Origin of the sequence: Psychrobacillus sp., from assembly GCF_032154225.1 — a bacterium.
In the GTDB taxonomy this organism is placed as follows: domain Bacteria; phylum Bacillota; class Bacilli; order Bacillales_A; family Planococcaceae; genus Psychrobacillus.
This window is the reverse complement of the sequence record NZ_JALDYF010000002.1, coordinates 1-230686: the sequence shown is the minus strand read 5'-3', so window position 1 is coordinate 230686 and position 230686 is coordinate 1. Positions and strand designations below refer to the sequence as shown.

Annotated in this window: 214 protein-coding genes, 2 tRNA genes, 3 pseudogenes, 2 riboswitches and 4 other annotated features (1 of these 225 cut by a window edge); of the genes and pseudogenes, 36 read left to right on the top strand and 183 right to left on the bottom strand. The window is 36.3% G+C overall.

Features of this window, described 5'->3' with window-relative positions; all coding sequences use genetic code 11:
* Positions 1-933: the 5' portion of a LysM peptidoglycan-binding domain-containing protein gene (locus tag RUH95_RS04980; RefSeq protein WP_313891732.1), read on the bottom strand. It extends 24 nt beyond the left edge of the window; the window shows 933 of its 957 coding nt (coding positions 1-933); the start codon lies at positions 931-933; its stop codon lies beyond the left edge, outside the window.
* A gap of 137 nt (positions 934-1070) precedes the next feature.
* Here RUH95_RS04980 and RUH95_RS04975 point away from each other — a divergent pair, with 137 nt between their 5' ends.
* A complete protein-coding gene (locus RUH95_RS04975) occupies positions 1071-1601 on the top strand; it encodes a transcription repressor NadR (RefSeq protein ID WP_313891731.1) in 531 nt (176 codons plus the stop codon).
* Positions 1602-2233: 632 nt separating this feature from the next.
* On the opposite strand, the gene pheA is transcribed toward RUH95_RS04975, so the two are convergent.
* The 20 genes from pheA to RUH95_RS04875 all read right to left on the bottom strand — a co-directional run bounded on the left by pheA (position 2234) and on the right by RUH95_RS04875 (position 17981).
* Positions 2234-3112, bottom strand: coding sequence for a prephenate dehydratase (gene pheA / locus RUH95_RS04970; protein WP_313891730.1), 879 nt, complete (start codon positions 3110-3112; stop codon positions 2234-2236).
* A 12-nt stretch (positions 3113-3124) separates the two neighbouring features.
* Positions 3125-3580 (bottom strand): ACT domain-containing protein, encoded by a 456-nt coding sequence (locus RUH95_RS04965; protein ID WP_313891729.1) that lies wholly within the window; start codon positions 3578-3580, stop codon positions 3125-3127.
* Positions 3581-3597: 17 nt separating this feature from the next.
* Entirely contained in the window at positions 3598-4887 is a 1290-nt protein-coding gene (gene obgE / locus RUH95_RS04960; RefSeq protein ID WP_313891728.1) for a GTPase ObgE, read from the bottom strand.
* A 5-nt stretch (positions 4888-4892) separates the two neighbouring features.
* Positions 4893-5426: a Spo0B domain-containing protein gene (locus RUH95_RS04955; RefSeq protein WP_313891727.1), complete on the bottom strand. Its 534-nt coding sequence runs from the start codon at positions 5424-5426 to the stop codon at positions 4893-4895.
* 138 nt (positions 5427-5564) lie between these two features.
* Entirely contained in the window at positions 5565-5855 is a 291-nt protein-coding gene (rpmA, locus tag RUH95_RS04950) for a 50S ribosomal protein L27 (RefSeq protein ID WP_090564003.1), read from the bottom strand.
* 12 nt (positions 5856-5867) lie between these two features.
* Positions 5868-6203: a ribosomal-processing cysteine protease Prp gene (locus tag RUH95_RS04945; RefSeq protein ID WP_093496532.1), complete on the bottom strand. Its 336-nt coding sequence runs from the start codon at positions 6201-6203 to the stop codon at positions 5868-5870.
* Between the two features lies 1 nt (position 6204).
* Positions 6205-6513, bottom strand: coding sequence for a 50S ribosomal protein L21 (rplU, locus tag RUH95_RS04940; protein ID WP_090564007.1), 309 nt, complete (start codon positions 6511-6513; stop codon positions 6205-6207).
* A 12-nt stretch (positions 6514-6525) separates the two neighbouring features.
* Positions 6526-6605 (bottom strand) — a sequence feature (ribosomal protein L21 leader region).
* A gap of 51 nt (positions 6606-6656) precedes the next feature.
* Positions 6657-7277: a M50 family metallopeptidase gene (locus RUH95_RS04935; RefSeq protein ID WP_313891726.1), complete on the bottom strand. Its 621-nt coding sequence runs from the start codon at positions 7275-7277 to the stop codon at positions 6657-6659.
* Positions 7246-7791, bottom strand: coding sequence for a hypothetical protein (locus tag RUH95_RS04930; protein WP_313891725.1), 546 nt, complete (start codon positions 7789-7791; stop codon positions 7246-7248). The genes RUH95_RS04935 and RUH95_RS04930 overlap by 32 nt, the downstream gene beginning before the upstream one ends.
* A 102-nt stretch (positions 7792-7893) precedes the next feature.
* Positions 7894-8694, bottom strand: coding sequence for a septum site-determining protein MinD (minD, locus tag RUH95_RS04925; RefSeq protein ID WP_313891724.1), 801 nt, complete (start codon positions 8692-8694; stop codon positions 7894-7896).
* A 1-nt stretch (position 8695) separates the two neighbouring features.
* Complete coding sequence (minC, locus tag RUH95_RS04920) at positions 8696-9367, bottom strand: septum site-determining protein MinC (RefSeq protein WP_313891723.1); 672 nt, start codon at positions 9365-9367, stop codon at positions 8696-8698.
* A 36-nt stretch (positions 9368-9403) separates the two neighbouring features.
* Positions 9404-9931, bottom strand: coding sequence for a rod shape-determining protein MreD (gene mreD / locus RUH95_RS04915; protein ID WP_313891722.1), 528 nt, complete (start codon positions 9929-9931; stop codon positions 9404-9406).
* Positions 9928-10830 carry a rod shape-determining protein MreC gene (mreC, locus tag RUH95_RS04910; protein WP_313891721.1) on the bottom strand — a complete coding sequence of 301 codons (903 nt, stop codon included), beginning with the start codon at positions 10828-10830 and terminating at the stop codon, positions 9928-9930. The genes mreD and mreC overlap by 4 nt, the downstream gene beginning before the upstream one ends.
* 13 nt (positions 10831-10843) lie before the next feature.
* Positions 10844-11863: a rod shape-determining protein gene (locus RUH95_RS04905; protein ID WP_313891720.1), complete on the bottom strand. Its 1020-nt coding sequence runs from the start codon at positions 11861-11863 to the stop codon at positions 10844-10846.
* A gap of 96 nt (positions 11864-11959) precedes the next feature.
* The gene (radC, locus tag RUH95_RS04900) at positions 11960-12658 is read right to left on the bottom strand and encodes a RadC family protein (RefSeq protein ID WP_313891719.1); all 699 of its coding nucleotides are present in this window, start codon (positions 12656-12658) and stop codon (positions 11960-11962) included.
* Entirely contained in the window at positions 12659-13258 is a 600-nt protein-coding gene (locus tag RUH95_RS04895) for a Maf family protein (protein ID WP_313891718.1), read from the bottom strand.
* 93 nt (positions 13259-13351) lie between these two features.
* Positions 13352-13987: a hypothetical protein gene (locus RUH95_RS04890; RefSeq protein ID WP_313891717.1), complete on the bottom strand. Its 636-nt coding sequence runs from the start codon at positions 13985-13987 to the stop codon at positions 13352-13354.
* An 86-nt stretch (positions 13988-14073) separates the two neighbouring features.
* On the bottom strand, positions 14074-14829 hold the full coding sequence (locus RUH95_RS04885; protein ID WP_313891716.1) for a prepilin peptidase: 756 nt from the start codon (positions 14827-14829) through the stop codon (positions 14074-14076).
* Positions 14830-14954: 125 nt separating this feature from the next.
* Positions 14955-16658 carry a sensor domain-containing diguanylate cyclase gene (locus RUH95_RS04880; protein ID WP_313891715.1) on the bottom strand — a complete coding sequence of 568 codons (1704 nt, stop codon included), beginning with the start codon at positions 16656-16658 and terminating at the stop codon, positions 14955-14957.
* A 99-nt stretch (positions 16659-16757) separates the two neighbouring features.
* Positions 16758-17981, bottom strand: coding sequence for a bifunctional folylpolyglutamate synthase/dihydrofolate synthase (locus tag RUH95_RS04875; protein ID WP_313891714.1), 1224 nt, complete (start codon positions 17979-17981; stop codon positions 16758-16760).
* An 86-nt stretch (positions 17982-18067) separates the two neighbouring features.
* On the opposite strand from RUH95_RS04875, the gene RUH95_RS04870 reads away from it, so the two are divergent.
* Both RUH95_RS04870 and RUH95_RS04865 read left to right on the top strand, forming a co-directional pair.
* Entirely contained in the window at positions 18068-18946 is an 879-nt protein-coding gene (locus RUH95_RS04870) for an ATP-grasp domain-containing protein (protein ID WP_313891713.1), read from the top strand.
* Positions 18943-19746, top strand: a complete 804-nt coding sequence (locus RUH95_RS04865; RefSeq protein WP_313891712.1) for an ATP-grasp domain-containing protein — start codon at positions 18943-18945, stop codon at positions 19744-19746. Before RUH95_RS04870 ends, RUH95_RS04865 begins: the two co-directional genes overlap by 4 nt.
* Positions 19747-20479: 733 nt before the next feature.
* Here the strand turns inward: RUH95_RS04865 and RUH95_RS04860 are convergent.
* Positions 20480-23125 carry a valine--tRNA ligase gene (locus tag RUH95_RS04860; protein WP_313891711.1) on the bottom strand — a complete coding sequence of 882 codons (2646 nt, stop codon included), beginning with the start codon at positions 23123-23125 and terminating at the stop codon, positions 20480-20482.
* A 44-nt stretch (positions 23126-23169) separates the two neighbouring features.
* Positions 23170-23398: a binding site (T-box leader), on the bottom strand.
* A 220-nt stretch (positions 23399-23618) separates the two neighbouring features.
* Positions 23619-24227, bottom strand: a complete 609-nt coding sequence (locus tag RUH95_RS04855) for a hypothetical protein (RefSeq protein WP_313891710.1) — start codon at positions 24225-24227, stop codon at positions 23619-23621.
* 64 nt (positions 24228-24291) lie between these two features.
* Between RUH95_RS04855 and RUH95_RS04850 the strand changes: the two genes are divergently transcribed.
* The gene (locus RUH95_RS04850; RefSeq protein ID WP_313891709.1) at positions 24292-24567 is read left to right on the top strand and encodes a hypothetical protein; all 276 of its coding nucleotides are present in this window, start codon (positions 24292-24294) and stop codon (positions 24565-24567) included.
* 291 nt (positions 24568-24858) lie between these two features.
* Here the strand turns inward: RUH95_RS04850 and hemL are convergent, their stop codons facing one another.
* From hemL to RUH95_RS04715, 27 genes are all read right to left on the bottom strand, one after another.
* Complete coding sequence (hemL, locus tag RUH95_RS04845) at positions 24859-26151, bottom strand: glutamate-1-semialdehyde 2,1-aminomutase (RefSeq protein ID WP_313891708.1); 1293 nt, start codon at positions 26149-26151, stop codon at positions 24859-24861.
* Positions 26151-27134, bottom strand: a complete 984-nt coding sequence (gene hemB, locus RUH95_RS04840) for a porphobilinogen synthase (RefSeq protein WP_313891707.1) — start codon at positions 27132-27134, stop codon at positions 26151-26153. Before hemB ends, hemL begins: the two co-directional genes overlap by 1 nt.
* Positions 27134-27895, bottom strand: a complete 762-nt coding sequence (locus tag RUH95_RS04835; RefSeq protein WP_313891706.1) for a uroporphyrinogen-III synthase — start codon at positions 27893-27895, stop codon at positions 27134-27136. The genes hemB and RUH95_RS04835 overlap by 1 nt, the downstream gene beginning before the upstream one ends.
* The gene (gene hemC / locus RUH95_RS04830) at positions 27888-28817 is read right to left on the bottom strand and encodes a hydroxymethylbilane synthase (protein ID WP_313891705.1); all 930 of its coding nucleotides are present in this window, start codon (positions 28815-28817) and stop codon (positions 27888-27890) included. Before hemC ends, RUH95_RS04835 begins: the two co-directional genes overlap by 8 nt.
* A gap of 16 nt (positions 28818-28833) precedes the next feature.
* Positions 28834-29664: a cytochrome C assembly family protein gene (locus RUH95_RS04825; RefSeq protein ID WP_313891704.1), complete on the bottom strand. Its 831-nt coding sequence runs from the start codon at positions 29662-29664 to the stop codon at positions 28834-28836.
* Between the two features lie 92 nt (positions 29665-29756).
* Positions 29757-31121 (bottom strand): glutamyl-tRNA reductase, encoded by a 1365-nt coding sequence (gene hemA, locus RUH95_RS04820; protein WP_313891703.1) that lies wholly within the window; start codon positions 31119-31121, stop codon positions 29757-29759.
* Between the two features lie 249 nt (positions 31122-31370).
* Positions 31371-31550: a hypothetical protein gene (locus RUH95_RS04815; protein WP_313891702.1), complete on the bottom strand. Its 180-nt coding sequence runs from the start codon at positions 31548-31550 to the stop codon at positions 31371-31373.
* 494 nt (positions 31551-32044) lie between these two features.
* The gene (gene yihA, locus RUH95_RS04810) at positions 32045-32626 is read right to left on the bottom strand and encodes a ribosome biogenesis GTP-binding protein YihA/YsxC (RefSeq protein WP_313891701.1); all 582 of its coding nucleotides are present in this window, start codon (positions 32624-32626) and stop codon (positions 32045-32047) included.
* Positions 32623-34947 carry an endopeptidase La gene (lon, locus tag RUH95_RS04805; protein ID WP_313891700.1) on the bottom strand — a complete coding sequence of 775 codons (2325 nt, stop codon included), beginning with the start codon at positions 34945-34947 and terminating at the stop codon, positions 32623-32625. Before lon ends, yihA begins: the two co-directional genes overlap by 4 nt.
* 143 nt (positions 34948-35090) lie before the next feature.
* Positions 35091-36359: an ATP-dependent protease ATP-binding subunit ClpX gene (gene clpX / locus RUH95_RS04800; protein ID WP_313891699.1), complete on the bottom strand. Its 1269-nt coding sequence runs from the start codon at positions 36357-36359 to the stop codon at positions 35091-35093.
* A 234-nt stretch (positions 36360-36593) separates the two neighbouring features.
* Complete coding sequence (gene tig, locus RUH95_RS04795; protein WP_313891698.1) at positions 36594-37874, bottom strand: trigger factor; 1281 nt, start codon at positions 37872-37874, stop codon at positions 36594-36596.
* 124 nt (positions 37875-37998) lie between these two features.
* A complete protein-coding gene (locus RUH95_RS04790; protein ID WP_313891696.1) occupies positions 37999-39003 on the bottom strand; it encodes a hypothetical protein in 1005 nt (334 codons plus the stop codon).
* A 240-nt stretch (positions 39004-39243) separates the two neighbouring features.
* On the bottom strand, positions 39244-40620 hold the full coding sequence (locus RUH95_RS04785; RefSeq protein ID WP_313891695.1) for an MmgE/PrpD family protein: 1377 nt from the start codon (positions 40618-40620) through the stop codon (positions 39244-39246).
* 10 nt (positions 40621-40630) lie between these two features.
* Complete coding sequence (locus tag RUH95_RS04780; protein WP_313891694.1) at positions 40631-41758, bottom strand: zinc-dependent alcohol dehydrogenase family protein; 1128 nt, start codon at positions 41756-41758, stop codon at positions 40631-40633.
* A 13-nt stretch (positions 41759-41771) separates the two neighbouring features.
* Positions 41772-43208 (bottom strand): aldehyde dehydrogenase family protein, encoded by a 1437-nt coding sequence (locus RUH95_RS04775; RefSeq protein WP_313891693.1) that lies wholly within the window; start codon positions 43206-43208, stop codon positions 41772-41774.
* Positions 43209-43237: 29 nt separating this feature from the next.
* Positions 43238-44074: an AhlS family quorum-quenching N-acyl homoserine lactonase gene (ahlS, locus tag RUH95_RS04770; protein WP_313891692.1), complete on the bottom strand. Its 837-nt coding sequence runs from the start codon at positions 44072-44074 to the stop codon at positions 43238-43240.
* Between the two features lie 462 nt (positions 44075-44536).
* The gene (locus tag RUH95_RS04765) at positions 44537-45670 is read right to left on the bottom strand and encodes a CaiB/BaiF CoA transferase family protein (RefSeq protein ID WP_313891691.1); all 1134 of its coding nucleotides are present in this window, start codon (positions 45668-45670) and stop codon (positions 44537-44539) included.
* Positions 45671-45674: 4 nt separating this feature from the next.
* Positions 45675-46544: a hydroxymethylglutaryl-CoA lyase gene (locus RUH95_RS04760; RefSeq protein ID WP_313891690.1), complete on the bottom strand. Its 870-nt coding sequence runs from the start codon at positions 46542-46544 to the stop codon at positions 45675-45677.
* 10 nt (positions 46545-46554) lie between these two features.
* A complete protein-coding gene (locus RUH95_RS04755; RefSeq protein ID WP_313891689.1) occupies positions 46555-47724 on the bottom strand; it encodes an acyl-CoA dehydrogenase family protein in 1170 nt (389 codons plus the stop codon).
* A gap of 11 nt (positions 47725-47735) precedes the next feature.
* On the bottom strand, positions 47736-48521 hold the full coding sequence (locus RUH95_RS04750; RefSeq protein WP_313891688.1) for an enoyl-CoA hydratase/isomerase family protein: 786 nt from the start codon (positions 48519-48521) through the stop codon (positions 47736-47738).
* A gap of 13 nt (positions 48522-48534) precedes the next feature.
* A complete protein-coding gene (locus RUH95_RS04745; protein WP_313891687.1) occupies positions 48535-49629 on the bottom strand; it encodes a zinc-binding dehydrogenase in 1095 nt (364 codons plus the stop codon).
* A gap of 304 nt (positions 49630-49933) precedes the next feature.
* Positions 49934-50494, bottom strand: coding sequence for a Fe-S-containing hydro-lyase (locus RUH95_RS04740; protein ID WP_313891686.1), 561 nt, complete (start codon positions 50492-50494; stop codon positions 49934-49936).
* Between the two features lie 14 nt (positions 50495-50508).
* Entirely contained in the window at positions 50509-51354 is an 846-nt protein-coding gene (locus RUH95_RS04735; RefSeq protein ID WP_313891685.1) for a fumarate hydratase, read from the bottom strand.
* Positions 51355-51391: 37 nt separating this feature from the next.
* Positions 51392-52219, bottom strand: a complete 828-nt coding sequence (locus RUH95_RS04730) for an HpcH/HpaI aldolase/citrate lyase family protein (RefSeq protein WP_313891684.1) — start codon at positions 52217-52219, stop codon at positions 51392-51394.
* A 41-nt stretch (positions 52220-52260) separates the two neighbouring features.
* Positions 52261-52941 (bottom strand): GntR family transcriptional regulator, encoded by a 681-nt coding sequence (locus tag RUH95_RS04725; protein ID WP_313891683.1) that lies wholly within the window; start codon positions 52939-52941, stop codon positions 52261-52263.
* A 258-nt stretch (positions 52942-53199) separates the two neighbouring features.
* Entirely contained in the window at positions 53200-53829 is a 630-nt protein-coding gene (locus RUH95_RS04720; RefSeq protein WP_313891682.1) for a hypothetical protein, read from the bottom strand.
* A gap of 210 nt (positions 53830-54039) precedes the next feature.
* The gene (locus tag RUH95_RS04715; RefSeq protein ID WP_313891681.1) at positions 54040-54822 is read right to left on the bottom strand and encodes an alpha/beta fold hydrolase; all 783 of its coding nucleotides are present in this window, start codon (positions 54820-54822) and stop codon (positions 54040-54042) included.
* 183 nt (positions 54823-55005) lie between these two features.
* On the opposite strand from RUH95_RS04715, the gene RUH95_RS04710 reads away from it, so the two are divergent.
* Both RUH95_RS04710 and RUH95_RS21510 read left to right on the top strand, forming a co-directional pair.
* A complete protein-coding gene (locus RUH95_RS04710; protein ID WP_313891680.1) occupies positions 55006-55230 on the top strand; it encodes a hypothetical protein in 225 nt (74 codons plus the stop codon).
* Positions 55231-55254: 24 nt separating this feature from the next.
* Positions 55255-55335: pseudogene (locus tag RUH95_RS21510) on the top strand (YjcZ family sporulation protein); the annotation flags it as partial.
* A gap of 277 nt (positions 55336-55612) precedes the next feature.
* Here RUH95_RS21510 and RUH95_RS04705 read toward each other — a convergent pair.
* The 4 genes from RUH95_RS04705 to RUH95_RS04690 all read right to left on the bottom strand — a co-directional run bounded on the left by RUH95_RS04705 (position 55613) and on the right by RUH95_RS04690 (position 59425).
* Positions 55613-55686, bottom strand: a tRNA-Arg gene (locus RUH95_RS04705).
* A gap of 461 nt (positions 55687-56147) precedes the next feature.
* A complete protein-coding gene (locus tag RUH95_RS04700) occupies positions 56148-56648 on the bottom strand; it encodes a hypothetical protein (RefSeq protein ID WP_313891679.1) in 501 nt (166 codons plus the stop codon).
* Between the two features lie 126 nt (positions 56649-56774).
* The gene (locus RUH95_RS04695) at positions 56775-57716 is read right to left on the bottom strand and encodes a hypothetical protein (protein ID WP_313891678.1); all 942 of its coding nucleotides are present in this window, start codon (positions 57714-57716) and stop codon (positions 56775-56777) included.
* A gap of 74 nt (positions 57717-57790) precedes the next feature.
* Positions 57791-59425 carry a hypothetical protein gene (locus tag RUH95_RS04690; protein WP_313891677.1) on the bottom strand — a complete coding sequence of 545 codons (1635 nt, stop codon included), beginning with the start codon at positions 59423-59425 and terminating at the stop codon, positions 57791-57793.
* Between the two features lie 241 nt (positions 59426-59666).
* On the opposite strand from RUH95_RS04690, the gene RUH95_RS04685 reads away from it, so the two are divergent.
* Both RUH95_RS04685 and RUH95_RS04680 read left to right on the top strand, forming a co-directional pair.
* Positions 59667-59960, top strand: a complete 294-nt coding sequence (locus RUH95_RS04685) for an NUMOD4 domain-containing protein (RefSeq protein ID WP_313891676.1) — start codon at positions 59667-59669, stop codon at positions 59958-59960.
* A gap of 19 nt (positions 59961-59979) precedes the next feature.
* The gene (locus RUH95_RS04680) at positions 59980-60222 is read left to right on the top strand and encodes a hypothetical protein (protein ID WP_313891675.1); all 243 of its coding nucleotides are present in this window, start codon (positions 59980-59982) and stop codon (positions 60220-60222) included.
* 137 nt (positions 60223-60359) lie between these two features.
* On the opposite strand, the pseudogene RUH95_RS21505 reads toward RUH95_RS04680, so the two are convergent.
* The 20 genes and pseudogenes from RUH95_RS21505 to RUH95_RS04585 form a co-directional block, all read right to left on the bottom strand.
* Positions 60360-60473, bottom strand: a pseudogene (locus tag RUH95_RS21505) (hypothetical protein); the annotation flags it as partial.
* 600 nt (positions 60474-61073) lie between these two features.
* Positions 61074-61766: a hypothetical protein gene (locus tag RUH95_RS04675; RefSeq protein WP_313891674.1), complete on the bottom strand. Its 693-nt coding sequence runs from the start codon at positions 61764-61766 to the stop codon at positions 61074-61076.
* Between the two features lie 477 nt (positions 61767-62243).
* The gene (locus RUH95_RS04670) at positions 62244-62867 is read right to left on the bottom strand and encodes a recombinase family protein (RefSeq protein ID WP_313891673.1); all 624 of its coding nucleotides are present in this window, start codon (positions 62865-62867) and stop codon (positions 62244-62246) included.
* A gap of 276 nt (positions 62868-63143) precedes the next feature.
* Complete coding sequence (locus tag RUH95_RS04665; RefSeq protein ID WP_313891672.1) at positions 63144-63944, bottom strand: hypothetical protein; 801 nt, start codon at positions 63942-63944, stop codon at positions 63144-63146.
* Positions 63945-65433: 1489 nt separating this feature from the next.
* Positions 65434-66120 (bottom strand): hypothetical protein, encoded by a 687-nt coding sequence (locus RUH95_RS04660; RefSeq protein ID WP_313891671.1) that lies wholly within the window; start codon positions 66118-66120, stop codon positions 65434-65436.
* A 232-nt stretch (positions 66121-66352) separates the two neighbouring features.
* Positions 66353-67477: an HNH endonuclease gene (locus RUH95_RS04655; RefSeq protein ID WP_313891670.1), complete on the bottom strand. Its 1125-nt coding sequence runs from the start codon at positions 67475-67477 to the stop codon at positions 66353-66355.
* A gap of 564 nt (positions 67478-68041) precedes the next feature.
* Complete coding sequence (locus tag RUH95_RS04650; protein ID WP_313891669.1) at positions 68042-68950, bottom strand: hypothetical protein; 909 nt, start codon at positions 68948-68950, stop codon at positions 68042-68044.
* A gap of 206 nt (positions 68951-69156) precedes the next feature.
* Entirely contained in the window at positions 69157-69921 is a 765-nt protein-coding gene (locus RUH95_RS04645) for a DEAD/DEAH box helicase family protein (RefSeq protein ID WP_313891668.1), read from the bottom strand.
* Between the two features lie 421 nt (positions 69922-70342).
* On the bottom strand, positions 70343-71317 hold the full coding sequence (locus RUH95_RS04640; RefSeq protein WP_313891667.1) for a tyrosine-type recombinase/integrase: 975 nt from the start codon (positions 71315-71317) through the stop codon (positions 70343-70345).
* Between the two features lie 167 nt (positions 71318-71484).
* Positions 71485-71558: transfer RNA gene (locus RUH95_RS04635), tRNA-Arg, on the bottom strand.
* A gap of 169 nt (positions 71559-71727) precedes the next feature.
* The gene (locus RUH95_RS04630; RefSeq protein WP_313891666.1) at positions 71728-72234 is read right to left on the bottom strand and encodes a metallophosphoesterase family protein; all 507 of its coding nucleotides are present in this window, start codon (positions 72232-72234) and stop codon (positions 71728-71730) included.
* 8 nt (positions 72235-72242) lie between these two features.
* Positions 72243-72845: an XTP/dITP diphosphatase gene (locus tag RUH95_RS04625; protein WP_313891665.1), complete on the bottom strand. Its 603-nt coding sequence runs from the start codon at positions 72843-72845 to the stop codon at positions 72243-72245.
* A complete protein-coding gene (gene rph, locus RUH95_RS04620) occupies positions 72842-73603 on the bottom strand; it encodes a ribonuclease PH (RefSeq protein WP_313891664.1) in 762 nt (253 codons plus the stop codon). Before rph ends, RUH95_RS04625 begins: the two co-directional genes overlap by 4 nt.
* Before the next feature lie 69 nt (positions 73604-73672).
* Positions 73673-74470 carry a glutamate racemase gene (racE, locus tag RUH95_RS04615; protein ID WP_313891663.1) on the bottom strand — a complete coding sequence of 266 codons (798 nt, stop codon included), beginning with the start codon at positions 74468-74470 and terminating at the stop codon, positions 73673-73675.
* 9 nt (positions 74471-74479) lie between these two features.
* Positions 74480-74938 (bottom strand): MarR family winged helix-turn-helix transcriptional regulator, encoded by a 459-nt coding sequence (locus tag RUH95_RS04610; RefSeq protein ID WP_313891662.1) that lies wholly within the window; start codon positions 74936-74938, stop codon positions 74480-74482.
* A gap of 77 nt (positions 74939-75015) precedes the next feature.
* Positions 75016-75246, bottom strand: coding sequence for a helix-turn-helix domain-containing protein (locus tag RUH95_RS04605; RefSeq protein WP_313891661.1), 231 nt, complete (start codon positions 75244-75246; stop codon positions 75016-75018).
* A gap of 65 nt (positions 75247-75311) precedes the next feature.
* On the bottom strand, positions 75312-75755 hold the full coding sequence (locus tag RUH95_RS04600; protein ID WP_313891660.1) for an acyl-CoA thioesterase: 444 nt from the start codon (positions 75753-75755) through the stop codon (positions 75312-75314).
* 780 nt (positions 75756-76535) lie between these two features.
* Complete coding sequence (gene sdhB, locus RUH95_RS04595; RefSeq protein ID WP_313891659.1) at positions 76536-77312, bottom strand: succinate dehydrogenase iron-sulfur subunit; 777 nt, start codon at positions 77310-77312, stop codon at positions 76536-76538.
* A 2-nt stretch (positions 77313-77314) separates the two neighbouring features.
* The gene (gene sdhA / locus RUH95_RS04590; RefSeq protein WP_313891658.1) at positions 77315-79072 is read right to left on the bottom strand and encodes a succinate dehydrogenase flavoprotein subunit; all 1758 of its coding nucleotides are present in this window, start codon (positions 79070-79072) and stop codon (positions 77315-77317) included.
* Positions 79073-79118: 46 nt separating this feature from the next.
* Positions 79119-79730 carry a succinate dehydrogenase cytochrome b558 subunit gene (locus RUH95_RS04585; protein WP_313891657.1) on the bottom strand — a complete coding sequence of 204 codons (612 nt, stop codon included), beginning with the start codon at positions 79728-79730 and terminating at the stop codon, positions 79119-79121.
* Positions 79731-80003: 273 nt separating this feature from the next.
* Between RUH95_RS04585 and RUH95_RS04580 the strand changes: the two genes are divergently transcribed.
* A complete protein-coding gene (locus RUH95_RS04580) occupies positions 80004-80417 on the top strand; it encodes a YslB family protein (protein ID WP_313891656.1) in 414 nt (137 codons plus the stop codon).
* Between the two features lie 112 nt (positions 80418-80529).
* Here RUH95_RS04580 and RUH95_RS04575 read toward each other — a convergent pair whose 3' ends face one another.
* The 14 genes from RUH95_RS04575 to zapA form a co-directional block, all read right to left on the bottom strand.
* On the bottom strand, positions 80530-81747 hold the full coding sequence (locus tag RUH95_RS04575; RefSeq protein WP_313891655.1) for an aspartate kinase: 1218 nt from the start codon (positions 81745-81747) through the stop codon (positions 80530-80532).
* 93 nt (positions 81748-81840) lie between these two features.
* Positions 81841-82020: riboswitch (Lysine riboswitch) on the bottom strand.
* 55 nt (positions 82021-82075) lie between these two features.
* Positions 82076-83851, bottom strand: coding sequence for an excinuclease ABC subunit UvrC (gene uvrC, locus RUH95_RS04570; protein ID WP_313891654.1), 1776 nt, complete (start codon positions 83849-83851; stop codon positions 82076-82078).
* Between the two features lie 151 nt (positions 83852-84002).
* Positions 84003-84221 (bottom strand): hypothetical protein, encoded by a 219-nt coding sequence (locus RUH95_RS04565; protein ID WP_313891653.1) that lies wholly within the window; start codon positions 84219-84221, stop codon positions 84003-84005.
* A 598-nt stretch (positions 84222-84819) separates the two neighbouring features.
* Positions 84820-85134, bottom strand: coding sequence for a thioredoxin (trxA, locus tag RUH95_RS04560; protein ID WP_313891652.1), 315 nt, complete (start codon positions 85132-85134; stop codon positions 84820-84822).
* A 117-nt stretch (positions 85135-85251) separates the two neighbouring features.
* Positions 85252-86229, bottom strand: a complete 978-nt coding sequence (locus tag RUH95_RS04555) for an electron transfer flavoprotein subunit alpha/FixB family protein (RefSeq protein WP_313891651.1) — start codon at positions 86227-86229, stop codon at positions 85252-85254.
* Between the two features lie 44 nt (positions 86230-86273).
* Positions 86274-87047 (bottom strand): electron transfer flavoprotein subunit beta/FixA family protein, encoded by a 774-nt coding sequence (locus tag RUH95_RS04550; RefSeq protein WP_313891650.1) that lies wholly within the window; start codon positions 87045-87047, stop codon positions 86274-86276.
* Positions 87048-87072: 25 nt separating this feature from the next.
* Positions 87073-87846, bottom strand: a complete 774-nt coding sequence (locus tag RUH95_RS04545; RefSeq protein ID WP_313891649.1) for an enoyl-CoA hydratase — start codon at positions 87844-87846, stop codon at positions 87073-87075.
* A gap of 18 nt (positions 87847-87864) precedes the next feature.
* Entirely contained in the window at positions 87865-88446 is a 582-nt protein-coding gene (locus tag RUH95_RS04540; protein WP_313891648.1) for a fatty acid metabolism transcriptional regulator FadR, read from the bottom strand.
* Positions 88447-88534: 88 nt separating this feature from the next.
* Positions 88535-90229, bottom strand: a complete 1695-nt coding sequence (locus RUH95_RS04535; protein WP_313891647.1) for an AMP-binding protein — start codon at positions 90227-90229, stop codon at positions 88535-88537.
* 205 nt (positions 90230-90434) lie between these two features.
* Positions 90435-90848: a DUF350 domain-containing protein gene (locus RUH95_RS04530; protein ID WP_313891646.1), complete on the bottom strand. Its 414-nt coding sequence runs from the start codon at positions 90846-90848 to the stop codon at positions 90435-90437.
* Between the two features lie 73 nt (positions 90849-90921).
* A complete protein-coding gene (locus RUH95_RS04525; RefSeq protein ID WP_313891645.1) occupies positions 90922-93285 on the bottom strand; it encodes an endonuclease MutS2 in 2364 nt (787 codons plus the stop codon).
* Between the two features lie 21 nt (positions 93286-93306).
* Positions 93307-95004 (bottom strand): DNA polymerase/3'-5' exonuclease PolX, encoded by a 1698-nt coding sequence (polX, locus tag RUH95_RS04520; RefSeq protein ID WP_313891644.1) that lies wholly within the window; start codon positions 95002-95004, stop codon positions 93307-93309.
* A 238-nt stretch (positions 95005-95242) separates the two neighbouring features.
* Entirely contained in the window at positions 95243-95785 is a 543-nt protein-coding gene (locus RUH95_RS04515) for a CvpA family protein (RefSeq protein WP_313891643.1), read from the bottom strand.
* A gap of 4 nt (positions 95786-95789) precedes the next feature.
* Positions 95790-96050, bottom strand: a complete 261-nt coding sequence (zapA, locus tag RUH95_RS04510; RefSeq protein WP_313891642.1) for a cell division protein ZapA — start codon at positions 96048-96050, stop codon at positions 95790-95792.
* Positions 96051-96127: 77 nt separating this feature from the next.
* On the opposite strand from zapA, the gene rnhC reads away from it, so the two are divergent.
* Complete coding sequence (gene rnhC, locus RUH95_RS04505; protein ID WP_313891641.1) at positions 96128-97066, top strand: ribonuclease HIII; 939 nt, start codon at positions 96128-96130, stop codon at positions 97064-97066.
* Between the two features lie 18 nt (positions 97067-97084).
* Positions 97085-97588 (top strand): GNAT family N-acetyltransferase, encoded by a 504-nt coding sequence (locus RUH95_RS04500; RefSeq protein ID WP_313891640.1) that lies wholly within the window; start codon positions 97085-97087, stop codon positions 97586-97588.
* Positions 97589-97675: 87 nt separating this feature from the next.
* Here RUH95_RS04500 and RUH95_RS04495 read toward each other — a convergent pair whose 3' ends face one another.
* The 4 genes from RUH95_RS04495 to RUH95_RS04480 form a co-directional block, all read right to left on the bottom strand.
* Positions 97676-98056 carry a hypothetical protein gene (locus RUH95_RS04495; protein ID WP_313891639.1) on the bottom strand — a complete coding sequence of 127 codons (381 nt, stop codon included), beginning with the start codon at positions 98054-98056 and terminating at the stop codon, positions 97676-97678.
* Positions 98057-99160: an NAD(P)H-dependent flavin oxidoreductase gene (locus RUH95_RS04490; protein WP_313891638.1), complete on the bottom strand. Its 1104-nt coding sequence runs from the start codon at positions 99158-99160 to the stop codon at positions 98057-98059.
* Between the two features lie 96 nt (positions 99161-99256).
* The gene (locus RUH95_RS04485; protein WP_313891637.1) at positions 99257-99799 is read right to left on the bottom strand and encodes a ribonuclease FAU-1 family protein; all 543 of its coding nucleotides are present in this window, start codon (positions 99797-99799) and stop codon (positions 99257-99259) included.
* 2 nt (positions 99800-99801) lie between these two features.
* A complete protein-coding gene (locus tag RUH95_RS04480) occupies positions 99802-100242 on the bottom strand; it encodes an Lrp/AsnC family transcriptional regulator (RefSeq protein WP_313891636.1) in 441 nt (146 codons plus the stop codon).
* Positions 100243-100378: 136 nt separating this feature from the next.
* On the opposite strand from RUH95_RS04480, the gene RUH95_RS04475 reads away from it, so the two are divergent.
* Positions 100379-100960, top strand: a complete 582-nt coding sequence (locus RUH95_RS04475; RefSeq protein WP_313891635.1) for a DJ-1/PfpI family protein — start codon at positions 100379-100381, stop codon at positions 100958-100960.
* Positions 100961-101012: 52 nt separating this feature from the next.
* Here the strand turns inward: RUH95_RS04475 and RUH95_RS04470 are convergent, their stop codons facing one another.
* A complete protein-coding gene (locus RUH95_RS04470) occupies positions 101013-102164 on the bottom strand; it encodes an MFS transporter (protein WP_313891634.1) in 1152 nt (383 codons plus the stop codon).
* 261 nt (positions 102165-102425) lie between these two features.
* Between RUH95_RS04470 and RUH95_RS04465 the strand changes: the two genes are divergently transcribed.
* Entirely contained in the window at positions 102426-103664 is a 1239-nt protein-coding gene (locus RUH95_RS04465) for an MFS transporter (protein WP_313891633.1), read from the top strand.
* A gap of 147 nt (positions 103665-103811) precedes the next feature.
* Positions 103812-104081, top strand: a complete 270-nt coding sequence (locus RUH95_RS04460; protein ID WP_313891632.1) for a ribosomal maturation YjgA family protein — start codon at positions 103812-103814, stop codon at positions 104079-104081.
* A gap of 117 nt (positions 104082-104198) precedes the next feature.
* Here RUH95_RS04460 and RUH95_RS04455 read toward each other — a convergent pair.
* Positions 104199-104543, bottom strand: a pseudogene (locus tag RUH95_RS04455) (group II intron reverse transcriptase/maturase); the annotation flags it as partial.
* Positions 104544-104970: 427 nt separating this feature from the next.
* On the opposite strand from RUH95_RS04455, the gene RUH95_RS04450 reads away from it, so the two are divergent.
* Together RUH95_RS04450 and RUH95_RS04445 are read left to right on the top strand one after the other, a co-directional pair.
* Positions 104971-105675: a response regulator transcription factor gene (locus RUH95_RS04450; RefSeq protein WP_313891631.1), complete on the top strand. Its 705-nt coding sequence runs from the start codon at positions 104971-104973 to the stop codon at positions 105673-105675.
* Positions 105675-107063, top strand: a complete 1389-nt coding sequence (locus tag RUH95_RS04445) for a sensor histidine kinase (RefSeq protein ID WP_313891630.1) — start codon at positions 105675-105677, stop codon at positions 107061-107063. Before RUH95_RS04450 ends, RUH95_RS04445 begins: the two co-directional genes overlap by 1 nt.
* Before the next feature lie 71 nt (positions 107064-107134).
* Here RUH95_RS04445 and RUH95_RS04440 read toward each other — a convergent pair whose 3' ends face one another.
* The 4 genes from RUH95_RS04440 to RUH95_RS04425 all read right to left on the bottom strand — a co-directional run bounded on the left by RUH95_RS04440 (position 107135) and on the right by RUH95_RS04425 (position 111493).
* Complete coding sequence (locus tag RUH95_RS04440; RefSeq protein WP_313891629.1) at positions 107135-107500, bottom strand: YxeA family protein; 366 nt, start codon at positions 107498-107500, stop codon at positions 107135-107137.
* 2 nt (positions 107501-107502) lie between these two features.
* Complete coding sequence (locus RUH95_RS04435; protein WP_313891628.1) at positions 107503-109416, bottom strand: FtsX-like permease family protein; 1914 nt, start codon at positions 109414-109416, stop codon at positions 107503-107505.
* Positions 109403-110170, bottom strand: a complete 768-nt coding sequence (locus tag RUH95_RS04430) for an ABC transporter ATP-binding protein (protein WP_313891627.1) — start codon at positions 110168-110170, stop codon at positions 109403-109405. Before RUH95_RS04430 ends, RUH95_RS04435 begins: the two co-directional genes overlap by 14 nt.
* Positions 110171-110356: 186 nt before the next feature.
* A complete protein-coding gene (locus RUH95_RS04425) occupies positions 110357-111493 on the bottom strand; it encodes a VanZ family protein (RefSeq protein ID WP_313891626.1) in 1137 nt (378 codons plus the stop codon).
* A 184-nt stretch (positions 111494-111677) separates the two neighbouring features.
* Here RUH95_RS04425 and RUH95_RS04420 point away from each other — a divergent pair, with 184 nt between their 5' ends.
* Positions 111678-112721 carry a DUF418 domain-containing protein gene (locus RUH95_RS04420; RefSeq protein WP_313891625.1) on the top strand — a complete coding sequence of 348 codons (1044 nt, stop codon included), beginning with the start codon at positions 111678-111680 and terminating at the stop codon, positions 112719-112721.
* A 39-nt stretch (positions 112722-112760) separates the two neighbouring features.
* On the opposite strand, the gene pheT is transcribed toward RUH95_RS04420, so the two are convergent.
* The 3 genes from pheT to RUH95_RS04405 all read right to left on the bottom strand — a co-directional run bounded on the left by pheT (position 112761) and on the right by RUH95_RS04405 (position 117353).
* Positions 112761-115172 (bottom strand): phenylalanine--tRNA ligase subunit beta, encoded by a 2412-nt coding sequence (gene pheT, locus RUH95_RS04415; protein ID WP_313891624.1) that lies wholly within the window; start codon positions 115170-115172, stop codon positions 112761-112763.
* A 12-nt stretch (positions 115173-115184) separates the two neighbouring features.
* A complete protein-coding gene (pheS, locus tag RUH95_RS04410; RefSeq protein ID WP_313891623.1) occupies positions 115185-116222 on the bottom strand; it encodes a phenylalanine--tRNA ligase subunit alpha in 1038 nt (345 codons plus the stop codon).
* 80 nt (positions 116223-116302) lie between these two features.
* Positions 116303-116535, bottom strand: a binding site (T-box leader).
* A 53-nt stretch (positions 116536-116588) separates the two neighbouring features.
* Complete coding sequence (locus tag RUH95_RS04405) at positions 116589-117353, bottom strand: TrmH family RNA methyltransferase (protein WP_313891622.1); 765 nt, start codon at positions 117351-117353, stop codon at positions 116589-116591.
* Positions 117354-117445: 92 nt separating this feature from the next.
* Between RUH95_RS04405 and sspI the strand changes: the two genes are divergently transcribed.
* On the top strand, positions 117446-117655 hold the full coding sequence (gene sspI / locus RUH95_RS04400; protein ID WP_313891621.1) for a small acid-soluble spore protein SspI: 210 nt from the start codon (positions 117446-117448) through the stop codon (positions 117653-117655).
* A gap of 185 nt (positions 117656-117840) precedes the next feature.
* Here the strand turns inward: sspI and argF are convergent, their stop codons facing one another.
* Positions 117841-118806 carry an ornithine carbamoyltransferase gene (gene argF / locus RUH95_RS04395; protein WP_313891620.1) on the bottom strand — a complete coding sequence of 322 codons (966 nt, stop codon included), beginning with the start codon at positions 118804-118806 and terminating at the stop codon, positions 117841-117843.
* 355 nt (positions 118807-119161) lie between these two features.
* Positions 119162-119659 carry a hypothetical protein gene (locus RUH95_RS04390; protein ID WP_313891619.1) on the bottom strand — a complete coding sequence of 166 codons (498 nt, stop codon included), beginning with the start codon at positions 119657-119659 and terminating at the stop codon, positions 119162-119164.
* A 167-nt stretch (positions 119660-119826) separates the two neighbouring features.
* On the opposite strand from RUH95_RS04390, the gene RUH95_RS04385 reads away from it, so the two are divergent.
* On the top strand, positions 119827-120528 hold the full coding sequence (locus RUH95_RS04385; protein ID WP_313891618.1) for a DUF6973 domain-containing protein: 702 nt from the start codon (positions 119827-119829) through the stop codon (positions 120526-120528).
* Positions 120529-120805: 277 nt separating this feature from the next.
* Here the strand turns inward: RUH95_RS04385 and RUH95_RS04380 are convergent, their stop codons facing one another.
* Both RUH95_RS04380 and RUH95_RS04375 read right to left on the bottom strand, forming a co-directional pair.
* Positions 120806-121894 carry a M42 family metallopeptidase gene (locus tag RUH95_RS04380; RefSeq protein ID WP_313891617.1) on the bottom strand — a complete coding sequence of 363 codons (1089 nt, stop codon included), beginning with the start codon at positions 121892-121894 and terminating at the stop codon, positions 120806-120808.
* Between the two features lie 69 nt (positions 121895-121963).
* Positions 121964-122449, bottom strand: coding sequence for a dUTP diphosphatase (locus RUH95_RS04375; protein WP_313891616.1), 486 nt, complete (start codon positions 122447-122449; stop codon positions 121964-121966).
* Between the two features lie 94 nt (positions 122450-122543).
* Here RUH95_RS04375 and RUH95_RS04370 point away from each other — a divergent pair, with 94 nt between their 5' ends.
* Positions 122544-122930 (top strand): sigma-w pathway protein ysdB, encoded by a 387-nt coding sequence (locus tag RUH95_RS04370; protein ID WP_313891615.1) that lies wholly within the window; start codon positions 122544-122546, stop codon positions 122928-122930.
* Positions 122931-123024: 94 nt separating this feature from the next.
* On the opposite strand, the gene RUH95_RS04365 is transcribed toward RUH95_RS04370, so the two are convergent.
* From RUH95_RS04365 to citZ, 21 genes are all read right to left on the bottom strand, one after another.
* On the bottom strand, positions 123025-123309 hold the full coding sequence (locus RUH95_RS04365; RefSeq protein ID WP_313891614.1) for a DUF1294 domain-containing protein: 285 nt from the start codon (positions 123307-123309) through the stop codon (positions 123025-123027).
* A 147-nt stretch (positions 123310-123456) separates the two neighbouring features.
* Positions 123457-123816: a 50S ribosomal protein L20 gene (gene rplT / locus RUH95_RS04360; RefSeq protein ID WP_313891613.1), complete on the bottom strand. Its 360-nt coding sequence runs from the start codon at positions 123814-123816 to the stop codon at positions 123457-123459.
* Between the two features lie 46 nt (positions 123817-123862).
* A complete protein-coding gene (gene rpmI, locus RUH95_RS04355) occupies positions 123863-124063 on the bottom strand; it encodes a 50S ribosomal protein L35 (RefSeq protein ID WP_053588661.1) in 201 nt (66 codons plus the stop codon).
* 30 nt (positions 124064-124093) lie between these two features.
* Positions 124094-124657, bottom strand: a complete 564-nt coding sequence (infC, locus tag RUH95_RS04350) for a translation initiation factor IF-3 (RefSeq protein WP_313891612.1) — start codon at positions 124655-124657, stop codon at positions 124094-124096.
* A 255-nt stretch (positions 124658-124912) separates the two neighbouring features.
* A complete protein-coding gene (thrS, locus tag RUH95_RS04345; RefSeq protein WP_313891611.1) occupies positions 124913-126838 on the bottom strand; it encodes a threonine--tRNA ligase in 1926 nt (641 codons plus the stop codon).
* 358 nt (positions 126839-127196) lie between these two features.
* Complete coding sequence (gene dnaI / locus RUH95_RS04340) at positions 127197-128138, bottom strand: primosomal protein DnaI (protein WP_313891610.1); 942 nt, start codon at positions 128136-128138, stop codon at positions 127197-127199.
* A gap of 9 nt (positions 128139-128147) precedes the next feature.
* Complete coding sequence (locus RUH95_RS04335; RefSeq protein ID WP_313891862.1) at positions 128148-129503, bottom strand: replication initiation and membrane attachment family protein; 1356 nt, start codon at positions 129501-129503, stop codon at positions 128148-128150.
* A 29-nt stretch (positions 129504-129532) separates the two neighbouring features.
* Positions 129533-129997 (bottom strand): transcriptional regulator NrdR, encoded by a 465-nt coding sequence (nrdR, locus tag RUH95_RS04330; RefSeq protein WP_313891609.1) that lies wholly within the window; start codon positions 129995-129997, stop codon positions 129533-129535.
* 114 nt (positions 129998-130111) lie between these two features.
* The gene (gene speD, locus RUH95_RS04325) at positions 130112-130495 is read right to left on the bottom strand and encodes an adenosylmethionine decarboxylase (RefSeq protein WP_313891608.1); all 384 of its coding nucleotides are present in this window, start codon (positions 130493-130495) and stop codon (positions 130112-130114) included.
* Positions 130496-130700: 205 nt separating this feature from the next.
* Entirely contained in the window at positions 130701-131705 is a 1005-nt protein-coding gene (locus RUH95_RS04320) for a glyceraldehyde-3-phosphate dehydrogenase (RefSeq protein ID WP_313891607.1), read from the bottom strand.
* A 742-nt stretch (positions 131706-132447) separates the two neighbouring features.
* Positions 132448-133038 carry a dephospho-CoA kinase gene (gene coaE / locus RUH95_RS04315; protein ID WP_313891606.1) on the bottom strand — a complete coding sequence of 197 codons (591 nt, stop codon included), beginning with the start codon at positions 133036-133038 and terminating at the stop codon, positions 132448-132450.
* A gap of 12 nt (positions 133039-133050) precedes the next feature.
* A complete protein-coding gene (gene mutM / locus RUH95_RS04310; protein ID WP_313891605.1) occupies positions 133051-133923 on the bottom strand; it encodes a bifunctional DNA-formamidopyrimidine glycosylase/DNA-(apurinic or apyrimidinic site) lyase in 873 nt (290 codons plus the stop codon).
* A gap of 12 nt (positions 133924-133935) precedes the next feature.
* Positions 133936-136563, bottom strand: a complete 2628-nt coding sequence (gene polA / locus RUH95_RS04305; protein WP_313891604.1) for a DNA polymerase I — start codon at positions 136561-136563, stop codon at positions 133936-133938.
* 106 nt (positions 136564-136669) lie between these two features.
* Positions 136670-137641, bottom strand: coding sequence for a protease modulator HflC (hflC, locus tag RUH95_RS04300; RefSeq protein ID WP_313891603.1), 972 nt, complete (start codon positions 137639-137641; stop codon positions 136670-136672).
* Positions 137641-138630, bottom strand: a complete 990-nt coding sequence (gene hflK, locus RUH95_RS04295; protein ID WP_313891602.1) for an FtsH protease activity modulator HflK — start codon at positions 138628-138630, stop codon at positions 137641-137643. The genes hflC and hflK overlap by 1 nt, the downstream gene beginning before the upstream one ends.
* 782 nt (positions 138631-139412) lie before the next feature.
* Positions 139413-140627 (bottom strand): carboxylate--amine ligase, encoded by a 1215-nt coding sequence (locus tag RUH95_RS04290; protein WP_313891601.1) that lies wholly within the window; start codon positions 140625-140627, stop codon positions 139413-139415.
* A gap of 11 nt (positions 140628-140638) precedes the next feature.
* A complete protein-coding gene (gene pnpS / locus RUH95_RS04285; protein ID WP_313891600.1) occupies positions 140639-142174 on the bottom strand; it encodes a two-component system histidine kinase PnpS in 1536 nt (511 codons plus the stop codon).
* On the bottom strand, positions 142171-142875 hold the full coding sequence (locus RUH95_RS04280) for a response regulator transcription factor (RefSeq protein ID WP_313891599.1): 705 nt from the start codon (positions 142873-142875) through the stop codon (positions 142171-142173). Before RUH95_RS04280 ends, pnpS begins: the two co-directional genes overlap by 4 nt.
* A gap of 74 nt (positions 142876-142949) precedes the next feature.
* A complete protein-coding gene (locus tag RUH95_RS04275) occupies positions 142950-143399 on the bottom strand; it encodes a MaoC/PaaZ C-terminal domain-containing protein (protein WP_313891598.1) in 450 nt (149 codons plus the stop codon).
* A 90-nt stretch (positions 143400-143489) separates the two neighbouring features.
* Positions 143490-144758 (bottom strand): NADP-dependent isocitrate dehydrogenase, encoded by a 1269-nt coding sequence (gene icd, locus RUH95_RS04270; RefSeq protein WP_313891597.1) that lies wholly within the window; start codon positions 144756-144758, stop codon positions 143490-143492.
* 79 nt (positions 144759-144837) lie between these two features.
* Positions 144838-145953, bottom strand: coding sequence for a citrate synthase (citZ, locus tag RUH95_RS04265; RefSeq protein ID WP_313891596.1), 1116 nt, complete (start codon positions 145951-145953; stop codon positions 144838-144840).
* A gap of 229 nt (positions 145954-146182) precedes the next feature.
* On the opposite strand from citZ, the gene RUH95_RS04260 reads away from it, so the two are divergent.
* Positions 146183-147112 carry an AI-2E family transporter gene (locus tag RUH95_RS04260; RefSeq protein ID WP_313891595.1) on the top strand — a complete coding sequence of 310 codons (930 nt, stop codon included), beginning with the start codon at positions 146183-146185 and terminating at the stop codon, positions 147110-147112.
* Here the strand turns inward: RUH95_RS04260 and RUH95_RS04255 are convergent.
* From RUH95_RS04255 to RUH95_RS04220, 8 genes are all read right to left on the bottom strand, one after another.
* Complete coding sequence (locus RUH95_RS04255) at positions 147105-147488, bottom strand: FxsA family protein (protein ID WP_313891594.1); 384 nt, start codon at positions 147486-147488, stop codon at positions 147105-147107. The genes RUH95_RS04260 and RUH95_RS04255 overlap by 8 nt on opposite strands.
* A gap of 62 nt (positions 147489-147550) precedes the next feature.
* Complete coding sequence (gene pyk / locus RUH95_RS04250) at positions 147551-149311, bottom strand: pyruvate kinase (protein ID WP_313891593.1); 1761 nt, start codon at positions 149309-149311, stop codon at positions 147551-147553.
* Between the two features lie 229 nt (positions 149312-149540).
* On the bottom strand, positions 149541-150500 hold the full coding sequence (pfkA, locus tag RUH95_RS04245) for a 6-phosphofructokinase (protein WP_313891592.1): 960 nt from the start codon (positions 150498-150500) through the stop codon (positions 149541-149543).
* Between the two features lie 477 nt (positions 150501-150977).
* The gene (gene accA / locus RUH95_RS04240) at positions 150978-151931 is read right to left on the bottom strand and encodes an acetyl-CoA carboxylase carboxyl transferase subunit alpha (protein ID WP_313891591.1); all 954 of its coding nucleotides are present in this window, start codon (positions 151929-151931) and stop codon (positions 150978-150980) included.
* Positions 151925-152797, bottom strand: a complete 873-nt coding sequence (accD, locus tag RUH95_RS04235; RefSeq protein ID WP_313891590.1) for an acetyl-CoA carboxylase, carboxyltransferase subunit beta — start codon at positions 152795-152797, stop codon at positions 151925-151927. Before accD ends, accA begins: the two co-directional genes overlap by 7 nt.
* Positions 152778-153440 (bottom strand): FadR/GntR family transcriptional regulator, encoded by a 663-nt coding sequence (locus RUH95_RS04230; RefSeq protein ID WP_313891589.1) that lies wholly within the window; start codon positions 153438-153440, stop codon positions 152778-152780. The genes accD and RUH95_RS04230 overlap by 20 nt, the downstream gene beginning before the upstream one ends.
* Before the next feature lie 128 nt (positions 153441-153568).
* Positions 153569-156631 carry a DNA polymerase III subunit alpha gene (dnaE, locus tag RUH95_RS04225; RefSeq protein ID WP_313891588.1) on the bottom strand — a complete coding sequence of 1021 codons (3063 nt, stop codon included), beginning with the start codon at positions 156629-156631 and terminating at the stop codon, positions 153569-153571.
* A 10-nt stretch (positions 156632-156641) separates the two neighbouring features.
* On the bottom strand, positions 156642-157577 hold the full coding sequence (locus RUH95_RS04220) for a DHH family phosphoesterase (RefSeq protein ID WP_313891587.1): 936 nt from the start codon (positions 157575-157577) through the stop codon (positions 156642-156644).
* Between the two features lie 92 nt (positions 157578-157669).
* Between RUH95_RS04220 and RUH95_RS04215 the strand changes: the two genes are divergently transcribed.
* The gene (locus RUH95_RS04215) at positions 157670-157978 is read left to right on the top strand and encodes a YtpI family protein (RefSeq protein ID WP_313891586.1); all 309 of its coding nucleotides are present in this window, start codon (positions 157670-157672) and stop codon (positions 157976-157978) included.
* Between the two features lie 141 nt (positions 157979-158119).
* Here RUH95_RS04215 and RUH95_RS04210 read toward each other — a convergent pair whose 3' ends face one another.
* Positions 158120-159427, bottom strand: a complete 1308-nt coding sequence (locus RUH95_RS04210; protein WP_313891585.1) for a DRTGG domain-containing protein — start codon at positions 159425-159427, stop codon at positions 158120-158122.
* Positions 159428-159499: 72 nt separating this feature from the next.
* Positions 159500-160180, bottom strand: a complete 681-nt coding sequence (locus tag RUH95_RS04205) for a metal-dependent hydrolase (RefSeq protein WP_313891584.1) — start codon at positions 160178-160180, stop codon at positions 159500-159502.
* A 106-nt stretch (positions 160181-160286) separates the two neighbouring features.
* Here RUH95_RS04205 and RUH95_RS04200 point away from each other — a divergent pair, with 106 nt between their 5' ends.
* The gene (locus RUH95_RS04200) at positions 160287-161378 is read left to right on the top strand and encodes a M24 family metallopeptidase (protein WP_313891583.1); all 1092 of its coding nucleotides are present in this window, start codon (positions 160287-160289) and stop codon (positions 161376-161378) included.
* Positions 161379-161423: 45 nt separating this feature from the next.
* Here RUH95_RS04200 and crcB (RUH95_RS04195) read toward each other — a convergent pair whose 3' ends face one another.
* From crcB (RUH95_RS04195) to ald, 3 genes are all read right to left on the bottom strand, one after another.
* Positions 161424-161786 carry a fluoride efflux transporter CrcB gene (crcB, locus tag RUH95_RS04195; protein WP_313891582.1) on the bottom strand — a complete coding sequence of 121 codons (363 nt, stop codon included), beginning with the start codon at positions 161784-161786 and terminating at the stop codon, positions 161424-161426.
* On the bottom strand, positions 161783-162148 hold the full coding sequence (crcB, locus tag RUH95_RS04190; protein WP_313891581.1) for a fluoride efflux transporter CrcB: 366 nt from the start codon (positions 162146-162148) through the stop codon (positions 161783-161785). The genes crcB (RUH95_RS04195) and crcB (RUH95_RS04190) overlap by 4 nt, the downstream gene beginning before the upstream one ends.
* 72 nt (positions 162149-162220) lie before the next feature.
* A complete protein-coding gene (gene ald, locus RUH95_RS04185) occupies positions 162221-163336 on the bottom strand; it encodes an alanine dehydrogenase (protein ID WP_313891580.1) in 1116 nt (371 codons plus the stop codon).
* 260 nt (positions 163337-163596) lie between these two features.
* Between ald and RUH95_RS04180 the strand changes: the two genes are divergently transcribed.
* The gene (locus RUH95_RS04180) at positions 163597-164049 is read left to right on the top strand and encodes a universal stress protein (RefSeq protein ID WP_313891579.1); all 453 of its coding nucleotides are present in this window, start codon (positions 163597-163599) and stop codon (positions 164047-164049) included.
* A 50-nt stretch (positions 164050-164099) separates the two neighbouring features.
* Here RUH95_RS04180 and RUH95_RS04175 read toward each other — a convergent pair whose 3' ends face one another.
* The 5 genes from RUH95_RS04175 to sppA form a co-directional block, all read right to left on the bottom strand.
* Positions 164100-165293 (bottom strand): acetate kinase, encoded by a 1194-nt coding sequence (locus RUH95_RS04175; RefSeq protein WP_313891578.1) that lies wholly within the window; start codon positions 165291-165293, stop codon positions 164100-164102.
* Positions 165294-165358: 65 nt separating this feature from the next.
* Positions 165359-166288 (bottom strand): class I SAM-dependent methyltransferase, encoded by a 930-nt coding sequence (locus RUH95_RS04170; RefSeq protein ID WP_313891577.1) that lies wholly within the window; start codon positions 166286-166288, stop codon positions 165359-165361.
* A 61-nt stretch (positions 166289-166349) separates the two neighbouring features.
* Positions 166350-166856, bottom strand: coding sequence for a thiol peroxidase (tpx, locus tag RUH95_RS04165; protein WP_313891576.1), 507 nt, complete (start codon positions 166854-166856; stop codon positions 166350-166352).
* Positions 166857-166891: 35 nt separating this feature from the next.
* A complete protein-coding gene (locus tag RUH95_RS04160; protein ID WP_313891575.1) occupies positions 166892-167473 on the bottom strand; it encodes an RDD family protein in 582 nt (193 codons plus the stop codon).
* 12 nt (positions 167474-167485) lie between these two features.
* Positions 167486-168499: a signal peptide peptidase SppA gene (sppA, locus tag RUH95_RS04155; RefSeq protein ID WP_313891574.1), complete on the bottom strand. Its 1014-nt coding sequence runs from the start codon at positions 168497-168499 to the stop codon at positions 167486-167488.
* A gap of 132 nt (positions 168500-168631) precedes the next feature.
* Between sppA and RUH95_RS04150 the strand changes: the two genes are divergently transcribed.
* Positions 168632-169432 (top strand): NAD kinase, encoded by an 801-nt coding sequence (locus RUH95_RS04150; protein ID WP_313891573.1) that lies wholly within the window; start codon positions 168632-168634, stop codon positions 169430-169432.
* Positions 169433-169455: 23 nt separating this feature from the next.
* Here the strand turns inward: RUH95_RS04150 and rarD are convergent, their stop codons facing one another.
* From rarD to ezrA, 6 genes are all read right to left on the bottom strand, one after another.
* Positions 169456-170352, bottom strand: a complete 897-nt coding sequence (gene rarD, locus RUH95_RS04145) for an EamA family transporter RarD (protein WP_313891572.1) — start codon at positions 170350-170352, stop codon at positions 169456-169458.
* Between the two features lie 112 nt (positions 170353-170464).
* Positions 170465-172042: an acyl-CoA synthetase MbcS gene (mbcS, locus tag RUH95_RS04140; protein ID WP_313891571.1), complete on the bottom strand. Its 1578-nt coding sequence runs from the start codon at positions 172040-172042 to the stop codon at positions 170465-170467.
* Positions 172043-172223: 181 nt separating this feature from the next.
* Positions 172224-172418 carry an alpha/beta-type small acid-soluble spore protein gene (locus RUH95_RS04135; protein WP_313891570.1) on the bottom strand — a complete coding sequence of 65 codons (195 nt, stop codon included), beginning with the start codon at positions 172416-172418 and terminating at the stop codon, positions 172224-172226.
* An 82-nt stretch (positions 172419-172500) separates the two neighbouring features.
* Positions 172501-173703: a tRNA uracil 4-sulfurtransferase ThiI gene (gene thiI, locus RUH95_RS04130; protein WP_313891569.1), complete on the bottom strand. Its 1203-nt coding sequence runs from the start codon at positions 173701-173703 to the stop codon at positions 172501-172503.
* Entirely contained in the window at positions 173700-174842 is a 1143-nt protein-coding gene (locus RUH95_RS04125; RefSeq protein ID WP_313891568.1) for a cysteine desulfurase family protein, read from the bottom strand. The genes thiI and RUH95_RS04125 overlap by 4 nt, the downstream gene beginning before the upstream one ends.
* Before the next feature lie 93 nt (positions 174843-174935).
* Positions 174936-176636 (bottom strand): septation ring formation regulator EzrA, encoded by a 1701-nt coding sequence (gene ezrA / locus RUH95_RS04120; protein ID WP_313891567.1) that lies wholly within the window; start codon positions 176634-176636, stop codon positions 174936-174938.
* A gap of 149 nt (positions 176637-176785) precedes the next feature.
* Between ezrA and hisJ the strand changes: the two genes are divergently transcribed.
* Both hisJ and RUH95_RS04110 read left to right on the top strand, forming a co-directional pair.
* A complete protein-coding gene (hisJ, locus tag RUH95_RS04115) occupies positions 176786-177595 on the top strand; it encodes a histidinol-phosphatase HisJ (RefSeq protein ID WP_313891566.1) in 810 nt (269 codons plus the stop codon).
* A gap of 2 nt (positions 177596-177597) precedes the next feature.
* On the top strand, positions 177598-178077 hold the full coding sequence (locus RUH95_RS04110) for a GAF domain-containing protein (protein ID WP_313891565.1): 480 nt from the start codon (positions 177598-177600) through the stop codon (positions 178075-178077).
* A gap of 174 nt (positions 178078-178251) precedes the next feature.
* On the opposite strand, the gene megL is transcribed toward RUH95_RS04110, so the two are convergent.
* A complete protein-coding gene (gene megL / locus RUH95_RS04105) occupies positions 178252-179439 on the bottom strand; it encodes a methionine gamma-lyase (protein WP_313891564.1) in 1188 nt (395 codons plus the stop codon).
* Positions 179440-179512: 73 nt separating this feature from the next.
* Positions 179513-181375: a sensor domain-containing diguanylate cyclase gene (locus tag RUH95_RS04100; protein WP_313891563.1), complete on the bottom strand. Its 1863-nt coding sequence runs from the start codon at positions 181373-181375 to the stop codon at positions 179513-179515.
* Between the two features lie 366 nt (positions 181376-181741).
* Here RUH95_RS04100 and rpsD point away from each other — a divergent pair, with 366 nt between their 5' ends.
* The gene (rpsD, locus tag RUH95_RS04095) at positions 181742-182344 is read left to right on the top strand and encodes a 30S ribosomal protein S4 (RefSeq protein WP_313891562.1); all 603 of its coding nucleotides are present in this window, start codon (positions 181742-181744) and stop codon (positions 182342-182344) included.
* A 661-nt stretch (positions 182345-183005) separates the two neighbouring features.
* Here the strand turns inward: rpsD and RUH95_RS04090 are convergent.
* Positions 183006-183254 carry a DUF3006 family protein gene (locus tag RUH95_RS04090; protein WP_313891561.1) on the bottom strand — a complete coding sequence of 83 codons (249 nt, stop codon included), beginning with the start codon at positions 183252-183254 and terminating at the stop codon, positions 183006-183008.
* A 216-nt stretch (positions 183255-183470) separates the two neighbouring features.
* On the opposite strand from RUH95_RS04090, the gene RUH95_RS04085 reads away from it, so the two are divergent.
* The gene (locus RUH95_RS04085; RefSeq protein ID WP_313891560.1) at positions 183471-183635 is read left to right on the top strand and encodes a hypothetical protein; all 165 of its coding nucleotides are present in this window, start codon (positions 183471-183473) and stop codon (positions 183633-183635) included.
* Between the two features lie 57 nt (positions 183636-183692).
* Here the strand turns inward: RUH95_RS04085 and tyrS are convergent, their stop codons facing one another.
* Positions 183693-184958: a tyrosine--tRNA ligase gene (gene tyrS, locus RUH95_RS04080; protein ID WP_313891559.1), complete on the bottom strand. Its 1266-nt coding sequence runs from the start codon at positions 184956-184958 to the stop codon at positions 183693-183695.
* 52 nt (positions 184959-185010) lie between these two features.
* Positions 185011-185206 (bottom strand) — a binding site (T-box leader).
* A 100-nt stretch (positions 185207-185306) separates the two neighbouring features.
* Between tyrS and RUH95_RS04075 the strand changes: the two genes are divergently transcribed.
* Positions 185307-188222: a transglycosylase domain-containing protein gene (locus RUH95_RS04075; RefSeq protein WP_313891558.1), complete on the top strand. Its 2916-nt coding sequence runs from the start codon at positions 185307-185309 to the stop codon at positions 188220-188222.
* Positions 188223-188921: 699 nt separating this feature from the next.
* Here RUH95_RS04075 and acsA read toward each other — a convergent pair.
* On the bottom strand, positions 188922-190640 hold the full coding sequence (gene acsA, locus RUH95_RS04070) for an acetate--CoA ligase (protein ID WP_313891557.1): 1719 nt from the start codon (positions 190638-190640) through the stop codon (positions 188922-188924).
* Positions 190641-190814: 174 nt separating this feature from the next.
* On the opposite strand from acsA, the gene RUH95_RS04065 reads away from it, so the two are divergent.
* The 3 genes from RUH95_RS04065 to RUH95_RS04055 are packed head-to-tail and all read left to right on the top strand — an operon-like array spanning position 190815 to position 193278.
* Entirely contained in the window at positions 190815-191447 is a 633-nt protein-coding gene (locus tag RUH95_RS04065; protein WP_313891556.1) for a GNAT family N-acetyltransferase, read from the top strand.
* Positions 191448-191479: 32 nt separating this feature from the next.
* Complete coding sequence (locus RUH95_RS04060) at positions 191480-192127, top strand: acetoin utilization AcuB family protein (RefSeq protein WP_313891555.1); 648 nt, start codon at positions 191480-191482, stop codon at positions 192125-192127.
* Positions 192124-193278, top strand: coding sequence for an acetoin utilization protein AcuC (locus tag RUH95_RS04055; protein WP_313891554.1), 1155 nt, complete (start codon positions 192124-192126; stop codon positions 193276-193278). Before RUH95_RS04060 ends, RUH95_RS04055 begins: the two co-directional genes overlap by 4 nt.
* Before the next feature lie 39 nt (positions 193279-193317).
* Here RUH95_RS04055 and ccpA read toward each other — a convergent pair whose 3' ends face one another.
* Together ccpA and RUH95_RS04045 are read right to left on the bottom strand one after the other, a co-directional pair.
* Positions 193318-194316 (bottom strand): catabolite control protein A, encoded by a 999-nt coding sequence (gene ccpA / locus RUH95_RS04050; RefSeq protein ID WP_313891553.1) that lies wholly within the window; start codon positions 194314-194316, stop codon positions 193318-193320.
* A gap of 141 nt (positions 194317-194457) precedes the next feature.
* The gene (locus RUH95_RS04045) at positions 194458-195543 is read right to left on the bottom strand and encodes a bifunctional 3-deoxy-7-phosphoheptulonate synthase/chorismate mutase (RefSeq protein WP_313891552.1); all 1086 of its coding nucleotides are present in this window, start codon (positions 195541-195543) and stop codon (positions 194458-194460) included.
* Positions 195544-195708: 165 nt separating this feature from the next.
* Here RUH95_RS04045 and RUH95_RS04040 point away from each other — a divergent pair, with 165 nt between their 5' ends.
* Entirely contained in the window at positions 195709-197847 is a 2139-nt protein-coding gene (locus RUH95_RS04040; protein WP_313891551.1) for a cell division protein FtsA, read from the top strand.
* Between the two features lie 406 nt (positions 197848-198253).
* On the opposite strand, the gene RUH95_RS04035 is transcribed toward RUH95_RS04040, so the two are convergent.
* The 10 genes from RUH95_RS04035 to RUH95_RS03990 all read right to left on the bottom strand — a co-directional run bounded on the left by RUH95_RS04035 (position 198254) and on the right by RUH95_RS03990 (position 207806).
* On the bottom strand, positions 198254-198826 hold the full coding sequence (locus tag RUH95_RS04035; RefSeq protein WP_313891550.1) for a YtxH domain-containing protein: 573 nt from the start codon (positions 198824-198826) through the stop codon (positions 198254-198256).
* Between the two features lie 21 nt (positions 198827-198847).
* Positions 198848-199300, bottom strand: coding sequence for a DUF948 domain-containing protein (locus RUH95_RS04030; protein ID WP_313891549.1), 453 nt, complete (start codon positions 199298-199300; stop codon positions 198848-198850).
* 139 nt (positions 199301-199439) lie between these two features.
* Positions 199440-200738, bottom strand: coding sequence for a UDP-N-acetylmuramate--L-alanine ligase (gene murC / locus RUH95_RS04025; protein ID WP_313891548.1), 1299 nt, complete (start codon positions 200736-200738; stop codon positions 199440-199442).
* 126 nt (positions 200739-200864) lie between these two features.
* Positions 200865-203036, bottom strand: coding sequence for a DNA translocase FtsK (locus RUH95_RS04020; RefSeq protein WP_397469478.1), 2172 nt, complete (start codon positions 203034-203036; stop codon positions 200865-200867).
* A gap of 115 nt (positions 203037-203151) precedes the next feature.
* Positions 203152-203757 (bottom strand): YtpR family tRNA-binding protein, encoded by a 606-nt coding sequence (ytpR, locus tag RUH95_RS04015; RefSeq protein WP_313891547.1) that lies wholly within the window; start codon positions 203755-203757, stop codon positions 203152-203154.
* Positions 203754-204569, bottom strand: coding sequence for a DUF1444 family protein (locus RUH95_RS04010; protein WP_313891546.1), 816 nt, complete (start codon positions 204567-204569; stop codon positions 203754-203756). The genes ytpR and RUH95_RS04010 overlap by 4 nt, the downstream gene beginning before the upstream one ends.
* Before the next feature lie 62 nt (positions 204570-204631).
* Entirely contained in the window at positions 204632-204946 is a 315-nt protein-coding gene (locus RUH95_RS04005; RefSeq protein ID WP_313891545.1) for a thioredoxin family protein, read from the bottom strand.
* A 13-nt stretch (positions 204947-204959) separates the two neighbouring features.
* The gene (locus RUH95_RS04000; RefSeq protein ID WP_313891544.1) at positions 204960-205472 is read right to left on the bottom strand and encodes a hypothetical protein; all 513 of its coding nucleotides are present in this window, start codon (positions 205470-205472) and stop codon (positions 204960-204962) included.
* A 74-nt stretch (positions 205473-205546) separates the two neighbouring features.
* Entirely contained in the window at positions 205547-206065 is a 519-nt protein-coding gene (locus RUH95_RS03995) for a DUF84 family protein (RefSeq protein WP_313891543.1), read from the bottom strand.
* A 667-nt stretch (positions 206066-206732) separates the two neighbouring features.
* Positions 206733-207806 carry a M42 family metallopeptidase gene (locus RUH95_RS03990; protein ID WP_313891542.1) on the bottom strand — a complete coding sequence of 358 codons (1074 nt, stop codon included), beginning with the start codon at positions 207804-207806 and terminating at the stop codon, positions 206733-206735.
* 165 nt (positions 207807-207971) lie between these two features.
* Between RUH95_RS03990 and RUH95_RS03985 the strand changes: the two genes are divergently transcribed.
* Positions 207972-208286, top strand: coding sequence for a hypothetical protein (locus tag RUH95_RS03985; protein WP_313891541.1), 315 nt, complete (start codon positions 207972-207974; stop codon positions 208284-208286).
* A gap of 102 nt (positions 208287-208388) precedes the next feature.
* Here RUH95_RS03985 and RUH95_RS03980 read toward each other — a convergent pair whose 3' ends face one another.
* The 16 genes from RUH95_RS03980 to pepV form a co-directional block, all read right to left on the bottom strand.
* Positions 208389-210440 carry a HAMP domain-containing sensor histidine kinase gene (locus RUH95_RS03980; RefSeq protein WP_313891540.1) on the bottom strand — a complete coding sequence of 684 codons (2052 nt, stop codon included), beginning with the start codon at positions 210438-210440 and terminating at the stop codon, positions 208389-208391.
* Entirely contained in the window at positions 210427-211113 is a 687-nt protein-coding gene (locus RUH95_RS03975) for a response regulator transcription factor (protein WP_313891539.1), read from the bottom strand. Before RUH95_RS03975 ends, RUH95_RS03980 begins: the two co-directional genes overlap by 14 nt.
* A gap of 209 nt (positions 211114-211322) precedes the next feature.
* Complete coding sequence (locus RUH95_RS03970; RefSeq protein WP_313891538.1) at positions 211323-212234, bottom strand: sigma factor regulator N-terminal domain-containing protein; 912 nt, start codon at positions 212232-212234, stop codon at positions 211323-211325.
* Positions 212234-212725 carry an RNA polymerase sigma factor gene (locus RUH95_RS03965; protein ID WP_313891537.1) on the bottom strand — a complete coding sequence of 164 codons (492 nt, stop codon included), beginning with the start codon at positions 212723-212725 and terminating at the stop codon, positions 212234-212236. Before RUH95_RS03965 ends, RUH95_RS03970 begins: the two co-directional genes overlap by 1 nt.
* A gap of 204 nt (positions 212726-212929) precedes the next feature.
* The gene (locus RUH95_RS03960; RefSeq protein WP_313891536.1) at positions 212930-214186 is read right to left on the bottom strand and encodes a nucleoside permease; all 1257 of its coding nucleotides are present in this window, start codon (positions 214184-214186) and stop codon (positions 212930-212932) included.
* Positions 214187-214255: 69 nt separating this feature from the next.
* Positions 214256-215194, bottom strand: coding sequence for a nucleoside hydrolase (locus RUH95_RS03955; protein WP_313891535.1), 939 nt, complete (start codon positions 215192-215194; stop codon positions 214256-214258).
* 199 nt (positions 215195-215393) lie between these two features.
* Positions 215394-215495, bottom strand: a riboswitch (purine riboswitch).
* A gap of 320 nt (positions 215496-215815) precedes the next feature.
* Positions 215816-218155: a beta-glucosidase family protein gene (locus tag RUH95_RS03950; RefSeq protein WP_313891534.1), complete on the bottom strand. Its 2340-nt coding sequence runs from the start codon at positions 218153-218155 to the stop codon at positions 215816-215818.
* A gap of 135 nt (positions 218156-218290) precedes the next feature.
* A complete protein-coding gene (locus RUH95_RS03945) occupies positions 218291-221038 on the bottom strand; it encodes a glycoside hydrolase family 3 N-terminal domain-containing protein (RefSeq protein WP_313891533.1) in 2748 nt (915 codons plus the stop codon).
* A gap of 140 nt (positions 221039-221178) precedes the next feature.
* The gene (locus RUH95_RS03940; RefSeq protein WP_313891860.1) at positions 221179-223440 is read right to left on the bottom strand and encodes a helix-turn-helix transcriptional regulator; all 2262 of its coding nucleotides are present in this window, start codon (positions 223438-223440) and stop codon (positions 221179-221181) included.
* Positions 223441-223529: 89 nt separating this feature from the next.
* Positions 223530-224375 carry a YtnP family quorum-quenching lactonase gene (locus RUH95_RS03935; protein WP_313891532.1) on the bottom strand — a complete coding sequence of 282 codons (846 nt, stop codon included), beginning with the start codon at positions 224373-224375 and terminating at the stop codon, positions 223530-223532.
* A gap of 171 nt (positions 224376-224546) precedes the next feature.
* Positions 224547-225188: a tRNA (guanosine(46)-N7)-methyltransferase TrmB gene (gene trmB / locus RUH95_RS03930; protein WP_313891531.1), complete on the bottom strand. Its 642-nt coding sequence runs from the start codon at positions 225186-225188 to the stop codon at positions 224547-224549.
* A gap of 4 nt (positions 225189-225192) precedes the next feature.
* On the bottom strand, positions 225193-226131 hold the full coding sequence (locus tag RUH95_RS03925) for a diacylglycerol/lipid kinase family protein (protein ID WP_313891530.1): 939 nt from the start codon (positions 226129-226131) through the stop codon (positions 225193-225195).
* A gap of 1 nt (position 226132) precedes the next feature.
* Positions 226133-227110 (bottom strand): nuclease-related domain-containing protein, encoded by a 978-nt coding sequence (locus RUH95_RS03920; RefSeq protein ID WP_313891529.1) that lies wholly within the window; start codon positions 227108-227110, stop codon positions 226133-226135.
* Positions 227110-227655, bottom strand: coding sequence for an RNA 2',3'-cyclic phosphodiesterase (gene thpR / locus RUH95_RS03915; protein ID WP_313891528.1), 546 nt, complete (start codon positions 227653-227655; stop codon positions 227110-227112). Before thpR ends, RUH95_RS03920 begins: the two co-directional genes overlap by 1 nt.
* Positions 227652-228503 (bottom strand): D-amino-acid transaminase, encoded by an 852-nt coding sequence (gene dat / locus RUH95_RS03910; protein WP_313891527.1) that lies wholly within the window; start codon positions 228501-228503, stop codon positions 227652-227654. The genes thpR and dat overlap by 4 nt, the downstream gene beginning before the upstream one ends.
* Positions 228504-228505: 2 nt before the next feature.
* On the bottom strand, positions 228506-229912 hold the full coding sequence (pepV, locus tag RUH95_RS03905; protein ID WP_313891526.1) for a dipeptidase PepV: 1407 nt from the start codon (positions 229910-229912) through the stop codon (positions 228506-228508).
* Between the two features lie 275 nt (positions 229913-230187).
* On the opposite strand from pepV, the gene RUH95_RS03900 reads away from it, so the two are divergent.
* Complete coding sequence (locus RUH95_RS03900; protein ID WP_313891525.1) at positions 230188-230409, top strand: DeoR family transcriptional regulator; 222 nt, start codon at positions 230188-230190, stop codon at positions 230407-230409.
* Positions 230410-230686 lie beyond the last annotated feature (277 nt).

The window sequence follows — 230686 nt, the reverse complement described above, 5'->3', positions numbered from 1 at the left end:
TGGATATACAGGGACAAAGCATACGTGAGCACAAGGCATCCCTCCATGCCCTTGCATTTGTTGTTGCATATGAGGGTGCATTTGTGGATGCATTGACGGGAGCATTGGTTGGAACATATGTGGATGCATTTGGTGATGCATAAATGGGAATGGCTGCATTTGTTGACATGGGTCACATGGTTGCATTTGTTGGCATGGATCGCACGGAAACATTTGCGGGAAAATAGGAGTTGCTTCTTCCACTACTGGTGGTGGTACTTGTTGTACTGGTGGAGTTGGTTTTGGTGGTGGAATCACAGGAACTACCGGCGTCGATGGTACTACTGGAGTTGTAAATTCCACTTCACGATTATCATTGTGTATATTAATATGAATCGATGTTGATTCGATTAATCTCCATCCTCCTGGAGATTGCGTCATATCTAAATCTGGAACTGGCTTTGGTTGCGGTTGAATAGGTATTATTGGTACTGGAATTGGTACTGGACGCACTTGTTGCTTAGGTGGTATCGGATGGGATGGTTGAATCGGACGCATTTGTTCTTTCGGATGAGTTGGATGGGATGGTTGAACTGGATGCATTTGCTGCTTCGGATGAACAGATGGCGTTGATGGAACGGGACGCATTTGTTGCTTCAGATGAGATGGTTGAATTGGCTGCACTGGTTGAAAACTCGGATGTGTTCCGGGATGCTGTTGGATGTTTATTTCCTCCCTCATTTCAGATTTTTTGTTCACTGGGCGATGCTCACTAAAAGGATGATTAATCGATTCCATTTTTTTCGTTTCAGGAATAAAAATCTTCATCCCTGGCACAATGTATTCTGGATTAGCGAGATGCGCATTTAATTTCTTTAACTCTTCAAAGGAGACATTGTAGCTTCTTGCTATTTTCCAAAGAGTATCTCCTTTTGTTACAATATGAATATGCACAGTCTTCCTCCTTCCTTCTCCTTAAAATATGTACATCAATTTCAAATGGTCACATGTTTTTAAAACAAACAAACTTCCCTTCATGTTAAACTTATGAAAAGACAACAGGTAGTTATGCAAAAATGGGGGGATTTTAATTGAAAAAGTTAAAAGGAGCAGAGAGAAGAGAATGGATTTTTTCTTTTTTACAACAACAATCAGAGCCAATAACAGGCACTAAGCTAGCAACTTTAGCAAATGTAAGCAGACAAGTAATCGTAAATGATATTACCTTACTAAAAGCAACAAATGCACCTATCATTTCTACAAGCCAAGGATATTTGATCATGCCAAGTAATGAAAAATCCTCCTATGTTCAAAAACGTGTAGCTTGTTATCACAAATCAAAAGATTCCGAAGATGAATTACTGACACTCGTAGATGCTGGAGTGACAGTCGAAAATGTAACAATTGAACATCCTGTATACGGCGAGTTCACTTCTTCAATAATGGTGTCGAACCGTCATGATGTCGAAATGTTTTTACATAAGGTAAAAGAAACAGAAGCAACTTTTTTACTAGAGCTTACATCAGGCGTTCATTTACATTTGTTGTCCGCAGCAACAGAAGAAATAGTAGATCGCGGCATCGAAGCTATAAGGAAAAAAGGGTATGTGATAGAAGACTGAAAAGATATGCTAGAAAAGTAATTTCTGGCTCGCTCTAGGCTTCACATTGGGCTATACGATGAACGATAAAACTTTTAAAGCTTGTTGTAAGTGGCTGCGCCACTTACAACAAGCTTTTTCTTCGGTCATCGTATGGCAATTGTTCGCCTTTCGCTCGCTAGAAACTTCAGGACCAGGTAGGGAAATGCTTTTGGCAAAGGAGAAGCAAGTCGGTTCTATCTACTTTGCAGGCTGCCAAAGATACAATTTTGGCAGCTCTTTGTAATCTCTTTTGCGACGAGTAACCGCAGGAGCAGGTTTTTAGAAAGGGACACTTCTACATTTGAACAGAAAGTGGAAAAGTAGAGGACCAATTTACTTCATATGAAAATTATCGGTCTATTTTTACCTAGAAGTACTGATGAACTTTTTTCTCTTCCTCTGACATGAAAGGGCTTTATTAGAAAGAACATGAATACACTCTCATAAGCAGGAAGAATGTAGTGAAAAGCGGCGAATCGGGTGGGATTATCGGACAGGTGAGACCCGCAGCGAAACGAGGAGGCTCACCGTCCGCCCCACCGAACCCGTCCACTTGTAACGAAATCCACTCCTCCATTCACTCATATACTTTCTTTCAAAAAAAGAAGCACCTATTTAATAGGCGCTTCGCTTCTTGTTTCATATGTATTGTAAGAGCCAAGTGACTTCACTTCGCAACCAAGAGCTTTCAATTCTTCCATTGCACCAATCATCATCGGCCTTCTCTCATCCTCTAACACATCTACAATAAAAAAATAATGCCCTAAACCAGTCTTCAACGGCCTAGATTCAATTTTACTTAAATTGAGCTGTCTCCATGCAAAAACAGAAAGCACTTGATGTAATGCCCCAGAACGATCATCCTTCGGCAATGTAACCATAACCGTTGTTTTCACTTGATTGATATGCCCAGACTTTTGAATGCAATGGTTTTTTTTCGAAAGTACGAAAAAACGAGTATGATTAAAATGGAAATCATGTATATTCTGCTCTACAATTTCTAATCCATATTCAACTGCAGCAGATGCATTTCCAATAGCAGCAATGCACGCTTGCTCATTTTCTGATACATATTTGGCTGCCGCCGCTGTCGAAGTCGATTGTTCGAGTGGAACTTTTCCAAATCGATAATACAAATACTTATGACATTGCGCTAAAGCATGTGGATGTGAATAAACCGTCGTAATTTCTTCCCACTTTTCTTTATTGTTCGGATGAACCATTAAATGCTGCTCAATTGGTGCTTGTATTTCGGCGATCACGTACACATCAGCTTCATGAAATAAATAATCAATTGTTAAAGGTACAATACCTTCTAGAGCATTTTCCACTGGAACAACCGCAATATCGACTTTACCATTTGAAACTGCCTCGATACATTCTGGAATCGTGCGAATTGGAACAAGCATTTCATCTTGAAATAAAGCTTTTGAAGCTAAATGTGTAAATGAAGCTTGTGGGCCAAGAAAAGCAACCTTTTGAGTAGACATTTAAAATCCTCCTTATAAAGCACCGGAACTAATTACTTCTGCTGATTCTACAAAATCCAGTCTCTTCATCTCATTCACAAACTCATCCAATTGCTTGCTCATCGCTGTTACATCAAGTGATAATGTAACACTCGCTCGCCCCTGAATTGGAATCGTTTGGTGGATCGTTAAAATATTACACGTAGAATCTGCAACTAGCTGTAATAATCTTGCTAAAGTACCTTCTCTATCTTCTAATTGTAAAAATACCGTTAATATTCTTTCTTGTACAATCGAATGAAATGGAAAGACCGCATCTCGATACTTATAAAAAGCACTACGAGATAAATCTACTTCTTTCACAGCATCCCATATAGAAGATACTTTTCCAGATTGCAGAAGATGTTTTGCTTCCAACGTTTTTTGCATAGCTTCAGTAAGAACATCCTCCCTTACTAAATAAAAACGCTGATTAGTTACATCCTTCATACGGTCCCCTTCTTTCTTTATTCGATAAATTCAAACTCGAATTTCAATAGTCGAACGATATCGCCATCTTTTGCACCACGTTCACGCAATGCATCGTCGATCCCCATACCACGTAATTGTCTTGCAAATCTGCGGACAGAATCTTCACGGCTGAAATCAGTCATTTTGAATAGTCTTTCTACCGTTCCACCGGATAGAACAAAAGCTCCATCGTCGTCTCTTGAAACAGCGAAACCATCTTTTTGTCCTTCATGCTTATACATAACAGACGTTTCTGTTTCTTCTTCTACTAATTCCTCTAATGGATATTCAGGTGCCACTTCTAATAAATCAGCAATCGCAAATAGCAATTCTTGAAGTCCTTGACGAGAAATTGCAGAAATCGGGAAAATTTTCGTTTCCGCTCCTATTTTTTCTTTAAAAGCAGCTAAATTTTCTTCTGAATCAGGCATGTCCATTTTATTTGCAACAATAATTTGCGTTCTTTCTGTTAAGCGAAGATTATATTGTTTTAGCTCTTCATTAATCGTCACATAGTCTTCATACGGATCTCGACCTTCCATACCAGACATATCAATTACATGCACAATAACACGTGTACGTTCAATATGACGAAGGAATTGATGGCCAAGTCCTATCCCTTCATGTGCACCCTCGATTAGACCAGGTAAATCTGCCATTGCAAAGCTACGTTGATCTTCTGTTTCAACCATCCCTAAATTTGGAACGATTGTTGTAAAGTGATACGGCGCAATTTTTGGTTTTGCAGCAGATACAACTGACAATAAAGTCGATTTACCCACACTTGGGAATCCAACTAAACCAACATCCGCTAACACTTTAAGCTCCAATGTAACCATTAACTCATAACCTGGCTCCCCTTTTTCAGAAAGCTCTGGTGCTGGGTTAGCAGGAGTAGCAAAACGAGAATTCCCTCGGCCACCACGGCCACCTCTAGCGATGATTGCTTTTTGTTCATGCTCAACTAAGTCAGCGATAACTAGACCAGTTTCTTCGTTCATCACAACAGTACCTGGAGGAACTTTTATAATTAAATCATCTGCATTTGCTCCGTGCATATTCTTACTTCCACCATGATCTCCACGGTTCGCTTTGAAATGGCGTTTATAACGAAAATCCATTAATGTACGAAGACCTTCGTCTACTACAAAAATAACGTCTCCACCATTTCCTCCATCTCCACCAGCTGGACCACCTAGGGGAACATATTTTTCACGACGGAAACCAACCATTCCATCTCCGCCGTCTCCACCTTTGACGTACACTTTCACGTGATCTACAAACATTTATTTCACTCCAATCTATCTCTTCCAACTAATATAAATTTAATATTTGACTCTGTGTTCATTTCCTTCTCAACACTAAATAATCCTTTAAAAGATTCCTTAACCCAGATATATGGAGACCAGCATCCTGCAAGTTCGACATGAACTTCTAATCGTTCATTTGCCTTAATTTCTACTTTAAGCAGTTGTTCTCGGTATCCTTCCAACTGTGCATAAACAGATTCCACAAATCGTTCTAAATAATCTTTTAAAGGCTCATCGAATTTATCTAACCCATTTTTTTGAAGGTAGGAATGAATTTCTACAGTCAATTTATTATGAGTCCAACTAACAGTCTGTAGCCATACATTTGTTTTATGCAATCCTGCATTATTTAAGTCAAAAAATTGACTACATTTCAATGAATATGCTTGAATAAGTTTTTTGGCTTCTTCCTGTCTACCAAGATCTAAATTCATTTGTATTAGATGCATATTATTTAAATAATCATGCATGGAATGACGCAATACTTCATTTACAGATAATCGCTTTAAACTCATCGTTGTATCCACACTCCATATTAAGCTGACCTTCCCTTAGTATAACAGGAATGCTCGCTCTTTGCTCTGAAGTGACGACCAATTTATTTGTTTAAAAATAAAAAAGGACCGCATAAATGCAGTCCTTTAAATTATTAATTAAGCTTCTTGAGCTACAGGATATACACTTACTTTTTTCTTGTCGCGGCCGAAACGCTCAAAGCGCACTACACCGTCAACTTTCGCAAAAAGTGTGTCATCTCCACCACGTCCAACGTTTTCACCTGGATGAATTTTAGTCCCGCGTTGACGGTACAAAATTGAACCACCTGATACGAATTGTCCGTCAGCACGTTTAGCGCCTAGACGTTTCGATTGAGAGTCACGACCGTTACGAGTCGAACCTACTCCTTTTTTGGATGCAAAAAACTGAAGATTTAATTTTAACATATGTTCCACCTCCTACTTTTTGAAGGTTATTTTTATATACTTGGCATAATCTTGCTCAATCGTTTGTAAAGAAACAATCATCGCTTCTAAAATTAGCTGTATTTGAGCAGCCTTTTCTAAATTTGATATGCTTGGAACCTCGACATATAAATAGCCTCCGTCCCCTTTTTGCTTAATAATGGGCGTGATTTCCGTAAGTGCGATTACAGCATTAACTGCACCAAAGGATACAGCAGAAGCTCCTGCACATACTAAATCTTTTCCGTGTTCCGCAAAATCAGCATGGCCTTTCATCTCGAAAGAATGAATATGACCCGATTGGTCTTTTGTTATAGTCACTTTAATCATCTTATAAACTAATAGATTCTACTACTAATTTAGTGTATGGCTGTCTGTGACCTTGTTTTTTGTGATAGTTCTTTTTCGCTTTGTATTTGAAGACTGTAATTTTTTTAGCTTTGCCATTTTTTACAACTTTCGCTGTAACTTTAGCACCTTCCACGAATGGAGCGCCAACTTTAACATCTTCTCCACCTACGAATAAAACTTTTTCAAAAGTTACAACTTCATCAGCATTAGCATCTAATTTTTCAATGTAGATTTCTTGCCCTTGTTCAACTTTGATTTGTTTACCACCAGTTTCAATAATTGCGTACATACTTGCACCTCCTCTTAGACTAAGACTCGCCCTCTCTAAGGTGATTCAATTACTTGAACACTTAAACCTTTTCAGTGCGGTTGTAACAACGGGTGCTGTTACAAACAATAACATTAAAATATTATCACATAGAAAAAAATGAGTCAAGTACTTTTCGACAATTTCTCAAAAGCTAGCTTGTACTTTCGGAAATTCCAATACGAATAGTTTTGGAACATTAATAATAAAAAGATAAACGAAATGGATAACGCTCTCGGAAAATAATATAAACTAACACTAAAAATAATCGTACTGCAACAAAAAGAAAAAGCGATCATTTCAGTATATTTATTCGGTATAAATACATATAATGCTCGTCCACCATCCAAAGGATAAATTGGTAGTAAGTTTAGACACAAAATAGCCATTTGCGTAAAGAGCATTACATCTTTTTGAGGAAATTCAACCAAACTACCAATTATAAGGAGCAAAAGAGTAAAAAAAGGTCCAGCTATTATAACGAATAATTGATTCTTTTTTTCTATTTTGGAAAATTGCTGCATGCTTATCTCCCCGCCATAAGGCAATATTGTACACGAGTTTACTTTTATCCCGATCAACTTAGCAGCTAACAAATGACCAAGCTCATGAAATAATAAAGACCCGAAAACAATGGCATACAGAGCAATTTCACCAGATAAATAAAAAAATAGAAGAAACGGAATCATAATAGGATGGATTTTAAAAAGCCTCTTATTCATTCGTATTAGATAGCCATTGAACAAGATTGCTCACTTCTAAAGTTTCTCCCTCTTTTTCTACTTCAATATAAAGTAATTCATTTTCAACGGAAGCAAATATATCCCCAGCACTGATTGTTGTATAAGGTAATTGATAAAAATCCTCTACATATCCATAAGTAGCTGTTTCGCCTGTATCGTAAAGAATGGAAAGTGTTTTTCCAGTTTCTCTTGTATAGCCAGTAAATATGACAAGCCCATTTTCGGATGCATACAGCTCTTGTGATTCATTGATAGATAAAATAGCTCCTTTTGAAAATGGCTGAATAGATTTATATTCGATTAAAGGAGGGGTTGTAATTGGTGCGCTGACGCTAATCATATCACCTCGGTCATTCACCCACGCAACAACTTTTTTATACACCTCACTTGGCTTTTGAGGTGCAAGAAGTGAAGCAGCATAATTCGTTGATAACAAACGATCATTTTCTAATTTACTGAGCATGATAAACAGCACTGCAAATGCAAATGCAAATATCCATTTTTTTTTCGAAAACATAATATCCCCCCTAGTAAGAATGTATGAGAGGAACGACATTTTCATGAAGAAAAAACAAGCCGATTCCAAATATTTTGGAGTCGGCTTGTTAGTCTTTGCTATTTACTTTGTAAAAATAGATTTAATTTTAGATATAACACCTTGTTTAGGTAAATCCATTGACATTAATGGTACCGATTCACCTAGAATACGGCGTGCAATATTACGATAACCTAATGCCGCTCTATTCGTTGGGTCCATTACGACAGGTTCCCCTTTATTTGATGAAGTTATGACACTCTCATCATCCGCAATAATACCTAATAGATCAATAGATAAATGCGTTGTAATTTCATTAATATCAAGTGCTTCGCCTTTATTCATCAAATGCTGGCGAATGCGATTAATAATTAACTTTGGCGGGCTAATAGACTCTTCTTGTTCCAACAAACCAATAATTCGATCCGCATCACGAACAGCAGAAATTTCTGGCGTTGTTACAACAATTGCTCGGTCAGCACCTGCAATTGCATTTTTATAACCTTGTTCAATTCCTGCTGGGCAGTCGATTAACACATAATCATAATCACGTTTTAACTCCGTCACAAGTTCTCTCATTTGTTCGGGATTTACTGCATTTTTATCTGTCGTTTGTGCTGCAGGTAGCAAATAAAGTTTATCTTCAAAACGTTTGTCTTTCACAAGCGCTTGATGGATTTTACAACGCCCTTCTACAACGTCTACTAAATCATAAATAATTCTATTTTCAAGACCAAGCACTACATCTAAGTTTCTTAGACCGATGTCCGTGTCCATTAAACAAACTTTTTTTCCTTGCAAAGCCAATGCAGTTCCAAGGTTTGCAGTTGTAGTCGTTTTACCGACGCCACCTTTCCCTGAAGTTATTACGATTGCTTCCCCCACATTAGCTTCCTCCTTTAAATGTTGATAGATTCGGTCGAATTAATCGAAGCTCTTGCAAACGATCAATTGCGATTGTTCCATTTGTATGTAAGTAAGCACATTCCATTTCTGGATGCTCAGATAATACGCTCAACTCGTCCGTCATAGTTTCCACTACATTATCAATAATAAGATGAGTTGCTTCTAACCATGACGCTGCAATAACTGCATCTCGGTTCCCATTTGATCCGGCATGCGCAATCCCTTTTAGTCGGCCAAGGACAAAAACATTTCCACCGGCAACTACTCGACCATTTGGATTGACGTCTCCAATTACTACTAAATCTCCTACTGCAGTAACTATTTGACCAGAACGAACAATGCCTACAAACGTTTCCGACTGATTTTCAAGTAAACGATTATTACATTCTTCTACTGTCATCACTTCGCTTTGAATTTTCGTCACACGAAGATGCTCCGTTTGCTGAACACAATTAATAATCTCTTTCTTTTGATCGTCATTACAATAACGATTACCTAACTGTAATAATACTTCTGCTTGACCTTCAAAACCTTCATCAGAAACCTTTTTCGCTAACTCTTCTAAAAGCTCTGAATATGAACACTGATCGTCTAGGCGTAATACAAGGCCTTCTTTCGTTCCTTTTATAGATATTAACTGCTTTTTCGTCAATCAAGTCACCTCAGATTTGCTGCTTAAACAAAAGCATTATTTTGGAATCGTCAATGCTTTTTGTTTAAATCGATTTAGAAGAATATATTTAAAAACCCATCCAAACATACAAATAAACACCGTATTAGCGATTACCGTAGGAATGAGATTAAACTGATAAAAATCTGAAAATGTTATACTTTTTATCCCACTGATTGTATAAAACAAAAACAATAATTGCTCTACTAAAATCACTAAAACTATTGTAAGAACAGTAGTTACAAGTAGATGCTGATGAATATACTTAACGATAAAACTAGCCAATAAACAAATTAGCGGATAAATAAAAGAATATAATCCAATAATATCAATGAAAAACACATCATACAAGAGTCCAAAAAACAAAGCATAAATCATCGCCTTTTTACGATCATAGTAAACGGCAACAAATATTAAATACATGATTAAAAAACGAGGAACTAACGTATAAAAACTGTCATTCAATTCAATAGGCGAAAAAAGTCCAAAAATCGGTTCCATATAAAATAATAGAACCGAAATAATGACGACTAGTAAACGAATCATGTACCTTCCTCCGCCTCTGCTTTTAAATCTGCCTCCGTATTATCGCCGTCCGTTCCATCAATCGGAGAAATCGAACGATTTGCAATAACAACATGATCTAAAATAGAAAATTCAGCTGATGGCTTCACATATGCTAGCTTAGTTAACCCATAATCATCCGTTGTAACTTCTGTAACTTCTCCAATTAAAATACCCTTCGGAAAAATCCCACCTAAGCCAGATGAAGTAACTTTTTGTCCCTTTTTCACTTCAAAATCAGAATCAATTCGTTTTAAAATTAATTCTTTACGCTTTTCATCATATCCTTCTATTAAACCAAAAACTTCTTCTTGATCTGCTATAACTGCTGAAACTCTGTAGTTAGGGTTTTGAGTTGATAAAAGCTCAACGGTAGATGTATATGGAGTTGTTAAAATAACTTTTCCAATCAAACCAGTAGATGTCATAACTGCCATATTCACACCTACACCATGGATAGCTCCTTTATCAATAATAATCTTTTCTTCCCATTGATCTGGATTTCGAGCAATTACTGTTGCTTGAATTGGATTATAAGCACGAAGGTCTTCTGTTTTATCTAAAAGAGTTTTTAACTCTTTATTTTCAATGGCTAAATCATTCACACTTGCTTGTAAGGAAGCATAATCTTCTAATCTTGCTTTTAATCGTTGATTTTCGTCATATGTATTAAGCAAAGACTCTACATTGCTAAAAACACCAGTAACATACTGGGTCGGTTTGGAAAAGATAGCTTGTCCAAAGCCGACCACATCTTTAATAAGTTGTTCTGGCAAAGATGCATGATCACGATCTCGCAAAGAAAAGCTGATGAGTGCCACAAGAAATATCATTCCTACAAGCAGCAAAATTAATCGCTTATTTGAAAAAAATTGTGGCATGGCTCATTTCCCCTTACCCTCTTGTTTGTTGGCGTCGAATTAAATCCATATGATCTAGCGCTTTACCAGTACCAATGGCAACGCAATCTAATGGGTTTTCTGCTATAAATACAGGTATATTTGTTTGATCACTAATTACTTTATCTAAATTTTTCAGTAGTGCTCCACCACCAGTAAGCATAATACCACGTTCCATTACATCAGCTGATAGTTCAGGAGGTGTTTGCTCCAGTGTTTTTTTCACACCATCAATAATAGAAGTAATAGCTTCACGAAGAGCACCTGCAATTTCTTCCGAAGAAACTTCAATCGTTTTAGGAAGACCAGTTACTAAATCACGGCCACGTATATCCATACTATCTTCTACACCAATTACTCGTGCAGAGCCAATCTCTACTTTAATCGCTTCTGCAGTACGTTCACCAATCGTTAAATTATACGTTTTGCGAACATAGCTAGTAATAGCTTGGTCCATAGCGTCTCCGCCTACTCGTACCGATTCACTTGTTACAATTCCTCCAAGTGAAATAACTGCTACTTCTGTTGTTCCTCCACCTATATCAACGACCATACTACCAGTAGGTTCCCAAACAGGTAAACTTGCACCAATTGCTGCTGCAAAAGGTTCTTCAATCGTCACTGCATCGCGAGCTCCCGCTTGTTTAGCAGCATCTATTACAGCACGTTGTTCTACCGAAGTTATGCCAAATGGCACACAAATCATCACATTTGGTTTACTCCAAGACATGCCCGAAGCTTTCATACCATTTTTTAAATAATACTCAATCATTGCAGAAGTTGTATCAAAATCAGCTATAACGCCGTCTTTCATAGGACGAATCGCTACGATTGAACCCGGTGTACGACCGATCATATTTTTTGCGTCATTACCTACAGCTACAATTGCACCACTTTGTACATTTTTAGCTACAACAGAAGGCTCTCTTAATACAATGCCTTTTCCTTTAATAAAAACCAGCGTGTTCGCTGTTCCTAAATCTATTCCTACATCTCTTGATCCAAATCCAAACACTATTTTTTACTCCCTTTCTATCTCACACAAAGTTTCTCTTAGGTGTCTTAAAGTCATAAGTTTCATTATAACGGATAGAAAGAAAAATGCACAGTGTCACATGTACCCCTTTTCCTTTAAACTAATAAATTGATGATCTCCGATAATAACATGATCGAGCATTTCAATACCCATTAGTTGTCCAGCCTCTAATAATCGCTGTGTTACTTCGATATCTTCCGGTGAAGGAGCTGGATTACCTGAAGGATGATTATGAGCGCAAATTATAGAAGCAGCTGAACGTTTGACCGCTTCTCTAAAGATTTCCCTTGGATGCACAATCGATGCGTTCAAAGAACCGATAAAAATAGTTTGCTTATGAATTATTTGGTTTTTAACATTTAAAAAAAGTGTCACAAAATGTTCTTGCTTAAGCGAAGTCATATCTGTCATTAGATAAGTTGCTGCATCCTTAGGTGAACGAATCGTAAACTTTTCGTCTGTTTTTTGTTGTGACAATCGTCTTCCTAGCTCGACTGCCGCAAGAAGCTGAACCGCTTTCGCTTCTCCTATCCCTTTGACCGACATAATTTCTTCAAGCGATGCATTTTTCAATTCTTGAATTTGCTCGAAAAAAGTAAGAACGCGATTCGCTAAATGTAACACCGATTCTTGTTTCGTTCCCGTGCGAAGTAAAATGGCGATCAGTTCTTGATTGGATAAACTTGGAGCACCTTGTCTAATTAGTCGTTCTCTAGGTCTATCTGCCAAATGCACATCTCGAATCATTAAAGCTGGCGGTAAGTTTACTGTCATTTAGTTAACCCCTTTGCTGATTTCAATTAATTGAAGTTGCAGCAATGTTTGAAATAAACGACTAATAGGAAGCCCGACCACATTATTGTAATCACCTTGAATTTTTTCTACGAAAAGACCACTCATCGTTTGTATTCCGTAACCACCTGCTTTATCTAGCGAATCTCCTGATTCTACATAAGCATCTATTTGTTCATCCGACAGTTCATAAAACTTTACAAGCGTTGACTCCGCAAAAGCTAAACTTATACCCGCTCCTCGTATAGAAACTCCCGTAATCACATTATGCACTCTTCCAGATAATAGCTTTAAAAACTGTTTTGCTTCCTCTTTGTTCGTAGGTTTCGATAACAGAAGCTTACCAATTCTAACCGTCGTATCTGCACCGATTACTACAGCATCAGGATTTATTTCTGCTATAGCTATTGCCTTTAAATTAGCAATTTTAATAGCTAGATCCTCTGGTGTATAACTACCTTCTACTTTTTCGTCAATATTTGCTGGCTGCACACCAAATGGTATGTTTAGTCTACTAAAAATCTCTTTCCTTCTCGGTGACTCACTCGCTAAAATAAATGAATGTTTTGTATGAAGTTTCATATAAATTCCCCCTTTACATTAGAATACAAAAGAACTGGAAAAATGGAAATTGTCTATAAAACGACATAATTTCATTTTGGCACTATTTTTAAATCAAAAATTCAATTTTACGCATTCATTTTGCTCCGCATAATGTGTAAAAATATGCAATCTTATTACTGACGAAACATCCGTAAACGCAGTGACAGCCTGTACTATACTCATCATATCATCTGGATAATCCTCTTTTTTCTTCACACTGTCAAAATATTTTTTTGATAATTTTTCTTCTTGTAATAATTGCATCATATTTTTTACTTTTTTACTTTCACAACTATCCGTTGAAACATAAAGTGTTTTCATGAACGCTGGCAATACATTCGTTTGTTCTGCGATTGCCTCATCCGCAAATAACTGGCTCCATACGTAAAACTGATTTTCCACATTCAAAATACCCGCTTTTTCAAGGCTCGGTTGTTCACTTACAAACGCCATTGCACTTTCTTTTGTCGTAAACATTCCAAACTGCTGCGCTTTAAGTGTTAAAACACCATCTGTTGTCACTTCTACCTTTTTCTCCACTTCCTCTTTTTCAATTGTTTCAGTTTCAACAACTTCTGGTTTTTCTTTTTGATCGTTCGCAAAATTTAGAGCAAATCCAAAAAGTAAAACACCAACTACTCCAATAACTCCACCTTGAATACCCGCAAGCACCATTTTATTTCTCGGGTTTCGCCTTCTAATTGGCATTACAATCACCTCTTTTACTAAACCGTAACATGAAAAAAACAAAAAAAGACGAGACCTATGTCGGCTCGTCCAAAAAATTTATCGTGTTAAAAAAACAATTTTACATAGTAATCGACAAACACTTCGCCATGAAAATAAGAAATAACTGCCGCTACTGCGATCGACGGTCCAAATGGTATAGGCGTCTTTCGATTTTTTTTAGCTTTCATTAACAGCATAATACCTACCACCGCACCAATCGTAGAAGCTAAAAACAAAGTAAACAATACTTGTTTCCAACCTAAAACAATACCAATAACAAAAAACAACTTAATGTCCCCCCCACCTATTCCACCTTTCGACATAATTGCGACCGAAAGTAATAAACTAAATCCGATAACCGCACCTAACACACTATCCCACCACGGTGAAAGTGGTGCGATGACTCTAACAATTATTAAAGGAATGAGGAAAAACAAAAGAATTTTATCTGGTATAAGCATATAGGTAATATCTGAAACCGAAATAATGACAAGCATCGAAATTAATAAAATAGCTATAATCAATTCTGTTGAGAATCCTAATCGATAAAATGCGTAAGCAAATAATAAGCCAGTAACCAACTCTACCATTGGATATATCCAATGAATGTTTGTTCCACATTTTCTACACTTACCTTTTAGAAACACATACGAAAAAACAGGCATTAAATCTGCGACAGTTAAATTCCGATCACAAACAGTACAATGAGAAGCCGGCTTTACAACGGACTCTCCTTTCGGAACACGCAAGCCTACTACATTGTAAAACGAACCTAAAACAAGACCATAGACAAAGAAGCAAAAAGATTGAACAATGATCATCGTAGTTTTCGGTCACCTCATTATCATTTTTTGCCTATTATACACATTTATAATGGAAAAATATATATCAAAAACTACTTTATGTAAAAAACCAATTAGAAAACTTCTAATTGGTTTCTCAAAAATTATTTAATATACTCTGCGACTTTGTTTCTTCCAGCTTGCTTCGCACCAATATATAAAGCCCGATCTGCATTTCGTAATAATGTTTTTCCTTCATCACTATCTTCTGGGGCTGTCGAAACTCCACTACTAACTGTGATGAATATCTCTTCTTCTCGTGTTTCTTCCGCTAGATCTAACTGAACAACAAACGGCGTTTGTTCAATTCTTCTACGTATTTGCTCGGCTATATGAATAGCCTCTATTTTAGTATAATTCGGCAGTAATACAACAAATTCTTCTCCACCGTATCTAGAAACCGTACCATTAGCACCGATTTCTTCTTTTATTATTTTAGCAAATGCTCGAAGTATTAAATTCCCACTATGATGTCCGTATGTATCATTGACCATCTTAAATCGATCTATGTCCAACATGATTAATGATAATGTTCGAGATTTTCCTAAAACTATATTTTCCATATCTTTCTCTACTTGTTTATCTAAATAACGATAATTATAAAGTTGAGTTAGTTCGCAACGCTCACTTTTAGCGAGGGCTTCTTTCACAAATCTAGCTCTTTCTATCGTAACAGCAAAATAAGAACATAAAAGGTGGATAATATTTAATTGGTACCGCTCAAAAGCACTTCTCTTTTTGGAAGCGAGAACTAAAACTGCTTCTATTTTTTTATTTCGATAAATAGGAACACTCATAACACTTTGTAAATCTAAAGAAAGAAAAGGCGGCCTCATTTGAATCCATTCGGTTTGTTTGTTAAATAACATAGGCTTTCCTTCTTCATACACTTTTCCAGCAAGGCTAAACTTAATGTCTTCATGAGAAAAATCTAGATCTTTCTTTATGCCATCTTCTATCGCTCGAAGGACAACAAATTGATCATTAATATAATCTACAATATAAGCAGAATCCATTGGGAACATATTAGAAATACGATCGATAAACATGTCCACTATTTCTCTACTGCTCATCCGTTCTGCAAGTTCATGACCAAACTCACTTGCTCGAGTCAAATCAGTGTTCACCTTTTCCGAATCACTATATAAGCGAACTAGAAAAGTAATAAGTAAAAATGGAATACCTAAAAGCAAAATAGCAATGAAACCAATATAATGTTCAAGCATATAAAGGCTAATACCAAATGGGAATGTCATCGTAAGTCCTGCAAAATCCCATAAAGATTCTTTATCTATGTAACGATGCTTCTGCCCGATTAAATAATCACGAACATACAGAATATGATGATTCATAAATGCAGTAAGAACAGCAAAAAGAAGGCCATTAACAAAAATATCTTTTATATTTATAGAGCCTACTTGAAACCCTAGCAAATGGACAATAAACCCACTCATGGCTGAGGCTACAAAAAACATAAAAGAACTAAACGCCATACGACTTAACGTTTCTTTTCCGAAATTCATGTTATAGAAAACGGGAATTAGGCATACTTGCATCAAAATAATTTCTGCGAAAACACCATACTTTAAAAAGACTGCAAGATTTACAAATTGAACTAGCATAATTGGTGTCCCAGAAATAAAGAACGGAAAACAAGTAATCACTGCTGCTAATATTAATAGTAGTATATAGTTGCCCCACTGAATGGGGTTACTAGGAAAAAATTGATAAACTAGAAACATTCCAATTGGAACGACCAATAGCCATAATAGTTTGTAAATTCGCTTGGTTTTATTTGAAATTTCCATATGACTATCAATCTCCTTACAGGTATTTCCGACTATTACTTTTCACGCAATTATTAGATAAATAAATTATAGCATGAACACATGGTAATATTTCACGTTCTAATTCCCTATTTTTTCTTTTAACTTTGTGAGTAAATACAAAGAGCCGGTTACAAAAGTCACAACCTTCTCATCTTCGTTAGATAAATCCACTTTTCCCACATCTCCAATAAGTACTTTATCACTATGCAAACAGTGTTTATATAAAATGGAAGCAGATAATGCTCGCTCATGTTCAAAGTCCACAAATTCAAATGAGGAAGCAACACTTTCTAGCTGTCGAAGCATATATACATAATCTTTGTCTTTTAATATACCAACAATAAACCTGATTTTCTTGCTCGGAAAAAATGTACGTATCGTTTGCACTAATGCATCTACACTCGCATTATTATGCGCACCATCAAAAAAGACATGTTCATCTACTTGTTCCATTCTCCCAAATAAAAAAGCAGCGCTTACCCCTTTTTGGATTTTAGCTTCTTCTAAAGTAAATCCACTGACGATCAATGATGCAATTGCTAAAGACATATTCGATAACTGATGCTCTCCAAGCATTAGCGGATAAAGATTCGTATAACGATTGTCTCCCATCTGAAACATATGATTCGTCACTATAAAATCCTTCCCAAACTGTGATACTTCTACATGCTTTTCTTCCGCTTCTTTCAAAAACACATTTTTCGCTTCCATAGGTAACTGTCCTACTATTAATCGGCTATTCTTTTTCATAATTCCCGCTTTATGCCAACTGATTTCTTCCACTGTTTCTCCTAAAAAGTTCGTGTGATCGATCGAAATACTTGGAATGACAGCGACAGACTCGTCCATCACATTTGTACTATCAAATCTTCCACCCATGCCAGCTTCAATAAAAACAACGTCTAACGGTTCCTGCTCAAAGACTAAAAATGCTGTTACGGTTAGTAATTCAAATTCCGTAAGCATTCCACTCAAGCCAAATTGCTGCATTTTTTGAAACGCTTTATCCATTTGCTCAGCCGTCACATTTTTTCCGTTTATATTAATTTGATCATGTACATCTACAATCGAAGGAGAAGTAAATGAACCGTACGAAAGATTATGTTCTTTTGCGATTGCACTTAAAAAGGAAATTGTAGAACCTTTACCATTCGTCCCCGCAACATGAATTGCCTTATGTTTAAGCTGTGGATTTCCGAGTTTTTCTAGCGCCGTTTGAATAGACTCTAAACCAGGTTTAATAATAACTTCACTTTCCATATTCCATTTATTTTTATAAATTTCAAAATTAATTATTTTCACATGCTCCACCCTATTCCGTCTTGTTATATTTCATGATAAACTTCTTGTGAATACTATTATAACACGCATTAGCGGAGGTAATTACTATGCAATCATGTTGGATTGTTTACAATGGAAGTCTCACATCAGAAAAATTTATCGATCAAGCTCTGCTCTTGCAAGAAGCCGCAGAAAAGCAAGGAATTCATGCTAGTTTAGTGAAAAACTACGAAGTTTTAATGAATGTTCAACAACGATTACAAAACAAACCGGATTTCGTCGTGTTTCTAGACAAAGATATACTGCTCGCAAAATTTCTAGTCAATGAAGGCATTCCGGTATTTAACGACCCTGACGTTATTGAAATTTGCGATAACAAAGCGCGTCAATATATGGAGCTTGCAAAAGCACAAGTTCCAATGCCAACTACAATTATTGCCCCAAAAGTATATCCAAACTTTACGATTCAACATACTGGATATTACGAGCAAGTATTAGCAACTTTAAGTCTTCCAATGATCATAAAAGAAGCGCATGGCTCATTTGGAATGAAAGTTTATCTAATTGAAACAAAAGAACAATTTTTCGAAAAAGTAGAAGAGTTAAACGGAACAGAATATGTATTCCAAGAATTTATCGAAACAAGTAGAGGACGCGATATTCGAGTAAATATTGTCGGAGGCCAAGTTGTCGCTTGTATGCATCGCCAATCCGAAACAGATTTTCGCGCCAATATTACAAACGGAGGCACCGCTTCCCAAATTATCCTTACTGAAAGACAAAAGGAAGTAGCGATACATGCAGCTACTGCACTTGGTGCTGAATTTGCTGGTGTTGATTTATTGTTCGGAGAAAATGATGAACCGCTCGTTTGTGAAGTAAATGGGGTCGCGCATATTCGTAATATTTTCAACGTAACGGGCATCAATGTTGGAGATGCTATGATTTCATATATCCTTTCTAAAGTGGCTGCAATTACTATATGAACGGTTTGCTAATTTATGAGTTGAAAGAAATCGAACGAAATAAAAGCTTTATAGACCGTCTTATTAAAGCAGCAAATAATCTTGGGCACAGTTTAAGTGTAATAGACGATAAAAGTGAATCGATTCCACATGCGGACTTTATTTTTTTCCGTGCAAGGAATCCAGTTCTTTCTAAGCAATTAGAACAAAGAAATGTACAAATGTTTAATCGTGCTGAGGTGAATGTAATAGCGAATGATAAATGGAAAGCAATTCAACTCGTACAATTGCTCGGAGTCCCGACCGTTCGAACTAAAAAGATTAACAGCATTTCTGATATTCATAGCTATCCTGTTGTATTAAAAACAACGGATGGCCATGGCGGGATGGAAGTTGAACTATTTCCTACGCAAGAAAAAACGGAAGCTTTTTTAGTAAATCATCCGTCGAAAACAATTATTGCGCAAGATTATATCGAAACAAACGCTACAGATGTACGTGTATTTATGTTGGGCACATCAGTTATCGGTGCAGTTAAACGAATCGGAGCGAAAGATAGCTTCAAATCGAACTTTACGCTTGGCGGAACAGTAGAAAAATACGAATTAAGCAAACTGCAGCAAATAGATGTAGAAAAAATAGCGACTGCTTTAAAAAGTGATTATATTGGAATAGATTTTTTATTATTACCCGATGGCAATTGGCTGTTTAATGAAATTGAAGATCCGGTTGGTGCAAGATCTTATTACGAAACAACCCAAAAAGATATCGCCATTCCGATTATGGAATACATCCATCAAAAACTTATAAGAAAACCGTAAACTCTTTTAAAACCTGATACCTGTAAGCACTACAGTTTCCGGCTCGCTCTTGGCTTCACATTGGGCTATACAATGAACGTGGAAACTTTTAAAGCTTGTTGGAAGTGGCTGCGCCCCTTCCAGCAAGCTTTTTCGTCGGTCATCGTATGGCAAATGTTCGCCTACCGCTCGCCTTCAACTTCCATGCCAAGTCGTTAAATATTTTTGGCAATAGAATTCTATCTAGTAAGCAGGCCGCCAAAGATGCAATTTGGGCGGCTGTTTGTAGGTTTTTAGAAAGAGACACTTCCACTTTCGGACATAAATTGGAAAAGTAGATGACAAATTTACTTTGTATGAAAATTGTCGATCTACTTCTAACTAGAAATGTTGATGATTTTTTTCTCTTCCTCTTACATGAATACACTCCCATAAGCAGGATGGATGTAGTGAAAGGCGGCGACTCGGGCGGGTAAAGCGCGAGCTGAAAGCCGCGCAGGAAAGACACTGGCCAAACTCTATTTGGCCAGTGTCTTTGCGACGAGTAACCGCAGGAGCATATTTTTGCAGCGACGAGGAGATTGAAGAAGTGCCCGTCGAACGCGTCCACTTGAAACGGAATCCGCCCTTATACATTCACACTCTTCCATACACTTAAAATGATTCTAAACCCAGTGTTCATACTACTTTTCCATATACTTTCTTATCTTTCAAAAAGACTACCCCGAAATTTCTTCGGAGTAGTCATCTTTTATTACATATTCTTTAGTTCTTCTAAACGCTTCAATACAGTTGCGTGTTTCTCTATATAATCTTGTTCCTTCGCGCGTTCTTCCGCCACTACAGCTTCCGGCGCCTTTGAAACAAAACGCTCATTTGATAGCTTACCTTGAACAAGTTTTACTTCCTTCGCCCATTTCTCCAACTCTTTTTCAAGTCGAGCTTTTTCAGCATCTACATCAATTAATCCTTGAAGTGGAAGGAAAATTTCTGCTCCTGTCACAACAGCTGACATCGTTTGACCAGGCGCTTCAATTCCTTGACCAATTACAAGCGGCTCTGGATTACAGAAACGCTCTAAATACATTGCATTTTCTTCTAAAACAGTTAATGTTTCTGCGTCTTTTGCTGAAATATACAACGGTACTTTTTTACTCATTGGCGTTTGTACTTCTGCACGAATATTACGTACTGAACGAATAATTTCCGCTAGTAATTTCATACTTGCAGCATCTTCTTTATTCGAAAGAGCTTCATTTACAGTTGGCCAAGCAGCTACTGTAATCGACTCCCCTTCATGCGGAAGGTTTTGCCAAATTTCTTCTGTAATAAAAGGCATAAATGGATGCAATAAACGCATAGTATTGTCTAAAACATAGGCAAGTACAGAACGCGTCATTTTCTTCGCATCTTCATCATCACCATTCAGTGGTAATTTAGACATTTCAATATACCAATCACAGAAATCATCCCAAATGAAGTTATAAAGCGCACGGCCTACTTCGCCGAATTCATATTTATCGGATAGTCTAGTTACTTGCTCGATTGTTTCATTTAATCGTGTAAGAATCCATGCATCTGCAACAGATTTTTTGCCATCTAAATTAATTTCTTCGAATTTCATGCCGTCCATATTCATTAATGCAAAACGGGATGCATTCCAAATTTTATTGGCAAAATTCCATACAGCCTCTACTTTTTCAGTAGAGAAACGTAAATCTTGACCAGGAGATGAACCTGTACTTAAGAAGTAGCGCAGTGAATCTGCTCCGTACTGTTCAATTACTTCCATTGGATCAATACCATTGCCAAGTGATTTCGACATTTTACGACCATCTTCTGCTCGAACAAGTCCGTGAATTAGAACGTCTTCAAATGGTCGAGTACCCGTAAATTCAATTCCTTGGAATATCATACGTGAAACCCAGAAGAATATAATATCATAACCAGTAACTAGCGTATTTGTTGGGTAATACTTTTTAAACTCTTCGTTTTCAGCATCAGGCCAACCTAATGTAGAAAACGGCCATAATGCAGAAGAGAACCATGTATCTAATACGTCATTATCTTGGTTCCAGTTTTCTTCATCCGCTGGTGCGTCATGACCAACGTAGATTTCGCCAGTTTCTTTATGATACCAAGCAGGAATTCTGTGTCCCCACCATAATTGACGGGAAATACACCAATCATGGACATTTTCCATCCATTGCAAATATGTTTTTTCAAATCGTTCTGGAACAAAGTTTACTTTGCCTTCTGCTTGTTGTAATTTAATCGCTTCATCTGCAAGTGGTTGCATTTTAACAAACCATTGAGTAGAAAGGTAAGGCTCTACAACCGCTCCACTGCGCTCTGAGTGCCCTACTGAATGCATATGGTCTTCGATTTTAAATAAAACACCCGCATCTTGTAAATCCTTTACGATTTGCTTACGGCAAACAAATCGATCCATTCCATCATAAGAAGCAGCATTGTTATTCATCGTTCCATCTTCATTCATTACTAAAATTCGTTGTAAATTATGACGGTTTCCGATTTCAAAGTCATTCGGGTCATGAGCAGGCGTAATTTTCACTGCTCCACTTCCAAATTCCATATCTACATAATCATCCGCAACGATTGGAATTTCACGACCAACGATTGGAAGCTTCACCATTTTTCCGATTAAATGTTTGTAGCGATCATCTTCTGGATGTACTGCAACTGCCGAATCTCCAAGCATTGTTTCTGGTCGAGTTGTCGCAACTTCGATAAAACCAGTTCCATCTACTAGAGGGTAGCGCATATGATAGAATGCACCCTGCACATCTTTATGGATAACTTCAATATCGGATAATGCTGTTTTCGTGGCAGGATCCCAGTTAATAATGTATTCCCCACGATAAATTAATCCTTTATTGTACAGCTTTACAAACACTTCTTTTACGGCATTGGATAATCCTTCATCTAGCGTGAAACGTTCACGAGAGTAATCAAGACCCAAGCCAATTTTCGACCATTGCGCACGAATATGACCTGCATATTCATCTTTCCATTTCCAAATTTCTTCCACGAATTTTTCGCGCCCTAAATCATATCTCGAAATATTTTTGGAACGTAATTTTTCTTCTACTTTTGCTTGCGTTGCAATTCCTGCATGGTCCATTCCCGGAAGCCAAAGCGCATCGTATCCTTGCATACGTTTCATACGAATAATAATATCTTGTAATGTTGTATCCCATGCATGACCTAAATGCAATTTCCCAGTTACGTTTGGCGGTGGAATTACAATTGTGTATGGTTCTTTATCGCTTTCTGGATGCGCTTCAAAAAACTTTCCTTTTAGCCACCACTCATACCGACCATTTTCAATGGACTGCGGATCGTACTTTGTTGACATCGTTGTTGTTTCGTTTGTCATAGTTTTTCCTCCTAAAAAAGAATATAAAAAAACTCCTATCGTCATTAAAGGACGAAGGAGTTTGTTCGCGGTACCACCTTTATTCGCAGATGCTAAAAAATAAGCATCACGCTCTCAATTAGATAACGGCTTCAAACCGGTTATGGCTACTTCAAGTTCACAATAACTGCTCCAGGGCTACGTTCAAATGGTGATTAACAGAAACATTTCAGCAAATTGTTTCCTTTCTGTCGATAACCAAATCATTCTACTCTTCCCGTTCATAGCATCTATATTTAATTGTTCATATTGTACCGAATTTTTATAGCAATCGTCAAGTCTCATGAAAGGAGCGTTTACAATGAGAAGAGGATATAACCCCCATTATTTGCCTGGATGGCTTCGAAGAGCACGTTTTTATTGCAAAAGCATTATTATTCCCATTTGTGTATTTCAAATGATTCGTGTGCTGTTCTTCATTACGTTTTGGGATCTTATGTTGCTTGCTTTTTTGTTATTTCTCTGCTTCTTGTTTTACCAAGATATTATTTGAAGGGAATGTCTGCTTAGACATTCCATCATCTAAGTCAAATATAAATTGAAGTTCAGATTGTTCGAAAACAGTGCTTTCCTGAACATCCAGCGCTGCTTCCTGCTTCGTTTCAGCTAGTATTACTACTTGCTCCACTTCCTCTAGTATTTCTTCTTTCACAAGTGCAGCAGGTTCATATGCGCATTGAACAGACCAACCAATTTCAATCGCTGGATGCTCTGTCGTTTTAGAATGAACATCTTGTACTGTCAAAGTTGGAGAGTACCCAGGTTGCACCTTATCTTTTGGAATGTCGATACTCATTGGAACCGCGTATTCAAAATATCCCACTTCTCCTTGCACATCTAAATCTTCTATTTGTGTGAATTCACTCGTAGCATGATGTGCTAATTCTCCTTCTTCAAATGCAACATGACAAGTAATATGGTAAATGCCCGAAATTTGAATCGAATCGTCTATGACCGTTTGTTCAAATTGTGGCGTTACCGCTACTGCTTTTATTTCTTTCGGCACTCCAAAGCTCGCTGGAAATAAAAACTGTTCTTTTACGTCCCATGAGTTCACTACCATAAATCATCCCCCTTTATATAGGACAACTTATGTCAAACGGAATCAAAATAGAACAATTGGTGGAATGGAAATTAATGAGCATAGACATGTGATTTCACTTCACTTCCCCAAAATACCGCTGATTTCCGCTACGGCGGACGCTTTTCATGAGCATGGCTTCAATATCCTCGTCGCCAAAAAGAAAACATATGCTCCTGCAGTTACTCGTCGCAAAGAAGCTGGCCACACAAAGTTTGGCCAGCCACTTTCCTGCGGGGCTTTCAGCTCACGCTATTCCCGCAGAAGTCGCCGCCACCGTTCCAATCAACTGGTATATGTCTATGAATACTTCTCCAACTAAATGCTCTAAAATTCCAACTAAACCCTCCATTTTTCCAACAAAAAAATATTTCCATCCCTTAAACATCACAAAATAATACATTGAAAATATTTATTACCATAAATTAGAACAGTAAATGGCGAATTAATAGCTGTTTTTTATGTAGCAAGCTCGTAACGATAAAAAAGGACATATTTGCATGTATATAAATGGATTCTGTTCCAAGCGAAATGTGAAATCATTTTAGCATGAATCAAAAAAGCACTCCATTAAAAATCACTAGGAAGCAATTTTTAAGGAGCACTCTTTTATTTATTTCGTTAGTTTTTCAAACACTGTATGGAACGCTTGCACTGTTTTTTCAATATGCTCTACTGTATGGGCACTTGATAAAAACAATCCTTCATATTGTGAAGGAGGTAAATAAATACCTTCCTCTGCCATCAAACGGAAATATTTTGCAAAAAACTCTAAATCAGATGTACTCGCAACATCAAAATTAATAACATCTTCATTCGTGAAGAAGAAGCCAATCATCGATCCAGCACGATTCACTGTATGCGGGATATTGTACTTAGTAGCCGCTTCACGAAATCCTTTTTCCAATAAATCTCCAAGCATAATGAAATGGTCATAAGACTTCTCTGATAATTGAATAAGCGTCTCATATCCTGCAGTCATAGCAAGCGGATTTCCTGACAGAGTACCCGCTTGATAAACAGGACCACTTGGTGCGATCATTTCCATGATTTCACGTTTACCACCAAAAGCACCTACTGGTAAACCACCACCAATTACTTTTCCTAAGCAAGTTAGATCAGGTTTAATATCGTAGAATCCTTGTGCACAATTATAGCCAACACGGAAACCAGTCATTACTTCATCAAATATTAAAACCGTACCATTTTGTTCTGTTAATTCACGAAGGCCTTCTAAAAAGCCTGGTACTGGTGGTACAACTCCCATATTCCCCGCAACCGGTTCTACAATGACCGCCGCTAAGTCGTCTCCAAAGTTTTCAAAAACATAACGCACTCTCTCTAAGTCATTGTAAGGTACCGCAATTGTGTTTTTAGCAACAGATTCAGGAACACCAGGACTATCTGGCAATCCTAGTGTAGCAACCCCAGAACCAGCTTTAATAAGCAGACTGTCCCCATGACCATGATAGCTACCTTCAAATTTCAAAATTTTATTTCTTCCTGTAAAGCCACGCGCTAAACGCAGTGCACTCATCGTTGCTTCTGTACCCGAAGAAACCATACGTACCATTTCGATTGATGGAACACGTTCCATCACAAGCTTCGCCAACTTATTTTCAATTAACGTCGAAGCACCAAAACTTGTACCAGTTTCCGCTATTTTTTGAATTGCCTTCACTACATTCGGTTCAGTATGCCCTAAAATAAGTGGGCCCCAAGATAATACATAATCTATATATTCATTGCCATCGATGTCTTTTAAAATTGCTCCTTTTCCACTTTCCATGAAAATAGGATCCATATCAACGGATTTAAATGCACGAACTGGACTGTTTACGCCACCAGGCATTAAATCTTTCGCTTCATCAAACGCTTTTTTCGATAACTCATGTGATTTCGTCATTATTTTCCCTCCAACCAATGCGCTACGTCTTTTGCATGATACGTTAAAATAAGATCTGCTCCTGCACGTTTCATACTTGTTAGCGATTCTAACACGATTTCTTTTTCATTAATCCAGCCATTTAATGCAGCTGCCTTTACCATCGCGTATTCCCCACTTACATTATAAGCGACGATTGGTGTTGTAAAATTGTTTTTTACATCACGAATGATGTCCAAATAAGAAAGTGCCGGCTTCACGATTAGGAAATCAGCTCCCTCTTCCACATCCGAAGTAGCTTCACGAAGTGCTTCCATACGATTAGAGTAATCCATTTGATACGTTTTACGGTCTCCAAACTTTGGTGCACCATCTGCCGCTTCACGGAACGGACCATAATAAGCAGATGCATATTTAACTGCATACGACATAATTGGCACATCTGCAAATCCAGCTTCATCTAAGCCATGACGAATTGCTGCAACAAAACCATCCATCATATTAGAAGGTGCAATAATATCCGCTCCCGCTTGCGCTTGACTGATTGCTGTTTTTGCCAATACATCTAATGAAGGATCATTTAAAATTTGTTCATTCGCATCTACTACACCACAATGTCCATGATCTGTATATTCACATAGGCATGTATCCGCAATAACGACTAGTTCAGAGTGACGTTTTTTGATAAGGCGAGTCGCCTCTTGAACAATGCCGTGATTATGATAAGCTTGTGTACCTACTGCATCTTTTTCTAATGGAAGTCCAAATAAAATAACAGATGGAATACCAAGTCCAACTACTTCGTCTACCTCTTCCCCTAAACGATCAAGTGAAAATTGAAAAACACCTGGCATCGACGCTACTTCATTTTTAATATTATTGCCTTCTGCAACAAAAATTGGAAAGATTAAATCTTCTTTATGTAAATATGTTTCTTTTACCATTGCTCTTAAACCAGCCGTTTTTCTTAGGCGACGATGACGCTGAAAAAATAGTTCTGTCATTATTCTCTCCCTTTCCATTTAACTAATTCGTGTACAACTTCTGTTAATGTATACGTGTCAGGCATGACATGCACGGTAGCACCTAATAATTGTAAATGATTTCTCGTAATATGACCGATAGCACATACCGTAAAACCGTTGTACCCTATGTCAGAAGCAATTGTCTTATCAAATTCTTCCACTGTGGAAGGACTAGAAAATATAACGGAGCAATGGACATCGCTTTTCAAAAGCGATCGTACTTGCTCTGTATTTTCTTTCTCTATGACCGTTTCATATATCGTCCATTCATCTACTTCGTTTAAAAGACCATCTGTAATCGTGTTCTTCGCAAGATTACCTCGGACAAATAAACAAGTTTCACTAGAGGCTGAAACAGCGGGAAATTCTTTTACAAATACGTCAGCACTATATATAGTCGGCGTAAATTCAATTATAAACCCTTCATTTTCCATAGCTGAAGCAGTTTGTGATCCTACTACCGCAATTTTCGATTGAAAGAAAGATGACTTTAATTGAAAATGCTTCATTTTCGCAATAAAAGCATTTACACTACTTTGACTAGTGAAAATGAGCCAATCATAATTATTGCAAGTGCGCAATTTTTTTTCATCATCTTGTCCGTCTATATCTTTCGTCGATATAAACGGAGCGATTACTGGCTTAGCGCCAAATTGAGTGGTGAGATCAACAGCTTCCGTCGATCTCGGTATTCCTGTAAAAATGACATATTCCCCATGCAAAGGCAATTGCTTAGACATTCAATTCTGCCTTTACTTTCTGGATTAAGTCATATGCTCCTTGCTCTGTGATAAGACGCGCAACTTCTTTTCCTGCTGCTTCTGCATCTTTACCCGTTACAACTTCTTTATATACGATAGATGCATCTGGAGCAGCAACTAATCCTGTCATTGTAATTTCATCGCCATTTATCGTTGCGTAACCTGCAATCGGCACTTGGCATCCGCCGTCCATTGCAGCTAAAAATGCTCGTTCTGCATGAATAGCATTCCAAGTATCTTCATCTGACAGTTTTCTCAGCTCCGCTAATAGCTCAATATCTCCCTCACGGCACTCGATCGCAAGTGCTCCTTGTCCAACTGCCGGTAGACAATCTTCCGTTGATAAATATTCCGTTACTACTTCATCGCTCCAACCAAGACGTTTTAATCCAGCAGCAGCTAAAATAATTGCATCATATTCACCGTCTTCTAACTTTTGAAGTCGTGTATCTACATTTCCACGAATCCATTTAATCTCTATATCTGGGCGTAACATTAATAATTGTGCACTTCTTCTCAAACTACTTGTCCCAATTACCGCACCTTTTGGAAGATCTGCAAACTTCACATGACCTGTAGAAATAAATGCATCGCGCTCATCTACACGCTTTGGTGTACATCCCATTACTAGACCTGGCGGCAACACAGAAGGCATATCCTTCATACTATGTACGGCAAAATCTATTTCTTTATCATAAAGCGCTTGCTCGATTTCTTTTACAAAAAGACCTTTCCCTCCAACTTTAGATAACGTTACATCTAAAATTTGATCTCCTTTTGTAACGATTTCTTTTATTTCAAACTCAAATGGTGCACCCATATCTTTCATTTGTTGAATAAACCAATTCGTTTGTGTTAACGCTAACTTACTTCTTCTAGAACCTACAATAATTTTTCTCATTTTTTCGCAACCTCTCTTAATACCAAAAATGGAATTGTGATAATTGACTTCCCAATAAAAAATTAATGATTACAAATAAATAAGCATATATGTGAATCCATGCATAGTTCGTTCCTTTGAATCGCGATTTTTTTCTAATCAACAGAATCGCAATATAAAGGATTAATAAAATAAAGGAACTAATAATTTTAAAATCGAACACCGTAAAAATATCTAATGACACATAAGCCCATTCTAACCCAAGAACCAAACTAACAAACAATAATGGGACTCCTACTAATATGGATAAAGTCATTCCATTTTCTGCTTGCTGCAATGATGGCAGTCTTGAAAATTGCTTTGTCCATTTTTTCTTTTTCAGAACACGATACAATATTAAATATAGTGTAGAAAAAACAAAGGATAAAGAAAAAGCAGCATATGCTAAAAGTGCAATTGTAATATGGATGAATAATAACTCCGATCGCAGTGCATCCCCAACCGCAGACTGCTCCATTTGATTTGGAGCAAATGTATGTATCGTCATAAAAATGAAGCCGATAATATTTAAAAAGAAAGCAGGTAAGTCCAGTCGAAATACTAATTGTAAAATAAGCGATAAAGCAATAATTAGCCACGCATAAAAATAAATCCCTTCAAAAAGCGAAAGGATAGGAAATCGCTTTGTTTCCATAATATACATAATTAAAAACAGCGTTTGCAAGATTGAAACAGTTGCAAGTAGCCAAACTGCAATACGATGTGCTTTAGGCTCTTTATTCAAATAATCAATAAAATAAAAAACGAGGCTGACGGATTGAAGGATAACCATTACCTCATGTAGCCTCGTCATCGTAAGATCAGCCATAGAGAACTCCCTCTTCACTTTTAATAGAAAAAGGGTGTTTTATATATCTATTAGTTACCATACAGATACAAAAACCCCCTCCTTTTACTTCGTTAAAATGATATTTCTTCTTTTAAATGTTTTGATTCCATTAATGTTTGTTTTAAGTTAATTTTAGCTTTTTCAGCCTGTGCAAGTATTTCGTTTTTCACATCTTCTTCAATACCAAAAATTGCTTGGAATAATTGAAGTTGTTCAGCTGATTCTTTTGCTACAGACAATTCTTTTACTTGTAAAATTGGATCTTTCAAAATCTGGTTAATAATCGACTTTGTATGTTTGCTTAATATTTTGCGTTCACGATCCGTTAAATCAGGCATTTTATTTTCAATGGAGACCATCGTTTCTGTTTGAATACGATTTGCTTTTTGTCTAAGCGCAGCAATAATTGGAACAACACCTAATGTTGTCACCCAGTTATTAAATTGATCCAGTTCTGTTTGAATCATTTTATTAATCTGGGCAGCTGCACGTTCACGCTCTGCCAAATTCGCTTCCACAATCCCTTGAAGATCATCGATATCATACAGGAATACATTCGGTAAATCACCAATGCGAGGATCTAAATCTCTCGGCACAGCAATATCTACCATAAATAATGGTTTCCCTTTACGAAGACGTTCAACAAACTGCATTAATTCCAAGTCAATGACATACTCCGTCGCTGCTGTTGAGCTGATTAATATATCTGCTTCTAACAAAGCGCATTGCAATTCATCCATCGATTTCGCAGTTCCATCAAACTTTTGCGCTAAAATCTGTGCTTTTTCAAATGTGCGGTTAATAACAGTTACTTTTTCTGCTCCGCTACCATGCAAGTTTTGAATGGCAAGTTCGCCCATTTTACCCGCACCCAAAATGACAACATGCTTGTTTTTCAATGAACCGAAAATTTTCTTTCCTAGTTCGACAGCCGCATACGATACAGATACTGCGTTTTCTCCAATCGCCGTTTCTGCATGCGCCCGTTTTGCAAATGTAACAGCTTGTTTAAATAGCTGATTAAAAATAGTGCCGGTCGTACCATTTTCTTGCCCTTCTAGAAAGCTTTTCTTCACTTGGCCTAATATTTGTGTTTCACCAAGTACCATCGAGTCGATTCCAGCTGTAACGCGGAATAAATGATTATTTGCATGATTATCTTCATGAATAAATAAATAGCTTGAGAAGTTTTCTAATGGAATATCAAACCAGTTAGCTAAAAATTGCTTAATATAATATTTCCCTGTATGTAATTGATCAACAGTCGCATAAATTTCTGTACGGTTACATGTAGAAACAATTACGTTTTCTAGTATGCTTTTTTCATCTTGTAGTGCTTGCATTGCATTCGGAAGTTCTGTTTCGACAAACGACAGCTTTTCACGAATTTCAACTGGAGCAGTACGGTAATTGACACCTACCACGATTGTATGCATGGAATAATGCCACCCCTTTACGTTCATTTCAGATCATAGTTTCGATTATACCATAGCTTTTAATGTTCCTAATGTGCATTTGTGAACAAGCTATGAAATAAAGCGTTTAAATTAGAATTATTATAAACTAATTTTAACAAATTATACGTTGCAAAACAATGTTTCTAACCACAGTCGGAATAGTCTTATAACTCGGGCTGATTTGTATATATTATTGTTTGTACTAAACGATAAAATAGAAACAACTTTTTAAGTAAAACCGGACAAAAAGATACCTGGTCCTTTAAAGACAAAACTTCTTAATGACGCAGTTTCTGGCTCAATCCAAGCTTCACATTGGGCTATACAATGAACCGTAAATTTTATAATACTTGTTGGAAGTGGCTGCGCCGCTTCCAACAAGTTTTTTCCTCGGTCATCGTATGGCAAATGTTTGCCCTCCGCTCGCCAGAAACTTCTGTGCCAAGCCGTTAAAAATTTTTGGCAATAGGGGAAGCAAGTTGGTTCTATCTATTTTGCAGGCTACCAAAGATACAATTTTGGCAGTTCATTGTAGATTTTCAAAAAGTGGCACTTCTACAATTGAACTGAATTTGGAGAAGTAGAGGACAAATTTACTTCGTTCGAAAATTGTAACTATATCTAACTAAAGGTGTCGATGAACTTTTTTCTTCCTCTTATATGAAAAGGCTTAAGTAGAAAGAACATGATTACACTCCTTTAAGCAAGATGGATGTAGTGAAAAGCGGCGACACCAGCGAGAACAGCCGATGTTTTCTACGACGAGTAACCGCAGGAGCACAGGAAGCGGCTGGAGCCGTGCGCGCTGTAGGCGTCCGCTTGTAACGAAATCCTTTATTCCCATATACTTTCTAAAAAAAGCCGTTACAAGCACAAATAGGGCTTGTAACGGCTTAATATTATTAAATTCTACTTTCAATTTCTGCCCAAGCAGCATCAAAACCGAGACCTGTTTCAGACGAGAAAACAATAAGTGGATCTGTCTTGCTCATTTGCAACTCATCTTTAACCATCTTCTTATGCTTATCCCACTTACCCTTTGGAATCTTATCTGCTTTTGTCGCAATAATAATACATGGAATATTATAATGCTTCAAAAAATCATACATCATACAATCATCACTAGTAGGCGGGTGTCGTAAATCAACAATTAATACAACTGCCTTTAAAACCATACGAGAAGTAAAATATGTCTCAATCATTTTTCCCCAAGCAGCACGTTCTGTTTTCGATACTTTTGCATATCCATAACCAGGTACATCGACAAATATTAAATCTTCTTCTAATTTATAAAAGTTTAATGTTTGCGTTTTCCCCGGCTTAGATGAAATCCTCGCCATACTTTTACGAGCAATCATCTTATTGATGAAAGAAGATTTCCCTACATTAGATCTCCCAGCCAAAGCAATTTCCGGTAAGTCACCTTCTGGATATTGAGCTGGTCTTACCGCACTTATTAATAGTTCTACATTATGCACTTTCACTTTTTTGCCTCCTCTAATGCTATTTGAAGCACTTCTTCAGCATCGGAAACAAACTTAAATGTTAGTGATTCTCTAACACTTTCTGGAATATCTTCAATGTCGCGTTCATTGTCTTTCGGACAAATAATCGTCGTCAAACCTGCGCGATGAGCACTTAATGTTTTTTCTTTCAAACCACCAATTGGTAAAACTCTACCTCTTAGTGTAATTTCTCCTGTCATGCCTACTTCTTTACGAATTGGGCGTTTGGACAAAGCGGAAACTAATGCTGTTGCAATCGTTATCCCAGCAGATGGACCATCTTTTGGAACGGCTCCCTCTGGAACATGAATATGGATATCAAACTTTTCATGAAAAGCTGGATCAATGCCGATTTCCTCTGCTTTCGAACGAACAAATGACAATGCCGTTTGTGCAGATTCCTTCATGACATCTCCGAGCTTTCCTGTCAGCTGTAATTTCCCGCTTCCAGCAGACAACGAAACTTCAATTTGCAACGTGTCGCCACCAACAGTTGTATAAGCTAATCCAGTAGCAACACCGATTTGATTTTCTGTTTCAGCTTGTCCATAGCGGAATTTTTTCTTACCAATTGTTTCTTCTAGCGTTTTCGGCGTAATGGATACACGTTTTTTATTGCCAGAAACAATTTGAAGTGCTGCTTTTCGACAAATATTCGCCAACACTCGTTCCAAGCTACGAACACCAGCTTCTCTCGTGTAGTAGCGTATAACGTCCACAATCGCCTCATCTTTTACTTGCAGCTGCGCTTTTGTTAAGCCATGTTCTTGCACTTGTTTTGGCAATAAATGATTTTTAGCTATCGCCAACTTCTCAATTTCCGTATAACCAGCAATCGAAATGATTTCCATTCGATCACGTAATGGCCCTGGAATAGAGCTTAAATCATTCGCAGTTGCGATAAATAAAACATTCGACAAATCATATGTTTCTTCAATATAATGATCGCTAAATGTATTATTTTGCTCAGGATCTAGCACTTCTAGCATTGCAGCAGAAGGATCTCCTCTAAAGTCATTTGACATTTTATCAATTTCATCTAGTAAAAATAACGGATTAACCGTTCCAGCTTTTCTCATCCCTTGGATAATTCGACCTGGCATTGCACCAACATACGTTCTACGATGTCCTCGTATTTCCGACTCATCTCGAACTCCACCAAGTGAAATTCGGACAAAATTACGGCCTAAAGATTCCGCAATTGATTTTGCCAATGAAGTTTTCCCAACTCCAGGAGGGCCAGCCAAACATAAAATTGGTCCACGCAGTGACTTCGTTAATTGTCGAACAGCTAAGTATTCTAACACTCGTTCTTTTACAGATTCCAAACCATCATGATCACGGTTTAAGATTTTTTCAGAGCGTTTAATATCTAATTGGTCAGCAGTTGATTTCGACCATGGAATGGAAACCATCCATTCAATATAATTTCGAATAATGCCGCTTTCAGGCGCTTGAGTAGGAAGTTTTTCATAACGATCTAATTCCTTCAACATATTTGCCTTTGTTGTTTCAGGAAGACCTGCTGCTTCAATTTTTCTGTTCAAGTCAGCAACTTCGCCTGTTTTTCCTTCTTTATCGCCAAGCTCTGTTTGAATCGCTTTCATTTGCTCGCGAAGATAAAACTCTTTTTGCGTTCGCTCCATCGCATTTTTCACACGATTAGTAATCTTCTTTTCTAAATCCAGAATTTCTTGCTCATTGTACAAACGACCGATGAGCCATTCTAAACGTTCTTTTACGTCCATTATTTCTAAAACTTCTTGTTTACCAGAAATTTTTAACGGCAAATACGAAGCAACCATATCAGCTAATCGCCCTGGCTCTTCAATATCAACAACGGAGTTATACGTTTCTTCAGACACACTCTTCGATGACTTTGAATACTTGCCAAAATTATGTACTAATGTTCGCATAAGCGCTTCGTCTTCTTTGTCTACTTCTTCTGGCTCAATATAAGCAGTCACCGCTACTTCATCATACGTATCTTTTTCTTTATACTCATCCCAAATCGCTCTTTGTAAACCTTCTACTAAGACACGCATCGTTCCGTTAGGTAGCTTTACCATTTGCTTCACAGTAGCAAGAATCCCAACATCATATAAATCTTCTGCAATAGGATGTTCAATATTCATATCTCTTTGAACTGCTAAAAAGACCTTTTCTTCACGTAACATAGCCTCATGAACTGCCTCTACTGAACGCTCACGACCTACATCTACATGTAAAACCATCGTTGGATAAACCAATAGGCCTCTTAGTGGTAAAACGGGATAATATGTCACATTTCTTTTTGTCATCTCGGAAAGTCACCTCCAGCTAATTCTGTCCTTTTTGTTACTGAATTAAACAAATACTACTCTTCTGTATAAAAGAAAAAGCTGGCATCCTTGCTTACGCTTAGCATGCGCAGATTGGAAGCCAGCTTATTTCAATAGCCCTATTAAGCCGATGTTTTTTCGTTATCTTTCTCAACTACAGTCCCATCTGCTAATAAAAGTTTCGGACTTTTTTGTTCCAAAATCGTTTCCTTCGTAACAATACACTCGACAATATCTTCTCGTGATGGTAATTCATACATCACATCTAGCATAATATTTTCGATAATAGAACGAAGTCCACGCGCACCTGTTTTGCGTTCAATTGCTAGTTTTGCAATTTCAATTAAAGCATCATCTTCAAATGTTAACTTCACATTATCCAATTCAATCATTTTTTGATATTGCTTCACTAGTGCGTTTTTAGGCTCAGTTAAAATTTGTACTAGTGCACTTTCATTTAACTGTTCTAAACTTGCAAGTATTGGTAAACGTCCGATAAATTCAGGGATTAAACCAAATTTCAACAAATCTTCTGGAATCAATTGAGAAAGCATAGAACCAACTTCCACTTCCACTTTGTTTGGATCTGCTCCAAATCCGATTACCTTTTCACCTAAACGACGTTTAATAATTTGCTCAATGCCGTCAAATGCTCCACCAACAATGAATAAAATATTTGTCGTATCGATTTGGATAAATTCTTGGTGCGGGTGCTTACGCCCACCTTGTGGCGGAACACTTGCAACTGTACCTTCTAGAATTTTAAGCAATGCTTGTTGAACACCTTCACCTGAAACATCTCGAGTAATCGAAGGATTTTCAGATTTGCGTGCAACTTTATCGATTTCATCAATATAAATAATTCCTTTTTCCGCTTTTTCAACATCATAATCTGCTGATTGAATAAGCTTTAATAGGATATTTTCAACATCTTCTCCTACATAACCAGCTTCCGTTAAAGATGTTGCATCTGCAATTGCAAATGGCACATTCAAAATACGTGCAAGTGTTTGGGCAAGTAATGTTTTACCACTACCAGTAGAACCAATTAGTACAATATTAGACTTAGATAACTCTACTTCATCAATCACGCTATTTGAATTTATACGTTTGTAGTGATTATAAACGGCTACAGCAAGTGATTTTTTTGCTCGCTCTTGACCGATTACATATTCATCTAAAATAGATAAAATTTCTTTTGGTTTTGGAACTTCTTTAAACTCTACTTCTTCTTCCGTTCCAAACTCTTCTTCGACAATTTCTGAACACAAGTCGATACATTCGTCACAAATATATACTCCCGGTCCTGCAACTAGTTTACGTACTTGTTCTTGTGGTTTACCACAAAAAGAACATTTTAAGTTCCCTTTTTCATCATTGAATTTGAACAAAATATTCACCCCTATTCAAGCAATTATCTTACAAGATTCCTTTCAAGGAATCAAATATTACGTTTCTCTTTTATTCATTCAAAAAATATCTCATTTATATAAACAACGAAATGAATAATGTGAAAGCATATTACGATTATGTTGTTATACGATAAAAAATACTATGTATGAGATAAAACAAGGCACAGACAATTAGCTGCGCCTTGTTTTATATTATAACTCTTTTACGTCAAATTATGAAATTTTAGCGTTTTCAACTAAAAATTCAACTGTTTTTTGGAAACGAAGATCGTTTTCAAGAACGTCTGTACCACCAAGTGCTTTTCTAATATCTGCAGAAGGCATATTGAATTGCGCAGACATTTTTTCAAGCTCAGCATTCACATCTTCTTCACTCACTGTAAGCTCTTCTTTAATAGCAATTGCTTCTAGTGTTAATGAAACTTGTACACGGTTCTTAGCATCTTCTGCCATTTGACCACGTAAAGCAGCTTCATCTTGACCAGAGAATTGATAGTAAAGGTCTAAGTTCATACCTTGAGATTGTAGACGTTGTCCGAATTCTTGTAGCATACGATCAGTTTCTGACTCGATCATTGCTTCAGGAATATCGATTGTTGCATTTGCAGCTGCTGCTTCTACTAAGTCATCACGAAGACTTTGTGCAGATGTTTGTTTTTTCTCTTCAGCAGTTACTTCTTTTAGTTTTGCACGTAATCCGTCGATACCTTCAACATCAGCATCTACTTCTTTAGCAAAATCATCATTTAGTTCAGGAAGTTCTTTCCCTTTAACTTCTTTAATAGCAACTTTGAATGTTGCTGGTTTACCAGCTAATTCAGCAGCATGGTATTCCTCTGGGAATGTAATTTCTACATCTTTCTCTTCGCCAGTTTTCAAGCCAACTAATTGGTCTTCAAATCCTGGGATGAAAGAGTTTGAACCGATTTCTAAAGCGTAATCTGTTCCAGCTCCACCTTCAAAAGCAACTCCATCAGAGAATCCTTCAAAGTCGATAACAGCAGTGTCGCCTTCAACGATTGCATCTTCTTTTACAACTAGCTCAGCTAAACGTTCTTGTTGTGTTTTAAGTTGCTCTTCGATTTCTTCATCCGTTACTTCAACGTCTAGTTTTGTAACTTCAAGTCCTTTGTAATCTCCAAGAGTAACTTCTGGTTTTACAACAACTGTTGCAGTAAACACTAAAGCTTGTCCTTTTTCCATTGTTACGATGTCGATTTCCGGACGGTCAACTGGATCAATTCCAGCTTCGTCGATAGCATTTGAATATGCTTCTGGAAGGATGAAATCAAGTGCATCTTGGTATAATGATTCCACACCATACATTTTTTCAAACATTGGACGTGGCATTTTTCCTTTACGGAAACCAGGTGCATTAATTTGTTTTACTACTTTTTTAAACGCAAGATCTAAACCTTTTGTTACTTCTTCAGCTGAAACCTCAACTGTTAATAATCCTGTATTTCCTTCTTGTTTTTCCCATTTAACTGACATATATTCTACCTCCAAAAATAATTACAAAAATTTTGTGATCTGTATTTTAACTGACAGCTCAGATTGTATACTAATTTATACTTACAACTTGTATATTATAGCATAGATGAATAGACTTTCAACACTATTCATCTTCTCCTATTTCTACCGAATCTTCAACTAATTTAATCAATTCGTATAAATCATCTTGTTGCTTATTTTCTTCACCGAATAATACTTCGACAAAATTTACATACGCTTGTGCAATTTCTTTATCATCATAACCTAACCAATCAAAAGGGAATAATGCATACGCATGGCGTCGAACTAATCCAGAAGTTAATGCAAGCTTAGATGGGTCCTGCTCTAATATTTCTTCCACAAGTAAATCAATAGAATCCATTCGGTCAACAGCTTTTGGACTTGGTAAATCAGCAGGATTCACCTTTTCTTTTATTCCAAATTTAGAAACTGTCACTTCTTTCGTAACCCCTGCTTCCCCTAAAACAAGTAGAGCAATTGTTCGAATTGAAGAAGATACTTTTTCACATTCTACTATTTCACTTATTTCTATTGTTACTTCTGAAATATTTTGGACAAACGCTCTCTGTAACAATAACTCCTGCTCCATAAAGCTTAACTTCGTAAATACATCTAAAGCAAACTTTTCTTTTTCTAAATGTACTATTTCAATTTCAGCTTCTTCGGTGAAAGTAGTTTGTTCAAGTGCAAGACGGCTACTTAAGTCTTTTAATTGCTCAAAGTTCATCTTTCGTTCATCCGAGATGTTATCGTCTGCAAGTAATAAATTCAAGAGATTATCTACTTCTTTATATTCCTTCAAATCTAGCAAGATTGTCAAATATATTTCTACAATTTGCTCTGCAATCGGCGATTTTTTTTCCATTAGCTCTTCGCAAATTTCTTTCGCTTCTAGATATCGTCTCGTTTCTAATAAAGTCAAAACATAAACGCTAATAATCATATCATCCAATTCCGTATATTGCTTTACTATATCAAAGCATTCAGCCGCTTTTACATAATTATTATTTTCCGCAAAGGCTAGACCATCCGCTATCAGGTTCTCAATCATCCCTGGAAAAACAATTAAATTCTCTTTTGTTTGTAACTTACGATGTTTCTTTTTCACTAAAAGCAGCCCCCATAGTGCATGTAATAATGTTTAGAAAAAACCTTCTTTCTCCAATGAAAAAGAAGGTTTCTGATCATTTCTATGTAACATTCACTTTCCATATCCCTTGTAAGAGATAGTATGTTCCTTCTATATTATATGTTGCAAAAGAAATAATCAATCTTGGAGGAAGTTTAATGAACATAAAAAATCCAACCTATCTCCACGACAGATTGGATTTTCGTAAGAATTAATGTTCTATAATCCAGTTGCTTTACCTATATGAATTCTTCCATGAACAGCTTCTACTAACATTTGCACGTCGTATTGCTCTAAATGTAACAATATATCTACTATTGCTTCTCTAGCATCTTCATTATAAAAATCAGCTAATTCATGAAATTTAGCAATGAGTTCGTCCGACGATACAGGATTTTCTGGGTCTCCTACAGGATACAAACTTTGTAGTCGATCAATTTCTCCGTTTTTCCAATATATCGAAATATTTGTTCCCCATTGAATCGGATATTTCGCATCGATTTCTGCATCACTAAAAACGTCAATTCGAGACATCATCTCTCTAATGGAAGAATCATGCAAAGTGCTATCAGTGAATGCTGTATATCCACCAGCCCCATTTAATAGCGCTAGTGCTGCGCAAAACTGCAAACTAAACTTAGCTGCATAAAGCGATTGTGGATCATTATTATTTGTAATATCCAACGCAACTTGATAAGTACCAATTTCTAACTTCAAAATATCATCCACATTTTTTGTCGCTAATGTTCGATGATATGTACATAATAAATCCATAGCCGGGTGCGTATGCCGACAAGAAGCATGTATTTTAAAAGAGTTTTCTAGTATCTTATGTGTACTCCCTAACCCATTCGTCATTTTCTCTATATCGTACCGTTCACTCATTGCCTCAAAAAAACCACGACGCCCTTCCAATATTTTCTTGGCCCCTGTAAAACCTTTTTGGGCTAATAAACAGCTTAATACACCATGCATAGCCGCTTTTCCAGGATGAAGTTGTTTACTCATCGCACTATCTTCTATAAACTCCCAAAGACCCGCTGCTTGAGTTCCCGCACTACCAAGTGCCTCAATAATCTCAGCTTCAGATAAATCCAATAATTTTGCGACTGCAACTGTTGCTCCAAAGGTTCCACATGTAGCTGTGTTATGAAAATAATAATAGTGAGAAGGGGATACCGTCTCCCCTACTCGAAAAGCAATTTCATAACCAATAACTACCGCTGTAATTATTTCTTTACCCGTTAACTTTTTCCACTCTGCTATTGCAAGTACTGCTGGCAAAATGACAGTTGCAGCATGCACAATTGATGCTTTATGAACATCATCCAATTCTATCGCATGGCTAGCTCCACCATTTACAAATGCTGCATTTGTTACACTTGTTCGAAATCCAGTAATTGTAGATGCTTGAGAGTCACCACCTAATTCGCTCATGACAGCACTCATCATTTGAACCGGAATTGTGTCTTTTCCTTTTATCAAGGACGAATAATAATCTAAAATACACAGTTTCGTATATTGAATGACTTCATTAGATAATTGCTCAAAAGTCATATTGCGAACATAACGTGCAATATCCTCACTTAAGTTCACTTATAACACCTCAGTCCATTTTAATAATAATACGCGAGGCATCACCCGTAGCCAGTAAATCAAATCCTTCATTAATCTCATCTAAAGAAATAATATTTGATAGCAGGCGATTGACCGGAAGTCGTCCTTGTTCCATCAAATGTATATAATTAGGAATATCTCTTTTGGGAACACTACTTCCTACATACGATCCCTTTACCGTCCGTTCTTCTGCAGTTAAAGTAACGTAAGGAAATGAAAATTTATGTTCAGGATGAGGCAACCCAGTTGTTGTAGTTACCCCTCCACGTTTGGTCACTCCATATGCAATTTCCATAGCAGCAACAACTCCTGCTGTTTCAAATGCATAATGCACTCCGCCATTCGTATAAGCACGTACTTGTTCAATCACATCTGGATCATTTGAATTAAATGTAGCGGTAGCTCCAAGCTCTTTAGCTTGTTTCAATTTTTTCTCGTTTATATCAATTGCGATGACTTCGTTTGCCCCTACCGCTATTGCACCGAGTAGCGCACTCAAACCAATTCCACCAAGCCCTATAACGGCAACTTTGCTTCCCAAGGTAACTTTAGCAGTATTTACAACGGCACCAACTCCCGTTATAACTGCACAACCGAATAAAGCCATTTTTTCAAAAGGTAAATCTTCTTCCACTTTAACTAAGGAATTCTGTGCAACGACAGCATACTCTGAAAAAGCAGAAACTCCAACATGATGTCCAATATTTTCAGACCCTTTGTGAATACGTTTACCACCTCCAAGGAGAGTACCCGCGCCATTAGATTCTGCACCAGGTTCGCATAAAGCTGGACGTCCCTCAGCACAAGGAATACATTGGCCACAACTAGGAACGAATACACAAATAACTTTGTCTCCTGGACGGAAGTTCGTCACTCCAGCGCCTGTTTCAATAACAATTCCGGCCGCCTCATGACCGAGTGCCATCGGAAGTGGTCGTGGTCTGCTTCCATTTATCACGGATAAATCAGAATGGCATAAGCTTGCTGCTTTTATTTGGATTAGCACTTCTCCAGCTTCGGGTGAATCTAAGTCAACTTGTTCAATCTTGATAGGTTTACTTGTTGCATAAGGTCTTTCAGCACCCGATACACGCAAAATAGCAGATTTTACTTTCATTAACTTCACTCCCTCATGGTAAAATTTTCATACCAATAAATTTCAGATCCGTCATCTCTTCTATAGCATAATGGATTCCCTCTTTGCCAATACCACTTTCTTTTACGCCACCGTAAGGAATATGATCATATCTTTTCACAGAAACTTCATTTATCCATACTCCTCCAGTTTCTAAAGCTTCTGCCATACGCATTGCAAGGTTAATATTATTCGTGAATACCCCGGCTTGTAGTCCATAACGTGAATCGTTTGCGTAAGCAATTACCTCTTCTTCCGTATCAAAAGGCATTACTGCAATAATTGGAGCAAAAACCTCCGCACATACGACCTTCATATCAAAATCTACTTGATCCAAAATTGTCGGTTCTAAGAAAGTACCATTTCTGTTCCCGCCTGTCCGAATAACCGCTCCCGATTGAACAGCTTCCTGAATCCATGATTCCGCTTTTTCTGCTGCTGCAAGTGTAATCATTGGACCTAACTGGGTTGATTCCTCTTTTGGATTACCCATTTTTAATTGGGATACTTTTTCTGTTAGCTTACCTAAAAACTCTTCATAAACGGATGTATGAACAAATATACGTTGGGCGGAAACACAGGCTTGCCCTGCAAATGTATAACCTCCCATAAGAATGGAAGAAACTGCGTTATTAATATCCGCATCTCCAAATACAATATTTGGTGCATTTGACCCTAATTCAAGTGTCACTTTTTTCCCTTTAGCCATTTCATTAATTTTCCATCCAACTACTCCACTACCAGTAAAAGTTACTTTTCTCACTAGTGGATGTGTCACAAGAGACTCTCCTAATTCTTGTCCGGTACCTTGGATAATATTAAGAGCACCCGCTGGCAACCCAGCTTCACGTAATAATTTATATAAAGCAACAGCAGAAAATGGTGTTTTTTCTGCTGGCTTCAATACGATTGTATTTCCTGCGGCGATGGCAGGAGCAATTTTATGCAACGCCATATTTAACGGGAAATTGAAAGGTGTAATCGCAGCGACAACGCCTATAGGAATCCGCATAGAAAAACCAAATTGTTGCTCTCCACCAATTGCATTATCCAATACAATTTGTTGCCCATGGAGATTTTTAGTTCCTTCAGCAGCAAAATATAATACTTGAATTGCTCTTCCTACTTCACCACGTGCTTCGACAATTGGTTTACCCGCTTCTAACGTTAAGAGTTCAGCAAATTCTTCCGATCTCTTTTCTAATAAAACTGCCGCATTTCTTAAAATTTGACTCCTTTTATGCGCAGGCATTTTCTTCATCGTATGTTGAAATACATCATGGGCATTTTCCACCGCTTGTATCACTTCGTTTTTATTTGCGCAAAGAATATGACCTATCTTTTCTTGCGTATAAGGATTTAAAACATCGATTATATCTCTTTCACCTGTAATCAATTCTTGTTCATCTATAAAAGACCCATTTTCTAACATATAATCACCTACCTCAAAAAGTTAAATTATTATTCGTAGTACCCTTCAGTAGATTTGATCATTGTTTTAAATTGCTTTTCATCATGACCAAACCAAATTGTCGAATTATTTTCCTCTGCATACTTTCTAATACGTTCTACAGTTGAGTTATAGCCTACTGAATCATATAGAATGCCTGGTGGTTTAACTGGTGGCCCTAAGCTCTCTGCTGTATACACTGCATCTGAAGCTAGTAATAGATTCCCTGTTCCAGGTAATTCAATATGCAAACCTAACATTCCATACGCATGCCCAGGGCCAAAGTTAATAATTTTAACTCCCTCTACTAATTTCACTTCTTTTTCTGTCGGCTTAATCGTTCTCCAGCGTAATTCCTTTTTAATCCACGCCATAACATCACCCCAAATATAAGCGCCCATATTTTGTGTCATTGCAAACGTTTTCATAACATTTTGCAATTCTGAGTCATGTACAATAATTTCTGCATTTGTAAATAACTCTAAACACCCCGCATGATCTAAATGCAAGTGAGAAGCTACTACGTATTTAATATCTTCTGGACGTACTTTTAACTGCTCCAACCTATTTATTAAATAACATTCTTCACTTTGAAATGAAGGAAAAAGTTGTTGAATACCTTCAGGCCATCGCCCATCTTCCCCCATACCATCAGGGTTACATCCTGTATCAAACAAGATTTTCCCTTCTGGATGATCAATTAATACAGCAAAAACCGGAAACTCCACAAATTCAGCCTTCGGAGCTGGGTTAGTTATACTAGCAGGGTTGTGCATCGAAATCATATAGTTTTTATCCATTTTCATCGTACCGGTATCAAGAACGTACACTTTTTTTGAATTACACATAATATATTCCTCCAGTATGTTATATTTTTATACACGCGTGTTGATTAACCATTTTATTCAATTTAGTAGTTTCGGCAAGGATTTGCGCTACAGAGTCGGACGCTTACCGCGGGAACGGCTCCAATCCAATGGAGCATGTCAGAAACTTTCAGGATATCCCTCCATTGAAAATTTTTCCAACTAAAACGTAGAGTGACAGATGGGAAAGTAAATGAAAATAGAAAATGGATCGTCCCATTTTATCGTTAAGCTATATGATTACAAACCTATATAGATAGAGATTTACTGAAGGCTGAAGCGCGTCGGGCCGCATGAGCCGAAGTATGAGACCCACTTGGGCGAAACACAAGTTGGCTCATGCAAGGTGCGGCAAGCGAGAAGACAAAGTGACTATCCACTAAAACGTACTTTTTAGCACAAATTTTCAAGATATAGGATAATTTACTGACGTGATTTTTATATTCATTTCCTTAAATGGGACAATATCTCTTCCGTATGCTCCCCGAGAATTGGAGAGTAAGAACGTATAGGAAAAGTACTTTTGTTAAAGGTTATCGGGATTCTCGTTACAAATGTTTGACCGTTTGTTGGATGCTCCATCTCAACTATCATATTATTAGTAGTTGTTTGTGGATGCTTATATACATCTTGCATTGATTGAACTTTAGCAGCAGGCACCCCTGCATGATCAAATGCTGTAATCCAATCATCTGCAGTTTTTTGTAAGAGTATAGATTGGACCTCATTATTTAATTCATCTCGATTTTTTGCACGATGCTCATTAGACATAAATCTTGAATCTGTTAACCAATTCGGTTTATTGAGGACATCACATAATTTATGAAATAGTCGATCGTTTGAAATACCAATCATAATAGGTGATTGTTTAGTATGGAAAGCTCCGTATGGTGCAAATGAACCGTGATTTGACCCTAGTTTTTCAGGGTTTTCATTCGTTAATATTGTCGATAGTAGGTGATAGTTAGACCAAAATACACCCGTTTCATATAGAGAAGTTTCTACTTTTTCTCCTTCTCCTGTTTTATTTCTTTGCAAGATTGCTGTTACAACACCTAACGCTCCCCAAATGGCACTACCTTGATCTAAAATAGAAACTGGTATTCGAGATAGCTCCGAAGATCCTGTAATACTTATTAAACCCGTCTCGGCCTGTAGTATTGCATCATACCCTGCCTTTAAACGATCAGGACCATTTTGTCCATAAGCACTGATACTACAATAAATTAGACGATTATTAAGTTCCCTTAATTTTTCATAACCCAATCCTAATTTTTCTGCTTTACCAAGTCTAAAGTTTTCTACAAATACATCTGCGTCAGCAATCATCTCATACAAAAGATTACGCGCTTCTTTCAATTTTAAATCTAATACTACTGATTTTTTATTTCGATTAATATTAATAAAATATGTGCCATCATCTTTAACAAGCGGAGCCATTTTCCTTGCCTCATCTCCACTACCAGGACGTTCAATTTTAATGACCTCAGCTCCCAAGTCAGCTAATATCATTGTCAAAGTTGGTCCAGAAATATTAGTAGTGACATCAATTACTTTAATTCCTTGTAGTGGTAGCATACTTTCACCTCCCTTCAAGTTTTGCGATCATTTCTTTTGTAAAAATTACAGCCTTGTTCATTGCAGCTATATCTATGCCAGTTTCAATTTGCATCTCCTCCAGAAGCTTTACAATCCCTTCCGTAGAAATATTTCCTGTTGCTCCAGGGGAAAAAGGACATCCTCCTAATCCAGCTAAAGAACTATCAAATTTATCTATCCCCACCTGTAACGCTGCAATTGTGTTGGCATAAGCAAAACCATTCGTGTCGTGAAAATGTGCAACAAACACCTTATCTGGATGTCGTTTTTTTAACGCTTGAAAACGTTCATAAACAATTCTTGGATTTGCTTGCCCGTTCGTATCTCCAATTACTATTTCATCTGCACCATGTGCAACAAAATGATCCACAATATAACAAATCTTTTCAAAAGAAACAGGTCCTTCGAATGGACAATTAAAGCTCATTGATACATAAGCACGTATAAATATAGTATGATCTTTTGCTTTTTGGAAAATCTTTGTACATTCTGCTAAAGAATCATCGATACTCCTTTTAATATTACGCATATTAAATGTCTCGGAAGCTCCAACAAACACAGCAATTTGGGATACTTTATTTTCAATTGCTCGATTCAAAGCTCTTAAATTAGGTGTTAGAACGATAGATTCAATTCCAATTTCATGGCAAAATTCTATAATTTCTTGGGCATCTGCCATTTGAGGTACTATTTCAGAATTAACAAACGAAGTAGCTTCAATCCTTTTTACACCCATTTTTTGTAAATGTAAAATCATTTTCTTTTTCTCTTCCGTAGGTACTAGCACTGACTCATTTTGTAAACCATCACGTGGACTTACTTCAATAATTTCAACTTGTTTTGGAAACAGCATTGGATCACCCCTAGTACGACTTAGGTAACTTAAGAACATGCTCACCTACATATGATAAGATCAAGTTTGTAGAAATTGGCGCTACTTGATATAATCTCGTTTCTTTAAACTTTCTCTCAATATCATACTCGGTTGCAAATCCAAACCCACCATATGTTTGTAAGGCTACATTTGCAGCCTCCCACGAAGCATCAGCTGCAAGTAATTTCGCCATATTTGCTTCAGCTGCACATTTTTCACCACTATCAAATAGTTGTGCTGCTTTTATACGCATCAAATCAGCTGCCTCTATATGAATATGCGCTGTCGCTATTGGAAACTGAATGCCCTGATTTTGTCCAATTGGACGATTGAATACGACACGTTCATTTGCATAATCTCTTGCCCGTTCAATAAACCATCGCCCATCTCCAATACATTCAGCCGCTATTAAAATGCGCTCGGCGTTCATTCCATCTAAAATATATCGGAAGCCTTTACCTTCCTCACCGATTAAATTTTCTACTGGCACTTTTAAATTATCGATAAATAATTCTGTTGTTGCATGATTCATCATTGTTTTAATGGGACGAATTTCTAAACCATTTCCAATAGCATCTCGCAGATCTACTAATAAAACAGATAACCCTTCACTTTTTTTAACGACTTTTTCGATAGGGGTAGTGCGTACAAGTAATATCATCAAATCTGAATGCTCAGTTCGTGAAATAAATACCTTTTGTCCATTTACAATATAGTGATTCCCTTCTCGAACCGCCATTGTTTTTAGATTTGTTGTATCCGTACCAGTATTCGGCTCTGTTACACCAAAAGCTTGCAAGCGCAAAGTCCCATCTGCAATTTTTGGTAAATACTTTTCCTTTTGCTCCTTCGAACCATGGCGCAGAAGTGTTCCCATTGTATACATTTGTGCATGACATGCTCCCGAATTACCACCTGATCGATTAATTTCCTCTAAAATAATTGAAGCCTCCAAAATCCCTAGTCCAGATCCTCCGTATTCTTCTGGAATTAGTGCCCCTAAAAATCCAGCATCTGTTATAGCTTTTACAAATTCAGTTGGATATCCCTCTTCCTCATCCAACTTCCTCCAATATTCATCCGGAAACTTTTTGCAAACATTACGCACACTTAAGCGTAATTCTTCCAAAAATTCTAATTGCTCCTTCACTACACTCATTGATTTCCCTCCTACTTACCTTTAAAAACTGGATGTCTTTTTTCGTTAAATGCTAGAACACCCTCCAAACGATCCTCCGATAGGATAACTTTATTGTACGTATCAATTTCAAACTGTCGTGCATCTTTGGTGTTCATCGTTAGTACCTTGTTTGTTACTGCTTTTGTCCCTTTAACACCTATCGGGGCATTAGACGCTATTTTGCATGCTAATTCAAGTCCATAAGATTGAAGTTCATTATTTTTCACAAGCTTATTTAATAAACCCACTTCATATGCTTCCTGTGCATCAACGATTCTTCCAGTAAACAACCACTCTTTAGCTATATGAAGAGGTACACGCTGAGGTAATAAACGCGCCCCACCACACCCTGGCATTATTCCTCTCGTCACTTCAGGAAGCCCAAACTTAGCATTTTCCGAAGCTATAATGAGATCACAGTTTAGAGCTAGTTCAAATCCACCCGCTAAAGCAAATCCTTCCACTATAGCTATCGTTGGTTGTGGCAAATCTTCTAATGCATATACCATATCTTCAAATAATTGATGCTGTAATCGCCAGTCTTCATCTGACATTCCTTTCCGTTCTTTTAAATCTGCTCCGGAACAAAATGACATTGGATCAGAAGAGCTAAGTACTACTACACGTATTTGAACATCATGCATGGTATTTCGGAAAATACTTAATAGCTGCTCCGCCATCTTCGTATTAAATGCATTTCGCATTTCTGGTCGGTTCAATATAATCTTCAAAATGTTTTTTTCTTCTCCTAAAAGCTCCGTTAAAACAAAACTCATTACTAGCACTCCTTTAATTGATCTGTTCAACTCCGATTGATGCACGTGTTACCCCACGATTGAAGGAAGCATCCAAAGCTTTCGACACATCATCTAATGTATAATCGCAAGCAAGAATTTCACTGAATGGAAATTTATCGATGTTCAAACTTAAAAATTTTAACGATTTATATAAATACCAAGGTTCATATCGAATCAGCCCCATTATGGAGATATTCTTTCTTGTCATTAACCCAGGATCAAACTCGGTTAGTTTACCCGGAGAAATATTCCCAATAGAAATGTACTTCCCAGCTGATTTAATGAGATGAATTCCTTCAGCAAATGCCGCTGGAACTCCCGTAAGTTCCATTACAACATCAGCTCCAATACCATTTGTTAATGTCATTATTTTCTCTACACGTTCCTCAAGTGTTTTATATTGATCCATTGACACCGTTTCGTCCGCACCAAACCTTTTTGCTAGTTCAAGACGATTAGGTAAAGAGTCTATGACAATAACCTTAGCTCCAAACATTTTAGCAATTGCTGTTGCATTAAGACCTAGTCCGCCAGCCCCCTGAATAACGATTGTATCTCCATATTTCAGACCTGACTTCTCAATACCAAAATATACTTGTGAAATGGCACAGTTTGCTCCCGCAGCTACTTCATCCGGTATATTTCCTGGTACTTTATAAAAATATTGATCGGGATGAATATAATAGTGCGTAGCAAATGATCCATGGAAATGAGGATATTCATGTGCTTCTTTACTCCAATACTCATATGCGTTTTCACATAAATTAAAATAACCTTGCAAACATTGTTTACATTTCCTACATGTTAAAAAGTATGTTGCCGCAATACGATCACCAACTTGTACGGGTTGTCCTGCAAAATCAGTCGTAACACCTTCTCCTAATTCAACAATTTCACCAACCATTTCATGGCCCATAACCCCTGATTTTTTCGTAGGATGTAAGCCCTTCCAAATATGCAGTTCAGAACCACAAACATTCGTTCTTGTTACCCGTACTAATATAGAACCTTGTCCGGCCTTTGGTAAATCATATTCTTCAAAGATCATCTTTTCTGGTTCTGTCATTACTGCAACTTTTCCCTTCATAAACGAACCTCCAAATTCAAATTTTATATTGGCCAATCATTATTACCGACAAGCTATTTCACAATGTATTCATGAACATAAACAAATATATTTCTCGTTTCTTAAGGGACAATTTATAACTTCGGATATTGTATCCAATTTAACTTAAATAAAATCCCCCTTTTTCTATTAATAAGAATACTAAATTAGTTCTTAAATGTAAATGAATATTTTAAATTTTTAGTTAATTTTATTTACACTTATATGGAAAACTAATAAAACCTCATTAAAATATATGATGTAATAAGGGATCATATTCTCTTATTTATTGTTCCATACTATTGAAATTTTTTGCTCCCTCCTCATACCAATCGTTTCCGTATGAATCATTAATAACAACAGCAGGAAAATTTACAACTGTAATTTTTCTGATAGCTTCTGTACCCAAATCCTCATACGCTATAAGTTCGACAGTTTTAACAGTTCGAGCAATTAAAGCACCTGCACCACCAATTGCAGCCAAATACAGTGATTTATTTTTTTGAATAGAATTAACCACTTCTTTCGATCGATAGCCCTTACCAATCATCCCTTTTAAGCCTTGTTCAAGTAAAGCCGGCGTATATTTATCCATTCTTTCACTAGTTGTAGGACCTACGGAGCCAATAATTTGACCGGGTTTAGCTGGAGTTGGCCCTACATAATAAATTACTTGCCCTTTCAGATTAAAAGGTAAATCTTCACCTAACTGTATAGCATCATACATTCGTTTATGCGCTGCATCTCTAGCGGTATATATAACTCCAGTTATTAATACTCGGTCACCAGCTTTCAAGCTACTTATCGTTTCTTCATCGAAAGGGGAGCAAATTTTAATGAATGACAAATAATTCCCTCCTTTTATACAATAATACTTTTATGCCTACTTGCATGACAGTTTAAATTAATCGCTACTGGAAGAGATGCAATATGACATGCTTCCATCTCTATTTTCACATCCAAAGCAGTTGTACTACCTCCCATACCTTGCGGACCAATACCCAATTGATTAATTTCTGTTATCAATTCTACCTCTAAAAAAGATATTTCTGTTACTATGTTTCGATGACCAATCGGACGAAACAATGATTTTTTCGCTAAATATGCACATCTTTCGAAATTTCCTCCTATACCTATACCAACTACTAATGGAGGACAGGCGTTAGGACCTGCTATACGGACAGTTTCCAAAATAAAATCTTTTACTCCCTTAAGACCGTCAGATGGTTTGAGCATTTTCAACGTACTCATGTTTTCACTTCCTCCACCTTTTGCAGATAGATGCATGACTAATCGATCTCCTGGCACAAGTTCTATATGAATAACTGCTGGTGAATTATAAGCCTCACTTTTTGTTCTAGTTAAAGGATTTTCTATAATTGAATGCCGTAGATATCCTTCCTTATATCCCCTTTTAACACCTTCATTAATCGCAGTATAAAGGCTTCCCCCTTCAATGTGGCAATCTTGACCAAGTTCAACTATAAAGACAGCAACCCCTGTATCCTGACACATTGGAATCCTTTCCTCTTTTGCAATATCCGCATTTTCAATAAGCTGTTCTAATACATATTTGCCGTTTGCTGATCTTTCGGTTTCCGAAGATTTCTTCAAGGAATCATAGACATCACTGCCTAACTCAAAATTAACTTCCTGACATGCAACACTTACTTTTTCTACAATATCTTCATAATTAACTATCCGCATTTACATACCCCCGTACCTTCAGCCATTCATTGATAGTTCAATGTTCAGTTAACCTTTTAGCTTTTTTATACATTGGATAATCAATGAGTTGATTTTGATATTGAATAGATGCAATACCTTTCTTTTCAGCTTCTTCAAAAGCTAAAACTAGTCGACGTGCCTCTTCTAATTCCTTTTCCGTTGGAGAAAATATATCATGGACAATTTGAATCTGCTTAGGATGAATAATCATTTTCGACTTGAATCCTAGTTTTTTGCCAAGTAGGGCACTTTGCTTTAAACCAGCATCATTATTTAACTCAGGATAAATAGTATCTAGTGGAGGCTGGATTCTAGCTGCTTTTGATGCATTTACAATTTTTGACCGCGCATATAATAACTCCAAACCATCAGATGAAAGTTCACATCCAATATCTAACGAATAATCGATTGAACCAAATGCTATTTTTGTTACTAGTGGGCTTGAAGTAGCGATTTCATAAGAAAAATGAATTCCTTTAGCGGTTTCAATCAATGGAATGATTTCTATGGCTTCATGTGATTCACACTTTATAAACTTATACATTTCTTCTACATTTTCAGCAGATTCTGCTTTTGGAATCATCACTCGATTTATTCCATTTTTAACGGCGCATAAAATATCAAGCTCCCAATGAGGCGAGTTATAGTCATTTATACGTAGTATCAATTTATTCTTATCTTCCCCCAATGCCCGTACAAGCTTTAGTCTTGCGTTTTCCTTTTCAACTTGAGCAACAGAATCTTCTAAATCGATAATAATAGCATCTGCTTCGCTTTCTAAAGCTTTTAAAATCATTTGAGGTTTCATGGCTGGTACAAATAGATAAGAACGCTCCACTATCATTCCTCCCCGTTTTATCACGTAAAAGTAAAAGGTATGCTACATCACTGTTCCATATCTCTTCCTTTATTTTTAATATTTTGGATAACTCCTTTTCCAGCTCTAGAAATATGTTTACTAATTAATTCACCAGCCTTCATAGAATCTTTTTCTTTTACCGCTTTCAATATGTCCCGGTGCTCGCTATTTGATGTTCCAATTTGATTTGGAAGCATATGCGGAGTATGCTGCGGAAAACCGCTCCATAAATTTTCAATAAATGACTTTAATCTACTCCACTGACAACAGCTGATTAATTCTTGATGGAATTGTATATTGATTTGAACAAACTTTTCAATGTCTGATGTATTCTCCATTTCTACTACAAGCGCTTCTAATTTATTTATAACGAAATCGTTCATGTTTTTAACGCTATCTTCCACTGCCTCTTTTTCAAATATGCTACGTAGATGGTAAATTTCCTCCACCTCTTTAACACTAAATGATTTTACGGAAGCACCTTTATGTGGCTCTACTATTATCAAACCTTCTGATTCTAATTTTTTAAATGCTTCACGAATAGGCATTCTACTAACCCCAATAGAATTCGCTAACTCATCTTGGACTAAACGCTGCCCTGGCTTAAATTCGCCACTAAGGATAGCTTCACGAATAATTCGACAAACCTTCGTAGGAATCGTTTCTAACTCCCAAGTTTCTAACTTCAAACTATTTCCCTTCTCCATCCCATTTACCCCTTTAACTATTTTTCTTTTTAATCTAAAGAATATTGAATCCAATAACCAATCTTAGAATTTATTATATATTCTTACAATTTGATTGTAAAACTAATTATTATAATAACAAATTGTTGTTGAAACATGTACCTATCCTATTAAGAAAAAAAAAACCTACAAGTACAAACGTTCCTTTCTTTCCTGTTAAAATATACAAATAAAAAAAACACCTCCGATAGAGAGTGCTTTTTCGTTATTTGTTTTAATTTAATTGTTAAAAGCATCTGGATACACGACAGTATCCAATACTTCCCCTGAGACTTCATCCTTAATAGTTACAGTAACTTTGTAAGTATCCGGATTGCTCCCGTTAAATAGCTGATAATACATACCTTGTAGACCGAAGCCAAGCGCAGCGAATCCATCCATACTATTTTCAAATTTCGCTTTTTCTACAACCATTGTAAATTCAGAGAAATCCTTATTATAAGAAACATCCTTAATAGATGCAAAGTCTCCACTTGTTTTAGCCTCATCTATACTTTCTAGTACGCTCGCCTTCATTTCTTCCATCATTTCTTTATGTTTTGCTTTTGACATTTTATAAGTGAGTGAGCCATCTGCATTTTTTATAACTTCATCCACGCCATCTTTTTTGGCTTCTGAGATAGTTGCATCTACATCTTGCCCCTCAAACATGGAAGCTGGTAAAGTGAGTTCGACATTTAGCAAGCCCTTATCTACTTCAATTTTTTCCTCTTTTGTTTCACTTTCTTCTTTTTCCACATTCTCTTGCGGTTTGTTAGTTTCTTGATTACTTTCAGCTTCCTCTTTCCCACAAGCCACAGTTACTATACCCAACAACATTATAAATACTACTAATAAAACCTTTTTCAACTTGATTCCCTCCAAAATGATTTCATTTATATGAAAATACTACCACATTGGACAAGACATGCCAATTACGATTTTGGATTTGTCCGCTTAGTTTTGTTATGACTTCCATTATCATCTACCTTATTATTTTGCTCTGCTTTCGTTTAATGATGATTTTTTACCGTATGGAAGAACATAAAAGGTAAGAACAGTTACGAGAATAGATACATATCAGCCAATAAACTGTGCTAGCAGTTGGTTAAACTTATCACGCTCTTCTAAGAAAGGAGCATGACCGCTGTATTGGAATGGAACAAGCTGTGAATTTTTTATTAGCCGGTTTGTTTCTTGTGCTTTATTAAACGGAACAACTTTATCATGTATACCGTGAATAATTAGTGTTGGAACTTGTATTTTCCCTAGATCATTGTATACATTCTCATCTCGCAATGACATCATAACCGCAGCTGTTGACCAACCAGCTGCTTGTAATCCTAACTGAAAAAACCAGTCAGATAACGGAGGAGTAATGTATTGAAAGAAAAAAACATCCGTTAATCCCCTCAACATTTTAGGACGATCATTTAATGTTTCTGTAATGAATGTATTCGCTACTTCTTCCGAAACACTAGACGGAGATGCAGCATCTATTAAGATAAGTTTTGAAACACCATAACCTTGATATCGAGCCATATATCGAATCGAGATAGCCCCTCCCGTAGAGTGACCAGCTAGTGTGAAATTTTTTAATTGCAATGTACTTATTACTGCATGAACGTCATCTGCCAATCTATCAAAATTGTACCCACTGATTGGTTTATCAGAATTACCATAACCCCTCCAGTCAATGGCTATGCAACGATATCCCATTGCTGGAAGTACATTAAACTGATATTCAAACTGATTATGATTTAAAGGCCAACCATGTATAAATAGTATTGTTTCCTTTCCCAGTGGGTTTATATCCTCTACATATATCTTTACTCCATTCTCTACTGTAACAAAGTATCCCATCCAAACCCCTTCCATTATTCAAAGTGTTATCCATAATAAGATACTCTTCTATGGAAACATGGGTGAATACTATCCATTATTTGCTTTGCTGTTTTTTGTAGTGTACTCGTTTTTCTTTCTCTTAATGCAGACAGGCACTTGATAAATACATAGTTAATATAATGTTTTGAAGGAGGGATCACTATGCAGTGGTATCAAAAAATTGCACATTTAATTGGTCAACCTGTTGGAATTTCATTAACAAATGGTCAAGGCACCTCAGGAATTTTGTGCGGTACTTCTAATGGAAAACTACTAGTAATTGAATACTTATACCAAGCACAATTCGCTTTAAAACAATATGACTTTTATTTGATCCAGGACATTAATGGGTTTCCACCTTGCCAGAACCAACAACCACTATATTAAAGAAAGCGTCCCTCTTTTGTAGAGGGATTTGCTTTACTTATTGTTCTGTTTATCCTTTTAATTATTATTGGCGCAACTTTCTTAAACCGTGGCAACAACTGTTAAGTAATTTTGTTGAATGTGATCTGAGATTATGACTGATATTTACAGAACATTTGAAGCAGGCTTATTAGAGCCTGTTTTTGTCATTTTACCACTCCACTTTTCCTGTTCTATCTTTAATGGCCCGTACAAAATTGTTCAAGTGGAGCTTTTTTGAAGCAGAAGTAAAGGGAAAAATGAAGTGCAAAAGAATTCCAAAAAAATAGAAAAAACGCCTAGAATGTTGATGCAACATTCTAAAGCGCTTAATCTTTTTTCTAAAACAAGGTATGGTATTCTACGTCCCAGGAGAGATTCGAACTCCCGACCGACGCCTTAGAAGGGCGTTGCTCTATCCAGCTGAGCTACTGAGACAAGTACTCCCCTAAAGGGATTATAGGTTATTCTTGATGAATTAGGGATTCGTTCATTTTACGTTTTTAGACCGAAACCACCTACATTCAGTATATTATCACTAAAACCGTTTTTTGGGAAGACACATTTAGATATTTGTTTTATTCTAAATAAACAGTGTTTTACTTTGGTTAATATGAATAAGGAAGAGTAATTATTGTCTAGTTCTATCTGCATTTAAAAAAGAGTCCCACAAATGTCTGACCCTTTTCAGACTCTTCCACATTTCTTAATGAATGAATTGAATGATTTCTTCTTTTGTCACACCAACAAAATACTTTGGCATGTCAATCGAATCAAGTGCTTCTTCAATAGCTTTCCTGTTAACAGTTGTCCTACCTCCTCAATATCGCCTACGCCAAAGAAGGAGAGTCTAACCTTTACTAACTCAGTTCGAAATGTACCTTTCCCCTATTGTGTATTTAAGTGAGGGTTTTATTTTTATCAGATTTAACCCTCTTAAATAGACTAAAATCATCATTTATTATTAAAGAGTTAAAAATTGTATAATTAGAAACAATCAAAAACAAAATTACAGTGCCAAACTTCCAGTTTTCACCAAAAGAACTCGTAATTAAATTTTCTACTAGTAGAATTGGCTCTATCGTTATCAAAACTGTTATTAAACCTGAAATGTAAAAGAAAACCAAATGAGTATAGTGATATATCCTCATAAAAAATTCTTTATTAACTTTAAAAATCTTTATTAATATAAAGTAAGCCATGTATGTTAGTAATAAAGAAATTCCAGATGCTAATACTACAGCAAATATCAATCTATTTAATGTTGTTATTTCGAATCCAGACTTATTCATTATTTTTTCTGCTAATAGTAGAGTTAACGCATATACCAGAAAGAAAACTAGTGGCAACATTATTAGCCCTGCAAAAAACTTTGAAACTTTATTATTAAAATTATTCATTTGTAATCACTCTCTAAATATCATAAATTTTTATTATTAAAATTACTTCAATTTTATTATTAACTCCAAAAGGTATTATTCAATTCACATAATTGTAATCATTAAATATTACTTAAAATGCTTAACTCACACCAAGGAATACTTTCCATAAAACACATCATCAATACTTAGTAGTTTCCATTCTTCAGTTAAACCAATAGTACTTACTTTAGAAATCAGCGTTGCAAAAATAACATTATGAACTTCAAGTTTTAAATCTAAAACAACGCTTACATCAGGCAATGTCAAATCTAATACTAAAATACCTCCCCCATCTAAATCAATAAGTGTCATTTCTTTAAAGTTTTCTGTTTCAATATCTATCTCGGCAATATAGTAGTTACTCTGAAAAATTAAATTCTTTTTATTAGGAGATATTTGAACATCTATATTGTTCTTTTGTTTATTAATATTTCTTTGACGCAGTTTGAATTCATTAAAAGATAACTTATTGTTCGAAATAAGTTGCTCCACTATAATGTCTAAATCTGGATTTTCAACCTGTATAGTGTTCTTTATTCCATTTTTATAATAATTTAATGCTCTCATTGCTTCTACTTTTAGTACATTCATATTTAAACCTTTAAATTGTTTATTATAGTGCATACAAGAATTTCTCAATTTACGTATAGAATCAAAGAGGCTATATGTATTTTCTGAAATACCCCCTGTTTCTTTTAATATTTTCAATCTACCCTCTTGGTTGAGATTACGAGAATCAATTTTATTATTATCAGCTAAATACCTACTGAATTCCTCAGTAGCTATTCCAATTACCGCTATACAACTTGTATAATTTCCAAAACAATAAAGATTCTCAGCCTCTTTTAACAGTTCTAAGAACTTTTCATTACTAGAAAAGTATCCTACACTTTCTAACTCCCACCATCTATCAACAATATCATCGATATCATTTCTAATATTTTCAAGAATTATTTTTCCAAGATGCCCTTTATCCCTTTGAACATATAGATTAATATCTTCATTTTCTTTATCTGAATAGGTTTCTTTAATATAGTCTATATACAATATAATCCTCCTCTATATTTATTTTATTTAATATGAAACATTTTGGATTTATTTGACAATATAAATGGAAATTATTAGATGTCCCTTAAAACTTCATTATAAATTACATAGCTTAACTTTTTATTAACTTTATTTATTTCATTTGAATAAAAGTTAGGTCGAGCCGTCATTAATTTTGTTTCCACCGTATAGTCTCCTTCTTCTAATTCCCATGCTTTTATTAATTCAATAACATGCTCTTCCATCCATTCTTGCCTTGCAATTATTTTTGGTATATCTTCTAGTATTTTTCTATCTTTTAAAATAAGGTCTCGTGAATACATAGAAGGTTTAAAATACTTTATCTCATATATAATTATATTTTTATTTTTCTTATCTATAATTACTGCATCAAAGTCTCCTAAATCTTGATTTTGAGAATTAAAGATTCTTTTCTTAATACCATTTCCTACTATACTTTTTATATTTACATAAGGAACGTTTTTTTCTTGCATGGGTACAAAATAATCATCTCTTTTACTAAATTGAAAAGCAATACTCATACCCATTAAATAGGCTATGTCATTTTGCGCCTTTTGAAAGGTTCTAGTTGCTCTACTACCAAAAATTTCTTCAATAAAATGGTCTGTAGTAACTATATTTTCAAACATAGTAATGCTATTACTGGAGTCTAATATTCCAAATGCTAAGATATTTTCCAATTCAAAAATAAATTTATAATCTAAATATGTATCACTAAAATTATAAATAGCATTACTTTTAATTTTAGTTGGCTTATATGCTAGATATTCCAATATTCTCTCCAACGGTCCATCCCACCCCTCCAGTTGCTCCTTGAAAACAAAAACAACTTTCATTGAAACATCATCAGATAATGGAGCGATTTCAAATATTTGTTCATGTTTTTCTGCTATTTCCACAACCTTCTCCCTGAAAGCTAATAAATTTTCAAATGAGAATCCAATTAGTTTTTCTATTTCTTTACCTACTTTTCCTTTTATTTGGTGGATAGAAAACTCTCTTTTTTCTAGAAAGTGATTAATATGAACATCATCAAAGGTAATTTCCTCTGGTTTATTGAACTCTTCAGCTTCGTAATAGGAATGATAGTCCGATAATTCCTTGATCTCAATATCAGTTTTAATTAGTTGGGTTAAAGTAGGTGACCATTTGAAGGACTTTGAGTTATCTATGTTTCTACTTATTTTATCTATCTCTTCAGCATAAACAAATAAAGAAACAAAATCTGTCTCATCTGAAATAGCAGTATCTCCAAATTCTTCCTCATTAATAGAAGCAACTACATTAGTAATTACATGAGACACTATCCGAGTTCTTACTGACACCCAAGGATTTTTATCGAATATTTTCCATGTAGCAAATTCTCTTATAGCAACCATCATGAATAGGATATCTTCCTTTGCATAACTCCTTATAAGTTTTTTCATCAAAGCAATAAAGTGATTAATCATGCTTTCTGCTCCTGCTATAGGTTCGACAATATCTTCATTATAATGAATGTAAGGATTGTATATTCTTTGATGAATATTCTTAAAATATACATCTTCGAAGTAATCAATCTTACTGTATGAATACACTGAAATTCTTAAAATATCTTCTAAATAAAAATAAAAATAACAGTGGGGACATTCTTTATTAAATAATTCTTGTTTGAGATTTATAGTTTTATTACATTTAGGGCATATCATAAACTCATATCCTTTTTAACACTAATTTTACAGCTAAACATTGTTGGATTCCCTTGAAATATCCATTTACTCACCAAAACCCTCTTCTCTATATAAAAAAAATTAATTACTAATCTTTGCAAGGTAAATATATCAATTGTTTTAATTATACCTTCTAATTAGTATAATATGGTATTATAATTAACCAAATTTACTGATTACGATTAGAGAGAGTATTACATTAAAATTGGAGGCAAAGTAGATGGATAAACAAGAAGAGCGAAAAGTAATACAAGGATACGAGGGTCTTTATGAAATTACAAGTACTGGTAGAATTTTAACACTTAGAGAGAATAGAGCATTAGCAAGATGTAAAGATGAATATGGATTCCATATTGTTAGACTAAATAACAATGGTGAATCCATAAATCATAACGTTTATGATTTATGGAGAAAAGCATTCCCAGACTTGGATAATAGCGAATTTAGAGGCTCGCATAAAATAAAATATGGAACAGGTTGTAAGCTTCTAAATAAGAGTGGAATTCATTTTTAATTATAGGGAGGTGAAAGTAGTGAGACAACAATTTGTTAGAGAAGAAGTCTATAAGTCTGATAAAGAAGGAACTAGAACAATTTCTTTCGTAGTAAACATTTATCAAGATAAAGAAGATAAAGAAAAAATTTGGGTTGTTTCTAAAGAAATTTTGAAACCTACGGAAATAAACAATCATGAAAATTCAGTTAATTATCACCCCAAAATGTATCAGCGATTAAGAGAAGTTTTAATTAATGAAGGTCGATGGTCTGAGGATTAGCATTTTATTGAAAAGTTCCGTATAACAAAACTGGAGCAGTCATATTTCTACTGCTCCATCTCATTAACAATGATATAAATTCAAGTATATCTGAAATCTTTTCTCCAAATTGCATCCTGCATTCAATTCAGCTTATCTCAGGCTTTACATTTATTAAGGAAAATGAATCCTGGGGTAGGTGCTACTACTGCTTCTGTTGTTAAGAACAATGCAGCTACAGACGCAGCGTTTTGAAGAGCTGAACGAGTTACAAAGCCGTTCTTTCACAATTTATTAGAGAAATACCACTTCTCAATAAATTTTATATATTTATTTTATGAAGTACTTGTTGCATTTTGTGAAGTAGTATCCTCAAAAAGCTGAAATACCCCTCCTACTCTATTGTTATATTGTTCAATAGCTACACCCTACTTTTTGAGAAGTGGTTTTGATTTCTTTTCTTTTCTCTATGTCATATATTCCCTTTTGAACAACCATAATTCCAGTTTGATTTTTTCAATTTGAGTAGTCAAATATTTTTTCCTTCTATAGGAATCTCTTTATTTCCAATAAGGTATTGAAGATTCTATTCATTTTGCAATTGTAAGAAATCCGCACAAGATGATGCAGACCCCACTCTACTTGAATCCTTACTTTAAAACAAAAAAACCGCAATTACCGATGCTTCGGTAATCATGGCTTTTTACTACATAAATACCATTCAATCAAATGAATAGCACTATGCTGACCTTATAGTCTCAACGGTTTGTGCCGTTTTCAACTTATTTATTTTACAGTTTTCTTAACTTGGAAGTATTAAATATTTACGAACTTGGTTCAAAGACCTTACCAACACCATTTAAATGAATAATTTACAATTTCCCCCTAATACATGCTATCTTTTCTTCATTTTCTATCATTTTAATACTCTGGGTTTGTGATATTTCTTTAGATAATGCTATTATTTGTTCTTTTAAATATAACAAATTTTCAAAAGTTATTTTTCTTTTTAATTCAGTTTCTTTACTCGACTGCATAGGTTTTATATGAACTAAGCTATTTCTGACATTTAAAAAAGGCTTTATTTCTCCCCATGCCGAATGTGCAAGAAAAGACTTTCCAACAACAATTTCCATAAACCAATCCACTTTATCAGAAACTGCTAGCTTATTTAGAATAAGACTTGCCTTTTTTAAAGAAAAATCATAATTCAATACAACTTCAGAATATAAATAATGGTTAATAAAACCTTCGAAAATTGAAAAAATTTCAAACAAGAACATTTCTGGGTACTTTTCTACTAACTCCTTATTTAAATTCATATAATGTTCTATATCATTGAGTTTTGTATAATTGTCTTTAATAACAAAAATCATAGAATCATCATTAAATTCATCTTCGTCTTTCATCTTTTCTAAAATCTTTACAATAGTTGCGTCCTTATCTTTTTCAAATTCATCCTCTAATCCATGTTGTATTATCCATTGAGGTAAAAATGATAAAACAATCTCATTCATAAGTTCTTGAATTTCTTCTTCAGTATTTTTTACTGTTCCTATCCCCACATTATCACTCCCTATATTTATAATTTATGGTAATTGTAACGCATTTATATCGTTCTAAACAATCCCAAAATTCCGAAGTATCACTTTCAGAAATAAAAAACGATATAAACACGTAGTTTATATCGCCTAATCACCAAAGTACGTTTACGACAATACACTCTAAAGCGTGAATTCTTCCATCGTTTCGTCAATTTAGTAATCAGTGATTCCAATATACTTTAAATTTACAAGGTTGCTCTCGTATCGCTTCATTTGTCTTTTGCTGTGCCTGTAGTAGGTATCTCCAATTCTTCATTCGCCAACATCAAAATATTGGAAAATACCTCCCCCCATCAACAAATACATAATATACTAAAACTCCTTGACTATAAGACTTTAAACAATGTTGAAATATTGATAAAATCATTCTTTTATGAAAGTTTCTTCTATACAAAGATAATAGGAGCAGTCAATAATTAAATAACTGCTCCTGTAGGCTTATTTACTTTCGTATTCTTTGATAATTTTGTAGAAGCTGTTTTTCTTTAATTCCAATATTTCAGCAAACGCTACACCTGTAATAGCTTTATCCTTGTATGCTTGATAATTCGATTCTAGCGTTTCTTTTTGGTGCTTACTGATAGTTGATAAATTTAATTGAGGTCTACCTAAGTGTTTACCTTGTTTTTTCGCTTCAGCAATTCCCTCTGCCTGTCGTTTTAATAGCTTTTGTCGTTCCTGTTCTGCTACATATGAAAGTAATGATAGAAATTGGTCTTCCATTAGTTTTCCCATGTCGCCCATTGACTTAAATTTTCGACTATCGAAAAGAGTTGCATTTTCCAATACAATAATATCTGCATTTATTTTTCTTGTGATATGCTTCCACTCATTAATAATTTCATCATAATTACGTCCTAGTCTGTCCAATGCGTCGATATAGACTGTATCGCCTTCTCTTACTGTATTCTTCATTGCTTGATAGTTCGGTCTATTGAAGTCCTTTCCGCTTGCTTTATCAATATAAATAAATCTTTCTTCAATTCCTAATTCCTGCACCTTTGTTAGTTGTCGTTCTATGTTCTGCTCTTTTGTTGAAACTCGAATATAACCTAAGTTCATATTCATTAGCTCCCTTAATGTGATTGTATATTCATTATATCACATTAGTTTATAAAGATGTAATTTTATTTATAAACGTTTATTAAATATTTTCATATGGTTTATAAACGTTAATATAGACTTTAGTTTACAATGTATAAAGGTATACCTTTATAAACTTTATAATAGGAAATCTTTAAATAACTTAAAAATAAAAAGAACACCACTCACAATCAAGCGAGTGATGTCCTAACATTCTAATTAAAAGTACCGTTTATAAAGAATTTCCTCAGTCCCTTACCAAATTGAATCTAAATAATGTTCTTTGTTATAAACTAAGGTTGCTGAAGTATAAGTATCCTGATTAACTACTGAAACTATCATGGTATATGGTTCTCTTTTCCATACTGTAAATATAGACTCACCATCATCAGTGTAAATCAAATAATCTTTACCTAATTCACTTACTGCCTTCTTATGAAGATTATCGTGTATACCTATCATTTCATTCCATGTATAATACGATTCCTCTTCTGGTAAAAAGTCATACTCTATAGTAATCAGCTGCCCAAATAGAAAAATATATTTTAAGTGTACTTCATAACCAAATTTATTTGTTTCATATGTCAGTTCAGTTATATTACCTTCAACTATTTTATTCAATAGTTTAGCTGATTCAGATTTTTCAACTTGGCTAACACTCATATTAAAGGTTTCTTCCGAAATTGATAATGTTGTTCCTTGATTTTTTAATAAAGCTAACTTACTTTTTGATGGAGTTTCATACTTAATATTAGAATTCTTCTGAATAAAGCTTCCTCCACCTACTCCATATAGCCCACCTTGATTACTCTTATAACTATACACTCGAAACTCTTCACCCTTTTTAAGTGTCCGAACAGTAGTCAACGTTCCGTCACTTTCTAATTTAAATAGCGATGATTTTGAAAGCACGGTTATTTTCCCGACTTGTCCAAGTTTTAACTCTGTTTTCCCCCACATGACTTTTGTAGATGCATCTGCTCCTACCGTGTACACTGTGCTAAAAGTAAAAACTAACACCGAAATCAAAGCAACTTTAATAAATTTTGATAACATTTCATTTCCCCCTTTTTGTATTTACTAATATAGTACATTTTGGAAAACGATTAGTCTATAGATTTAGAATTAACATCAAAAAATCCCCATTTATCATCACACACTCGTAAACCCTTTCGTACGATTGCGAGATAACTAGCTATTTATAAGGACTTTTTAGCAGTTATCAATAATCAGAGAAAAAAATAGAAACTCTATTATTTCTCCCTATTTATAAGGATTTTCTAACTCTTTTCAGATGAATTAAAATTCTTATCGTAAAATAACAAGAACAAATTTTTATACCACTTTTACTCAAAAAATGTGTACTCCCAATGATTGGAGTACACATTTCTTTAAAATATCTTCTTAATTTTTATGAAATAAATCGATGTTCTTTCATCTGTAACACCCTCCCCTATGTGAATAAGGTAAGTACTTATTTTACAAATCCGAGGGAAGATAACCTACATAAACATCAAGTATTTCTTGTGAGACTTTAAGCTGAATAAATAAAGTTTCTTTTTGCTGTTCGAGAGACTTCATATGATTTTCATAATCGTCATCAGCTAACAATTCTTCATCAGAAAATGGAGTTTATACTCTTTTGATTATGAACCAATTCAATCAATTCCGGGGTTACATCCGTAACATGGTGTAACCTTCAAGTAGAATTGAGCAGTTTTCACTAAATAAGATTAATCAATTTTCCACAATAAAGTTTGAGCACTTACTTCGGGAAACAAAGTTTTTCGTAATTTGACATACATTAATTGATTTATATATTTTGGTTATCGTCTTTCTACTAGGAGGTTTCGATTGGATAGACTATTTATAAGGATTTAAAACGAAATCATCTATATAACACATATTTTCTATCCAAACGAAAGATAAGGCTTTTAGTTGCTGTCAACTCCCTTTTCTAAAAATTCATTTTTTATATCGATATCACTCTCGTGTTAACATCTTATTAATAATACTTTTGGGTTTATTTGCTTTATTAATTATTTATTAAAAATACCCTCAGATTGTCCGTTTATTATGGCTTTTGTTCCTACTCAACAAAATTTGATTTCACCACTCGATTATTAACAGGAACATTTATTAGTAACATCAATACATTATAGAATCACAAAAAAATGTAACAACTTGTTAAGCTGATACATTTTTATGAATACAAATAAATTTATCTGTTGTTAGAGTTAGTTGTAATGTAAGCTACAAGGTTATTCTATAAGTCTAGACTAACTTTATACAGTGTCTATTTTACGTGGAAAAGTTATTATTTGATTAAGCCATTCTTATTAGTAGTTAAACTTGTATTAAATTAACCCTTTTTCATGTATTCGAAAGAATGTTTTATTAAATTTATGAGCAATTCTTTATGCACTTTTATATCATTCTTTGAAAGTCTAATTCTATATGTTCTCCCCCTTTTATTATACTCCAAAAAATCTAGTCCAGACTCATCTATTATTGTATCAATTTCTTGTATTTGTTCTAATTTTGGTTAAAAAATTATATTCTGCTTTCGAGGCTTAAAAGTAACAAAATTATTAGCTATGCCATTTTGTTCTAAACCAATATAAAATTTATTGTATTTTAATCTTATATTATTATTAACATGTTCATGAATTAAAGTTAACATTTCATCTGCAAGTTCGACTGTTGCTGGAATAGCTTTTTCTTCCCAAAATTTTCGGTCTGTCGGAATTTGAAAGACTTCATCTTCCTCATAAGTTGGAAGAGCAGTTTCATCCAAGACTGTAATAAACTGAAGTCCAATTTTCCCCTCTATTTGTACCGCATTCATTTGAATTGCAATTATAGGAATGTTTCCATTAAAGAGACTTATTACATTTAAAAATCTGCTTGTTATATCTTCTGCTATAATTACCGCCACATGTTCAAATTGTGGTGACCTTTTTCTTTCAATATCCCAATACTCTATTGTTCTTATAATATGACTTTCATCTGTTTTTCCTAATTGCAATTCTACTTCATAACGTCTATTGTTATCATCCTGAAATAAAAAGTCTAGTCTACCTGCTCTTGGTTGTTTCCTCTCCATATCTTTTAATTCAATTTCCCCAAGCCCAAGCATGGAAGTATCATCTGCAATTTTTTGTTGTACCCATTTTTCATTTATTTGAGGATGCTCTTTTAAAGATATTTTCTTAAGTCTTATATATTCCAAACAATCGCCTACTTTCCCTTATTTTAAGCTAATTTCTGTCATGAGCAATTAATTCATTTTTTTATTATCAGTTCTCCATTTACTAATCTGGTAATTTCAACTTTTTTTCTGCAGCACTATATCTTCATCAGAGACCGCCTTCTCTCTTTATAGATGAACATGAAAAAATCTGCACTTTACTTGAATCTTATTTATCTATGTTCCTAAAGTAAATTATTCGCTGCACATATTACTAATTCATCCCTTTAATTATTTCCTTTAACTCTTTAATGGTTAAAACATTGTCTTTACGTCTATGAATCATTCTATGACAATTTGCACACAAGGGTACTAAGTCCATCTCTGGATTTATTACTACTCCTTTTTGAATAGTGCTTAGAGGTTGTATGTGATGGATTTCTATAAAGTCTTTTCCACGTTCTCCATACAACTGCTCAAAATTAAAGCCACATCCCTTACAATTCAGTCCATGTATCTCAATTGCCTTAGCCCTATTCTTAGGGTTACGCTCATAACGTTTACCATAATAAAATGTTGTAGCACCATCATTGTAATACTCGTCTTCTTCTGATTGCTCAGAATCTATATCAGCTAATGATGTCTTTAAGAACATACTATTAAATGATGCTTGATACTCTTTAAACAAATCCTCCAATACTTCATTGGAATCATTTTGCCATGGGTTTTCATTTGGTCTGTCTTGTTTATAGTGAACTATTTTAACATCTTCAATTTCTACTATAGGATTTATTTTATGTAACATTAATATACCTTGCTGTTTTGCAGTTGATAATAACTTCTTTGATATTTCACTCTCAACTTCTATTTTATTTACCACTATATTATTTTTAAGCAAATATACTAGATACTTAGGGGAAGCATTTTCGAGCTCTATTTTTGCAGTTATAATGTAATATTTCTTTTTTGTTCCCATCACATACTCTTGATTTTGTAGTCCTTTATTAAACAATTCAAAGTTGAATTCATAAATATTATTTTCTGATTTTTTATCATTCTCTATTTGCGTTATTGGAATCTCATACCCATAATTCTGCAATCTTTCTATTACAGTCAGTCTTTCCTCTTCATTAAACAAAGATACATATTCTTCTTTAAGAACTAAAGCCTCTACTGTTAGAGCCAACCCATCTATTCCAGCTTTCAAGTAAAGATTTGTAAATCCATCAGATGGTTTGCTGCTATTAATTAATTTCTTTGCAACATCTATTCCTTTTTCAGTATTAATCATTTGTAAGAATGCCGAAGCATTATAACCAATCTTTCTCCCATTTTTATATATGTTTAACATATCCATGTGAAATTTCTTCTCTAATTCTAGTTTACTCAATGATTGCATAATTCTAGCCCCCTTATATGGATAAAACTAGTTTATTTCTCGCAAAGTTGCAGCAATAACCAACTGTACTAGATTAACCTAATTTATATAAAAAGCGTAACAACTCTTTAAGGCTGATACACTACAATTCTAATCTTGTATGCACTTTACTAACAAATATAATTCTTATTTTGCCATTTTTGCTTCTACTTCAAAACTATAATCTTTGTAAATTGTATAAACAAACATCACCTACAGCAATAGCAGCTATTATTGCTCCCACTACCCACTGCTGATGCTACCTAATGATAATGAAAGTCCGCCAGTCACTAGAGCAGCTACAGCACCAACCACTGTAAATATTATTACTTTTTTATCCTTAGCTTGTTAGCCTCTTATTCTTTCAGTCTTTTACATAAAAGATTATAAGTATAGTTCTTTATATTTAATGACAGTTGCATTACAAAGTGCGTAATGCAACTGTTTGTAAAGCGAAAAGCACGCTTTACAAAACACCTTCCCATTTTTATTTCTAATTGCTTAACTGGTTCTGTTTATCCCTTTAATATATAAAGGTAGTACCAGTTAATTTTCACCAATGTAATAGGATTTTTCTGAATACCTATCTTTCTTTCTAGTTATTCTATAGCCATGTTCAAGTAATTGTTTATCAATTTCATTTTTCTTTAAATCATAATGTTTTTTAATATACCCTACAAAACTTTTACTAATATAACTTATTGGAACTTCTCCAAAACCATTCTTATAGTATTCATCTATTATTTCTATATGCTTTTCTAAATTTCCACTTCTATTATAAAGTGACATATCATTTATTTTATAGTGCGATATTCTGGCTTGTTGTTTCAAGTAGTTATTAACTAAAGACGATGATTTTTTTATCATGCTTCCACCATATTTTATCTTATCTTCTGAATCTTCATCATATGCAATAAATACATTTATTTCTGTATTCTCATTTAAATTTCTTAACGCTGTTCTATGGATTATTTGAATTATTTCTGAATATAATTCACCTAAATATATCTGTTCTAATTTTTCATCTACAAACCATTTTCCATCATCTGTTTCGTTATTCATTTTCAAATTAACTTCATTTCCATATATTGCTACAGCAATCTGCTTATAATAATCTGCATGCATTTTAGGGAGTGATGTTAAGTATAAGGCTGTTTTATCATTTAGGATATTTTTCCCTACTGTATTAAGTAAATGTAATCCCTTCCCTTGAGTAGTTGCTTCATAATATTTCTTATAATCATCTTCAGGAATTACTCTGAGTTCCTTGTAAATCTTCATATCGTCAATAGTTGGTAATACGAATAAATTTGGAAAACGTTCTCTTAAATCATTAATTCTTTCAGAAATGGCTTTTTGAGTAGTATTATTTGTTTTATTACGACTATATTTTGTAGTATTAATAGTTTCAATATTTAGAATAAGGCGTTCATAACTATTTCTATTTTCAATCATTTTTGGAGTAAAGCCACTCTTCCCAGTATATTGGAAACTATTCTCTCTAGCTGTCCCATCTAGAACAAGGATATTCATATTTAATTTAGAATAATCGATGTGCTCACTTACAATTATTTTTCTTCCTTTAACACCACGATTTTCGTAATCATCAATTCTACCAAAATTGTCTTTAGTTAGTAATTGGAAAAAGTGCTCTAATCTTTTTAGTGATTCAAATTTACCTTTATTATTTGCATTTTTTTCATTTCTTTGATGATGTTTAGTAATGTTGTACCTCTATCAGATTTCACTTCTTCCTCTTCTAACAGCTTAGTTGTAACATCACTTTCATTTTTATAAAGTTGTTCGGCTAGCAACATAGTAATAAATGATTTAATCCACTGTGTAGTTAAAGAACTATATCCATCCAATCCTTCTGACAAATCATCAAACCATTCCAACACATTATTTTTAGTACCAATTTCAAAGGTTGTAGAATGAGCGAAATTTGGTTTTTCATCTATAATGAGTATTCGATTCTTTCCCTTGTATTTCTTGTAATCATAAAAATTCCCATATCCAAGAGCCATATTTTCTAATCTACTATGTTGTATTAGTACTATTTGAAATTTGAATAAGTCCTTTTCAACAATATCTTTATTGTCACTATCAACACTTATTATTGAGTTTGGCTTGAATTTATTTACCCTATTCAAAATTTCATATACTAAGTTTTTTTCTCTTATCGCTAATAATATTGGAGTCTTGCTCTCTTGTGTTGTCACCCATTTCAGAAAAGAAATTAATCCTTGAGTTTTACCATGTCCGGGACTCGCATTACATACCCAACTAACTAACTCTGGTTTTTCTGAGTCATAATGACTGTATATATCCAAGAATACATTTTCAATATCATTAAATGCTTGCTTATTAATATTTCTTTTTACATCAGAATCAAGTAATTCAAACAATTCGTCTATTTTCTCCAATTTTACATATCCCCCTTAACTCTAATCACACTCTCATAGCACTAATTGTAGATTTGGAACTATTGCAAAGCAATAGATAAAGGTAAAATGATTCGAATGTTTTACAATAAATGGACTATAACTAAGTTATAGCACTGAAATCATTTAAATCTGTATATATAGCGTTGCACCCATCATAGGCTATCGCATGGATACCATTTGTCACTTAACTAAACAGAAGGCTTAAAGTTGATTCTATTAGCTTCTAGTAGTTAGGTATGAGGCTGACTCTATTGGTTCAAGAGTTCCTTTGGACAATAATAAAGAACCCAATCTAATTAAAGACTGGATTCATTATAATTTAGCGTTTGAGCTGTACATATTACATTCTCTTTAAATTATCGACAGTAGCCTCTTCTAGTTAAAATATCTTTGTTAGACATCATAGGAAGTCCCTCAAACTGGTTGCTACCTCTTCCACATCTAAATCCAGATACTGCGCTGTTACACCTAAATCACTATGACCTAGAGCCTTACTAATTAAGGCTACACTTGCCCCCTTGTTCAGCAAATCCTTCGCATATGCCCTTCTAAGAGCATGTGCATTGATATTTGTTAAACCAAATCGTTTACTATACTTTGTCAGTTGCTTTGAGATTGCGTTATTCGTTGATTTTGTATTTAAAGATGTTCCTTTAGTTGAAATGAAAACACATTTATTCTGTTCATTGTAATGATTACGTATCTTTTGGTTTTGCTGAATTAGTATTCGCAACAATTTAAGTAATTGATTATCAAGTGGTAACTTTAAAAACTGATGATTTTTTAGAATTGCCCCATCAATGTTAATAACCATGTTATTGAAATCAATATGCTTCTCTTCTAGTTGACCCAAGGTATTGATTCGAATGCCTGTTTTATACATTGTAAGTATTGCAACTGCATCACGTAAGCCTATGAACGTATTTAAATCTAACAATGACAATAAGATTTGTATATCCTTCTCATCTGCTCCCTTTTTAACCTTCTTATCGACCTTTACAGTCACCATTTGCCAAAACTTTGTCTCATACCACCCATTATTGAAACACTTGCTTAAAAAGGATTTTAACGCCTTTAGTCTAGTCAACTTTGTTTGATTCGACACATGCATTTGCTCAAGCCATCCATAGATTGTATTAAGTGTAATATCCGATAGATACTGAACATCATGAACCTTCTTAAAGCTCCTAATAATGATTTCATAATCTTTGATTGTACGATGTCTATAGCCACTTGCAGTCATTTGATGAATAATGATTCCAGATGCATCATCAATCGTTCTTGAATTAATTCTTTGCTTCACCGTTTGCTCAGGAATTACCATAATACTATCTAAATCAATATTCACTTCAAACAATCCAGTCTTCTTTGTCATAACAAAAAATCCTCCATTCAATTGAATTGGAAGATAGTTTCGTGTCATATTTCACATAAAATGATAGGGATATAAAAAGGGATTAAGTCTCTTGGACCGAAGCCCTGACCTAATCCGCATTCACTTACAAACCCTTATTTACCAAGGATTCATAACCTGTTTACATACGTCCCAGGAGAGATTCGAACTCCCGACCGACGCCTTAGAAGGGCGTTGCTCTATCCAGCTGAGCTACTGAGACAAGTACTCCCCCACCACACAGATAGGAAAGACAAGACTTAGTATATAACGATAATATAATAAAGTCAACGGTATTCCGAAAAGTTTTTTTACAATAACGATTATTTTATAATTATGTCCCAACGGGCATTCGAACACCTGCCCAAAATGAAGAAAAGCACTGGTCTAGCTTATGTTTCAAGCGTAAAACTAGCAGATTCTAAAAGCTCGTATTCCGATGAAAAAAAGGTAACATGCCATTCTTTTTCTAGCTTTTCGACAATTGCATAGCTTTTTTCTTTTCGTCCTCTAGGCAAATGTAAGCTCCCGGGATTCACATATAAAACATTTTTGTGCATTTCAGCACCTAGTAAATGAGAGTGACCGAAGCAAACTAGAGATGCTCGCACTTCAGCTGCCCGGTAACTAAGCGGCATAAGCGTCGATTTTACTTGATGTAAATGGCCATGCGCTACATAAATCGTTTCATTTCCAACTTGAGTAATTACTTCTGTTGGAAAATTAAAATCAAAATCGCAATTTCCTTGTACAACATGTATAGATCCATTTTCAAAATAACTGTAGTCCAGCTCACTGTCCCCACAATGAATAAATGCATCCACATCTAAATGACGGTGCATTACTCGTTCCATCGTCTCTATATCACTATGCGTATCACTCATCACTAATAGTTTCATCGCTCTACCTACGCATGTTTTAGCAGATCATCTAAATTATCAGCAAGTAGTTTGATCGCATTTCCTCGGTGGGAAATTGCTCCTTTTTCTTCTGCTGAAAGCTCTGCCATCATTTTATTTAAAGATGGTACGAAAAAGATAGGGTCGTATCCGAACCCATTTTCTCCTTTTTTAGCAGTTGCAATAACACCCTCACATGTTCCTCTGACCGTGAAAGCTTCCATTGTAGGAGATGCTACTGCAATTGCACAGACGAATCTCGCTGTACGTTGTTGTTTTTCGACGTTTTGAAGTTCTTCTAGCACCTTTTCCATGTTTGCCTCATCACTCTTAGCCTCACCTGCATATCGAGCAGAATAGATGCCTGGGCGCCCTTCTAAAGCATCTATTTCAAGACCACTATCATCTGCAATAACAATTGTTTGCAAATGATTCGCCAGTGCTGTAGCTTTAAGCACTGCATTTTCTTCGAATGTTGTGCCTGTTTCTTCGACATCCATATCATCTGCAACATCATGTAATGTTAAGACATCATAGCCTAATGGCCCAAAAAGGGCTTCGAAGTCTTTTGCTTTTCCTTTATTTTTCGTAGCGATAATTATTTTTTTCATTGTGCTCCCTCGCTTTTCTCACCGATTTTATTTGCTAGTTCTCCAAGTACAGTTCGTTGAATTTCCACCAACTGTTGAATTCCTACATCAGCGTACTCAAGTAATTCCAATAATTCTTTCCTCGAAAAAGTTGCTTCTTCACCAGTTCCTTGAAGCTCCACATATTCTCCGCTGCTCGTTTGCACAATATTCATATCTACCGCAGCTGTAGAATCTTCCTCGTAGTTCAAGTCTAATACGACTCCAACATCTTCTAATACCCCAACACTTGTTGCAGCTAGGTATTGTCGAACAGGGAACACGGGTAATTGCTTGTCCTCGTATAATTTTCCAAGTGCAATTGTTAATGCTACGAAAGCCCCTGTAATACTAGCTGTTCGCGTGCCACCATCCGCTTGAATAACGTCACAGTCAATCCAAATTGTTTTCTCGCCTATACTCTCCAAATCAACAACTGAACGCAATGCTCGTCCAATTAGACGCTGAATTTCCATCGTTCTGCCTGTCACTTTACCTCTCGATGCTTCTCTAGAAGTACGCGACTCAGTTGCACGAGGTAACATAGAATATTCAGCTGTAATCCATCCTTTACCTTGTCCTCTTAAAAAAGGTGGGACACGATCTTCAATTGTTGCATTACAAATAACTTTTGTTCGTCCAACTGTTATTAAAACCGACCCTTCTGGATGAATTAAATAATCAGTTTCAATTTGCACATTTCTAAGTTCATTTGTTGCTCTGCCATCTGTTCTAGTCATAAATTTCTCCTTTTTTGACCTGTACGCAAAAGAAAACCCCGCTATTCGAGGGTTCTCAAGCTAACAGGGTCAAGTAAATGATATTGTTCTTACATCTGCACTCGGTAACTCCAACCACTTTTCAACAATTGTTTTAAATATAGGTACAGAACCTGTTGTATAAAATATAGGTTTTTTCCGTCCACTAATCGGATGATGCATACGATGATAATCTAAATACTCTAAGACGTCTTGTGCCGTCTCTTCTCCAGATGAAAGTACTTTTACATTATTTCCCACTGCCTCTTCAATATACTTTTGCAATAATGGATAATGCGTACATCCAAGAATTACCGTATCAAACTGCTCACCTTTTAATGGCAATAAAGTATCATACACCATATTGCGTGCAAATTCGCCTTCATATTCGTTACTTTCAACGAGTGGAACAAAAGTAGGGCAAGCAAGCGGAATAACTTTACTAGACGAATTTAAAGCGGCTATTGCATTTTCATACGCCCCACTTTTAATTGTACCGCTTGTACCTAACACTACGATTCCATTTTTTTGAGTAGCTTTAATCGCTGCCCTTGCTCCAGGGAAAATTACGCCAATTACCGGAAACGGCATTTTTTTGCCCAATGAATTAAGTGCTACGGCAGTTGCTGTATTACAAGCAATTACGAGCATCTTTATATTCATTTTAGACAAAGCGGTTGCCAGCTGCCAAGTGAATTTTCGTACTTCTTCCTGTGAACGTGGTCCGTATGGACATCTTGCTGTATCACCTATATAAATAATTTCTTCATTGGGTAATAATCGCAAAATTTCTTTTGCAACCGTTAACCCACCTACTCCAGAGTCTATAACGCCAATCGGGGCTTTCACTTGAATTCCTCAGTTCTTTTTCATCTCTTGGTGTAATTTTTCTAATAAAGACGATAGATTTAATACTTCTTCTGCACTAAATTGATTTAGCACGTCATCTAAATAGTGTTGTCGTTTTTCAATAACTTCTTCTATAATACGTTCGCCTTCTTCTAGTAAATGTATACGCACAACTCGGCGATCTTGCTCATCTCTTACCCTTTGAACAAGCTTACTTTTCTCCATACGATCGATTAAGTCAGTCGTAGTACTGAAAGCTAAATACATTTTATTAGATAAATCACCAATTGTCATGTCTCCAAGCTCAAAAAGCCATTGTAGCGCCACAAATTGTGGTGGAGTAATCGTATAGGCATTTAATATTTGACGTCCTCTTTGCTTAATAATACCTGATATATGTCGAAGCTCTTTTTCAAGAAATGCAACTTCGTCTTGATTATGCTCCATATTCTTTAGATCATCTGCCATTTAACCCTTCACTCCTCAAAACAATACATTTTAATTATTATTGTGACGTGTTCTGAGGAAAATGGCAAGGATTCTAATTAATTCAACGATAATTCACCTAATCGCAATAATTCCACAATTGCTTGTGCCCTACCCGATACGCCTAATTTTTGTATCGTATTTGAAATATGATTCCTTACAGTTTTTTCACTAATCGATAATTGTACCGATATGTCTTTTGTAGAATTATCTTCTACAAGTAACTGAAAAATTTGACGTTCTCTACTCGTAAGTATTGATCGATGCTGTTTGCTTTCATCCAATGCCATAGCCCCCTATCCACTCTCCTACTAACGTATGTAGGAAGAAGAAGGTAGGTGACGGCTAGTGATGCTTAGTTTTGAAAAACTTCTTTATCTTTGTCCGACCATCTAGAAGCCTTTCCAGTAAGCCTTTCAATTTGAACGACAGAACCCCTACCAGTGAAGACGATTTCATCTTTTTCATTTTTAGCCATGTAATGAATGTCCACGGACGATGAACCGATTGAATTTACTTTCACATAAATACGTAGCTTCTCATCAAAAAACACTTGTTTGATATAATCACACTGTAAATCAGCTACAACAGGTATCGTTGTACCTTTTGGATCTAGCCAATCATTCATCAACTGGACATGCTTAAAAAATTCAATTCGCGCATATTCAAAGTATGCAAAGGTAACGGTATTGTTCAAATGACCATACATATCCGTTTCTGAAAATCGTACACTTACCTCTGAATAAAATGAAAATCCTTGTTCCCAACTCGTTAATTCTTCTATGTAATTTGCTCTCATAATCCCCATCTCCTCTATAAATGAATCAGTATTCATTTATTGTATCATAAAAAGAAAACCAGGCAAAATGACACCCGGTCCTTTAAGGGTAAAACATCTTAGTAACGCAGTTTCTGGCTCACTCTAGGCTTCTCATTAGGCTATACGATGAACGGTAAAATTTTTAAAAGCTTGTTGGTCATCGTATGGCAAATGTTCACCTTCCGTTCGCTAGAAACTTCCGTGCCAAGTTGTTAAATACTTTTTTGGGCAATAGAAGAAGCAAGCGACAATCTATATGCTCTGAAGCTCGCCAAAGATACAATTTTCGAGACTCTTTGTAAGTCTTTAAAAAGAGACGCTTCTACATTTGGATATAAGGTGGGGAAGTAGATGACGAATTTACTTCGTACGAAAATTGTCGGTCTATTTCTAATAAGAGATGCAGATGTTTTTTTCTTCCTCTTTCATGAAAGGGCTTAAGTAGAAAGAACATGAATACACTCCCATAAGCAGTATGGATGTAGTGAAAAGCGGCGACTCCAGTGGGAACAGTACGAGCTGAAAGCCCCGCAGGAAAGAAGTTGGGCAAACTTTATTTGGCCAGCTTCTTTGCGACGAGGAGATTGAAGCCGCGCCCCACGGAAAGCGTCCGCTTGTAACGAAATCCAATCCACCCATTCCTATACTCCCTCTCTATATGTACGGTAAACCCTGTGTTCATGGAACATTTTTATATACTTTCTTAAATAAAAAATCTGCATAGAATAAATTATTCTACGCAGATTCTTCCTATTAATATTAATCAACCATATGGTCGCTTCCGAAGAAGTTTTTGAACATTTGAACAGTTGTATCACGATTTAAAGCCGCAATAGAAGTAGTTAAAGGAATACCTTTTGGACATGCAACAACACAGTTTTGTGCGTTACCACAGTTTGCAAGGCCTCCGTCTCCCATAATTGCATTTAAACGTTCATCTTTGTTCATAGAACCTGTTGGATGTGCATTAAATAAACGAACTTGAGAAAGTGGAGCTGGTCCCATAAAGCTAGCACCACTGTTTACGTTTGGACATGCTTCCAAACATACACCACAAGTCATACACTTAGAAAGTTCATATGCCCATTGGCGTTTGCGTTCTGGCATACGTGGACCTTCTCCAAGATCATAAGTACCATCGATTGGAACCCAAGCTTTTACTTTTTTCAAAGAATCAAACATACGAGTTCTATCTACTTGTAAATCACGAACAACTGGGAATGTTTTCATTGGTGCTAATTGAATCGGTTGTGTCAATTGGTCTATTAGAGCAGAACAAGATTGACGTGGACGGCCATTAATAACCATTGAACATGCGCCACATACTTCTTCTAAACAACTCATATCCCAAGCTACTGGAGTTGTCGCTTTTCCATCAACGTTGACTGGGTTTTGACGAATTTCCATTAGTGCAGAAATAACGTTCATATTTGGACGCCAATTTACTTCAAATTTTTCCCAATACGGTGTAGATTCTGGTGTGTCTTGACGAAAAACTTCAATTTGTACTTTTTTAGTTTCAGTTGCTGTAACCATTATTAGTTATCTCCTTTCGCAGAGTAATCACGTGTGCGTGGTGGAATTAATGAAACATCTATTTCTTCATAATGGAAAACTGGTGCTCCTGTTGCAGGATCGAATTTAGCCATTGTTGTTTTCATAAACTCTTCGTCATTACGTTTCGGGAAATCAGGTTTGTAGTGTGCTCCGCGACTTTCGTTACGATTAAGCGCACCTAATGTAATAACGCGAGCTAAGTAAAGCATATTTTTTAATTGACGAGTAAAAGATGCACCTTGGTTAGACCATTGTTGCGTATCGTCCATATTGATATTCTCATATCTTTCAAACAGCTCTTGAATTTTCTTATCAGTAGCTTCAAGTCTGTCATTATATCGAACAACCGTTACGTTATCCGTCATCCACTCGCCTAATTCTTTATGAATCAAGTAAGCGTTCTCTGTACCCTTCATAGAGATCGTTTTATCCCATTTCTCTTGCTCAAGTTTAACTTCAGCATCAAAAATAGCATCGTCCATATCTTCTGCATGAACAGTAAGTTTACTCATATATTTCACTGCATTAGGACCTGCAACACTACCGCCAAATACAGCAGAAAGTAATGAGTTCGCTCCTAAACGGTTTGCACCATGTTGTGAATAATCACATTCTCCAGCAGCAAATAATCCAGGAATATTCGTCATTTGGTCATAATCTACCCATAATCCACCCATTGAATAGTGAACAGCTGGGAAAATTTTCATCGGTACTTTACGTGGGTCATCGCCTGTGAATTTCTCATAGATTTCGATAATTCCACCAAGTTTAACATCTAATTCATGCGGATCTTTATGTGAAAGGTCTAAATAAACCATGTTTTCGCCGTTAATACCAAGTTTTTGGTTTACACATACGTCAAAGATTTCACGTGTTGCAATATCACGCGGAACTAAGTTACCGTATGCAGGATATTTTTCTTCTAAGAAGTACCAAGGTTTACCGTCTTTGTATGTCCAAATACGTCCACCTTCACCACGTGCAGATTCTGACATTAAGCGCAGTTTATCATCACCAGGAATTGCAGTTGGGTGAATTTGAATAAATTCTCCGTTTGCATAAAGAGCTCCTTGTTGATATACGATTGACGCTGCAGAACCAGTATTAATAATTGAGTTTGTAGTTTTTCCGAAAATAATTCCAGGTCCACCAGTAGCCATAATTACAGCGTCACCACGGAATGCGCGAATCTCCATCGTTTGAAGATTTTGTGCTTTAATACCGCGACAAACTCCTTCTTTATCTTTAATAATTCCAAGGAATTCCCATCCTTCGAATTTCGTTACAAGACCAGCTACTTCATGACTGCGTACTTGCTCGTCCAGTGCATAAAGTAATTGTTGACCAGTTGTTGCTCCAGAGAATGCTGTACGGTGCATTAACGTCCCACCGAAACGACGGAAATCTAATAATCCTTCAGGTGTACGGTTGAACATAACACCCATACGATCAAATAAGCTAATAATACCAGGAGCAGCGTCTGTCATTGCTTTAACTGGAGGTTGGTTGGCTAAGAAGTCCCCACCATATACAGTATCATCTAAGTGAACTGTTGGAGAATCTCCCTCACCTTTTGTATTTACAGCCCCGTTAATACCACCTTGTGCACAAACTGAGTGCGAGCGTTTTACAGGAACTAATGAAAATAATTCTACTTGCGTGCCTTCTTCAGCTGCTTTCATTGTTGCCATTAAACCAGCTAATCCACCGCCGACAACAATAAGTTTACTTTTTGCCATGCTATTCTCACTCCTCGATTTAGTAGTAGTTAATGTATAAAGTTTCTTAAGCAAATGCTAGAAGTGCTTGTACACCAACTACAGATAATGCTAAGAAGATTACTAATGTAATATATGTAGCGATTTTTTGCGATTGAGGAGATTGTGTAATTCCCCAGCTTACTAAGAATGACCAAATACCGTTTGCAAAATGGAATGTAGCAGATATTACTCCTACAATATAGAAGCCTAACATCCATGGATTTGATAAAATCTCTGCCATCATGTTAAAATTAACTTCTTTCGCTCCAATTGCCGCTTGGAATCTTGTTTCAAATACATGCCAAACGATAAATACAACAAGGAACACACCAGTGAAACGTTGTAAAATGAATAAATAGTTACGAAGAGTACCAAAGTTTTTCGGGTTATTTTTTGCTGTAAACGCAATGTACAAACCATAAAATGCATGATACATTAGCGGCAAGAATATTACGAAAATCTCCAGCATGTAACGGAATGGAAGACTCTCCATAAAGTGTGATGCGCTATTAAATGCATCTTCTCCTCTAGTAGCAAAATGGTTAACTACTAAATGTTGCGTCAAAAACAGACCAACTGGAATAATTCCTAATAATGAATGTAATCGACGCCAATAAAATTCGCGATCTTTCGACAAAATAGTTACCCCCCTCAGATTTACAATGTTCAGAATAGATTTACTATTTCAGAAAAATAATAGAGTTCATATTCTGTTCACATCATCATGTTACGAATTTATGACATATCCATTGTACTCTCATCATTTTAGAGCGTCAAGGCATCTAAAGGTTTTTCCCAAATCTTTCACTTTTGTATAATGATTTGCTGATTATTTCACAATCTATCCTTATACTGAAAAGTCTTTTTATGCTAAAATAGGGTGATTACATTTAGAAAGAAGGGTTGCTACTTGGATGAAAAAGACCATTCACATGTAACTTCCTTTGGATATGAACTAATTAGAGATCACGTGCTTACTTCTATTCTTGGAAAACATGAAAAAGATATTTTATATTGGGCTGGTAAAGAACTAGCTCGTAAATTTCCTCTCTATTCAATGGATGAAGCTTCTTCTTTTTTCTCAGAAGCCGGCTGGGGTAGTTTAGTATTAGATAAGACGACAAAGGATTCTGCTTTTTATTCATTGCAAACAGTTAATTTGCCTAGCAGTGGAGCTAGTAGAAGTCATCGATTAGAGGCTGGCTTTCTTGCAGAACAGCAGCAAAAAGTCGGTGGTTTTTTAACGGAATGCTACGATGAACAAGTGAAAAAAAATGGAGTCGTCCATTTCCAAATCAAATGGGACTTGAAGTCAATAAAATAAGCAATGTACGACGTAAATAGTCGTACATTGCTTTTTCTTTTACAAGACACACTATTTCAAGTCGACGCGATCGATCGATTCTGGTTACTATTCGACCGATTCCATTTTTCACTTAAACAAGTGCTAAGTCAAATTCATCATGCAACGCATTAGCTGCGGGAATCATGTCATTTTGAGGAACAACAACAGAAACTTTTATCTCTGAAGTACTAACCATTTTCACTGGAATATTTTCTTTTCTTAAACGATCAAACATTTGCGCAGCTACTCCAGGATTGGACACCATACCAGAGCCTACAATCGATACTTTTGCTAGCCCTACTTCAAAATCTGCAAATATAAAGCCAAGCGCTTCTTTATTTGACTCTAAAACTGTAATTGCTTCAGCAAGTGATTCCTTTTTAATCGAAAATGAAACAGTTGGTTTTTTACCATCTACAATCGACTGAACAATAATGTCTACATTAATATGATTTGCCGCTAGCGTAGTAAAAATCGAAGCAAGTGAACCATTAAATGGAACTTCATATTCTATTGTTAACCGAACGATATCTGCTTCAAAAGCAACCCCACGCACTACTAAATTATTTTCCACATCGACTTCCTCCTTTAATATTGTTCCTACATCTTCGTTATAACTTGAGCGTACTCGTAAAGGTATTTTATAATTTTTAGCAAACTCGACTGCTCTTGGATGCAATACTCCTGCCCCCAGATTAGCAAGCTCCAGCATTTCATCATATTCCAATTGTTCCAACTTACGCGCGTTCTGCACAAATCGAGGATCGGACGTATAAATACCGTCCACATCGGTGTAAATATCACAAATATCCGCTTCAATTGCCGCCGCTATTGCAACAGCAGTCGTATCAGACCCACCTCTACCTAAAGTGGTAATATCTCCTTCACCTGAAACTCCTTGGAAGCCTGCAACTACAACAATTTTATTTTCAGCTAATAAATCCAAGATCCTCGTTGCATCTAGATTTTCGATTCTTGCATTTCTATGTACATTATCTGTTTGTAAATTTGCTTGCCAACCTGTAAGCGAAACAGTATCAAAGCCTATTTCGTTCAATTGAATTGCGAGCAAAGCCATTGTGATTTGTTCTCCTGTTGAAAGAAGGGTATCCATTTCACGTTTGGTTGGATTTTCTGATAGCTCCATCGCTAACCCTAAAAGATTGTCCGTCGTTTTTCCCATTGCCGACACGACTACTACCACGTCATTTCCATTTACTTTTTCATGATTTATGCGCGTTGCAATATGTTGAATTTTTTCTGTAGTGGCAACCGAACTACCACCAAACTTCATCACTATCTTACTCATGAACATCTTCTCCCTTTTCTTCGGCAAGCTAAAAAAAATGCCTTTCACATATTGTGAAAAGCATTGTCTCATATACGGTCAAAAGAATTGTCCATTTGAGATAGCCCTCCAGAATATCGTAATTCTGACAATTCTACATCTATTAAATGCAGAACCAACATAGAAAAGGAAAAGCTTTTCTATATTTCGGCGAACACCCCTTTCCTCAACAATTACAAGATCTTTTCATCCTCCTGTTGAGTACTATTGTCTATTCGCACCTCTATCTTCACTTTGAAAGTGAATATTAAATTGTTATAACCATATCATACGTATTATTAGAAAACAATTACTTTTTTTGAAAATGCTCCAGCATAACGTCTGCTAACTTTGCCGATAGCCCCGCTTCCATATACTGTTCTTTCGTTGCCTCTTGCATTTTTTTCAATGAACCAAAATGCTTTAACAGCATATTTTTACGTTTTGTTCCAATGCCCTCTATACCGTCAAGGGAAGATGAAATCGTATGCTTTCCACGTTGCTGACGATGAAATGTAATAGCAAAACGATGCACTTCATCTTGAATACGCTGCAATAAATAAAATGCTTCACTCGTTCTTTTCATCGGAATTATATTAATTGGATCACCATACAAAAGTTGTGAAGTTTGATGCTTACCGTCCTTTGCAAGCCCAGCAATTGGTATAGATAATCCTAATTCGTCTTCAATTATTTCTCTAGCCGCTTCAACTTGCCCTTTTCCTCCATCAATAACGATTAAATCCGGAAGTGGCAATTGATCTTTTAATACACGAATATACCTTCTGCGCACTACTTCTCGCATCGCACCATAATCATCATGCTTCGCAGCTGTTTTTGTTTTATATTTTCGATAATCTTTTTTATACGCGCGACCATCAACAAATACAACCATGGCAGATACCGCATCTGTTCCATGAATATGAGAGTTATCGAAAGCCTCTATTCGATTAGGCGTAGCTATCCCCATAAGCTGTCCAAGCTCATCTACCGCTCCAATCGTTCGTTCCTCTTGTCTTTCGAGCAGATGAAATTTTTCACTTAATGCTAAACTAGCATTTTTCTTGGCTAGCTCTACTAATTCTTTTTTCATTCCTTTTTGCGGAATAAGCACCTTCACTTGTAAAAGTTCTGCCGCTAATTCACTATCAACGTCATTCGGAACTAGTATTTCATTCGGTTTAATATGCTCCAGTTTCGAATAAAATTGACCTAAATACGTTAAAAACTCTTCTTCGGGATCTCGGTACAATGGAAATAAAGAAACATCCCTTTCAATCAATTTACCTTGGCGCACAAAAAACACTTGTACACACATCCATCCTTTGTCGACTGTATAACCAAATATATCTCGATTGGTATGATCACTCATCGTTATTTTCTGTTTTTCCATGACCATTTCAATATGTGTAATTTGATCCCGATACTCTTTCGCACGCTCAAACTCTAAACTTTCAGCTGCTTCAAGCATTTTCTCCATTAATTCTTTTTTTACATGCGTATATCCGCCGTTTAAGAAGCTTGTAATTTCTTGGATCATTTCTTTGTATGTTGTTTCTTCTACTGGCTTAATACACGGAGCAAGACATTGACCCAAATGATAATATAAGCAAACACGATCGGGTAACTTCACACATTTTCGTAAAGGGTAGAGTCGGTCTAATAGCTTTTTTGTTTCATTTGCTGCATGAACATTCGGGTATGGGCCAAAGTATTTCCCTTTGTCTTTCTTTACTTGTCTAGTTGTGATTAATCTTGGATTTTTTTCATTCGTAATTTTAATATATGGATACGTTTTGTCGTCCTTCAGCATAATATTATATTTTGGATCATGCTTTTTAATAAGATTTAGCTCTAAGATAAGCGCTTCTAAATCGGACGATGTCACGATGTATTCAAAGTCTACTATTTCTTGTACAAGTCTTTGTGTTTTGCCATCATGCGAGCCAGTAAAATAAGAGCGAACTCTATTTTTTAATATTTTTGCTTTCCCAACATATATAATCGTCCCTTGCCTGTCTTTCATTAAATAACAGCCAGGTTGTTCAGGTAAGATCTCACATTTTTGTTGAATTAAATTATTCATTATTCATCACCTATATTAAATTTACCTTAATGGACTTCTGATATCCACTAAACAGCAAAAATCTTTGAGACATTGTACATCTCAAAGATTTCCCTGCACAAATAAAACAATCAAATGGAGTTTTCCACGATAAATTAGAAATTATTCAAACTTATTGGTTCGTCAAACCATATTCCTCCCCATGCATGATTTTGATCAAACGCAAGTTCTTTTTAGAAGGAGTTTCGTACACTATTTTAGTAGAGTCCTTTTGAACAAACATTCCAGAACCCACTCCATATAATCCTCTGTCTTGGTCAATATAACGGTAAACTCGGAACTCATCTCCAGCTTTTAACTCACGCACTTTTGTTAGTTTTCCATCATCCACTCGAGACCACAGTGTAATTTGCTAATGACATACGCTATCTCCCCTTTAATATATATATTTTTTTATGCTAATCTTGCTTTTTCGTCGATTATCGTATGGCAAATGTTCGTCTTCCGCTCACTTCGGTGCCAAATTATTAAATACATTTAGAAATAGAAGAAGCAAGTGACATTCTGTACTCTTTGTACATTTTTAGAAAGAGTCACTTCTACATTTGGACATAAAGTGGAGAAGTAGATGACAAATTTACTTCATACGATAATCGTCAATCTATTTCTAACTATAAGTGCGGATGAACTTTTTTCTTCATCTTACATGAAAGAGATAAAATAGAAAGAAAATGAATTCATGCTCATAAACTGGATGGATGTAGTGAAAAGCGGCGACTCCAGCGGGAACAGCACGAACTGAAAGCCCCGCAGGAGCGCAGCGACGAGGAGATTGAAGCCGTGCCCGCGGAAAGCGTCCGCTTGTAACGGAATCCACTCCATCTATTTATGTAACTTTCTTCCCTAGTAACCTAAACCCGGTGTTCATGGTAGATTTTCATAAAACTTATTCAAAAAACCGGATCCCCCTTAGAGGACCCGGCTTTCGATTATGCGTTTTTTTCTACTAATTGAACTAATGCTTCTTTTGGTTGGTAACCAACAGCTTTATCAACCGGTTGACCATCTTTAAATAATAGTAAAGTTGGGATAGACATAATACCGAATTGACTTGCAGTCGCTTGGTTTTCATCTACATCTACTTTAACGATTTTCACTTTATCGCTCATTTCAGCGTCAAGTTCTTCTAGTACAGGAGCGATCATTTTACAAGGCCCGCACCACGTTGCCCAAAAATCTACTAATACTAATCCTTCTTCTATTTCTTGTGAAAAGCTTTGGTCTGTTCCATGAACAATTGCCATTAAAAATTCCTCCTTCGTACAACAATAAATTTATTATATCAGACTAAAATAGCTACATCTACCATTTAGCTCACAATAAAATAAAGCTCGATTCTCCTGAAAGAATCGAGCACATTATTAAGCGTTTACTTTAAGTTTTTTAAACTCTTCTGTAAGCATTGGAATTACTTCGAATAAATCTCCAACAATACCGTAATCAGCTACTTTGAAAATATTTGCTTCTGGATCTTTATTGATCGCTACAATAATTTTCGAGTTAGACATACCAGCTAAATGTTGAATCGCGCCCGAAATACCAGCAGCGATATAAAGATCTGGTGTTACTACTTTACCTGTTTGCCCAATTTGTAAAGAATAATCACAGTAGTCTGCGTCACATGCTCCACGAGAAGCACCAACTGCGCCTCCAAGTAAATCAGCAAGTTCTTTTAAAGGTGCAAATCCTTCTTCACTCTTCACGCCACGACCACCAGCAATAACAACTTTCGCTTCAGATAAATCTACGCCTTCTGCAGATTTACGAACTACTTCTTTAATAATTGTACGAAGGTTTGTAATATCTACAGATAACGATGAAACATCACCAGTTTTGCTGTCATCTTTTGCAAGTGGAGCAATATTATTTGGACGAATCGTAATAAATTCAATTCCGTCTTTCACTTTTACTTTTTCAAATGCTTTACCAGAATAGATCGGGCGAATGTAAACAGCTGCATCGCCTTCTCCTTCAATAGCCGTAACATCTGATACTAACCCAATTTGCAATTTACTTGCAATTTTTGGCGATAAATCTTTTCCAAGTGCTGTATGTCCAAATACAATTGCTTGTGGGTTTTCTTGTTCGATTACCGCAAGAATCGCTTGACCGTATCCATCTGATGTATATTGTTTCAAATGTGGATGTTCTACTGTAATTACTCGATCCGCACCAAATTTCACTAATTCTCCAGCGATATCTTTTACAGCATCCCCTAATAACACACTAACTACTTCCCCGCCACCAGAGATCGTTTTTGCAGCAGCGATTGCTTCATATGATACGTTTCGTAGAGCACCTTCACGTGCTTCTCCTAAAACTAATACTTTTTTAGACATGATTTATTCCCCCTAATTTGAATGTTAACTTGGATTGAATGAAGTTAAATAACTTTTGCTTCCGAATGAAGTAAATGAACTAACTCTTTCACTTGGTCAGCTAGTTCGCCTTCTAATACTTTTCCAGCTTCCTTTTTAGGAGGTAAATAAATTTCGATTGTTTCTGTTTTTGCTTCTACATCATCTTCATCTATATCTAAATCATCTAATTCAACTTCTTCTAAAGGCTTTTTCTTTGCCTTCATAATCCCTGGAAGAGATGGATAGCGTGGTTCATTTAGACCTTGCTGAGCAGTAACCAATAATGGCAATGAAGTTTCTAATACTTCTGTATCTCCTTCAACATCACGTTTAATTGTTACTGTAGTTCCATCAATCTCTAAGTTTGTAATAGTAGTTACATAGTTAATGCCTAAGCTCTCAGCAACTCGTGGCCCAACTTGTCCGGATCCACCATCAATCGCTACGTTACCTGCTAATATTAAATCCGGATTTTTATCTTTTAAGTACTCAGAGATAATATGTGCGGCTGTAAACTGATCTAACTCTTCTACATCATCTTCTATATTAATAAGTACCGCTTTATCTGCACCCATTGCTAGTGCAGTTCGAAGTTGCTTCTCAGCATCTTCTCCACCCATCGTGAGAACTGTTACTTCTCCACCTTGTGCGTCACGAACTTGTATTGCCTCTTCTATTGCATACTCATCGTATGGATTAATGATGAATTCTGCACCATCTTCTTGAATTTTACCCCCGCTTACTACGATTTTCTCTTCTGTATCAAATGTACGTTTTACTAATACATAAATGTTCATTTAGATATCCTCCCAATGTAAAATATTATTTACCTTTAAATATTGGTTCTCTTTTTTCAATAAATGCAGAAATACCTTCTTTTGCATCCTCTGAAACAAATACAGTTCCAAAAGCATTTGCTTCTGCTTTAACACCTTCATGATAGGAAGCTGGTTTAGCGTACTGAAGCATTTCTAATGCATTTTTAACCGCAATTGGACTTTTCTTAGCAATCTTGATTGCAAGCTTTTTGGCATGATCAAATAATTCTTCTTCCGCATAAGCATGATTAGCAAGTCCTAACTGAGCCGCTTCTTTCCCACTAATAGGATCACTTGTTAACAACATTTCTGCTGCTTTTGCAAACCCTACATAACGGGGTAAACGTTGTGTGCCAGCAAACCCTGGTATTAGTCCTAGTTGTAATTCAGGTAACCCAAGCTTTGCATTTTCTGAAACTAGTCGGATATGACAACTCATCGCAAGTTCAAGACCTCCGCCAAGTGCAGCACCATGAATTGCAGCAATAACGGGTTTCGAGAAAGTTTCCACTCTTTCGAAAATTGTTTGCCCACTTGCAGCAAGCTCAGAGAATGCTGCTCCAGATGTAATCGAGGTAAATTCTTTTATATCTGCTCCTGCGGAGAAAAATCTTCCTTCTCCTTTTAGCAAGATTACTCGAACTGCATCATCATGTTCCACTGCATCTAATAACTCATTGACTTCTAATATAACCCCTCTTGCCAAAGCGTTTGCTGGTGGACGATTTAGTGTTACTGTAGCTACACCATCTTCAATATTCCATGACAGAAATTCCATTTCCCCACTCCCCCTTGGTTAAACTTTTACACCATTTAACAATAGACGATGTACTTTACTTGTTAGATCAACTAAATCATATTTATGCTCGTTCATTACCCAAGTAGTAGTCGTCTCATCAATTGTACCAAAAACCATTTGTCTTGCTAAGCGTATATCCATCGTTTTTTCAAATTCTCCATTTTCAATTCCTTCTTTTATAATAGAATCGAGTAAAATTAGATAATTTTTTAAGATGGCATTAATTTTTAATCGTAGTGCTAGATTGGATTGGCGCAGTTCTAACTGTGTTACAGTAGCCAAATGGTGGTTATCTGCTAGCACAGTAAAATGATTTTTAATCATTTTAAATAATTTTTCAGATGCAGATATGTTTTCTAAAACAATCGGCTTTAAATTATCCGCAAACATTTCCATCTTTTCTTCAAATACCGATATTAAAATATCTTCTTTGTTTTTAAAATATAAATAGATCGTTCCGTCTGCAACGCCTGCTTGCTTTGCAATTTTGGAAACCTGTGATTGATGATAGCCATTTTCAGCAATAACAACAATCGCGGCGTCGATAATCTGCTTATATTTCGGTTTATCCTTCTTCAATGAAATCACCACCAAAAATAAAAAATATGAATGATGATTCATTCATATTTTTATTCTATATTTTATTATGAATAATGTCAACAAACTTTTAACTCTCTACTGCTTGTTTTAATTTCTCTTTCTCTTCATCTATTAAAGTTCTTCTTAAAATTTTTCCAACCGCTGTTTTCGGAAGCTCCGTTCTAAACTCATACATTCTAGGCACTTTGAATGCTGCCAAGTTTTCACGACAGTATGTGTTCAATTGTTCTTCTGTTACATGAGCCCCTTCTTTTAATACAATAAATGCTTTCACAGTTTCCCCACGATACGCATCGGGTACACCTGCGACCACACATTCTTGTATTGCAGGATGTTCGTATAACACTTCTTCTACATCACGAGGATAAATATTAAATCCACCTGCAATAATTATATCTTTTTTACGATCTACTACATAGAAGTAACCGCTTTCATCCATATAACCAATATCGCCTGTTAATAGCCATCCATCTCGGAACGTCATTTCCGTTTCTTCTGGACGATTCCAGTAGCCTTTCATGACTTGTGGCCCTTTTACTGCAAGTTCTCCAATTTCCCCTGGAGCTAAAGGCGTTGCCGAATCAATTTCAAATATCGCTGAATCCGTATCTGGCCACGGAAGTCCTATTGAACCTTTTATCCGTTCATCGCTATAAATTAAATTTACATGCGTAACAGGAGATGTTTCTGTTAAGCCATACCCTTCTACTAATTTACCGCCAGTTACTTGTTCAAATTTTTCTTGTACTTCTATTGGAAGCGCAGCAGAACCACTTAAACAAGCAGTAATCGAAGACAAATCATATTTTTTAATATCTGGATGATTTAATATGCCAATATAAATCGTCGGTGCACCTGGGAATAAAGTAGGTTTTTGCTTATCAATCGTTTTCAGCGCAGTACCTGCATCAAACTTCGGTAAAAGAATCATTTTATTACCTAGCATAACCGATAATATCAATACTGTCGTCATACCATATACATGGAAGAATGGCAGAATTCCTAATATACTTTCTTCGCCTTCTTTACATTTATATAGCCAAGCATTACACATTGTCGCATTCGAAATTAAGTTTTTATGTGTAAGCATAACTCCTTTTGGAAAACCAGTAGTTCCACCAGTATACTGTAAAAGTGCAACATCTTCTTCAAAATCAAAAGATAATTCAATCGGGGTTGCCTTCGCTACTTTCATTATTTCAGGAAATAAATGATTCATGCCACGGTGTTCGACATTTACAGTAAAGCCGTATTGCTTCTTTTGAATGAAAGGATAGATAAGATTTTTCGGAAATGGCAAATAATCTTTAATGCCCGTTAATATAATATTTTCTATCTCTGTTTCTTTCAACACTTTAGAAATCCTTGGGAATAATATATCCAACGCTAAAATTACTTTTGCTCCTGAATCTTTCATTTGGTAGGAAATTTCTCGCTCCGTATATAGCGGATTCGTTTGCACGACAATTGCACCAGCGTACAATGCTCCGTAATATCCGATAACCCCTTGTGGACAGTTTGGTAGCATAATCGCTACTCTATCTCCTTTTTTAATACCGATAGATTGCAAGTAATTCGCAAACTTCAACGATGACTCATATAATTCTTTGTACGATACATCTTTCCCCATAAAATGGATCGCAATTTTCGATGGGAATTTTTTATACGCGCGAGTTAAATACTCTTGAACTGGAATAGCTTCATAGTTCAGCGTATGCGGTACTTCCGGCGGATAATGAGCAAGCCATCTTTTGTCTGTCATAACAACATCCCCTTTATTTTATAATAGCGTGAATATTCCTATTTTTAATTATAAAGAAAAATGAATGACAATTCAATTACTTGTAGAAAAAAAGAATGAGGTGCAAACTCATTCTAATTCATTACTAAATATACTATTCCAACAAGTACGAAACATATGCTTACACCAATTAATACTTTCGATAATTTTTCCAACGCTATCTCTCCTATGAAATACTTGCCCCAATTACATACGACAGTCCAACTGAAATAATAAGAGATATGAAACCTACAGATCGATTATCATTTTCAATTTCTTTATCTACGTTAAAGCTTGGTGTGAAAAATTCAAAAAGCCAATAAGCAATGATCAATAATGAAAAGCCAAACAAGCCCCAGCCAATCATTTCAAAAAGCGAACTATGCTGCTCTATTGAATATCTAAAAATATTACAAACACCAAATATTTTTCCTCCTGTTGCCATCGCCACCGCTACATTACCCTTTTTGATTTCTTCCCAGTTTTTATACTTCGTGACAATTTCGAAAATAACCATCGAAACGATTAAACATAAAACAACTACACTAAAATAACCTGCAGATTCTACAAGTGGATTAGACCAAAAACTAGAAAGAATCATCTTATAAACCCCTTTGAATTTTTCTTACTTTACGTTTAAAGCGACAAAAGGTTTCAAAAATTTATCATCTACCTTATTTCAGCTCAACGACCGTCACTCCATGTCCACCCTCTCCCGCTTCACCGAAACGATAGCTTTTCACACGAGAATGATTTTTTAAATATTGCTGGATTGCTTGTCTTAATACACCTGTGCCTTTTCCATGAATAATTGAAATTCTAGGATAATTCGATAGAATCGCATCATCTAAATACTTTTCAGTGCGGATAATTGCATCTTCATAACGTTCCCCGCGCAGATCGAGCTCTAACTTCACATGCGTGTCTCTGCCACGAACTGCATTTACCGACACTGTTTGTTTTTCTTTTTCTGGTTTAATAAACTCTAAATCCGACTCGTCTAATTTCATTTTAAGCATACCAATTTGAACAGACCATTCTGTTTTTGATAATTTTGCGAGTAATGTACCTTTTTGACCGAAGCTTAGCACCTTGACTTCATCGCCCGACTTGAGTTCTTTAGATAGCTCATTCAATCTCTTTTGCTTTTTAAGCACAGGATTGCTTGGTAATGCCGCATCTAAACGTTTTTTCGCATCAATCAATTCGTGCTCTTTTATAAGAAGATGTGTGTTTGCTTGCATTTTACGAAGTTCACTTATAATTTCATCTGCTTCGCGTCTTGCATCATCCACAATTTTTTTCGCTTTTTCTTTCGCTTTACTCTCCAGCTGCTCACGTTTTAACTCTAGTTGAGCTAGCTTTTGCTCTAAATCTTCTTTTACTTGAGATGCTTCAACTAATTTTTCTTCTGTTTCTTCCGCATCTTTTTCTGCCTGTCTACGGCTATCTTCCAAAGAAGCGATCATCGAGTTTACTTCTCCACGATCTGTTCCAGTGAATGACTGGGCTTGTGCAATAATAGAAGACGGTAAACCTAGTCGTTCTGAAATTTCGAATGCATTACTTCGCCCTGGTACACCAATTAATAATTTGTATGTTGGACTAAGTGTTTCCACATCAAACTCCACACTCGCATTCGTTACCCCAGGTCGATTATAGCTATATGCTTTCAACTCTGGATAATGCGTCGTTGCCATTACACGAGACCCTGTTCCATGCACTGCATCTAAAATCGAAATCGCAAGAGCCGCTCCTTCTTGAGGATCTGTCCCTGCTCCTAATTCATCGAATAAAATAAGTGATCTCTCATCATATTTTTTCAAAATATCAACAATATTCACCATATGAGAAGAAAATGTACTTAAGCTTTGTTCAATTGATTGTTCGTCACCAATATCGGCAAAAACCGATTCAAAAAGCGCAACTTCCGAACCATCAAGTGCTGGAATTGGTATTCCACTTTGAGCCATTAATGTACATAAACCGACTGTTTTTAGCGTAACTGTTTTACCACCCGTATTTGGTCCAGTAATAACAATAGACGTAATATCTTTTCCAAATTCAATCGTATTTGCCACTGCTTGTTCAACTGGAATAAGTGGGTGCCTTGCCTTCACAAGACGAATATAGCCATCATTATTAATAACCGGCATCGTACATTTTTCTGCTTGTCCATATTTAGACTTCGCTAAAATCACGTCAATATTTCCAAGAATACTCACTAAAAGAAAAATATCATGTCCTACAATTTCCACTTCTGCAGTTAACTTGATCAAAATTCGGTCGATTTCTTCCTGCTCTTTCACTTTCAATCCCCGTATATCATTATTTAATTGAACAACTGCTGATGGTTCAATAAATAATGTTTGGCCAGAAGATGATTGATCGTGGATAATTCCTCCGTAATGACTTCGATATTCCGATTTCACTGGAATAACATAGCGATCATTTCGAATCGTAATAATCGAATCTGAAAGCATTTTAGATGCATTCGCACCCCTTGTATAGCTTTCTAGTTTTTCACGAACTCTACTTACTTGCATCCGTAATTGCTGACGAATCGATCGTAAAGTCGTACTTGCACTATCTAATACCGCTCCGTTTTCATCGATGCAATCATTTATTTCATGCTCTAATGCGGTTAAAATTGGCATTGCGTTCTTTTTCTCCATAAAATGAGGAATTTGCACATCTTCGGTTTCTGCTACACTTTCAAAAAACTGGCGTAAAATACGACTTGCTCTAATCGTACTAGCAGTTTCCATTAATTCCATTGGACTTAACATCCCACCGATTTGTGCTCGTTTTGCATGCGGACGAATGTCTGTAATTCCGCCCATTGGCACATTCCCTTTTAAGCGAAGTACCGCTAACCCTTCATCCATTTCTTCCAACAATTTCGTTACTTCTGCGTAATCAACAGAAGGAACCAACTGATCTATATGAGTTTTCCCTACAGAAGAAGTACAATAGTTTGATACTTCATCTCGAATTTTATAATATTCCAGTGTTTTTAGTGCTCTTTCAGCAATCACTGTAGCACCTCCTAATTATTTCTAAATGAATTGCTTAAACTGTTCAAGTGTCCAAGTATTTACGATACTTTCTTTTGGTAGCCATGCTTTTTGAGCATAACGAACCCCAAGATCCATATATTTTAGCTGATCCATATGATGTGCATCTGTATTTATAGCAATCGGCACAGAAGCTTGTTGCGCCAATTTTAAATGCTCCGTATTCAAATCTAAGCGATATGGATTAGCATTCAGTTCAAGTATTTTCCCATGTTCTTTTGCCCACTCTATTAAAGTTGGTACAACTGGATTATAACCATTTCTTTGCTCGACAATTCTTCCAGTCGGATGAGCGATCATATGCACATATGGATTTGTCACCGCATTGAATAATCGCTCCATTATCTTTTCTTGAGGCTGGCTGAAGCTCGAATGAATCGAAGCAATGACAAAATCTAATTGCTTTAAAAGCTCATCATCAAAATCGAGCGATCCATCAGGAAGGATATCCATTTCTGTTCCAGCAAAAACTTCAATGTCCGTATATTTTGCATTTAACTCTTTAATCACTTCTATTTGTTGCACTAATCTTTCCTTTGAAAGTCCATTCGCAACTTTTAAATAGTCAGAGTGATCAGTAATAACAATATACGAATAACCTTTCGCACGACTTGCCTCCACCATTTCTTCGATAGAGTGAGCCCCATCAGACCAAGTGGAGTGCATATGAAAATCACCTTTTATATCATCCAAAGTGACCAGTGCAGATAATTGATCGAGCTTTGCAAACTCTGATCCATCTTCTCGAACAGTCGGAGGAATGAAAGGCAAGTCAAAATATGCGTAAAACTCTTGCTCTGAGTTAAAATGCTGCATTGTGCCGTCTTCTAACTCAACGCCATATTCACTAATTTTCTTCCCTTGCTCTTTTGCAATTTGTCGCATCTTAATATTATGATCCTTCGAACCTGTGAAATGGTTAAGTGCAGACGCATATTGGTGAGCTTCTACTAATCGGAAATCTACATCCACTTCATCGTCCAAATCAAGTGTAACAGAAACTTTTGTATCACCGGCTGCAATTACCTTTAGCACTGGAAGCACTTGCAGAAGTTCTTCCCTTACTTGTTGCGGCGAACTTGTTGTAATGATGAAGTCAATATCTTTACTTGCTTCTTTCACCCTACGGTATGATCCCGCAACTGAAAATTTCTCAATCTGCTCGATTGCCGCTAGCTTGCTCTCAATCATTTCTACAATCGGTTCTAATTTCCATATTGCAGTTCGCTCAGGCTTTGATTGTAAATTGTCAATCTCAGCTAAAATTTTCTCTTCTGTTTTTGCTGCAAACCCAGCTAACGTCTGTACTTTTTTAGCCTCACAAGCTTCTTTTAAAGCATCAATCGAATCGATTTGTAGTTCTTTATAAAGCTTTGCGATTTTCTTCCCGCCAAGTCCAGGAATTTTCAACATCGGCAATAACCCTTTAGGTACAATACTTTGTAACTCTATTAGCAAGGAAGATTCACCATTCTCCAATAATTCTTCAATTACTTTGCCTGTCGTACTTCCAATACCTTTTAGCGTTAATATATTATCCATTTCAGTAAGACTGCGTGCATCTAGCTCTAGTACTTGTGCTGCTTTTCGAAAAGCAGATACTTTAAAAGGATTTTCTCCTTGTAATTCCATATATAATGCAATTTTTTCTAATGTATTAATAATCGTTTTTTTATCCATTGGAATAGCTCCCTTCATTCAAGAAAAATCGTCGAAAAAAAAGACCGTTGCTTGCGATTTATAAAATATTGAAAATGAATTTCAAAAAACAGCCAACTTTTAGCGCATTTTCGCTACTCGCAAGTTCTTCATTACAAATTGGATATAGTGGTAAGCGTTCACTTGTAACGAAATCCACTCCATTCATCCCTATACTTTCTTATTCTTTCAAAAAAAACTTCTCTCTATTTGAGAGAAGTTACTTTTCAATATAGATGTACCACAAATTTTTCATAGTTTCCGATAAGATAGGCGTATGCTCTAGCATCCAGCCTGTCAACATAGAATTGGATATTAAGTTTTGTATAAAATCGATTGGTAATAACGCAAAAACATACAATAAAACAAATGATAAAAAGTAAAACTCGACAAATCCTAAAACAGCTCCAAAAGCATTGCTTATAAAACCAAGTACAGGTAAGTACTTTAGGAAATCGAACATAGAAGCTAATAACTGTAACGCGAATTTAATCGTAATAAAAATAAGTGCAAATGCAATAATTCGATAAAATGTTTGATCTAAGTCTAAACTATCTACTGCAATCGTAAGTTTAGAACCTGCTGTTACTGCTGGAAATGGAATCCATAAAACAAATTTATCCGCAAGTGGTTTATAATAAGTATACGCAACGATCAATGCGATAATAAAACCAGTCATATGGATCAGTTGAACGATTAACCCTCTTTTTGCACCTGTTACTAAACCAGCAACAAGTAATATTAATATAAGTATATCTAGCATTTTGTCAGTCCTTTAGCCTTTTCAATTCTTCTTCCATTAACTCTAGTTGCTCTTTTACTTTTATGTAGTCATTCACAGCATTGACTGCGGTAAGCACTGCAAGCTTGGCAGTGTCTAATTTACCATTATGGGAATGAATCTCTCTCATTTTATCATCTACCATAGAGGCAACCAGTCTCATATGGCCAGAAGTTTCTGAACCTACCATTTTATAATTCTGCCCATATATATCGACAGTAATACGTGTTTTATGTTGTTCTGACAAAGTCATGCCCTCCCCAGAAAATCCTATTTATAATAATAACACGAAATAGATTACGATGTGAAGAAAGGAACGTACAAATGTCTAATGTAGTACTATTGCTAGAAGCAAGTCAAATAGAAAAAGTGAAAGCCCATTACACAAAGTTTAAAGTAGAAAGATCCGCTCCTGGAGTAGTTTTTGCTGCGAAACTATCAGATACAACAGTGACAATTTATAAATCTGGGAAAGTAATGTTCCAAGGAAATGGTGCATCCAGAGAAGCATCTTTATGGGGCACAGCTGATAAAGTTACTCCGAAAGCTACTAGTGTCAACACAAAAGGCGATTTATTGCCACCGAATTTCGCCAATTTATCTGTTATCGGATCAGACGAAACGGGAACTGGTGATTACTTCGGACCAATCACGGTTGCAGCTTGTTTCGTTCGAGAAGATCAAATAGAACTCGTGAAAGAGCTCGGTGTAAAAGATTCTAAGATGCTTACAGATGATAGTATGCGCATAATGGCTCCCGAGTTAATGGCTACATTGACACATAGTGTTTTAATATTAAAAAATGAAAAGTACAATGATATCCAAGGGCGAGGTTCGTCTCAAGGAAAAATAAAAGCATTAATGCATAATCAAGCACTTAAGCATGTATTAAAAAAGATGGTTCCTGAGAAGCCTGCATATATTTTAATCGACCAGTTTGCCGAGCGCGGAATTTACTATAATCACATTAAAGCCGAAAAAGAAATCATCAAAGAAAATGTATTGTTTTCTACAAAAGCAGAGCAAATTCACGTATCGGTTGCCGCTGCTTCTATTATTGCAAGATATGCATTTTTAAAAGAAATGGACCGCTTAAGCAACATAGCAAATACGACCATTCCTAAAGGAGCAAGCGCAAAAGTGGATGAAATCGCGGCAAAAATTTATTTAAAACACGGAGAAACTTTTCTCAAATCCATTACAAAATGGCATTTTGCCAATACACAAAAAGCGATGAAGCTTGCGAATAAAAGAAGATCTTAATCAATAGAGGTGATTTAAATGGAAATGGCATTTGAAACAGAACGCTTAGAATTACATGTATTTGATGACAAACATATAGAGTATGTCAAACAATTTTGGGGCGACGAAGAGGTTATGAAGTTATGTGATGGTGCTACTTCCCATGAGGTTTTATTTAAAGTAATTGCTGCATATCGAACATGTCATGAAGTAAATCGTTTATCTGTATATGCTGTAAAAGAAAAGGAAACTGGAGAAATTATTGGAGCAGCTGGCTTCAATATTACAGGTGCAATAAGCGAAGTTGAATTAATTTATCATTTTAGTAAAAATTCTTGGGGGAAAGGGTTTGCAACAGAAGCAGCACTTGCTTGCATAGAGTTGGCTAAAAATCACGGGAAAGTTCAACTTGTGACTGCTTCAGCTAGTCCAGAAAATATAGGTTCCTTAAAAATATTAGAAAACATCGGCTTTATATTCAAAGAGATGAAATGGTTTGATGACACCGAGCAAGAGGAGCCTTATTATGAGTTTACTGTTTAAAGAAATTATTAATAAAACCTAAATAAAATAAGAGTCTTGCTATAGGCCATTGTAGCAAGACTCTTTTACAATTATTACGCGTTCCGATTAAATACCCGTTTGGTATTTCTCCAATTGCTTTTCCTTCTGACCACCCCAGCCAGTTTGAGAAAACTTCTCTGTATTTTGCTTATCTAATTGCTGCGTTAGTTGGGTCATTAATGCATCTCGAACGACATCAACTAATTCTCCGCTACTGTTTTTATCTTCCTGTCCTTTTCGTAGCTTCACTTCTTTTACCATCACTCTGTCACCATTCAACTTTGTAACATAATGCCTGATGTAACCATTTTCAGTTTTAATTTCATACTTTGCTTTCGCATTTCTCTTTTTTGCTTTATCTAAAAATAATTCATCAGGTAAACCTTTTTTTAATTCGTCTTGTTTTAGCACTCTAATATAATTACTTGTACTTGATTGGATATTCACCTACTCACCGTCTCTCATCAAAAAAAGGTTACCATAATTCATCACTCTTTGAATAAGTTCTTCAACTGTTTCTCTTTTAGCAAGCGTGGAATTTTGACCTGACCAAAGCGACATAAATTCTTTATTGTTTTGTGCGGCAGCCGCTTTTCTTATTGATTGTGTTAATGTGTTTTGAATTGGAAATTCCGGTAGATGCTGTTCATAATCTTTCATTTCATGCATAAATTGATTGGAGATCCCTCTTGCCCACTTACCTGAAAACGCACGAGTGAATGTCGTGTCCCCGTCCTTTGCATGAATAATTGCTTCCTTATGTACTGGATGCGCCCCGCTTTCTTCACATGTCAAAAATGCAGTTCCCATTTGAACGGCACTTGCTCCTAAATGTAACGAAGCCATTAGTCCTCCATTATCCATAATTCCACCTGCTGCAATTACTGGAATGCGAACATAATCCACTACTTGCGGGATTAGGGACATCAAGCTAATTAAGCTCTCTTCATGTGCGCTTATAAAATTCCCTCTATGTCCACCTGCTTCACATCCTTGCACAACTACTGCATCCATTCCGATTTTTTCAATTGCAATTGCCTCAATTACAGTTGTAGCTGTACCGATTATTACGATGCCCTGATGCTTTAACCGTTGGATTACATCAACGGACGGAATTCCAAATGTGAAGGAACAAATCGGCACTTTTTCTTCTATAATAACTTGTATTTGCTCATCAAATATTTTTATAGCATCAGAAGTATTTGGCCAAGATATTACCTCGTCTTGTATTTGTAATACTTCACGATAAGGCTTCAATAAACTAGTCGCTGCTTCAACTTCTTGTTCATTTATTTCAAAATCGTTTGGAACAAATAAATTCACACCAAAATTATTCGATGTAAACAGCTTCACTTCTTTAATTTGTTCCCTTAACTGAATCGGACTCATATAACCCGCTCCAATCATGCCGAGAGCTCCGTTATTAGAAACAGCAGAAACTAATCGAGAGGTGGTAATTCCTCCTGCCATTGGAGCTTGAATGATCGGGTAGTCTAGGTTTAGTCGATTTGTAAATTCATTTTTCAAATATTTGCCCTCCGATTTTATCATGGATAAAAGTCTAGCATAGTACTTATTTAAAAATATTCTTTATCTATTTTATAAACCCTTTAATTTTTCTACTTTTCTCATCTATGCCCTCCACCACTACCGAAGTTGTTCTTCTAAAGTTTTCTTATGAATCTGAGAAATTGGGAGTAACTTGAATGTTTTTTCCTTGATTAAATCAGTAATGCGATTTGCTTCATCCCAGGCTAAGTTATACATTGCTTTATCAATACTTCCATTTTCAAGAGCCTCTTCCAGTTCATCTTCATCTAACAAAATAATCTCTCCATTTGCTAGTACAACAATATCTAAAAACAAATCATCCAACCAAGGAACATTATGTTCAATTCCAATTTCATAGCAAATATCTATATACCACTGCACTATTTCTCCACTAGCATCAAACATTGACGTGACAGAATAGTTTTTTCCAATAGGATAATGTTGCAACCACATATAGCCGTTATCAACAATACAAATATTTTTCTCTCCGTAATTAACCCATAATGGCTCAGAAACTTGAACTAAATGTAAAAGTGTTATATGTCCAATAAATTCTCTTGATTCCATATAGGTTTGCGAATACTTTCGTTCAATAATTCTCTTCCATCCTGAACGATCCCCGTACTTTCTTTTTAGCACTTTTAAACCCCCTCTATTGAATAAGGTAAAACAACAGCTTTTTCATTGGACGATAAAACAATATTCGTTGATGGCGTGCCATACGGCATTGCTTTATCAATGAATTGTTCAAGTGTTTCTACAGAATATGTTGCGATTTTAGCGATGTAGCTAATTTCTCCAGCAACTCGGTAACATTCGAGCACATCAGGATGAGAATTACAAAAATGCGCTAAACTTTTACAATCGACAGATTTAAATAAAACCAATGCCACGATTGAACGATTTAATTTTTTTAAATTCACTTTCGCCTGATACCCCTCAATTGCACCTTGCTCTTCTAATTTCTTGACGCGTTCAATAACCGCTGGTGCAGATAAATGTACTGTTACTGCCAAATCCTTCATAGACATTTTTGCATTACTTTGTAATTGATGAAGTATTTCATAATCAATTCGATCCATATTATCCACCTTTTTTTATAAATAACATTACGCTATTTTCCTTTATTAATAAACAAAAATAATCATATTCCCTTTCTCATATTATGTTTTTACACACTTCTTTTTATTATGATAAGTACTAGAGGAGGCTTACAACATGACAAAAACATTATTATTACTAGCAAATGGCTTTGAGGCAGTTGAAGCAAGTGTATTTACGGATGTGTTAGGGTGGAATAAATGGGAAGGTGATGGTTCAACGGAGGTTGTCACAGTTGGATTACACCCACAGTTGCAATGTACTTGGAATTTTTCCGTAACGCCTGAAAAACTGCTACATGAAATAGTTCTAGAAGATTTTGATGCACTAGCTATACCTGGTGGGTTTGAAGAGGCTGGATTTTATGAGGATGCATATAGCGAATCATTTCAACAAGTGATTCGGCATTTTGATGCAAAACAGCAGCCTATTGCGACGATTTGTGTTGCTTCTTTAACACTTGCAAATAGTGGAATTTTAGCTAATCGCAATGCAACGACGTATAATCACCCAACGAGCAAACGTTTAAAACAATTACAGGATTTTGGTGCTAATGTTGTTAATGAACGTATTGTACGCGACCAACATATTGTTACATCTTCTAATCCAGGCACCGCTTTTGATGTTGCATTCCTTTTACTCGAAATGCTTACATCTAGAGAAAATACAGAGCATGTGAGAGATTTGATGGGATTTTAATGCATGAAGCCCCCAAAAGAGCATTCTTTGAGGGGCTTCTTATAATGGATTTTTATTCGCTTACCGCTCTTCTTCCATAAATTCGATAAAGCACAAGGCCAAAAATCAAGCCAGAAAACGACATTACTGAAATAGAAAAATAAAGAATCTGACCGCCAAATGCCCCATAAAGAGCTCCACCTATATACGACGCAAAAATGCCAGAAACACCAAAGAATAATAAGGCTAACACGGTCTGACCTGTTGCACGCCATTCCACTGGAACGATACGATACAGATACTGAATAGCAGCCGAATAAAAGATCGGGAAAGTAAGCATTTGCAAAACTTGCAAATAAGCGAGCATATGAGGATCTGTAATCCATGCCGCGAGAAAAAATCGGATGAAATAGAAACCAGCTGCAATCGAAATAATAATCAATTCTTTACCTTTACGTAACCACCAATAACTTAGCGCAAACACGACAATTTCACTACCTGCCGCTAAAAACCACGCTTGCCCTAGTAACTCTGCGCCTCCACCAAGTTCACGAATATATACCCCAAGAAATGTGTCATTCATTCGAGCAGGAACAGAACAAATAAAGACAAGTAATAGAAATAGAAGTGTCTCTTTATTGCGAAAGAAATGCTTCAGGCTACCTAAGGTGACGGGCTTTCCTGAAACTGGTGCATCAGGCATCTTCCAACAAACAACAAAGCTAACTACCCCAAGACCTGCAAAGAGGACCGCCAAACTATGTGCACCAAAATAGGACATGACATAACCAGTGAGCAACGAAACAACCGCGTAGCCCAAAGCACCATATGTGCGAATAGATCCGTAACTTATTTTCAACGATTCCGCTGTAGTAAAATTAAGACTTTCTGCAAGAGGATCAATTGGCATTAAAAAGAAATATAGCAACATGGCAAATAGTATGAGCTGAAAATAACTACTAGCGTCATACAATAAATAACCAATGACACTTGAACATAAAATTAATACTAAAAGTACTTTACGTATCGTTCTTGTTTTGTCACTAATCATTCCCCATAACGGCTGAGCAACTATGACAACAAAACCACCTGTACCCATTATAAAACCAATTTGCCCAGGTGTTAGGCCTTGTTCAGCAAAGTAGATTGGTAAGAATGGAATAAATATAGCAAGCATACCGAAATACAAAAAATTAAAGCTCTTTAATAAGTTTTGGGGTTTCATATGAATCTTTACCTCACACAATCTTTAGATTAGTTTTATAATACCACGATATTGTATCGTCGTCGTACTAAAATCCTGTATGATTTTTCTGTTCCCTGCGTCAGACACAACTTATAAATAATTCAGAATTGCGTCGAATTTGTTTGTACCACAGGGAGCTTATTGATTTGACTGAAAAAACAAAACTATATAAACTTAAGTCTATTCGTTCTCTAGCAATATCCGTATCTATCAAAAAATGCGAAGTTATTGGAGGAAAGCATGAAAATAAATACATATGAAAAACAGCAACAACTCTATAAACGAACACTAATCATTATTGTCTTGTCGCAAATTCTCGGAGGTGCGGGACTTGCAGCTGGTATTACAGTTGGTGCCCTTCTCGCTCAAGAGATGATTGGATCAGACAGCTTCGCAGGTGTTCCTGCTGCGATGTTTACATTTGGTTCTGCAGGAGCTGCTCTACTTGTAGGGCGACTTTCTCAACGTTTTGGTCGCCGAATCGGATTAACAACAGGTTTTTGGTTAGGTGGAATCGGCGCAATTGGAGTCGTCGTTGCGGCCATTACGAATAATATCTTTTTACTATTAGCATTTTTATTGATTTACGGTGCTGGAACTGCAACTAACTTACAAGCACGCTATGCAGGTACAGATTTAGCAAACAGCAAACAAAGGGCCACTGCTGTTAGTATCGCCATGGTATCGACAACTTTCGGTGCAGTAGCTGGACCTAATCTCATTGGTGTAATGGGAAGTTTCGCCACATCAATTGGCGTACCTGCACTCGCTGGACCATTCATTTTAGCGGCTGCGGCATTTATCCTTGCAGGACTTGTACTATTCATTTTCTTACGTCCCGACCCACTGATTATTGCCCAAGAGATTGCTGCGGCACAGGCAGAAAGTGATAAGAACCTTTCAAGCAGTGACACAGATAGCCCTGCCATCAACAAACGTGGAATTGCGGTCGGAGCTACTATCATGGTCATAACTCAAATTGTCATGGTCGGCATTATGACGATGACACCTATTCATATGAAACACTACGGACATGACTTAGATGCAATCGGACTAGTTATTAGCATCCATGTTAGTGCTATGTTCTTGCCATCCTTAATTACTGGAATCTTAGTGGATAAGTTGGGACGCACAACGATGGCTATTGCTGCAGGAGCTACACTACTTCTCTCCGGAGTCGTAGCAACCTTTGCACCCGGCGATTCTATGTTTTTCATGATTACAGCGCTAGCTCTTCTCGGACTCGGCTGGAACTTTGGTTTAATAAGTGGAACTGCACTTATCATCGATTCTACTACCCCGATGACACGAGCAAAGACGCAAGGGACTGTCGATGTCTCAATCGCTCTAGCTGGAGCTTCAGGAGGAGCTCTTTCAGGATTGGTTGTTGCACAAGCAAGCTATGCCACATTATCACTAGCTGGAGGCTTTCTCGCATTATTGCTAATTCCAGTCGTATATTGGTCTAGAAAGATTTAAAGCTCGGGCAAAAGGAGATAGTCATAATATGAGGATAACTTACTTTATTGTCGTTCTTGTCACCGTTTTTTAGAGCTTATCTCAAGAAAATATAGCCTTCTACTGCATGCAGTTATAGCGGAGAATATAGGCGATACACTTTGGGCTATGATGGTTTATTTCCGGTTTCGATTTTTATTCATTCGTAAGAATCCAGACATAGCTCTCTTGCTCAGTTTTTTATTTTGCTTCGGTATTGAATTTAGTCAGCTCTATCAGGAAGACTGGGCCAATCAAATTCGGGGGACAATGCTCGGGGCTTTAATTCTCGATAAAGGTTTTCTAATTGTGGATTTGATTCGATACACAATAGGAATTGTGATTGTAACCGTCTTCGATAAGGTGACACTTAGGTTTTTAAATCACCTTAATATCTAGGTACACAGTTTCTTTTTAACATTTTTTGTATTCAAAAAATACGTCCCAGAAAAATGGGACGAACGTGAGTCAATTCCTTATTCCGGCAGCTTGTTCAAACGTTTCATAAATATACTGTGCATTTCGATTTGGACGAAATCCATAACTAGCTTCAGAAAACGTAGCGTCATAGATTGGTGAAAGAATTTGTGCAATAACTTGTTGAATGAAACGATCGATTACGGTAGGTATTCCTAATAAACGCACACCGCCATCAGGTGTCGGGATTTCTACCCTACGGACAGGTTGTGGTTCATAAATCCCCTTAAGGAGTGCTATTTTCATAGCCTCCCATTCTTTATAGACATGAAATCTCAGGTCTTGAGAGGACATTCCGTCTACACAATGGCTCCCTTTATTCTTTTCCACTCTTTTTAAAGCAGTGATAAGATTTCCGCGTGACAAAATCTGTTCCATTAACATTCGTTATGTCCTCTTTCCGTGAACAACAACATTTCTTTTTATGCCAGTTCTGCTACACCTTCTTGAAGGCCGCAATGGAATTCACCATTTCTTCCATCAAGTATGCCTTATCGGTTATCTGTGTTCAGCGCAGTTAACTGAATGCCAAGATGTTGTTCTCTCTATTGTTCAGCCCTTCCCATCCTTCTCGAGTTGGTTGGTACTATGGCTTCTGCTGACTTCTGATTGTTCAGCAAATGATAGTAAATTTTTATATGTGTTTACAACTTCTTCACCTGTCAGTGTATGTTCTAGATTTAGATATATTAGTACGAGTGCATTGATAGGATTCCAGGCTCACATCTGGCACCCCAAATTATTTTTTCTAAGTAGGCAAAGTATTTAAGCTATACATGTACTATACTAAATGTAAAAAGGAGGAACCTTAATGAAGCAACCGCGGATATTAGTAGTCGATGATGAAGATGAACTTGCTAGTTTAATGACTGCTGTACTAAAAAAAGAAGGTTTATCACAGATAGAGACCGCTTCTACTTTGAAAGAAGGCTTAGAAAAATTTTTACAATGGGAGCCCGATTTGATACTTTTAGACATTATGCTTCCAGATGGTGAAGGATATGATTTGTGTAAGCAAGTTCGTGCAATTTCAAATGTGCCGATACTATTCATGTCTGCAAAAACAGAAGAAATCGATAAGCTTTTAGGTCTTGCAATTGGCGGTGACGATTATATAACCAAACCTTTCAGTCCTAAAGAAGTAGCTTATCGCGTTAAAGCCCAACTAAGACGAGCTGGCTACGCTGAAAAGAAAAATGTTCAATCAGTAGTAAAGGTCGGTCCTTTCCAGTTAAATGCAGACGAGACAGAAGTAAAGAAAAATGATAGTCTTTTGTCGTTAACAGCAAAGGAACTTGGGCTAATGCGCTGTTTTCTACATAATCCAAATCAAATTATTAGTAAGGAAACTCTTTTTCAGAGAGTGTGGGGAGAAGATTTTTTTGGCTCTGAAAATACAGTAATGGTCCATATTCGGCGACTACGCGAAAAAATGGAAGATGATCCCTCTAACCCTATATTTTTAACAACAATTAAAGGATTAGGCTACAAGCTTGTCCTCAAAAGGGACACCTGATGAAGTGGAAGCTAACATTACGTTTCCTGTTGTCAGTTGTTGCCATTGTTACTATTGTTATTTTTATCAATACAATCATTATAGTTAGCCTTTTTATACTTCAGAGAAACAACACTCTCCTCGGTTCTTCTGCTGCTTCTGAAGAAGATTTCACAAGAAGCTTTGAACAGTATGTTGAGATCACAAATGAAAAAATCTCTGTCAGTACTGAGGGAGTAGAGGCTTTGGAAAAACGAAAAGCATGGGTTCAATTTTTAGATGAAATGGGAAATGAAGTTGCAAGCTTCCGAACGCCAGAAAACCTAAAGGAGCACTACTCTCCTATCGATATTATTCAAATGTACAAATATAAAGAAGTAGATGGTGACACTACAGTATTTATCGGGCAAAAAGATTCTATAAGTTACTTCATTGGTATACAAGATCGAAATATTACGAAGTATATTATAAACTATCGTATCGACAATTTTCTCGAAATGCTCAACCTATTTGTTTTATTATTTTTCTTATTTGATTTGTTAATTGCCATTATCATAGGGCTTCTATTTAGCCGTAAATTGACAAAGCCCTTATATTTGCTTATAAATGATATCCAAAAACTAAGGCAACGAAAATTTAAAAAGGTGTCCATTCCAAATGGTATGTATAAAGAGGTTTTTCAAAATCTAAATGAGGTCTCCTTAACACTTGAGCAGCATGAACAGGATCGCAGAAGGCTCGATCAAATGCGCGAGGAATGGATTAGTAACGTGTCTCATGACATGAAAACTCCCCTTGCATCGATTCAAGGTTACGCAGAGCTTATGAAGGAAAGTATTAGTGAACTGACAGCGGAAGAAATGCAAGCATATACAACCATTATTGAAAAGAAAGCTATTTTTATGAAAGAGTTATTAGATGATTTAAATTTAACTACTCGATTGCAAAATCAACAATTATCTTTAAACATCCAGAAAACTAATTTAACAACCTTATTACGAGAAATGACTATTGATTTATTAAATGATCCGCAATTTAGTGTTAGGCACATCTCCTTTGAAGCAGATGATGAAATTATCGAGCATATGATAGATCAACAATTAATGAAACGTGCGCTACTAAACTTTATTTACAATGCCCTTGTACATAATGATATACACGTCGAAGTTTCTATTCGAATATACCATTCAGAACGGATCTATATTCTAATTCAAGATAATGGTAAAGGTATCAGGCAAGAGGACTTGTCACAAGTATTTGAACGCTATTACCGTGGTACAAATACGAATCATGTGTATGGAACAGGGCTTGGCATGGCCATTGCACGCGACATTATTACAGCACATAAGGGCGAGGTTTACTTGAAGAGTAAAGAAGATCAAGGTACGACTATAGAAATTAAATTATAATTTTAAGTAAAAAGGATTGTCCCATTCATCGATAAAATACGATCTGAGACAATCCTTTTTAGTGTTTCTCTTTATTTTCTTTCAAATTTTAATTGAGCTTTTTTCGGTATTTCTTCCCACATAACTTCTTGATAGGACTTTACATTTTTCTCATCGTTAACAAAGAGTTTTAAATAAGCATTTTTTCGGAGTTGTTTTATTGCTGTAAAATCTAATGTGTCAGTATTCCCCTCTTCATTGTAAGCATCCAATGTATATTCGTATTGTTCAAAAACTTCTCCTGTAGATACTTTATTTTTTGTCATTACACCATCATTAGTAATCTGTACATAATAATGATCTGTATTCAAACGATTAAAGTTAACAGTCGTGAGTAAAAAGAATGCACCACCTAGTAAAATGATTGTAACCAGTAAACCGATAATTAATTTTTTCATCATTATCCCTCATTCATATAATTTTGTTGGACGGTTCGATTAAACGAAAATACCGTCATAACATAGTAAACGCCATAGATTACGGTGTACGCGATTATCCATAAGGTAACTGGCTTTGTTAAGTCCATCGATAATAATTGAGAAAATGCGATTAAAGCAATCGCGCTATGCAAAATCCCAACTACTAATGGAGCCATAAAAATAGAAAATACTTGCGTTGCAATAGTTTTCAATATGTCTCTTTGACTAACACCAATTTTGTGTAATACTTTATATTTTTCTTTATCTTCCTCTGCTTCAGTTAAAACTTTGAAGTATATGATGCTACCTGTTGCAGCTAAAAAGACTAATCCTAAAAAGCTACCTATAAATAAAAGGGATCCGACAGATTCTATACTTGATTTAAAGTCTTTTGGTAAACTACTGAACAATACTTCAGCTGGTAATATCTCTTCAATTTGAGAAGAGATCTCTAATTGTTCTTTACTTTGTTTGAATCCATAAGCAACGAGCGTCATCACATTATCTACCTTTTGTAGCTGTTCAAACATTACTTCGCTGACAACAAGCGTTGGCCCAGAAACGCCGACATTCAGGACATTGTATGGTTTGAAGTTATTAATCGTTAGTTTTTCTCGACCATTTACAATAATATCCTTACCTGAATAATTTGGTGTAAAACGTTCATCGTATAAAGCATCTAATATAACAGTCTGCTTATTATCCAAGTCCAATTGGTCTGGACTATTCTGTAGCTTTGCAAGTTGATTAAAATGTTTATCCGACAAAACGGTATACATCATCTTCCTATCCGATCCTTCTATTTCCTCCGCTTCCACCGTAATTACAGTTAATTTCTCTTTATAAACATAATTTTCTTTCTCCAGTAATCCTTCTACCTCTTTCACCCATGCTTCGTCTGTTTCTTGATACATGAACGTATTCGGATCGCCTTTTTGAATGCTTGATTCTATATTGTAGTAAAGTCCATATACCGAACCACCGGCAGTAATCGTTGTTGCACTTAATATCGCAATGACTGTTAATGTTTTTGCGTTCCCACGAATACGATAAAGCAGCTGAGAAACCGTCATCACATTTAATCCTCTCCACAGCCATCGAACATTTTTCTTCATCCCTGCCAATAAAAAGACAGTTACACTATGGAATAACAAGTAGGATCCCAAGATGACCGCTCCAATAATAAGTAACGGTGCTATCAGCATACCTATTTTCCTCCACACCTCGGATGTAAATAAGTCTTGTAACGCTAACCAATAGGCAAAGCTAATTAGGCCCACTCCAACAATGACCATTAAAAAGGATGCTTTTGGAATACCTTCTCCTTTTTTGGCAGCATGAAACAAATCAATTAATTTGAATTGATAAATTAAACGATAACCTTGAAAAGATGTAATTAAAAATAAAGTTAAAAAGACAATTGTTGTGTCTATTGCCGCTTCAATTGAAAATGTAAATCTTGCAAACGTATCAAAGCCCATCATTTGAATTAAAATCGTCAAAAATATTTTTGATAATAAAAATCCAAGTACAATCCCAACAACTAGTGCGAAAAATCCTATTAAAAAGTTTTCAAAAAATAACATCCAACCAATTTGTTTTTTTCGAACTCCTAAAAGTGAATATAGTGCAACTTCTTTTTTACGCTTTCTCATAAAGAAGGAATTGGAATACGCAATGAAAATCGTAACAAAAAACAATAAAACAAATGCTGCTCCACTCATTAAAGCATCCAGCTTCAACGAAGAGCTTGATAACTCCTCCATCGTATCGTTATATTTCAACGTGACGAAGGTAAAATAAATAACAATACAGAAAACCATCGATGCCATATATAAAAAATACTGGGAGAAATTACGAAACATATTTTTTTTTGCCAAACTAAATAGTGTCATGTACACCACCTCCGAAAGAAGAGAGAATATTTAATATCTCCTGGAAGAATTGTTTTCTCGTCTTATTAGCCCTCCGTATTTCATGCGATAGCTCCCCATCGTTAATAAAAAGAATCCGCTGACAAAAGCTAGCGGCATATGAATCATGCGTTACCATCATAATTGTTGCTTCGTGCTGCTCGTTTAAAATACTTAAGGTTTCCAATAAGCTAGTTGCCGATTTCGAATCAAGTGCCCCAGTTGGTTCATCCGCTAAAACGAGCTTAGGATTCGCAATTAATGCTCGAGCCGCTGCTGTTCGTTGCTTTTGCCCTCCTGAAATTTGATATGGATATTGATTTATTAAAGGCTCAATTCCAAATAATGTAACCATTCTCTGCACACGTTGTTCAATTTCTGCTGAAGGTATTTTTGCAATAGCTAGTGGCAGCAGTATATTTTCTTTTACAGTTAAAGAGTCGAGTAAATGATAATCTTGGAATATAAAACCCAAATTATCCCTGCGAAATGTTGCGAGATCACTTTCTTTTAACTTATCTAACTGTTGATCGCTAACTTCAATTGTTCCTTTTGTAGGCATATCAATTGTTGCGAGCAAATTTAACAATGTTGACTTTCCAGCACCAGAAGGGCCCATAATACCGACAAATTCTCCTGCATATATATTAAATGAAATAGATTGCAACGCAGTAATTAAGTTGGATGATTTTCCATATATCTTGCTAACATTTGTTACTTTTAATAATGGTTCCATTATTGTTCACCTCTTCTATTGATATCTTGCTTGTTATTAACTATAAGAGGTCATCCTTACATTATTTTTGTGTAAACCTTACAAAATCCTTAAGAATAGCTCATCGTATTGTACCTAATAACCTGCCGTGTTTCTTGTCCAAAAAAAAACTGTAGAAAGAATTTCTTTCTACAGTTTCAAGTCCAATTATTTTTTCGTAGCATATACGTCTGCTACTTCGTCAAAATAGAATCTTCGCTTTCCTTTGCTTAACACTACTATTAGTATATGGATGATTAACATCAAAGTAATCCCAACCATAATCATAAATGAACCTAAACTAATAGACACTTTAAAAACATAATAAGGAGAGTCAATATCTAAATTTACTTTATTAAGAGTATCAAATACACTGTATACAAAATAGGTTACATATATTGCCACAAACCGCTTAAACATGCTTTTATTCTTTCTACCATTGCTTACAATTCGAAAACGCATAAATCGGGTGCCTATAGTATTACCACTCCAAATAGTAGGAAGAACAAAGAAGATGGCAAATAAGAGAACCGATTTATATAAAAATTCGAGGACTCCATTCGTTATAAACAAACCAAATGTAAATGACCAACTAACTTTGATAAGGAGGACGTCAACTAGTATGGCGAATAACTGTGTCAGTGGACGAGTTTCATCCAATGCTGCCAATTGAATGGCTTTCTGTTGGACACTTTGTTTTGATGGAAATATAGACAAGGCAATTGGTGCCAAGAAAAATCCTACAAGTGCCCCCGTACTATTTAAAAGCAAATCATCTACATCAAAAATGCGGTATGGACAATTATAAATACCATAAATTCCTGTCACCTGCGTGATTTCATAAAAAAGCGTTAAAGCAAAGCCATAAACAAAGGCTTTTTTCCAATACCGTTTCGATTGTAAGAAATAACGTAAGTAAACCCCAAACGGCAGCAATAATAAAAAGTTAAAGAGTGCCTGGAAAAAAGATGGTTGCTTCAAAATTAGTGCATAGGTGCTTGGTTGAGAAAATACTATACCGCTATTTTCAAATGTATTTTTTACAAACGTAAAAGGTACAAGTGAATAGTAAGCCGTATCCGGTGGCTGCATAGAACAAGTGTCGCGTGTGGCCGGAAGAGGAAGTAGTACAAGAAATAATGCAGATAAAAAATAAAAAATAAATGAAAAAGTAACAATCATTGTGGAAATAGTTAAATATCCATATTTACGATACGTGTAAATAAGCCATGGTACAAAAAGAAAAATTGCTAAAATTACGAAGACAATACTTGCACTTACAATTGGTGCTGTATATGTAACCATTTTGTCTACCCCCTTGTCCTATTGATAAAAATTAAGTTCTCTTATTCTACAGGATTAACTTCTAAAGGTCTGCCTTATTCAATAAACTTAAGGTTTTTGTAAGGTTGGTATTAATATAATGTAAGGTTTATGAAGTATTCTTAGCCTTATACAAATATTAATAAATCCTGAAAGGAGAAATATAATGAACCCATCGATTACACAAAAAGAAAGAATAATGTCATTGGATATTATCCGTGGATTTGCTCTTTTTGGCATACTACTTATTAATGTGGGAGCTTATCAAATTATAATAGAAGGGGGTCCCATGCCGGACTATAGTGGCATTAATGGAATCATTCATACATTCATAGAAATCTTTGTGCAAAAGAAATTTTTCTCTATTTTTTCTTTCCTTTTTGGAATAGGATTATACATTTTTGCTTCCAGAGCTGAAAGTCGCGGCGATAAACCTAAATGGCGAATGGGAAGACGTTTACTCGCTCTCTTGATTCTTGGAATCATTCATGTATTTATTTTTTGGGGGTCCATACTATTAGTATATTCTATCATCGGGTTACTTTTAATTCCTTTTTATAAAACAAATGTTTCAACTCTTAAAAAGTGGCTCGGTGGCATAACAACCATTTATTTAACTTCTCTTTTGCTAAAGATTTTTTTACCATCAATCGAAACTATCTACCCTTATATAAATTTCTTTTATAGTGATATGATACTAATCTTTATCATGTTTTTAGCTGGATTTTTAACTGCTAAGGCAAAATGGCTTTTACAGATTCATTCGTTGTCAAAAAAAATTAAATGGATACAGATGATTACATTACTCTTGTCCATAATTTTCTCTCTTTGGATTTGGAATGCTTCACAAAACGAGGGCAAGAACATAGATGAACTTATTGCATTAGGAGCAATACCTACAACGTTATTTTACTTATCAACATTTTTTATACTGTTAGAAAATAAGCGCATCGTGAAAATACTGAAACCAATTTCACTAGTAGGACAAATGGCGTTTACAAATTATGTTGCACAAAGCTTTATAGGAACGGCAATCATTTCAATTATGGGAATAGAAGTCGTTTCATCAAAAGACATTATTTATATCGCGCTCATGATTTATGGCATTCAGATAATTTTTAGTGTGGTCTGGTTCAAATTCTTTACTATGGGTCCATTAGAAAAAGTATGGAGATTTATGACATATGGAAAACAGAAGGTCAAACAATAACGAAAAAGCAACACCGTTTATAGGTGCTGCTACATTTCATTATCCTCTTAACTCTGCTCCTGCTTGTTCAGCAAGTGCTTTTAAAACTTTATTATGTGCATTTACTACTTCTTCGTCTACCAATGTACGTTCTGGATCGAAGTATGTTAGAGAGAATGCAACCGATTTTTTGCCTGGCTCCATTTTTTCTCCTTCGTACAAGTCAAACAGATGTACACCTTTTAACAATTTACCACCCGATAACTGAATGATTGCTTGTAGTTCGCCAGTAGCTTTTTCGCTGTCTACTACTAATGCAATATCACGAGTGATCGATGGGAATTTAGAAACAGGCGTATAATATAATGTTTCGACTTCTTTGTTTAATACGTTCGCAAGGTTTATCTCTACTACATATGTTTCTTTTAAATCACGCATCTTTTGCTCTGATGGGTGCAACTGACCGATAAGGCCGATTTCTACTCCAGCAAGCTTGATAGAAGCTGTGCGTCCCGGATGTAATCCATCTACTTCTGTGCGTTCAAAAGTAAGTTCTTTTGAAAGACCAAGTACATCCATTAACCCTTCAACAATTCCTTTTAATACAAAGAAATCTACTGCTTTATTTTCACCTTGCCAGCTATGATCTACCCATTTACCAGCAATTACAGCTGCCAAATGTTCTTGCTCATGAGGTAATCCTTCTTCCGTTTCACCTAAGAATACTGAACCTATCTCATATAGTGCTACTGTGTCTGCTTGGCGTGCAGTATTGTATGTTACTGCTTCCAGTAAATGAGGGATTAAGCTTTGACGAAGTGTGCTGCGTTCTTCACTCATCGGCATTAATAATTCCGTCACTGGAGCAGTTTCTAAAGCAAATTTTTGAGCCATTTCTTTAGAAGTTAAAGAATACGTGATAGCCTGATACAGACCAGCACCTTCTAAAAACGCACGTACTTGACGACGTTTCGCTTGGTAAGATGTTAATCCACCAGGTTTTGATTCGCCTACTGGCAACGTCATTGGAATTTCATCATATCCATACATACGAGCAATTTCTTCTACGATATCTTCTTCAATTTTAATATCTTGGCGACGAGTTGGTGCTTTAATATGCAACACACCATTTGCCGCTTCAAAATCAAATTTTAATCTCGTTAAAATCGAAGACATTTCTTCTAAAGAGATTTTCATTCCCAAACGATTGTTAATAAAGTCAGGAGATACAACTACTTCCGCAGGTGTTTTGTCTAATTCGTCTACGATAACAGAACCAGCTAATACTTCCCCACCTGCAAGCTCCGCAAGAAGACTTGCCGCACGTTCAGCTGCTAAAATAACACGATTCGGATCAACGCCTTTTTCAAAGCGAGCACTCGCATCACTGCGTAAGTTATGGTCTTTTGATGTTTGACGAACAAATCCAGCTGTAAAATAAGCAGACTCTAAAACGACTGTTGTTGTACCATCATGTACTTCTGAATTTGCTCCACCCATTACTCCAGCAAGAGCAACCGGCTCCGTACCATTTGTAATAACTAAATGATGCGCTTTTAATGTACGTTCTTGGTCATCAAGCGTAACAATTTTTTCTCCTTCATTTGCAAAGCGCACGACAATTTCTTTCGTTTCCAAACGGTCGTAGTCAAATGCATGAAGCGCTTGGCCGTATTCCATTAACACATAGTTTGTAATATCAACAACGTTATTATGTGGACGAACACCCGCTGCCATTAGGCGATGTTGCAACCATAGTGGCGACTCTTTAATTTGTACATTTTTAATCACTTTTGCAACATACATCGGATTTGCATTAAGCGCATCTACTCGTAAGCTTAAGTAATCAGAAGCTTTTTCACTGCTTTCTGTGTATGAAGCTTCTGGATACTTCATATCTTCTGAAAGAATTGCCCCTACTTCGTAAGCAACCCCAAGCATACTTAGAGCGTCTGAACGGTTTGGCGTTAAGCCTAGTTCTAAAATTGTATCATCAAGTCCAAGTAGTGGAATAGCGCTTTCTCCAGCTACTGCTGTTTCTGGAAGTACATAAATTCCTTCAGCATATGCCTTAGGAACAAGACGACCTTCGATACCTAATTCTTGTAGAGAACAAATCATTCCGTTCGATTCTTCTCCGCGAAGTTTTGCTTTTTTAATTTTTAAACCGCCTGGTAATACTGCTCCTGGACGAGCTACAATAACTTTTTGGCCTGCTGCAACGTTTGGAGCACCACAAATAATTTGTGTTACTTCTTCTCCTACGTCTACTTGGCAAATATTTAATTTGTCTGCTTCTGGATGTTTGACACATTCCTTCACATATCCAACAACTACATTTGTCATTCCATGAGAACGATCTATTACTGCATCGACTTCAATACCTGAACGAGTGATTTTTTCCCCTAACTCTTTCGGATCAAGCCCTTGTGTATTCACATATTCCGCTAACCATTTCGTCGAAACTAACATGTCATTTCCTCCTTACGCTTCTGTTCGGTGGAATTGCGATAAGAAACGCACATCATTTGTATAGAAATGACGAATATCTTCCACTCCATATTTCAACATTGCAATTCGCTCTGGACCCATACCAAAGGCAAAACCAGAAACTTTTTTCGAATCGTATCCTGACATTTCTAAAACGTTAGGATGAACCATTCCTGCACCTAAAATCTCAATCCAACCTGTTTTCTTACAGATGTTACAGCCTGATCCACCACATTTAAAGCAAGAAATATCCATTTCAACAGATGGCTCTGTAAAAGGGAAGAAGCTTGGACGTAAACGAATTTCACGATCGTCTCCAAACATCTTCTTCGCAAATAGAGATAGCGTTCCTTTTAAATCACTCATGCGAATGTTTTCTCCAATAACAAGTCCTTCGATTTGTGTGAATTGGTGTGAATGCGTCGCATCATCATTGTCACGGCGGTATACTTTACCTGGACAAATAATTTTAATCGGCTGTCCTTCTTTTGCTTCCATTGTTCGAGCTTGAACTGGAGAAGTCTGTGTACGAAGTAGCGTATCTTCAGATATATAGAAGGAATCTTGCATATCACGAGCTGGATGTCCTTTTGGTAAGTTTAATGCTTCGAAGTTGTAATAATCTTTTTCAACTTCAGGACCCTCTGCAATTTCATAACCCATGCTAATAAACAAATCTTCAATTTCCTCTACTACACGAGTAAGTGGGTGATGATTTCCCGTTTTCACCGGACGACCCGGCAATGTTACGTCGATTGATTCTTTCGCCAATTGTTCGCTAATTGCTTGATCTTGAAGTAGTGTCATACGAGTTTCTAGAACTTCCGTTACTTCTTCACGCACTACGTTTACTAATGCCCCCATTTTCGGACGTTCTTCGGCAGGTAATTTACCCATTCCTTTTAACAAATCCGTTATAGGTCCTTTTTTCCCTAAATATGCAACACGCACGTCATTAAGTTCTTTGACGTTTCCTGAAGCTGCAATTTTTTGTAATGCTTCTTCTTTCAACTGTTGAAGTTGTGCTTCCATGTTTAAAATCCTCCTTTTTAAAAATGCCCAAGGTGCTGAAGTTAGCCAAAATTTAGACAAAATAAAAACCCCGCCCCAATAAAAGGGACGAGGACTAATTTCGCGGTACCACCCTGATTACTGCACAAAAATCCGTGCAATCACTCAATTCGACTAACGGCTCTACACCGGCGCACCTTTACAGCAAATGCTGGTCCCGGTGGCAGCTAACGGGGTGAACTTCTATACGCATTCTCCATTTACACTTTCAGTCAAGGTGTAAAATCCCTTCATTCGAATCGTCATATATACTTTTCCCGATGACAGCTTTTATTTATGTAATTATATTTTATTATACTGAGTTTTTCGTATTACTTCAAGTTCCATTTATTTTAGTGATAAGCCGTACAAAAGAATTCCTGTTGCCACAGCCACATTTAGCGATTCAGCTTGTCCTACTAGTGGCACAATAATATTCTGATCCGTTTTTTGAAGAAGCTCTGGATGAATGCCACTTCCTTCATTTCCAACGATCAATGCAAATGAATCCCCTTTTTTCACTTCATTAAATGGAGTCGAGTTTTCAAAAGCTGTACCGAAAACAGGAACAGATCGTTCCTTTAAGTCGTCTACCCATCTATATAAATCACCTTTTACAACTGGTATATGAAAATGTGAACCTTGTGCAGATCGCAATGTCTTGGAGTTATATGCATCTGCAGAACCTTTTCCAAGTATAACTGCATCAATTCCTGCTGCATCTGCTGTTCGAATCATTGTGCCAATATTGCCCGGATCTTGTACGGCATCTATTAATAACAGACGGCTCCATTTCGTTTGCTCTACTTCATCCAACGTCTTTTGTTTACAATGTGCAAAAATTCCTTGTGTATGCTCGGTTTCTGCAAGTTCATTTTTAATCGCATCATTAATTTCCACTATTTCGATTTGATCTACATCCCAATTAGCAGGAATTTCACTGCTGTCACTTATCATAATCGTTAATACATTTTCTTTTTGCTTAATAGCTTCTTCAACCAAATGATAGCCTTCCATAATAAATTCGCCTGTTTTATCTCGTTCTTTGCGAACACTTAAAAGTTTTTTCCAATGCTTTACAAGAGAATTTTGGGATGATTCAATTCGTTTCATTTATATGTAACCGCCTTTTTTATTATTAGTGTAACAAATTCATGTATAGCTTGCGAGAGTTTGGGGAACATAATTGCGAGGAGTGATGAAAAATGGACTTTCAAATTAGAGAAGCAATTACCGCAAACATGGTTGGACACTCGGCATCGGAAATACGAGGTGTTGTGGAAGATGCGATTAAACGTGGAGAAGAGCATTTATTGCCAGGGCTCGGTGTTTTTTTTGAGAAATGGTGGAATATAACAAACGATGCAAATAGAGAAGCTGTCCTCAACGAATTATCAACTGCATTTGCAAAATAATAAAATCCGTGGAGGAGAATTCCTTCTTCACGGATTTTATTTATGTAATAAAGAGTGATTCAGCGTCTCCCGAATCACTCTTCCTATGTAGCGATGAAGCCATCCATCTTGACAATCGACATCGCGTATATTTACCTAACCGCAAGATAAACCCTATCTTTACAGCTAGTTGTTCAATTGATTGATTATGCCATCAAAGAAGCAAGTACTGCTTTTTGGGCATGCAAACGATTTTCTGCTTGTTGGAAAATATAAGAATTTGGTCCGTCAATTACTGAAGTAGCAACCTCTTCTTCACGATGTGCGGGTAAGCAATGTAAAAACATATAATCTGATTTCGCATTTGCGACCAACGCATCGTTAATTTGAAAATTTTTAAAATCTGCCAATCGTTTTTCCGCTTCCTCTTCTTGCCCCATAGAAGTCCAAACATCCGTATAAATAACATCCGCATTCACAGCTGCTTCAATTGGATCATTCGACACAAATAAAGACCCGCCATTTTGAAGTGCAATTTCTTTCGCTTTTTGTATAATTTCAGTATCTGCTTCGTACCCTTCTGGAGTAGCAACTGCTATATGCATACCCATGTATGCAGCAGCGACAACTAATGAATGCGCAACATTGTTTCCGTCCCCAATATAAGCAATTTTCAAGCCTTGTGTATATCCTTTTACTTCATGCACAGTCAATATGTCTGCCAATGCTTGGCACGGATGATAAATATCAGTTAGCCCATTAATGACTGGAATACTCGCATGCTCCGCTAACTCCTTGACCATTTCATGTGAATTCGCACGAATCATTATGCCATCTAAATAACCAGACAATACATGCCCTGTATCGTATACAGATTCACCACGGCCGATTTGAAGGTCACGTGCATTCATAAACATACCGTTTCCTCCAAGTTGTTTCATACCAACCTCAAACGAAATTCTAGTACGTGTCGAATGCTTTTCAAAAATCATCCCTAATGTTTTCCCTTCCAATAAAGGCGGGCACTTCCCTGCTTTCGTTAGTGTTTTCAAATCTACCGCAAGCTGAATTAATTCTTCCACTTCTTCTTTTGTATAATCAAGAAGAGTTAATAAATCTTTGCCTTTTATGCTATCTACAACCTTTAAGTTCACCCATTCAAGTAATTTCATTAATAAAAACTCCTTTTTACGTATATTTATGTAACCCTAATTATAAACATGAATAATTATAAAGTCAAATGAATTGTTATACATAATTACACATAAAAAAACGTCTAGAAAAACGTGGATTTACGCTTTTCTAGACGTTTGAAGCTTATTCATTCAGTGCAGTGCAGTGCAGTGCAATCCAATTGTTATTCGTTGTATAACGTTATTCATGAAAATTACATTAATTACAAAAAATGTCTATCGAATTAACTTACAATTTGATAGACATTTCAATTTTCACCAGATGCTTTAGAATGCTATAACGATGATATTCAAAAGCTTTTATTAAGCACTCATTAAATAACCTTTATAAGATTTAAAATGACCTCGCACCATCAAATCCCTTTATATTATACTTTACATTTCCATCGCTATCTATTTGCTCAATATCAATTATAACAACTATTTTATCTGGTTGAGGAGGAGTAAAGTATATCAAATTCTCATTTACTTCAAAATCACTTAAAAGCTTATAGTTCATGTAAATACTAGTATCTCTTGTTTCACTTTTTAATTCTTTAGCTTTTTTTATTTTTATAGTAGAGGTATCTCCTGGGATTAAATTTTCTATAATGTCTATTTCTTTATAATGTGGATCTTCCGCAAAACCGTATGAAAAATTTAGGCTTTCTATATTACTTCCACTTAAATTATTTACCACTATTGTAATGCCTTCTTCATAACCTTTATACTCATCAGGCTCCTGTAAGAAAGACAAGGCTAATATCAGTAAAAGAGCGAGCCCTAACACACTAAATAGAACTATTTTGTTCTTTATTTCTTCAACCTCCCTTAAACATACTATTATCGTCATAATATTTTTATTTGTAAAATTATAACACGTTATGTATATTAACACCAAGTGTAATTTTCATTAAATTCCAAATATTATATTTAAATATGATATTTTAAGTGATATTGTGAATTTAGGTAGATTAAGGAATTATTTTACCAAAAAATAGAATGGAGAGTGATCGTAGAATGAAAAAGCTAACTGTTTTAGTAGCGTTCTTTTTCTCAGTCCTTATGTTCAATGGTGCAAGTTATGCTAAAGCAAATGAAGGTGCAGAACCTTTAATAACAGACTCAGTATTAGAATCTTTAACTTACAAAGACTTTGTTAAGGCTGATGCAATACTTTCTGAAATTGAGGGTTTTTCAGAATTAAGTGAGGAAGAAAAGAACAAGCAAGCGTCTTTAGTATTAACTGAAATTGCTGAAAGCAAGATTGATTCACATGATTCTGGTTTACCAACCGGTCCAAATTTGAATAGTAAGGAAATAGAATTAGCGCGGCAATATCCTTATAATGCCGTGCTTGCATTTGCTGCTTCAGAGCTTGCTACAGCTAGGACTGCATACTTTTTTGCTAATCCAGTTGCAGACAATGGTAATGCGAATGCATTTAAACATGCAAGTTGGAATGCATTCATGAGTAAAAAATTTGGAACAGTAATGGCCAAACAGTGGGGAGATGCTCATGAGAATATTACCAGCGGTATAGAAAGAGATATGGATTTGTATAATAACGAGTATGGTCGAAATGAATACCTTCGCGGCACTATACTTGATTCTGAAGCAGAGATAGAAACAAGAATTTTGCAAAAAATAGCAAATGGAAACTTAATAAGAATAATTAATAATCAACTACGAAATACTGATGTTACAGGAAGAATTAGATAACTTCTAGAAGTGAGAAAAAGACTGATATATTGAAGTGACCCCTAAAAGTTAAACACTGTTATTTGATTAGGCAGCTTGGTAAAAATGAGTTCGTTACCGCACCGAACTCATTTTTAATTTTGCCTTCATCCATTTCACCATTAGAATTAATAAATGTTTTTTCTTTCAAGTTCTTTTCTACTAATGTTAATATCTAATTTTTATTCGGAAATTTTAGGGGAATTAGAGTAAATGGTTCTCCATCCGTTCTTTCCCCTACTTGTACTTCACCCTTATCTTAGCTAAAAGTTAATTCATTTATCGCATCACGGTCTAATTTTTTAATCACTTCGACAATAAGCTTCACTGTATTTTCATAATCATCACGATGAAGAATGCCTGCATGTGAATGAATATAACGTGTTGCAACTCCAATAGAAAGTGCTGGAACACCGTTTAAAGAAATATGCATAGAGCCTGCATCCGTCCCACCACCAGGAATCATTTCAAATTGATAAGGAATATTGTTTTCTTCTGCTGTATCTACAACAAAATTGCGCAACCCTTTATGAGAAACCATCGATGCATCGAATAACACGATTTGTGGACCCGCACCCATTTTACTTGTCGATTCCTTTGGTGTAATTCCAGGTGTATCTCCTGCAATACCTACATCAACTGCAAATCCAATATCCGGTTGTACTTTTACAGTAGCAGTTTTTGCTCCGCGAAGTCCAACTTCTTCTTGCACAGTACCTACTCCATATACGGTATTCGGATGTTTTTCATCTTTTAAGCCTTTTAATACATCAATTGCAATCGCACAACCGATACGGTTATCCCATGCTTTCGCTAACAATAGCTTGTCATTGTTCATAACAGTAAATTCGAAATAAGGAACTACCATATCTCCTGGTAATACGCCCCACTCCATTGCTTCTTCTTTCGATGAAGCACCGATATCAATAAACATATCTTTAATATCAACTGGTTTATTGCGAGCTTCTGGTGTCAAAATATGTGGTGGTTTTGAACCAATAACTCCTGTAATATTGTCCCCTTTACGAGTTACAATTGTAACGCGTTGTGCCAACATTACTTGTGACCACCAGCCGCCTACTGTTTGGAAGCTTAAAAACCCTTTATCATCAATTTTAGAAATCATAAATCCAACTTCATCTAAGTGGCCTGCAACCATAATTTTCGGGCCATTTGCATCGCCAACTTTTTCTGCGATGATGCTACCTAGATTGTCATATTCTATTTTATCTGCGTAAGGTGTTATATATCTTTCCATTACTTCACGCGCTTCACGTTCATTTCCTGGAATTGCTTTTGCATCCGTTAAATCCTTTAGCATTGTTAATGTTGCATCTAGCTTTGTCATTATTTCGCCCTCCTAAATAACTGCTTCAAATTTATTATAAAGTATTATGAAAGCATTTACAAAATATTATTAATACCCTGTACGCTGACGCTCATAATTTTTTTCATTTTTACTAATATAAGCATTTATTACTTCCTCATTTGAAAAACCGAGTAATTTTGCAATTGCACCGTATTGAATCCACACTTCTTTATACAGCTCCATTGTAGGATTATCTAGAAAATCATGATTTGCTTTCGATGTAGATATAAATAGTTTTGTTAAATCCCCAGCTCTTTCTTCCGTTGGCCAAGATTTTATATGCTGCAAGTCTTTTTCAATGCCTAATGACAATAAAAAATGAATAGAGTCTACATACTCTTCTAAAATAATCGCTCGTTCAGATGGCCCTTTATTTGTCCAGAACTTAAAGCATCTTGTTTCATTTGCAAGTTCTGAAAGCTCGACTAAGAGTGCCAATCCTTTTTTTATAAAAACATCTTCATCTACTTGCTTATTTGATTGAATATATTCGTCTAATGCCTGCTGCATCGTAAATAGTTTTTCTAAATTCATATGTTCCTCCAAAAAAAAATTATTTATTTTGAAACCAAACTACCTCTTCTATCGTATAGCAGGTACTAGGTATTTTACAAGGAGGACATTTAACATGATTTTCATACTTCGACTACTAATTATAACCCTTATTATATATGCTTTTTATAAGATTCTTCGTTATTTGTTTGATCCGAAAAGAAAATTAGATGAAGCATATGAAAAAGAACAGTACTATTTTTATGATGATATAAAAAATGTTCGCAAAAACTTTTTCATTACGTATAAAGGAGCCTTATTTGAAGGTGAAAAGTATTTGGGCACAACTGATCAATCATTTGAAATAGTATCTATTTTCATCTGGACAAAAAATTATTCTGAACTTCAAGGTCTTACAAAGGAAGATTTTCGTTTCTTGCAAAATGAAATACGCATGAATTACCCATCTGCGAATATAAATTGGAAAAGCCCAATCGAACAGTTAATGAAAGACGAAGTATAAGTAAGCGGCTGATTTTGAGATACTCAGATAATCTTTGAGTATCTCACAAAATCTCGAAGTGCCTCAAAATTATATGAATAAAAAAGCGAACAGCCTATGCAATCACAGGGTTGTTCGCTTTTACTATCCAAAAAATTAAAAATGCATATAAAATCATCAGCATGAGAAATCCGACGCGGAAATTCGTATGCTTTGTTTTATGACGAAACATTTGCATGCCTAGATAAGCACCGATTCCGCCTCCACATACCGCTAATGTCCATAAAGTGCGCTCCGATACACGTTGCCCACGTTTTTTGGCCTGTGATTTATCATAGCCCATTACACCGAAAGCTATAACAGACATGATTAATATAAATAAAAGCAACATTTGTTCCATGATTAGCTCCTTTAAACTACTATAGTAGAAATCTCTTTCTATTTTAACATACGGAGTAGCTACGACCGAATATTTTCGTCACGTACAACTTCAAATAAAAAAACGCTCATAAAAGGAAGAATCCCTTATGAGCGTTTTATATTAAAATTACTTAGCGATTGCTTTTTTTGCTGCATCTGCTAATTGTGTGAATGCTTGAGCATCTGTCACAGCTAGGTCAGCTAACATTTTACGGTTAACTTCGATTTCAGCTAATTTCAATCCGTGCATTAAACGGCTATAAGAAAGTCCGTTCATACGTGCTGCCGCATTGATACGTGTAATCCATAGTCTACGGAAATCACGTTTTTTGTTGCGACGGTCACGGTATGCATACATGAATGATTTCATTACTTGTTGGTTAGCAACTTTGTATAATGTATGTTTAGAACCGTAATAACCTTTAGCTAATTTTAATACTTTTTTACGACGACGTTTAGTTACTGGTGTGCTTTTTACGCGTGGCATGATTCATTACCTCCTGCTATTCTTTCGAATGATTGAATTTCTGTTATTATTTCATGTAAGTTAATAAAGTTTTGATACGTTTGTAATCGCCTGAAGATGCTACTTTAGTTTTACGTAGTTTACGTTTTGCTTTAGTAGATTTGTTAGCGAATAAGTGGCTTCCAAAAGCACGGTCATGTTTTAATTTTCCAGTCCCGGTTTTTTTGAAACGCTTTGCAGCTCCACGGTGAGTTTTCATTTTCGGCATGTCGAATTCCTCCTAAACAATTGTACTCTATTACTGTTTTTCATTCTTTGGTGCAAGCACTAAGAACATACTACGGCCATCCATTTTCGGTTTTGACTCGATAGTGGATACTTCCGTACAAGCTTCTGCAAATCTATCTAAAACTCGTTGTCCGATCTCTTTATGAGTGATGGCACGACCTTTAAAGCGAATAGATGCTTTCACTTTATCTCCTTTTTCAAGGAACTTGATCGCGTTTTTCAATTTCGTTTGGAAATCATGCTCATCGATTGTTGGGCTCAAACGAACCTCTTTCATCACGATGATTTTTTGATTTTTACGAACTTCACGATCTTTCTTCTGCTGCTCAAATTTGAATTTACCATAGTCCATGATACGAGCGACCGGCGGCTTGGCCTGAGGAGCCACAAGGACAAGATCCAAATTAACACGGCCGGCAATTTCAAGTGCTTCATTACGCGTTTTTAATCCTAATTGATCGCCATTTTGGTCGATAACTCGTATTTCGCGTGCTCTAATGCCGTCGTTTACATACATGTCTTTGCTAATAACAATCCACCTCCTGATAGTGTCGCGAATACATGGTTTGGGCATAAATTCTGTAGTAGCGAACTACTTACGCCTGGTTCGACCAATAAAAAAAGCGAACAGACATAAGTTTTATGTCTGCCCGCCGATATGAGTACATGTAGCTAACTACATGTTACATTCGATCGTGTGTCTACCAGTCAACAACTTAATGTGTCAAACAGGTGAGAAGCGGGCAGCCTCTTCTTATACCACAAACTTGTATTCAATAACCTTATTTACTATATCATCTACTTTAAAACATGTCAACACTTTAAATGATTAATGTTGGGTTTCTTGCAAAATACGCTCTAGGAATTCAGCAAATGGAATACTTTCTGATTGCTGTTCTCCGTATTTACGCACATTTACATTACCAGATTCTAATTCTTTATCGCCTAGAACGAGCATATACGGAACTTTTTGCATTTGCGCTTCACGAATTTTATAGCCAAGTTTTTCTTCACGGTCATCCATTTCTACTCGTAAACCAGCAGCAACTAATTGCTCCTCGATTTGTTTGGCAAATTCGAAATGCACTTCATTCGATACTGGAATAATTTCTACTTGAACTGGAGCTAACCAAGTTGGGAATGCACCTTTATATTCTTCGATTAGAAATGCAACAAAACGTTCCATTGTCGAGACGACTCCGCGGTGAATGACAACTGGACGATGAGGTTTCCCATCTTCTCCAACATAAGAAAGATCAAAGCGTTCTGGCAATAAGAAATCAAGTTGAACAGTTGATAATGTTTCTTCTTTACCAATAGCCGTTTTCACTTGAACATCTAATTTCGGGCCGTAGAATGCTGCTTCTCCTTCAGCCTCGAAATAATCTAAGCCTAACTCATCCATCGCTTCTTTTAACATGCTTTGTGCTTTTTCCCACATAGCATCGTCATCAAAATATTTTTCTTTATCTGCTGGGTCACGATAAGACACGCGGAAAGAATAGTCTTTTAAATCAAAGTCCTTATAAACAGAAATGATTAACTCCACTACTTTTTTGAACTCTGCCTTAATTTGATCAGGTCTTACGAAAAGATGCGCATCATTCAATGTCATTCCTCGCACACGCTGTAAACCAGAAACCGCTCCAGACATTTCATAACGATGCATTGTACCAAGTTCAGCAATACGTAAAGGTAGATTACGGTATGAATGCATGCCATTTTTGAAAATCATCATATGATGAGGGCAGTTCATCGGACGTAATACTAATGTTTCGTTGTCCATTACCATTGGAGGGAACATAGAATCTTGGTAATGATCCCAGTGTCCTGATGTTTCATAAAGCTCTTTTGAGCCAAGCACTGGCGTATACACATGCTTATAGCCAAGTTTAAGTTCTTTATCTACGATATAACGCTCGATTACACGGCGAATTGTTGCACCATTTGGCAACCATAGCGGCAAACCTTGACCAACTTTTAAAGAGTTTGTAAATAACGCTAATTCTTTTCCGATTTTACGGTGATCACGTTCTTTTGCTTCTTCTAACATTTGTAAATGTGCTTGAAGATCTTCTTTTTTGAAAAATGCAGTTCCGTAAATACGTTGAAGCATTTTATTGTCACTATTTCCGCGCCAGTAAGCTCCAGCAATGCTTAATAATTTGAACTCTTTCAGTTTTCCTGTTGAAGGCACATGCACTCCGCGGCAAAGGTCGAAAAAGTCGCCTTGCTCGTAAATAGAAACTTGTTCTCCTGCTGGAATTGCTTCAAGTAATTCTACTTTATACTCATCGTCTTTAAACTTTTCAAATGCATCTTCACGAGATACATCATGACGCACCACTTCTATATTTTCATTGATAATTTTTTTCATTTCTTTTTCGATTAACGCCAAATCATCTGCTGTAATTGGTTCTGGAGAATCGATATCATAATAAAATCCGTTTTCAATAACTGGTCCAATACCTAGCTTCACATCTTTGAACAGGCGTTTAACTGCTTGTGCAAGTACATGTGCTGAACTATGACGTAAAATTTCTAATCCTTCGTCTGATTCAGGAGTAACAATTGCAATATCACCATCTTTTGTAATAGGTGATTTCAAGTCAATTAGCTGTCCGCTTAATTTACCTGCTAATGCTTTCTTACGTAACCCTGGACTAATGGACTGAGCAATTTCTTCTGTTGTTGTAGACATTGGAAATTCCTTCACTGCTCCATCTGGAAATTTCAATTGAATCATTTCTGCCATTTTGAACACTCCTTTTAGTTTTGAATATAGTCGAGAGAACATATAATCATTTTTAGACAAAATAAAAAACCCCATCCCTAAAAAGGGACGAGGTTAAATCGTGGTTCCACCCTTCTTCTGTCCATTCAATAAAAAATAGACGAAGCTCTGCATCGGTTAACGGACCGGTGACCGGCAACTGCTATATAAATTTACAGTTACTGCTCCGAGGTGGTAAATCGATTGTCGGTTCTTAAGAAGCTTTCAGCCAGGGCTTCTCTCTCTATAAAGTCGTACAAACTGATTGTTGTTCTCATCAACGCATATGTTTATTCTTATGAAAATGATTATACTTTACCGAAAAGTCTTTTGCAAGTTGTTATTTATTTTCTCGCCAGTTCTTTCCATGAAGTGCAATCGGGATAGTCAGTGTACGAATTCGTTCCATAATTCTTCCTGCTTTCACGACTTCCTTTTCCCCGCGCTGCGTGAAGGATAAATTATCCTGTAAATCCTCGTAATTGAAGTTAGATGATATAAACGTCGGCAATTGCTCCGACATTCTATAATGTAGAATAGTGCCTAAAATCTCATCTCTCGTCCAACTGGACATTACTTCGGCACCTAAGTCATCTAGCATAAGTACAGGTGCTCGTTTCACAAATTCGATTTTTTCAGCCAACGACTGATCTTGTATCGCTTGTTTCATTTCTCTTAAAAACTCAGGCACGTATACGACGACAGAATGAACATGTAGAGCTGCCAGTTCATTTGCTAAAGCACCTAATAAATACGATTTCCCTACACCAAACGGACCGTAAATGTACAGCCCTTTCTTTGGCAACGTATTCGTACGCTTCCACTCATTTAAAAAGGCGTTCGCTGCACTAACGGCTACTACACGGCTGTCATCTTTTAAATCAACAGTTGCAAGAGTCGCTTCCATTACTTCTTTGGACATATGAATGCTATCTATCATAGAAGTTACTTTTTTCCGTTCATCTTCTATCACGCCACGTTTACAGCGTACAAATGCAGAATCGATGAAATTACGATCTAAAACAAGCTTTGGCTCGAATCCTTTTAAATTATTTATGCATTGCTCTAAAGAAGGACATGATTCGCAATTATGCGATGAAGTCTTATATTCATATAATTTGCTCAGGCTTCGATCCACTACTTTTGGTGTAATAGTAGCAGCATTTTCTTCTAGAAACTTTTTTATTCCTGGATCTTCCAGCACTTCTGCTTTCATATCATCTAGTCTTGTTGTAAATTCAGGAGTTATAACTCTTTTTAATGTTTCATTTATCCGTTCCATTTCCGTCACCTACCTTTTAGTCATACCGAGTTCAGCTATTAGTTTTTGTCGTTCTTCATCTATATTTTGAATACCATTCGTTTCTGCTCCCGATAACTTCGTTTCCCCATCTTTTTTATAAAACCAGTCAGGTACTTTTTCTTCTCTTGTTGGCTTTTTAGCATACGTTTTTTGCTTTGATCCTTCATTTTTCCACTTTATGTACTGCTCATGTTCATTTCTAGCAAGCTCCATCGCTTCTTTTGCTGTCTTCACATCTTTTCTCATCCAATGTGAAGCTATTTTTTCCGCATAGCTTTTCGTCAGTTTCATATCCGTACGCAACAAAACATACTGAAGTAAAACATTTACGACACCAACTGGAATTTTATAATGTGTAACTAATTGGTTAGCTAACTGTACATCCGCAAGAATCGGTTCTTTTCCATTTGCAATATCCTTTAACACAGTTACTGGTGAAGATGTTTCTAAGTAGTGAATAAGCTCCTCTTCTTTTGTTAAAGGATTGTCACTTACTTGTTGCACCTTTTTAGGCTCCACTACTTTTTGAATAACCGGAGCAACTTTCGATATCGTTAACTTATAATAATCCGCACATGCTTTTTTCAATCGAGCATCGGACAATTGCAACTCATCATCTAGTGCAAGAATAACGACTTTTTGCATTTCTATCGGATTCAAATTATATAAAAATGAAAGCTTTGAAATAACTTCTTTCGCTTCAATCGTCATCGCCGACTTTGGCACAAGTTGTTCAGACAATCCTTCTTCCAATAAAGAAAAATTAAACGACTCGAAATAGAAAGGAAGATCCGAATTCCGTTCCTTTGATTCAAACTGCTCCTCATGAGAAACAGGAATCCCTGTTTGAGTTGACGGTTTAAATACATCCATAAATGTTCGAGAAACATCTCTAAATTCATCTTTCCAATTAGCATTTTGGATAAAGCGAGCTCTTAATTGCTTATATGCATTTTCTCCGACTTTATTGAGCAAAAACATCGATAATAGCGGGTCTTTTAAAAAGGAGTCTGCATCCAAAGGAGCCGAAAGCTCATAATAGAAAGTGCGCCCACTATCAGTTGTTTTTTGCCATGTACGCAGTAGACCAATTGCCTCCAGTGTAATTCTAGCTTGAAATATTTTCCCTATAGATGTACCAAGAACATTCATCAGATGATAATGAGCCCATTGCTCGTCCTTCTTTAGCTCTCCGTTTGCCCATAATGTTAAATATAAACTGACACTTTCAGCACCAATTAGTGGTTGATAAAACAATGTTAATAATTGACGGTCATAATCTGAAAAAGAATACGGCAGGCGAATCATATACATGTCTGCTGGTTGAAGCTCCTTATATAACATCGACAACTGCACCTACTCCTCTCTACTTCTTATAATGTTGGGTTTTTCTTTAAAATCTCTTTCAGTTCATCGATAAAAACATTAATATCTTTGAATTGACGATAAACAGAAGCAAAACGAACATAAGCAACTTCATCTACTTCTGAAAGCTTATCCATCACTTTTTCTCCAACTTCTTCTGTCCGCACTTCTGCGTTTCCAGTTCTTCGAAGCTCTTTTTCAATAGAAAATACGATATCTTCTAATTGATCTAAAGCAACTGGGCGTTTTTCGCATGCACGTATTAAACCTCTTAGTACTTTTTCTCTGCTAAATTCTTCACGGGAACCATCTTTTTTCACAACGATTAATGGAGTTTCTTCTACTTTTTCAAATGTAGTAAATCGGAAACTACAGTCTTCACATTCCCGTCTTCTTCTTATCGCCTTACTGTCATCCACTGGACGTGAATCTACAACCTTTGTGCCATTATACTGACAAGCCGGGCATCTCATATTGACCTCTCCTAATTCCATACGTTAATTTATATATCTATTATAGCAATATTCTTCATAAAAATCGAAAAAGCAGAGGAATATATCCTCTGCTCACTCAGTTAGGCTAAAGTATTACGCTTGAACTGTCGTGCGTGATTTAGGTACACTTACTGGACCCATACCACGAGGCATTTCAATCGTTTCGCGTGTTCCAGCATTAAGAGCATCTGCAATATAGTTAGCAGCAATTGATGGATCTAAGTCTCCACAAGTATACACATCGATGCTTGCATAACCATGCTCTGGAAAGCTGTGAATCGTTAAATGCGATTCTGAAATAATAACGACTCCACTTACACCTTGAGGCGCAAATTTATGAAATGCAACTTCTCTGACTTCTGCACCAGATTTTAATGCAGCATCAACAAATGTTTGCTCGATAAATTGCATGTCGTTAAGTTTATCGAAATCGCATTCCCATAGTTCTGCAATAATGTGACGTCCCATCGTTTCCAATGTCCGTTTCCCCCTTTGATAAATTTTGGTTTAAAAATTTAAAAATCAAAGTTGACTACCACGGGGGAAAGTTAGTCCAAAGAGGTCCCAACCCTTTAAGTAGTCTGTGTATGTTAAGTACACGATTTTCATTATAGGATGTTTTACTTCATTATGCAACATATAATAAATCCCCCTCCTTTAAAAGGAAGAGGATTCAAGCAATTTAAAGACCAGTTGCTACTTTTTTCGCTAAGTCTATAACGCGCGCCGAATAGCCCCACTCGTTATCATACCAAGCAAGTACTTTCACTTTACGATCCCCAATTACCATTGTCGTTAAGCCATCAACCGTCGCTGAATAAGCCGTTGTATTAAAGTCAATCGATACAAGTGGCTCCATCGAAAATTTAAGAACGCCTTCCATAGACCCTTCGGAAGCTTTAATAAATGCTGCATTTACTTCTTCTACCGTAACATCCTTTTGTAAATCGACTACTAAATCGACTAATGAAACATTCGGCGTAGGCACACGTAAAGCCATACCATGCAATTTCCCTTGTAATTCAGGCATTACTAATGTAAGGGCTTTCGCAGCTCCAGTAGAAGTTGGAATAATCGATTGTGCACAAGAACGAGCACGTCTTAAATCCTTATGTGGATTATCTAAATTATTTTGATCATTCGTATATGCATGAACTGTCGTCATTAATCCATTTTCAATCCCAAATGTGTCATGTAACACTTTCGCAACAGGAGCTAAACAGTTTGTTGTACAGCTTGCATTCGAAATAATATGATGATTTGCGATATCTAATTTGTCATCATTAACACCCATCACAATTGTTATATCCTCATTTTTCGCAGGAGCAGTAATAATTACTTTTTTAGCTCCAGCTTGTAAATGAGCAGCTGCTTTTTCACCATCATTAAATTTCCCTGTTGATTCGATTACAATATCGATGTTCAATTCTTTCCAAGGTAAGTTTAATGGATCGCGATCATTAACGATTTGTACACGCTTACCATTTACAATTAGTGCATTTTCTTCTATTGAAACTTCTCCTGGAAAAACTCCGTGAGTTGAATCATATTTGATCAAATGCGCTAACGTTTCCAACGGATATCTTGCATTTATTGCTACAATATTCAAGTCATCTTGTAAAATTGCTTGGCGAAATACCATTCGTCCAATTCGTCCAAAACCGTTTATTGCGATAGAAGCTGTCATGTGAAAAAGTCCTCCTGTGACTGTGTGATACTTTATATTTGTTTATCCACAATTAGTATAACACATATTCGATATCATGTAGCCTCAATTCCGTATTCTAAAAAAATTCTTTTATTCAGATAATAATAATAATCGTAAACCACGCGTGTTGATTAACCACTTTATTCAATTTAGTGGTTTCGGTAGGGATTTGCGCTACAGAGGCGGACGCTTACCGCGGGCACGGCTTTAGCAGCTTCCTTCACTTCGTTCAGTCCAGGGTCTTCAGCTCAGTGCTCCTGCGGTTACTCGTCGCAGAAAACATCTGCTTTCCCCGCTGGTGTCGCCACCTCTTTCGCTCCAATCCAATGGAACATGTCAGGAACTTTCAGACTACCCCTCTATAAGACTTTTCCAACTAAACCTGCTTTTTTTCTAACTAAAACGTAGAGTGCAAGATGGGAAAGTAAATGAAAATAGAAAATGGATTGTCCCATTTTATCGTTAAGCTATATGATTACAAACCTATATAAATAGAGATTTACTGAATGCCGTAGCGCGTCGGGCCGCATGAGCCGAAGTATGAGACCCACTTGAGCGCAGCACAAGTTGGCTCATGCAAGGTGCGGCAAGCGCGAAGGCATAGGGACTATTCACTATGACGCACTATTTAGCACACATTTTCAAGAAATAGGATATGATCGTAAACATAAAATAGGCTATTGCAAGCGACTTAGTCACTTACAATAGCCTATTCATCAAACTAATTTTCCCACACAGCCAATATTTTCTTCAACTGTTCTTCTGTATACGCAACCGTTCCATTATTGTAAATGACAGCATCCGCACCTTGCTCTTTAATCGAAAGCGGCAACTGAGATTGAATGCGTGATTTCGCTTCCTCCAGCGTATAATTATTTCTAGCTATCAGCCTAGCAAGTTGAATCTCTTCCGTGACAGTCACCACTAATATTTTATCTACATAATGCTGGAGCTTACTTTCAAATAACAAAGGAATATCCATCACAATATGACGATGACCCACCGCGAGCAATTCATCTTTTTGACGCAACATCTCTGCTCGAATAGCCGGATGAATAATATCATTTAATTGTTTTCGCTTTAATGGATTAGAAAAAATAATATCTCCTAATTTTTCACGATGAAGTGAACCATCTTGCATGATTACTTCTTCCCCGAAGGCTTCCTTGATCACCTCAAGCGTTTTCGTTCCTTTTTCGACAACAACGCGAGCAACTAAATCGGCATCAATAATGGGATACTCCAATGCTTTAAGCATATTCGAAACCGTACTTTTTCCACTAGCTATACTTCCCGTTAAACCAATAATCATATAACCCCTCCATTACTTTTGACAAGTCGCACAATAAGTGGAGGTTCTTCCTCCTATTGTTTGCTGCTTTGTTATTGCATCACAAATAGGACAATTCTTTTTACCATACATTTGAAGTCTATTTTGCATATTTCCTGACTCACCATTAATCGAACGGTAATCGGAAATTGTACTGCCCCCATTATGAATACTGTCTAACAGCACGACAACGATTTCATTGAATAACTGAATTTTTCTTTCCTTACTAATGCGTTTCACTTTTCGACCTGGATGCATCCTCATGCGAAACAATGATTCGGTCGCATATATATTTCCACAACCGGAAACTATATGCCCATCCATTATGAACTCTTTAATCGCTTTATTTTCATATTTAGGCAATACACTCTTCTCTAAATAATGCTCTAAAGCTCCTACATCAAAAGGCTCCGGTGCCATTAGCAATAAAGGAGGGTGATCCACTTCGCTTATTAATAAACGAAGCTCTCCAAAACGACGAATATCTGCATATACGAGCAAATCTCCATTATCTAAATGTAAAATAATATGCGAATGTTTCCTAAACTTTTCCTCTAAAATATCATGTAAATCCCGCACATAAAACCAAGCACCTGACATACCGAGATGAGAAACAAGCAAATATGGAACTCCATCTTTCAACAAATGAAAATAAATATATTTCGAACGTCTCTCAATTCGGTCAATAGTCATTTGCGGTATTGCTTCACAAAAACTATCTACGTCCATCCCTTTTAAAATCGCTTCTTTTCCAATCGCTTTCGAAGTAATAATCGTCTCTGAAATGTCGACAGATTGAATCGTTCGTCCAGTAACAATTGGTTTTAATGATTGTACAAGACCTTCCACCTCTGGTAATTCAGGCATTTCATACACTCCTTACTTCGTTTCGTACCATGATGAACCGTATGCATACTCCACTTTTAACGGAACATTTAATCGGATGGCAGATTCCATTACTTCTGGCACAATTTTTTCAAGTAGAGGAATTTCTTCTATTGGCGCTTCAAAAATCAATTCATCATGCACTTGCAATAACATTTTTGTTTGCATCTTTTCATCGATTAAACGCTGTGCCATATCAATCATTGCCTTTTTAATAATGTCAGCAGCGCTTCCTTGAATCGGCGTATTCATCGCAGTACGCTCTGCAAAACTACGTAAATTAAAATTAGAGCTCGTAATTTCAGGTAAGTATCTTCTTCTATTCAAAATAGTTGTGACATACCCTTTTTGTTTTGCTTCTTGCACAATATCATCCATATACCCTTTTACACCCGGGAAACTGCTTAAATATTGATCAATAAATGTTGCAGCATCTTTTCGTGTAATATTTAAGTTTTGAGATAAGCCATAGTCACTAATCCCATAAACAATTCCAAAGTTAACAGCCTTAGCAGCGCGTCTCATATCAGATGTCACTTCTTCTTTTTCCACATGGAATACGTCCATTGCTGTTTTCGTATGAATGTCCATGTTTTGATTGAAAGCTTCCACTAATTTTTCATCTTCCGACATATGTGCCAGCACTCTAAGCTCGATTTGCGAGTAATCGGCCGCAAACATTACCCAGTTTGGATGGGAAGGTACGAAAGCCTTTCTAATTTTTCTACCTTCCTCTAAACGAACAGGAATGTTTTGCAAGTTAGGATTAATAGAACTTAATCGACCAGTTGAAGTGAGTGCTTGCTGGTAACGTGTATGGATTTTCCCGTCTGATTCATGAATTTCCTTCAACAACCCTTCAATATACGTCGATTGCAATTTACCTAATTGACGATAATGAAGAATTTGTTCAATAATTTCATGCTCACTTGCAAGCTTTTCTAATACATCCGCAGCTGTCGAATAACCCGTTTTCGTTTTCTTCAACGGAGTTAGTCCAATTTTTTCAAACAAAATAACACCTAACTGCTTAGGCGAATTAATATTAAATTCTTCCCCAGCTAATGCGTAAATTTCTTTTTCAATAACGAGAAGCTTCTGCTCTAAATCTTGTCCCATATCTTTTAAAACTTGCTCATCTACTTTCACTCCGTCTGATTCCATCGTGCCAAGAATCAACGCAAGTGGTACTTCTAACTCTTTATACAATCTGTATTGCTCATTTTCTTCTAGTTTTTCTTCAAGCGTCGGCTTTAAAATCCATACTGCTTGCGCTTTTCTACTAGCATGCTCTGCAAGTTTCTCCATTTCAGGAGTCGCTTTTTTCGCACCTTTTCCATATACATTTTCATCTGTTAACACATTATAATAGCCAAATTCTTTCGCCATCGTCGAAACATCAGGTGAAGAAATAGAAGGATTAACAATATAGGCAGCTAAAAGCAAGTCAAAATCCGCGCCAGCCAAGCTTACATTATGCTTTCTGCTAACCGCTTGAGCAGCTTTTGTATCTACTAAATATTTTTTCTTCGTTTCATCTTCCAACCACGCACAAAATTCCTTTGACCCAAAAGCAATCGAGCCTGGAATAAAATACGAATGCTCACCATCAGATAAAGCAATTCCTAATAATTCACTCGTATGATATTGCTCATCATACATTTCCAAGTGAACAGCCATCTCGTCTTTTAAAATAGATGTTTGAATTTTTTCAAGCATTTCAAACTTCATTTCCGAAGTCGTTTGCTCTTCTGCAACATATTCCGACTTCTCCAAAAGCGTTTTAAAAGAAAGCTCTTTCCAAACAGCCGTTACATTTTCCATGTCTGGCCCACTATACACTAAATCAGCAACCGATACTTCAATCGGTGCATGGATCTCAATTGTAGCAAGTACTTTACTCATTTTAGCTTGCTCTTCATTTGCAACTAGCTTTTCTTTTAACTTCACACCACTAACCGTATCTAATGCCTGATAAAGATTTTCTACAGAACCATGCTCTTTTAATAGCTTGATCGCCGTCTTTTCTCCTACTCCAGGAACTCCAGGAATATTATCCGATGCATCTCCCATAAGCCCCTTCATATCAATAATTTGAAGAGGGGTTAGTCCATACTTTTCTTCTATATGAGCAGGTGAGTACTTTTCAATATCCGTAATCCCTTTTCTAGTAATGTATACAGTTGTATTGTCCGTTGCAAGCTGCGTTAAATCTTTATCTCCCGATACAATAACAACCTTTTGTCCAGCTGCATCCGCTTGCTTACTTAACGTCCCAATAATATCATCCGCTTCATACATATCCAGCTCGTAACGCTTAATACCGTAAGCATCAATTAGCTTACGTATGTACGGAAATTGCTCCGATAATTCCGGTGGTGTTTTCTGTCTCCCACCTTTATATTCTCCAAAAGTAGTGTGTCGGAAAGTCGTTTTTCCAGCATCAAATGCAACAAGCATATGAGTCGGATTTTCTTCCTCCATTATTTTTTGAAGCATTAACGTAAAACCGTAAACTGCATTCGTATGAATCCCATTTTCATTTGTTAATAAAGGTAAAGCAAAAAAAGCACGATATGCAAGACTATTCCCGTCCAATAAAAGAACTTTTTCGGATGTCATAAAAATTCACTCCTCATAATCAAATTCGCTGAATTAAGTTAAATAAAACCGCCATTTCCTCTATCTTACCATGATGGCAGATACAAAGGAAAATGGCGGCTCTTAATTATTCTAGATAACCAGAAAGCAACTTAGCATATGGAGAATTCGATGGAATAATGATCATCGTATCTTCTCCAATTGTTTTTTTGTATGATTCAAGCGTTCGGTAAAGCGAATAAAACTCTGGATCTTTGGAGAACGATTGGTTATAAATTCTCGCCGCCTCTGCTTCACCTTCCGCTTCAATAATAGAAGCTTCTTTTTTAGCAGTTGCAAGCATTTCTCTTACTTCTCGATCCGTTTCTGCTTCTATTCTCCTCTTATCTGCATCTCCTGTAGACAAGAACTTTTGCGCAATACTTTGTCTTTCCGAAATCATTTCATTGTAGACCGATTGTTCGTTTTCTTCTGGCAAATCTGTACGCTTAATGCGAACGTCTACAACTTCAACTCCGTAATTATCCTTTTTCAGTAGTTCATTCACATGTTTTGTTACTTGATCATTTAAGCTACCACGCGAGGAATTTTCATCATTAATTATTTCATTGTAGTCTAATTGACCAAGCTCTGAACGAACAACCGAATAAATAAATTCCTCCATACGAGAGCCAGCATTAACTAAACTCCCTGCGCTTGAAATCATTTCTTTCGCATTGACCACTCGCCAAACTGCATAATTATCAATAATAATACGGCGTTTATCTCTTGTATTAATTTCTGCCTCTGATAATTTATAGTTCATTTGATATTTAGGGACAGTAGTAACACTTTGAACAAATGGAATTTTTATATGCAATCCAGGTGTTTCTTTTACATCTTTTATTTCTCCAAATTGACGAATGACCTTGAATTCGCCTTCTTTCACAACATAAACATTAGCTAGTGCGATGACAAACACTACAAAGGCAACTAATATACCAACAAAAGATTTAAAATACTTTTTATAATCTACAGGTACTTTCTCTTTTTTAGGCTTTTTCGAAGCTGTTTTATTATTTTCTTCTAAATTAGAAAAAGGGTTATTGTTATCCGTCATTACTTACCACTCCCTTCTTCTGTTTTTGTTTCCGTATCTGTCGTTGTAGGAGGAGTCGCTTGTTTATTTTGATCCATTGCTTGAAGTGGCAAATATTTCATCGTCCCGCCTTCATCATTCATAATATAAATTTGCGCACCTGGTAAAACTGCATCAAGTGTTTCCATAATAAGCCGCTGTTTCGTAATCTCTTTATTGTTTTGATATTCCGCATAAAGCTTATCAAATAATGCAATATCTCCTTTTGCTTGTTCAATACGAGAGGTTTTTAAACCAGTAGCATTGGAAATAATCGCATCTTTTTCACCAATTGCTTCACTCATTTTTTGGTTTTCATATTTCCTCGCTTGGTTCACTTTCGTATTTTTTGTTTCTTCCGCATCAGTAACCGCCATAAATGCAGAACGAACTTCAGCATTTGGAAGCTCTACATCTTGTAATTTAACCGTAAGAACTGAAATCCCTATATCATATTTCTCGATTAATGAAGAAAGTAAATCTAGTGTATCTGCTTCAATTTGCGCTTTTCCAGAAGTCAAAGCATCGTCAATTTTGGAATTCCCAATAACCGAACGGATGGAAGCAGACGTCGCATCATGTAGCATTTCTTGAGGGTTTTCCGAATAAAACAAATATGCCTTAGGTTCTGTAATTTTCCATTGAACAACTAAATCCGTAAGTACAATATTATCGTCACCCGTAATCATTTTTGTATCTTTGTCAAAAGAATCAATTTCTCCATCTGCGGTTTGTTTGAATCCAAATCGCAAACTAAATGTTTCTTTTGATAATTTTTCCACTTTTTGAATCGGCCAAGGCATTTTAAATTTCAAACCCGATTCCGTAATTGGGTCACCCGCTTTCCCAAATGTTATAACTATTGCTTGTTCTGATTCGTCAACTGTGTACCATGATGTAAAAACTGCCGATAATAAAATAATTCCGATTATCGCAACTGCTAGAATAGATATTAATCTTTTTGCACTCATGCCACCGCCCCTTTCTATGTATATATCTTTCTACGTGTTAACAAGTTAATAAGTTTCAAAGTATTCAATAAAACCTTAAACATCTTTTACAGACTTTACATATAGCGCGTCTTAGTGGATAGCCACTATACCTTCGCGCTTGCCGCACCTTGCATGAGCCAACTTGTGCTGCCCCCAAGTGGGTCTCATACTTCGGCTCATGCGGCCCGACGCGCTATGGCATAAAGTATTTCGCTGTTTAAATAGGTTATTAATCATGGCAACTGATCTATAGAATGGAAGGAAAAATTTACAATTTATACTTGTTAAACAATTTAGCTTCTCATTTGCGGCTTTGCTTATTTAGTTAGAATTTTAAAACACTTAGTTGGACAATCATTCATTCGTTCGCTTTTCTAAGAAATAGCGCTTCCATTCTAAATACGTAGCATTCTTTTTTGCGACGAGTAACCGCAGGAGCAAACTCCATTGGATTGGAGCGAAAGGGATGCGACTACGGTGGGATTAAGCGGGACAGGTGAGACCCCGCAGTGGAGCGCGAACGACCGTGGAGGCTCACTGCCCACCCCATGGAAAGCGTCCTCCCTGTAGCGCAAATCCCAGCGGCCGAAAACACTAAGACGCATTCTGTCTAAAAAGCGAACGGAATCTGTCTTTATTTTTTTCTTCAAAACAAAAAAAGCTAGCAAGTGCTAGCTTTTTTATGAATCATTTGGAAAAGGGGTCTAATTAAATATAACAAACAATTGTAAACCTACTATGAATTCTTTGTAAATATTCCCTTACCAATTATTATTTTTATACTTCTTATAATAATTAAACTGACGAGCAAGCAAATACAACTTGCGCTTAAAATGAGTATCCTTCTTATAAAAAAGTGGATTTCCCCATTTGCCTTCATGCAAAAGCTGACGAACCTCTTTTTGAATCTCCACATTCTCCACAAACTTCTTCAATACAATCTTAGGAACAACCGTAAACAAATAATGTTCATTTAACAAAGTAAGTGGTTTTTCTTTCTTATAAATCACATCATCTACAAAATATCTCGCCATATTATGACCAAGTGCCGTCGTATAATAACTTGAACGTCCTTGTCGAATATTCACTTCGAACACTTTATATTTGCCATCACGTTCATCGTATTTTAAATCGAAATTAGCAAACCCAACATAGCCAACTGCTTCTAAAAATCCTTGCAGTTTTTTCATCATTTCTTCATCATATCTCGTAATTAGTGCAGTATAATTCCCTATTGCTGTCACCGTATGCTCTTGTAGCACAACTTGTGCATACGTACCCAACTGCGCTTTCCCATTAGAACTCATATAAAATACAGAATCCCACATATACGTGTCGTCACCAGGAATATAATCTTGGATGATTAAATCTTCCTCGTAGCCGCTAGCATTCACTTTACTGATAACATCATTTAATTGTTCTTGATTCTCTACTCGGTACACTTTTTGTTGGCCCGCGAATTTATTTTTATAATATTCCACACCGTTACTCGGTTTAATAATTAATGGGTATAAAACATCTTCTGTGAAAGCAGCCTTTTTCTCACATGAATAATAATACGTTTTAGGAGCATCAATGCCATGTTCTTCACAAAGTTTATAAAAATTAGACTTTACGAGAAGATTATTCATAAGATCTTCCGACATATAGTTAAAAACATACATTTCCTTTAATGCTTCTGCATGTTCGATTATTAAACGAACATAAAAATCATTCGTTCCTATTAATAATAGCTGCTTACCCTCTACACTATACTTTTTAGCAACTTCAGTCAAAACAGCCACAAAAGCATTTTTATCCCATAGATTAGAATGGATTTCAATATGCTCAATAATCGTGCTCAGCTTTGTAAAAGACATTGCTTCTTTTCCTACTAAAATTGGTTTAATATTGTATTCCTCGTGAAACGAAATCGCCATATTATAGGCATTTATATCAGTCCCAATAATAATTGGGATAAAAGGTTGGTTATTCATATAATCCTCCGTTAACTTTTTGCAATTGGAATAGATACTGTAAATATTGTACCTTTCCCTACTTCACTTTCTACCTTTATTAATCCGTGATGCGCTTCCACAAGATGCTTTACAATTGCCAGACCAAGACCTGTGCCTCCTGAATTTCTGCTTCTTGCTCGATCTACCCGATAAAACCGTTCAAATATCCGATCAATTTCATGGCCACTTATGCCAATTCCTTCATCTTGAATTTGAAACACACCGTATTTTTTATTTTGAAAAATACGTATATGAATGGTTGTATTTTCGGGTGAATACGTTAGTGCATTAGTCAATAAATTCATCATAATTTGTATAAGACGATTCATATCGCCAAGAACAATAACTTGATCATCGACTGTTTTTTCAATGGCCATATTTTTTCCTTCAACTAAATGGGAAGTCATTTCTATTCCACGATGTAAAACTTCACTTAACTTCACTTCATTTAATGCAACTTCAAAGCCTATCTGCTCCACTTTTGATAAATCTAATAAATCATTTATTAGCATCTGCATCCGATTGCTTTCCTTATACATTATTTCTAAAAAGGAAAGAAGTGTTTCTTCGTTTTTATATGCACCATACAATAATGTTTCTGAGAAGCCTTTAATAGAAGTAATGGGCGTTTTTAATTCATGCGAAACATTCGCAACAAAGTCTTTGCGAACTTGCTCTAATTTTTTTAGTTCTGTTATATCGTGCATCACGACAACAATACCGAGCCATCTCCCATGCTCTCCTATTACAGGTGCACCATATGCATCCATGTAATAAGTATGTAAATTTCTATGGAGTTCCATTTGCTCACGACTTAAAGATTCCGTTAAAAACAAGCGATCGATAAATTTTTCAAGTTCCTCTGATAGTCCAAGTTCTCGAAATGGTTGCCCTTCCACTTGTTTTGCCATTATTTGCAACTGCTCTAAAAACGATCGGTTCACGATAGTTACAATACCATTTCGATCAATCATTATTAAAGCACTGCCCATATTTTCAATTAATGTTTTTAATCTCTCTTTTTCATTTTCACGCATAACCGAAATATCATGTAAATTTCTCGCTAGAATATTAATCGAATTACTTAACTTCGACATGCCGGAAAATTCATCTTCAAATGCTCTAATTCGATAGTTTCCTCGAGCAAGCTCCATCGCTGTTTCGGTCAAATGTTCGACTGGCTGCGCATACTTTTTAAATATATTCGACCCTATAAAAAAAGCGACTAAAAAAGTGATGAGCATTAAAGCAAATAAAAATAACCAAATAGACCATTGACCGGTTGTTGCATCTAAGCCTTGAAGATTGTCATTTAACTGTTGCGTAATAGCATGCTGCTGTTGTTCTGTAAGTTCCGTTGTAAATAAGTATTCCTCTACCATTTCAACCTGTGAACGCATAACTTCATCCGTTTCACGCTCTACAAAAATAGGGAAAGTCTGGCCAAGAACAATACCTAATCCAACTAATATTAAACTGATTAGTATAGAATACGTTCTAAGAATTCTAGATTGAAACGATTTCATACATGCTTTGGCTCCTCAAATTTGTAACCAAGACCACGTATTGTTTTTATAAATATTGGTTTTCTACTATTTTCTTCAATTTTATCTCGCAAATGGCTTATATGTACATCTACAATTCTTGTATCACCGGCAAAATCATAATTCCATACAGCACTTAACAACTGATCTCGCGTTAATACTCTATTTTTGTTTTCAATTAAATACACGAGTAATTCAAACTCTTTTGGCGTAAACTCAATCACTTCATTATTTAATAACACTTCGAATCTATCTGGGTGTACTTCAAGAGATCCAAAACTATATGATTTTGGCTGATCCTTTTGTGCTTCCGATGACATATCGGAACGCCTTATCATCGCTTTTACACGAGCAGTAACTTCTCTTGGACTAAACGGCTTTGTCATATAATCATCTGCACCTAACTCAAGGCCAAGCACTTTATCGAATTCCTCATCTTTTGCTGTAAGCATAATAATAGGAGTCGGAATTTTTTTAATGCGAAGCTCTTTGCACACTTCCATTCCATCCATATGAGGTAGCATCCAATCTAATAAAATAACATCCGGATTTTCATTTAGTGCTAAACTTAACCCTTCCAAACCATCATTAGCTGTAATAACTTCAAACCCAGCTTCTTCTAGATTGTATTTCAATAATGTTACGATTGAGCTTTCATCATCTACAACTAATACTTTTTTCATCTTTTTCGCCTCCAAGTTGATTTGAAACCCCCATTCCAAATCACCCTAATAGTAATCCATCCATTACCTTCTGATTATCTATTTTCTAGGAGTGGTGGTGTGACATGAAATATGCCATCCACTATTATTTGGTTATCTTCATTTTTTGCTGCAACATGAATTACTACTTCATTGGAATGTACGTGAATCTCTTTTACTTCGAAAATAAATTCAATAACAGAATAATGATAAGCAGGTATCGGGAAAGATAAAGTTTGTTTCATTAAATACGAACCTGGACCAGGTAAATGCTTAGATATTGCGGAAGTAATAATACCCGTTAACATAATAGGCGGAACAATTGGCTTTTCATATACTGTTTTCGATGCAAAGTCATGCTGGATATATATAGGATTATTATCGTTTGTTAAACCTAAATAAAGAAGTAAATCTTTATCTTCGATTTTTTCCGTAATCATTAATTTTTCACCTACAGACAAATTTTCAATTGTTCTACCTACTTTACGTGTTTTGCCTAGTATCAATACTTCATCCCCCTATTCACGAACTACTTCTATCTTATCAATAAGTACAAAAAAAATCGAGCAGGTTTCACCCTGCTCGATTAATAATATTTACATGTTTTTGATTAATTCGTCAGCGAACTCTGAACATTTCACTTCAGTAGCTCCGTCCATTAGACGAGCAAAGTCATATGTTACTACTTTAGAAGCAATAGATTTCTCCATTGAATCCATGATTAGTTTCGCAGCTTCGTTCCAACCAAGGTGTTCAAGCATTAATACACCTGAAAGGATTACTGAAGATGGGTTAACTTTGTCTAATCCAGCATATTTAGGAGCTGTACCGTGAGTAGCTTCAAAAATAGCATGTCCAGTTACATAGTTAATGTTTGCTCCAGGAGCGATACCAATACCACCAACTTGTGCAGCTAGTGCATCAGAAATATAATCTCCGTTTAAGTTCATTGTAGCAACTACATCGAACTCTTTTGGACGAGTTAAGATTTGTTGTAAGAAGATATCAGCGATAGAATCTTTTACTAAGATTTTACCTTCTGCTAATGCATCAGCTTGTGCTTTATCAGCAGCTTCTGTACCTTGCTCTTCTTTAATCTTGTCATATTGGTTCCAAGTGAATGTTTTATCACCGAATTCTTGTTCAGCTACTTCGTAACCCCAAGTTTTGAAAGCTCCTTCAGTGAACTTCATGATGTTTCCTTTATGAACAAGTGTTAAAGATTCGCGACCTTCTTTAATAATATAGTTAAGAGCAGCACGTACTAAACGTTTTGTTCCTTCTTCAGAAATTGGCTTAATACCGATACCAGAAGTTTCAGGGAAGCGGATGTTTTTAACTGCAAATTCTTTTTGTAAGAATTCGATTAATTTTTTCGCTTCGTCTGTACCTTTTGCATATTCAATACCTGCATAAATATCTTCTGTGTTTTCACGGAAGATTACCATGTCAGTATCTTCTGGACGTTTAACTGGTGATGGAACACCTGTGAAATAACGAACTGGACGTAGGCAAGTATACAGGTCAAGTTCTTGACGTAGAGCTACGTTTAAAGAACGGATACCTCCACCGATTGGTGTAGTAAGTGGACCTTTAATAGCAATCAAATACTCATCGATTACGTCAAGAGTTTCTTGTGGTAACCATTCGCCAGTTTTGTCGAATGCTTTTTGTCCTGCAAGAACTTCTTTCCATTCTATTTTCTTTTCGCCGTTATAAGCTTTTTCTACTGATGCTTCTAATACGCGTGATGCTGCAGCCCAGATATCTGGACCAGTTCCGTCACCTTCGATGAAAGGAATTACAGCTGTATTTGGTACGTTAAGTACACCATTTTCTACAGTAATTTTACCAACGTTTGTCATTTATATTTCCTCCAATTATCATAATCATAGGGCCATAAGCACAAATATGCTTCAGCCCTAATCTATTTAATGTTTATATTTAGCGCTCTTCGATTGGAATATATTTTTGCATACCAGGTCCAATATATTCTGCACGAGGACGGATTAAACGATTATCTGAATATTGTTCTAAAATATGCGCTGTCCAACCAGACATACGTGACACAGCAAAGATTGGTGTAAATAGATCGTGATCGATATTTAATGAATGATAAACAGAAGCTGAATAGAAATCTACGTTTGGTGGTAAATTCTTTTGACCAGTAACGATTTCTGCAATTCGAACGGACATATCATACAATTTAGACTCTCCACGAAGAGTTGTAAGTTTTTGAGACATTTCACGTAAATGTTTCGCACGTGGATCACCTTTACTATAAACACGATGACCGAAGCCCATAATTTTCACTTTATTTGCAAGTTTTTCGTTAATGTATGCATCCACATTATCAAGTGAACCAATTTCAGTTAACATTTTCATTACTTGCTCGTTTGCACCACCATGAAGTGGTCCTTTTAATGCTCCAATTGCTGCTACAACACCAGAATAAATATCTGAAAGTGTTGCTACACAAACGCGTGCAGTAAATGTAGACGCGTTTAGCTCATGGTCTGCATGAAGTACTAACGCTTTATCAAATGCTTCAATTTCGATTGCTTCTGGCATTTCTCCATATAGCATGTACAAGAAGTTTGCAGCATATCCTAAATCTGTTTTAGGAGCAACTGGTTCTAATCCTTTACGTACACGAGAGAAAGCAGTTACTAATGTAGAAACTTTTGCTTGTAGTTGAATTGCTTTTAAGTAGTTCGCTTCGTTGGACATATCTTCTGCAGCGTCATCATATAATCCTAGCATAGAGATAGCTGTTCTAAGAGCTGTCATTGGATGTACTTTTGTAATTGGATATGTTTTGAAATGGTTTAATACTTCTTGAGGGACAGACATATTGTCAGCCAGTTGTTGTTTTAACACTGCTAACTCATCTGCTTTTGGAAGGCGTTTGTGCCAAAGTAAGTAGACTACCTCTTCAAAAGTTGCATTATTCGCTAAATCGTCAATATCATAGCCTACATATGTAAGTGTGTCATCAATAATAGAACTGATGGCAGACTGTGTAGCTACGATTCCTTCTAAACCACGAGTTGCTGTCATTTCTAAATCTCCCCTTTATCAGAAAAACGCTCTTCTACAATGCTAGTAGATGAAAGTTTACTCTGCATATAATATGTATCATTTGTGCGTACTTTCTCATTATAATCAATTTTGGCGATTTTGTGAATGATTACGCAATAATTATTTTAAAAAAGTTTTATTTTACTTGCATCTTTGCATAGAATGGGTGAATGTTATCGGTCATATAAAAACGAAAAAAGAACTATTAATGCAGTGGGTACCCGTTGTTATAATCATCTTTCTAGCATTTATTGCTTACCCCCTATCCCTAGCTATTATTAGCGCATATTTTTTATTTCCCATAACTAATTTTTTTTACAAAAAAATAAAAATGCCACTTTTTCTTAGTGTCGTTTTTACAGAAATTGTTGTTATTTCATTTTTTTTATTCTTTTTATTTTTTCTAGTACAAACACTTATGGAGCTTATTCCAGTTATTCATGAGCATATTATTTTGTTGCCAGTAGGAGAGCTTCAAAAACATCCGATTTTCCTTTTATTCGAAGGAGAATTTCAAAAAATATTAAGTTTATTAATGAGTGACGCTTTAGTTTACCTAACTCATTTGCCTTCTTATTTTTTTGAGCTACTACTTTTTTCGATTGGATTATTTTTTTCATTGCATGAATCGATGAAAGATCGTGTGTGGTTTCTTGTTTATTTCCCCAAAAATGCACGAATTGCTTGCCAAAAAGGATTATTCAAAATAACAGAGGTCATCAATAAATTCATTTCCGTAGAGCTAAAATTATTTTTTTTAACATTTTTTCTTTTATCCATTGGACTTATGATACTAGGATTCGAACAACCTATTAAATACGCTCTTCTCATTTCTCTAGTTGATAGCATTCCTTTTTTAGGGACGGGAATTATTTTAATCCCACTTAGCATTTATTTTTTCCTATTAGATGAATTGACAGTAGGAATTATTATTTTACTATTGTATATTTTCATCCAATTAAGCAGACATATTGTAGAATCCATGCTTTGGTCATCCTCTATGCAAATAAAGGCTGTCCACATCTTTTTTCTAAGCGCGGCAGCCATTTTAATATTTGGTTTTATCGGCATATTATTTAGTCCTTTTATTTATTTATTAGCAAATAAATGGACCGACTTTACGAAGCCTTCTACATAACGATTAAGTTACCGTTTTTCATCTTTTTGCGAATCCATCTATAAATAAGCGGTTTAAATAATTTTCTCGTAGGGCTAAATAACAGAAGAAACCCTAAAACATCTGATACAAACCCAGGCAAAATTACTAATATCGAGCCAACAAACACACATATTCCATCGATTGCAGATTCCGCTGGGGCGATCGAGTTTTTAAGATCCTCTGAAACTTGGCGAAATGCTTTCAATCCTTGGCGTTTAGCAAAATAAGCACCTAAAACTCCAGTTGCTAAAATGAGTAAAAATGTGCTTCCTGCTCCAATCATTTTTCCAGATAAAAGCAATATATACAGCTCAATTGCTGGAATAACAATAAAAAATCCAATCAACCATTTCACGCAAACACCTCCATATACTAATTGCCCCACCAAATATTGGTGAGGCAATTTTTTAATTACTCTTAAATTATTTTAGCATGACCATGATAAATTACGCCACTTTCAGCATCTATCGTTAGTTCTTGACCATTTTTAATAAGCTTGGTTGCATTGCTTACACCAACAATAACAGGAATACCTAAGCTCAATCCTACAACTGCTGCATGGCTAGTTAGCCCGCCTTCTTCCGTAATTAGCCCTTTGCATTTTTCAATCGCAGGAATCATATCACGATCAGAACCAACTGTTACAATAATGCAATCTGTTGTATCTTGTGCAAGAACTTCTTTCGCATTTTGTACAACTACTGCTCTACCGAAAGCCGTTTGTTTGCCAATCCCTTGACCTTTTGAAACAATGTCGCCGATTACATGAACTTTCATCAAGTTAGTCGTACCTGCTTCACCAACTGGAACACCAGCCGTAATGACAACTAAATCTCCGTGAGTTACATATTGATGAAGAATGCTTTCTTCTACAGCGATTTCTAATACTTCATCCGTTGAAAATGCTTTTTTCCCGACGATTGGATACACGCCCCACACAAGTGTTAACTTTCTTGATGGTTGGTCAGAAGACGTAACAGCAATAATTGGCACACCAGGTCTGAATTTTGAAATCATTTTAGCAGTATGACCACTTTCTGTTGGTGCAATAACCGCTTTTACTTTTAAGTTAATCGCTGTATGTGCTACCGCTTGTCCAATAGCATCTGTTAAATTAACTTCTCTAGATTTACTTAATTTCGTTACAATTGAACGATAGTCCACTGCATCTTCTGTCGTTTTTGCAATTTTATCCATTGTTTGAACAGCTTCAACTGGATATAATCCAGCAGCTGTTTCTCCAGAAAGCATGATTGCATCTGTACCATCTAAAATAGCATTCGCTACATCGCTTGCTTCCGCACGTGTAGGTCTAGGATAACGTTGCATAGAGTCTAACATTTGAGTAGCTGTAATGACAGGTTTACCTGCAAAATTACATTTTCGGATAAGACTCTTCTGTACTAATGGAACTTCTTCCGATGGAATTTCAACGCCAAGGTCGCCCCTTGCCACCATTAAACCATCCGACACTTGGATAATTTCATCGATATTATCCACGCCTTCTTGGTTTTCAATTTTAGGGATAATTTGAATATGAGCGCCATTATTTTTTTCTAATAGTTCACGAATTTCAAGTACATCTTTTGCTCTTCGCACAAAAGATGCTGCGATGAAATCAACACCTTGTTCAATACCAAACAAAATATCTTTCGCATCTTTTTCTGTTATTCCAGGTAGTTGCACCGAAACACCCGGTACATTTACACCTTTATTATTTTTCAATGTTCCTGCATTTTGAACGAATGTCGTTAAAGTTCCTTCGCTCACATTGATGCTAGTAACGATTAATTCGATTAATCCATCATCTAGTAAAATAACGGAGCCTACATGTACGTCTTCAATTAATTTGTCGTATGAAATAGAAAAACGTTTGTCGTTTCCTACTACTTCCGTCATAGAAATTTCGATCGTTTGACCAGCTACTAGGTCAATCGCATCGTTTTCCATTTTATGTGTACGAATTTCAGGTCCTTTTGTATCTAGCAAAATCCCTACAATTTTCCCTGCTTTGTTCGCTACTTCTCGTATTGTTTGAATTCTTGCAGCATGCTCTTCATGACTGCCATGTGAAAAGTTTAATCGAGCAACGTTCATCCCTGCATTAATAAGGCTTTGTAACATTTCTGCTGATTCACTTGCTGGTCCTATTGTACAAACTATTTTAGTTTTTCTCATTTTCTTACCCCTTCTTTTTAAAAGAAATTCTCATTCTGATCAATCACGCCTCGGCGTGATTGCGTCGGGATTTTGAATGGAGCTTGCTCCATCCACTCCTTTCAAAATCCCTGACATCCGCCGGAGGCTTAACTTGAATCAGCAGAGAGTTTGAACTCTCTCTCATTTAAATTTTTTTCTGGTATTTATCCCACGACTTATAGAAATGGGGGACTTCTGCTGAATCAAGTTAAATCGATAATTCTTTCGAAAGTTGATACATTTTCGAATCAAACACTTCACTCTTTTTAAATGCTTCGTTCATATCATAGTCTACCACTTGATGATTCTGTATGCCAACCGCTCGTCCACCGTTTCCTGCTAATAATACTTCTACAGCTCTTGCACCAAACATACTTGCAAGTACACGATCTCGCCCGGTCGGTGATCCACCTCGTTGAATATGCCCTAAAACAGATACTTTGGTTTCAATATTTGCACGCTCAAATAATTGTTCGGCAAATGCTGTCCCACTCATAACACCTTCAGCAACTACAATTATACTATGCTTTTTACCTCGGGTAGTACCGCTTTTTAGACGTTCTACTACTTCATCAATATTATTTTCAACTTCAGGAATAATAATTGTTTCTGCTCCACCTGCAACACCTGCCCACAATGCAAGATCCCCTGCATCTCTTCCCATCACTTCAATGATGAATGTGCGATCATGCGATGTTGCGGTATCTCTAATTTTATCGATGCAATCAATGACTGTATTTAAAGCTGTATCAAAACCTAGTGTATAATCTGTTCCTGGAATATCATTATCGATTGTTCCTGGAATACCGACACAGGGGAAACCACTTTCCGTTAATGTCATCGAACCTCTGTAAGAACCATCTCCACCAATTACAACTAATGCTTCGATTCCATTTGCCTTTAGTTGTTCAATCGCTTTTTGGCGACCTTCTTCCGTTCTAAATTCAGGGCATCTTGCCGAATAAAGCTTCGTTCCGCCTCTTTGTATAATGTCCCCAACTGATCCAAGTGTTAAAACTTCCATGTTTCCTTCAATTAACCCTTGATAACCATGAAAAATCCCCATTACTTCTAGTCCTTCGTAAATTGCTTTCCTGACAACTGCACGAATTGCAGCATTCATACCTGGGGCGTCTCCACCACTTGTTAATACACCTATACGTTTCACAATTACCCCTCCATCTATCTATGTATTTAATAGACTTAGTTTATCACGAATTATCAGATAAGAAAATCAGACAAAAGGATGCCAAATTCTTTTGAGATAAGAATATATTACGACTACAGTTTCAAGCTCACTACGGGCTTCCCATTAGTCTATACGATAAACGGGGAAATTTTAAGCTTGTTGAAAGAGGCTACGCCTCTTTCAACAAGCTTTTTCGTCGGTCATCATATGGCAAATGTTCGCCTTTCGCTCGCTAGAAACTTCCGTGCCTAGTAGTGGTAATAGGAGAAGCAAGTCGCTTTCTATACTCTTTGATGGCCGCCAAAGATACAATTTTGGCGGCTCTTTGTAATCTCTTTTGCGACGAGTAACTGCAGGAGCATATGTTGTCTTTGCAGCGACGAGGAGACTTAGAAGCCGCACCCCACGGAAAGCGCCCGCTTGTAACGAAATCCACTTCATTCCATACTTACTTTCTTACTCGATAAACTCTCCAATAGCTCTAAACTTATCGTATCGGTCCGCAATAAGCTCGTCTTCCGATAGTTTACTCAATGTTTGAAGCGAGCGAAGAAGCGTTTCTTTCATATATGATGCCTGTGCTTGTAAATCTCTATGCGCCCCACCGTACACTTCCTTAATCACTTCATCAATAATATTCATCTTCTTTAAATCAGGCGCAGTAATTTTCATCGCTTCCGCCGCTTGCTTTGACAAAGAAGAATCTTTCCATAAAATAGTTGCTGCTCCTTCAGGTGAAATAACCGAATAAGTAGAGTTTTCAAGCATATGAATATGATTACTCACACCTAATCCAAGCGCGCCTCCACTTCCACCTTCTCCAATTACTACACTAATAACTGGCACTTTCAAGCCTGCCATCTCAACTAAGTTTCTAGCAATTGCTTCACTTTGACCACGTTCTTCTGCCGCTTTACCTGGATACGCACCTTTTGTATCGATAAAACAAATGATTGGTCGATTAAACTTCTCAGCCTGCTTCATCAAACGAAGTGCTTTTCGATATCCTTCTGGATGTGGCATACCGAAATTGCGTTTAATATTTTCTTTCGTATCAAGCCCACGTTGATGCCCAATAATCGTAATCGGATTTCCTTCTAATAAGGCAATTCCTCCAATAATTGCAGCATCGTCACCATATAAACGATCTCCGTGCAGCTCGATAAAATTTGTACATAATAATTGAATATAGTCCTTTGTAGTAGGACGATTTGGATGGCGTGCTACTTGCACACGATCCCAAGGCTGCATATTTTCATAAATTTCTTGCTCTAGCTTTTTTAGTCTATCTTCTAAATTTGAAATTTCTACGGTCATATCTACTTCTGCTTTTGTCGTATACTCTTTCAACTCTTCAATTTTACTTTTCAGTTGAACAACTGGCTCCTCAAAAGGTAATGTTTTTACCATGTTGTTACCTCCTTGCGTTCATGCATCTTCACTAAAGAAGAAACGGTTTCTTTCATATCTTTTCGTTCAATCACTGCGTCTAATTGACCGTGATCCAATAGAAACTCTGCTGTTTGAAAATCCTTAGGAAGCTTTTCTCTAACCGTCTGTTCAATAACTCTTCGACCAGCAAAACCTATTAATGCTTTTGGTTCTGCAAGGTTAATATCTCCAACGGAAGCAAAACTTGCAGATACGCCACCAGTCGTTGGATGTGTCAAAATAGAAATATATAAGAGGCCGTTGTCACTATGTCTTCTTAATGCAACACTTGTTTTAGCCATTTGCATTAAAGAAAGAACCCCTTCTTGCATTCTCGCTCCACCACTAGCCGTGAAAATAATGAAAGGCACTTGCAGTTCCGTTGCTTTTTCAACTGCTCGAGTAATTTTCTCTCCAACTACAGAGCCCATCGACCCCATTCTAAAATGAGAGTCCATGATAGCAACGACTACTTTTTGTTCATCTATTTCTCCAGTACCAGTTAATACAGCCTCGTTTAAGCCTGTTTTTTTTGCATCTGATTTTATCTTTTCCGAATAGCTTGGAAAATTTAATGGATTATCTGTTTGCAAATGATCATCCATTGACTCAAAAGTATTCTCATCTAAAAATATTTCTACGCGCTCATAAGCAGTCATTTTCATATGATGATCGCAAGAAGGACATACTTTTAAATTTTTCATCAAATCTTTTGTAAATACATTTTTTCTGCACTCTGGGCATTTCATCATTATTCCTTCTGGTACATCATTTTTTGCTTTTTCAGTCGGAATTGTTGCGTACTTTTTATTTTTATTATTTTTTCTAAATAGATCTCGAACCATTTTTTTCTCTCCTGTCCATTAAGAAAAGCCATTCATGATAAAGTGATATAGATAATTGCTCTTTTCCATTTTGTAAGCTGTTTAATAGTTGCATCCAAATCGTTTTTTCTTCTACATTCATTTCACTCTGGTACGGTTCTCCTGCAAATTGCTTTAACAAAAACCATACTTTTAAAGAAAGTCGATTGCCAGATATAATAATAATTTCACGAATAATGTCCTCACGAATGACAGGCTCTTGTTGTAATTTTACGAGGAACGCTTCCCAAATAAAATGTTTTTGATGTTGTTCAGATTGACAAATAGTGCGAATCGCTTCTTTTTCCAAGGTTTCCCTCGTTAAGTGAACATCTTCTTTAGATTTCGATTCCTGTAGTATAAATGTAGATAATAATTCCACTAATTGATGTTTACGAAAATCCGAAAGAAAAGTTCCCTCTCCTCTTCTTGTTTCGATCAATCCAAGTAACTCTAAGCTTCTGAGTGCTTCTCTCACCGTTGACCTACCTACTTGAAGTCGTTCGGCTAATTCGCGTTCGGATGGTAATTTTTCACCTACTCGAACACCTTCATCCTGAATAAGCTGTCTCAATTGCTTTACTATTTCCAAAAACATCTTGCTTGAACTCTTTTGTGGGTTCATTCCATCATCACTCTTCCATTAATTACAAAGTGGTCTGACCACTCAATGTTACTAGCATACAAAATATTTAATAAAACGTAAAGAAAAAACTGCACAAAAAAATGTACAGTTTTTCCACTCGATCTTATTTAACAGTTTAAAACGATTTTCCCGATTATTTGGGTTCTTCCGTTTCTACGCTCTGATTTTCCTTCTACACGAACGATGGAGTGCTCTTCCAGCATCCCTTCAAACTTCGCATAATCTTCCGGAAACAATGTAACCGACACATTCCCTGTCTCATCTTGCAAAGTGACAAATGCCATCATTTCACCTTTTTTCGTGCGAATTCGTTTTATTTCTTCTATTAATCCAATAATTTTTACTTTCGCTTCCTTTAATGATTGTTGAATATCCCATATACGATCTATTTTATCTGAGCTATTTTTTTTCATCGAAACTGTAGGATGCTCTGAAAAATATTGACCAAGCACTTCTTTTTCGAATTGGAGCTTCATCATCAACGGTAAAGTTTCCATGTGAATATATTTGGATTTCCCAAATGAAGAAATACTTCCATTAAATAAGTCCGATTCTTCCGTAGGGCTCACTAGCTCTGCGTATTTTACCGCTGCATCCAATGTCGCAAGAAGCGTGGAGCGTTCCACATTAAATTCATCTAATGCTCCTGCTTTTATAAGTGGCTCTACATTTTTTCGAGTAAAGTGAATCGCCGTTAAATCGGAAGCAAGTTCAAAAATATCGCTCCACTTAGCTGATCCGTTGCTCCGTAATTGCATTAGCTTCTGAATAAAAGAATGAGAAACACCTTTCACCGCTTGCAAACCGAATCTAACCCCACCATTTTCTACAGAAAAATAAGCATAACTTTTATGGACGGATGGTGGCAAAATAGCCATTCCTTTTTGTTTCATTTCCATTAAAAATTGATTTACTTTATCTTGGTTTCCTGCAGATGTAGTTAATAATGCACAGTAAAATTGTGTTGGAAAATGTGCTTTCAAATAAGCCATTTGGTACGAAATAATACTATATGCAACGGCATGACTTTTCGGAAATCCATAATCAGCAAAACGGACGATTAAATCATATACGGAAGATGCAGCTTCATCAGTATGTCCATGGTGAATTGCTTTTTGCACAAAATGAGTTCTCTCTTTTTGCAAAACTTCTCTATTTTTTTTACTTACTGCCCTGCGAAGTAAATCCGCTTCTCCAAAAGTAAATCCTGCCATCTGTGAAGCAATTTGCATTATTTGTTCTTGGTATACGATAATTCCATACGTTTCTTTTAAAATAGGCTCCAACACTGGATGCTCATACGTAACTGCTTGCTGTCCATGCTTTCGACTTGCATACAAAGGTATACTATCCATCGGACCTGGTCTATAAAGGGCATTTACAGCGACAATATCTTCAAATTTCGTTGGTTTTATTTGCTTTAAAGCGTTGCGCATTCCAGGTGATTCTAGCTGGAAAACACCCGTTGTATCGCCGTTTTGTAATAATCGAAAAGTCCGCTCATCATGTAATGGTATTGCATCCAAAGCGATGCTCGTTGTTTGACTGTATTGAATGAATTTTAAAATACGCTCAATAATTGTTAAGTTTCTTAGTCCAAGAAAGTCCATTTTTAATAAGCCAATTTGTTCTACTTCTTTCATCGGCCATTGCGTTAAGAACAAATCGTCATGCCCAACTTGAATGGGCACTAAATCTACTAATGGAACTGGAGAAAGTACGACTCCAGCAGCATGTGTTGATGCATTTCTTGGTAGTCCTTCTAATGCTAGCGCTACCTGGAACCATTTCTTTCTAACTTCTTCGGTTTGAATGAACTCCCGCAATTTTTGAGATTGTTCATACGCTTCTTTTAATGAAATTCCTGGCTTGGATGGTATAAACGAAGAAATCGCTTCTAGTGTGGAAGATTCAAAACCAAACACTCTCGCAACTTCGCGTGCAACTGCTTTAGCAGACAATGTACCGAATGTAATGATTTGCGAGACATGGTTTTTCCCATACTTTTCGGCGACATACTGAATTACTTCCATTCTTCGTGAATCAGCAAAATCAATGTCTATATCTGGCAATGAAATACGTTCAGGATTTAAAAATCGTTCAAATAAAAGGCCATAAACTAACGGATCTACATCGGTTATAAAAAGGGAATATGCAACGAGGGAACTCGCCGAAGATCCTCGACCAGGTCCGGTTAATATGTGGGATTGCTTTGCAAACTTCATAAAATCTTGCACGATTAAAAAATAATCTTCATAATTCATTTCATTAATAATTTGAAGCTCATAATTTAAACGTTTTTTATATGCTTCTGTAACAGAAGATACACGTTTTTTTAAGCCATCTTCGCAAAGTTCTCTCAAATAACCCTTCGATAATCTCGATTCTGCTAACGGAAACTTCGGCATATGATGTGCTCTATTTTCGAAAGAAAGCTGACATCTTTCTAACATTTCGGCTGTATTTTCAAGCCATACGGGAACATCCGAAAAAATTTTCTGCCACTCTTCTTCATTTCGTATATGAAGAGATTCATCAGATGGCTTTAAGCGATTAAAATCAGCCATTTTGAGCGATTGATCCATTGCATTTAGCACTTCAAAAGCAAAAGCGTCTTCCTTTTCTATATATCTACTCATATGAAAAACAGAAATCGGTATGGATAAGTTGTATGCGATTTCCATTATTTCCTGTTCCATCGCTTGTTTTACACCATTTGGGCGTTCCATTCCAATATACAAATGGGAGCTCCCAAATACTTCTTGCAGCTCAACTAATGCTTCTTTCGAAACATTTTGATCGGCTTTACATAGAGCAATTACGCCGTTTTTATACGCTTGTAGCCACTTTTTAGGAAGCTCATCTAATTCTTTTATTTCTAAGCCACTTGATATTTTAACAATATTTTCATAGCCATTATTATTTTTCGCATAGACAATTAAAGAAACGATTTCATTATCAAGCTGCACTTTAATGGATAGTCCAATAACTGGATGAATATCATTTTTTTGTAGTTCATGCCAAAAAGGCAACACGCCATACAATCTACTGTTTGTAATAGCCGCTGCCTTTGCATGATTATTTTTCAGCTTTTGGATTAACTGCTCCAATTGAATTGTACTTTTCAGCATATCCGCTGATGTGACAATTTGTGGATATACCGTTTTCATATACAACACCTCAAATTACAGCTTTTTTTAAATCCTCAATAACTAATTCAGTTTCTTCCCACGTACTTACAGTTGCTCCAGAAGCGAGTGGATGTCCTCCACCATTATACTTTTTAGCAATTCCATTAATGACTGGACCTTTTGAACGAAGTCGCACACGTATTGCATCTGCATCTTCTATGAAAAATACCCAACATTTCATTCCTTTAACATCCGCTAAAGCACTTACTAATAAAGAAGCTTCAGATTCTGCCACATCGTATTTTCGTAGTATTTCTCTTGTTAGTTTAACAAACCCAACACCATTTTCGTCCATTTGAAAGTTTGCATACACATAGCCTTTTAATTGAAGTAAATTTCGGTCTACTTCGTACATGCCATTAAAAAGTTCGGTACGATCAAAGCCATAAGATAGTAACTTCCCTGCGAAAGTCATCGTTTGAAGTGTTGTGCTTTGGAACATGAATCTTCCAGTGTCCCCGACAATACCAGCAAAAAGTATCCTTGCAATACTGTCATTCATTTTCCAGCCTTTATACGATTGACCTTCTTCAAATAATTCACAAATTAGTTCGCTAACTGAGCTGGCATTTGTATCTACCCAAAGTAAATCTCCATATGCATCATCATTTGGATGGTGATCAATTTTAATAACATAGCTTCCTAAGTTATAGCGACTGTCATCGATTCGATCAGTATTTGCAGTATCCGTCACGATAATTAAAGCATCTTGAAAATCTTCATCTGTTACTTCGTCTGGTCGTGCTAAAAAATCTAGTGTATGTTCATGGCTTCCAGCTGCCAATACTTTTTTCGTTGGATAGTTAAGTTCAATCAGTTCTTTCAGTCCAATTTGTGAACCGTATGCGTCTGGATCTGGTCTTACATGACGATGTATAATTATTTTTTCATAACTTTCGATTGTGTCTATGATTTGTCTTTTCAATTTATATTCCCTCACTTTTAAAGTTTACTATTCGCATTTTTATAAAATTCCCTTTACAATAATGAAAGCTTATCTTTTATTGGAGGTTCATTATGATTCTTAATGGAATATTAGTATTGGGTATTATCGTTTCGTTTGTATGGTATTTTTATTTTAAAACAAAGCAGCTTCGGACTTCTTTTCCTATTCGAAAAAAATGGTATGCTGCTAAAGCATCTCTTTGTTTAGGTGCATTATTAGTATTTTTTGGTTTTAATTATTTAATTGTATACCCATCTGGACTTACGTATGCTGTTTCAGCACTGTTTGTCATTCTTGGTAGTTATTTTATGTATCATAATTATAAAGCATTCAAACATTATGGTCAGTTTGTTGATGAAGAACTTAGTTTAAATAAGTGATGCAGCGATTTCGCTGCATCATTTTTTTTGATACACAAGTACATAAAATTAGCATGTGATGAACTTAGTAATCATGAACCTTTTTACAAGGATTTCGTTCCAAGCGTCCGCCGTAGCTGAAATCAACGGTGTTGTATCCTATTATCTTTCTAAAAGTTGATACGTAATCATTGCTTTGCCTACTAATTGTTTATCGTTAAACACTTCTAAATCCATTTTCGCAACTTTTCTACTCATCTCTAAGACGCGAACATGCACACGTAGTATACTTTCCAATTGAATTGGTTTCGTGAAATAAATCGTCATATTTTCTACGACGCTTTCTCCGCGCTTTCTAATTTTTACAGTTTGTGACCCTGTTTCCGTCAAAAGGATCGTAAAAGCACCGTACGACATTGCGCCAAAATGATCGGTCATTTGCGGAGTTACAACACATTCAAAAATAAAATCTTCTGTAGAAATGGTTTTCATTTGCTGCTTAACAATATCATCTATTGTTTCACCATTTTGCGGTTGTCTAGAAGCAGCTTGCAATGCTTTTAAAACATCCTGCCTACTCACTACCCCTTTTAAACTACTGTTTTCTCCAAGAACAGGCATTAAGTCGATACCTTCCCAAATCATGCGATGACTGGCAGCTGCTACGCTCGTTTTCATCGTAATCGAAATAGGATTTTTCGTCATCACTTTGTCTATTTGCTCATGACTATCTCGATCAATTACATCTCTCGCAGTAACGATTCCGACTACTTTATTGGATACATCTACTACGGGATATCCTCCGTGATTTGTTAATTCATTTAATTCACTATATCTCAATACTTTGTCGCTTGATTTAAGAAATGCTGTATTTTGTAAGGGGGTGTGAATATCTTCTATAAGTAATACATCTTTTTTAATGAGTTGGTCATCAATTGCTCGATTAATCATTGTAGCTACTGTAAATGTATCGTAGCTTGTAGAGATGATTGGTAATTCTAACTCATCTGCTAATCTTTTTGTTTTATCTAGAACATCAAAACCACCCGTTACTAAAACTGCTGCACCTGCTCGTAAAGTATGCTCATGCACTTTCAGTCTATTACCAACAATCAGTAAATTTCCTGGTTCGACATAACGCATCATATCTTCTAATTGCATTGCACCAATAACGAACTTATTCAATGTTTTATACAATCCTGTTTTTCCGCCCAGAACTTGTCCATCAACAATATTTACAACTTCCGCAAAAGTTAGTCGCTCAAAATGCTCTTTTTTCTTTAGTTCGATTCGGATTGTACCAACTCGTTCGATTGTGCTAACAAGTCTTCTTGTTTCTGCTTCTTTTATCGCACGGTAAGCAGTTCCTTCACTCACTGTTAAGTCTTTTGCAATTTGGCGAACGGATATTTTATCTCCTACAGGAAGTTTTTCGATATAGGCTAAAATCTGTTCGTGTTTTGTTGTCATGTAGTCACATCCAAACGATTGTAATGCGTTTATTGTACCACAGTCTGTACTACTTCCGTCTTTACTGACTTGTTAAAACTGCACACTTTCCCCTGCTTTTAGTACTTGAACTTCACAAGTTTGTACGATTTTCTTAAAATCTATAGGATCTTGTTTAATCGGTGGGAACGTATCGTAATGAATCGGAACAACTACTTTCGGTTTCAATAACTCCGCAGCATATGCTGCATCAACTGGCCCCATTGTAAAATTATCACCAATCGGTAAAAATGCGACATCAATATCATTTCTATCACCGATTAGTTTCATATCTCCAAAAAGAGCTGTATCCCCTGCATGATAAATGGTTTTATTTTCCGCAGTGAATAATATTCCTGCTGGCATTCCAGTGTAAATAACGTCATTTTCCGCTGTCGTATACGAGGAACTATGAAAAGCTTGTGTAAACTTCACAACACCAAAATCAAAAGTATAGGAACCACCTAATCCCATTCCATGTGCAGAAACTCCTTGCGAGCTAATATAATTTGCAAGCTCAAAAACCGCAACAACTAAAGCTCCACTTTGTTTCGCAATTTCCACTGTGTCTCCAACATGATCATTGTGCCCATGTGTCAATAAAATAACATCTGGTTTTTCCTCTGACACATGTAAGTCAGTTAAGCTATTTCCGTTAATAAATGGATCGATTAAAATCGTATGGGTATTTGTTTTCACTTTTACTACTGAATGACCATGGTAACTAATTTGCATTTTTACACACTCTCCTCTAATTTTTTTATATTTCTTCCTTCAGCTTAGCTGTTATAAATTAATTATTCTGCTATTCTTATAGTATAAAACTAAAAGAGGTGTCTAGATGCAAAAAGTTAAAAAAATTCAAAGTTTTTTACAATCTAATAATATTGATGCGGCTTTCATTACAACTCCAGACAATGTTTTTTACTTTACAGGATTTAAAAGTAATCCGCATGAACGTTTACTTGGTGTGTTAATACCAAAGGATAAAACTCCATTTATCATTTGTCCACAAATGGAAATTCCGGATGCTTTAGCGGCAGGTTGGACTGGTGATATTGTTGGTCACCAAGATACTGAAAATGCGTGGGATGTTTTCGTTCGAATGATTGAGGAAAAAGTTGGGGCAATTCATTCATTAGCGCTTGAAAAAGCTCACTTAACTATCGAGCGTCATGAAGCTATTTTAGAACGTCTTTCTTCTATTAATATTTCTAGAATAGATGAAAAAATAAATGATTTACGTGTTATTAAATCAGAAGAAGAGCTAGTCAATCTGCGTAAAGCTGGAGAACTAGCTGACTACGCTATCGAAGTAGGTTGCAAGGAAATTGCAGAAGGAAAAACGGAATTAGAATTAATAGCTGCTATTGAACTTGCACTGAAAGATAAAGGTGTTACGCAAATGGCATTTAATACGACAGTACTAAGTGGCCCTAAATCAGCTTCACCCCATGGTACTCCAGGAGATCGTAAAATTCAAAAAGGTGATTTTGTATTAATGGATCTTGGTGTAGTTTATAACGGCTATTGCTCAGATATTACGAGAACTGTAGCTTTTGGAGAACCAACTGCTGCACAAAAAGATGTGTATGAAACAGTTCGCCGTGCGGAAGAAGCAGCTGTAAACGCTGTAAAACCAGGTGTTACAGCAATGGAATTAGACAAAATTGCGAGAGATATTATTACCGAAGCTGGCTACGGTGAGTATTTCACACATCGTCTAGGTCACGGTCTTGGAATTTCTGTCCATGAATTCCCTTCAATAACTGGTGTGAATGATATGAAACTTAAAGCGGGCATGGTATTTACGATAGAGCCTGGAATTTATAACCCAGCCGTAGCTGGCGTTCGAATTGAAGATGATGTAGTAGTGACGGAAACTGGTGTCGAAGTGCTTACTAAATTCCCGAAAGAATTGATTATTATTTAATTACAATAAAGGATAGATAATGGTGATACGCCTTATCTATCCTTTTTATATAATTCGGGAACCAATAAAAAAACCGAAAAATACACAACATAGTCCTCCGACATACGTAAAGGTAAAATACAACAGCCACTTTTTCTTATACTGCTGAAGCTTGCGCAGTTCATTATTAAATGTTGAAAATGTTGTAAAAGCTCCTAAAAATCCTGTTCCTAATAACATGATATACATTTTATCCAAGCCAATACTTACAATAAATCCGAGAAAAAATGAACCAATTAGATTTACTGCAAGAGTGCCATAAGGTATTGAATCATTCACTCGCTGATTCAACTTTTGAGCAATAGAATACCTAGAGATTGCACCTAAATAACCTCCGATACATACTGCTACTACATAGGTAATACTCATGCCTTCACCTCATTCTTCCAGCCCAAATTACTCATCATAATCCCGCCGATCATGCTAAATGCGCTATATATGCATGCATATAAAACTTCCCCACTCTGATATAACTGCATCGTTTCTAAGCTAAAAGCTGAAAATGTTGTAAAAGAGCCTAGAAAACCTGACGCTATCGCTGACTTCATTTCGGAGGAAAGCTTACTTTTTTGAAACAGAGATGAACTCAAGAAAGCGAGCGTATAACAACCAATTAAATTCACAGCAAGTGTAGAAAATGGAAATACTGCGTATGTAAAAAGAATTAGTCCAATAAGATAGCGACAAAGAGCTCCTAATGCTCCAGCAATGCCAATATATAAAAAGATCATTCATCTCATCTCCATCCAATAGAAAACACCCAAAGTTATAAATAGCTTTGGGTGCTTGAACGTAATATATTATTAGCTTAATAGAGTAGCAGCATCTACATAAGGAAGTCCTTGTGCATCAGCAACTGCTTTAAATGTAATATGTCCAGCAAGCGTATTAATACCTTTTTGTAATGCAAGATTATCTAAACAAGCTTGTCTATATCCTTTATTAGCAATTTGCACCGCATAAGGAACTGTCGCATTTGTTAATGCCATTGTAGATGTTCTTGGCACTGCTCCTGGCATGTTAGCAACGGCATAATGCACAACGCCATGTTTTTCATACGTTGGGTTATCATGCGTTGTAATACGATCCGATGTTTCAAAAATACCACCTTGGTCAATTGCAATATCAATGACAACAGATCCCGGAGACATTGATTTGATCATTTCTTCTGATACAAGTTTAGGAGCTTTAGCACCTGGAATAAGAACAGCTCCAACTACTAAATCTGCTTCTTTTACTGCTTCTGCAATATTGTAAGGATTCGAGATCAATGTTTGAACACTGCTTCCGAACAATTCTTCTAATTGACGAAGACGATCTGGACTCAAGTCGATAATCGTTACATGTGCACCCATACCGATTGCAACACGTGCAGCGTTTGTACCAGCAATACCTCCACCTACTATAGTAACTTTACCACGAGAAACTCCTGGAACTCCTCCAAGTAAAATACCTTTACCACCATTGATTTTTTCTAAATATTGAGCACCAAGCTGAGTAGCCATACGACCAGCAACTTCACTCATCGGAGTTAATAGAGGTAATGTATTATTTGGTAATTGCACTGTTTCATATGCAATTGCTGTAACTTTTTTATCTAAAAGTACTTTTGTTAAAGCTTCTTCAGGCGCTAAATGTAAGTATGTGAATAGAATAGATTCTTCACGAATAAGCGAAAATTCTGCTTCCGTTGGTTCCTTCACTTTCATAACCATTTCTTGGTTCCATGCTTCTTGTGCAGTTGGAACAATTGTAGCACCTGCAGCAATATAATCTTCATCTGTAAAGCTAGAACCTAAGCCTGCATTTGTTTCAATAAACACTTCATGTTTGAAATGTTTTAAGCTAACTACCCCAGCAGGTGTCATAGCGACACGGTTTTCATTGTTTTTTGTTTCTTTTGGAACTCCAATACGCATGTATAGTCCTCCTATGTACAGTTATTTTTCTCCCACCTATAGGTATAATATGATTTACTTATACCAAATTCATTTTAGCAGATATATTTTTAAATTGCTCGAAAAAATTTAATAATACGTAATTAAGGTTCACTTTCATAATAATTCACAGTTTGTTCTTATTTTATTCGAAAAGAAAGAAGGATTTAAAGAATTAATCTCGAAGTTAACTAGTATACTCATAATATAGTATAAACTCACAAAACAGGAGGCGTTTTATCATGACATTAAAATACAAACAAATACTAGTCGCTGTGGATGGTTCAAAAGAAGCCGAGCTTGCATTTAAAAAATCAGTTTCTATCGCTGCAAGAAACCATGCAACGCTTAATTTGATCAACGTAATTGATACAAGATCATTTGCTGCTATCGAAGCATATGACCGTTCTATCGCTGAAAGAGCTCAAGTATTTGCAGAAGATTTGTTAGCTGGCTACCAAAAAGAAGCACTTGCTGGTGGGGTTGAAAACGTTAACGTCATCGTTGATTACGGTTCACCTAAAACAATGATTTCTAAAGACATTGCGAAAAAAATCGAAGCAGATCTAATTATCTGTGGAGCAACTGGTTTGAATGCAGTAGAAAGATTTTTAATTGGTAGTGTTTCAGAATATATCGTTCGCTCAGCGGCTTGCGACGTATTAGTAGTTCGTACAGAAGAAACAGCTGAATAAGAATATCAAAAGAGGTTGCTCCTAATCGGGGCAACCTCTTTTATTTATCTTTACATAAGTGCTGCAAGTCGCATCGTATCTCTTGCAATCATTATTTCTTCATTTGTCGGGATTACTATTACCTTTACAGGCGAATGTGGATAATTAATAAATCCTTCTTTTCCGTTGAGCTTGTTCAAATCAGGGTCCATATACACTCCCATGAATTGCAAGCCGCTTAACACTTTTTGACGAATAACGTCGCTATTTTCACCAATTCCAGCAGTGAAAATGATAGCGTCAACGCCATTCATGCGTGCAGCATACGAACCAATGTATTTATGAATTCGATCAGCGAACACATCTAACGCTAGCTGTGCTCGATCATTGCCTTTCGAAGCCTCAATAACTATATCTCGCAAGTCACTTGAAAAACCTGAAACGCCTAGCATACCTGATTTTTTATTTAATACATCTAAAATACCTTCCGCAGTTTTTCCCGTTTTCTCCATTAGAAACGGAATTAGTGCAGGGTCGATATTTCCTGACCTTGTCCCCATTGTAACTCCAGCAAGCGGAGTAAAGCCCATCGATGTATCGATCGACTTACCTCGGTCAATAGCTGCAATACTGGCACCATTTCCGAGATGGCATGATATAAATCGAGTCGTTTCTAAAGGACGATTTAGTAGCTCTGCCGCTCGTTGTGTAACGTATTTATGAGAAGTTCCATGAAAACCATATTTCCTAATACCGTATTTTTCGTAATAGTCATAAGGAATAGAATACAAATATGAACTTTCTGGCATCGTTTGATGAAATGCTGTATCAAAAACAGCTGTTGAAGGTACATTCGGTAACACTTTTAACACTTCACGTATTCCTGTCACATTTGCAGGATTATGCAAAGGTGCAAGCTCAGATAATTTGTCTAATGTTTCGAGCACTTCTTCCGTTACCAATACGGATTCACTATATAGTTCCCCACCGTGCACCACCCGATGACCGACTCCTTGAATATCATCCAAAGATTGAATAATCTCTTTTTCTATTAACATATGGATTAATAACTTAACGGCTTGTTCATGATTTTTAATCGTCTCCATCAAATGGAGCCTTTCGGTACTTGTCGACATCGTAAAAATAGATTCACTTAAACCAATACGCTCGATCAACCCTTTTGCAATAACTTCCTCTTCGGGCATTTTTAATAATTGAAACTTTAAAGAAGAGCTCCCGGCATTTATAGCTAAAATATTTGGCATAATAAAACGCTCCTTCTTTGAACTGATACTGTTATTGTACCGTTCGTAAGAGGAGCGAGCAACATTCATTTTGCGTTTTGTTCTTGCCAAATATCAATTTTCTGAAAAAATAGTTCCATTGCTTCTTTATTTGACATATTTGGTACTTTTGCTAAAAGGACTTCTCTAGGCGCATTCAACTCTTCACTTTTCTTTTGAAGAATTAATAAACTCTTTTCTTGTCCTTTCGTTTTGAAAATAGTAGATGGGAACTGAATAACAGCCTGTATCCAACCATTTTCTTTTATAAACTTATGCAATTTTGGTGCTTGCTTCGATTCGAAAATAGTATCAGGAACTAAAAAGTATAAATAACCTCCTGGTTTCACATGTTTCATCGATTGTTCCATGAATAAATGATGTGCATAAGACATTTCTTCTTCACTATGCAAAAAATAATCTTTTGCTGTTTCTTCGTCTGGATAATATCCAACAGGTAAATCACTCACCACTATATCCACCGGATCTATTAATAATGGCTTCAGTGCATCTTGTCTAAATAATTGAATATCACATGCAAGAAGTTCTGCTGTTTGAGCAGATAACTGAATTAATAACTCATCAATTTCAACACCGAATGCATGATTTTCTGTCGGTAATATATTCATAATTGTATAGAGTAAATTACCTGTTCCAAGTGCTGGATCTAAAATCGCTAGCTCTTTTTTGTCTTTCGCCATTTCTTTTACAAAATAACCTACTAATAATCCAATTGCATCAGGAGTCATTTGATGATTCACTTGAACCGACTTTTTCATACCTTTTAAAATAGCTAGCTGAACTGCTTTTCTAATTTGCTCTTTTTCTGCCTCTTGTATGGTCGGAACTTTTTTGTTCGTTATCCATAGTTCAAGTGCATAAACAACACCTTCTAAATAAGTACCGGATTGCTGTTCTTCGATAAAAGTACTTTCCGTATCAATGAACGAAAAGATTTGTTCTACGTTTGTATGCATATATAATCCCTCAAATTAAAACCCACTCTTCATTTCGAGTGGGTTTTTTGTTTTTTATTTATTAGTTCGTAAGTGCTTTTACTGCTTCTAAAGCTTTTTCGTAGTCTGGATGATCCGTACCTTCGCCTACATATTCAACGTAAGTGACAACATCATTTTGATCTACAACGAAAATGGAACGTGCAAGCAAACGTAATTCTTGCATAACTACACCATAAGCTTCCCCGAATGAAAGGTCACGATGATCAGATACTGTTTGAATTGCATCTGCTGCATTCGCACCACACCAACGTTTTTGTGCAAATGGTAAATCACAAGAAACGGTTAGAATAACTACATTTTCACCTAGACTTGCAGCATTTTCATTGAATTTATTTGTTTGAATCGAACAAACTCCTGTATCTAATGAAGGAACTACACTAATTAAACGAACTTTACCTGCAGAGTCTTGAAGTGTTACTGGAGATAAATCATTTGCTAGCACTGTAAAATTTGGTGCTTTGTCTCCTACTTTTACTTCATTGCCAACTAAAGTTACTGGATTATTTTTAAATGTTACTTGAGCCATAATATGTAACCTCCCTTTTCATTATCTTTATCTTACTAGAATCCGTTCTGCTCTTGCAACTCTTTTGCAATAACAGGTTGTTCTTGAACTATTATTTCCATTTTATCATACACCATTTCGTGCACAACTAAAGTATCTGCGATAAAATCGTGAACCGCTTGTTTTTTCGGTGTAAATGCAACTGCAATATATGGGATATTAAATGGAATAATAGATAATAGTCGACCAATCCATTCTCTAAATAGCACGGTTTCCCATGTTAGCTTCTCCCCATTTTTCGCTACAACTCGGATGCCGAAAATCATTTTGCCAATCGTTTGGCCAAAAAACTTTGTTAACACGATGAAATACGCGTAAAAAAGAATCGCTGTTAGTAAAGTAAATGGTGCGTACCAAACGGGATTATTTAGTTCCAATGAAAATAAACGAAACACAGGCTTAATAAGCAGCATGCCAATAGAAGATAAAATGAGAATATCTACTGTATATGCCCAAAATCGTATCCAAAAGCCTGCTGCTTTCGGCGTATATTGCTCTGTACGCTTAATGACAACATTCTGGGTTAGTGATTCATTATCCTGCACATGTTGTTGTCCAGATTGTACAATTTCACTCATCATTTACCCTCCTTATCTTTCACCGTATAAGTACATCATTCTCGGTGCACTATTATCCGCGATCAGTTTTGCTATTAACTTGGACTCCATATCTACCCCAAAGAAAGACTGTGCTTTCATAGCAAATAATGAAGAGAGGTCTTGCGAGTAGCCGTACTCAAATACTTCTGCATTTTCTAAGTTATAATCTGTTTTAATCGCTTGCACTGCGTCTTCTAAAAATCCAATTTCGTCCGCAAGTCCAGATTCAACCGCTTGACGACCATTCATAATTCGACCATCTGCTACTTTTTTCACGTCCGCTTCAGTCATATTGCGGCCTTCTTCAATAATATCGACAAAATCCTCATATGAATCATTCAACATTTCTTGCAGCATATTTCTTTCTTCCTCTGTCATTTCTCGTGTTGGACTCATAATATCTTTATATGGACCAGACTTAATCGTAACAAATTCCACACCATATTTTTCTGCTAGTTTTCCGTAGTTCATGCTTTGCATAATTACACCGATGGACCCTGTCATTGTTTCTTTATTGACGAAGATTTTATCCGCCGGCGCCGAAATATAATAGCCACCAGAAGCTGCCATACTGCCCATAGATACATAGATTGGTTTAGCAGTTTCTTCTTGCAGTTGTTTAATTTCTTTGTAAATTTGTGCAGATTCCACCACTCCACCACCTGGTGAATTTACTTGTAAAACAATTCCTTTCACAGATTCATCTTGTTTTACTTGCTCTAATTGTTGTAAAAAGAATTGGTGATTGTAAGTTGCCGCTCCGAAAAGCGAAGTGGTGCCTCCTGTATCTTGAATTACTCCATCAACCGTCAATACAGCAATTCTATCATTCAAGTCCCCTTCCTCTAATACTGTTTCGTAAAACTCTGAATTAGTTATAGAAGCGAATTCATCTATTATAGATGTCCAGTCTGTAGAAAAAGCAGTTGATAATGTGTTTACAAAAATCGAAACACCTAATAATACAGATGCTCCTAAAATAGCAAGCCAACGTTTTGTGTTCATATATTTTGTTCCTCCTTTTAATCTCCTCTTTACATACGAAAAGAATGTCTAAATGTTTCATGAAATGTTAAAATAAATATATTACGAAGAAAAAAGTTATCAGTTCTCATCTTCTAAAAAAGGGGTATGCTTATGATCTCGCGAAACACTATTTATCTTTATACGAAAAATGATACAGAATCATTGCAAAAAAAAGATGCTTTAGCCCAAGCTATTAAGCAATATGGATTTCTTGTAGTAGATAATGATCAACAAGCTTCGATTATCGTAAGTATAGGTACAGACGGTACTTTTTTACAAGCAGTTCGAAAAACTGGATTTCGCCAAGATTGCTTATACGCTGGAATTACTACAACTGGCACCTTAAGTATGTACTGTGATTTTTTAATTGAAGACATAAAAGCAATGGTTGATACTATTTTAAATGATGAAATTGAAGTTCGCAAATATCCACTAATGGAAATATCGGTTAATAATAATCCCAAATTTTATTGTTTAAATGAATTTACGATTCGCTCGAACATTATTAAAACATTCGTACTTGATATTATTATCGACAATAAGCATTTTGAGACGTTTAGAGGCGACGGAATGGTTATATCTACACCAACCGGAAGTTCCGCTTATAATAAATCGTTAAATGGTGCTGTCGTCGACCCATTACTTCCATGTATTCAAGTGACTGAAATTGCTTCTGTTAATAGTAATGAGTTTCGAACATTAGGCTCTCCCTTTATCCTTAGCGGTAGCAGATCACTTGAGCTAAATTTACATAAAGACTGGAATGACTATCCTTCGATGAGCACAGACAACGAAGCACTAAGCATCCAGCATGTTAACTCCGTTTCTATCAAACTGAGTGATCGAATTATAAAAACAGTGAAGTTAAAAAACAATAGCTACTGGGAAAAAGTAAAACGATCATTTTTATAAAGAGATAGGTAGCCTAAAGCAGGCTACCTATTTTTTCTTACTTCCATAATTTTAGAAACGGTAAATAAAATAAGCGCCAACCAAATTAATGAAAACGAAATAAACTCTATTTTACTAAACTGTTCTCCATACATAAAAATACCAATTAGCAGCATAAGTGTTGGGGCTATGTATTGAAAAAATCCCGACATATACAAAGGCATCGCCTTCGTTCCTTTAGCGAATAAAACAAGAGGAACCGCTGTTGCTACACCAGTAAAAATTAATAATAACACAATCACAGTATCTGAATGAAAGAAAGCCGCTTTATCCGCCCAAGCTAAATAACCAAAATATATAAGTGCAACAGGAAATACAAACAACGTTTCAATTGTTAAGCCTCGTAATGCATCAATGGTTAAACTTTTTTTAATTAGACCATAAAATGCAAATGTTAAAGCAAGTATCAAGGATATCCAAGGAATTTCCCCGTAAGAGATTGTTAATATAATTACTCCTATTGCAGCGATTAGTACTGCCAATTTTTGCGCCTTAGACAATCTTTCTTTTAAAAATATAATTCCTAATAAGACGGAAATTAACGGGTTAATATAGTAGCCTAAACTGGTTTGTACAATATATCCCGAATTTACTGCATATATGTATGTAAACCAGTTTCCTGTTACTAAATAAGCAGCTAGGAAAAGGCTCCAAAAAGCTTTTTGATTGTTCCATAAATCTTTCAAGTCGCTTATTAATACTTTAAAATTTCTTCCTACTAGTACTACAAATAACGTAAATACGAAAGACCAAATGACTCGGCTAATAAGAATTTCATCACTTGATACATCCGCTAATAACTTCCAGTATATCGGCATGAATCCCCATAAAACATATGCAACGACTACTATGATTACACCATTTTTTTCTTCTGTTTGCAAAACTTCACCTCATTATTTTGTAACCCGAAATATTAGCATTAGTATATTCCTTTACCCAAGTAAAGTAAACATAAAAAACTACGGAAAATGTTCGTTCCCGTAGTTTTTGTATTTACTTTTTCAATTGCTCTTGTTGCCTTAATTCAACTCTTCTAATTTTACCCGACGCTGTTTTCGGTAATTCTTTAATAAACTCTATTTCACGTGGATATTTATATGGTGCAGTTAATGCTTTTACGTGATCTTGTAACTCTTTTATTAATTCGTCTGAGCCCTGCGCTGATGGATTTCGTAAAACAACAAAGGCTTTTACAATTGATCCTCGAATTTCATGTGGACTACCAATAACGGCGCATTCTTGAACAGCTGGATGTTTCGTTAATGCATCTTCTACCTCAAACGGTCCGATTGTGTATCCAGAGCTAATAATAATATCATCTCCTCTACCTTCAAACCAGAAGTAGCCATCTTCATCTTTTTTCGCCTGATCACCAGTTATATAATAATCTCCTCTAAATTGCATAGCAGTTCTTTCTGGATCTTTTAAATATTCTTTAAAAAGCGCAGGTGTATCGACATGTACCGCAATATCTCCTACTTCTCCTGGAGCGCAAATTGCACCAAATTCATTAATAATCTCAACCGTATTTCCCGGAGTTGGTTTCCCCATTGAGCCTGGGCGAGATTCCATTCCTTTCATTGTCCCAACTAACAATGTGTTTTCTGTTTGACCATAGCCGTCGCGCACTTCTATCCCAAACACCCGAACAAATGTGTCGATCACTTCTCTGTTTAATGGCTCTCCAGCTGATACAGCACTATGAAGAGAAGATAGATCATATTTTTCCAACCCTTCTGCTTTTGCCATAATGCGATATTCTGTAGGTGTACAGCAAAGCACATTTACTTTTTTCTCTTGCATATTTTTCAAATACGTATTCGGTTCAAACTTACCGTTATAAACATAACCTGTCGCACCACTACCAAGTGTTGCTACGAACGGGCTCCAAATCCATTTTTGCCAGCCTGGACTTGCTGTTGCCCAGACAATATCACCTTCTAGAATACCGAGCCAGTTTGGAGCTGATGTGCGTAAATGCGCATATGCCCAACCATGTGTGTGGACAGCACCTTTAGGATTCCCTGTCGTTCCACTCGTATACGATAAAAATGCCATATCATCTCTTACAGTGTGTACTGCTTCAAATTGATCGGATTCTTTTTCTAACTCATCCGAAAGTGAAATCCAATTCCCATGATTTTCACCGATCACTAGAAGTATGTTATCTTCTAAATTTCTTACGTCGTTAAATTGCTCTAAAAATGGCTCATATGCAATAATTGTTTTAGCACCACTATGCTCCAAACGGTAGTCAATATCCTTTGCTCGAAGCATTTCAGAACTCGGTATAACGACTAAGCCAGCTTTTAACGCTGCAATATACACTTCATATGCTTCTACTAGGCGTGGAACCATTACTAATACGACATCACCTTTTTTCAGTCCTTTTCGAATAAAAACATTCGCAATTTTATTTGCTTGTTGGATTAACTTTTTATATGTACTTGTTTTTGTCTCGCCAGATTCTGATTCCCAAATAAGCGCAAGTTTTTCTTCATCTTTGCTATATTTTTCGAATTCAGAAACCAAATTGTACTCATATGGTGCAATTAAATCTTGTTTGATCATTTGAAATCCCCCTTTCACTACATATGAAATTATAGTTTAAATAGTCGGATTTTTAAATCTTTTTTTAATTTTCGGACACTTTTAGTGTTAATTGCTTATTTTTGTAAAAGCTAATCGTACGTTTCTTACCATTTGTATAATTTAAAAAACCGGTAGCATAAGCTACCGGTTCTCGATTACATTACTTGCTATAACCGTTTAATTGTTGTTGGGCTTGTTGCACTAATCGCTTTGTAATTTCTCCGCCGACGGAACCGTTGGCACGCGATGATGCATCAGGTCCAAGTTGGACTCCAAATTCTTGAGCAATTTCATATTTCATTTGATCGATCGCTTGTTTTACACCTGGAACGACAAGTTGATTGTTGTTTGGCATGTTTCTCACCTCCTTGTGAAATTAGAATGGTCTTTTTCATTCAAATCATGCACAAATGCTTGGAGGTATATCTTGCCAATTTTTAAAGCAGGTTTTCGAACTCATTTTTCTTTTTAGTTGGGAATGAAATTACTTCTCTATTTTCAACTGCTTCTTTTATTAAATCATCAAAATCCTTGAAGCTTTCATAGTATTCCACTTTTTCAAGCTTTGGCTTTGTTTTCGGACAAGACGGTGTGAAGATTGTACAACAGTCTTCATATGGTAGTATCGACGTTTCATACGTACCGATTTTTTGTGCGATGTCGATAATATCTAGCTTATCAAAAGAAATAAGTGGTCTAAAAATTGGTGTTGTCGTTACTGCATTAATCGCAGTTAAGCTTTCTAATGTTTGGCTAGCGACTTGCCCTAAGCTTTCTCCTGTTACGATTCCCAACGCGCCAATTTCTTCTCGAACTAAATCAGCTATTTTCATCATCATTCGTCTTGTTGTTGTCATAGATACATTATCAGGTATTTGCGCTTGGATGCTTTGCTGAATATCTGTAAATGGAATAACATGCAGTCTAACAGTTGCGCCAAAATGACTTAGTTGATTTGCTAAATCCATTACTTTTTCTTTCGAGCGTTCACTTGTAAATGGCGGACTATGAAAATGGATCGCATCTAATCGTACTCCACGCTTTAAAAACATGTATCCCGCTACTGGGCTATCAATTCCTCCTGAAAGCATTAGCAATGAACGGCCATTTGAGCCAAGTGGCATTCCTCCTGCGCCAGGTATTACTTGTGCCGTCATGTATACTGCATCTGCTAACACTTCCACACGCAACTCAATTTCAGGCTGCTTCAGTTGTACTTTTAAACCTGAAAATTGTCTTAATACATGATTTGCGACAGCACGTTGTAATTCATACGTATCCATGGGAAATCTTTTATCTGTTCGCTTCACTGTTACTCGGAACGTTTTTCCTTCATAGTCTAAGCCTTCGATAATCTTTAACGCCGTTGCTTGTATATCTTCTAATTCTTGCGTGCAAGCTGCTACTGGGCTAAAAGATTGAATACCAAATATTTTTGGCAATCGTTTAATCAGTTCTTGAATTTCAGAATCATCTGTTGACGTTAAAAACATACGATCTCTCTCTGCAATTACTTTTATATTCGGTAAATCTACAAATGAAAATCTAATATTGTTTCGCAGATGTGATATAAACTCTTTCCTATTTCTTCCTTTCGTTGATAATTCACCGTATCTCACTAATATTTTTTCCCATTTCATACGTTTAAATCTCCTTTAATAATATGTAATACGTTCATAAATACTTTTTTGAATTGCTTTACTTCTTCTTCTGTATTCGAATAAGACAAGCTTAACCTTAATACTCCTTTTATATAGTCATCTTCTATATTCATTGCCGTTAATACATGACTTGTTTTTGTTTGTTTAGAAGAACAAGCGCTGCTAGTTGAAACAATGATACCTTCTTTTTGCAAAGCATTAATAAATACTTCTCCTTTTACACCTTTTACTGAAAAGCTAACAATATGAGGTGCTTTTATTGCCGGGGAAATAATTTTAATATAGGAATAGCTTTTTAAAAATGTAAGTATATCATCCGTCATGTTAAGAAGTCTTTCCGAATGTGTTGCTAATTGGTCATTTGCAAGCCGAATCGCTTTAGCTGTACATACCGCTAGTGGGACAGCCGTTGTACCACTTCGTACTCCATCTTCTTGACCACCACCAAAAAGAATAGGATCTACATCTATAAACTCTTTTAATGCAAGTAATCCTGAACCTTTTAATCCATGAATTTTATGGGACGAAATCGTAATAGCATCCACATGTAGTTCTTCAAAGTTAACTTTTATTTTACCGAAGCTTTGCACAGCATCCATATGGATTAACGCTCTACTTCTCTTTTTAATGATCGTAGCAAGCTCATTAATTGGTTGAATGGCACCAGTTTCATTATTTACATGCATAATGCTTACTAAAACTGTCGTTGGGCGGATAAGTTTTTCGATTTCTTCAGATGACACAATTCCGTTTTTTTCCACCGGAATATATTCCACATCAAATCCTTGCGACTGTAACTTTTTAGCAGCTTCTATTACAGATGGATGTTCGATAGCAGATACGAGTATATGGTTCCCGCGATGCTTGTATTGATTTGCCAATCCAAAGATAGCTAAATTATTTGATTCGGTTCCTCCAGAAGTAAAGTAAATTTTCTTACTAGAAGTTTTCAAAATTTCGGCTATTTGTGATCTTGCTGATTGTAATAACTCATTTGTTTGATGGCCAAATTCATGTATGGATGCAGGATTTGCCCAAAACTTTTCATTTACTGCCATAAATGTATCCAATATTTCTTTATGTGCTTTTGTTGTAGAACTATTATCAAAATAAATCATATATCTCCACTCCATTTCGGAAAAAAACCACCTCCACATGAAAAGTGAGGCGGTTCACATTCGTATACAAAATCATTTACATTGTCTAGTTAGTTATGTACGCCAAGCGTCTTCTTTAACTAATACTTCAATTTTCTTTAAGGCACCTGGTTCTACTTCTTCTACCGCAGTTGCAGCATCTTCCAAAGCTTTTGCGTATCTAAGCTGCCTAAATGCTTCTTCTGCTTCCAGTAGCTTCATATGGACATTCGGGTGACTTGCTCGATAACGATTGCCATACTGAATAATTTTTTCGGTTAGCTGCACATTTTCAAGCATCTCTTTTGCTTTATGATGCACTTCTTCCATACATGCTTCCGCTTTAGATAAATAATTATCTACTAACGTCATATTCAGTGGAACTTCTTGAAGGCTTTGCATTGCTACATAAATATGTTCTTCTGCTTCTTCTAATCGAGCATCCATTTCTTCTGGAATTCCAGGGATATTCGCTTTTTGAAGCATACGGTCCGTTTCATGTAATAAGCTTTTTAAGTCGTCTAGTTTTTCTCTTGCTTTATTTTCATCTATGCGAAGATTTTTTAAACGATTTGCAAATCGATCTTGTTCCTCGTAAAGACGATCTATTTCCTCTGCAATGCCATTTAACTCTTCCTGCAAACTCGAATATGCTGATTGCTCTTCTTCCACACGGGTAGATAGCAGGTCAAATTTCTTTTCTAATTCCTCTAGCTCTTTTAAACAGCTTTGTGGAATTTCTGCTTCTTTTTCAGGCAAACGATAGCTTTGTTGAACATACGCTGCTTCTTCACTAGTTGCACGTGTGACTGTTGTTACTTCTTTTAAACGAGTCGCAGTTTGGTTTTTATGCTGATCTACGTATTTTTTTGCTAAAACTTCTTTTTCCAATAAATCATAAAAAGTTTCAATTTCATCTTTGATCTCTTCAACTCTTGCCATCGTCTTATTCACTTGCAAATCAACAACAGCGACTTTTAATTCGCTTAGTTCTTCTTCTAGTGCATCCAACTTTTTTGTCATTTCAAGATGTTGCAAATAGTAGGAGTCTTCCTCCATTTCTTTTTGCCCATTTCTTAATTCGTGGATACTAGCAGGAATTTTATGTTGAATTTCCGAAAGTAACGATGGAATATCATGCAGTTTATGAAAAAACTTTTGACCTTCATCTTGAACAGATATAACAAGCTCACGCGCACTTAAGTAATTTCCTGTTTCTGTTAGCTGATCAAATTCATCAAACTGAGGGTTAAATGACTCCAGCTTTGACTCTAAGGCTGGCACTGCGTCACCGAATGAATGAAGATGCGCAAGTAATGTCTTTCTTGCAGAACGATGCTGATCTTTCAACTGCTCCATTTCAATTCGATTCTTTTCCTCACTGCCAATTAGCTCTTCTAGCTCTTTTAATATACCTGTCATTTTATCATCACAGGAAGAAATCAGTGTTTGGATTTCTTTCTCCACTTTAGTAGCTTTTCCGAATATGAATCTATCTCTATTTTCTTCTGCATCAAACAACAAGCTATCGATTTTAGGCATATGAACATCCATTACTTCTGTCCATGTGTTTCTCCATCTCTCGAACATTTCTTCCGTTTGACCGTTCATATTCAATTGCTTTACCTTCGTCATTTCTTCTAATATAGGCTTATTTTGAATTTGATGTTTTTCATATTCTAATCGATCAATTTCTGTACTGTGTTTTCGCCTTATAATGAATGCAATAATTGCAATAACTAAAAGTATAATGACCGCTGGGATGATATACTTCATCGTAAGCCCCCTGTTCCGAAATCAAAAAGTTCTAATTCAAATCTTACTATATATTCTACCATGCTTATTATGTTATTGTTTCATAAATCAATAGAAAAGCAATCAATTCTTTGAAAAAATTGTATTTTAACCATTAGGAGGCTAGTTTTTTGAAAAAAGATGGTCATATTCATACACCATATTGTCCTCATGGCACACCTGATTCGTTCCATTTATATATTGAAAAAGCTATTCAAAATGGATTCGATGAAATTTCCTTTACCGAGCACGCACCGCTTCCACAAAATTTTATCGATCCAACTCCCGAAAAAGACAGTGGAATGGATATAAAACAATTAGAAGCATATTTTTCTAATTTGCATGATTTGAAAAAACAATATAAAAAAGATATTGTTATTTCAGCAGGTTTAGAAATAGATTTTATTTCTGGCTTTGAGGAAGAAACAACTTCCTTTCTAGACACTTATGGTCCTTATTTAGATGACTCTATTTTATCTGTCCATTTTTTACAGTTTCAACAGCGTTACACATGTATCGACTTTTCCAAATCTACTTATTTAGATTTTATTGGGCAAATTGGGAACGCACAAGCTATGTATACATTGTATTATACAACATTAATGGACTCAATAACTAGTAATTTAGGTCGTTTTAAGCCAAATCGAATCGGACATATTACGCTAGTCCATAAATTTCAGCATGCTCTCGATGAAAAAGTAGATGATCATGAAAATATTTTAGCTATATTAGACGAAATGAAAAAACAAGGGCTTCAGCTTGATGTAAATAGTGCTGGACTCGCTAAACCTTATTGTTTAGAAAGCTATCCACCTCCACGCTATATCGATTTAGCTAAGCAGTTAGGTGTACAATTAGTATTCGGATCGGATGCACATCAAGTAGAGGAGTTACATCAATTTTATAAGGACATTACTATTTCATTACAGAATGGAGAATAAATATGTTTATTAAAACAGCGTACTCAGAAGATTTAACTGCCAATTACACAATGTTAGCAAAGCAATTAGATGCTCTTTTAGATGGAGAAACGAATGCGATTGCTAATTTAAGTAATGCATCTGCTTTATTAAATCAGTATTTTGATCAAATTAATTGGGTTGGGTTTTATTTGATGGAAGAAGGAGAATTGGTTTTGGGGCCTTTTCAAGGATTACCTGCTTGTGTAAGAATTTCTTTAGGACGAGGAGTTTGTGGTACTTCGGCTTCTACTGAACAAACTATTATTGTTCCGGATGTGCACGCATTTCCTGGTCATATTGCTTGTGATGCGGCTTCTCAATCAGAAATCGTTGTCCCTATTGTAAAAGAGGGGAAATTGTTAGGTGTGCTTGATATCGATAGCCCAATCAAGGAACGCTTCTCAGAGCAAGACGCAACAGGCTTAGAACAATTTGTGCAAGTACTGATAAAACATATTTAAGAAAAGCCAAGGGCAACTTAGTTTCTTGCTCACATCCGGCTTCACATTAAGCTATAAGTACGATGAACGGTAAAATTTTAAAGCTTGTCGGAAGCGGCTACGCCACTTTCAACAAGCTTTTCCTTCGATCATCGTATGGCAAATGTTCGCCTTCCGCTTAGAACGAAATCTATTTTATAATTCAGCAAATGCTTGCTTCATATCTTCTATCAAATCACTAGCGTTCTCTAACCCAACAGAAAGACGCAATAATCCATCCGTAATTCCCATCTCCAGTCTCTCCTTTTCAGGGACACCCGAATGAGTCATCGTCGTTGGATGCTGAATAAGCGTTTCCGCATCTCCTAAACTCACCGCAATTTTGATTAATGCTAATTCATTCATAAACTTCTGCGCATTTTTCATGCCGCCCTTTACAGTAAATGAAATAAGCCCTCCACCAGCAGTCATCTGCTTCTTCGCAATTTCATACTGAGGATTATTTTCATCAAAAGGATAATATAAGTTTTCCACATGATCCGAAGCCTTTAAAAAAGCAACAATCTCTTCTGCATTTTTCGTATGCCGTTCCATTCGTACATGCATCGTTTTCAAACCTCGAATTAACAACCAAGCATCAAACGGGGAAATAATACCACCAAAATCCTTTTGCACCGTTCCACGTATAACATCCATCTCCTCTTTATCCGACCCAACTAATATTCCTGCTATAACATCGCCATGTCCATTAATATATTTAGTTGCACTGTGCAAAACAAAGTTTGCTCCTAGTTGCAGCGGATTTTGTAAATAAGGGGACGAAAATGTATTGTCTACAACTACTTGAATTCCATGTTTCTTCGCAACTTTCGTTATTAACTCAATATCTACAATTTCCATCGTTGGATTAATAGGAGTCTCTACATAAATACAAACCGTATTTGGTTTTATGACAGCTTCTATTTCTTCTTCCGTTGCTAATGCTGCCAAATCATGCGTAATATTGTATTTTTTCTTCATAATATTCAATAAGCCAAATGTACAACCATATATTCCTCGCGTACAAAGAATATGATCTCCCGCTTTTGTTAAATGTACTAAAATTGCGCTAACCGCTGCCATTCCAGAACCAAAAGCAAGCGCACTCGCTCCATACTCCATAGCAGCCATTCGCTCCTCTAAGACGCGAACCGTTGGATTTCCGAGCCGCGAATAAATACCTCCTGATTCTTCCCCAACAAATCGTCTTGCACCTTGTTCAGCCGTTTCAAATGCAAACGTGGACGTTTGATAAAGAGGTACCGTTAAACTATCATGATGCTGTCCAGAATCGTATCCTTCATGCACTAATAACGTTTCTTTTTGATAATTCCCTTTTTTCATTTCCAAAACCCCCATTTTGTAAACGCTTACATACAGTTTACACGGATTGAAACAAAAAGAAAAGACACTCATCTTATTTTAGATGAGATGCCTCAAAAACGCGTATTTGGTTTTTCCCATTATTTTTCGCCTCATACAATGCAGTATCTGCATTGTGGAATAAATTATGAAAAGTATCTTTATTTTCCTTTTCCCAACTACATATTCCGACAGAAATAGTTACACTTGGATTTGTTCGAAGAGGGATTTGTTTGACAAGCTCTTCACCTATTTCAAAACCTTCTACAATGGACATTTGCGGTAAATACAAAGCTAATTCCTCTCCACCCCATCTTGCCCCAATGCCAATTCCATCTGCTTCACTTTGAATAATCCCAGCAATTTGCTTTAATATTCCATCTCCGACTTGATGGCCATGTGTATCATTTACTCGTTTAAAATTATCAATATCCATTAAGATGAAAACGCCATATTCATCATGACACATGGAATTTTCCACAGACTTATCTAAATATTTTCGAGCAAAAAGATTTGTCAGATGATCTCGATTCACCATTTCTTGAAGCTGGTGACGTAATGCAGAGTTGCTTATCGCAAGAGATGAGTGCTGGATTAATGACTGCATTAATTTAAAACTATCAAAAGAAAAGAAGTATGGATCTTTATGCAAAACAATGCTAAATCCAGTTATATTATTTTGCTCTTTTAACGGAATAGCAATTAATGAGCGATATTCGTATTTTAAATCCGCAAGACGATTGAAATCTGCAATAAAAAGCGGATCTTTCAATTTTTTAAAATGATTTGCTACATACTGAATATATAATTGACCATCTATTGTTTGAAATAACTCTGTACTTGCGGAAGAAATGACGTATTCATCATTTTCTATCATGACAAAGCAAGTATGATCTGGGTTACATGATTTTGTTAATTGATTCCTTAAAAAGGCTAACATCTCATCTAATGACAAATTTGTATTTAGTTTGTGAGATGTTTCGTTTATTAACTGTAAATCAGATACAAGACGGTGAGATTGAATATATAACTTCGCATTTTCTAATGCATTTCCAGCTGCCGCTGCCAATAAAAATGCAAATTCTTTTTGTCTAACTGAAAATATATAATCTAGCGGAGCAGCAATTTGAATAATACCGTAAATACCTTGCTTCCCTTTAATCGGTATGTTAGATAAACGAACACCTAAATCAATTGCTTCCTCTGTCGTAATCTCTCCAGAAACATATGCCTCTACAGTTGCTGACCTTTCTGACGTATAATCGAATAATTTATAAGGCGCAGCAGTCTTTCGATCCTGGTCGTTTGATAATATTAAAGTTATTTGAAGTTCGGGCAACGCATCACGCATGGAAATTAATGTTCCCTCTAATATTTGACCGACATCCAAAGTGGAATGAAACATTTTTGTTACATTAAACAAATTTCGATATTGATTTTCCTGTTGCACAAGATAAATCGACTGTTTAATCGTTTGTACTAAACTTTTAGTTATTTCAATAAATACATCTACTTCATCCGTTTGTGAGAAAAGTTTCCATTTATCTGTTGAATCCATTGTAAGTAGTCCCATAGGCTCCTGATTGGAATCTCTTAACAAAATGGAAACAATCTCGTTTTCAGAACTGCTAGCTTGGATTAAAGGAACGTCGGCAAAGTCACTATCGTAAAAATAAGTTTCGATTTCCGTCCATTTAATCTCATCTAATTGGTACATATAATTATTACTTTGCTGTAAACGTACAAATGAATCTGTTCCGAATACAAAATAATTTGCAACAGAAACATCGAAATAATCCGATAAAATAAACTTCAAATTATCAAACCACTTAGTATTCGATTCATGTACAAAAACATTTTCGCTCCATATATCTAAAATAGCACTCTTAAACTCAGTCATCATACCGACTTTTGTCATCCTTACACCTCACAATGCCGCAAATCAATTATGCGACTTTTCTCACAATATCTCATAATTCCATTTGACTATAAATTCATAAACTTGTCAATTGTTTTCCTTTTCACTTTTTATTAATTGCATAGATTTCGAAATAAGAATTTCGTTTGACTTTTACAATGGTAAAAGATACAATGAAATTTGTGTAAAATAAATGCAGCAGTTGTATGGACTAGCTTGCTCATTTTGTTCCTCTATATAGATGGTGTATCCCGTAACCCTTGGCTGCTAGGGCGATGATACATGAAAATAAAATGACTACTAATCTGAATGCATCTGGTATTATTTTACAACAAAATAAAACCAACTTAAAAGGAGGAGTCTCTCATGGCTCGTTATACAGGTCCAGCATGGAAATTATCACGTCGTCTTGGTATCTCACTAAGCGGTACTGGTAAAGAATTAGAAAAACGCCCTTACGCACCAGGACAACACGGTCCTAACCAACGTAAAAAATTAACAGAATACGGTTTACAATTACAAGAAAAACAAAAACTTCGTCACACTTACGGTGTAAACGAACGTCAATTCCGTACTCTATTTGACAAAGCTGGTAAAATGGCAGGTAAACACGGTGAAAACTTCATGATCCTTCTTGAAACTCGCCTTGATAACGTTGTTTACCGTTTAGGTCTTGCTCGTACTCGTCGTGGAGCTCGTCAATTAGTAAACCATGGTCACGTTATGGTAGACGGAAAACGCGTTGACATTCCATCATTCAGCGTAAAAGCAGGTCAAGTAATTTCTCTTCGTGAAAAATCACAAAACCTTGTTGCTGTAAATGAAGCTATGGAAGTTAGCAACTTTGTTCCTGAATACTTAACTTTCGATGCAGACACTAAAGTTGGTACTTTCGTTCGTCGTCCAGAACGTAGCGAATTATCTGCTGAAATTAATGAAGCACTTATCGTTGAGTTCTACTCTCGTTAATCGAGATACTCAGCATACAATAGTATTAAAAGCCTTCAAAATCCTGTTTTACAGGGTTTTGGGGCTTTTTTTATAATATTACATGAACACAGAGTTTACGGGCGGAAGTGGAGTGGATTTCGTTACACACGATTTCGTTACAAGCGGACGCGTTCTGCCGGCACGACTTCAAACTCCTCGTCGCAGAAAACATCCGCTACTCCCGCCCGAGTCGCCGCTTTTCACTACATCCCTCCTGCTTATGGGTGTATATTCATGTTCTTTCTACTTAAGCCCTTTCATGTAAGAGGAAAAGAAAAAAACATCACCACTTCTAGTTAGAAATAGACCGACAATTTTCGTATGAAGTAAATTCGTCCTTTATTTCTCCACTTTATATAAAAATAATAGAAGTGTCTCTTTGTAAAAAACTACAAAGAGCCGAAAAATTGTATCTTCGGGGGACCTTAAAGTAAATAGAACCGACTTGCTTCTTCTATTGCTAAAAGCATTTAATCACTTAGCACTGAAATTTTTGGAGAGCGGAGGACGAACATTTGCCATACGATGACCGACGAAAAAGCTTGTTGATAGTGGCTGCGCCACTTTCAACAAGCTATAAAAATTTTATCTTTCATCGTATTGCCCAATGTGAAGCCTGAAGCGAGCCTGAAACTGCGTATTACTTTCTCTTCAAACCTTCAATCAAATCGAGTACTCTTTGCTTCGTTTCATCTACCTCATCTTGTATGATTTTAAAATCATAACCGGATTTACCAGCATTTATTTGAATTTCTAGAAGGTCTCCTTCTTTTGCATCAATCGTAAACTTTTCTTTCAAAATGACTAATTTGTTCACTTTGTTATTTTTTTCGAAAAGTACAACAAAAAAATCATCAAAGTGATCTAAAACGTACTTATTTGAATCCACATAAACAGCTCCTTGACCTAAATAATTAACATCAACCAAATTATGTAATTAATTGTTTGAAATTATGTAAAATTTCCTCTATTTATTATTATACTATCTTACGCTCAACTTTCATCTGTTTTTCCATAAATATTTATTTATATGTCAAACAAATGACTATTTATTCAATCATAGTAAATACTATTAAATGCAATTGCATAAAAGGAGGAGAAGTTATTGAAAAACAATCAAAAAAATACGAATCGAACGATGAAAAAAAATTCGTCTAGTGTAAGCGAGAAATTTACTGAACCACCTACCTTAACAGAAACGGAAAAGAAAGCTCTTCGTGTAAAAGACGGGCAACACAATCATCATGTCGATGAACGTGGTGGAAATTAAGTAAGCAAAAATAGAATATAAACAAGCTACTCCACGCATAGGAAGTAGCTTGTTTTATTATAGAAACTTAATCATTTTATAATTTTTCTTTCCTCTACGAACAATCATAAATTCATCTTCTAAACGATCCGCTTGCCCTACTACATATGCAACATCTGTTACTTTCTCACCGTTAATCGAGATTGCACCATTTGTTACATCTTCACGTGCTTGTCTTTTCGAAGGAGACACAGTAGCTTCTACGATAAAATCTACAATGCTTTTTTCTTCCTTAGACATTTCAACAGAAGGTACATCTTTAAATGCATCTTTCATTTCTTCCGCCGTTAATTCTTTTAAATTTCCGCTAAATAAAGCTTGAGAAATACGAATCGCTTGGTCCAAAGCTTCTTGACCATGGACTAATCGAGTCATTTCTTCCGCAAGCGCCATTTGCCCCTTACGTAGATGTGGTTCTTTTTCGATCGTTTCTGCGAATTCTTCAATTTCATTGCGCTCCAAGAAAGTGAAAATTTTCATGTATTTCACTACATCTGCGTCAGCTGTGTTAATCCAAAATTGGTAAAACTCGTATGGAGATGTCTTTTTTGCATCTAACCAAACAGAGCCAGATGCTGATTTCCCGAATTTCGTACCATCTGCTTTTGTTACAAGTGGAATCGTGATTCCGAATGCTTTCACTTCTTCTTCATGTGTTTTACGAATTACTTCCAAACCAGTCGTAATATTCCCCCACTGATCAGATCCACCAATTTGGACTTTACAGTTGTATGTGTTAAATAAATGATTAAAGTCAATTCCTTGAATTAATGTATACGCAAATTCTGTAAAAGAAAGCCCCGAATCTAAACGAGAAGCAATTGAATCTTTCCCTAATAAGTAATTAATATTCACAAGCTTCCCGAAATCACGTAAAAACTCAATAGTGGACATTGGCCCAATCCAATCATGGTTGTTAACCATTTGGGCACCGTTTTCTGTATTAAAATCAAAAATTCGCTCCATTTGCGTTTTAATACCACGAACGTTTACATCAATTTGTTCCGTTGTTTGTAATACTCGCTCTTCTGAACGTCCAGAAGGATCTCCAACCATCCCTGTTGCTCCACCAACTAACAGAATCGGACGATGCCCATGTAACTGGAAACGACGAAGTGTTAATAATGGAACGATATGTCCAATATGCATACTATCTGCGGTTGGATCAACTCCACAATATAAAGAAATCTTTTCATTATTTAAGACATTTTTTAATCCATCTGCATCCGTTTGCTGATAAATTAGACCTCTCCACGTTAAATCTTCTAATAATGCATTTGTCATTTAAATCTCCTCCTCAGAATGAATAAAAAAAGTCCCTACATGAAATAAATCATGCAGGGACGCTTAAACAATTAGCGCGGTACCACCCAGCTTGAAGGAATTATCCTTCCGCTTTAATCACACTATCGCTGTGACAACGTCTAACTCCAAGCCTGTAATTCATTTTTGTACACTGACTAGCTTTCACCAACCGCTAGCTCTCTAAACAGTATATACAAATACTACTTCGGACTCTTCTTCGTTAAAATATATACCTATTTTACCTAATATGAAACGTATGTCAATAACTATCGTCTAACTATAAGCGATTATGGTATAATAATTCAAGATTTGGAGGTTGAACTACTTATGAATAAATGGATGGAGAAAATCCAGTTTTATAAAGAAAAATTAGATTCATGGCATGCAACCAAATGGGCAAAAGGTCTACGTATATCTTCAAGCGTTATATGGAACTTATGTTTACTATTTATAATAATAGGTCTTTCATTTGGAATATTTGCCGCATCAGTTGGAGCGGGTTATTTTGCTTCACTAGTAAAAGATGAACCGTTACGCGGAAAAGATGAAATGCGTTCGGAGATTTTCAACTACGAAGAAACGTCCGAAATATATTTTGGTGGCGATGTTTATCTTGGCAAATTACGAACGGATCTTGAGCGAACGGAAACCAAACTGTCCGCTGTTTCCCCTTACGTAATTGATGCCGTATTAGCTACAGAAGATGAATATTTTGAAGTACATAATGGAATTGTACCTAAAGCAATCTTCCGCGGTTTACTTCAAGACGTAACAAACTCGGATACACAAACAGGTGGATCTACTTTAACGCAACAATTAATCAAAAACCAAATATTAACGAATGAAGTATCTTATGAGCGAAAGGCAAAAGAAATCCTTTTAGCTATGCGTCTTGAAAGATTTATGACAAAAGATGAAATATTACAAGCTTATTTGAACATTATTCCTTATGGCCGAAATGCGAACGGCAGAAATATCGCTGGTATTGAAACGGCGGCACAAGGAATATTTAATGTAAAAGCAAAAGATTTAACTTTACCACAAGCTGCCTATATTGCTGGAATACCGCAAGCTCCTTTTGCTTATACCCCGTTTAGACAAGGTGGCGTACTAAAAGAAGCAGCTGCCTTACAGCCTGGTATTGATCGGATGAAAACAGTATTATTTCGTATGAAGGAAACTGGATATATTACGAAAGAGGAATACGAGGCAACAAAAGATTACGACATTACAAAAGATTTTAGAGAACCAGAAGATTTACCAGAGGAAAGATATCCTTGGCTAACAACTGAGATTGAAAATAGAGTGAAAGAAATTTTCAGAAAGCAGTTTGCCATTAGGGATAATATCGATCCTGAGCGCTTAAAACACGAATCTAAACTATATGAAAAGTATGATATTTTAGCAAAACGCGCTATTAGTACTGGCGGCTATCGTATTCATACAACAATCAATAAAGAAATGTATGAAACCATGTTAAAAGTCCGGGACGAATTTGAGTTTTATGGACATACGTACAAAAAAGAAATAAAAGATCCTAATACCGGAGAAGTAATAGAGCAAGACTATCCCGTTCAAGTAGGAAGTATGTTAATTGAAAATGGAACTGGCAAAATTTTGTCCTTTCTTGGTGGACGAGATTTTGAATTAGAAAAACTAAATCACGCGACACAAGCAATTAGGCCGATTGGTTCTACGATGAAACCTTTGCTTGTCTATGCTCCTGCTATTGAATATGGTGTCATTGGTGCTGGAAGTCCGGTTGTCGATATTAAACTAGATAATCTAGGCAGTACAACTTGGACAAAATCACCTTCCAATTACAGCCCACTTCAAGAAAAAGGAATTATTTCTGCTCGAGATGCTTTAAAAACATCTCAAAACTTAACAACTATCCGTTTATATGATTTAATAATGGATAAAAAACCAACTGACTTTTTAATAAAAATGGGATTCACTCACCTTGAACCTGGCGAATATGCTAACCATGCATTATCAATCGGTGGTATGACAAATGGTGCAACTGTGGAAGAAAACACAAATGCATTTGGTACTTTTGCAAATGATGGTCAATTTATTGATGCATATATGATCGAAAAAATTGTAGATGCAAATGGTAAAACCATTTTTGAGCATGAAATTGAGCCAGTCCAAGTGTTCAGCCCAGCAACTGCTTATATAATTACAGATATGCTGCGAGATGTACTAAAAGAAGGTACTGCGACTGTAGCTAACTCTCGTTTGAAATTCAAATCAGATTTTGCTGCCAAAACAGGAACAACACAAGATCATAATGACTCTTGGCTCGTTGGCTATAACCCTAATGTATCGCTAGGCGTTTGGCTAGGCTACGATTATAACGAGACACTTTTCTATATGAATAATCGATACAATCATCCAAGTGTGCGTGTAAATATGCTTTGGTCTAATATGATGAATGCTATGTATGATATTAATCCGGAACTCGTTGATGCACCTAATGACTTTAAAGCTCCAAAAGGAGTCGTTTCTAAATCATTTTGTGGAATTTCTGGTTTAGCAGCTTCCGATGCATGTTCACAAGCTGGATTAGTTAAATCAGATTTGTTTAACGCAGCTGCAATGCTTCCAACAAGCGCTGATGATAGCCTTATCTCATCATCTTATGTTGTTATGAACGAAAATAAATACCGTGCATTAGACTCCACTCCAATTGAATTTGTTGTAAAAGGTGGATACGGTGTTAATGAAGAGTTTATCAAACGAATGCTCGGAAAGTTTGGAGGAAATGCTAGTAAGCTTTTCCCTGAAAACTCCGCATTTGCTGGAAGTGTCGTTTCCGAGGAAGTTTTCGAGGCAGACGGTAGTCCACCAGCAGCAGTTACTGCAACTTTATCTGGGACAACATTAACATGGACTAAATCGTCCTCTCCAGACGTTGTTGGGTATAGAATATTCCAAGTTGTTAATGGAGAGCGAGTTCCGGTTGCTTCTAAGCTAGAAGCGGAAAATTATAGCTATTCTATTAATGGACATGGTCAATACATTGTCGTATCTGTCGATATTACTGGATTACAATCAGGTGCTTCTAATATCGTTTCGATTGAAGAAGAGCAGCCTGAACCACCAGTTGAACCCGTAGTTCCACCATTACTTCCTGATGGTGGCGGGAGCGATAACGGTGGAACTGGTGAACCGATACCTCCTGTTGATGGAGGAGGAGAAATAACTCCACCCGATAGTGGAGACATAACAACACCGTAAGAACATCTTAGTGACGCTGTTTCCGGCTCGCTCTAGGCTTCACACTGGGCTATACGATGAACGGTAAAATTTAAAAAGCTTGTTGGAAGTGGCTGCGCCGCTTCCAACAAGCTTTTTCGTCGTTCATCGTATGGCAAATGTTCGCCTTCCGCTCGCCAGAAACTTCAGTGCCGAGTAGTTAAATAATTTTGGCAATAGGAGAAGCGAGTCGATTCTATATACCTTGAAGGCCGCCAAAGATTCAATTTTGGCAGCTGTTTGTGGTTTTTTAGAAAGAGAGACTTCTACATTTGGACATAAAATGGAGAAGTAAAGGACAAATTTACTTCATACGAAAATTGTCGGTCTATTTCTAATTAGAAGTGTTGATGAACTTTTTTCTCTTCCTCTTACATGAAAGGGCTTAAGTAGAAAGAACATGAAATACACTCCCATAAGCAGAGTAGATGTAGTGAATAGCGGCGACACCAAAGGGATAAGCGTTAGTCGAAGACCCCGCAGTGGAGTGCTAGCGACCCAGGAGGCTGAGGCAATACCCGTGGTAAGCGTCCGCTTGTAACGAAATCCACTCCATCCATTCCTATACTTTCTTACTCTCTATTTATACTGTAAACCCTTTGTTCATAGGACATTTTTATATATTTTCTATAAGAAACTAAAAAGCCACAACGACCTGATATCAAATCGTTGTGGCTTTTATTAATCTTCCATTGTAGATAAATCACCAGTTGGTAATTTAAGCTCCCATGCTTTCAATACACGGCGCATAATTTTACCGCTTCGTGTTTTTGGTAACTTATCTTTAAATTCAATTTCTCTAGGAGCTGCATGCGCTGCGAGTCCTTGTTTCACAAACTGCTGAATTTCTGCTGTTAATTCTTCTGAAGGCTCATATCCTTCATTTAAAGCAATAAACGCTTTAATAATTTCTCCACGAATCGGATCTGGTTTACCAATAACTCCAGCTTCTAAAACAGCTGGATGTTCAAGTAATTTACTTTCTACCTCAAACGGCCCTACTCGCTCTCCAGATGTCATAATAACATCGTCTACACGCCCTTGGAACCAATAGTAGCCATCTTCATCCATATAAGCGGAGTCTCCAGAAAAATACCACTCATCATTCATAAAGCAAGACTCATATTTTTCTTTATTGTTCCAAATTTGACGCATCATAGATGGCCAACCTTTTTTAATCGCTAAGTTCCCCATCGTATACGGCGGTACTATATTTCCTTGATTATCAATAATCGCTGCTGATAAGCCTGGTAAAGGTTTCCCCATAGACCCAAGTTTAATCGGCATGCTTGCATAGTTACAAATCATATGTGCACCAGTTTCTGTCATCCACCAAGTATCATGAATTCGCTTATTAAATACTTGCATTCCCCACTTAATCACTTCTGGATTCAAAGGCTCTCCGACAGAAAGTACATGACGTAAAGAAGATAAATCATGTTGTTTCACAGCCGTATCCCCTGCTCCCATTAACATACGGAATGCAGTTGGTGCACTATACCAAACGGTTACTTTATAATCTTCAATAGCTTTGTACCAAGCTTCTGGTGAGAATCTTCCCCCGAGTACAAGCGATGTCGTCCCTGTTAACCAAGGACCAAAAATACCATATGAAGTTCCTGTAACCCATCCTGGATCTGCCGTACACCAATAAATATCGTCATCTCTAATATCCATTACCCATTTCATCGACTGATACTGTTGAACCATCGCATAATGAACATGTAAAATTCCTTTTGGCTTTCCAGTTGAACCAGATGTATAGTGTAAAATTAGACCGTCTTCCTTATCAACCCATTCCATTTCAAAAGAATCCGAAGCTGACTCCAATGCTTTATTAAAGTCGATAAACTTCGCTGACTCATCTATTCCTGTTCCAATTAAAAAAACAGTTTCAAGATGCGTCAATTTATCAAGCGGAATTCGTTTAAGTAACTCTGGTGTTGTCACAATTGCTTTTGCTTCACTATCTAGCAAGCGATCATAAACTGCCCCTTCCATAAATGCTTCAAAAAGTGGACCTACGATTACACCTGCCTTAATTGCCCCAAGGAGTGCAAAATATAGTTCAGGAGATCTCGGCATAAAAATGAATAAGCGATCCCCTTTTACTAGAGTAGAATGTTGCTTTAAAACATTTGCAGCTTTATTACTCATATTTTTCATATCTGTAAATGTATATGATTCTTTACGATCTGCATCTTGATAAAGTAATGCCACTTTATCTTTGCGATCCGACTCTGCATGTCTATCAATTGCTTCATAGGCCATATTTACTTTGCCAGTTTCATACCATGAAAAAGCTTTTTCTGCTTCTTCCCACTGAAACGATTTGGCAGTTTCATCATAATCCTTTAACAGATGGTTTCCTTGCACAACATCTAATGTTTCAACCTTCATCTTATTCACCCTTTCAATAACATTACTATTATATTCTACAACATTCTTTTCTATTATTGCTAATATTTTTACTCTTTTGAATTTTATTCATCATATTGCTTGAGTAATCGCTTTCTCCTGTTAAAATCATGTATAATAGCTTTAAAATGCAATTATTTTATAGGTGGTGAGTTCTTGGTATACAAAAAAACGTATTACGCGGAGGAACTAGAAACAAAGCATGGCATCGTTACAATCGAAGGACCAATTCCATCTGAAGAAATTGCTAACTTAGTATTTCATGAGGACCTAGTAGCCTTTCGAGCACCGGCTCAACAACATAAAGCGGTTACCGAAATTGCTAACTTACCAGAAGGTCGAATTATTATTGTAAGAGATCAAAATACAATAGTTGGCTATTGCACATTCCTTTATCCGGATCCTCTTGAAAGATGGTCAAAAGGTCAGATGAAAAACCTAATTGAATTAGGAGCCATTGAAGTAATTCCAAAGTTTCGTGGCACAGGTGTCGGGAAAACATTGCTCCGTGTCTCCATGATGGATGATGCTATGGAGGATTATATTACAATCACGACAGAATATTATTGGCATTGGGATTTAAAAGGAACGGGATTAAATGTTTGGGAATATCGAAAAGTAATGGAGAAAATGATGCAAGCTGGTGGATTAGAATATTTCGCAACGGATGATCCCGAAATTAGTTCACATCCTGCAAATTGTTTAATGGCAAAGATCGGCAGTCGAGTCGACCCTGACTCCATTCAACAATTTGACCAATTGCGTTTCATGAATCGTTTTATGTATTAATTACCATTCTATGAAAAAAGGAGTTTATTCGAATGATTATAGAAGAAATAATGAATACTTCCGTACCTACACTTACACCTGCTCATACGATTAATGATGCATTACTAATTTTAAAAGAGAATAGAATACGCCATCTGCCAATCATCAATGATCAATATGAAGTAGTTGGTGTTGTTACAGATCGAGATTTAAAAGAAGCGACCCCCTCCTCTCTTCTGAACGCACGAATTCCAGAAGTTTTTGAGCGCCCTTTATCTGAAATCATGACGAAAAATCCAATAACGGGCCATCCATTAGATTTTGTAGAAGAATCCGCTTCTATTTTTTATGATAATCGAATCGGCTGCTTACCAATAGTTAGCAAAGGAAAACTTGTTGGCATGATTACCGAGTCCGATTTATTGTACAAATTTATTGAACTAACAGGTGTTCATCAACCCGGTTCACAAATTGAAGTGCGTGTGCCAAATAAACCCGGCGTTTTGTTTGAGATATCAAAAGTTTTTTACACACAAAAAGTAAATGTGCTAAGTGTGCTTGTCTACCCTGATAAGGAAGATGAAGGGTATAAAATATTAGTATTGCGCGTAAAAACAATGAATCCGCTAAAACTAATAGATGCGGTGAGAGCAGAGGGCTTTGAAGTTCTTTGGCCAAACCATCCGGGAATAGATATATGAAAAAAGATGCTGTATTTATCTTTTCAGAAGATCAACTAGGATATAAGTTTTCAGATACCCATCCATTTAATCAGAAACGCCTAACATTGACTGCGGATTTATTAAAAGAGATACAAGCATTATCATCATCGGATATTGTTGCTCCGAGAATTGCAACAGATGAAGAGTTGCGCTTAGTGCATGATGCAAACTATATTGAAATTGTTAAGAAAGCTAGTTTAGAAACAGGTCAAACAAATATATATGAAGCATACGGTATTGGAACGGAAGATACGCCAACCTTTCCACATATGCACGAGGCAAGTGCAAGCCTTGTTGGTGGAACACTTACTGCGGTTGACTATGTGATGGAGGGAAAAGCATCTCACGCCTTAAATTTAGGCGGTGGGCTTCATCACGGGTTCAAAGGGAAAGCATCTGGTTTTTGTATTTACAATGATAGCTCTGTTGCGATTAAATATATGCAGGAAAAATACAATGCACGAGTTTTATACATAGATACAGATGCTCATCATGGAGACGGTGTGCAGTGGAGTTTTTACGACGATCCTAATGTATGTACGATTTCGATTCATGAAACAGGACGATATCTCTTTCCCGGAACAGGCAATATAACGGAACGAGGATCTGGCGAAGGATATGGTACTTCTTTTAATTTTCCAATAGATGCTTTTACAGAAGACGAATCTTTTTTAGAAGTGTATCGAACTGCTTTTCGTGAAATCGTGGAGCATTTTAAACCCGATGTTATATTAAGCCAAAATGGTGCAGACGCCCATTATTTTGATCCATTAACTCATTTATATGGAACGATGAAAATATATGAAGAAATTCCGAAACTGGCACATGAACTTGCACATGAATTTTGCGACGGGCGATGGATTGCTGTTGGTGGCGGTGGATATGATATTTGGCGGGTAGTACCTCGTGCTTGGTCGCTTCTTTGGATGGAGATGAATAATATGAAGGCTCCTGTAGGCAATTTACCAAAAGCTTGGCTGGACCGTTGGGGAAATGAATCTCCAGTGCCTTTTATACCTACTTGGCATGATCCCAATCCACTGTATGAGCCGATTCCACGCAAGGCAGAAATTACAGAGAAAAATAAACAAATGCTCGATAAATGTTTATATATGATTCGAAATAAATAAAGAAACCACCAGTAGCTCCAAGCCGCTGGTGGTTTTAGATTATTTAACAGAATCTCTTTCCTCAATACGGTAAGGAAGAATAACTGTTTGCTCATCTATTTTTTCTTTATTCATAAACTTCGTTAATAAACGCATAGATACTGCTCCAATATCATACAAAGGCAACACTACACTTGTTAACTGCGGTCTTACCATTCGAGCAAGTTTTGAGTTTTCAAAACTAATAACTTCAATGTCCTCTGGTACCCTTAACCCATTATCTTGCGCACCGTGGATTAAACCAATAGCAATTTCATCGTTCCCTGCAAAAAACGCAGTAGGAGGGTCTTTTAACTTACGAAGTTGCTCCCAAGCGACTAAACCGTCGTCATATGTATTATCAACGCCTACGATTAAATCTGAATCGATTTCAATGCCAGCAGCATCTAGTGCCTTCTCATACCCTGATAATTTATGTACCCGATTGATTGCTGAAGACATCGAGCCTGAAACGAAAGCAATACGCTTATGACCATTTTGAAGCAAGCGATTTACAGCGTCCACAGCCGCCTCATGATATTCAATATTTACAGAGGGGAATGAATTAGAAGTTTCAATCGTACCTGCTAATACAATCGGTACTTGCGATCTTTCCATCTCATGTAGCATTTCTGGTGTGACATGATCACTCATCATCACAACACCATCCACTTGCTTACTAAATAAGGTAGAAAGCAATTGTACTTCCTTTTCTTCTTGTTGATCTGAATTCGTCAAAATAATATTATATCTGTACATCGTCGCAATATCTTCAATACCACGAACAAGTTCCGCATAAAATACATTTGAAATATCGGGGATAATTACCCCAACTGTTTTTGTTTTTTTACTTGCCAAACCTCTTGCAACTGCATTTGGTCTATAATCTAATCTTTCTATTACTGCTAACACTTTTTGACGAGTTGCGGGTTTTACATTTTGGTTACCATTCACTACTCGTGAAACAGTTGCCATCGACACATTTGCTTCCCTAGCCACATCATATATTGTAATAGTCAACGCTTTCCCCTCCTTCACTTTTATGAATAATTATACTATAAATAAATAATACTTGATACATGCACTAATTTTCAATCAAATAGTAAAACCGACCCTATTAAAGAGTCGGTTTTGTGATTATTTTATGTCTGGCAAAATCAATTACGCGTGTACTTCATGCGTTTTCATGAATTTTTGTAAAGAACTGTAAAACTCATCAAATTGTTGTAAATTCATTTGTTGAGCTGCATCCGATAATGCTACTGCTGGATCTGGATGAACTTCAGCCATTACGCCGTCTGCACCAATTGCAATTGCAGCTTTCGCAGCAGGCAATAAAATATCTCTACGCCCTGTAGAATGCGTTACGTCTACAAATACAGGTAAATGCGTTTCTTGTTTTAAAATTGGAACTGCTGAAATATCTAATGTATTTCGAGTAGCTCTTTCATACGTACGAATTCCACGCTCACAAAGGATGATTTGATCATTTCCTTGAGACATAATGTATTCTGCTGCATGAATAAATTCATCTAATGTAGCTGCAATTCCACGTTTCAATAATACTGGCTTATTGATAGAACCTACAGCTTTTAATAATTCAAAGTTTTGCATATTACGAGCGCCTACTTGCACAACGTCAATATAATCAAGCGCCTCTTCTAAATGACCAGGTGTCACGATTTCAGAAACAACACCTAAACCAAATTCTTGAGAAATTTGTTTTAGAATTTTTAATCCCTCTAATCCAAGCCCTTGGAAATCATATGGAGATGTACGTGGCTTGTAAGCCCCACCTCTTATTAGTTTTAACCCTTTGCCTTGAATAGCTGCAGCAACTTCTGCTACTTGCGCGTATGATTCAACAGCACATGGTCCAAATACAAATGATGGAATACCATTTCCGATTTTTTCGCCATTGATTTCAACAATCGTATCTTCTGCTTTCTTTTTACGAGAAACAAGAAGTGCTTTCTTTTGATCATCCACTTGAAGTTCTAAAGCAGTTTTGAATATTTCTTTAAAAATATGTTCAACTGTTGATTGTGGTAGTGGCCCAGAATTATTTTCTTTTAAATGATCAAGCATATGTCTTTCACGAAGAGGATCATATCTATTTACACCTTGTTTTTCTTTAACTCGCCCAATTTCTTGTACTACCCCTGCTCTTTCATTGATCAACTGTAAAATTTCTACGTTGATTTCATCTACACGCGTTCTTAAACCTTCTAAATCGACTTGACTCATAGATAATTCTCCTCCCTCTTCTTCAACGATACTTTATATCGACTGAAAATTATGATACATTTTAGATATAAATCATATTATAGCCAATGCTTTTAAAAATGTCACGCATTAATTTTAGCGCTTCAACTCGCTAAAGTGTTTATTGGAGAAAAAGGACGTGGGAAATTGTCATCTAAATTATTTGCACTTGATATTGGAACAAGATCTGTTGTAGGAATTATACTTGAAGAACGTGAGCAAGCTTTTCATGTAGTCGACATTTTAGTCGAAGAACATAAAGAACGCGCAATGGTCGATGGTCAAATACATAATGTACTAAAAGTCGCTGAAGCAATTCAGTCCATCAAAACACAATTAGAAGCAAAGCATGGACTTCTTGAAAAAGTAAGTGTGGCCGCGGCTGGTCGTGCATTAAAAACAGAGCAAGCGATTGTTCATATGGATATTAAAAATAGACCTATATTCTCTGACGATGATATAAGCCGATTAGAGCTTTCAGCCGTGCAAAAAGCGCAATCTAATTTGCTTACACATGAAACAGCAAAACAAACTAGTCACTACTACTGTGTTGGATATAGTGTATTATACTACCGATTAGACGGTGAAGAAATTGGAAGCCTAGTAGACCAACAAGGCATAGAAGCATCTATCGAAGTAATTGCCACTTTCCTACCTAGAGTAGTCGTAGAATCTTTATTATCAGCACTCAAACGCGCTAATTTAGAAATGGAAGCTTTAACATTAGAACCAATTGCCGCTATTAATGTTTTAATCCCCCCAACGATGAGGCGATTAAATGTAGCGCTCGTTGATATCGGTGCAGGAACATCCGATATCGCGATTACAGATTATGGGACAGTTATTGCCTATGGAATGGTTCCGAACGCTGGAGACGAGATTACAGAAGCTTTAAGCGATCATTATTTACTCGACTTCCCATTAGCAGAAAATGCGAAGCGAGCTATTAACAATCAAGAGTTTATCCAAATCCAAGATATTTTAGGATTTGATCAAGATATTCCAAAAGAAGAAATAATTAAAGCTATTCGACCAGCGACAGAGGAATTAGCTACCTCTATTTCAGCAGAGATACTTCGACTCAATAATAACCAGTCACCAAAAGCAGTCATGCTCGTGGGAGGGGGCAGTTTAACGCCATCCTTAACGAAAATTTTAGCTGAAAAGTTAAACCTTCCTGAAAATAGAGTAGCAGTGCGTGGAATAGACGCAATTCAAAACTTAACAAAAGAAGAACATATTCCGATTTCACCCGAGCTCGTTACTCCAATTGGAATCGCAATTGCTGCAAAACGCGCGCCAGTACAATATATGTCAGTTGAAGTAAATCAGCAAGTCATTCGATTATTCGAACTAAAAGAAATGAACGTTGGCGATGCATTTCTAGCTGCGAATATTTCAGCTCGAAAACTATATGGAAAACCTGGGGCAGCTCTTTCCGTGCAAGTAAATGGTAGAGATATACATATACCAGGTGAGCATGGAAAACCTGCAGTAATCCAAGTAAACGGACAAGCTGCAAATACAAAAACGCTCATTAAAAATAAAGATAAAATTGAGCTTTTAGAAGGTCAAGACGGAAAACCTGGACAAGCAACCGTTCGTGATTTACTCGATGATGCCTCTACCAAAACGGTCACATTCCAAGGCGTGATGCATATCGTCGAGCCTACAGTGAAAGTAAATGATGTAAAAGTTCCACTTGATACACCTTTAAAAGAACGAGATAAAATTACAGTAGAAACGCCACAAACAGTGGAGCAAATCTTGCATTCTCTTCAAAAAGAAAGCTATTTATCTAAACTAAAACCTTTTACAATCCAAATCAATAAAAAGAATCATTACATTCCAGAATTTTCAACTACTCTATTATTAAATAATAGTCCTATAAAATTGCAGTATCCCGTGCAAGACGATGATGTAATCCAAATAAATGCAGCTAGCACACCTACTTTGCAACAAGTGGCTGATCAGCTAGAACGAAAATTAGTAGACCAAATTAAAGTTACTTTCCAACAACAAGATGTCGAGCTTATTAAAGAATGTGCGCATGTATCCATTGGTGAAAAAAGCCTTCTTCCAGAAGATTTAATCACAAACGGGACAAGCCTTAATTGGCAAGAGGTCAATTCGTCTCCTTGGATATTCCAAGATGTGTTTCGATTTTCAGACTGGACATTACCAAATTCCACTCGATCTTTTCAAATAATTAAAAACGGGCAAGCTTCCGGATTCAACGAAGACATTTTTGGTGGAGATCAATTGGAGATTATTTTTACGAATTAAGATTTTTTAATTGATAAAATAGTTTCTGGCTCGCTCCAGGCGTCACATTAGGCTATACGATGAACGGTAAAATTTTAAAAGCTTGTTGGAAGTGGCTGCGCCGCCTCCAACAAGCTTTTTCTTCGTTCATTGTATGGCAAATGTCCGCTTTCCTCTCGCCAGAAACTTCAGGTCCAAGTAGCAAAATGCTTTTGGTAATAGGAGAAGCATGTGATATTCTATATACTTTGCAGGACGCCAAAGATACAATTTTGGCGTCTCTTTGTAATCTCTTTTCGACGAGTAACCGCAGGACCACAGGAAGCGGTTGAACACGTCCGCTTGGAACGGCATCCATGTCACCACTTTATATACTTTCCATAAAAAAAACGAGTTAGAAGGCATGTCCCACTAACTCGTTTTCGTTTTAACTATTTGATTTATTATCTTCCATAACTTCTACTACTGCATCTTTCAACGCTTCCGAAACAGAAGTTGTCTCTTCCTCAACAGCCACTTCTTCTGATGTATGAGAAATAGTTTCCATATAATCAATCGGCTCTTCACCTTCAGAAGAAACAGTACCATCATCTAACGGAGAAACTGGCTTTGCTTTAATAGACTTCACTTTATCAACAATTTGACCTGACTGCTCTTGCAATTGCTTCGACAATTGAGTTGTCTTTTCTTTCGCAGTTGAAGACAAATCTTTCGTTTTATCCTTCAATTGAACAGCTTGAGTAGAAATATTGCCACGTAGCTCTGTACCTGACTTTGGAGCTAATAATAATGCAGTTACAGCACCAATAATTCCACCAATAAGAGCACCGATGATGAAGTCTTTTCCATTTACATCATTATCATCTCTACTCTCATTGTAGTACGGAGATGGTGGATACATTGGCTCCATTTGTCTAGCGTATGATGCTTGATTCGCATAATACTCATTATTATACTTCGATTCATTATAATTTGGTTTATTGTTTTCATAATTACTCATCTGAATTCCTCCAAAAATTAATTATTTTTTTGAATCGTACGAATAATGCTCCGCTTCTTCTACTGCTTTACGTTCTTTCCACTTGCTGCGAACTTCTAACAACACGTTGCTCCATTGAATAACCTGTGCAATTTTCTCTTCATTTTTCTCTACTTCCGAAGTTACAGACGTTGTAATTCGTTGGATAGATTCATTAAATCCAGTAACAGAAGTACCTACATTTTTCACTGCGTCTACAACCGTATTTAGCTTTTCCGACTTTTCTTGAATGTCTGCTGCTAAGTCGTTTGTTTTATGAAGAAGTTCCGCAGTTTCTTTCGTTACATTTTGTACATGTACATCTAAACCTTCCAGTGTGCTTGCAACATTATTCAATGTTTTCTTCACTGAAAACAAAGTAACTGCAAGACTTATACAAAGTACTAAAAATGCAATTGCAGCTATAATAGCAGCTATGTATAAGAGATTTACCATGACGCATCCTCCTCCAGTTTCCTACAATATTTTACCCTAAATAAGCAAAATTAAACTACTACCTATATACTATACTACTTTTCTTTGAAAAATCCTTTAAAAAAAGCATAATCCAACTTACGGATTATGCTTTTTTCATTTATTTAAGTTTTCGCTCAAATGCTTCTTGATACTTTTGAACATCTCCTGCGCCCATGAATAAATAAACAGCATTTTCATGTTTTAGCAATTGATCAACGGAATCTTCTTGTAAAATATGACTGTTGTCAATAATATCAGCAAGCGTTTGAATCGTTAAATCTCCAGCATTTTCTCTTGCTGAACCAAAAATATCACATAAATATACTTGATCTGCAAGGCTTAAACTTTCGCCAAATTCTTGCAAAAACTTTTGTGTACGTGTAAATGTATGTGGTTGGAAAATAGCGACCACTTCTCTAGCTGGATACTTTTGTCTTGCGGATTGGACCGTTGCTTTTATTTCTGTTGGGTGATGCGCATAATCATCGATAATAATACGACCATCGATGACTGTTTCCGTAAAGCGCCTCTTCACACCCTCAAAAGTTTCCAGCCCTTTTTGAATAATATCTGCTGGCACTTTTTCATAATGACAAAGGGAAATAACTCCCAAAGCATTCAACACGGTATGATCGCCAAATAGAGGGATAGAAAAACGATGGAAAAGCTCATTCCGGATAAAAACATCAAAAGAAGTACCTTCTGTCGTTTTCTCTATATTCCTTGCTGCAAAATCATTATGCTCTTCAAATCCATAATAAAGAACAGGTACTGGAGCTTGAATTTTTTGTAAATATGGATCATCTCCACAAGCAAAAATACCTTTTTTCACTTGCATTGCCATCGTTTGAAAAGCATCAAATACATCTTCAATATCTTGGAAATAATCAGGATGATCGAAATCGACATTCGTCATAATTGCATAATCAGGGCTATAAGCTAAGAAATGTCTGCGGTATTCACATGCTTCAAATACAAAATTAGCAGCATCTTCCTCCCCTTTTCCTGTCCCATCTCCGATTAAAAAGGACGTTGGACTATAGCCACTTAATACATGTGCTAATAACCCCGTTGTCGATGTTTTCCCATGTGCTCCAGTTACTGCAATAGAAGTAAACTGGTCCATATAATCACCTAGAAAATCATGATATCTAATGACAGAAAGCCCAAGCTCTTTTGCTCTAACTATTTCTGGATGTGTATCTGGGAAAGCATTACCTGCAATAATCGTCATACCTTCTTTAATATTATTCTCATCAAATAATAGAACATTTATGTTTCGATCATGTAACGGCTTCTCCGTAAAAAAATACTTGTCAATATCAGAACCCTGTACTTCATGTCCGATATCATGCAAAATTTGCGCTAACGGACTCATTCCAGACCCTTTAATGCCTGTAAAATGATAGTTTGTCATACGTTGTAAACCTCCTGGGATATCCCACTCAAATACATAGTTTTTTATCTCTTGTAATAAGCATTCGTCCTATTAGACGTATTCCCCATTATATCATTATTTATTCCGGAATATTAATAATCTATATTAACTAAAAATTTCTTCTAAGCTATCATCGGAAAGTAATACATCTCTTGCTTTACTACCTTTTTGCTCTGTTATATAACCATTTTCGTACATTGCATCTATTAATCTTGCCGCTCGGTTATATCCCAAATGGAATTTACGCTGCAATAAAGACGTCGAAGCAGAACCCTGCTCCACAATAAAACGGCATGCTTCCTCAAATAATTCGTCTTGCTCCGCTATATTTTCCGCTTTTTTTAGTAATTCCTCTTGTTCAAACAGGTATTTAGGAGTTCCTTGACTTCTCGCATACTCAATTACTTGCTCAATTTCTTCATCGGTTACAAATGTTCCTTGAATTCGAACTGGACTGGACATCCCATTCCCTTGATAAAGCATATCTCCTTTTCCTAAAAGTCTCTCTGCACCTTGTTGATCTAAAATCGTACGTGAGTCGATTTGAGAAGAAACAGAAAATGCAATTCGAGTTGGGATATTTGCTTTAATAAGACCTGTAATAACATCGACAGAAGGACGTTGAGTCGCTAAAGCCAAATGAATACCACAAGCTCTCGCCTTTTGAGCAATACGACAAATAGCATCCTCTACTTCTGCAGGAGCCATCATCATCAAATCCGCTAACTCATCAATGACGATTACGATATAAGGAAGCTTTTGCGCAAACTGTCTTTTCTCTGTTGCAAGCGTATTATATCTACTAATATCTCTTACACCAATATGAGCAAATAACTGATACCTTCTTTCCATCTCCTCCACAGCCCATTTCAAAGCAGCAGTTGCGGCTTTAACATCTGTAATTACCGGGCTTACTAAATGCGGAATATGATTAAAAGGAGCAAGCTCTACCATTTTAGGATCGATTAACAAAAGCTTCACTTCTTCTGGCGTTGCTTTATATAAAAGACTAATAAGCAATGAGTTAATAAAAACTGATTTGCCTGATCCTGTTGCCCCTGCGATTAATCCATGTGGCATTTTTCGCAAATCTAGTGTTACTGGCTTACCCGTAAGGTCTAATCCAAGTGCTACTTCTAAAGGCGAATCCGACTCTAAAAAAACATTTGTATGAATGACTTCGGATAATCGAACAGCACGAGATTTTCTGTTCGGTATTTCTATACCAATCGAGCTTTTCCCGGGAATCGGTGCTTGAATTCGTATGTCCTTTGCAGCAAGTGCGAGCTTTAAATCATCCGCCAAATTACGAATTTTGCTCACTTTTGTTCCGTTTCCAACCGTTATTTCAAATTGCGTAACAGCTGGCCCTTGCACCATCTGTACCATTTCTCCTGCTACTTGAAAATGAGATAATGCTTCAATTAGCTTAAATGCCTGCTCTTCCATCCACTCTTTATCTTCATTTTTCATCTCTGGAGGAAGTAAATAACTAAATGAAGGCTTTGCATAATTAGAAACCTGCTCCATTTCATCCGTTTGTGGCAACTCTTCTTTTGGAACACTCACTTCTTGTACAGGCATTTTTACTGGCTCAACGAGCACGGGTTTTACTTCTATTTTATTCACTTTTTCTTTATCTGATTTAAGCATTAATACATTAAACGGCCTGATACTTTCTTTTCGCGCTTCCACAACAGGAGGCGCAATTTCAACTGGCTTTATTTCTTCTACTACTAAAGGAGTTTCCTCTACTTTTTCGATAAACTCCACTACGTTTGATTCTTCTACAATTGGAATGATTGGTTCTTCCGCAATTGGAATAATCGGTTCTTCTATAGCTATCTCTGTCTCTACTAGTTCCTCTTCCTTTTTATCTCTAGCAAAACCGTAAACTGGAGATGGAACATTAGTTGGAGTAAATGCTTTTTTTCGTTTATTAACGATCGGTGGAGCTTCTTCTACTTCTTTTTTCGCAGCACGATGAACAACTGGCTTTACTTCTCTTTGCGCCCATCTTTCCTGCGTGTATAAAGGCTTCACAAATTGTTCTTCTTCTATTTTTTGCTGGAAATAAGGCTCTTCTACTTCCTTATTTGCAGTTTGGTGCCCATACAGCTGCTGCTGCTGCTTTTCTTCATCCGAAATTAGCGGAAATCGAAAAGGTGTTTTGGAGCGTGCCGAAGAAGCAAACGGTTGTTGCTTTTCTTCTTTTACTTCATATTCTTCTATATATTCATCATCATTGTTCATAAATAATTTTTTAAACCAATTCAAATTCATCACTCTTTCTAGTCGTTACCTTCTATTTTACCAATAATAACGGGTTTCGTCCTTATTATATTATAGAATCATATAAAAAAAGCACACCATTTAGGTATGCTTCGATTTATTAAACTAAAAATGGGCTTCCAACCTCTGCTTGTTCTTCTAAAACTAAAATACCTTTTACTTCTGGAGCATCCGGTATTGCTAGTTCACGTGCGGAACAAATCATACCACTAGAAGCAATTCCACGTAATTCTGCATCTTTAATAAGCATACCAGATGGCATCACTGCTCCTACTTTTGCAACGACCACTTTTTGCCCAGCTTCTACGTTTGGTGCTCCACAAACAATTTGTACTGTAGCTTCTCCAACATTTACTTGGCAAACTTTTAACTTATCCGCATTTGGATGTTGCTCTAATGATTCCACGTAACCAACAACAAACTTCGGAGACAAATCTACAGTCAGTGTATATTCCACACCATTTGTTTGAAGTGCTTGTTGTACTGTTACTACTAACTCACCTGTTAAAGTAACATTTCCAGCTGTTTCAATTGTCGCGTATTTACTAAACGCGAAAATATTAATCGCTACTATTTCTTTTGATTGCTCGTCTTTTACTAAAGTTACATCGCCTTTTACTTCCATTATAACTTTTTCGATTTTTTCTGGTGTTAATTGGATTAAAAGTACATCACCAATTCCTGCGCGGTTGTAAAAAATATTCATTTTTCTTCGTTCTCCTCTACTACTCGATTTTTTGCCATAATAAAGATCGGCTCTAAATCTCCATTTTCATAAATAAATGATAAAGATGTGATTGGTACGGTTCCAACTGTAAAGAAGTGCATCGTCATTTGAGCTAAAACATCGTAACCTACTTCATTTCTTATATCTCCCACTATCATAACATCTTGATGGGGTACAGAAACAGTCATATCTCCTTCTATCATGTTTTTCATCTCTCTTAATAATGATTCATTGAGCATACGGCTTGCGTCGTAGCCATCATTATTATTAAAGAAATAAAAGAAGTTTCCCGCCACTTCATCTTTTTTATAATTATTTGCTAGATTTCTCACTTGGAATATTGCTCTTTCACGTATTTCCGTTTCTCGAATATTCCAGCCCTCTAGCATTTTTTCATCTAATAATCTGTATGTGTTACCAAGATCCAATGCATAAAAAATTCTTGTTTCCGCTGTATGATCTTTTGTGATGAATTTATTGCCTTCATTCGACTTTAAGGGAAACGAGGTAGAACGAATAATTGGATAAACAGAAGATGCTGGATCAATTTCACCAGCTTGTTCTTTCACCATCGCTTCAAATGTTTGATGAATTGTATATACTACTTCTTCAATTACACGATCTTTTTTCATTTCGTATTTCGCCAATATTGGAGGAACGGAAATGTCGATCCCTTTTTGAATTGTTTTATGTGTTAAACGGAGCATATTTGTCTCCCGATTAAAATCATAGTCGTACTTTTCTTCCGATAATTTCGTTTTCAATAGCTGTATTAGTTCTTGCGCTTTCATAGCCCATCATACCTTTCTATAAACATAAGGAAACGGCCCACGACTTGTGAACCGTTGCGATATTAATTAAATTGAAGAAGAAATGATTCGATCTCTTCTCTTGTTTTACGATCTTTGCTAACAAAGCGGCCTTTTTCCTCACCTTTATCAAAAACGATAAAACTTGGTATTCCAAAAATATCTAGTTGGACACAAAGGTCAATGAATTTATCTCGGTCTACTGAAAAAAATTGAAAGTTAGTAAACTGCTCTTCTACTTCGCCCATAAATGGATCGATGAAATGGCAGTCAGGACACCAATCGGCTGTAAACTTAAAAACGACCTTTTCCTGTTGCGTAAGCTGCTCAAATTGTTCCATTGACGTTAGATTTTCCATTGTAGTTCCTCCTTTAATTGATGGAAATCGAACGAACGATCTTCATCATGTTCTCTAAATTAGATGCAATATTTTGCTGCTTTGATATAGTTGTAAGCTTAATACCACCGATACTAGTAACTAGTTCAAAGTTGTCCGTATCACTTTCTAAAATCGCTGCGAAGCCAAAACGGCCATTTTGTTCGAATGTATTCTTTTCAACTATTTTTATATTAGTATCAACCATCATTAGATCATAATACAATTGACTACTAGGTAGCTCATTTGGATTCATAAATAATACGTACGCATCTTTTCCTTTAGACAAAATAACATTGTTTTGATCTGAGCCTTCGTCTACAGAAAAACCACTTGGCAGAAAAAACTTCAAATTATTTACTTTCTGATTTGTTTTTTCAGCATCACCTTGAAAAACTAATTTTGCATTTTCAATTCCATTTGTTGCTTGTTCCTCAATTGAAGAGCAACCAACTAATAAAATGACAGCAATTGACGCGAGAAAAAATCGCAGCCATTTTCGGGTCATTTTTCTTCCTCCATTCAATGCATAACTGCTATATATTTTAACGATGAATCAGCTTTCTTGCAACCACAAGCGCTTCACATTTTTTTAGTCAATTCGTATTGCCCGATCAACAAGAGCATAATATGCTCAAACATATCGCTTCTTTTTACTAATCCGTTCGTAAATACTCCTATTGCACCTTCATCATGCCTTATGCCTTTCTTATTAGTATAGACGTCCATAACAGGGCCAAGTTCCCCACCAGTTCTTAACTGATTTGCCACTTCTTCTGGTATTGGTATCCCTGCTCCAGTAGCTGTAAATAGCTTGCCGTCATTTGTAGCCAAGGCGCCCCAATTGCAAATATACATCACTCCATCTATGTCATTTACTCCACCTTCTAAGCCTATTCCAAAAGAAGCGTCGGAATGAATCATTAATTGCTGTGCTCGGTTAATCGCACCTTGTCGTGTTTCTTTATCGCTCATCGGTTGCTCTGAAACAAGAGACGGTACTTCTTTATTTTCAAAAACAGCTTGCGGATAATAAATACTTGAGATTGCCTGTACTGCTTTTGTTTTAGCTCTATTATTGGTTCCTATTAATATTTTCATACATTTGATCTCCTATTATTTTTAGTTTGATATATTATGTAACGATTGTTGATTAACCATTTTATATTTTTGTTCGTTTTCTAAAATAAAGTGCGTCTTAATGATAGTTTCCTCTGGGGTTTTCGCTACAGGGGTGGACGCTTTGCGCGGGCGTTGCCTCAGCCGCTTCCTTCGCATGCGCTCAGTCCAGGGTCTTCGGCTAACGCTGTTCCCGCCGGAGTCGCCCCCCTTTCGCTTCAATCCATTAGGGCTGGCTACTTAGTTAGAATGGTGGAGCCATTTCTTAAAAAGAGAGAGCAAATGAATGCATTTCCAACTAAACCATCCATTTTTCCAACTAAAATAGAGGGAAGCTAAATGGAAGTGTAAAAGCATTGAGATGAGGAAAAATCATCGTCACTTTTTATAGATAAGCCCAAATCTCCATGAAAAATAATCTATATAAATAGCCAATTACTTATTGCCGTAGCGCGCCGGGCCGCATGAGCCGAAGTATGAGACCCACTTTGGCGCAGCACAAGTTGGCTCATGTAAGGTGCGGCAAGCGCGGAGGCATAGTGGCTATTCGTTAAGACACACTTTATGTAAAGTACGAATGATGAAGCGCAATCCATTCTTCTCTCTAAAAAAAGATGCCTTAAAGGGCATCTTTTTTTCCTAACTATTATCAAACGTTTGCTTTAATCGTTTCCAGCGTTGTTCGATCACAAGATTTCACTAACTTCACGATCAATTCTTTCGCAGCTGCATAATCATCCGTATGGATAATGGAAGCAGATGTATGAATATAACGTGAGCAAATTCCAATTACTGCACTTGGAACACCTTCAAGCATCGTATGCACACGACCTGCATCCGTTCCACCTTGAGAGATGAAATATTGATACGGAATATTATGGGTCTCTGCTGTATCTAATACAAACTCTCTCATTCCACGGTGAGTAATCATTGTGCGGTCAAAAATTCGTAAAAGCGCCCCTTTTCCAAGCTGGCCAAATTCATTTTTATTGCCTGAAGCATCATTCGCAGGGCTTGCATCTAAAGCAAAGAAAAGATCAGGATTAATCATATTCGTAGATGCTTGTGCACCTCTCAGCCCAACCTCTTCCATTACGTTTGCACCGGAATACAACATATTTGGCAATGTATCATTTTGCACTTCTTTTAATAATTCAATCGCAAGTCCACAGCCATAACGGTTATCCCATGCTTTCGCCATAATTTTTTTATCATTTGCCATTGGCGTAAACGGACAAACTGGAATAATTTGATCGCCTGGTTTAATACCCATTCGAAGCACATCTTCTTTATCGTCAGCGCCAACATCGATCAGCATATTTTTAATATCCATTGGTTTATTTCGTAACTCATCACTTAATAAATGAGGAGGAATCGATCCAATAACACCCGGAATTACTTTTTCATTCGTAACAATTTCAACACGCTGTGCCAATAAAACCTGACTCCACCAACCACCTAGCGGCTGAAAACGGATCATCCCATTATCGGTAACTCCCGCCACCATAAAACCTACTTCGTCCATATGACCAGCAACTAAAATTCTAGGACCATTTTCGTCCCCTTTTTTAACTCCAAAAATACCACCTAAATTATCTTGAATAATTTCATCTGAATATTTAGATAGCTCGCTGCGCATAAATGCACGAACAGCATGCTCATTTCCTGGAGCTCCTGGTAATTCTGTTAATGTTTTAAATAGTGAACGCGTTTCTTCATTCATAAATAAAAGCCTCCTAAAGCTGCATACGATTATATTACTAAAAACATCCTCTTCTATTGTAATAAAAGTTTGAATAGTTTACCACCTAAATACTTCGCATCTCGAAAAATTTAATCCGTTGGCAATTTATGATAAACTAAATAAAAGACGTAAGGAGGAATCGTAATGAAAATTCGTGACTATATGTTGGGCCTTGGAACAGGTGTTGTAATTGGTGTAATTGCTAGCCAAGCTGCAAATAGAATGGATATAAATCGATCTGCGGAATTAGTATTAAAAGATATTAAAAACTCCTTTAAACAAGAAGGTCCAATAGACGGTTCATGGATTTATATGAGTCCAGAACCATTTCAAAAAGAAGCAATCCACATTAATGTGTATAAAGGCGGTATTTCCCGTGTGAAAAATGGCGATTTGGAACAATATGAATTCGCTGCCGATGCAAAGACTGGTACGGTTGTGGAGTTAGTGAAAATATAAGGTGACCGAAAAAATGCGCTCTTGCAACAGAGCGTTTTTTTATGCAAATAAATACACACAGAAAAAGAATAGGACACTCACATGTCCTATTCCTTCTCCACATTATTCATTTGAAAATTTCGGTAAATAAATCATTGCCTTAAATAAATCGCCATCTACTTGAACTAAGAATTTTCCGTGCTGTATGTGGATAAGGCTTTCGGCAATCGACAACCCCAATCCGCTACCTTGACTTGATCTCGATTCATCGCCTCGTTTAAAGCGTTCCATTAGCTCATCGACTGAAATATTTAATTCATATGCTGAAATATTTTTAAATGTTACGAGTAGTTCATTTCCTAAATCTTCAACATCAATATATACCCTTGATGTAGGCTGTGCATATTTAAAAATATTCGAGAATAAGTTTTCGATGGAGCGCCATAGAAGTTTACCATCCGCCTTCACATACACCTTTTCTGTTGGGTAGGCTAACTTAAAATCTAATGATGATGCTTCAATTTTTTCATCCATTTCTCCTATTCCTTGCGTTAGTAATGATACGATATCAATTCGTTCTAACTGAACAGGTATACTTCCACTTGACGCTTTAGCTGCTTCAAATAAATCATCCGTTAAGTGCTTCAGCCTTTTAGATTTTTGATCTAACACGTCTATATATTCTGCAATTTTTTCAGGGTCGTTTTCTATTTTTAATAAATCGACATACGTAATGATGGATGTTAAAGGCGTTCTGATATCATGTGAAACATTCGTAATGAGCTCTGTTTTTAAGCGCTCGCTCTTAATTTCACTATCCACAGAGTTTTTTAACCCATCGGTAATACGATTAATATTCGCTGCAAGTCCGCTAAGCTCTCCTTTTCCATCTACGTCAATTCGATGCTGAAGGTCTCCATTTTTAATATGCTCGACGCCTTCTTTAATGCGGTTAAATGACTTTACCTTTCTCATCGCAAACCAAACTGCTAGACCAATCGTAATCGGGAACATGAAAAACGTTGCCGCAACGACTACTGGATAACCAATGACAAGTAACGTGGTTTTTACACCTATACTGCCGCTATCAAAGATATTTTTTACTGCAAGAAAGGCCTTTTTAAGTAGTCGATAAATAAGTGTATGCGAAAGTATTGTCCTATTTTTCATATGCTTGATGAGCGATAAAATCAGCAGTAAAGCAATGCCAAAAATAGGTATCGTGAGAAGTATATTCATATCACGGAACACTTCAATAAACATCGCTATCCACATCATTGTTAAAGAAACGACAATTGCAATATTGAGATCATTATATAGTTTGTCAATGACATTTAAATGAATCACTTTATCTTTAAATGACTTTCTTCCAATAACAATGATTAAGTAAACAAAAGATAAAATAGACACTGCTAGAAATACAATGAATTCATTAAGCAAATTTGTAGCTAGCGCTTTTCCCTTTTCCCACTCTTTTATTTTTTGTTGTAAGAAAGATTCTGTAAACGCTACATACATGACGCCTGATTGTGGATTCAACTTATCAACTACGTATGGAAGGTTATCAAAGTAATGACTTTCTTTCGCTTCATTTGGATAAAGCTTTTGTTGATAATCCTCAAATAGCATATAGGCACCATAGGATTCAAATTGCTCTTTTTTATTGACTATGCTATTGGAAAATTCTTGCTCACCGTTACTCGCATAATAGACGATACCTTCTTTTGCTTCTAGTGTGCTACGTAATCGATAAAAATCTCTTACTTGAGCATTCATGCTTTTGTCTTTTTCACGTTGTATCTCATCTGCATGTGTTTCTTTAAATATGCGACGATTTTCTGCCTCATTCAAATCATGATTATATTTGTACGAATAAAGAAAATCATTAAATAAATTTTCTTCGATATTTCTACTATCTTCCTCTGTTAGTGTCTTCCCACTTAAAATATGTTCTTCACTTTTGTATTGACTGATTAATTCCGCTAAGGGTGCAATAACGCCATAACTTTCATCGGCAAATGCTTGGCTTTCAAAATAATTTTCTTGATTGATACTACTAAGATGAACCTCATTTACTTCCATATTAATAATTGCCCTCACTGTACCTGTTATACAAACGACGGCAATCAGAAACACAACCATTTTCGTAATGAGTGCATGACTAATATTTCTCAACTTTATACCCAACTCCCCATACAACTTTTAAATACTTCGGCTCTTTCGGATTAATCTCAATTTTTTCTCGAATCTTTCGAATATGAACCGAAACCGTATTTTCTGGATTAACCGCTCTTTCATTCCATACCTTTTCATAAATCTCTTCAATTGTGAATACTCTCCCAGCATTTGCTGTGAGAAGCTTTAAAATTTTATATTGCACTGGTGTCAAATAAACTTCTTCTTTATCTACCGTAATGATTTTCTGTTCATCATCAATCGTGAGCCCACCAACTTGAAATACATTACTACTCACTTCAAGACTCCCAAATGTCGTATACCTTCTTAGCTGCGATTTCACCCTGGCCATAAGTTCTAGCGGATTAAATGGCTTAGCCAAGTAATCATCTGCTCCGATATTTAATCCAAGTATTTTATCATGATCCTCCGACTTAGCAGAAAGTATAATTAACGGAATCATATTATCTTGCCGAATCTTTATCGTCGCCGTAATTCCATCCATTTTTGGCATCATAATATCCATAATAATTAGATGAATAGCGTGATCTCCAATAAGTTCGATTGCCTCTAGCCCATTGTAAGCTTTGAATACTTTATATCCCTCATTTTCTAAATAAATACTAATCGCTCTTACAATTTCTTTATCATCATCACAAATCAATATGTTCAACTACATTCACTCCTTCAACTCTTTAGGCTCACCTGATCACCCCTATAGGATTCGTATAAGGATATAATACTAATTAAATCTTAACAAACTTACACACCAATTCTTATAACTTTCTTAATTTAAATAAAGGCCGATTTTCTATGAGTATAGAAAATCGGCCTTCGTTTTATTTATTCCAGAATAAATAGGTAACCCTGGTGTATTACTCGTTATTTTTCGGGTTTAATATAAGGGACAATTCGAGCAGTAGCTCCTACTGAAGCACCACGAATAAAATCCTCATTTTCTAGAGCTTTAAAATTTTGAGTTTGGCCAGTAAGCATTACCCCTGAAATTTTCACTTCATCGAACTGTTTATTTTTATTTAAATTTATAAGCTCTTGGATTGTTTCATTATTACCATAAGCATCATAATTTTTAAGTGCCCCAATAAAGCTATTGTATGCTTCTTTCGGTGAATCGGATGGATCAAATCCATAAACCTGCACACCAGCAGGCCCTTTACTTTCATCTACAATTGGCGAGGTCATGTACAGCCATACGATGTTTAAATTATCGGGAATTTTTGCTTGTATTTCTTGTAATGTATAAGGCTGATCGAAAGAAATACCAACTTCAGCCACGTAATTTTCCATTTGTGAAACTTCACTTAGTTCGTTTTGTATACCATCATAATATTCTTTAATAGATGGATGATAAAATGTCGCAACTTTATTTTTTGTTTGTTTATCATATTCATAGGACCCTGTATCAGAGCGATAAAATCCAGGAATTAACTCGTTGTGATCAATCATAATGCGAATCCAATCGTACGAACTTGTGAGAGTGCTCCATTGAACTAGATATCCGTTAATATTTTTAGAACGATTCGTAATAATATTGCCCCCAAACATGGATGAATTACTTGTTACTTGTGAGTTGATTTGAATATTAGGTTGGGCAATTTCATTATGTAAGAAAAGCTGTTCGTGAAGTCTTGTAGAATTTTTTGCTGCAAAGTAGTTACCTGTTTTATAAACGACTGGTAACAATATTAGTACGACTACAATTGAAGTAATGATAATTTTTAGTAGTTGTTTTCGTTTAGCCTTTTTTAAAGCACCTTTTAATGAACTATCCATCACTGTTTTCCTCCTACTTTTGAATGAATAAATTTACGTGCGCGATATAATTTTTGCTTTACATTGTCTACTTGAATGCCTAAAATAAGAGCAATTTCTTCGTATGAAAAATCATAGTAATACTTTAAAAAGAAAATTTCTTTATATTCTATTTTGATGTCTTTTAATAAATAGAAAATCTCATCTTTATTTAAAATCGTATCAAACTCGTGATCTGTGTGTTGTAGCTTTGAATAAATTTCCTCCGTTAAGTAAATATTTTGCTGATCCTTTTTCCTTTTCAAATCAATATACTCATTGAGTGACACCCTAAAAAACCACGGACGTATATTGTTTTCTGTCAGGTCATCCAACAGGACATAAACTTTGTAAAAGCTATTTTGAATAATATCTTCCGCATCATCTTTTTTTGCACCTTTCGCCAGTAATAGGTGGAACACTTCCTCTCCTAGACAGATAAGATAGGAGGCTAGCTCATTTTCTTTTTTCATCTTTTTTCCTCCCTACACCTATACAACGAATAAGCACGTATAAAAGTATACACATACATTCATTTAAAATTTTTATTAATGATCTGAAAAATAAAAAACAAGCATATTCGTATGATTCGAATATGCTTGTTTCTATTCTATTTTGAGACCGTAACTAGTCAAATGAGGTTGATACTTCTATAACAAAATGATAAAGAATATCTATTAAGCAACATTATTTACATTCTTCATTGCATCACGGTCATTCTTGTATTTAAAACTTAAAGCAAAGACAATTGCAAGGACGAGTGTATATGCTGCAAAAACTAACCAGATACTTTGCCAATCCTTCACTCCGTTAATAGTGAAATAATCAACCAGTTTCCCACTAAGAATAGCTCCTACATAAGCACCAACGCCGTTAACCATTGTCATGAATAAGCCTTGTGCACTTCCACGAATTCGATGATCCACTTCTCTTTCAACAAACAAAGATCCAGAAATATTAAAGAAATCAAATGCAGCACCATATACAACCATTGATAATAGCAATAAAATGATTCCTACATTAGATGGGTCACCAAAGGCAAAAAGAACAAAGCGTAATGTCCACGCTACCATACTCAACAACATTACGGTCTTAATTCCAAATTTACGTAAGAAAAAAGGAATCGCAAGAATAAAGAATACTTCAGCAATTTGTCCCATTGATAACAAAATTGCTGGATATTTAACAACAAGACTATCTTCATAGTTACTGTTTGACCCAAAATCATGTAAAAAAGGGTCAGCAAATGCTGTGTTAATTTGTAACGCAGCACCTAACAGCATAGCAAAAAGGAAAAAGATAGCCATTCTCTTGTGCTTAAATAATACAAAAGCATCTAGGCCTAAAAGACTTACTAATGACCTATCCTTTTTAACATTTGATGTCGGACAATCTGGCAGTGTTAATGAATAAAGTGCAAGTAATAAGGAAGCACCCGCAGCTATATATAGCTGCATGTTGCTCAATTCAAATCCACCAAGGCTAACTACCCACATTGCAAGGATAAAACTCATTGTTCCAAAAACACGAACTGCAGGGAAGCCTTTCGTTGTCTCAATTCCTTCTTTTTCTAAGCAAAAATAGGAAATCGTATAGGATAAAGAAATCGTCGGCATGTAAACCATTGCGTTAAAAAGCATCGCCCAAAACATAAGCTTAGGATCTGACATCCCTGCTGCTGAAAATAAGAAAATCGCTCCAAGGAAATGGCAAATTCCATATAATCTATTTGCCTTTATCCAACGATCTGCAATAATCCCTACAAGACTTGGCATTAGAATAGAAGCAAGCCCTATTGTGCTATAAACACTTCCAACTTGTGTGCCAGAAAATTGTAATGTATTGAACATATATGAGCCAAGTGTAACAAGCCAACATCCCCAAATAAAAAACTGAAGAGACATCATAATTTTAAGTCGTGATTTTATAGCCATTTTTTCCTCCAACATTGCTTTTGTGATCAAACTAAATTTTAAAAAATCCTGATATTTTCATGTTATAGCCTAAGCTTTTTTAGATAAATCCGTAATATAATCGAAAAAAGCATTAGAATTTACATCATAAACTACATTTACTGGGCGACCATTTTCTTTTTCTTCCGTACGTCCTTGACTCGGCCCATCTGTATGCACAATACTATTAACTTTTTTCACTTTCACAAGATCACTATTACCAAGAAACGCTGTTGTTAACACATCCCATAAAAAATATGTTGAGTTCGTTGTAAAATGAACTAACGGCGGACACATCGCGTAACATTGGCCAATAAAATCAACACCAACGTGTTTGCGTTCAGATGCCCAACGATTACGTATATCTACTGTAAGAGGAACCTGGCTAGTGCTTTCAAGCGCTACTAAATCAATTTCTATACTACTTTCCCATACTCGTCCAGCTGCTTCTGGGTCCCAAAATACGTTCCATTCTGCACTTCCATCATGTTCAGGCTCCTCTACATTTCCTACATCACGAAATGTGCCACCCATCCATACAAGTCGATCAATTTTCTCTTCAATCGAAGGGTCTTCATCTAGTGCACGGGCAAGATCCGTAAGTGGACCGGTGAATAAAAGAGTAGTTTTTTCGTCTGAAGCGTGAATTGCATCTATCATATGAAGATGCGCTGGTTTCTCCGCTACTGGTGTAACAATCTTTCCAGATTCATTTAATATTGGCAAGGCATCCACAGTGAAAGCATGTAAACGCCAATCTTTAGGAAAAGGATTTTTTCCACGAGAATTTGACTCTGCTACATCTAAACTGCTGCCTTTTCCAAAACGATCCATGATTTTTCGACTTGCAAACATAGCAGGTTCTAAATAACAATCAGCTGGAATGACGGAGACACCAGTAAGTTCAATGTTATCCATTTGTAGTAATAAAAATAGTGAAACAAGATCATCCACACCGCCATCATGATTGAAGTAAATTTTCTTTTTCATTCTTTCTCAATCCTTTCACTTTGAATGTATTTATTGCTTTACGAATGGATCACACTTTATGACACATTAAGAGCGAACAAAGCTCTTGCTTAGTATGATAAAATCTAGAATTAAATATTGCTTAAACGATAAAAAAACGCTCCGATATCGACCGGAGCGTTTGACTATAACAAGAGTAAATAAGAAAGAGTCTCTCTCTTTCATTTAACACTTACCTCGTAGTCAAGCCCTTTACGGCGGCTTGGTAGAAACTTTTGGGCCATATTCCCAATATTATACGACATAATTCTATATTAAATTCAGGTTTATCATAGCAACAATTTAAAGTAGCGTCAATAAAAAATAAACAATTGTTTTAAATTCAAACAATTGTTTATTTTTTGTTTATTAATATATTAAACGATATTTAAGTGAGCTTTAAATTTGGTTCTCCATTTCACAAATTAGTATTGGTAGAAGTCTTCATTAAGTCTATTTTTTTCTAGACCATATTGTAATCAAGTGAAATTAATTTTATATTCCTACCAAACCAAAAAAGAAGCAGGAGATTCGTCCGTAGACAAATCTCCTGCTCCTATTTTTAATTCTTCACGAACTTCATTATTTAACTTCATTTGAACGTTATCGATTTACCCATTTCAACACCGTCAAGATTTGCTTGCGGCTAATTTTTCCGCCGGTAAAGCGGTCGATTTGACGAAACGGCATATTCAAAACAAAGTAGACATTATTCGCTAGTAGGGGTTTATTGACTTTATTAAAAAACTTGTTAAAGAAAAGTACAAGGTGATAGATTGTTTTCCCCAATCCGTTCTTGTATTTAGCTTGAGCAATGGTGTCGTTTAATCCCAAATCCTGTTTCGGGTCCCAATAAGGAGATGGCGGTTCGTAACCCAATAGCTGATTATATTCAGCTGCTGTTACTTCATGAACATGACCGCTAAAATAATGCGGGAATCGCTCCTTCGTATGGTCACTGAAAACGGAATCGCCCTCGAGCGTAATCTGTTCATGCAAATGAATCGACTGTATCGAACTTCCGATTTGAATATCGTAAGCTCCAGGTTCAACTGCCCAATCATGAATCGTCGTATTATAGTATGAAAAATCACGTTCCTCTAGCACTATCGTGACACGCTTGCTTTCACCGGGCTCTAAGAACACCTTTTCAAAGCCTTTTAATTCTCGTTTTGCCCTAAATATGGTGGAATCATGCTTCTGGATGTATAGCTGCGCAACTTCTTCTCCCGCAACCATTCCTGTATTCGTTATGGTAAAGGAAGCCTTATACTGATCAGTCGTTAAATCGCTATATGCAAAGGTAGTATAAGACAACCCATAGCCAAACGGGAATAACACAGGTTTTTCGGCGGTATCAAAATAACGGTAACCGATGAAAATACCTTCAATATGTTCAGCGGTTGCCTCTTTACCCGGAAAATAAGGAGCAGAAGAAACATCGCTATATGTGATCGGGAACGTTTCGCTAAGCTTACCGCTAGGATTGTACTCCCCATGTAAAACACTACTTAACGCTTCGGCGCTTCCTTGTCCAGATAAATAGGTATGAACGATAGCTTTCACATCATGCACGAACGGCATTTCAATGGCTCCACCACCAGCAAGAATCACCACAATATTAGAATTAACTTTCGTCAATGAACGAAGCAAATCCAGCTGGTTCTGGCGCAAGCCAAGGTGTTCACGGTCAACACCTTCCGCTTCGCTGCCTTCATCTAGCCCTAAGAACAGCAGAACGATATCCGCTTGCTTAGCTAACGTAACAGCTTCCTTGAGTAATTGATCATTATTTCCGCCCATCCGTTTGAAACCCTTTGCGTACCCAACAATTGGCAAGCTAGATTGACCCAATACATCGCAGGCATTGGATAGTTTGGCAGGATTAATAAGCGAGCTTCCAGCACCTTGATAACGAGGATATTTGGCAAAATCACCAATAATCGCAACTTTTTTATTCGGACCAAGCGGTAAAATATTATCTTCATTTTTCAATAACACAATCGAACGTTTGGCTGCTTCAACTGCCTTACTATGGTGGTCCTCATAATCAATACTTCGTGTGTCGCTATCGTCTAGTTGGGTGGCAAAGACTAGCTCCAACAGACGATTGACGGATTCATCCAACACTTCTTCAGAAAGTTCACCATTTCCAACAGCTTGCACGATTTCTCGATCCGTAATCCCATTGGTTGAAGGCATTTCTAATTGATTGCCCGCTTTTAACCCTGCAACACGGTCATTATTACCGCCCCAATCCGTAACGACTACGCCATCAAATTCCCATTCTTCATACAGAATATCTTGTAACAAATTCGTATTTTCATTGGCAAACGTGCCATTCACTTTGTTATAAGAGGTCATGATGCTTTTCGGCTGACTGTTCTCTACTACACGTCTAAATCCTTCTAAATACAGCTCTCTTAACGAACGTTCATCTACGACCTCATTAATCGTCATGCGCATATGCTCTTGGCTGTTGACCGCAAAATGTTTTGGACATGCAGAAATACCATTCACTTGAATGCCTTTGACCATCTCGCTCGCTAATTCTCCCGTTAAATAAGGATCCTCGGAAAAGTATTCAAAGTTGCGTCCGCATAACGGATTCCGCTTAATGTTTAATCCAGGACCAAGCAACACACTCACTTTTTCGATAGCTGCTTCTTTTCCGATCGTTTGGCCGACATCATAAATTAATTGTCTGTCCCAACTATTAGCCAACGTTGCCGCTGTTGGGAAACAAGTGGCGGGCAGACTTTTATTTAAACCTAAGTGGTCTGCCTTTCCTCCTTGCTTCCTCACTCCATGCGGTCCATCTGTCAGCATTATAGACGGAATTCCAAGACGTTTAATTGCTTTCGTATTCCAAAAGTTTTCTCCAGACATGAGGGAAGCTTTTTCTTCCAATGTCATTTGTTTAATTAATTCTTTATATCTCATTTTGCACCACCATTTTTTTATTTCTTTATTTATTGAACGAATAATTCATACCCAATTGAAAATCACAAGTTCAATTTATATAGAAAGAAAGCGGACATAGTCCGCCTTCTTTCTAGTACATATCAAAAATACTTGTTAGTTATAAAGGTACGTTTTAAGTGTTGCATATAGTGTGTTATGCATACTAGTTCGTAGGCCTACTGTAACTGCTTCCGGATGCTCTTTATATGCCTTTTCTAAACGTTTTTTATTTTTTGGAGTTGAGAAAATATCCAACATTAAATCATTCCCAGATATAATGGCTTTTTGTGATTCCATAAATCCGAATACTGCATCTGAAGAAACGACGCCCTCAAAGCCCCACTCATCTCGTAGAATGCCATTTAATAGTTCTGGGTTTGCCCATTTTCCATCAATATAAGAGAAACTAGACATTGCACCTGTTACACCAGCTTCTTTTACAGTCATTTCGAAAGGACGCAAATAAATTTCACGGATCGTTTGTTCATCAGCCCATACGAGAATTCCTGAACGTGCATTTGTTTCTTGGTCATTCATCGCAAAGTGTTTCATGAATACCGTAACGTCTTGGTCTTGTGCACCTTTCGTCATATTTGCGCCGATCACACCATTTAATACAGGATCCTCAGACATATACTCAAAGTTTCTTCCACCTAGTGCTGTACGGTGTATGTTAAGACCCGGAGCGTACCAGCCGTGAATTCCGTAAGCTTTCGCTTCTTTTCCGACGACTTCTCCCATCTCGTACGCCAATTCTTTGTTCCAAGTCGATGCAATGACGATTTCAGTTGGATAAGCGCCCGCTTCAAATTTCTTGAAGAAGAAACTAAATCCAGCAGGTCCGTCCATTAAAATTGTTTTTGGAATACCTAGATCGTCAATTGCTTCTGTATGATAAGCACCTCTTGTTACATAATTAATCATTTGCTTTGCAGTGAACTGGTCTAAGAATGCATCCCATTTAGGATCATCGTAATCTAATCCTTTTAAGTCTTCTAATTTAAGTCCATTGTTGGCAGCTGTCGTAGGCATTTCAACATCGTCAATGAACCCATCTCCTTGAACTCTTTCAATCACTTTAGCTGACGCAATTTTTGAGTCCTCTTTATCTGTTGGGTAGGTTCCTTCCCAATCGTTACGAGAAAGAACTGTTAATTCGTTTTCTGATTGCGTAAAACGATTCGTATACGTTGTCCCTGTATCAGCATCTACTTCGTATACAATGTCTCCTGGTAATTCAAAGTCCAATGTACTGTCAATTTCATGAACATTTTTACCAAGTTTAATTTGGTATGTTCCTTTTTCTAAAATGTAGTTTTCATTTACCATATCATAAGAAGCCATATCTCTTGTATCAAACTTGATCGTTAATACTTCAGACTCTCCTGGCTCTAGTGATTTTGTTTTTTCAAAAGTCGCTAAGTTAATTGCAGATTTCTCAATTCCGCCTGGTGTGTAGGGTGCAGAATAATACACTTGAACGACATCTTTACCCGCTACTTTATCGGTATTTTTAACTTCTACTTTTAATTCAATAGAATCATTATTGAGTTGTTGACCAACGACATTCCAATCAAATGTTGTATAACTTAGACCAGAACCAAACGGATATTGAACGGTTTGGTTATAGCCTTCTTCATTTCCTTGATAGAATGTTTCATAGAATCTATACCCTACATAAATTCCTTCTTCATAATTAATATAAGCTTTATCTAAATTCTCATACTGATAATCCCCAAAATTCTCGCTCGCTGGTGAAGTGGAAACGTCATAGACATACGTATCCGTAATACGCCCCGAAGGATTTAGTTCACCAGATAATACTTTAGCAAGTGAATTTGTCCCAAACGGTCCAGGCGTTCCAACCCAAAGAACCGACTGAATACTTGGATACTCATCAACTACTCCTAATTCTAAAGTGTTCCCAGCATTTACAACAATCGTAACATTGCTAAAGTTCTCCGCTACTTTTTTAATTAGATCATGCATGTCATCTGATAACTTTAATTGATCACTACTCACATCTGATGCTTCTACAGCTTCACTTTGAATAATAATCATCGCATTATCAGAGTACTCTTTCGCTTGAGCTAGCGCTGTATCTGTTACATCTGGTTCACCAGCTGCATCATCGCCACTTAACATCCCTTTAACGACTTGTACAATACCTGTTTCAGAATTACCTGATGCACCTTTTAATTCTGGTAAGCCCACGTAGTAGTCATATAACTCCTGATTATAGTTAATTCCTGCATCTTTAAGCGCATCAAATAAATTTATAGCACGAGTTTGGTCTGAAGCACCGGAACCACCCCCGCCGTATTTAAAACTAAATGCAGTAGAACCAAATACGTTTACTTTTTTATCTGCTAATGGAAGTGAATTGTTTTCGTTTTTCAATAAAACGACGCCTTCATTTGCAATTTCTTCCGCAATAACATCGGCAGATTCTCTAGCCTTGATAGCCTCCGTACTTGTTGTGTCAATTGTAATATGTTTACCCGTTATCGTTTCGAGTGTGCTTGTAACGGTTGGTCCTACAGTTAAACCAGTCGTTAGTAATAGTACTGCAACAACCGACCAACCTACAATACGCCTCGGTCTGTTTTTAATTTTCTTGTATAATTTCACTTCTTTTTTCGCTACTTTTCTATCTGTACCACTCAATAATTTCAATTGTTCTTTTCTTTGCCGTTCCTGTTCTTTTCGCAAACGTTTATCGGTTTCGATCGCCGCTTTGCGTTCCGCTTCCGGCATAGCCTTAATTTCCTGTTTTCGTTCTCGGAGCTGATCATTAGCTTCCTTCACTTTTTGTACGATTTCATTTTTATGTGCTTGTTTGGTTTTGAAATAGTCTAACATGCCAATACCCTCCAGTTTTTCTTCTGTCCTTTTAACCTTAATATAGCGCTTACATTTAGACTATGTGGAACTTGCCGAAAAAAAGGCTGAATATTGCGGTTTCCCGACTTTTTACGAAAGCCCTAAAGCAACAATTACCATTAGAGATCGATTTTTTCTAGTTCAATCATAACGATTCCGAATAGCGGAACCTCATATTCAAGTGTGTAATGTCCCTTTATCTTCAAATGTTCACTACTTCTCGAAGGTCGATTGATTGCATTCCAATAGGCAATATCATCAAAAGACAACTTTTCGCATTTCCTTAGTTCAGCAAGATCCAATCGCTGATCTACCTGCTCAGGCGTCAATTGTTGCTTGATCAATCGATATGTCCCTTCCAGGTTTTCTAGTTCAAGCTTTACAAAAATATATGGACTTTTTGCCTTATGCCAATCTAATTCAAATTGTTCACTTTTTTGATTGATAATCTGATGTACCTCTTCTTCTGGATAAACGGTTAAGATACGGTAGTTTTCTTGCCTCTTTGTCACGATACACGAATCACTTTGGAACACAAGCTCTTCATATAAGCGACTCACAAACTCAGTAGCATACCAATTGTCCTTGTAACGCCCATCCAGTGTACATAATGATAACTTACTCGCCAGCTCTTCTGGAAAATACTCAAACAGCTTAGCCGAGTCGAGCGACAGCGGAGGGAAAAAGTGACCTGCAATTTCATGTTGATTCATTAAGCTTATGTATTGCCAAATACTTGCGTTTGCTTGCGCTAAATCCGAATAGGCGTGTAGATAATCATCATGTTCATAAACTAACATTCGGTCCAAAATAAGGTTCTGCGCTTTCATGTTCGCATTCTTACTAATGACCCGAATGTAGGCCTCATCGAATAGATGGTTAAGCGCAGCTTCGAGTGAAATCTTGCGCATTCGTGTCCTGTCATCGATACAATAAATTACATTATTGCAGTCCTTATCGAGCGAAACCGCATCTTCCGGCAGCATAGGAAAATGAACGATAACGTTCTTATAACTTGCAAAAGTTGGAATGGCATCAACTAGCGGCAGACATAACTTTCCGCTATTTTCTAATTCATAGAAACAGCGAAATTCATACATCCAGTCCTGGTTTGTCATATAATTTCGCTGCAGATGGAGATGTAGTTCAGTGATCACCGTTTGAAACGATTCGTTATTATGAAAACCTCGTTGCTCCCAAACATCAAAATCCGTGGATTGAAATTGAAGATAGGGAAACATACCGGCAGACACAATCTGCTTCAACATTCGATCCAACTCTCTAAATGAACAAACAAGCTTGCCTTCGTTCAACTGCACATCGACCTTTTCGAAAATATGCATGACTGCTACCCACTTCACGCCAAGGCGCTCGCGCACTTCGAGTAAACGGCTATCCACTAGTTCGCCTTTTACTTTTAGTACATGATTGACCTTTGAATATCGGCCAATCGTTTTATGTAAATCCACTTGAACCTCGATTCGATCCATCGCAATAGATACAGCACCCGGTAATTCTCCTAAGGGCACATATGGCGATAGTAAAGCTAATACATCTTGAGGCAGCGCTCCATTGGTTCTATTTTGCACCGTCGCTATTTGACTCTCTTCTCGAAATTTAGCAGGTGTTAGTTTATATCTTATTTTAAATGCCTCGTTAAATGAGCGGATATTGGGAAAGCCGTTAGCTAGAGCAATCGTAACAATCTTGTTACTCGTACTTTCTAACATTCGAAAGCTATGAAACAACCGTACCTCTTTGATATAGTTTCCGATTGAAATTCCTAACTGCTTTTTAAAGGAATGCGCCAAGTAGTATTTGCTGCTATAAAATTTTTCAGCAATCTCATCTAAGCTAAGTTTCTCCGAATAATTGACATTGATATACGATATAATTTCTTTCACTTTGTCCGAAGCAGCCTCCGCTTGCTCCTTTTCATCTACTGAGCCAAGATATCGGTATAACAATCCGATTAAATGTTTTGAATATCCCTCGATTATATAATCAGAACCATCTTTCGGATAAATCATTTCCAGGTACAAATACGCCATACTATTTTTCATATGCTCATAGCCATCTTTTTTGTACACCATCGATAGTGGAATATTAAGCTTAAATGGCGGAAACTCCGCTTGATACTCATTAGTTAGAATTTTCACCGTGAGGGTTGCATTCTCTTCACTGCTAATCACACGAACAATATCCCCTTTATTAAAAACAAAAATATCGCCTGTCCGAATCAAAATATCCGAACTATTTCGCGTAATTTCCAGATAACCAGAAAGAACAAACCATACTGTCAACTCTGATATGAGCAGAAAATCCACTTCCTCAATCGTTTCGATTGCGGCCAGTACAATTTGATCAGATCCATTTTTCATTTTATTCAAAGTTAACAACCTCCTCTTCTAAGTTATTCTTATAAACAAAACCACCAAATCGAATGAAACAGATTTGGTGGTTTATTTTTTTAACGCGTGCGTTCTACTTTTTCCACAATTTCTTTCCCGTCCTCTGACCATCTGATCATACGATAAAAAGCATCGTGATAAAAACTAAACCAATACTTATTTTGCAGTGCTTCATTTACCCATTTTTCTTTCGCATATACAGAAGTCATCGGATAATCATCATACGCCAATACCCATAAAGGATTTTGATGCGCATGGGTTGGCATAATATCCGCTAAATGGATAATTGTTTCCCCGTTCTGCTTAAATAAAACAATACTATGTCCATCGCTATGTCCACCTGTATGAATCATTTCAATACCTTCTAACACTTCGATAGAATCGGTAAATGTCACAACTTGAGATTCGATTGGCTCCCAATTTTCTTTCCAATACGTGTTACGAGAACGAATATTAGGGTTTCTCATTTCATTCCACTCAACATCTGACACATAAATTTGCGCATTTGGAAAAACAGAAACAAGTTGCTCGTCATTCCACTTCGTTAATCCACAAGCATGGTCAAAATGCATATGTGTCATAATAATCATATCAATTTCTTCTGGTAAAACTCCAAGTGCCGCCAAATCATCTTCTACTTCTGATTGATACGTAACACCATAGTTTCGAAGCTGTTTTTCAGACATTTTGCCAAAGCCAACACCAGACTCCATTAAAATATTTTTCCCTTTATATTGAATAAATAAAGGATCCGTCGGTAATTCAATTTGATTTTTTTCATTTACAGGATATTTTTTCTCCCATAAAGGTTTTGGCACAACACCAAACATGGCTCCCCCGTCCATGAATGTCATACCGCCTTTAAGCCATGTTAAAGACATTTCGTGAAATTGGAACTTGTCCATACGCCCATCCCCCTTTTTCTAGCTAAATAAGAAAGTATACGCTTTCATACTTAGTCATTGTCTAGCTACAGCGCCTAGCCCCTAGGGGTCAAATGTGAAAAGGTGCTCCTGCGGTTACTCGTCGCAGAAGAACGTGCCTGTCGGGGCAGACATAGGCGCTTCCGCATTTCTTTATAGAAACTTTGCTTCTACTCTATATATCGGTTGCCCCTTCGCAGAAAACTTTTCTTCGTATTCAGTCATAATATTGTCTTCTGGCATATTTGCGTGTAAATCAAGTGACACGTCTTTTATTAACATACCATACGCTGACATACTCGTTAATGAATACTCAAACAATCCGCGATTGTCGGTTTTAAAATGAATTTCTTCCTGATCTACTAATACGGATTCATAAATTTTTAAAAACCCTTCATGCGTTAATCTTCTTTTCGCATGTCTAATTTTTGGCCAAGGATCAGAGAAGTTTAAATACACTCTGTCTACATCATTTTTTGCAAAATAGTTTTCTAAATGTACGCCATTTACTTTAAGTAAACGCAAATTCGGAAGCGGTTGCGCCTCTAACGCATTTTCAAGTGCTGAAACGATCACACTATCATACGATTCTATGCCAATATAGTTGATGTGCGGATTTTGCTTTGCCATACCTACTACAAATTGTCCTTTACCTGTACCGACTTCGATGTGAAGTGGATTCGTATTGCTAAACTCCGTATCCCATTTTCCTTTTAAACTTTCTGGATTGGAAATTACTATTTCAGGGTGAGCTTGTAAAAATTCCTCTGCCCACGGTTTATGTCTTAACCTCATTACACTAACTCCTTTTTTCCTGTTGTTTTGCTAGATTCCAAGCTGTCGGCTTCACTGTAAATAAATACGATTGATCTACGTTCGTAATACAAGAAAACTCCCCATCTACATGGCCGTATACTTGATCATTCATCTTAATCGTAAAATGCTCTGCTTGGAACTGTCTCACTTCTTTAAATTTTGTGTGCTTGCCCATAAATACAGTACCAAAAACTAATAATAACTTCCACCTTGCTAAATTACTTACTACGGTCATTTCGATTAATTGATCATTTGGTTTGGAGCTAGGAGAAATTTTCATTCCACCGCCAAAAAATGGCTGATTGCATACAGATAAAAACCAGACATTTTGAAAATTTTCTACTGTATTTCCAGTTTGAATGGAAAAGGAGAACCGTCTAAATATGAATAATTCTTTCACCAAATATAAAATATACGTTAATTTCCCTAAACCATATGTATTTAACCGTTTTTTCCACTTAGAATGGTTGGAGGAATAAGCTACTTTCGCATCAAATCCATATCCAGCATTATTAATAAAGGGATACTCGTTTTGCTTATCATGTAAAAACCCGACATCCATCTGCTCCAACAAAAAGGAGCTTTCCACATACTGATGCAATTGTTCCACTGTTTTAAAAACCGAAAATGTTCGGCCAAAATCATTTCCACTGCCTGCGGAAATAACTCCAACTCGAACATGGTCGTATCCTATTACTCCAGAAATTATTTCATGAACCGTTCCATCTCCACCGACTGCTACGATCAGCAGCGGTTCCTTGCTACTTTCGGCACATCGCTTCGCAAGTTCAGTTGCATGTGCTTGTCTTTCCGTTACGTGGAAATCATAAGGAAACGAAATATGAACTTTCCATGCTTCCCAAATTTTATTTCCACGCCCATTACCAGCATGCTTATTAATTATAAACACCACTTTATTCATGTCAATCCTCGCTATCTACTTCCCAACCTGCTCTGGAATAAGAGGTTGTTTGTACTAAATCAAGAATCGACTGCGCTGCCTTAAATTGCATATGCTTCATAGGAGATGGCGACGTTTTTATCGCTGCAAACCACTCTGGAAATTTTCTCGCATCGACTAATTGAACATTATAAGCAGAACCTGGATAATCGATATAACCATTTCTAGAAAGAACTACTTTTCGAATAGGCAGCTCAATACCTTCTTTATGAAAAATTTGCGTCACAATGGATTCCATGCGATTCAAACTAATAATCGGGCTTAATATTTTCATTTCTTGTTTGCCACTTTTGCGAAGCCAAAAACGTTCGCTATTTCCGATGAAAGCGTCTAATTTTTCTGCTTCCAGTGCTACGATACAAATTATTTCAGTAGGCAACACAAGAATAATATCTAGCTCAATAGGCGCTTTTTTTAATTTTAAGATAGGATAATAAAACAAAAAATAATTATCCGGGAGTCCTTGCGTAAACAAACGCAATAATGTGTCTCGCATATATTTTGGATCTACATAAGACTTTTCACGTAATGTAGAGCTAGCCCATTTTAATTGAAAATGAAAAAGCTGATCCATATACATTCGTTTAAGCTCTTCTTTTGATTGCGGCTTATATACGATATTTGGTTCAAAATGGAGTGTCGTTGTTTCCTCAGGAATCGCATCTTCCTCCGCTAATAGCTCCGTTTCTTGCCAATCCTGTTCCTCTGAAACAGACTCTTCTTTATTGCGATTGAGAAATTTGGAGAAGAATGATTTCTTTTCTGGTTCTTCTACCTCTTCCTCCATTTGCATCCATTTCGAATCCAACGTACCGTTTTCCCATTCATCTTTTGTGCGCTCCCATTGTTGCTTTTTCAAACGAACAAATTGAGTTGGATATCTTTTTAAATCAATTTGATAGCGAGAAATATAATCCTGAAGCTTTACAAGTTGGGCCATTATTTTACCCTCCTTAGTGGTATTGAACGCACTTCTTCATAACGAGGAGTGCTATTCGGGTTTATCTTATATATCGTAAAACTCTCTGCATGAAAAGCTTGTGTTGCCAACGAAAATTCGTCCGTTAACAACACAGCATTTGATGCCCATTTTTTCGCAATTGTAATATGAGCAGTGAATTCTTTCGAATGAACGACTTCTTGAAAGTCTGACACTACTTGTACCACTTGCCTCTGCAATGACGAAAGCGAATGACTTTCCTCTAATGCTACATAGACAACTCTTGGCGTACTATCGCTGCCAAAATGAGCCAAAGCCTTTGTACATAGTTCAAACGGAACCGAGTCGATCGCTTGCAACGATTGAATCATCTGATCCAATACATGCTGCTCCATATGCCCTAAATAATGTAGTGTAATATGCAAATCTTCTGCTACTGGCAATGTTTTATGTGTTTCATGCAAATTTGTTTTTGCTCTTGCTTCTAAAATAGCACTCGCCACATGCGCAGGTATTTTGATAGCTATAAAATAATGCGTGCTCATATACCAACAGATACAGGGATTTTTTTCTCGAAAGCTTGTTGTAATTTTTCCGTCCATTGTCCACGTGTACCGCTTCCAATCATTTGATCATCTATCGAAACGATCGGCATAACTTCTGCGCTCGTTGATGACATGATAAACTCATCCATTTCAAGTGCTTGTTGCTTCGTAAATGCTTCTTCCACAACAGGCATTCCTATTTCTTCACAGCAAGCGAAAATAACTCTTCTCGTAATGCCATTCAAAATTAAATTATTCGCAGGATGGGTATATAAAACGCCATTTTTAATACCGTACATATTGGATGAAGAACCTTCTGTTATAACTTCCCCTCTATGTAAGATTGCTTCAAAACAATCTTTACTCACTGCTTCTTGTTTTGCAAGAACATTTCCAAGCAAGTTTAATGATTTAATATCACATCTTAACCATCTCATGTCCTCCACAAAGCAAGCTTTCACTCCTGTTTGCAACTGTGATAATGGACGATTCGTTTCTTTCGTATAAGCAGTCAGGACAGATTCAACTGCTGGAGTCGGGAAGTTATGCTGTCTCGGGCTTGTTCCACGCGTTACTTGCAAATATATTTGTCCATTTTTCACTTCATTTAATTCGATTAACTCATATAACATTTTGTGCAATACGTCTTTTGTATATGGAATTACTAATTGAATTTTATCTGCACTTTCATACAAACGGTCTATATGCTCGGTAGCCGTAAATACATCGCCATTATAGATTTTAATCACTTCATAAACACCGTCGCCAAATTGGTATCCTCTATCTTCAAACCCAATTTTCACATCTTCTTCATTTATAATTCGATCATTCCATAATATTTTCACCATATTCACTCACCCTCTCCTGATGTTGTGCCTGCAAGCTCTACTATTGCATCTGCATAAATTGCAGTCGCTTTGATCAAATCTTCTATGTCTACATATTCATCCACTTGATGAGCATAATCGTCTCTGCCTGGGAAAAGCATACCAAATGCAACGCCTTTTTCTAATACTCGTGCATACGTTCCTCCACCAATTGATAAAAGTGTTGCTTCTTCACCAGTTTGTCTTTCATACACTTTTTGCAACGTTTTAATGAGTACATCCTCTTTATCGACATAATGCGGCTTAGAATTAGTGCCTAAATCTAACGTAATGCCCGTATTTTGAAGGGCTTTTCTACATGCAGCTAGCTTTTCTTCAAATGGATACGTAACAGAATATCGCATACTTACTTGCGTACAAGATCCTTGTTCTGGTGCGTAATGAATAACACCTGGGTTTAATGTAGTATCTCCTGAAACTTCATCTGTAAAGTTTAAAGCTAATGCACGTCCTCTACTCTCAGCTCCAAAACCTCCTACTAAAAAGTCGACGAACGCTTTTGAATGAGGTGTTAAGTTAATTGTTTGTAAGAATTTCGCAAGATGAATCGCTGCATTTACACCTGCATCTGGTTCCATTGCATGCGCAGATTTTCCGTGTACTAATACTTTCACTGTGGGACCTTGTGGTGCAACCTCCCCTGTAATGCCATGCTCACTAGCAAAAGCATCGAACTTTTCTTTAATCGTAATAAGCCCACCAAAAACAAATGCAAATGCTTCATCTGGCACCATATTTGTTCGCTTTCCTGCTTGGAAAAATTGAATTGTTTCCGTTTCGGTAGAGCCAGTTTGTGTAAAGATTAAGCTCGCGATGCCTTTTTCCGCATTAATAATAGGGAAATCCGCATCCGGTGCAAAGCCTAATTGTGGCATTTGCTCTTTTTCAAAATATCTAGTTACACAACGAAAACCACTTTCTTCATCCGTTCCGATAATTAATCGAACTTTTTTAGAAAGCTTAATACCCGATTCCTTCACTAACTTCATCGCCATCCATGCAGCAATAGTTGGACCTTTATCATCTATTGATCCACGACCATATAATTTCCCGTCTGCAACAACACCTTCATATGGTGGATACGTCCAACCCTTTCCTTCTGGTACAACGTCCACATGACAAAGAATACCTAAAATATCTTCGCCTTCTCCCATTTCAATATGCCCAGCCATATTATCAACATTTTTTGTAATGAAGCCTTCTTTTTCTCCTTCGCTTAACAAATGGTTAAGTGCTTCTAAAGGTTTTGGACCAAAAGGCATCTCATCAGTTGCTTGATCCTCTTGCAAAACACTTGGTATTTGAATTAATGCTTGTAACTCACTAATAATCATTTCTTTTTTCTCTTCAGCTAATGCTAACCAATTCATTGTTTAGACCTCCAATAATAGCTTAATACTCTCATTTTACACTTATTTAGCGCTGTCGTCTTTGTTAAATTATCGAAATTTTTTATTAAGCTTTTGTAAAATAATTGATTATTATAGAAATTTCAATAAAAATCTATTATAATTAAATTGTCAGATAACATTTAGCTGACCAACACAATAGAAAAGGGGCTGTAAATTGCAATTATTCTGTTGCTTTTCACCCATGTCGTCCGCTGGTCTAGTCAAGAGATATGATGATAAAGGAGTGGTTACTTATGAAACCTACTACTGATCGGATGCTAAATCGAATTAAAGATATGTATATGTTCATCCGAGATAATGGAACAGTTACAACACAGGATTTAGTTGATGAGTTTGGCATCACACCTCGCACCATTCAACGCGATTTGAATGTACTTGCTTTTAATGACTTAGTCATTAGCCCAACGAGGGGTAAATGGACTACGACGAACAAACGAGTTAAAATGACATCTTAGAGCGTACCTATACAAAAAAAGACAGAGGCTATCCAAGAAATCGACGTTGCGTCGGCTTCTTAGATAGCCTCTGTCTAGTTGATTAGTTAAAATAACACGTCTGTTGATTTTCCTATTTCCGGAAAATTTGTGCTAATAGAAAAAAACGAATACCTTTTAATACTAAAACACTTGTTTTCGACTTGCTTTACTTCCCCATTCGTTTTCTACATAAAGTGTGTTTTAAAAAATAGTCACTATGCCTCCGCGCTTGCCGCACCTTGCATGAGCCAACTTG

What these genes read in the sequence shown, in the direction of transcription:
- trxA (WP_313891652.1), bottom strand. Translation starts at nt 85,134, where the DNA reads ATGGCAATTGTTCATGGAACAGACCAAAGCTTTTCACAAGAAATAGAA.
- RUH95_RS04475 (WP_313891635.1), top strand. Translation starts at nt 100,379, where the DNA reads ATGACAAAAACATTATTATTACTAGCAAATGGCTTTGAGGCAGTTGAA.
- RUH95_RS04030 (WP_313891549.1), bottom strand. Translation starts at nt 199,300, where the DNA reads ATGGTAAATCTCTTATACATAGCTGCTATTATAGCTGCAATTGCATTT.
- RUH95_RS04895 (WP_313891718.1), bottom strand. Translation starts at nt 13,258, where the DNA reads ATGAAACTTCATACAAAACATTCATTTATTTTAGCGAGTGAGTCACCG.
- RUH95_RS04425 (WP_313891626.1), bottom strand. Translation starts at nt 111,493, where the DNA reads ATGGTTACATATACAGCACCAATTGTAAGTGCAAGTATTGTCTTCGTA.
- RUH95_RS04780 (WP_313891694.1), bottom strand. Translation starts at nt 41,758, where the DNA reads ATGAAAGTAAAATCTGCTATTTTGCGTGTATCGGGTGCTGAAAGACCT.
- RUH95_RS03965 (WP_313891537.1), bottom strand. Translation starts at nt 212,725, where the DNA reads ATGAAAAAAGAAAATGAGCTAGCCTCCTATCTTATCTGTCTAGGAGAG.
- pheA (WP_313891730.1), bottom strand. Translation starts at nt 3,112, where the DNA reads ATGTCTACTCAAAAGGTTGCTTTTCTTGGCCCACAAGCTTCATTTACA.
- rpmI (WP_053588661.1), bottom strand. Translation starts at nt 124,063, where the DNA reads ATGCCGAAAATGAAAACTCACCGTGGAGCTGCAAAGCGTTTCAAAAAA.
- sppA (WP_313891574.1), bottom strand. Translation starts at nt 168,499, where the DNA reads ATGAACACAAAACGTTGGCTTGCTATTTTAGGAGCATCTGTATTATTA.
- RUH95_RS04480 (WP_313891636.1), bottom strand. Translation starts at nt 100,242, where the DNA reads ATGGATCGAATTGATTATGAAATACTTCATCAATTACAAAGTAATGCA.
- RUH95_RS04135 (WP_313891570.1), bottom strand. Translation starts at nt 172,418, where the DNA reads ATGCCAAACAACAATCAACTTGTCGTTCCAGGTGTAAAACAAGCGATC.
- RUH95_RS03985 (WP_313891541.1), top strand. Translation starts at nt 207,972, where the DNA reads ATGAAAATTCGTGACTATATGTTGGGCCTTGGAACAGGTGTTGTAATT.
- mutM (WP_313891605.1), bottom strand. Translation starts at nt 133,923, where the DNA reads ATGCCTGAATTACCAGAGGTGGAAGGTCTTGTACAATCATTAAAACCA.
- pheT (WP_313891624.1), bottom strand. Translation starts at nt 115,172, where the DNA reads ATGTTAGTTTCGACGAAATGGTTAGCGGAATATGTGAATACACAAGGG.
- RUH95_RS04555 (WP_313891651.1), bottom strand. Translation starts at nt 86,229, where the DNA reads ATGTCTAAAAAAGTATTAGTTTTAGGAGAAGCACGTGAAGGTGCTCTA.
- RUH95_RS04730 (WP_313891684.1), bottom strand. Translation starts at nt 52,219, where the DNA reads ATGATAGTGGAGCGTTCTTATCTATTTGTACCAGCCATGAAACCTCAA.
- tig (WP_313891698.1), bottom strand. Translation starts at nt 37,874, where the DNA reads ATGTCAGTTAAATGGGAAAAACAAGAAGGAAATACAGGATTATTAACA.
- RUH95_RS04170 (WP_313891577.1), bottom strand. Translation starts at nt 166,288, where the DNA reads ATGCATACAAACGTAGAACAAATCTTTTCGTTCATTGATACGGAAAGT.
- RUH95_RS04205 (WP_313891584.1), bottom strand. Translation starts at nt 160,180, where the DNA reads ATGCAAATTAGTTACCATGGTCATTCAGTAGTAAAAGTGAAAACAAAT.
- RUH95_RS04160 (WP_313891575.1), bottom strand. Translation starts at nt 167,473, where the DNA reads ATGAGTGAAATTGTACAATCTGGACAACAACATGTGCAGGATAATGAA.
- RUH95_RS04735 (WP_313891685.1), bottom strand. Translation starts at nt 51,354, where the DNA reads ATGCGGATAGTTAATTATGAAGATATTGTAGAAAAAGTAAGTGTTGCA.
- rplU (WP_090564007.1), bottom strand. Translation starts at nt 6,513, where the DNA reads ATGTACGCAATTATTGAAACTGGTGGTAAACAAATCAAAGTTGAACAA.
- RUH95_RS04180 (WP_313891579.1), top strand. Translation starts at nt 163,597, where the DNA reads ATGACATTAAAATACAAACAAATACTAGTCGCTGTGGATGGTTCAAAA.
- RUH95_RS04610 (WP_313891662.1), bottom strand. Translation starts at nt 74,938, where the DNA reads ATGGCAGATGATCTAAAGAATATGGAGCATAATCAAGACGAAGTTGCA.
- RUH95_RS04390 (WP_313891619.1), bottom strand. Translation starts at nt 119,659, where the DNA reads ATGACGATAATAGTATGTTTAAGGGAGGTTGAAGAAATAAAGAACAAA.
- RUH95_RS04260 (WP_313891595.1), top strand. Translation starts at nt 146,183, where the DNA reads ATGCAGTGGGTACCCGTTGTTATAATCATCTTTCTAGCATTTATTGCT.
- RUH95_RS04750 (WP_313891688.1), bottom strand. Translation starts at nt 48,521, where the DNA reads ATGAGTTTTGTTTTAACGGAGCTTTTAGGAGAAGAAAAAAACATTTTG.
- murC (WP_313891548.1), bottom strand. Translation starts at nt 200,738, where the DNA reads ATGACAAACTATCATTTTACAGGCATTAAAGGGTCTGGAATGAGTCCG.
- sdhA (WP_313891658.1), bottom strand. Translation starts at nt 79,072, where the DNA reads ATGGCAAAAAGTAAACTTATTGTTGTCGGCGGTGGATTAGCTGGTTTA.
- accD (WP_313891590.1), bottom strand. Translation starts at nt 152,797, where the DNA reads ATGGTTCGAGATCTATTTAGAAAAAATAATAAAAATAAAAAGTACGCA.
- RUH95_RS03990 (WP_313891542.1), bottom strand. Translation starts at nt 207,806, where the DNA reads ATGAATGAAGAAACGCGTTCACTATTTAAAACATTAACAGAATTACCA.
- RUH95_RS04760 (WP_313891690.1), bottom strand. Translation starts at nt 46,544, where the DNA reads ATGCTGTTTCCAAAACAAGTTGAAATTATTGAAGTAAGTCCACGTGAT.
- sdhB (WP_313891659.1), bottom strand. Translation starts at nt 77,312, where the DNA reads ATGGTTACAGCAACTGAAACTAAAAAAGTACAAATTGAAGTTTTTCGT.
- RUH95_RS04575 (WP_313891655.1), bottom strand. Translation starts at nt 81,747, where the DNA reads ATGAGTAAGATAGTGATGAAGTTTGGTGGTAGTTCGGTTGCCACTACA.
- polA (WP_313891604.1), bottom strand. Translation starts at nt 136,563, where the DNA reads ATGACATCCGAAAAAGTTCTTTTATTGGACGGGAATAGTCTTGCATAT.
- hflC (WP_313891603.1), bottom strand. Translation starts at nt 137,641, where the DNA reads ATGACGGATAACAATAACCCTTTTTCTAATTTAGAAGAAAATAATAAA.
- RUH95_RS04775 (WP_313891693.1), bottom strand. Translation starts at nt 43,208, where the DNA reads ATGTTAGAAAATGGGTCTTTTATAGATGAACAAGAATTGATTACAGGT.
- nrdR (WP_313891609.1), bottom strand. Translation starts at nt 129,997, where the DNA reads ATGAGATGCCCGGCTTGTCAGTATAATGGCACAAAGGTTGTAGATTCA.
- lon (WP_313891700.1), bottom strand. Translation starts at nt 34,947, where the DNA reads ATGACAAAAAGAAATGTGACATATTATCCCGTTTTACCACTAAGAGGC.
- infC (WP_313891612.1), bottom strand. Translation starts at nt 124,657, where the DNA reads ATGCCCAAACCATGTATTCGCGACACTATCAGGAGGTGGATTGTTATT.
- RUH95_RS04380 (WP_313891617.1), bottom strand. Translation starts at nt 121,894, where the DNA reads ATGACAAAGCTAGATGCAACATTAACAATGCTAAAGGATTTAACGGAT.
- coaE (WP_313891606.1), bottom strand. Translation starts at nt 133,038, where the DNA reads ATGATTATTGGTTTAACGGGAAGTATAGCTAGTGGAAAAAGTACGGTT.
- RUH95_RS04535 (WP_313891647.1), bottom strand. Translation starts at nt 90,229, where the DNA reads ATGACAGACAAAAGATGGCTTGCTCATTATCCGCCGGAAGTACCGCAT.
- hflK (WP_313891602.1), bottom strand. Translation starts at nt 138,630, where the DNA reads ATGAGTGCAAAAAGATTAATATCTATTCTAGCAGTTGCGATAATCGGA.
- acsA (WP_313891557.1), bottom strand. Translation starts at nt 190,640, where the DNA reads ATGAAGGTTGAAACATTAGATGTTGTGCAAGGAAACCATCTGTTAAAG.
- RUH95_RS03920 (WP_313891529.1), bottom strand. Translation starts at nt 227,110, where the DNA reads ATGGCCCAACTTGTAAAGCTTCAGGATTATATTTCTCGCTATCAAATT.
- RUH95_RS04470 (WP_313891634.1), bottom strand. Translation starts at nt 102,164, where the DNA reads ATGAAACCCCAAAACTTATTAAAGAGCTTTAATTTTTTGTATTTCGGT.
- uvrC (WP_313891654.1), bottom strand. Translation starts at nt 83,851, where the DNA reads ATGAATAATTTAATTCAACAAAAATGTGAGATCTTACCTGAACAACCT.
- RUH95_RS04825 (WP_313891704.1), bottom strand. Translation starts at nt 29,664, where the DNA reads ATGGCTGATCTTACGATGACGAGGCTACATGAGGTAATGGTTATCCTT.
- RUH95_RS03960 (WP_313891536.1), bottom strand. Translation starts at nt 214,186, where the DNA reads ATGGCTATAAAATCACGACTTAAAATTATGATGTCTCTTCAGTTTTTT.
- RUH95_RS04490 (WP_313891638.1), bottom strand. Translation starts at nt 99,160, where the DNA reads ATGATAAAATCGGAGGGCAAATATTTGAAAAATGAATTTACAAATCGA.
- RUH95_RS04600 (WP_313891660.1), bottom strand. Translation starts at nt 75,755, where the DNA reads ATGAGAGCAAATTACATAGAAGAATTAACGAGTTGGGAACAAGGATTT.
- RUH95_RS04430 (WP_313891627.1), bottom strand. Translation starts at nt 110,170, where the DNA reads ATGGAACCATTATTAAAAGTAACAAATGTTAGCAAGATATATGGAAAA.
- RUH95_RS04375 (WP_313891616.1), bottom strand. Translation starts at nt 122,449, where the DNA reads ATGAATTTAGAAAAACTATTTACGATGCAGCAGGCATTAGACGAATAT.
- RUH95_RS03970 (WP_313891538.1), bottom strand. Translation starts at nt 212,234, where the DNA reads ATGGATAGTTCATTAAAAGGTGCTTTAAAAAAGGCTAAACGAAAACAA.
- RUH95_RS04075 (WP_313891558.1), top strand. Translation starts at nt 185,307, where the DNA reads ATGAATAAATGGATGGAGAAAATCCAGTTTTATAAAGAAAAATTAGAT.
- RUH95_RS04765 (WP_313891691.1), bottom strand. Translation starts at nt 45,670, where the DNA reads ATGCTACCACTACAAGGAATTAAAGTAATTGATGTCACTACTAATATT.
- RUH95_RS04175 (WP_313891578.1), bottom strand. Translation starts at nt 165,293, where the DNA reads ATGCCAAATATTTTAGCTATAAATGCCGGGAGCTCTTCTTTAAAGTTT.
- RUH95_RS03995 (WP_313891543.1), bottom strand. Translation starts at nt 206,065, where the DNA reads ATGAAAATATTAATAGGAACCAATAATAGAGCTAAAACAAAAGCAGTA.
- RUH95_RS04435 (WP_313891628.1), bottom strand. Translation starts at nt 109,416, where the DNA reads ATGACACTATTTAGTTTGGCAAAAAAAAATATGTTTCGTAATTTCTCC.
- hemL (WP_313891708.1), bottom strand. Translation starts at nt 26,151, where the DNA reads ATGACGAAATCACATGAGTTATCGAAAAAAGCGTTTGATGAAGCGAAA.
- rpsD (WP_313891562.1), top strand. Translation starts at nt 181,742, where the DNA reads ATGGCTCGTTATACAGGTCCAGCATGGAAATTATCACGTCGTCTTGGT.
- RUH95_RS04650 (WP_313891669.1), bottom strand. Translation starts at nt 68,950, where the DNA reads ATGATTGAAAATAGAAATAGTTATGAACGCCTTATTCTAAATATTGAA.
- ytpR (WP_313891547.1), bottom strand. Translation starts at nt 203,757, where the DNA reads ATGAATATTTTTTACAACCGCGCAGGAATTGGTGATGTACTTTTAATC.
- RUH95_RS04885 (WP_313891716.1), bottom strand. Translation starts at nt 14,829, where the DNA reads ATGATCATTGTTCAATCTTTTTGCTTCTTTGTCTATGGTCTTGTTTTA.
- RUH95_RS04670 (WP_313891673.1), bottom strand. Translation starts at nt 62,867, where the DNA reads ATGAACTTAGGTTATATTCGAGTTTCAACAAAAGAGCAGAACATAGAA.
- RUH95_RS04835 (WP_313891706.1), bottom strand. Translation starts at nt 27,895, where the DNA reads ATGTCTAAGCAATTGCCTTTGCATGGGGAATATGTCATTTTTACAGGA.
- dnaI (WP_313891610.1), bottom strand. Translation starts at nt 128,138, where the DNA reads ATGGAACGGATAAATGAAACATTAAAAAGAGTTATAACTCCTGAATTT.
- hemC (WP_313891705.1), bottom strand. Translation starts at nt 28,817, where the DNA reads ATGAGAAAAATTATTGTAGGTTCTAGAAGAAGTAAGTTAGCGTTAACA.
- RUH95_RS04605 (WP_313891661.1), bottom strand. Translation starts at nt 75,246, where the DNA reads ATGGCATTGGATGAAAGCAAACAGCATCGATCAATACTTACGAGTAGA.
- RUH95_RS04545 (WP_313891649.1), bottom strand. Translation starts at nt 87,846, where the DNA reads ATGGAATTTCTGTCATGGAATATTGAAGATGGTGTAGCTACAGTAACA.
- RUH95_RS04335 (WP_313891862.1), bottom strand. Translation starts at nt 129,503, where the DNA reads ATGTTATATAAGGAGCTTCAACCAGCAGACATGTATATGATTCGCCTG.
- RUH95_RS03925 (WP_313891530.1), bottom strand. Translation starts at nt 226,131, where the DNA reads ATGAATAAAGTGGTGTTTATAATTAATAAGCATGCTGGTAATGGGCGT.
- rnhC (WP_313891641.1), top strand. Translation starts at nt 96,128, where the DNA reads ATGTCTAATGTAGTACTATTGCTAGAAGCAAGTCAAATAGAAAAAGTG.
- RUH95_RS04685 (WP_313891676.1), top strand. Translation starts at nt 59,667, where the DNA reads ATGGATAAACAAGAAGAGCGAAAAGTAATACAAGGATACGAGGGTCTT.
- tyrS (WP_313891559.1), bottom strand. Translation starts at nt 184,958, where the DNA reads ATGACAAATGCATTATTAGAAGATTTAACGTGGAGAGGTCTAATTTAT.
- thiI (WP_313891569.1), bottom strand. Translation starts at nt 173,703, where the DNA reads ATGAAATGGGAAAAAATATTAGTGAGATACGGTGAATTATCAACGAAA.
- mreC (WP_313891721.1), bottom strand. Translation starts at nt 10,830, where the DNA reads ATGCCACAATTTTTTTCAAATAAGCGATTAATTTTGCTGCTTGTAGGA.
- RUH95_RS04725 (WP_313891683.1), bottom strand. Translation starts at nt 52,941, where the DNA reads ATGGAGAAGGGAAATAGTTTGAAGTTAGAAACTTGGGAGTTAGAAACG.
- RUH95_RS04700 (WP_313891679.1), bottom strand. Translation starts at nt 56,648, where the DNA reads ATGAATAATTTTAATAATAAAGTTTCAAAGTTTTTTGCAGGGCTAATA.
- RUH95_RS04640 (WP_313891667.1), bottom strand. Translation starts at nt 71,317, where the DNA reads ATGACAAAGAAGACTGGATTGTTTGAAGTGAATATTGATTTAGATAGT.
- ald (WP_313891580.1), bottom strand. Translation starts at nt 163,336, where the DNA reads ATGCGTATTGGAGTTCCAAAAGAAACAAAAAACAATGAAAACCGTGTC.
- tpx (WP_313891576.1), bottom strand. Translation starts at nt 166,856, where the DNA reads ATGGCTCAAGTAACATTTAAAAATAATCCAGTAACTTTAGTTGGCAAT.
- RUH95_RS04125 (WP_313891568.1), bottom strand. Translation starts at nt 174,842, where the DNA reads ATGATTTATTTTGATAATAGTTCTACAACAAAAGCACATAAAGAAATA.
- RUH95_RS04865 (WP_313891712.1), top strand. Translation starts at nt 18,943, where the DNA reads ATGAACGGTTTGCTAATTTATGAGTTGAAAGAAATCGAACGAAATAAA.
- RUH95_RS04035 (WP_313891550.1), bottom strand. Translation starts at nt 198,826, where the DNA reads ATGAGTAATTATGAAAACAATAAACCAAATTATAATGAATCGAAGTAT.
- rpmA (WP_090564003.1), bottom strand. Translation starts at nt 5,855, where the DNA reads ATGTTAAAATTAAATCTTCAGTTTTTTGCATCCAAAAAAGGAGTAGGT.
- RUH95_RS03900 (WP_313891525.1), top strand. Translation starts at nt 230,188, where the DNA reads ATGAAACCTACTACTGATCGGATGCTAAATCGAATTAAAGATATGTAT.
- argF (WP_313891620.1), bottom strand. Translation starts at nt 118,806, where the DNA reads ATGAAATTACTTGAATGGGTGAACTTAAAGGTTGTAGATAGCATAAAA.
- RUH95_RS04280 (WP_313891599.1), bottom strand. Translation starts at nt 142,875, where the DNA reads ATGAAAAAAGTATTAGTTGTAGATGATGAAAGCTCAATCGTAACATTA.
- RUH95_RS04440 (WP_313891629.1), bottom strand. Translation starts at nt 107,500, where the DNA reads ATGAAAAAATTAATTATCGGTTTACTGGTTACAATCATTTTACTAGGT.
- obgE (WP_313891728.1), bottom strand. Translation starts at nt 4,887, where the DNA reads ATGTTTGTAGATCACGTGAAAGTGTACGTCAAAGGTGGAGACGGCGGA.
- ahlS (WP_313891692.1), bottom strand. Translation starts at nt 44,074, where the DNA reads ATGTGTAATTCAAAAAAAGTGTACGTTCTTGATACCGGTACGATGAAA.
- RUH95_RS04005 (WP_313891545.1), bottom strand. Translation starts at nt 204,946, where the DNA reads ATGGAAAATCTAACGTCAATGGAACAATTTGAGCAGCTTACGCAACAG.
- RUH95_RS04870 (WP_313891713.1), top strand. Translation starts at nt 18,068, where the DNA reads ATGCAATCATGTTGGATTGTTTACAATGGAAGTCTCACATCAGAAAAA.
- RUH95_RS04460 (WP_313891632.1), top strand. Translation starts at nt 103,812, where the DNA reads ATGATGGTTTATTTCCGGTTTCGATTTTTATTCATTCGTAAGAATCCA.
- RUH95_RS04625 (WP_313891665.1), bottom strand. Translation starts at nt 72,845, where the DNA reads ATGAAAAAAATAATTATCGCTACGAAAAATAAAGGAAAAGCAAAAGAC.
- RUH95_RS04370 (WP_313891615.1), top strand. Translation starts at nt 122,544, where the DNA reads ATGATTTTCATACTTCGACTACTAATTATAACCCTTATTATATATGCT.
- RUH95_RS04500 (WP_313891640.1), top strand. Translation starts at nt 97,085, where the DNA reads ATGGAAATGGCATTTGAAACAGAACGCTTAGAATTACATGTATTTGAT.
- crcB (WP_313891582.1), bottom strand. Translation starts at nt 161,786, where the DNA reads ATGAGTATTACCTATGTAGTAGCAGTATGTATCGGAGGTTATTTAGGT.
- pheS (WP_313891623.1), bottom strand. Translation starts at nt 116,222, where the DNA reads ATGGAAGCACAACTTCAACAGTTGAAAGAAGAAGCATTACAAAAAATT.
- RUH95_RS04405 (WP_313891622.1), bottom strand. Translation starts at nt 117,353, where the DNA reads ATGAAACGAATTGAATCATCCCAAAATTCTCTTGTAAAGCATTGGAAA.
- megL (WP_313891564.1), bottom strand. Translation starts at nt 179,439, where the DNA reads ATGAAAAAAGGGAATTATCAAAAAGAAACGTTATTAGTGCATGAAGGA.
- RUH95_RS04200 (WP_313891583.1), top strand. Translation starts at nt 160,287, where the DNA reads ATGCAAAAAGTTAAAAAAATTCAAAGTTTTTTACAATCTAATAATATT.
- hemB (WP_313891707.1), bottom strand. Translation starts at nt 27,134, where the DNA reads ATGACAGAACTATTTTTTCAGCGTCATCGTCGCCTAAGAAAAACGGCT.
- RUH95_RS04690 (WP_313891677.1), bottom strand. Translation starts at nt 59,425, where the DNA reads ATGATATGCCCTAAATGTAATAAAACTATAAATCTCAAACAAGAATTA.
- RUH95_RS04955 (WP_313891727.1), bottom strand. Translation starts at nt 5,426, where the DNA reads ATGAGTTTAAAGCGATTATCTGTAAATGAAGTATTGCGTCATTCCATG.
- RUH95_RS04710 (WP_313891680.1), top strand. Translation starts at nt 55,006, where the DNA reads ATGCAGTGGTATCAAAAAATTGCACATTTAATTGGTCAACCTGTTGGA.
- dat (WP_313891527.1), bottom strand. Translation starts at nt 228,503, where the DNA reads ATGGTGAAAATATTATGGAATGATCGAATTATAAATGAAGAAGATGTG.
- RUH95_RS03955 (WP_313891535.1), bottom strand. Translation starts at nt 215,194, where the DNA reads ATGAAAAAGAAAATTTACTTCAATCATGATGGCGGTGTGGATGATCTT.
- hemA (WP_313891703.1), bottom strand. Translation starts at nt 31,121, where the DNA reads ATGCATACAATCGTGGTAGGTGTCAATTACCGTACTGCTCCAGTTGAA.
- RUH95_RS04755 (WP_313891689.1), bottom strand. Translation starts at nt 47,724, where the DNA reads ATGAGTGTAGTGAAGGAGCAATTAGAATTTTTGGAAGAATTACGCTTA.
- RUH95_RS04890 (WP_313891717.1), bottom strand. Translation starts at nt 13,987, where the DNA reads ATGCCAATTAGAAGGCGAAACCCGAGAAATAAAATGGTGCTTGCGGGT.
- RUH95_RS04215 (WP_313891586.1), top strand. Translation starts at nt 157,670, where the DNA reads ATGATTCTTAATGGAATATTAGTATTGGGTATTATCGTTTCGTTTGTA.
- dnaE (WP_313891588.1), bottom strand. Translation starts at nt 156,631, where the DNA reads ATGAAAACGGTATATCCACAAATTGTCACATCAGCGGATATGCTGAAA.
- sspI (WP_313891621.1), top strand. Translation starts at nt 117,446, where the DNA reads ATGGACTTTCAAATTAGAGAAGCAATTACCGCAAACATGGTTGGACAC.
- trmB (WP_313891531.1), bottom strand. Translation starts at nt 225,188, where the DNA reads ATGAGGTTAAGACATAAACCGTGGGCAGAGGAATTTTTACAAGCTCAC.
- RUH95_RS04000 (WP_313891544.1), bottom strand. Translation starts at nt 205,472, where the DNA reads ATGACCCGAAAATGGCTGCGATTTTTTCTCGCGTCAATTGCTGTCATT.
- crcB (WP_313891581.1), bottom strand. Translation starts at nt 162,148, where the DNA reads ATGATCTTTTTATATATTGGCATTGCTGGAGCATTAGGAGCTCTTTGT.
- ezrA (WP_313891567.1), bottom strand. Translation starts at nt 176,636, where the DNA reads ATGAAGTATATCATCCCAGCGGTCATTATACTTTTAGTTATTGCAATT.
- RUH95_RS04965 (WP_313891729.1), bottom strand. Translation starts at nt 3,580, where the DNA reads ATGAAGGATGTAACTAATCAGCGTTTTTATTTAGTAAGGGAGGATGTT.
- RUH95_RS04860 (WP_313891711.1), bottom strand. Translation starts at nt 23,125, where the DNA reads ATGACAAACGAAACAACAACGATGTCAACAAAGTACGATCCGCAGTCC.
- icd (WP_313891597.1), bottom strand. Translation starts at nt 144,758, where the DNA reads ATGACAAACGTTGGTAAAATTACTGTAGAAAATGGTGTACTTAACGTA.
- RUH95_RS04100 (WP_313891563.1), bottom strand. Translation starts at nt 181,375, where the DNA reads ATGACAAAAGTCGGTATGATGACTGAGTTTAAGAGTGCTATTTTAGAT.
- RUH95_RS04715 (WP_313891681.1), bottom strand. Translation starts at nt 54,822, where the DNA reads ATGGGATACTTTGTTACAGTAGAGAATGGAGTAAAGATATATGTAGAG.
- RUH95_RS04880 (WP_313891715.1), bottom strand. Translation starts at nt 16,658, where the DNA reads ATGGAAATTTCAAATAAAACCAAGCGAATTTACAAACTATTATGGCTA.
- RUH95_RS04445 (WP_313891630.1), top strand. Translation starts at nt 105,675, where the DNA reads ATGAAGTGGAAGCTAACATTACGTTTCCTGTTGTCAGTTGTTGCCATT.
- thrS (WP_313891611.1), bottom strand. Translation starts at nt 126,838, where the DNA reads ATGGCAGAAATGATTCAATTGAAATTTCCAGATGGAGCAGTGAAGGAA.
- RUH95_RS04655 (WP_313891670.1), bottom strand. Translation starts at nt 67,477, where the DNA reads ATGCAATCATTGAGTAAACTAGAATTAGAGAAGAAATTTCACATGGAT.
- mreD (WP_313891722.1), bottom strand. Translation starts at nt 9,931, where the DNA reads ATGATTCGTTTACTAGTCGTCATTATTTCGGTTCTATTATTTTATATG.
- RUH95_RS03935 (WP_313891532.1), bottom strand. Translation starts at nt 224,375, where the DNA reads ATGGACAAGTTCCAATTTCACGAAATGTCTTTAACATGGCTTAAAGGC.
- radC (WP_313891719.1), bottom strand. Translation starts at nt 12,658, where the DNA reads ATGACAGTAAACTTACCGCCAGCTTTAATGATTCGAGATGTGCATTTG.
- RUH95_RS04290 (WP_313891601.1), bottom strand. Translation starts at nt 140,627, where the DNA reads ATGAATAACCAACCTTTTATCCCAATTATTATTGGGACTGATATAAAT.
- RUH95_RS04365 (WP_313891614.1), bottom strand. Translation starts at nt 123,309, where the DNA reads ATGGAACAAATGTTGCTTTTATTTATATTAATCATGTCTGTTATAGCT.
- RUH95_RS04420 (WP_313891625.1), top strand. Translation starts at nt 111,678, where the DNA reads ATGAACCCATCGATTACACAAAAAGAAAGAATAATGTCATTGGATATT.
- RUH95_RS03950 (WP_313891534.1), bottom strand. Translation starts at nt 218,155, where the DNA reads ATGAGATATAAAGAATTAATTAAACAAATGACATTGGAAGAAAAAGCT.
- pyk (WP_313891593.1), bottom strand. Translation starts at nt 149,311, where the DNA reads ATGAGAAAAACTAAAATAGTTTGTACAATAGGACCAGCAAGTGAATCA.
- accA (WP_313891591.1), bottom strand. Translation starts at nt 151,931, where the DNA reads ATGGTAAAAACATTACCTTTTGAGGAGCCAGTTGTTCAACTGAAAAGT.
- polX (WP_313891644.1), bottom strand. Translation starts at nt 95,004, where the DNA reads ATGGATAAAAAAACGATTATTAATACATTAGAAAAAATTGCATTATAT.
- pnpS (WP_313891600.1), bottom strand. Translation starts at nt 142,174, where the DNA reads ATGAAATCGTTTCAATCTAGAATTCTTAGAACGTATTCTATACTAATC.
- thpR (WP_313891528.1), bottom strand. Translation starts at nt 227,655, where the DNA reads ATGAGCACGCATTATTTTATAGCTATCAAAATACCTGCGCATGTGGCG.
- RUH95_RS04930 (WP_313891725.1), bottom strand. Translation starts at nt 7,791, where the DNA reads ATGTTTTCGAAAAAAAAATGGATATTTGCATTTGCATTTGCAGTGCTG.
- RUH95_RS04230 (WP_313891589.1), bottom strand. Translation starts at nt 153,440, where the DNA reads ATGAACCCACAAAAGAGTTCAAGCAAGATGTTTTTGGAAATAGTAAAG.
- RUH95_RS04855 (WP_313891710.1), bottom strand. Translation starts at nt 24,227, where the DNA reads ATGGTAGTGAACTCATGGGACGTAAAAGAACAGTTTTTATTTCCAGCG.
- RUH95_RS04010 (WP_313891546.1), bottom strand. Translation starts at nt 204,569, where the DNA reads ATGAAAGCGCAAGAACTAATACAGCTATTGAAAACGAAATTATCGGAA.
- RUH95_RS04515 (WP_313891643.1), bottom strand. Translation starts at nt 95,785, where the DNA reads ATGCTAGATATACTTATATTAATATTACTTGTTGCTGGTTTAGTAACA.
- rplT (WP_313891613.1), bottom strand. Translation starts at nt 123,816, where the DNA reads ATGCCACGCGTAAAAAGCACACCAGTAACTAAACGTCGTCGTAAAAAA.
- RUH95_RS04110 (WP_313891565.1), top strand. Translation starts at nt 177,598, where the DNA reads ATGTTTATTAAAACAGCGTACTCAGAAGATTTAACTGCCAATTACACA.
- RUH95_RS04150 (WP_313891573.1), top strand. Translation starts at nt 168,632, where the DNA reads ATGATCTCGCGAAACACTATTTATCTTTATACGAAAAATGATACAGAA.
- RUH95_RS04850 (WP_313891709.1), top strand. Translation starts at nt 24,292, where the DNA reads ATGGAAATTAATGAGCATAGACATGTGATTTCACTTCACTTCCCCAAA.
- RUH95_RS04210 (WP_313891585.1), bottom strand. Translation starts at nt 159,427, where the DNA reads ATGACAACAAAACACGAACAGATTTTAGCCTATATCGAAAAACTTCCT.
- rph (WP_313891664.1), bottom strand. Translation starts at nt 73,603, where the DNA reads ATGACTAGAACAGATGGCAGAGCAACAAATGAACTTAGAAATGTGCAA.
- RUH95_RS04320 (WP_313891607.1), bottom strand. Translation starts at nt 131,705, where the DNA reads ATGACAGCTTCTATCGCAATAAACGGTTTTGGACGAATTGGACGAATG.
- RUH95_RS03945 (WP_313891533.1), bottom strand. Translation starts at nt 221,038, where the DNA reads ATGTTAGACTATTTCAAAACCAAACAAGCACATAAAAATGAAATCGTA.
- RUH95_RS04530 (WP_313891646.1), bottom strand. Translation starts at nt 90,848, where the DNA reads ATGATTCTTTCTAGTTTTTGGTCTAATCCACTTGTAGAATCTGCAGGT.
- mbcS (WP_313891571.1), bottom strand. Translation starts at nt 172,042, where the DNA reads ATGATCAAACAAGATTTAATTGCACCATATGAGTACAATTTGGTTTCT.
- pepV (WP_313891526.1), bottom strand. Translation starts at nt 229,912, where the DNA reads ATGAATTGGTTAGCATTAGCTGAAGAGAAAAAAGAAATGATTATTAGT.
- RUH95_RS04055 (WP_313891554.1), top strand. Translation starts at nt 192,124, where the DNA reads ATGAAAAAAGATGCTGTATTTATCTTTTCAGAAGATCAACTAGGATAT.
- RUH95_RS04385 (WP_313891618.1), top strand. Translation starts at nt 119,827, where the DNA reads ATGAAAAAGCTAACTGTTTTAGTAGCGTTCTTTTTCTCAGTCCTTATG.
- RUH95_RS03940 (WP_313891860.1), bottom strand. Translation starts at nt 223,440, where the DNA reads ATGAAAAATGGATCTGATCAAATTGTACTGGCCGCAATCGAAACGATT.
- RUH95_RS04060 (WP_313891555.1), top strand. Translation starts at nt 191,480, where the DNA reads ATGATTATAGAAGAAATAATGAATACTTCCGTACCTACACTTACACCT.
- RUH95_RS04665 (WP_313891672.1), bottom strand. Translation starts at nt 63,944, where the DNA reads ATGTTATCAAAATTTATTAAAGTTGCTTTGATTTCGGTGTTAGTTTTT.
- RUH95_RS04465 (WP_313891633.1), top strand. Translation starts at nt 102,426, where the DNA reads ATGAAAATAAATACATATGAAAAACAGCAACAACTCTATAAACGAACA.
- RUH95_RS04045 (WP_313891552.1), bottom strand. Translation starts at nt 195,543, where the DNA reads ATGAGTCAAGTCGATTTAGAAGGTTTAAGAACGCGTGTAGATGAAATC.
- RUH95_RS04550 (WP_313891650.1), bottom strand. Translation starts at nt 87,047, where the DNA reads ATGAACATTTATGTATTAGTAAAACGTACATTTGATACAGAAGAGAAA.
- citZ (WP_313891596.1), bottom strand. Translation starts at nt 145,953, where the DNA reads ATGACAGCAACTCGTGGTTTAGAAGGAATCGTAGCTACACAGTCTGCC.
- RUH95_RS04745 (WP_313891687.1), bottom strand. Translation starts at nt 49,629, where the DNA reads ATGAAGGGAAAAGTTGCAGTAATGACAGAACCAGAAAAGATGATCTTT.
- RUH95_RS04630 (WP_313891666.1), bottom strand. Translation starts at nt 72,234, where the DNA reads ATGAAACTATTAGTGATGAGTGATACGCATAGTGATATAGAGACGATG.
- RUH95_RS04450 (WP_313891631.1), top strand. Translation starts at nt 104,971, where the DNA reads ATGAAGCAACCGCGGATATTAGTAGTCGATGATGAAGATGAACTTGCT.
- RUH95_RS04945 (WP_093496532.1), bottom strand. Translation starts at nt 6,203, where the DNA reads ATGATTAAAGTGACTATAACAAAAGACCAATCGGGTCATATTCATTCT.